The organism is Stenotrophomonas sp. 78350_Sma (genome assembly GCF_056482105.1).
On sequence record NZ_CM151182.1, the window covers coordinates 3340946 to 3568957 of the forward strand.

Genomic DNA, 228012 nt, shown 5'->3' on the forward strand with positions numbered 1-228012 from the left:
GCCTGCGCCGGCTTCTCGCCCCGGCCCTGCTGCTGGCCCTGCCCCTGCTGATGACCGCCTGCGGCGGTGGCAAGGCCACCCGCCCTGCGCCGCCCCCGCCAACGGCGAACTGGCCAAAGACCGTGCCGGACAACCCGGAGGCGGCCAACTCGGTGCTGATGCGCGCCATCAGCCTGGTCGGCACCCCCTACCGCTATGGCGGCAACACTCCCGATTCGGGCTTCGACTGCAGCGGCCTGGTCGCCTATGTCTACCGCGAGATGCTGGACCTCAAGCTGCCACGTACTTCGCGTGACCTGGCGGCGGTACAGGGTCCGAAGATCGATCCGCAACGCCTGGCCACCGGCGACCTGGTGTTCTTCGGCAGCCGCGGCAGCGTCACCCACGTTGGTATTTATGTAGGTGAAGGGCGTTTCGTGCACGCGCCAAGCACCGGTGGCACCGTGCGGCTGGACTCGCTCAGCGGCCCCTACTGGAAAGACCACTACACCGGCGCGAAACGTGTCCTTCGCTAAAATGAACAGGCGATATGTTCAAAACTGTGACGCCGATCACCTTGAAACTAACGGATTACTAACGGAATTTTTAACTTATCCGCGCTTTTACAGGGCATGATGCCCCATCGTTTTTTTCCTGTGACCGACGCGTGACGACTGACGACCTGAAAAGCGAAGGCCAGACTTCCGTATCTTCACGCAGTGCCCGCCCGTTGTTGCTTGGCCTGGCGCTGTGTCTGACCAGCCTCCCGGCCTGGTCGCAGACTGCTCCGAACCGTTCCGATGTGACCCCGGCCCCGCTGGCCGAGAACACCGCCCGACCGGCCGCCAAGGCCGAAGCTGCCGCTCCGCAGCGCAGCCGCGTCGACGCCGCCGCCAGCGCTACCCTGGCCGCCCTGCTGCCGCACCTGGCCGCCAACGACACCATTCCGCTGATGGACCGCTCGGCCGTGGTGGCCGGTGACCTCAGCCGCCTCCTCGCCAACTACGACACCAGCAGCGCTGCCAATGGCAGTGTTGTCGGCACCGCGGCCGACAACGGCAAGGTGCAGTCGCTGCTGCGCCGCGCGATGACCCTGCTGGGCACCCCGTACCGTTGGGGCGGCAGCAACCCGGACAGCGGCTTCGACTGCAGTGGCCTGGTCGGCTACGTGTTCCGCTCGGCCCTGGGTATCGAGCTGCCGCGCGTCTCCCGCGAGATGGCGCACGACGACAACGCCGAACTGATCAACGACCGCACTGCGCTGGCGGCGGGTGACCTGGTCTTCTTCGGCCGCAAGGGCCGCGTCGACCATGTCGGCATCTATGTCGGCGATGGCCGCTTCCTGCACGCACCGAGCTCGGGCAAGGACGTCCGCGTGGACACCCTGCTCAGTGGCTACTGGGGCAACAAGTTCATGCAGGCCCGCCGGGTCGACCTCTGACCCGCTGGCGCTACGGCGCCGCCTGAAAGACAAAAAGCCGCTGCCCACGCAGCGGCTTTTTTGTTTGGCCCGCGCAATGGTGGGTAGCTGCCGACCTTGGTCGGCATCGCCCTCATCCACGCATGGCGTGGAGCTACTGTCCTCTGGTGGGTGCCGACCTTGGTCGGCACTGCTTCCACCCACACGCATGGCGTGGATCCACCAGGAGAAAACAAAAAGCCCGCCGGTCAGGGCGGGCCTTTCATCTCCACGCAACCTCAGGCGCGTGGCGGTGTCGGGTCCGGATCGTCCACGCCGACATTGCTGGACGGGTTGTCATACACCGCCTGGTCGAGCAGCCCGGTTTCCTTGGCCACGATCACCGGCACCAGCATCTGGCCCGTCACATTCGTCATCGTGCGCATCATGTCCAGGATGCGGTCGATGGCATACAGGTAGCCGATGGTTTCCAGCGGCAGATTGGCTGCGCTCAGCACCACCGTGGCCATGATCACCGCGGTGCCCGGCACGCCGGCGGTACCGAAGCTGCCCAGCACCGAGGCGATCAGCACCACCACGTACTGTTCCGGGGTCAGCGGCACCCCGCTGTACTGCGAGATGAACACCGCGCACAGCGCCGGGTAGATCGCACCGCAGCCGTCCATCTTGATGCTGGCACCCAGCGGCACCGCGAACGAGCCGTAGTCCTTGTTCACGCCCAGGTTGTGGGTGATCGAACGCAGCGCCACCGGCATCGCCGCGAAGCTGGACGAGCTGACGAAGGCCACCTGCATGCCCGGCGCCGCGCCGCGGAAGAACTTCAGCGGGTTCAGGCCGTGCGCCAGCAGCAGTGCGCTGTAGACCACCACGATGTGCAGGGCGCAGGCCACGTACAGGGCCAGCACGAAATGACCCAGCGGCAGCAGCTTCTCGAAGCCATAGCTGCCGACCAGGCCGGCGATCAGGCCGAAGGTGCCGATCGGGGTGACTTCCAGCACGAAGCGGGTCACCTGGATCATGATGTCGCTCATCTGGCCGACCAGCTTGCGCGCCTCGGTCACCTTCTCGCCCAGCTTGACGATGGCAAAACCCACCAGGCCGGCGAAGAAGATCACCGGCAGGATCGAGCCACGGCCGGCGGCCAGCACGGTCTCACCGGCCGCGTTGACCTTGGTGCCGATGCCCGACAGCGCATAGAAGACATTGGCCGGCACCACGTCCAGCAGCACCTGCACCACGCTGGGCACTTCGCGCGGCACATAGTTGCTGGCCATCGACAGCTGCAGTCCACCGGCGCCAGGCTGCAGCACGGTGCCCACGCCCAGGCCGACGCACACCGCCAGCGCGGCGGTGATCACGAACCACAGGAAGGTGCGGCCACTGAGCGCGGCGACCGACTTCTGGCCGTGCAGCGACGAGATCGCGTTGATGACCGCGAAGAACACCAGCGGCACGGCGATCATCTTGATCAGGGTGACGTACAGCTCGCCGAGCGGGCCGAACCACGTTTCCGCGGCAGGGCCAAGCGCCCAGCCGGCCAGCGCGCCGAGCACGAAGCCACCGACCACGCGCTGCCAGAATGGAATCCGCAGCCAGGCAGAGACCAGCTTCATAGGCAATCCAGAGGGGAAGGAAGGGATGCTGGCACGATAGCCCAAGGCGGCCCGCAGAACGACCGCCCGGCCGGCAAATCAGTGTGTCATCGGCGTGCCTTGCGGCACCGGGCATAATGAACGTCCCGTTACAGTTTGTGAGATCCCAGCGTCCATGCGCCGTTCCGTCTCCCTGTTGGCCGCCTGCGCCACCACCCTGCTGCTGGGCGCCTGTGCCAGCACCACCCCCGCCGCTGCCCCGACCGGCCTGAAGGTCGCCGTCGACCCTGTCGCCCATCCGGCCGGTGAGACGCCGCAGTGGTGGTACCGCAGTGGCGCCGCCCAGGCCGCCGCCAACGGTGCGATGTCCGGCAAGGCCAAGAACGTCATCCTGTTCCTCGGTGACGGCATGAGCCTGACCACGGTGGCCGCCTCGCGCATCTACGAAGGCCAGCAGAAGGGCGGCTCCGGTGAAGAGAACCTGCTGTCCTGGGAGCGCTTCCCGGCCACGGCGTTCAGCAAGACCTACAACACCGATTCGCAGACCCCGGATTCGGCCGGCACCATGACCGCCATCACCACCGGCGTGAAGACCCATATGGGTGCAATCGGCGTCAGTGCCGGCAGCCGCACCGACTGCGCCGACAGCCTGTCCAAGGGCCTGCTGACCTGGCTGCAGCTGGCCGACAGCGCCGGCCTGGCCACCGGCGTGGTGTCCACCGCGCGCCTGACCCATGCCACCCCGGCGGCGACCTATGCGCACTCGCCCGAGCGCAACTGGGAAAACGACACCGACCTGACCGACGCGGCCAAGGCCGCAGGCTGCAAGGACATCGCCCAGCAGCTGCTGTCGACCTCGCGCTATGGCCGTGGCCCGCTGGTTGCCCTCGGCGGCGGCCGGGGTGAATTCACCACTGTGGAAGAGCGCGATCCGGAGTACGACGACAAGGTCGGCCAGCGCCTGGATGGCCGCAGCCTGGTGCAGGAATGGCAGCAGGCACACCCGCAGGGTGCCTACGTCTGGAACAGCAAGCAGCTGGCCGCCGCCGCGAACGCGCCGGCCATCCTCGGCCTGTTCGAGCCGGACCACATGCGCTACGAGTACGAGCGCCCGCAGGATCCGGGCGGTGAGCCGAGCCTGGCCGAACTGACCGCCGCAGCGATCAGGAATCTGGCCAAGCACCAGGAAGGCTACGTGCTGATGATCGAAGGCGCGCGCATCGACCACGCCAACCACAGCGGCAACGCCTACCGTGCGCTGACCGAGACCGTGGCCCTGTCCGACGCGGTGCGCGTGGCCAACGAGCTGACCTCGGCCGACGACACCCTGATCATCGTCACCGCCGACCACTCGCACACGCTGAACTTCGTCGGCTACCCGGCGCGCGGCAACCCGATCCTGGGCAAGGTGAAGGACAAGGGCGGCGAAGATGGCGCCGGCAAGCTGGATTACGCGCTGGACGGCACCGGCCAGCCGTACACCACGCTGAGCTATGCCAACGGCCCGGGCCATACCGGCAGCAGCAACCAGCAGCCGGCCGGCCCGAAGCGCTACCCGCACAACCCGAGCAGCTTCGAACCGGCCAACGGCCGCCCGAACCTGCGCGAGGTCGACACCGAGCATCCGGATTACATGCAGGAAGCGCTGGTGCCGATGAAGTCCGAGTCGCACGGCGGCGAAGACGTCGGTATCTGGGCACGCGGCCCCGGCAGCAAGGCGATCCGCGGCACGCTGGAACAGAACGCGATCTACCACATGATCGTGCAGGCCACGCCGGCCCTGCGCGAGCGCCTGTGCCAGGCCGGCACCTGCGATGACAAGGGCGTGCCGGTTCAGCTGCCGGCACCGACGGCCTTCGAGCGCAAGGCCGAGGCCAAGTGATCGCACGGCAGGCCCGCCCTGCCCCTGCCAGCGGCCGCTCCGCGCGGTCGCTGGCCCTGCTTGGCGTGCTGGTCAGTGCCAATGCAGCGGCACAGGCACCGGCGTGCAAGCTGCTGACCGACGAACACGGGTTGTGGCCGCTGCCCAACTGCGAGGTGGTCGACCACCGGCCGAAGATCCAGCCCGACACGCTGAAGTACCTGAATTTTGATGACCACGGCCTGGCAGTGGTGTACGCCGACCAGGGCTTCCACTACGTCAACCGCAAGGGTCGCAGCCTGCCGGTGCTGACCTGGGACAACGGTCCGGAAACACCGCAGGAAGGCCTGCTGCGCGCCCGCGTCGGCCACCGCGTGGGCTACTTCGACCTGAAGTTCCGCCAGGTGGTGCCCGGCACCTTCGATTTCGGTTGGCCGTTCCAGGACGGCGTGGCCGAGGTCTGCAACGGCTGCCGTCGCGGCACGCCGGATGGCGATGGCCACACGCCGATGGAAGGCGGAGAGCGGTTCCGCATCGACCGATCGGGCCGTCGGGTGAAGTAGGGTTTCGGCAGGGCTGCGCCCTGCACCTGCAGACGCAACGGCAACGGCCGAAGCAACAGCAACAGCGTGCGCTCCGTGGGATGGCGGGGCACTGTGGGTTTGCGGGGACGCCGTAAACCCGTCCCTGGGGGCTTGGTCGCCGCATCCATGCGGCTCACACCCCGCAAACCCACAGTGCCCCGCCTTCGACAGATTCCGGCGGCTGTTGGTAGGTGTCGACCTTGGTCGACACATCTGTCAGATATCGAATGAGTCATCCACGCATGGCGTGGATCTACTGTGTCGACCAAGGTCGACACCTACCAAGGCAATACGTCGTTCCAACAGATCGCGGCCAACTGTCGAAGGCGGGGTGGGTCCGGTTGCGGGAGTGTCCGCGGCATGGATGCCGCGGCCAAGCCCCCAGGGATGGGTTTACGGCGTCTCCCGCAACCGGACCCACCCCGCCATCCTTCAGGAAACCAGCTTCTGCTGTTGCTGTTGCTCTGGCTCGTAGCGGGTGCAGGGCGCAGCCCTGCCGAGCAACCCTATACTTGCCGCCGTGACTGCCTTCCCTGCCCTCGTTCCGCTGGATGCGCCGCTGCTGGTGGGCTACAGCGGTGGCGTCGACTCCACCGTGCTGCTGCACTGGCTGTGGCGCTGCGCGCAGGCCTCCGGCACTTCGCTGCGCGCGGTGCACGTGCACCACGGCCTGCAGCCCGATGCGGATGACTGGGTGCTGCACTGCCAGCAGCAATGCGACGCCTGGGGCATCGAACTGGCCGTGCACCGCGTGCAGGTCGAGAACGGCAGAGGCCTGGGCACCGAGGGTGCCGCGCGACTGGCACGACGCGCCGCGTTCGCCGCCGAACTGCGCGACGGCGAAACACTGGCACTGGCGCAGCACCAGGACGATCAGGCCGAGACCTTCCTGCTGCGGGCCCTGCGCGCTTCCGGCGTCGATGGCCTGGCGGCGATGTCCATGCACAGCCGCCTTGGCGAACATCCCTTGTGGCGCCCGCTGCTGGCGGTGCCACGCAGTGCACTGCTCGACTACGCGCGCCACCACGCGCTGCGCTGGATCGAAGATCCCAGCAATGCTGACGACCACGCCGATCGCAACTTCCTGCGCCTGAAGGTACTGCCACTGTTGCGCCAGCGCTGGCCGCATGCCGCTGCGGCACTGGCGGGCAGCGCGACGCACTGCGGGCAGACCCGCGAACTGCTCGACGAGGAGGACGCCGAGCTGATCGCGCATCTGGAGGTGGCACCGCGCGTGCTGTCGCTGCAGCTGCTGCGCCAGGTCTCACCAGGGCGCGCCGCACGCGTGCTGCGTGCCTGGGCGGCCGGCCACGGTGCGGCACCGCTGCCGGCCACCGTGCTGCAGCAGGCGCTGGACGAGCTGCTGCCGGCCGACAACGATCGTCAGGCCCGTGTGAGCTGGCACGATCACGCGATCCAGCAATGGCGCGACCACGCCTACCTGCTGCCGGCCCGGCTGCCTGCGCTTCCCCTCGCGTGGCAGGCCGAATGGGATGGACGCGCACCGCTGCCATTGCCCGATGGTGGACAACTGCGCCTGCAGGGCACCCCGGCCTTCGAACGCCCGCTGCAGGTCCGTGCACGCGTGGGCGGTGAGCGCATTCTGCTGCCCGGCCGCCAGCATTCGCACGCATTGAAGGACTGCCTGCAGCGTGAGCACCTTGCCCCGTGGCGGCGCGCGCAGCTGCCGTTGATCTTTGATGGCCCGCAGTTGCTGGCCGCCGCCGACGTGGTCATCGGCGCGCCCTTGCAGGCCTGGTTGCAGGCGAACGACGCACAGCTGCAGTGGCGTCCCGGCGGCTGGTGAATTGACCCCCGCGCGCAGCCCGTCCACACTTGCCGCATGGCCAAGAAGTCCCCCGAAAACGCCTCCCCGGTCGCCCAGTTCGAGCAGTCGCTCGAATCGCTGGAACAGCTGGTGGAGCAGATGGAAACCGGCGAGCTGAGCCTGGAAGCTTCGCTCAGCGCTTACGAGCGTGGTGTCGGTCTGTACCGCCAGTGCCAGCAGGCGCTGGAGCAGGCGGAACTGCGCGTGCGCCTGCTCAGCGATCCGGCGCAGCCGGAAGCCTCCGAGCCCTTCGACCCGCCCAGCCATGACGGCTGAGGTTCTGTTCGCGCGCTGGCGCGACCGTATCGAAAGCCAGCTCGACGCCGCTCTGCCCTCGCCTGCCGAAGCACCGCAGCGCCTGCACCAGGCCATGCGCTATTCGGTGCTGGGTGGCGGCAAGCGCATGCGGCCGCTGCTGGTGTACGCCAGTGGTCACCTGTTCGGCGCGCAACCGGAAAGCCTGGACGCGGCCGCGATGGCCGTCGAGCTGATCCATGCCTATTCGCTGGTGCACGACGACCTTCCGGCAATGGATGACGACGCCCTGCGTCGCGGCAAGCCGACCACCCACATCGCCTTCGACGAAGCCACCGCGATCCTTGCCGGTGATGCGCTGCAGACCCGTGCCTTCGGCCTGCTGGCCGATGCACCGCTGCCAGCCACCTTGCGCGTGGCCTGCCTGCAGACCCTGGCCCATGCCTCGGGTGCTTCAGGCATGTGCGGCGGCCAGGCGCTGGACATCGATGCCACCGGCCAGCAGCAGACGCTGGCGGCATTGACCCGCATGCATGCCCTGAAGACCGGCGCCCTGATCCGCGCGGCAGTACGCATGGGCGCGCTGTGCGGCCAGGCCCACGAACCGCAGCTGGCCCAGCTGGACAGCTTCGCCGACGCGCTCGGCCTGGCCTTCCAGGTGCGCGATGACATCCTCGATGTCGAAGCCAGTTCCGAACAGCTGGGCAAGACCGCCGGCAAGGACCAGGCACAGGACAAGAGCACCTTCCCCGCCCTGCTCGGCATGGACGGTGCGAAGGCGCAGCTGCACGAGCTCGCTGCACGCATGCAGTCGATCCTGGCCGGGCATGGCGACGAAGCCGATGCACTGCGCGCGCTGGCGACGCTGGCGGTGGAACGCGATCACTGATCGCTATACACGGCCGGGCATTTCCCGCACACGAAAACGCCCGGCAGTGCCGGGCGTTTTCAGTTCCGCGTGCGGACGATCTTACTTGATCAGGCGCAGCGCGAACGGGTAGCGGTAGGCTTCGCCGTTGTTGGCCTTGACCGCAGCGATGATGCTGAACACCAGGCTGATGATGCCGACGATCGGCGCCAGGATACCGCCGATGATCACGATCATCAGGATCATGCTGATGACCATGGCGATGGTCACGGTGATCTGGAAGTTAAGGGCTTCCTTGGCCTGGTCGGTCACGAAGGCCTTGCCCGCGTCATCCTTGTTAATCAGCCAGATGATCAGCGCGCCGATGAAGCCGGTGAAGATGCCCAGCAGGTGCGCGGCCAGGGCCATGGTGCGCTGGTCGGCCGGGACGTCGGCGATGGCCGGCGGCGGCGGCGGGACGTTATCGAATTCGCTCACGACAAAACTCCTTTTCATTGGGTGGTCTTGACCAACCAGCACCCAGCTGATTGCGTCAGGCGGGCATAGCTTACGCCATCGACGGCATCAATCATTACCGGCGATGGTCATCCGCCCCAACAGGATCGAACCGGTCCGGATGTGCGAGCGGGGATCAACGTCGCTGCCGACCGCCTCGATGCTGCTGAACATCTCGCGCAGGTTGCCGGCGATGGTGATGCCGTCCACCGGGTACTGGATCTCGCCGTTCTCGATCCGGAAGCCACCCGCGCCACGCGAATAGTCGCCGGTCACGCCGTTCACGCCCTGCCCCATCAGCTCGGTCACCAGCAGGCCGTCGCCCATCTGCCGCGCGATGTCCTGCAGGGAGCCGGCATTGGCCGCCAGCTGCAGGTTATGCACGCCACCGGCGTTGGCAGTAGTCTGCAGGCCCAGCTTGCGTGCCGAGTAGCTGCCCAGCACATAGCGTTGCAGCACGCCGTCGCGGACCAGGGCCGAGGCGCGGGTGGCGACGCCGTCGCCGTCGAAGGCCGCCGAGCGCAGGCCACGGCGCAGGTGCGGCAGCTCCTCAATCTGCATCCATTCCGGGAACAGGCGCTGGCCAACGCTGTCCAGCAGGAAACTGGCCTGGCGATACAGGGCACCGCCGGACACCGCCGACAGCAGGTGCCCGACCAGGCTGCGCGCAACTTCCGGGGCGAACAGCACCGGCATGCTGCCGGTGGCCAGCGATCGCGGCTGCAAGCGGGCGACAGTGCGCTCGGCGGCACGACGACCGACCAGGCCCACCTCTTCCAGATCCTCGCGGGCCAGCGCACTGGTGTACCAGCCATCTCGCTGCATGCCATCGCCCTGCCCGGCGATCAGCGCACAACCGACCGAATGGTGGGTGCCGCGCTCACGGCCGATGAAGCCATGCGAATTGGCATAGACCGACAGGCTCTGCATGCTCGACACCGAGGCGCCGTCGGAATTGCGGATCTGCGCATCAGCCTCACGGCCTGCGGCTTCGCAGGCCAGGGCCAGGTCCACCGCCTCGTCGGCCTGCAGCGGCCACGGGTGCCAGCCGTCCAGGTCCGGGAAGTGGGTGGCCATCAGGTCCGCCTCGGCCAGGCCGGCGGCCGGGTCGTCTTCGGTATGCCGGGCGATCGCACAGGCCTGTTCGACCGTGGCGGCAAGGCTGGCCTCGTTCAGGTCGCCGGTGCTGGCGCTGCCCTTGCGTTGGCCGAAATAGACGGTGACGGCGATACCGCGGTCACGGGTGGACTGCACGGTCTCAACCTCGCCAAGGCGGACATTGACCTCCAGGCCACGGTCTTCGCTGCAGCTGACCTCGGCCTGGCTGGCGCCCAGCGCACGGGCGCGGTCGAGCAGCTGCTGGGAAAGGTCGGCCAGCCGTTCCAGCCGGGCCGGGCTGTCGTCGCCGACAGCGACTTCAGGGGCGATCACGTTCAATGCTTTATCCTGTACGGGTTGGGCCCGGCATCACGCCGGGCGACTTTTTTTGAGATCAGGTAGGAACGATGCGCGGACGCGACGAAGAAACCGGTGAATTCCACGACAAGAGCCGCAGCCAGAACCGGCGCGACGCGCTCGACGTCCTGGCCCTGGGCGAGAAGCTGGTGTCGTTGACCCCGGCCCAGCTGGCACGCCTGCCGATCCCGGAAGACCTGCTGCCGCATATCGCCGAGTGCAAGCGCATCACCGCCCACATCGCCCACAAGCGCCAGCTGGCGTTCCTGGCCAAGCACATGCGCCGCGAAGAAGACGCCACGCTGGATGCGATCCGCGATGCGCTGGACGCCAACAGCGAAACCGGTCGCCGTGAAGTGGCGATGATGCACCGCGCGGAAGACTGGCGCGACCGCCTGCTGGCCGAGGGTGACAAGGCGCTGGCTGCACTGCTGGACGACTACCCGCAGGCCGACCGCCAGCAGCTGCGCACGCTGGTGCGCAATGCGCAGGCCGAGAAGGCCAAGAACAAGCCGCCGCGCGCCTACCGCGAAATCTTCCAGGTGCTGCGCGCCCTGATGCTGCCGGCCGCGCTGGGCCTGAAGGCCAGCGCCGAAGACGCCGACCCCGTCGAGACCGACGAAGCCGACGAGGACTGAGTCCCCGCCGAGCGGGGCGGTGGCGCTGGCCATCGCCCCGCTCAGGCCTGGGTACCGCCGACGGTGATGCCCTCGATCAACAGCGACGGCTGGCCAACCCCCACCGGCACGCTCTGCCCGTCCTTGCCACAGATACCCACGCCCTCGTCCAGGGCCAGGTCGTTGCCGACCATGCGCACCTTCTGCATGGTTTCCGGACCGTTGCCGATCAGCGTCGCCCCCTTCACCGGCGCGGTGATGCGGCCATCCTCGATCAGGTAGGCCTCGGTGGCCGAGAACACGTACTTGCCGCTGGTGATGTCGACCTGGCCGCCACCGAAGTTCACCGCGTACAGGCCCTTCTTCACCGAGCGGATCATTTCCTGCGGGTCATGCTGGCCGGCACGCATGTAGGTATTGGTCATGCGCGGCATGGTCAGGTGCGCGAACGATTCGCGGCGGCCGTTGCCGGTCGGCGCCATGCCCATCAGGCGTGCATTGAGGCTGTCCTGCATGTAGCCGACCAGGATGCCGTCCTCGATCAGCGTGGTGCACTGGCTCGGGTGGCCCTCATCGTCGATGTTCAACGAACCACGACGGCCGTCGAGCGTACCGTCGTCGACGATGGTCACGCCCGGCGCCGCGACGCGCTCACCGATGCGACCGGCATAGACACTGGTGCCCTTGCGGTTGAAGTCGCCTTCCAGGCCGTGGCCGACCGCTTCGTGCAGCAGCACGCCGGGCCAGCCCGGGCCCAGTACCACCGGCATCACCCCGGCCGGTGCCGGAACGGCGTCCAGATTCACCAGCGCCTGGCGCAGGGCCTCGCGCGCAAACGCTTCCGGGCGACCGTCGGCGAACAGCGCCTCGTACCCATAGCGGCCACCACCGCCGGCATAGCCGGACTCGCGGCGGCCGTTGTGTTCGACGATCACCTGCACGTTCAGGCGCACCAGCGGGCGCACGTCAGCGCCCAGTACACCGTCGCTGCGGGCGATCAGCACCGTATCGACGCCGCCGGACAGGCTCACCATCACCTGCTTCACGCGCGGGTCGGCGGCGCGCAGGTAGCCATCCAGGCGCTTGAGCACCTCGACCTTGGCCTCGTTGCCGATGCCATCGATCGGGTCCAGCGCCGGGTACAGCGCGCGCGCGTCGCCGCGCAGCAGCGATCGCCCGGACTGGGCGCCGCCTTCGCGCGAAATCGCACGCGCCGACTGCGCCGCGGCCAGCAGCGCATCGGCATGGATGTCATCGGAGTAGGCGAAACCGGTCTTCTCGCCGGAAATCGCCCGCACGCCCACGCCCTGCTCGATGGAATGGGCGCCGTCCTTGACGATGCCGTCCTCCACGCTCCAGCTCTCGCGGCGGGCGTGCTGGAAATAGAGGTCGCCGAAGTCCACACCGGGGCCGAGCAGCTGGCCGAAGGTGCGCTCCAGGCCAGCGGTATCCAGGCCGCCGGGGCGCAGCAGGCGGTCTTGGGCAAGCGTCAGGGCGATATCAGTCATGGTCTCGATCTGGGGGTGCGGGGGCGCTCAGGCAAGCCCCGTGAACAGGAGGTCCACGCTCAGCGTGAGCGTGGCAGGTCGGTAACGGTCGGCGGTACGGCCGGGGCCGGGCGCGGTACGGGCGCTGGCGGGGTCTTGTCGCGGCTGCGTTCGATCACTTCCACCTTCGGCTCCTTCCATGGGCCGGTCACCTTGTAGGTGCGGGCGCCGATCTCGCCGAGCGGTTTGGACAATACCGCATTGGTGGCCGCGCCGAGTGCCGCGCCGACCGGGCCACCTGCCACCGCGCCGACCACGGTCAGCAGATTGCCGGCCCGCGGGTTGACATCGATGGTCTGGTCGAACTGCTGGTTGCGCAGGTCGGCCTGGCCGCGGATGGTGATGTTCGCCGCCGGGCCTTCGATCAGCACCTTGTCGGTGCGGGCCATGCCCTGTCCGAACTGCACGCTGCCGTCGACCTGGTTGAACGCGAAGCCCTTGGAGAAGAAGTCGCGGAAGTCGAACATCAGGCGCCGCGGCAGCTGGGTCACGCTGAGCAGGCCCAGCACACGACCGGCGCCCGGCTCCAGCTCCAGCAGCTGGCCATTGCGCGCGTGCAGGTCAAGGCGGCCCTGCAGGTTGGCCAGCTGGAAGTCCGACGGCCCTCCGCTCCACGACGCCTGCAGCTGCGCCTGGCCGGAGCCGCCGCGCAGCTGGCCGCCGTAATCGAGGTTCTGCATCAGGCCGCCCAGGTCCTCACTACGCACCTGCGCGGTCAGTTCGGTGCGGGCGCCACCGGTGCGGCCCAGCCAGCGACCACTGATGTCGATCTCCTGGTCCGGCGCCCGGAAGCGCAGCTCGTCCACGTTCAATCCGTTGGCCAGTGGCCGCGTGCGCAGCACCGCCTGGCCGAGCACGACCTTGCCGAACTGCAGGTCGGCGATGTCCAGCGCGAACGGCGGCAGCTTGGCCGGGTCCATGTCGTTGGCGCCGGCCTGCACCCGCGCTGGCGCGGCCGCGCCCGGTGCCGGCGGCAACGACTGCCAGTGCACGCGGTCGAGTTGGCCACTGATGGTGCCTCCTTCGGCGTTGGGTACGGTCAGGCGACCGGCCAGCGAAGGTCCATCCAGGCGCACATCCAGCGCCTGCGGCCCCGGCTGCAGCTGCAACCGGGTCTGCTCGAAGACGCCGCCGATCAGCATCAGCTTGCCGACCTGCACGTCTACGGCACGCAGCGGCATGCCGTCATCGTCGTTGCCACCGCGGGCAAGGCCGATCCACTCCAGCGCATCCAGGGTCGGGCTGCGGCCATTGACGGACAATCCGCTCGGCGGCGGCTCGCGATCGGCATGGTCGCTGCCCAGAGTGACCTGCACGCCGGTGCGGTTGTTGTGGCTGCGCGCGGCCAGCGCCAGCCGCTGGCCAAAGGCCACGTCGATGCGGCCGGCACCCATCGGCAGCTGCGCGGCCACCGTGGTCGCCAGCGGCTCGGTGGCCGGCTTGTCCAGGGGCGCCGGCAGGTCCAGGCGGGTTCCCACCAGATCCGAACTCAGGCGCAGCTCGCTGGGCGGTGAGGGCGCTCCCGGTGCGACTTTGGGCAGGTTGACCGCGATGGTCCATGGCGAGGTACCGGCGATATAGGGCTTGAGCCACGCCATTTCCGGGGCACGGTCAATCAGCACGCCCGCGTCGAGGTTGGCCGCCAGCTGCGACTCGAACGCCAGCCTGCTGTCGTGCACGTAGCCGCCGGCGCGCAGGCTCAAGCGGCCATCCTGACCAAGGTGGCGCACCGCCAGTTCCTCGGCACCGAAGCCACCATTGCTGTAGCGCGCCTGCCCATGCATGTTGTCGAAGGCCAGCTGGAAGCGCTTGTCCACCAGCTTCACACCGTTGAGGTCGACCGTGCCCTGCAGGTGACCGCCGCCTTCATCGTGGTGCAGCGGCTGCAGCAGGTCGAAGGTCACGTGCGCTGGGCCGCTGGCGACCAGGTTGTCCAGGGTATCGCCATAGTCCTTCTGCAGCGGGCTCTGCCGCAGCATCGCCAGCAGCTTGCCCGCATCGCTGGGCGCATTCGCGCGCACATACAGCGGCTGCTGGCCGAAGTCCGGAATGCCCGCTTCGAATGCCTGTACCGCCACGCCGGCCAGATCGCCGCGCCCGCGCATGTCGAAGCCGGGGCCGATGAAGGCGATGTCGGCATCGACCTGGCGCATCAGCGGCCAATCGTGCTGGAAGCGGATCTCGCCATTTGTGATGTGCCCGGTGGCCTCGAAGCGGCCATCATTGTTGTCGAACGGCCAGTCATCCAGGTCACCGCTGACCAGCCCGACACCGTTGCGCACCTGCCCACCGGCCAGTGCCATGTCCAGCCAGTCGGTGGCGCCCTTGCTCATCTTGGAATGGATCCAGAACCGCTTGGCCGCGGTCATCGGCACATCGTCCAGCTTGGCCGCCAGCTGCAGCCACGGCCGCGTGCCGTCCCCCTGGAACCAGACGCCGCCACGCACGTCGGCTGCGTAATCGGTACCTTCCACCCGCATCGCCGCGGTGCCGATGCGCCAGCCACCGGCCTCGTCGCGCCAGCCCACCACCTGCCCGGCCAGATGCAGGTCGTGGCGCACGCCGAAGCCGGTCGGCCAATCGAACTGCAGCTGACGTTGCGGCTGCAGCTGCAGGCTGAAGCCATCGGCATCGCCCTCGAAGCGCCCCCCCAGGCCGCGCAGGCCCGGCGAGTGACCCACGCTGGCGAAGCCCAGCGACTGCAGCTCACCCTGCACCCACAACGGGCCATCACGTTCACCGGCCAGCTGCAGCTCACGCACATCCAGCTGCGGTTTGGACAGGAACAACCAATGGCGCAGGCCGGGGTCGAGGCGATCACTCAGCGCCAGGGCCCGCAGCGCGGTACCGGCCTGTACCTCGCCGGAACCAACCCGCAACTGCTTGCCGACCTGCAGGTGCAGGCCATCGAGCTGTTGTTCGCCGTCTCCCGACTTCAGGCGCAGGCGCGGCACCTGCAACGCCCAGCCATCGGCCTGGCGCTGCCAGCGCAGGCGGGCCTGCACGCGCTGCAGCTGCAGCTGCGGAGCAGCCACGTCGGGCATCGGTGCGCCGTCGATGCGGACGTCACGCAGGTCCGAATCAGTGGTCAGGGCCACCGGCGCGAAATCGCGCAGGGTCAGCCACAGGTTCAGTTCGCCCTTGCCCTCGCGCAGGCGGATGCCCCCGGCCGCCAGCAGCGGCGACCAGGCGTGGAAATCAACGGGGTCTGCGCCAAGCCAGGCCTGGCCGTTGCCGCCTGCGCGGTCCACGTCCAGTACTGCGGTCAAAGGCAGCGCATCGGCCTGTGCCCATGCCCGTACGCCCACCCGCAGGCGCTGGCCGTTGACGCGCAGGCGGAGGTCGATGCGCGGCAGCGTGGTGTCGATGCCCAGGCCCGGCGCATGCACGCCCAGGCGGCCACCGATCACCTGCAGTTCGCCCAGCCGGCGCAACGCGTCCAGCGGGTCGCCGCCGGTGTTGGACCGCGGCAGGCCACGCACCGACCAGCGGCCGTCCTCGCCCTGCTGCAGGTCCAGTGCCAGGCCACGCAGGCGCAGTTCGGTCAACGAGCGGCCGGGCAGCAGCCCGCTGTACATCGACACCAGCACCTCGGCCTCGCCGATGGCCAGGCCCTGGCCGGCGCCGATGCGCAGGCCCTTCAGCTGCAGCAGCGGACCACGCCGGGTCCAGGCCGTCTGCAGCTGGTCGAAATGCACCGGCTGGCCGGCGCGTTCACTCAACCAGGCGGCAATCCTGTCGGGATGGCGCTCGGCCAGCGGCAGCAGCTGGCTGAGGGTGCCCACCAGCAGTGCCAGCCCGACCAGGCCCACCGCGCAGGCGGCAATGAAATGACGGCGGATCCTTCGCAGTCGCAGGCGCGGCGGCGCGCTCATCGGCCACCGCCGGCCTGCGGCCGGCGAGGATCAGAGCAGAACAACATCGAATTGCTCCTGCAGGTACTGCTCGTCCGCCTGGAAGCGGATGCTCTTGCCGAGGAATTCCTCCAGCTCGGCCACCGCCGAGGACTCCTCGTCGGTGATGCGCGCGACCACCTTGGTCGAGGCGATCACCAGCAGGCGCGCGGCATCGAACTGGCGCACGGCACGGGTGATCTCGCGGAAGATCTCGTAGGTCACCGTTTCGGTGGTCTTGATGCTGCCACGACCGCTGCACTGCGGGCAGGTTTCCGACAGCTGGCGCTCCAGGCTCTCGACCGTGCGCTTGCGGGTCATTTCGACCAGGCCCAGCGGCGAGAAGTCGTACACCGTGGTCTTGGCATGGTCGCGGGCCAGCGCCTTTTCCAGCGTACGCAATACCTGGCGGCGGTGCTCGGCATCATCCATGTCGATGAAGTCGATGATGATGATGCCGCCCAGGTTGCGCAGCCGCAGCTGCCGTGCCACCGCCTGCGCCGCTTCCAGGTTGGTGCGGAACACCGTCTCTTCCAGGTTGCGCTGGCCGAGGAACGAACCGGTGTTGACGTCGATGGTGGTCATCGCCTCGGTCTGGTCGATCACCAGGTAGCCACCGGATTTCAGCGGCACCTGCTTGTCCAGCGCACGGCCGATCTCGTCCTCCACCCCGAACATGTCGAAGATCGGACGGTCGCCGGCGTACAGCTCGAGTTTCTCGGCCAGCACCGGCATGTACTTGGCAACAAAGGCCTGCAGCTGGCCAAAGGTCTCCTTCGAGTCCACCTTCACCTTGTCCACGTCCTTGCGGATCAGGTCGCGTACCGATCGCAGCGGCAGGCTCAGGTCTTCATAGATGTTGCTGCACGAGGCAGCTTCGCGGCCACGACGCTCCACCACGTTCCAGACCCGCGACAGGTAGGCGATGTCCTCGGCGATGGCTTCGGCCGGCTGGCCCTCGGCGTTGGTACGCACGATGTAGCCGTAGCCACCATGCTGGGCCGACAGCTCGGTCACCAATGCCTTCAGCCGCGCGCGCTCGGTTTCATCCTCGATGCGCGCGGACACGCCCACGACCTTGGATTGCGGCAGCAGCACCATGTAGCGCGAAGGAATGCTGATCTGCGTGGTCAGGCGCGCGCCCTTGGTGCCGATCGGGTCCTTCACCACCTGCACCACGATGTCCTGGCCATCACGCAGCAGCTCGACGATGGGCACGCTGGCCGGCGGCGGCAGGGTCGTGTTCTCGGTGTCGGCACTGGCCACCGGGGCCGGGCGCACCACGTCGTTGGCGTGCAGGAACGCGGCGCGCTCCAGCCCCACTTCGACGAAGGCCGCCTGCATGCCAGGCATGACCCGCTGCACCTTGCCCTTGTAGATGTTGCCGACCACGCCACGGCGCCAGCCGCGCTCGATGTGCAGTTCCTGCAGCATGCCGTTTTCGATCACCGCGACCCGGGTTTCGCGCGGGGTCACATTGACCAGGATTTCCTCAGACATCGGCAGCCTCCCTGGCGGCATCAGCAGTTGGGGCCGGCACGCCGCAGCGCGCCAGCAGACGATCAGTGTGCAGCAGCGGCAGTCCCATCACGCCGGAGTAGCTGCCGGAAAGATGTTCGATCCAGCGTTCGGCCCCGCCCTGGATGGCGTAGGCGCCGGCCTTGTCCAGTGGCTCACAGGTGGCCACGTAGGCGGCGATGTCGGCAGCGTCGATCGGCGCGAAGGTCACTTCGGAAATGACCAGTTCGCTGTCCAGCCCATCCGCACCGACCACCACCACGGCGGTCATTACCTGGTGGGTGCGCCCGGCCAGTCGCGCCAGCATCGCACGCGCGTCGGCTGCGTCGGCCGGCTTGCCGAACACTTCACCGTCCAGCACCACCTCGGTGTCCGAGCCCAGCACCCGCGCCTGCGGGTCTTCGGCCAGCACCCGCGCCAGCCCGGCACGCGCCTTGTCGGCCGCGACCCGGCACACATACTGTTCGGCACTCTCGGTCGCGGCGCGCTGCTCGACGACCTCCAGGTCCAGGGCCTGGAAGGGGCGTCCGAGTCGGGCCAGCAACTGGTTGCGTCGGGGGGAGCGGGAAGCAAGATAGAGCATCGGCACAGCATAACCTGAGCCCGTCACCTGAATCGTCGGCAACCCGTCGAGGAACGCACACAACCCCGAACGGGCTCACAGCGCGTTCATCGCTACGACACCACCCTCACCGCACAACAAGGAGATCCCATGCGCCTGACCGCCACCCCGCTGCTGCTCGCCCTGTCCCTCGCCCTTGGAACCTCGATGACCGCCCATGCTGCCCCGTCGTCGCCATCGATCGCCGCCGCGGCCGAAGGCACCCTGCTGAACATCTCGTCCAACGCCGAAGCCACCCGTGTGCCGGACGTCGCCACGCTGTCGGCCGGCGTGGTGACCCAGGCCGCCGATGGCAACAGCGCGATGCGCCAGAACGCCCAGCAGATGGACAAGGTGCTGGCAGCGGTCAAGGCCGCCGGCATCGCCGAGCGCGACGTGCAGACCAGCGGGGTCAGCCTCAACCCGCAGTACCGCTACGCCGACAACGAAGCGCCGAAGATCACCGGCTACCAGGCCAGCAACACGGTCAGCCTGAAGGTCCGCGACATCGCCAAGCTCGGCAAGGTGCTGGACGCGCTGGCCGCACAGGGCGCCAACCAGATCAACGGCCCCAGCTTCGAGATCGATCAGCCCGAACCGGTCTATGACGAAGCCCGCCTCGCCGCGCTGAAGAAGGCCCAGGCCCGTGCCCAGACCTACGCCAAGTCGCTGGGCCTGCAGGTGCGCCGCATCGTCAGCATTTCCGAGAACGCCGGCGGCGGCTACCGCCCGATGCCGATGATGCGGGCCATGTCGGCCGGCGCAGCGATGGACAAGGCCACCCCGGTCGCACCGGGTGAATCCACTGTTTCGGTCAATCTGGACGTGGTGTTCGAACTGGGTCGCTGATCCCATCCCTTCCGGTAGACAGAGGCGGGTCCCGCAGGGGGCCCGCCTTTTTCATGTGGGCCGGGGCGGCTGGCTGAAGGCCAGCCCAACGATCCTGTCCCTGCCTCTAGGCAGTGGCCGGGGCCTGGCGTTAATGATTGGCTGCCAGCCGCGTGCGGCAACCCCGCCACGGGCCCTGGTGCGTTGAGGACTTCGTCACTGGCATGGAGGTGGACCATGGTTCGTACGTATCCCGTTGCATCCCCGCACTTCGACCCCGCCCGCGTTGCCGCCTGGAGCGCGGCCATCGCCCTGCATCTGCTCGCGTTCCTGTTGCTGTTGATCCCGGCGACCTACCAGGCCGTGCAGGTCCCGCGTGACAAGACCACGGTCAGGCTGATCGAGAAGATTCCGCCAACGCCGCCCCCTCCGGTACTGCAGGAACCGGAGGAAGTCGCCCGGGTCGTGCCGAAACCGCGCACCCAGCCGGTGGTTCCGCCACTGCCCGCTCCCACGGCGACCGTGGAAGAGACCCAGGGCATCGCGCTGCCGGCCGCCGAACAGGCCGCGCCACAACTCGCGCCGAGCATCGACGCCCATGCACCGCTGGCCGGCGCCCAGCTGCAGTACCGCAGTGCCCCACCACCGGCCTATCCGGTCGCCGCGCTGCGCAACCATGAGCAGGGCACGGTGCTGCTGCGGGTGGAGGTCGACAGCAGCGGTCAGCCGGTCGCGGTCAGCATCGAGCGCAGCAGTGGCTCGCGCCACCTGGACCAGGCCGCACGCCAGCAGGTGCTCAAGCGCTGGCGCTTTGAACCGGCCCAGCGTGATGGCGTAGCGGTACCGGCCATCGGCCTGGTGCCGGTGCAGTTCTCGTTGCCGGACTGACGATTCGGGGCCGGTCCGACCGCCTGTCGGACCGGCCTTCGGGATCGAAATGCCAAACTCGGCAAAGTTCGAGCTCAAACGTTACGGATTAAGCAAAATTTCACGACTTCGTCACCCGTCGGAAACCTAGATTGGCCCGTCCCGGACACTCCGGAGACAGCCCTCAACGCTACGGTTTTCCAGTTAGGAGAGAAGCTGTGAAACACCTGATCCAACGGCCCGCCAGCCGCCGCCGCTGCACCCTGGCATCGTCCATCACCCACATCCTTACCGGCGGCACCCTGCTGCTGGTTGGCGCCGTGGCTTCCACCTCCGCGTTCGCGCAGGAAAAGGCCACCAACCTGGACCGCATCACGGTTACCGGTTCGAACATTCCGCGCACCAACACCGAAACACCGTCCCCGGTGCAGGTGGTGACCCGCCAGGAAATCGACCGCACCGGCAAGACCACGGTTGCCGAATACCTGCAGACCCTGACTGCTGATGGCTCCGGCTCCATTCCAAAGACCTTCGGCAACGGCTTCGCCGGCGGTGGCGCCGGTATTTCGCTGCGTGGCCTGGGCGCGGGTTCGACCCTGGTCCTGTTGAACGGCCGCCGCATGGCCACCTACGGCCTGGCTGACGACGGCCAGAAGGTCTTCACCGACCTGAGCACCATTCCGCTCGACGCGGTTGAACGCGTGGAAGTGCTGAAGGATGGCGCCTCGGCGATCTATGGCTCCGATGCCATCGCCGGCGTGGTCAACATCATCCTGCGCAGTGACTTCCAGGGCGCGATCCTGCGCGGTTCCTACGGTGTCTCCGGCGACGGCGATGGCGACGCGAAGAAGGCGACCCTGACCGCGGGTACTGGCGACCTCGCAACCGACGGCTGGAATGCCTTCTTCAGCCTGGACGTCGGCAAGACCGACGCGATCAAGATCAGCGATCGCAAGAACCGCAAGTGGATCGGCACCGGCGATACCCGCCCGTGGGGCTACGGCAACAACGCCCAGTTCCTGGGCGGCGCCTTCCTCAGCGGCGGTACCCGCGGCGGCGTAGGTCCGAATGGTTCGGTGTACGACAGCACCGGCCATCTGGTCGCCCTGCCGGGCTGTGCCGGCCTGACCACCATTCCCGGCCAGAACGACGCAACCGCCCAGGCACAGGGCTGCCTGTGGGATCCGAACCAGCTGTACCGTGACCTGACCCCGGAAGAGAAGTACGTCAACGTGTTCGGTCGTGCCAGCTTCGCCTTCGGCGAAGGCGGCGAGATCTACACCGAGATCGGCTACTCGAAGAAGGACACCACCTTCAGCAACACGCCGTCTGGCGTTTCAGGCGGCTGGGGCTACCCCGGTGGCCCGATCAACGCCAACAGTGGCGATGGCGCCACCGTGCTGGGCCCGAACCATCCGGACAACCCGATCCCGGGCCAGGCCTCGCGCCTGCGTTACTCGGCCTGGGATGTCGGCCCGCGCGTGACCGACAACTCCAACGAGTTCACCCGCTTCCTGGTCGGCGTCAAGGGCAACTGGGGTGACTGGAGCTACGATACCGCCTACCTGCACTCCGGCACCGACCTGGTCAACAAGCGCACCGGCTTCCTCAACTACGACAACGTGCGTTGCGCCCTGGCCAATCCGAACTGTGCCGGTGGTGTGTGGCGCATCGGCGACAACGCCAACCTCAATTCGCAGGCGCTGTACGACTTCATCTCGCCGCGGATCAGTGCACGTGCCAAGTCGACCCTGGACATGTTCGACTTCACCGTGTCGCGCAGCCTGATGGACCTGAAGGGTGGCCCGCTGGGCCTGGCGATCGGTACCGAGTGGCGCAAGACCAGCAACAGCCTGACCCCGCAGACCTTCACCGACCAGGGCCAGATCATCGGCCTGGGCTATTCGGCCTACGACGGCACCCAGAACGTCTACGCCGGCTATGTGGAACTGTCGGCACCGGTGCTGGAACAGCTGGAACTGTCCGGCGCGCTGCGTTACGACAAGTACGAAAGCGGCGAAGGCAAGGCAACGCCGAAGCTGGGCATCAAGTGGACCCCGGCTGACTGGATCGCCCTGCGTGCCAGCTACGCCGAAGGCTTCCGCGCGCCCAACCCGGCCGAGAACGGCGATGGTGGCCTGGCTGCCTTCTCCAATGCTGCCGACCCGGTGCGCTGCCCGGGCGGCAACCCCGCACCAGGTGCGACCTCCGACGATTGCGGCGCCCTGCCGGTCGCGATCATCACCCGTCCGAACAAGGACCTGAAGCCGGAAGAGTCGAAGAGCTACTCGGTGGGCATCGTGCTGCAGCCGACTTCCACCACCTCGCTGACCGTGGATGCATGGCAGATCAAGCGCACCAATGAAATCGCCCAGGGCGACACGGGTGCGGCGATCGCGGCAGGCAATGTGCTGCGTGACAACAACCTGCTCAACGGCGTCCCGGGCACCGGCAGCATCCTGGCCGTCAACACTGCGTACATCAATGCCGCATCGACCCGCGTCCGCGGTATCGATACCGATATCCGCCAGACCTTCGATATCGGCCCGGGCCAGCTGGAAATGGACCTGCAGTGGAGCCATGTGCTCAAGTTCGAGCGCACCGATGCCGACGTCACCCGCGACTACGCCGGCACCCACGGCAACTGCGACGTGACCAACTGCATCGGTACGCCGAAGGATCGCATCAACTTCGGCACCACCTGGCGCCAGGGTCCGTGGAGTGTGAGCGGCGTCGCCAACTACATCTCCAAGATGGAGAACAAGGATTTCCGTGGTCCGGAGGGCTCGTACCAGTTCTCGTACTTCGACGGTACCGACGTCACCAAGATCTCCTCGTTCACCACCTTCGACCTGTCCGGCCGCTGGAACATCACCGAAGCCTTCGAGCTGAATGCCTCGGTGCAGAACGTGTTCGATCGCATCGCTCCGCTCGACCCGACCACCTACGGTGGCGTGAACTACAACCCGCTGCACTTCAGCGGTGCCATCGGCCGTTACTTCACCGTCGGCGCCAAGTACACCTTCAAGTAATACCGTTCAACGCACCACCTTCGAAGGCCCGGGCATCTGCCCGGGCCTTCGTCGTTGCGGCCCCCTTGCGCGCATGTTCACGGGCACGCCGCTACCGTGGGGTAGCGGCATCACCGCCGCAGGGGACATCATGGCCGCGACCTCACAACGCCTCGGGCTGCCCGCGTTGACCGCACTGGTGGTCGGCTCGATGGTCGGCGCCGGCATCTTTTCATTGCCGCAGAACGTGGCGCGCAGCGCCGGGCCGGCTGCGGCACTGCTCGGCTGGGCGGTCAGCGGCGCCGGCATGCTGATGCTGGCCTTCGTGTTCCAGGCCCTGGCCAACCGCCGGCCGGATCTCGATACCGGCATCTACGCGTATGCGCGCGAGGGCTTCGGCAACTACATCGGTTTCTCCGCGGCATGGGGCTACTGGGTCGCCTCGGTACTCGGCAACGCCAGCTTCTTCGTGCTGATCTTCAGTGGCCTCGGCCACTTCATGCCGGTCTTCGGTGAAGGCAATACCCCGGCCGCCGTGGCCGCTTCGTCGCTGCTCCTCTGGACCGTGCACCTGCTGGTGCTGCGCGGCCTGCGCACCGCCGCCATCGTCAACGGCCTGGTGACGGTGGCCAAGCTGCTGCCCATCACGTTGTTCCTGATCCTGGCCGCCGGTGCGTTCCGCATGGATGTGTTCCGTGCCGGTTTCCTGGGCACGCCCGCGCTCGGCGACCTCGGCCAGCAGCTGCGCGGCATGATGCTGGTGACCGTGTGGGTATTCATCGGCATCGAAGGCGCCAGCATCTACTCGCGCCGCGCGGCCCGCCGTGCTGATGTCGGCCGCGCTACGGTGATCGGCTTCCTCGGCGTCTGGCTGCTGCTGGTGCTGGTCAGCCTGCTGTCGATGGGCGTACTGTCGCAGGCCGAACTGGCCGGATTGCCCAATCCGTCGATGGCCTACGTGCTGCGCGCCATCGTTGGCGAGTGGGGCGCGACGGTGATCATCATCGGCTCGATCATTTCGGTACTCGGCGCGCTGCTGGCCTGGGTGCTGCTGTGTGCCGAAGTGCTGTACGCCGCTGCGGGCGACGGCACCATGCCGGCCTTCCTGGGCCGCGAGAACGCGCGCGGCGTGCCGGCCAACGCACTCTGGCTGAGCAATGGGTTGATCCAGCTGTTCCTGCTGCTGGTGCTGGTCAACTCCGGCAGCTACACCGGCCTGGTGCTGCTGGCCGCGTCGATGAGCCTGGTGCCCTACTTCCTGTCGACCGCGTTCGGCGTGCAACTGGCGTGGCGCGGGCACGCCTATGCGGGTGAACCGGGCGTGCGCTGGCGCGATTTCGCGGTGGCGCTGCTGGCCAGTGCCTACGCGTTGTGGCTGGTGTATGCAGGAGGTCTCGACAACCTGCTGCTGTCGGTGCTGCTGTATGTGCCCGGCGTGGTGGTGTTCGCACTGACCCGGCTCCAACGCGGTGAGCAGGTATTTACGCGTTGGGAATGGGTGCTGTTCGGTGCCATTCTGGTGGTGGCCATCGCTACGCTGGTCGCGTTCTCCAGAGGTGAGCTGGCACTGTAGAGCCGAGCCCGCGCCCGGCTTGGCACAGGCAGCCGCGCATGGCCCGGCTCTACAGCTGGCGTTCCGGCAGCATGCCGATATCCTGCATCCAGCGTTCGGCCAGCCGCGGCCACGCCGTGACCGGTGCATTCTTCATGCGCAGACCGAACGCATGGCCGCCGCGGGCGAACAGATGCATCTCGACGGGCACGCCTGCGTCGATCAGGGCCTGGTAGTAGGCGAGTGATTCGCGCACGTCATCGGTGCGATCATCGGTGGCCTGCGCAATGAACGTCGGCGGCACCGCATCATCCACGACGATGTCCCTGACCAGCGAGAGCCCCTTGCCATGCCCGGCCCACAGATGGCCGGAGTACATCACCATCGCGAAATCCGGGCGGCTGGACTTTGAGTCGGCCGCGTCGACCGCCGTGTAGCTGCGACGTGCATGCGTGCTCAATCCCGCCACCACGTGCCCACCCGCCGAAAAACCGATCACCCCCACCCGCTTCGGGTCGATGTTCCAGCGCTCTGCCTGCGCGCGCAGCAGGCCCATTGCACGTTGCGCGTCCTGCAAGGCCATCGGCACCGTCGGGTTGTCGCGACAGTTGCAGTCGGGATCCCAGTTCGGGCCGGACGCCGGCACGCGGTACTTCAGCAGCGCGCAGGTGATGCCCTGCGCGTTCAACCAATCGCAGATTTCGCTGCCTTCCAGGTCCATCGCCAGCACCCGATAACCACCACCAGGCACCACCATCACCGCGGTGCCATTGGCCGGTCCCTTCGGCGGAAACACAGTGAGTGTCGGCACGGCCACGTTCTGCAGCATCGTCCAGCGTTCTCCGCTGGCCTTGGAAACTGCTTCGCCAACCTGCTCGGGGCCTTTCAGTTTTGGCGGCGCCTTCACCATGCCCTGCGGCCACAACGGCAGCTCGGTGGTGCCCTGCGGCGGATGCCAGGTCGGTGGTGCCGCATTCGCTGCGGCGAACGTCGGTTGTGCAAGCAGCAGAAAGACGACGGACAGGAGTACGCGCACGATCAACATCCGTGGTTGGATACAGCAGATTGTAGAGCCGAGCCCGCGCTCGGCTGCATTCTCGAAGCCGAGCGCGGGCTCGGCTCTACACCAACGCAAAAAAAAAACCTGCATCTTGCGATGCAGGTCTCTTCAATGTGGCGCCCGAAGTTGGACTCGAACCAACGACCCCCTGATTAACAGTCAAGTGCTCTAACCGGCTGAGCTATTCGGGCAGACGACTAGTATAACCACTCTTCACGCGCGATGGTAGGGGTGATTCGCAATCATTGCGGCGGCCCGGTACAACTGCTCGGCCACCACCAGGCGCACCAGCATGTGGGGCAGCGTCAACGGTCCGATCGACCATTTCTCATCGGCCAGCGCGGAGACTTCCGGCGAATGCCCTTCCGGGCCGCCGATCAGGAAGGCAAGGTCCCTGCCCTGCCCGCGCCAATGCTCCAGGCGCTGTGCCAGCTGCTCGGAACTGAGCTGGCGACCGGGCACATCCAGCGCGACCACGTAGGCATTCTTCGGCAGCGCGGCGATCACGCGCTTGCCTTCGTCTTCGGTGGCGCGGCGCGCATCACGGCCCTTGCCACGCAGGCCAGGCTCGATTTCCACCAGTTCGAACGGCAACCAGTGCGACAGCCGCTTCTGGTACTCGGCGAAACCCTGCGCCACCCAGCTGGGTGCGCGTTCACCGGTAGCAATCAGGCGGGCTTTCATCAACGGTCCTCCAAAACGTCGACGGCGCCATCGGCGCCGTCGAAGGGATGCATCAACGTGCGGCTCAGGCCACTTCGTCGTCGCTGGACGGCGGCTGGTCGCCAACGGTCCACAGGCGTTCAAGTGCGTAGAACTCACGCACGCGCGGCAGCATCACATGCACGATCACGTCACCCAGGTCGACCAGCACCCACTCGGCTTCGCGCTCGCCTTCAACACCCAGCGGCATCACGTCGAGATTCTTGGCGAAGCGCACGACTTCATCGGCAATCGACTTGACGTGGCGGGTCGAGGTGCCCGAAACGACGATCATGTAGTCGGCAACGCTGGACCGGCCGCGCACATCGATCTCGACCAGGTCCTTGGCCTTCAGGTCTTCGGTGGCTTGGCGGACGCTGGCCAGCAGTTCCGGCACGGACGGCGGCGGGCTGGGCAGATCGACCTTGATGGTCTGGGGCTGGGTCTGGTTGCTCAAAGTGGATCGACTCGATAAACGTGGGGGCGATTATACGGGCAAGCCGGGGCGGCGGCATTCACGGCGTAGGGGAGCGGTACAGGCCATGCGCGGCCACATAGTCGGCCACGGCCGGTGGCAGCAACGCCCGCCAGGGGCCGCCGCCGGCAATCTGTGCACGCACGGCACTGGCCGATTCCTCGCGCAGCGGATGATGCAGGCGCAGGATGCGCCCGGCCGGACTGGCAAACAGGGTCTGCTCGTTGTCGGCCCAGCGCCCTTCCAGGGCGCGGCCCAGTTCGCCATCCAGCGAGGCCTGCAGGGGACTGCCCGGGCGCTCGGCCACCACGAAATGGGCCAGCCCGAACAGCGCCTCCCATTCATGCCAGCGGGTCAGGCCCAGCAGGCTGTCGGCCCCGACCAGCCAGGCCAATGGCCGGCTGGGGCCCAGCTCGCCGCGCAGTTCGCGCAGGGTGTCGACGGTGTAGGACGGGCGGCCGGGAAAGCGGATGGCGCGGTCCAGTTCACGATGGTCCAGCAGCAGGCCAGGCTCATCGCCGATGGCCAGCGAGAGCATGGCGAAGCGCTGGTCAGCGGTTGCGCCCGGCACCGAGCGATGCGGCGGATCAGCCGCCGGCAGCATGCGTACAGCGACCTGCAGTTCGTCACGGGCAGCACGTGCGATAGCGAGGTGTCCGAGGTGCACCGGATCGAAGGTGCCCCCGTAATAGATCCGCAGGCTCATCACTCAGGCCCGCGCCAGCAGGCGCACGGCACGCGGTTCGGCCACGGCTACCAGCAGGCGTTCCAGCGCCAGCCAAGCGTCACCGTCGGCGCGCCCCTTGGCGATACGGTCGACCAGTCCGGCCTCGGCCACGAAACGCTCCCAGCGCTTGCCCTCGGGATGCCGCTGCAGCGCACGCTTGTAGGGCGCCTGCCGCGATTCCCAGATGCCGCGCGATTTCATTTCGGCGGCCAGATTGCCGCCGCGCGCCTGTACCCGGGCCAGGCCGGCACCGGCCAACAGCTCGCGGATCACCATTGGCATCAGTGCGGCCACGGCCTCGCCCTCGCCACGCAGGCCCGCCAGCATGCGCAGCACCGCCGGCGGCTGGCCGGAGAACGTGGCTTCCAGCAGCCGGAAGACGTCATAGCGCGCGGCGTCGGCCACCAGTGATTCCATCCGTTCCACGTCCAGCGGCTGGCCGTCGGCCAGCAGCGCCAGCTTGTCGATTTCCTGCGCAGCGGCCAGCAGGTTGCCTTCCACCCGCTCGGCCAGCCGCTGCACGGCGGCAGGGTCGGCACGCAGGCCCTTGCCACGCAGGCGGCGCTCGATCCAGTCCGGCAGTTCGTGCGGCTTGATCGCCCAGGCCACCGACAGCACACCGATGCGATTGACCGCCTCGGCCCACTTGCCCTGGTGGGCCTTGCTCCATTCGTTGGCGGTAATCATCAGCACCACGTCCGGTGCCGGGTTGGCGCAGAACTGACTGATCACCTCGGCCCCGTCCTTGCCGGGCTTGCCACTGGGCAGGCGCACCTCGACCAGGCGGCGGGCACTGAACAGGCTGGGCGCGTTGAAGCTGGCGTCGAGCTGGTTCCAGTCGAAATCACGGCCATCGGCGTCGAACACTTCCCGCTCGCCGATGCCCGCGGCGCGCGCGCGCGCACGGACGGCGTCGGCCGCCTCAAGCACGCGCAGGGTTTCCGGGCCGGCAATCAGGTAGACCGGCGCCAGCGGGGTGTCAGCGCCCTGGCTGGCCAGCTGCTCCGGACGCAGTTCCATCGCCGCGACTCAGTGCTTGGCTGCGGGGACCGGCTCGGCCGGCACCGCGCCTTCAAGCGGTTTGGCCTTCGGCGCCGACAGGCTGCCGCCCTTCTCGATCTCGGCACGCACCACGCTGTCGATGCGGCGGATGATCGATGCGGACATTTCCCGTCGCAGCTCATCGGCCAGGATTTCGCGTTCGGTGGTGGTACCGGTGGCGTCGGTCGGCGGCGAGACGTAGTCGCGCGACAGTTCGATCACCTGCTGCGGCACCAGCTCGCTGCCGTCCTCGCGACGGAAGATGAAGATCACCGCATAGCGCAGGCTGTATTCCTGCGCACGGCCCTGCGAGTCGATGGCGATCGGCAGGTCACCCCAGCGTTCGGACAGCACCTGGAGCTGGGTACTGGGCCCCTTGCTGTCCTCGTCTGCCAGCTTGGCACCGGATGCCAGCAGGCTGCGATTGAGCAGCTTGACCAGTTCGCTGTAAGGCGCGGTGGAGACCACCTTCACCGGCGCCGTGTCGGTCGGCAGCATCAGCTTGTTGCGCAGATGGAAACCGCAGCCGGCAAGGCCGAGGACAAGAACGAGGGCAAGCAGGATTCGGGTCATGGAGACAGTCTGGCGGAGCCGGGCGATCACGGCAACACACAGCCTGCCCGAAGCCGCGTGAATGCAGGGCCATCAACTGCGTGGCCCCGCACCGGAAGGGCACCCGCCACCCTGCAGGCGGCGGATGCGGGGTACATCAGGCGGCGACGATGTTCACGATCTTGCCCGGCACGATGATGATCTTGCGCACCGTCAGGCCTTCCATGAACTTGGCCGCATTCGGCTCGGCCAGGGCCAGTGATTCGACCTGCTCGCGTGCAGCATCGGCGGCCACCTCGATGGTGCCACGCAGCTTGCCGTTGACCTGCACGGCCAGGGTCAGCGCGTCGCGCACCAGCGCACCGGTGTCTGCCTGCGGGAATGGCTGGTCTTCCAGCAGCGTCTCGCCATGGCCCAGCACCTGCCACAGGGCGTGGCTGGCATGCGGGGTGATCGGGTTCAGCAGCAGCACGATGGCCTGCAGCGCTTCCTGGCGCACCGCGCGGCCCTGCTCGCTGCTGTCCTCGAACCTGGCCAGCGCGTTCATCAGTTCCATCACCGCCGCGATGGCGGTGTTGAAGCTGTGGCGGCGGCCATAGTCGTCACCGACCTTGCCGATGGTCTCGTGGGTCTTGCGGCGCAGCGCCTTCTGGTTGGCATCCAGCGCGGCCACATCCAGCGCCGGTGCGGCACCGTCGGCGGCGTGCTTCTGCACCTGGGCCCACAGGCGGCGCAGGAAGCGCGCCATGCCGTCCACACCGGCCTCGTTCCACTCCAGAGACTGTTCCGGCGGGGCAGCGAACATCGAGAACAGGCGCACAGTGTCGGCACCGTACTTGTCGACCATCGCCTGCGGGTCCACGCCGTTGTTCTTCGACTTGGACATCTTCTCGGTGCCACCGACCACCACCGGCTCGCCGTCGGCGATCAGGGTGGCGCCGGTGATGCGGCCACGCTCGTCGCGCTGCACTTCCACATCGGCCGGGTTGATCCAGTCCTTCGAGCCGTCCGGATTCGGGCGGTAGTAGGTCTCGGCGATCACCATGCCCTGGCACAGCAGGTTGCGTGCCGGTTCGTTGCTGTCCACCATCCGCGCGTCGCGCAGCAGCTTGTGGTAGAAGCGGAAATACATCAGGTGCAGGATCGCGTGTTCGATGCCACCGATGTACTGGTCTACCGGCAGCCAGTAGTTGCCACGCTTGTCGACCGCATCACGAGCGCCCGGCGAGGTGTAGCGGGCGTAGTACCAGCTCGACTCCATGAAGGTGTCGAAGGTGTCGGTCTCGCGCTCGGCAGCGCCGCCGCATTCCGGGCAGGTGGTCTTGCGCCATTCCGGATCGGTCTTGATCGGCGAACCGGTCCCGGAGAACGCCACGTCCTCCGGCAGCACCACCGGCAGCTGCTCTTCCGGCACCGGTACCGCACCGCACTTGTCGCAGTAGATCACCGGAATCGGGCAGCCCCAGTAGCGCTGGCGGCTCACGCCCCAGTCGCGCAGGCGATAGTTGACGCGGCGCTGGCCCTGGGCCTTGCGCTCGAAGCGTTCGGCCAGGGCTTCGAAGGCGCCCTGGAAATCCAGCCCATCAAATTCGGCAGAGTTGACCAGTTCGGTCTGGCGGCTCTTGTCGCTGTACCAGTCCTGCCAGCGGGCACCATCCCAGGTGCGCTCGTCGTCGTTGCGCGGGTCCTTCAGGGCGATGACCTGAACGATCGGCAGGCCGTACTTGTTGGCCACTTCGTTGTCGCGCTGGTCATGGCCAGGAACCGCCATCACCGCACCGGTGCCGTAGCCCATCAGCACGAAATTGGCGACCCACACCGGCACCTTCTCGCCGGTGACCGGATGGATGGCACGCAGGCCGGTGTCCATGCCGCGCTTTTCCTGGGTCTCCAGCTCGGCCTCGGACACGCCGCCCTGCTTCATTTCCGACAGCAGCGCAGCCAGTTCCGGATTGTTCTTCGCCGCGTGCAGCGCCAGCGGATGTTCGGCGGCGATCGACACGAAGGTCACGCCCATCACGGTATCCGGACGGGTGGTGAACACGCGCAGCGGATCCAGCACGCCACCGTCGATGTCACGCACGTCGAACTGGATTTCCAGGCCCTCGGAGCGGCCGATCCAGTTGCGCTGCATGGTCTTGACCGAATCCGGCCAGCCGTCCAGTTCATCCAGGCCGTCCAGCAGTTCCTGGGCGTAATCGGTGATGCGCAGGAACCACTGCGGGATCTCGCGCTTCTCGACCAGCGCGCCGGAACGCCAACCACGGCCGTCGATGACCTGCTCGTTGGCCAGCACGGTCTGGTCGACCGGATCCCAGTTCACCACCGCATTGCGGCGGTAGGCCAGGCCCTTGCGCATCAGGCGGGTGAACATGCGCTGCTCGTGGACATAGTAGTCCGGGCGGCAGGTGGCGAACTCGCGCGACCAGTCCACCGCATAGCCCATGGCCTTGAACTGGCCACGCATGTGCTCGATGTTCTTGTAGGTCCAGGCCGCCGGTGCAGTCTTGTTCTTGATCGCCGCGTTCTCCGCCGGCAGGCCGAACGCGTCCCAGCCCATCGGCTGCAGCACGTTGTGGCCGGTCATGCGCTTGTAGCGGCTGATCACGTCGCCGATCGTGTAATTGCGCACGTGGCCCATGTGCAGCGCACCGGACGGGTACGGAAGCATCGACAGGCAGTAGTACTTCGGCTTGTCCGAAGTCTCGTCCACTTCGAAGGCACGGGTGGCGTCCCAGTACTGCTGGGCGGCGGATTCAACCTGCTGCGGGTCGTAGGCGTTGGTTTCAGCGCTGGTCATGGAACACGCGGATGCGGCGGCAAAGCGGTACAGCGTACCGCAGTGCGGCATAGGGCTCCAATCCCGGCTGGCCACGACTGTCGCCGCCAGCGCCCACGATCCGTCTCAGCGCGGTCGCGACAGCGGCAGCGCAACCACCAGCCACAGCGCCCAGCAGGCGAACGCCACGCGCTGTGCCAGTGGTGCGGGCACCAGGCCCTGCAGGGCGAAGGCCGCCAGTGCCGCAAGCACCCCGCAGGCCACCGACAGTCCACCCTGAACACGGCCGTGCACCTGGCGCATGTTGAAAATGCCCAGCAGCAGGGTGCCGGTGACGAAGCCCAGCACCCATATCATCCAGGCGCTGGCATGCAGCTGGCTGGCCGGCCCGTGCAGGTCGTCCACATCCAGCGGCAGCAGGCCCATCGCAGCGAATGCGAGGCCGGCCAGCAGCAGCATCTGGCTGCCGACCCGCGGTGCCCAGCCGGCCGTGGCAGGCAGCCGCCGGCGCAGGCACTCGGCCACCACCCCCGCCAGCAGGCCCGGCAACACGAAGCCCAGCAGATTGAAGGCCAGCGCGTGCGGCACGCCGTGTGCGCCCAGCAGGGCCACCGGGTGACGGGCCTGTGCATAGCCGTCCAGGCCGGCGCCGAAGCCCAGCACCGCCAGCACGAACAGCAGTGCGGCGGCGAGGCCGGACAGGCGCAACAAGGAAGACGGGGAGGTCATGCAGGCTCCGGGAGCAACGGCGGCGGGAACGACGCATTGTCGGGCATTTGCCGCAGTCCGGGTTGAGACTGGCATCGATCGTCACCATAGAATCGATCTCCAGATGCCAATCGATGCCTCCCCCATGACCGAGACGACCTACGTATTCGACGCCACCACTGCGACCTTCGAGGCCGAAGTCCTGCAGAAGTCGCTGCAGACGCCGGTGCTGGTGGACTTCTGGGCCACGTGGTGCGGCCCCTGCAAGACCCTGGGCCCGATGCTGGAAAAACTGGCCGCCGAATACAACGGCGCCTTCGAGCTGGCCAAGGTCGATGTCGACAAGGAACAGCAGATCGCCGCCGCCTTCCAGATCCGCTCGGTGCCCACTGTGTTCCTGGTCAAGGGCGGCCAGCTGGTGGACGGCTTCCCCGGCGCCATCCCGGAAGGCCAGCTGCGTGAGTTCCTGGCCCAGCACGGCATCGTGCCGGCCGACGTCGGCGACACTGCCGCCGAGGACGAAGCGCCGTTGGATCCGCAGGCACAGGTGGACGTACTGCGTGCGCAGATCGCCGCCGAGCCGGACAAGGACGAGCTGAAGCTCGACCTGGCCCTGGCCCTGCTGCAGATTGGCGGCGTGGACGAAGCCGGCACGCTGATCGACGGCCTGCCCGCCAACCTGGCCACCGACGACCGCGCCGTGCGCGCCCGCGCCCGCCTGTCCTTTGCCGCCGCGCTGAAGGACGCCCCGGCCGCCGAAGTGCTGGACGCGCGTATCGCCGCCGACGGCAAGGACCTCAGGGCCCGCCACCTGCGCGGCGTGCAGCTGCTGCTTGGCGGCCATGACGAAGCCGCGCTGGCGCAGTTCCTGGAAATGCTGCGGATCGACCGGAGTTTCGAGGAAGGCCTGCCGCGCAGGGCGCTGATCGACGCCTTCAATGTGATCTCCGACGAGGACCTGGTCGGCCAGTACCGCCGCAGGATGGCTTCCCTGCTGTTCTGAACGGAAGCCGGGTTCGTTCAGAATCCCTGCACTGGACGCGGGCAATAATGCGCGCGATGGCGGCCGTACGGCCGCCACGATCCGTTCGGGGGGATGAGGTCGGGGCCATGGGGTCTTGCAGCTGCACCCCCGCATTGCCGGGATTGCAAAACTGTGACCTTCGTCCGCTCGCTGTTGTTTGCCATGCGCTTCCAGGGCGCCCTGCTCTGTGCCCTCCTCCTGCTGCCGGCCATCGCCGCCGCGCAGGACTGGAACTACCGGGTCCGTCCCGGCGACACCCTGTGGGATCTGGGTGGCGTGTATCTGAAACCCTCGGTGCGCTGGCAACAGCTCCAGCAGCACAACCGCATCGACAACCCTTACCGGCTGCCGCCCGGCCAGCTGCTGCGCTTTCCGATCAGCTGGCTGCGCACCGAACCGGCACCGGCGCGGGTGCTCTCGGTCCGCGGCAAGGTCGAACTGTCCGGCGGAGACGGCAGCGCCAGCCGCGCCATCCAGGCCGGCGAGCAGCTGCACATCGGTGACACCGTGCAGACCGAGGGCGAATCCAGCGTCACGCTGGAATTTGCCGATGCGTCGCGCCTGCAGCTGCGTGAGTACTCGCGCCTGCGCCTGGACCAGCTCAGCCGCTATGGCCACACCGGCATGGTCGACACCCGCCTGCGCCTACAGCAGGGCCGGGCCAGCAATCGGGTGACGCCCGCGCGCGGCCCGGCATCGCGTTACATCATCGATGCGCCCACCGCCACCAGCAGCGTGCGCGGCACCGTCTTCCGGGTCAGTGCCGGCGGCGGTCATGATGTCGCGGCCACAGAGGTCCTGCAGGGCAAGGTGCAGGTCGGCAACACCCATGGCCAGCGCATGGTCCAGCCGGGACAGGCCACCCGCAGCGCCAGCGCAGACGCCGCACCGGACGCAGTCTCCGCACTGCTGCCGGCACCGCAGCTGCGCAACGATGAACTGCGCCTGGCCCCGTTGCCGACGCTGCTGGCATGGACTCCGGTCACCGGCGCCGCGCAGTACCGCGTTGAAGTGGTACAGGCAGCCACGCCGGAGATCCTGCTGTTCGCTGCCACCACCACCGATACCCGCCTGGCCATCGGCGATCTGCCGCCAGGCCAGCTGCGCATCCTGCTGCGCGCGGTCGATGCGCAGGGTGTGGAAGGCATCGACGCCAGTGCCGACTTCGAACTCAGCGACCAGCCTCCACCGCCGCTGACCCTGGCCCCGCTGCACGGACAGACAATCAACAGCGACCGCCCGCGTTTCCGCTGGAGCCAGGCCCCCGGTGCGCACAGCAGCGTGCTGCAGATCGCGGCTGATTCCAGCTTCGTACAGCCACTGCAGGAACAGACCAGCACCGGCACCGATCTGCGCCTGGCGCAGCCATTGCCGCCGGGTCACTACTTCTGGCGGGTCGCCTCCCGCGATGCCAATGGGCACCAGGGGCGCTATGGCCAGGCCCTGCCACTGCAGCTGAGCAACGAGCCGGTCGATCCTGCGCTGCAACCGCCCGAGGCCGCGCACGGTGAACTGACCCTGCGCTGGCAGGCCGGCAGCGAAGGTCAGCGCTATCGCGTGCAGGTCGACCGCCGCGGCGACTTCAAGGCACCCCTGGTCGACGAAACCGTGGCCGAACCGCAGGTCAGCTTCAAGCGTCCGTGGCGCGGCACCCTGCATGTGCGCGTGCAGTACATCGACGATGACGGCCATGCCGGCGAGTTCTCGCCTGCCCAGCAGATCGCCCTGCCCTGTCGCCTCTGCTATGGCACCGGCGGTGGTGCCCTGCTGCTGTGGCTGCTGTTGTGAGGCGCTCGCCGCTGCCATGGTCGAAGCGGATCCTGCTGGCCATGCTGGCCGGGATACTGACCATCGTCGCCAGCCAGGGCGAATGGCTGTGGCGGCAGGACGAAGCCACCTACGACGCGATGGTCGGCAACTGGGACTATCGACCCGACCCGAGCGTGCTGATCGTGGCCATCGACGAAGGCAGCCTGCAACGCATCGGCCAATGGCCGTGGCCGCGCTCGGTCCACGCCCGGTTGCTGGATCGCCTGACCGATGCCGGTGCCGAACGGGTCGCGCTGGACCTGATGCTGTCCGAGCCGGACCGCCGCGACAGCCGCCAGGACGAGGCGCTGGCCGCTGCCATCCGTCGCAATGGCCGGGTGGTGCTGCCGGTGCTGGCCGCACCGGCAGCCGGTGATCGCATGGCAGAGGAAATGCTGCCTGTTCCGCAGATCGCAGCCAGTGCCGCCGCCATCGGCCACACCGACGTTGAGGTGGACAGTGACGGTGTCGCCCGCGGCATCTACCTGCATGCGGGCATCGGCAAGGCGCATTGGCCGGCGCTCGGGCTGGCCCTGACCGGCCTGCCCGCGGGCGCGGTGCGCGGGCTGCCCGACCCTGATCCCGAGGTGGGCTCGCCCTATCAATGGCGGCGCAACGACTACGTGCGGGTGCGCTATGCCGGACCTCCCGAGCAGTTGCCGCAGGTTTCCTACGCAGACGTGCTCGATGGCCACGTGGACATGGCGATGCTGCATGGCCGCCGCATCATCGTCGGCATGACCGCCAGCGGCATCGCACCGCGCCTGCTGACCCCGACCACCCGCGAGTTCTGGATGAGCGGCAGCGAGTACCAGGCCAACATCGCCTCGATGCTGCTGCAGCACAAGCAGATCGAGGTGCTGCCCCGCTTCTGGCAGCACACCATCAGCGCTGTGCTGGTGGCGCTGTGCGTGATCCTGCTCGGCCTGCGCCTGCCGTGGCTGGCGGCGCTGTGTTCGCTGCCGCTTGCCCCTCTGCTGAGCTGGTTGCTGTTGCGCACCAGCAACCTCTGGTGGGCGCCAGCCACCGCCCTGCTGGGCGTCCTGCTGGTACTGCTGGCCTGGGCGATCTGGCGGATTTCGGCCTGGCACCGGCAGGCCAACCGCGACGCACTGACCGGCCTTGGCAATCGCCTGCGCTTCGAACAGGCGTTGCAGCAGGAATGCGACGCCGCACGACGCAACGGCAAGCCACTGAGCCTGGCGCTGATCGATGTCGACCACTTCAAGCGCCACAACGACCGCCATGGCCACCAGGTCGGCGACCGCGTGCTGCGGGACGTCGCCCGGTTGATCGGCGCGCATGCGCGGCGTCCGCGCGACATGGCCGCGCGTTACGGTGGCGATGAATTCGCGCTGGTATTGCCCGATACCCCGGCCGAGGGCGCGCGGCTTGTGATCCAGGACCTGATCGACTGCGTACGTGCGTTGCCGGCACATGGTGATGGCAGCGACGATCGGGTGACGCTCACCATCGGCGTGTTTACCCGGGTACCGGAAGGCGAGCTGCAACCGCATCATTTCGTCGAAGGGGCCGACACCGCGCTGTACCAGGCCAAAGCGAATGGACGCGACGGGTATGTGATCGACGGCGGCGCGTGACCGGTGCCACCGGGGTGCAACATACGCATGCGAATGGTTAGACTGGACATCTCGCCCAGCGCCCCCGGATCCGCATGAACGCCCGTCTGTTCCGCTTCGGCATCAACCTCTGGCCGCCCTTCCTGTTCACCGGCATCCACGTCACCCGCATCACCCCCGACTACCGGCAGATCGATGTCGAGCTGCGCCTGCGGCCATGGAACCGCAACTACGTTGGTACCCACTTCGGTGGCAGCCTGTTCGCGATGACCGATCCGTTCTGGATGCTCGGCCTGCTGCACATCCTCGGCCGCGACTACTACGTGTGGGACCGCGCAGGCGCCATCGACTTCCTCAAGCCCGGCCGCGGCACCGTACGCACATCATTCCGCATCGACGACGCGTTGCTGGACGAACTGCGCGCGGAAGCCGCCAGCGGCGACAAGGTGCTGCGCTGGTTCAGCAACGACGTGGTCGATGAAAGCGGCGAGGTGGTCGCACAGGTCCGCAAGCAGGTGTACCTGCGCCTGAAGCCGCACGCGCGCTGATCCACCGTACAGGCGCTATCCTCTGGCCCCCTGCCATGGAGGCTCCGATGCGCACCCACACCCTTGCAGCACTGCTGGGCACCCTGCCGTGCGCGTCCCATGCACTCGACCTGCCGCCGGTGCAGTACCCGACGCTGCCGGCCCAGGCTGCCAGTACCGCCGGCTTCGTGCCCGAGGGCTGGACGCTGGAGTCCAGCATCGAAGGCGATCTCGACCAGGATGGCCGCGCGGACCTGGTGCTGGTGCTGCGCCAGCAGGACCCGCGCAATGTCATCGAACACGATGGCTTCGGCCCATCGCCATACGACAGCAACCCGCGCATTCTCGCCGTGGCGTGGTCACGCCCGGCCGGCTATGTGCTGGCGGTGCAGGACCATCAGCTGATTCCGCGCCCGGACAACCCGGTGATGAGCGACCCGCTTGAAGATGGCGGTGTCAGCATCCAGCGCGGCACGTTGAGGGTGGCGCTGTTTTCCTTCTCCAGCGCGGGAAGCTGGTCGATGGGTACCACCACCTTCACCTTCCGCTGGCAGGACGCTGCCTTCGCGCTGATCGGCTACGACCAGAACTCGGTGATGCGCAATTCAGGACAGGCCACTTCGGTGAGCGTGAATTTTTCCACGCGCAAGGTGAGGCATACCGAGGGCAGCATCGAGGACGACAAGGAAAGCGTGCGCTGGCAGCCACTGCGCAGCAACCGCCGCTGGACGCTGCAGACCGTTGGAGATGGCTGGGCGTTCGATCCGCAGGTCAGCGACGACTGATCCGCTGCTCAGTCGCGGGCAGCGGAGGTTGGGGCGGCGCCGGCCACCAACGGCACCGACAGCCACGGGCTTTCGTCGTTGCTGCGGGACGGCGAGCGGCGTGGCACCTGCAGATGGCGGCCATCCGCCGACACCTGCGGCGCCCGCACCGGCGAGGCGAACTGCGCCGGCAACCGCTGCAGGGCATCTACCGGATCCCCCGGCTGCTGCCGCAGCCAGCGCTGTGCGCCCAGCAGGCGCAGCATCGCCGCCGCGTCCTGGGTGCGCGACGAATAGGCCGGATAGACCGGACCCGCAATGTCGGTCAACAGGCAGCCCATGACGTTCGACAGGCAACCAAAGTCACGCTGCAGCGGCGCCGGTACCGGCAACGGACGGTCCGCCTCCAGCGCAGCGGTCGCCGTCGCGCCACACGCCCAACCGAGATTGCCGGCCGCACGGGCCAGGGTGCTGCTGCGGTCCAGTACCAGCACGCCGCCGAATTCCCGCGCCGAGGTCTCGATCGCCACCCGGTTCATCGCATACTCGCCCTGCATCGCACGGCACAGGCTCTGCTCGTCGGCCCGCATCGGCTGCATGGCCTGTTCGCATTCGGCCGGCAGCGGGTGATCGGCAGGCAGTTCAACCAGCATGTCGGCCAGCAGCTGCGCATTGGCCTGCACCAGGCTTGCGCCGATGATGCTGTCGAACAGATAGCTGCCACCGGGCACCAGCCGCCGGCCCAGCTGCACTCCCCGGCAGCTGCCGCGCAGGGCACCGTCGATGTCACCCTGTACGAACGCCAGCGCGCGTGCGCTGGTGGCATCGACCACCAGCCCGTAGGTCGGCATAGGCACCAGGATGCCCTCCCGCTTCGGCTGGAACGGCGACACGAAGTGGTCCGCGTCGGCCAGCGCATCCAGCCGCGCATGCAACTGGTGATGACCCGCATGGGCGTCGACGAAGCGCTGCGGGTCGGCGCGTACCTGGGCCAGGCAGTCGCGGGCCGCCGGCCCGCAACCGGCGGCCGCCCGCGAGCGCAATCCTTGGTGGCCGGCGGCCTGATGAGGGCGGGTAACACTGTTACCGTCCGGGTCGGCGTCCCAGCGCCGCACGTCCTCGGCCAACGCCTGCTCGCGCTGGCCGCCATCCAGGTCGTCAAAAGCCAGTGTCCACAACAGCGGATAACCATTGCGCCCGCTCGCCGGCAGCCGCGCTTCCAGCCGCTGCTGGGCCTGCAACCGCGATTCCGGCACCGGCCACATGCGTGAGGCGCACCACACCACGATGGCCAGCACCAGCAGGCCCGCCAGGGTCCATCCCAGTCCGCGCAGAATCTTCAACACAGCTTCCCTTCCATGGCTCGTTGCCGCAGTCGATCCGCCAGCGTAATCGAGCGGCAGTGACCGCTACAATGCGCACATGTCGCTCGAAGCCCCCGCCCTGGTCCCCCGCCCTTCCCTGCAGCGCCTGTTCCTGACCGGCCTGCTGACCCTGCTGCCGATCTGGCTGACCTGGGTAGTGGTCAAGTTCGTGTTCGTACTGCTGTCGGGCATCTCCAGCCCGCTGGTGGTGCCGCTGTCCGAACAGATCGCAACCAGCTTCCCGCACTATCTGGGCTGGGTCCGAGCCGAGTGGATCCAGGACACCATCGCCCTGCTGGCCACCCTGCTGGTGATCCTGGCGGTGGGCGTGGCCAGCCGCCGCGTGCTGGGCCAGCGACTGCTGCGCTGGGTCGGCGCGGTGATCAAGCGCATCCCGCTGGCCAGCATCATCTACGACAGCGCCAAGAAGCTGCTGGACATGCTGCAGACCGAACCGGGCAGCACCCAGCGCGTGGTGCTGATCGACTTCCCGCACCGCGACATGAAATCGGTCGGCCTGGTCACCCGCGTGATCAAGGAACACGGCACCGACCGTGAGTTGGCCGCGGTGTATGTGCCGACCACGCCGAACCCGACCTCGGGCTACCTGGAAATCGTGCCGGTGGAGCTGCTGACGCCCACCGACTGGACCGTCGACCAGGCGATGAGCTTCATCATTTCCGGCGGCGCCGTCGCACCGTCCAGCGTGCCGTTCACCCGCGCCGGCGAACGCGCCGAATGACCGCAGCGCCGATCGAGCGCCCGCTGCAGGACCGCGCGGTGCTGCTGTTCATCGTGCTGGCCGCGTTTTTCTGCGGCAATGCGGTGCTGGCCGAGCTGATCGGGGTGAAGATCTTCGCGCTGGAAGATACCCTCGGCATCGATCCGCTGAACTGGAACCTGTTCGGCCAGACCGGCTCGCTCAGCTTCACCGCCGGCACTCTGCTGTGGCCGGTGGTGTTCATCATGACCGACACCATCAACGAGTTCTTCGGCAAGCGCGGCGTGCGCTTCATCTCGTGGCTGGCGGTGGTGCTGATCGGCTACGGTTTCCTGTTCGCTTTCGCCGCCATTTCGCTGGCGCCGGCCAGTTGGTGGGTCACCTCGATGGAGGGCCACGGCGTGCCCGATTACCAGGCCGCGTTCGCAGCCGTGTTCGGCCAGGGCATGTGGACCATTGCCGGTTCGCTGGTGGCATTCCTGCTGGGCCAGCTGATCGACGTGGCGGTGTTCCATCGCATCCGCCAGGCCACCGGGGAACGCCATGTCTGGCTGCGCGCGACCGGTTCCACCGCGGTCTCGCAGGTGGTGGACAGCTTCGTGGTGATCTGGATCGCGTTCGTGCTGGGCCCGCAGCACTGGCCGACCTCGCTGTTCCTTGCGGTCGCCAGCGTCAACTATGTGTACAAGATGGGCTTTGCGATCGCCCTGATTCCGTTGCTGTACCTGATGCGGCGGGCCATCACCCGCTATCTGGGCGCCGATCGCGCGGCGGCATTGCGTGTCGCCGCCGCGGCTGACTGAAGCCCCAGCGCCACCCAGCTGACTGCGTCTTCACGCTGGCCGTACGCGCGCGGATCGTGCAAGCTCCACGGTCTGTGTTCCACGGAAGCTTCTTGATGCCGTATTCCCCCCGCGTCCTGGCCGCTGCCATTGCCGCGTTGTTCCTGTTCAGTGCCGTGCCGTCGGCCGAAGCAGCGAAGAAGAAGGCCAGCCGCCCTGCCGCTGCGCAGACCCGCCAGGCCGCCAAGCCCAAGGCCCGGCCCGCCCGTGCCACCGCACCGGCCCGTGGCAGTTCGGCGCGCCGCGCTGCGCCGCGTCCGGTCGCCCCCGCACGCGCAGTGCCCAAGCAGGTGCAGCTGGAACGGCTGTACGACGAGTACTGGGATGCCTCGATGCGGCTGAATCCGCTGCAGGCCACCTTCCAGGGCGAACCGCGCTACAACGACCAGCTGCCCAACATCCTGTCCGCCGCCTGGCGCCAGCAGTCGCACGACTTCACCACGCAGTGGCTGGGCAAGGTCGAAAAACTCGGCAACGACGGCCTGCAGGGCCAGGACCTGCTCAGCTACGAGATCTTCGTACGTGACGCGCGCGCCTCGCTGGCTGCCGAGCGTTACCCAAGCTGGATGATGCCGATCAGCCAGTACTACAACATCGGCAGCATCATGGCGATCCTCGGCTCCGGCGCCGGCGCGCAGCCGTTCAACACCGTGCAGGACTACGACACCTGGTCGCGCCGCTCGCTCGGCATTCCCGAACTGTTCGACCAGGCCATCGACAACATGCGCCAGGGCATGAAGGCCGGCGTGGTGCAGCCGCGCGACCTGATGGAAAAGGTGCTGCCGCAGCTGGATGCGGTGATCAAGCCGACCGCTGAAGAGAGCATCTTCTGGTCGCCGATCCGCACCATGCCGAACACGATTGCGGCCGAGGACAAGGCGCGCATCAGCGCAGAATACAAGCGCATGATCGAGCTGCGGATCATGCCCGCCTACCGCGCCCTGCGCGGCTTCATCGCCACCGAGTACCTGCCGGCCACGCGCGCCAGCAGCGGCATGGGCGCGCTGCCCGACGGCCAGGCCTGGTACGCCAACCTGATCGTGCAGACCACCGCCAGCGACCAGACCGCCGCGCAGCTGCACGCGCTGGGCGAGCAGCGCGTGGAGGAACTGCAGGCACAGATCGCCACGGTGATGAAGGACGCCAAGCTGCGTGGCACGCCGACCAAGCTGCTGCGCAGCATGCGCAACGATCGCCAGTTCCAGTACAGCGATGCCAATGCACTGATCAGCCGCTACCGCCAGGTGCAGCAGCAGGTCAACGCGCGCCTGCCGCAGGTACTCGATACGTTGCCGAAGTCCGCACTGGAAGTGCGTGCGGTGGAACCGGAACGTGCGCTCACCGCCGCCGCTGCCGCCTACCAGCCGTCGCCGGCCGGGCAGCCTGGCGTGCTGTACATCAACACCCGCGACCTGCCCAGCCGCAAGCGCTGGAGCGTGCCGGTGCAGTACCTGCATGAAGCGATTCCCGGCCATCACGTGCAACTGGGCCTGCAGCAGGAACTGGCCAAGCTGCCGCGCTTCCGTCGCCTCGGTGGCGATCTGGCGTTCGTCGAAGGCTGGGGCCTGTACGCGGAAACGCTGGGTGAAGACCTGGGCGTCTACACCGATGCCTACGACCGTATCGGCTACCTGTACTCACGCCTGCTGCGCGCCGCACGCGTCGTCGCCGACACCGGCGTCAATGCACAGGGCTGGAGCAAGCAGCAGGCCGTGGCCTACCTGCAGAAGACGGTGGACATGAGCAGCGATGATGCCAATGCCGAAGTCGAACGGATCATGGCCCAGCCCGGCCAGGCACTGTCGAACGTCGCCGGCCTGACCACCATCGTTGCCCTGCGCGACAAGGCCAAGGCACGCCAGGGGGCAGCCTTCGATCTGCGCCGGTTCCATGCAGAACTGCTGAAGGACGGCTCGATGCCGCTGGATGTGCTGGACCGCAAGATGGAGCGCTGGATGGCGCAGCCGGCCAGCGCTGCGCCCGCGCCTTCACCCTGACGCTTCCGGAGCCGCCATGCGCCCTGCCGTCGCCCTGTTCACCGCCGTGCTGGGCCTGCTGCCACTGGCGAGTTCCGCCGCACCAGAGCTGACCCCACCGGATGCCGGCATCGACGGCCTGATGCAGGCCTACGATGGGCAGGTTCCTGGCGCCGCGGTGCTGGTACTGCACGACGGGCAACCGGTGTTCCGTCGCGGCTATGGCCTGGCGGTGGTGGAAGACGGTACTGCCGTGACCCCCGCCAGCAACTTCCGGCTGGCCTCGGTCAGCAAGCAGTTCACCGCTGCGGCGGTGCTGCTGCTGGTGGAAGACGGCCGGCTTGGGCTGGACCAGCCGGCGCGGCGCTGGCTTCCGGAACTGCCGCAGGCCGCAGCGGCCATTACCCTCCGCCAACTGCTGTCGCACACCAGCGGCCTGCTCGACTACGAAGACCTGATGGACCCGGCGGACACACGGCAGGTACACGATGCCGATGTGCTGGCCCTGCTGTCGCGCCAAGACCGGCTGAACTTCGCACCGGGCACGCAGTACCGCTACAGCAACAGCAGCTACGCGCTGCTGGCACTGATCGTCGGCCGCGCTTCCGGCCAGGACTTCGCCGCCTTCCTGCAGCAGCGCATCTTCGCGCCGCTGGGCATGGTCCACACCGTGGCCCACCAGGACGGTGTCGATACGGTGACAGCACGTGCCTATGGCTACAGCTGGATCGACGGCCGCTGGCAGCGCACCGACCAGAGCACCACCAGCGCCGTGCTGGGCGACGGCGGCATCTATTCCTCGCTGGACGACCTCGCCCGCTGGGACGCCGCGCTGTATGACGATCGCCTGCTGTCGAAGGCTTCGCGCCGCGCGATGTTCAGCCCGGCCACGGCCACATCGGAACCGGACGTGCCGCATTACGGTTTCGGCTGGCGCCTGAACGGCCCGGTGCAATGGCACAGCGGCGAGAGCATCGGCTTCCGCAACGTGATCGTGCGCCACCCGGAAAAGCACCTGACCGTGATCGTGCTGACCAACCGCAACGACCCCGAACCCTATCCGCTGGCGCTGAAGATCGCCCAGCGTTGGCTGGACACCCTGCAATGACCGCCGATTCCGATGCCCTGCTGGGCATCCACCACGCCGCACTGATCTGCAGCGACTACGCACGCTCGAAGGACTTCTACGTGCGCATCCTCGGCCTGCGCGTGCTGGCGGAGAACCATCGCACCGCACGCGATTCCTGGAAGCTCGATCTGGCCCTGCCCGACGGCGGCCAGCTGGAACTGTTCTCCTTCCCCTCGCCGCCGCCCCGTCCCAGCCGCCCGGAAGCCCAGGGCCTACGCCACCTCGCGTTCCGGGTGACTGCACTGGAACCCTTCATCCAGCGCCTGGCCGCGCATGGCGTGACCTGCGAACCGATCCGCGTGGACGAGTACACCGGCCGACGCTTCACCTTCTTCGCCGATCCTGACGACCTGCCGCTGGAGTTGTACGAAGTCGGTTGAGCGTTTTTCAATCGAGATTCATCCATGCATGGCATGGATCGTACGTGTCGACCAAGGTCGACACCCACCAAGAGCAGGCCGAGCCATTCCGACAGATCTCCGGAAACTGTCGAAGGCGGGGTGGGTCCGGTTGCGGGGGTGTCCGCGGCATGGATGCCGCGGCCAAGCCCCCAGGGATGGGTTTACGGCGTCCCCCGCAACCGGACCCACCCCGCCATCCCACGGAATAGCCGCATTTGCTTTTGCCGTTGCCGTTGAGGTTGCCGGCCAGCGGCCGGCACTACCGCGGGTGCAGGGCGCAGCCCTGCAAAGCCCCCACTTCCCCATACCCCGCCGAATGGGTATACAGTCGACCCGTACCGGCATCGTGCCGGAATGAACCCTGGGAGGGGACCATGCGCAAGACCTTCAAGACCCTGCTGCTGGCATTGCCGCTGTGCCTGGCCGCGCTCTCGGCGCAGGCCGCCGATGGCGCCGCCGGCCGCTGGAAGACCATCGACGACAAGACCGGCAAGGTGAAGTCGATCGTCGAGATCACCGAGGCCGCCAACGGCACGCTGACCGGCAAGGTGGTCGACATCCTGCACTCGGACAAGGGCCCGAACCCGGTCTGTGACGGATGTGAAGGCGCCAACAGGAACAAGCCGGTGAAGGGCATGACCATCCTCTGGAACCTGAAGGCCGACGGCGCCAACAAGTGGTCCGGTGGCACCATCCTCGACCCGGCCAACGGCAAGACCTACAAGTCGAAGATGGAGCTGCAGCCGGGCGGCACCAAGCTGGACGTGTCCGGCTGCATCGCCTTCATCTGCCGCGCGCAGACCTGGCAGCGCGAGTAAGCGCCCGGCCCCGCTTCACCCCCGTGACCCGGCCCCGGCCGGGTCACCTCGTTGCGGGCATGCGATACTCTGCGGTTCCCCTCGGATCCACCCGCGACCATGACCCGTACCGCGCTCGTCACCACCGCCCTGCCCTACGCCAACGGCCCGCTGCACCTGGGCCACCTGGTCGGCTACATCCAGGCCGACATCTGGGTGCGTGCGCGGCGAATGAGCGGCGGCAAGGCCTGGTTCGTCTGCGCCGACGACACCCACGGCACGCCGATCATGCTGGCCGCGGAAAAGGCCGGGGTCACCCCGGAAACCTTCATCGCCAACATTCAGGCCAGCCACGAACGTGACTTCGCCGCGTTCGGCGTCGCCTTCGACCATTACGACTCGACCAATTCGGCGGCCAACAAGGCGCTGACCGAGCAGTTCTACCTGAAGCTGGAAGCGGCCGGCCACATCAGCCGCCGTTCGGTGGCGCAGTTCTACGACCCGGCCAAGGGCATGTTCCTGCCCGACCGCTACGTCAAGGGCATCTGCCCGAACTGCGGCAGCCCCGACCAGTACGGCGACAACTGCGAAGTCTGCGGCGCGACCTATGCACCGACCGACCTGAAGGAGCCGCGCTCGGTCATCTCCGGTGCCACGCCGGAAATGCGCGATTCGGAGCACTTCTTCTTCGAGGTGGGCCACTTCGACGCGTTCCTGCGCGAATGGCTGGCCGGCGACGTCGCCCTGCCGGGCGTGAAGGCCAAGCTCGGTGAATGGCTCAATGCCGAAGGTGGCCTGCGTGCATGGGACATCTCGCGCGATGCGCCGTACTTCGGTTTCCAGATTCCCGGCCAGCCGGGCAAGTACTTCTACGTCTGGCTGGATGCGCCGATCGGCTACCTGTCCAGCTTCCAGACCCTGTGCGGCAGGATCGGCGAGGACTTCGAAGCACACCTGCGTGCCGGTACCGCCACCGAGCTGCACCACTTCATCGGCAAGGACATCGTCAACTTCCACGGCCTGTTCTGGCCGGCGGTGCTGCACGGTACCGGCCACCGCGCGCCGACCCGTCTGCACGTCAACGGCTACCTGACCGTGGACGGCGCCAAGATGAGCAAGTCGCGTGGCACCTTCGTGATGGCGCGTACCTTCCTCGACGCCGGCCTGGAACCGGAAGCGCTGCGTTACTACTACGCGGCCAAGTCCGGCGGTGGCGTCGACGATCTCGACCTGAACCTGGGTGACTTCATCGCCCGCGTCAACGCCGACCTGGTCGGCAAGTTCGTCAACCTGGCCAGCCGCTGCGCCGGCTTCATCAGCAAGCGCTTCGATGGCCAGCTGGCCGCGCAGCTGCCCGACGCGGCGCAGTACCAGCGCTTCGTCGATGGCCTGGCGCCGATCCGTGAAGCCTACGAGCGCAACGACCCGGCCGCGGCGATCCGCCTGACCATGACCCTGGCCGACGAAGCCAACCGCTACATCGACGACGTCAAGCCGTGGGTGATCGCCAAGCAGGAAGGCGCCGATGCGCAGCTGCAGGCCGTGTGCAGCCAGGGCCTGAACCTGTTCCGCGTGCTGGTCACCGCCCTGAAGCCGGTGCTGCCGGCCACCGCCGCGCAGGCAGAGGCCTTCCTGGCCGCACCGGTGAACGACTGGACCGACCTGGCGCAGCCGCTGCTCGGCCACCGCATCACCGACTACACCCCGCTGTTCACCCGTATCGACCCGAAGAAGATTGACGCCATGATCGACGCCTCCAAGGACACCCTGCAGCCGGCCGCTGCCGCCGCTCCCGCCGCCAAGACCGAAGCGGTCAAACCCGCACCGGCACCGGCCAAGGAAGAAGCCAGCAGCGCCGACGCCCCGGCCTACATCGGCATCGACGATTTCGCCAAGCTCGACCTGCGCATCGGCAAGGTGCTGGCCTGCGAGTTCGTGGACGGTTCGGACAAGCTGCTGCGCTTCGAACTGGATGCCGGTGAACTGGGCAAGCGCCAGATCTTCTCCGGTATCCGCGCCAGCTACGGCGAGCCGGAAAAGCTGGTCGGCCGCAGCGTGGTCTTCATCGCCAACCTGGCCCCGCGCAAGATGCGCTTCGGCCTGAGCGAAGGCATGATCCTGTCGGCCGGTTTCGACGGCGGCGCGCTGGCGCTGCTGGACGCCGACAGCGGCGCACAGCCGGGCATGCCGGTCCGCTGATGCCTGCAGCGGGCGTGGTTGCGGCCACGCCCGCCGGCAGCACCGGTCACGGGGCAACGCGATGGGAGGCAACGGAATGGAACTGGCGCTGTTCGACTTCGACCACACCGTGACTACCTGCGATACCTATGGCCGTTTCCTGCGCCGCGTGGCCACCGCCGAACAACTGGCGCAGGCGTGGTGGAAGGTCGGCCCGTGGCTGCTCGCGTACAAGCTGAAGCTGATCTCGGCCGAACGCATCCGCGTGCGCGTCACCCGCCTGACCTTCAGCGACCGCCACAGTGACGACATCGCCACGCTGGCGGCCGGCTTCTCGCGTGAGTTCCTGCCCGACGTGGTGCGCCCGGAAATGCTGGAGCAGATCCGCTGGCACAAGGAACAGCAGCACACTGTGGTGATCGTGTCCGGCTCGCTGGACCTGTACCTGCGGCCGTGGTGCGAGCAGCTGGGTCTGCAGCTGATCTGCAACCGGCTGGAAAGCCAGGACGGCCGCCTGACCGGTCGCTATGCCGGTGGCGACTGCGGCCCGCGCAAGGTTGAGCACATCCGTCGCCAGTTCGACCTGTCGCGTTACGTGCGCATCCATGCCTACGGTGACAGTTCTGAAGACAAGCCGATGCTGGCACTGGCCCACGAGCGCTGGTTCCGCGGCAAACCCCTGAAGTAACCCAACGCGCAGCCTTCGCCACGCATGAGCCTGATCCCGCCCCTGACCGAACGCCTCGACCGCCTGCTGCCGCAGACCCAATGCGGGCAATGCGGCTACGACGGCTGCCGCCCGTACGCACAGGCGATGGCGCGTGGCGAAGCAGGCGTGGACCGCTGCCCACCGGGTGGCGATGCCGGTGCACGGGCGCTGGCGCAGGTGCTGGGCGTCCCGGCGATTCCGTTCGATCGTTCGCGCGGCCAACACAAGGCGGCCCAGGTGGCGTTGATCGTGGAAGCCGACTGCATCGGCTGCACCAAGTGCATCCAGGCGTGCCCGGTGGATGCCATCGTCGGCGGCGCCAGGTACATGCACACGGTCATTGCCGATCTGTGCACCGGCTGCGAGCTGTGCATTCCACCATGCCCGGTGGATTGCATCGAGCTGGTGCGCCTGTAACAGGGGTCAGATCCCTTTCCGCAGGAAAGGGATCTGACCCCATCCCGCAGTTACGGCACGGCCGCCGTCACCACGATCTCGACCTTCCACTCGGCATGAGCCAGCTTGGCTTCGAAAGTTGCGCGGGCGGGGGTCGCGCCCTCGACCACCCACTCGTCCCACGCCTTGTTCATGCCGTCGAAGTCGGCGATGTCGGCCAGGAACACTTCGGCGCGCAGCACGTGCTGGCGATCACTGGCCACCAGCGCCAGCAGCTTGTCGATCTCGGCCAGCACCTGCCGGGTCTGCCCGGTGATGTCCTGGCTGGTGTCTTCCGGAATCTGGCCGGAGAGGTAGGCGACCTTGTTGTACACGGTCATTTCGGACATGCGCGGTCCGACGTCGTAACGCTCCATCATGGGCGTGGCTCCTGCGGGTGATCAGGCCTGCATTGTCCTCCAAACCGGTCAACGATGGGTGCGGGGCAGCCATCCACGCACGGGCACTACCGGCTTCCGACAGCGGCGCTGGTCAAATGCCAGCGACAGGCGCACGATGCGCCACGGCTGCATTGACACCGCCCTCGCCCTCCCTGACGCACGCTTGCGCCGATGACCGAAACCACCGACCCCGCCACCGCTCCCTCCACCCCGGCATGGAAGCGGGTCCTCACCATCGTCGTCCCGCTGCTGATCCTTGCGCTGGCGCTGCACGGCCTGGCCAACGAGTTCGATGAGAACGGCTACCGCGCCATCCGCCATGCCTTCCACCAGCTCAGTGGCACGCAGATCGCACTTACTGTCGTGCTGGGCCTGGCCAGCTATGCCTGCCTGATCGGCTTCGATGCCATCGGCCTGCGCCGCAGCGGCATCCGTGTGCATCCCGCGCGCATCGGCATTACGGCGTTCCTTGCACACACGCTTGGCCAGACCGTGGGCTTTGCCGCGCTGACCGGCGGTGCGGTGCGCCTGCGCGGCTATCGCACCGCCGGCCTGGACCTGGCGCAGATCGGCCAGGTCGTGCTGATGAGCACGCTCGGCTTCGTGTTCGGTGCGTGGCTGCTGATCAGCGTGGCGCTGTGCATGGAGCCGGCGGCCGCGGCACTTGCACTGCCGCTGGACCCGGATGCGGTGCGCGTGGTCGGCATCGTCGCGCTGCTGGCCTATGCGGCCACCCTGCTGCTGGTCGGCCGCGATGGGCGTCAGTTCAGCGTGCTCGGCCATGCGCTGTGGCTGCCCGACCGACGCACCATGATCGGCGTCACCGTGCTCAGCGTGATCGAGCTGGTGCTGGCCAGCGCCGCGTTCTATGTGTTGCTGCCGGATTCGACGCCGACCGGCCTGCCCGGCTTCGTTGGCCTGTACCTGGTCGCGGTGCTGGCCGGACTGGTTTCGACCGTGCCCGCCGGCCTCGGCGTGTTCGAATGGAGCCTGCTGAAGCTGCTGCCACAGGTCGCACCAGCTGCGGTGCTGGCTGCGGCGTTGATCTACCGCGTCACTTACTACGTGCTGCCGCTGCTGCTGGCCACCCTGCTCGCGCTGGCGCCGGCGCTGCGGCAACCGCTGCAGGCCAGTGCCGGGGCAACCCGTGCCGGCTGGAACGCACTGCGGCCGTGGCTTCCGCAGATCATCGCGCTGGCGGTGTTCAGCATCGGTGCTGCACTGGTCATCGACGGCACATTGCCCACGCCGCGCCGCCACCTGCTCAACGCATCACTGCCGATCCTGGAGACCTCCCATCTGATCGGCAGCCTCAGCGGCGTCGCCCTGTTGCTGATCGGCCAGGGCCTGGCCCGGCGCAGCCATGCCGCGTGGATGCTGGCGATGGCCGTGTGCGTGATCACCCCGTTGCCACTGTGGCTGCGCGGTGGCCAACCGTTGATCGCGGTCTCCGCCCTGCTGGTGGCGATGGCGCTGTGGGCTGCGCGCCGCGAGTTCTATCGCCAGGGCGCGCTGCTGGATGAAGCATGGTCGTGGCCATGGCTGCGCAACCTCGGCCTGGTGCTGGTGGCGGTCACCTGGCTGTTGTTCTTCACCTACAGCCATGTCGAATACCAGAACGAGCTGTGGTGGCAGTTTGCGATATCCGGCAACGCACCGCGTGCGCTGCGCGCCCTGCTGGTGGTCGCCATTGCACTGGTGATGTTCGGCCTGGCGCGGCTGCTGCACAGCACCCGCAGCCCGCTGCCACCGGCCGACGAAGCCACGTTGCAGTCACTGGCCCCGGTCCTGGCCGGTGCCACCGACACCCAGGCCTGCCTGGTGCTGACCGCCGACAAGGCGGTGCTGCGCGATGACGCCAAGCAGGGCTTCGTGATGATGCAGCGCTACGGCGGATCGCTGATCGCGATGGGCGATCCGGTCGGCCCGCCCGAGGTCGCGCGCGCGCTGATCTGGCGCTTCCGCGAGGAAGCCGACCGGCTCGGCCTGCGCCCCGTGTTCTACCAGATCGGCGAGACCTACTGGCAGACCTATCTCGACCTTGGCCTGGGCCTGGTCAAGCTGGGCGAGGAAGCGATCGTGCCATTGCACGACTTCGGCCTGGAAGGCCGCGAACGCGCCGACCTGCGCCAGGCCTGGAACCGTGGCAAGCGCGGGGGCCTGTCGTTCCGCGTGGCACCGGTGGAAGAGGTTCCCAGCCTGCTTCCGCGCCTGCACGCGATCTCCAACGCGTGGCTGGAAGACAAGGCCGGCGACGAGAAGGGGTTCTCGCTGGGCAGCTACGATCCCGATTACCTGGCGCGCTTCCCGGTGGCACTGGTCGAAGCCGAGGGCCAGATCGTGGCATTCGCCAACCTGTGGCAGGCCCCGGCCGGTGCCGAGCTGTCGGTGGACCTCATGCGCCACGTCAACGAGGCACCGAAGGGCACGATGGACTTCCTGTTCATCGAGCTGTTCCTGTGGGGACGCGCGCAGGGCTATGCGCGCTTCTCGCTGGGCATGGCGCCGCTGTCCGGGCTGGCCCAGCATCGCCTGGCAGGGCGCTGGAACCGGCTGGCCGGCCTGCTGGCACGGCATGGCGAACGCTTCTATGGCTTCAGTGGCCTGCGCCGCTTCAAGTCGAAGTTCGACCCCCAGTGGCGGCCGCGCTATCTCGCCGCACCTGGCGGCATGCACCTGCCGGCTGCGCTGCTGGATGCCACGCGTTTGATCTCGCTGGACCCGCGGCGGAACTGACGCCCCGCACCACCCGATAGGTGTCGACCTTGGTCGACACGCCAGCGCCGACCAAGGTCGGCATCTACCAACACGCTGGCCAGCGTGGCCCGGCGCTACGCGCCGCCCTTGAGGATCACTTCGGCCAGGCGGTCGTAATCACCATTGAAGTGATGGTCGCCCGGCAGCTTCACCTTCTGCACGCCGTCGCTGGCCGGCAGGTCCGGGCACAGCGCGTCGTCATCCTTGTCGCCATACACGCAGAGGGTCTTCGCCGCCGGCAGCTTCGCCACTTCCGGCGCGATCGGCAGGCCGTCGCCGCCGCCACCCAGCCAGTTGCTGACATGGAATTCGAAGTCCGCCTTCCTGCCCACCGACAGCAGCACGATACGGTCCAGCGCCTCGCGGGTGCCGGCATCAAGCTGGTTGATGGTGGCCGGCAGCACGTCGGCACCCTGCGAGAAACCGATCAGCATCACCTTGTCGCGATGCCACTGCTGGCGGTAGTGATCGATGATCTTCTGCAGGTCAGTGGCGAAGCCCTTCGGCGTGCGCTCGCTCCAGAAGTAGCGCAGCGAGTCGATGCCGATCACGGCCACGCCATGTTCGTTGAGCGACGATGCCACGTCCTTGTCCAGGCCGGCCCAGCCGCCATCGCCGGAAACGAACACGGCCAACGTGTCGCCATTGCCGGCAGCGGGCACCTCCACTACGGGCAGGCCCTTCAGCGCGGCCGGGGGCGGTGCCAGGCTGACGCCCACCTGCGCGCCCATCACCCGCGCCGCCGCCACCAGGCCCGGTGACGCATCGCCGCGTGCGGTGCGCTTGAACTCGCGCGCCATCGCCACCTGCTGCACGAAGCGGCTGGCCTCGCCAACCTTGCAGCCATGGTCGCCGGCGGCGCTCAGCCACGGGAAATTCAACTCGGCAGGCTGCAGCTTGTTGTGCTTCACACCGTCGCCACAGACCATGCGTTCGTGGCTGTGGTCCGGGCAGAAGCCGGTGGTCAGCAGGCCGGCGAACACCTGGGTGTCGGCTTGCGCGGCCAGCGTGTAGGCCATCTCGGCGCCTTCGCCATCACCACCGACCAGCGGCAGGTGGTAGCCGGGCAGATGCAGGGAGGCCTGCAACCAGCGCGAGAAGTTCTCGACGTCGCCGGAACCGAACGAACAGGTCGGATCACCCTCGCGCTTGAGCACGCTGCGCAGGTGCGCGATGTCCACGGCAGCGACCATCGCGCCATCGGCACGCAGGGCCTCGATCGGAAGGCGGCTGGTATCACCACCGGCGGTCGGTTCATGGAACCAGATCACCACCCGCTGCGGCGTGCCGGCCGGCAGGTGCACCGGAATCTGCTCGAACCGCCCGTGGCTGAACTGCTGCACGTTGGCCGCCGCCATTGCCGGCAGCGCTGCCAGCGCCAGAACCACACCCATTGCCCTGCCCAGCCCTGCACGCTTCATATCGCATCCCCGATGGAATGCGCACACGATACGCCGCCGCCGCGTGCACGGCACGCACCGGCGCAGGCCGTTGGGGATTCAGCGGGCCGCGGTACGGCGACCGCGCTGGTACAACGCCAGCGCCAGGTACAACAGCCAGCCCACGATCACCACGATCACAGCCTTCTGGCCCAGCCCGCGTGGCGGACCGCCGCGCCACAGTACGTGCAGCCACAACAGCACGAAGGCCAGCCAGGCCCATCCCCAGAGCAGGCCGGCGGCAGACTGCCAGCCCGGTTCGCGGCGCAGGTACCAGGCCTGCAGCAGCATGCCGACGCTGGCGCAGAGGAATGCGGTGTTGGCCGCCAGCCCATGGATGAACGGCGCCAGCAGTGGCGTGGCGTCGGGCAGCCAGCTGTCACCGATGGCGACCGTCGCCAGCCCCAGTGCGGAGACAGTGAACAACAGCGGCGCCGCCGCGCTGCGCCGTGGGCCGATGCTGCCGCGATACAGCGCAATGCCAAGCACCGCGATGGCCAGCGCCAGCAGGCAGTACGCAGCGCGCAGCGCCAACCCCCACGGCCCGTGCAGGTAGAGGCTGAGCGTGGCCCGCACCCAGTCCAGATCGCTGCGTGCGAACTGGGTCCACAGCGCTGTGGCGGCGAACAGCAGCAACGCCACCAGTGCCAGCACTGCCGCCGGGCGTGCACGGCTCATGGCGCTGCCTCCGGATGCCGTGCCTTCCATTCGGCCAGCGCCTTGCGATAGCGCTGCAGCTCATCGGCATACAGATCCAGCACGCACAGCGGACAGCCGCTGCCACAGCACTCGTTGGGACCGGGCTCTTCGGGGGGCAGCGGGCGGGGATCGGGATCAGGGACGGACACAGTCGGAAGCGACAATCGGTGGAAGCAGGCCCCAGTGTACCGGGCTGGCTCAGCGGGCCAGCTGTCGGCGCAGGTTTTCCCGCGCGGCTGCGTCCAGGCGCTGGTGGAAGAAGTCACTGAGGAAGATGCGCGGCGCCCGCAGCAGCCCCTGCAGGAAACGGCGACGCCCGGCGCGGTACAGGAAGCCCGGCACGACCCCCTTGTACTCTTCGGCCACGCCACGATCGTAAGCAGCGAACACCGGCTCGGGCGCTGCCAGGATCGCCATGTCGCAGTCCAGGAACAGCGCGGCCTCGGCATCAACGTCATCCGGACCCAGATCACCATGACGGGCGGTCAGCAGGATCAACTGCTCGACCCGCGCGGCGTCGACGCCGGCCAGTTCCGGGGCCCGTGCGATCGCCTGCAGGGCCAGCGCCGCCGAACGCGCTTCGTTGTCCTTGCGCCCCGCCACATAGATCGCGTCATGGTAGAGCACGGCCAGGTACACCTCGGCGGGCCCCTGCCAGCCCGGGCCGTCAGCCACGTCCTGGCAGTGCTGCAGCACCGCGCGTACGTGTCCGAAGTGGTGGTAGGCGCGGGGCGGCGTTGCGTAGCTGTCCTGCAGCGCCTGCCACTGCGCTGGCGCCAGCGTCAGCGGAGAGAAATCCATACCCGGATCATCCCGCCTGCGCTGCCCTGCGGCAAGCTGGTGGTTTTTTCACCACGCACTCACAACGCTTGCCCGGTGAGGCCTGGACCCGGTTGTCCACAGCTTTGTCGAGCGCTGGTCCACATCGGTTGTGGATGAATCGGCGTGCCGCCACGCGCCGACCAACGGTCACTGCAGCGCGCCGCCGCCGGGTCTACACTCGCTGCAGGCGGGAGCGCCCGCCGCTGCCGGGAACTGTCATGTACCGCCCTGCCGCCCGCATCTTCGTCGTGGCCCTGGCCGCCTTGATGGCCGCGCCACTCTGCGCACAGGACCGCCCGCGCACCGATGCAATCCCGCCCATCGGAAGCATCACCCCGGCGGAAATTCCCTCACCGGAACAGGTCTTCGCGATTCCTCCCGCAATGCGCGCGATGCTGCAGGCGCAGGTGATGGACCGCAGTTCATCGCGCGAGCAGCGGCTGCAGGCGCTGGTGGAAATGATCTTCGGCCGGCAGGGACTGGACCTGCAGTACGACGCGAACGCAACCTACACCGTGGGCGAAGTCTGGCAGCAGCGCCGCGCCAACTGCCTGGCCTTCACGCTGATGTTCGTGGCACTGGCGCGCGAGGCTGGCATCCAGGCCCGCGTGCAGGAAGTCGGCCAGGTCGTGTCCTGGTACCAGGACCAGGACGCCGGTGTGGTCTACAGCGTGGGCCACGTCAACGCGGGCGTGGAGATCGCGGGGCGTTACGCCACGGTCGACCTCGATCGCAACGTGCTCTACGACCGCCACGGCCCGCAGCCGGTCAGCCGCGCGCGTGCACTGGCCCACTTCTACAACAATCGTGGTGCCGAGCGCATGGCCGAAGGAGACCTCGTCGGCGCCCGCGCGTTCTTCGATGCCTCGGTCGTGCAGGATCGCGCGTTCCCCTCGGTCTGGAACAACCTGGGCGTGCTCGACAACCGTGAGGGCAACACCGATGCGGCGCGGCAGGCACTGGACCGCGCCCTGCGCCTGGACGGCCGCCAGGATGCGGCGCTGACCAACGCCAGCGCGCTGTACCGGCGGCTGGGGCTGGATGCGCAGGCCAATGCACTGGCGCGCCGCCTGGCATCGGTGCAGCGCGAGGATCCGTTCGCGCAGTACATGCTGGGCACGCAGGCCGAACAGGCCGGAAAGCTGGCCGAAGCCATCCGCTATTACCGGCAGGCCGTGCGCCTGTATGACACCGCGCACCAGTTCCACTTCGGGCTGGCGCGCGTGTATTTCCTGTCCGGCCAGCTCGAGCGCGCCGACCGTGAACTGACCCGCGCGCGGCTGCTCGGCGGTGCACCGGAGCAGGCACGCTACCAGGCCAAGCTGGACAGCCTGGCCCGCTGGCGCGCGCAGCAGCAGGCCAGGCGCTGAGACCGATCAGGCCTTCTTGAGGAAGCAGGTCTTCAGGACCAGGCCCTTGATCTTGTCCGAGTTGCCTTCGATGTGCTCGGCATCATCGTCAACCAGGCGGATGTTGCGGATCACGGTGCCCTGCTTGAGCGGGATCGAAGACCCCTTCACCTTCAGGTCCTTGATCACGGTGACGGTGTCGCCGGCCTGCAGGGTATTGCCGTTGCTGTCACGCACGACCAGGGTCGAACCGGCGCTTTCCTCGGCGGTCCATTCGAAACCGCAATCGGCGCAGATCCACAGCGCGCCATCGGCATAGGTGTTTTCCAGGGTGCACTGCGGGCAGGCGGGAACAGACGACATCGGCAAGTACCTCCAAGTGAATCAACAGCCGCCATTGTAACCGGCTGGCTTCCCTGCCCCTTTTCCGGACAGGCTCCGGGCTGGCCACTGGACCCGAACCAGAACAGCACGCCCCTGGAACTTGCAGTCGGCGGCGAACTGCAGCAGAGTGCGCGGCCCCTGACCGCCCCCGGAACTCCCCATGCGCCTCGGCATCGACTTCGGTACCAGCAACTCCGCCGCCGCCATCGTGCATGAGGGGAAACTGCTGCCGATCCGCTTCGGCAATGCCGAGCAGTTCCGCACCAGCGTTTATTTCCCAGGCGTGGTGCCCGATCCGGACGACTTCCAGCTCGATGACGGCCAGGAGCACCAGCTGCAGCAGATGATCGACAGCGCCGCGCGCGCGGCCCGTGCCGCCGGCCAGGAACGCACGCCACAGGCACTGCGCCGGGAAGCCCTGCGCGCACTGCGCCGGGAATGGATGGAGGCCCGCGCCGGCAAGGAACGCAGCGCCAGCGACCTGCTGCAGAACGCGGTCTACGGCGACGAAGCGCTGGAAGCCTATTTCGAGGAACACGAAGGCAACCTGGTGCAGAGCCCGAAGTCGATGCTGGGCTACAACCTGCACCCGCGCGCCAAGCAGACCATCACCGGCATCGCCGCGCACATCCTCGAGCACATCCGCCTGACCGCCAGCGCCCAGCTCGGCCAACCACTGCGCTCGGCCCTGCTCGGGCGCCCGGTGCAGTTCCGCAGCTCGATCGGCGCGGCCGGCAATGACCAGGCGCTGGACATCCTGCGCGAGGCTGCCACCCAGGCCGGCTTCGACCAGATCGATTTCCTCGAAGAACCCGCGGCGGCGGCCATGCACTACCACGCCGAAAGCCGCGAGCGGCACCAGGCGGTGATCGTCGACATCGGCGGCGGTACCACCGATATCGCGCATGCCGAAGTCGGCGGAAACGACGCCCCGCGCATCCACCGCGCCTGGGGTATCGCCCGCGGCGGTACCGACATCGACCTGGCCCTGAGCCTGTCCAGCTACATGCCGCTGTTCGGCCGCGGCATCACCCGCGTGCCCGCCCACCACTACGTGGAAGCGGCCACCGTGCAGGACATGACCCGCCAGCGCGACTTCCGCCAGCACAAGTACGACCATGTCGACGACCCGTGGGGCGCGCGCCTGCAGGCCCTGCAGGACGCCGGCAATACCGCCCGCCTGTACCGCGACGTCGAGCGCGCCAAGATCGCCCTCAGCGCCGCCAGCGAGCATCGGAGCACGCTGGACTACATCGCCCGCGACCTGCATGCCGACAGCAGCGCCGATGGCCTGGCCGGCGCCGCCCATGGCTACCTGGAGCAGATCCGCGAGCTGCTGGCCCAGGTCCGCAGCGACATCGGCGGCGACCCGGATGCGGTGTTCCTGACCGGCGGCATGTCCCGTGCCGGCTACCTGCGCCAAGCCGTGGCCGAGGCCTTCCCGGGCGCCCGCATGGTCCACGGCGAACCCTCGCTGGGCGTGGTCCAGGGCCTTGCGCTGGCGGCAGCCAGCCAGGATTAACAAAACGTTACGCGGTCTAAGTTACTCTTGGTCGGCTAGAACCCCGCTGCACCTTCCACCGGCCACGCCGGTGTGTGTTCACAGTGCAGCCTGGCCCGCCCTGCGGGCCTAGCGGCCATGCCTTCCTGGCTCGTTCATGGTCCGCGCAGCACCTGAGCCGCCATCGAGACCCGCTTTGGGCACCCGCCAGGCCCCTGTGGCCTTACAACCTGACGCAACACCTGCACCCGTCGACTGCCGCCGTTGTGACGCGGTCTGTTGCCGGCTGCCCGTGCTGCTGCAGCCCGGCGACCACGTGCCTGGCCAGTTCCTGTCACGCGACACCCACGGCCGTGCCGTGATGGCGCGCAACGAGGAAGGCTGGTGCGCGGCGATCGATCCCTATCACCTGCGCTGCACGATCTATTCGCAGCGCCCGGCGATCTGCCGCCAGTTTTCGATGGGCGGCGATGACTGCCGCCGCGAGCGGCAGGACTACCTGCGCCAGGCCGACGCCTGGGCGCTTTCCTCCCCTTCCACCTGACAGGAGCAACCATGCCCCGCAAGGCAAAGACCCCCGCGAAGGCCAGCAACAGCATCCGCAGCGAACGCAAGGGCGCGGCCGCCAGCACCGTGGTCAGCAGCGATTCGATCGCTTCGGACCTGGCAGCGTTCCGCAAGGCCGGTGGCAAGATCGAAGTCCTCGGCACCACCTGGGCGCTGAAGAAAGCCAGCTGACCCAGTACTGACCGCGGCGGCGCTGCCGCCGCGGCCTGCCGGACCGTGCTCAGCGGTCCAGCCGCACCCGCACACTGCCCGAATGCGACTGGATGCGGATGTCTCCATCACCGCCGCCCAGACGCGTATCGAGATGGCTGCCCGGCCCATAGCGCGGCCGCTCCACCTGACCGGCATCGCTGTTGATCGAGCCGCTGAAGCTGTTCACCGACAGCTGTGCCGACACCGTGCGCGGCAGGCTCAGCGTGACCGAGGCACTGACCGATTCGACATTGACGCGGCCGCCGGGCGCCAATCCGGCTGCTGCCAGGTCGATGCTGCCCGAGACGGTCTCCACCGCCAGCCGCTGCACGCGCCCGACGTCGACCTCGACCCGTCCGGATACCGTCTGCGCACCGATATCACCGGACACGCCGCCGCCGGCCTCGATCCGGCCACTGACGGTGTTCACATCCAGTTTTGGCGTCTGCAGGCGTGCGCTGACGCTGCCACTGACCGTGTTGAGCTTGCTGTCACCACTGCGGCCAGATGCGCTCAGGCTGCCGCTGACCGTGTCGGCCTGCAGCCGTCGCACGTCGATGCCGCTGATGTCCTGGCTGGCGCTGACCGTGCTCAGCAGCAGCTCCACCGAGCGCGGCACGTTCAGCACCAGCGTGGCCCCACCGTTGTTGTTGCGGCGCGGGTATTCGATCTCCCAGCGCACGCGGTTGGCGCTTTTCTCCTGCCGCAGCTGCAGGCCGTCGCTGAGCGTGCCGGTGAGCTGCACGTCATTGCGGTCCCAACCACGCACGGTCACCTTGCCGGCGACGTTGCTCAGCTCGATGCGACCGCCCGCGGCCAGGGTATGCCGCTCGTCGATGCGGGTGTCGGCCAGCGCCACGGCAGGGGCCAGCAGCAGCGCGACACAGCAGGAAATCAGGGTTCGGGTCATGGCGGTCTCCTCAGGTCGTCAAGCCGGACTCGGCGGCATAGGCCGCCTGCCGGGTCAGTTCCAGCCGCAGCGTGTAGGTACGCTTGAGCTGGCCAAGCAGGTGCGGCGCACGCGGGTCCTGCGCCAGGGCGGCACGGATCTGCGCCGCGCTTTCATCCAGTTCATGCAGGGCCGGCTGCCATTCCGGCGCCCGGCCATCGGGCAGCGCGGCCACGGCCTGCTGGTACTGCTCGGTCATCGCCGCGGCCTGCAGCTGCAGGGCGGACGGCACCGGCGTGTCCAGCTGCGCATGCCGCCACGGCGCCACCGCATACACTGCCAGGCTGGCTGCCAGCGCAGCCCCCACCGGCAGCCACCAGCGGCGTCGCGAACGCGCAGGCAGGGCCACCACGTTGTCCGCTGGCGCAGGTGCTGCCTGCGGTTCACGCGGTGGCAGCCGGGCGGACAGACGCGCCCAGCCATCGGCGGGTACATCGCGCTCGTTTGGCAGCGCGCGCAGCCGGGCCAGCAGGTCGTGATCGGAATCGTGTTCGTGCGTACTCATGTCATGTCTCCCAGCCGTGCGCGCAACAGGCCGCGCGCACGATGCAACTGTGCCTTGGAACTGCCGACAGCCATCTGCAGTTGTTCGGCGATTTCCTGGTGTTTCCAGCCCTCGATGTCGTGCAGTACCAGTACCGCACGCGCCCGTGGTGGCAGTGTCGACAGTGCGCGCTCAAGATCGCGCTCGGTGCCGGCACAACGGTCATGCACCGCCAGTTCCTGCAGGCCGCCGTCGATATCATCGAGGCTGTCGTGGTCCTGCCCGGCAGCCCGGCCGCGCAACTCCATCAGCGCGGCGTTGACGCCCAGCCGATGCAGCCAGGTGGACAGGCTGCTCTCGAAACGGAACCCTGGCAGTGCTTTCCAGGCCTGCAGGAAGGCCTCCTGCAGCGCATCCTCGGCACGTGCCTGCTGGCCGCCACACAACCGCCACAGGACAGCGAATACACGCGGCGCGTGACGCCGGTACAGCAGTTCGTAGGCAGCGGTGTCGCCCGCAGCCGCCGCCCGCACCAGAGCGGGTTCGTCGACGGCGTCGTTGGCGGCAGGCAGCGCGGGCATGGTGGTGTCGAGCATATCGCTTGGATGCGGCGACCCGGAAAAAGGTTTAGAGCCGATCGACGACCGATGCCATGCAACCTTTTCGACGGCTGCTGCATCCATGGAAGGTCCTTCGCGAAATTGCCGTCCAGGAGTTGTGCCATGTCCAGCCCATCCTGCGCCGCCCTGCTGGTGATCACTGCCTGCGTACTGCTGCAGGCATTGGGCCTGTCCTTGCAGCTGCGTCCAGAAAACGGCCGCGCCTGCCTGCAGCAGCACCGCCAGGAGCTGGTCTGTCTGGCCTGGACTCCGGCGGTCGAATCCACTGCACGCGCCGGGTAACATCGAAGGCCGTTATTGCCACCTGTCGTCGCCCCCATGATGTTGTCGCTGAAGGATCACCTGCCGGCCTGGACCCACCCTTGGCTCCACGACGCGGGCATCGCCGTGAAGATCCTGCTCACCCTGCTGGCCGCGTGGCTGCTGCGGATGCTGGCACGGCGCTTGATCCGCCGCTTCGCCGAGCACTACACGCTGCCGCCGGAGATGGCGATGGGTGCGCGCCGGATCAGCAGCTTCGTGGTCTATTTCAGCGCAGTGCTGTACATCCTCAGCCTGCTCGGCGCATCGCCGTCGGTACTGTGGACCGCGTTCACCGGCTTCGCGGCCGTGGGCGCAGTGGCCTTCTTCGCGGCCTGGAGCGTGCTCTCCAACATCTTCTGCACGCTGCTGATCTTCACCACGCGCCCGTTCCGCCTGCATGACTACATCGAGGTGCTGGAGAACGGCGAGAAACCGGGCCTGAAGGGCCGGGTGATCGACGTGAACCTGATCTACACAACGCTGCAGGAGTCCGGCGACGGCCACGAGGGCACGGTGCTGCAGCTGCCGAACAACCTGTTCTTCCAGCGCACGGTGCGGCGCTGGCGCGACCCGGCGCAGGCCCCCGGCGGCATCCAGGGCGACGGCTGAGGGGGTTTGCCTTTGCAGGGCTGCGCCCTGCACCTGCCGAGGCCGAGGCCGAAGCAAGATCAAGAGCGGCATTCCGTGGGATGGCGGGGCGGTGTGGGTGGTCAGGACACGCCGTAAACCCGTCCATGGGGGCTCGATGGCGCCATCCATGGCGCCAACGGTCCTGCCCACCCACACCGCCCCACCTCTGACAGATTCCGCGCGCTGTTGGTGGGTGCCGACCGTTGGTCGGCACATCTGTCAGATATCGATAGTCAAAATTGAATCCGACCCCGTGCCGACCAACGGTCGGCATCAGCAGCGCGTTCCAACAGATCGCGGAAATCTGTCAGAGGCGGGGCGGTGTCGGAGTGCGGGGTGTCCGCGGCATGGATGCCGCGGCCAAGCCCCCATGGACGGGTTCAAGGCGTCCCCGCACTCCGACACCGCCCTGCCAACCCACGGAATGCCAGCCTTTGATGTTGACGTTGCTTCTGCAGGTGCAGGGCGCAGCCCTGCAATAAAACACCCCTTACCTCAGCTGGCTGTCCTTGCTGCCACGCCGGTTGTAGCCGGCATGCGCCTGTTCTTCGTCGTCATGCGCCTGCTGGCACGCCACGCACAGTCGAACACCAGGCACAGCCTGGCGACGCGCCAACGGGATCGGCGCGTCGCATTCCTCACAGTGTTCCAGACCCGGGCCCTGCCGCAGCTGGCGCCGCGCGCGGGCAATCGCATCGTCGACGGTGGCGTCGATCTGGTCCTGGACCGCGCCGTCTCCCGCCCAACCGGTGGCCATGGCCATCCTCCGCAGGTGTGTCGCCTGATATGGGGACGATACACCCGCGCACAAAGGAGCAGACCTGTGTTGAGCCGAGCCATGCCCGGCTGATCTTCAGCAAGCTGAGCAGAACATGGAGGGTTTCAATCAAGCCGATTGCGGCTTAATCCCCTCCGTCCCCTTTTTGCTTACCAGACCAGGTCGTCGGGTACCTGGAACTGGGCGTAGTAGGCGTCGTCCTCGGCGTTGCCGGTGGAGATCTCGGCAGTCGAGCCCGGCTGGCCGTGGTCAACGATGATCGCTTCGGGCGCGCGCTCACGCACCTTTTCGGCGGCGGCACGCGGCAACAGGGCGTAACCGTCGCCGTGGGCAACGATGACCAGTACGCCGACCGACAGCGCCTTGCGCAGCTTGGGGTCGATCAGCAGGGTGCGGATCGCCGCGCCATCGCTGAAGCGATACTCGTCGTCGCCCTTGTGGGGCACGGCATGGGCGGTGATGATCTGCCGGGCCTGGGCCTTCTGTTCAGCCAGCTTGGCCTGGGCGTTGCGCTCGGCGGCCAGCGCGCGGTCGCGCTCGACCTTCTCGGCGCGGGCCCGTTCAGCCTCGCGCTGGACCTCGGCCGAGGTCGATTCGGCCTTGCCCTGGCGGGCCTTGGCCTGCGCGCTCGCGGCAGCGCTGGCCTGCGACTTCTTGGCCAGGCCGGCCTTGAGCAATTGTTCCTGCAGCGCGTTGGGCTTTGCCATGGTCGATGCGTACCGCGTGTAATCTTGGATGCCCCATTCTACCGACGCCCCGCCGCCCCTGCATGGCAGTCCTGAAGTACCTCACCGGCTATCCCGAACCCCTGGTCGCCCAGGTCAGTGACCTGCTGGCGCAGGGCAAGCTCGGCCCCTGGCTGCAGCAGCGCTATCCCGACCCGCACGAGGTGCGCAGCGATCGCCAGCTGTACGACTACACCCAGGACCTGAAGGACCGCTACCTGCGCAAGTCGGTGCCGCTCAACAAGGTCTGCTACGACAACACGCTGGAAGTGATCAAGCACGCGCTGGGTACCCATACCGCCATCTCCCGCGTCCACGGCGGCCGCCTCAAGGCCAGCCGTGAGATCCGCATCGCGACCGTGTTCCGCCAGGCGCCGGCAGCGTTCCTGCGCATGATCGTGGTGCATGAGCTGGCCCACCTGAAGGAAGCCGACCACAACAAGGCCTTCTACCAGCTGTGCCAGCACATGGAGCCGGATTACCTGCAGCTGGAGTTCGATACCCGCCTGTACCTGACCGAGCTGGCCAACCGCGGCCAGCGCTGACCGGCCGCAGCAGCTACACTGCGCGCCCCCTGCCTGACCTTTCCGCCATGGAACCGATCCGTCTCGACAAACGCCTGTCCGCCCTGCTCGGCATCCCGCGCGGCGAAGCGCGACGCTACATCGAAGGCGGCTGGGTCACGGTCAACGGCGAGGTGGTGGAACAGCCGCAGCGCCCGGTCGATGACAGCGCCGAGATTGTGGTGGCCGAGCAGGCCAGCGATGAAAAGGCCGAGCGCGTCAGCATGCTGCTGCACAAGCCGGCCGGCGTTGCCGCTGAGACCCTGTGTGCGCTGGTCAGCAGTGACAGCCGCAGCGAACTTGATGCCAGCGACATCCGTCCGCTGCAGCGCCATTTCCACGGCCTGCAGCTGGCCGCCTCGCTTCCGGCCAGCGACAGCGGCCTGGTGGTGGTCAGCCAGGATCCGGCCACGCTGGCCCATCTGCAGCGCAATCTGGGCCGCACCGAACAGGAATACCTGATCGAAGTGGCCGAAGGCGGTCCCGAGCGCGGCCCGTGGTTGATGGCGCGGCTGCAGCAGGAATCGGGCGGCGCCAAGGTCAGCTGGCAGAGCGAGCAGCGCCTGCGCTTCGCGGGCAAGGGCCTGACGGCCAAGGGCCTGCGCGTGGCGGTCACCGCTGCCGGCCTGCAGGTGACGGCCGTGCGTCGGCTGCGTATTGGCCGCGTGGCACTGGGACCGCTGCCTGCGGGGCAGTGGCGTTACCTGGGCAGCGACGAGCGGTTCTGACCGCGAAGCCCCTGTCATCCACGCATGGCGTGACGTTGTCTGAAGAAGCCATCCACGCATGGCGTGGATCTACGGCGATGGGCCTGTTGGCTTTCATCCACGCATCGCGTGGCTCTACCATCGGGGCATGAGCCTGCCCAAGCCCCTGTGGCGACGCCTGCTGCGCGTCGCTGCACTCATCCTCGCCGCGCTGTTGCTGCTGGTCCTGTCCGGGCTGCTGCTGGCCGACCACCTTACGCCGCAGGCGCAGGGCGCCCCTTCGCACGTCCTGCCGCTGCAGCCGGCGCAGACCCGCATCGACCAGCAGATCGTGCCGCTGCAGGACGCACACCCCGGGCAATCGGGCGTGGCATTCCTCAGTGATGGCATGGATGCCTTCGCCGCGCGCGCGATGATCACCGCCCACGCTGGCCGCAGCCTGGACCTGCAGTACTACATCTGGCACGACGACCTGATCGGCCACCTGATGGCCAAGGCGCTGTATGACGCCGCCGAGCGCGGCGTGCGCGTGCGCATCCTGCTCGATGACATGAACGCCAAGGACAAGGACGCGCTGATGATGGCGCTCGATGCGCATCCGAACATCGAGATCCGCCTGTACAACCCGTTCCGCAACCGCAGCGGCGTCGCGCGCACGCTTGAACTGGTGCAACGCGCCTTCAGCGTCAACCACCGCATGCACAACAAGAGCTGGATCGCCGATGGCCGCATCGCGATCGTCGGCGGCCGCAACATCGGCGAGGAATACTTCAGCGCGCGCGACGATGTGAACTTCCAGGACCTGGACCTGGTCGTGGCCGGGCCGGCGGTGCAGCAGGCCAACCAGATCTTCGACGACTACTGGAACAGCAGCGCGGCGATCCCGATTGCCGCGCTGGCCTCATACACCGATGCACAGTTGCGGCAGCTGGTGCGGCAGTCAGACCTGGATGCGATGCATGCCCGGGCACAGCCCTACCTGCAGCGCGTGGCCGAATCGCGCGCCCTGCAGCGGCCCAGCCCGGAACCGCTGCACTGGAGCGCGAACGTGCGCATCGCCTCCGATCCGCCGATGAAGCACCGCGGCGATGATCGCCGTAGCTGGCTGGTCAGTACGCTCAGCGACGAACTGCACAGCACCCGCAGCAATGCGCTGTTGATCTCCCCCTACTTCGTGCCTGGCGATGATGGCGTGCAGGCGCTGTCGGCGCTCGCGGCGCGTGGTGCGCAGGTTGGCGTGGTCACCAACTCGCTGGCCGCCAACGACGTGGCCGCAGTACACGGCGGCTACATGGGCTACCGCGTTCCGCTGCTGAAGGCCGGTGTGCAGCTGTACGAACTGAAGGCACACGGCAGGCCCGATACCAGCCTGTTCGGCAGTAGTGGGGCCAGCCTGCACACCAAGGCGTTCGTGGTCGATGATCGCCGCGGTTTCGTCGGCTCGTTCAACCTCGACCCGCGCTCGGCCTATCTCAATACCGAGATGGGCGTGCTGTTTGACGACCCGGTGCTGGGGGCACAGCTGCGCAACGAGTACCTGCGCCTGGCCAGCCCGGAACACAGCTGGTGGTTGACGCTCGGCCACGACGATGGACTGCGCTGGCTGGAACGGCAGCCACCACCGCACTGGGTGGAAACCGAGCCCGGTGCCAGCCTGGGCAAGCGCTGGACCGCGCGCGTGATCAGCTGGCTGCCGGTGGAATCGCAGCTGTAACGCCCAACCCTCAGTGCACCGGACCAACCTCTTCCTGGCCGGCTTCATCCCGCGTTTCCACGCTGCGCCCATGCAGACGCCGCCAGATCCAGCGCAGCGCATGCGGTGGCGCCGACGGCAGTTGTTCGAGCAGGGCCAGCATGCGGCTCTGGCTGGCATGTCCATGCCGGCACAGCAGGCTGGCCGCCGCCGCCGCGCTGGCCAGACGCAGGCTGTCGGCGAGTGGGCCATCGGCCTCCGGCGCCAGTGCCTGGTGCACGGGCTCGGGCAGCTCCCAAGCTGCAGCCACGCGTTGTGCCAGCGGCAACGACCATTGCTGCAGCAGTTGCAGGGCCAGCGCCGGCTCCACGGTTTCGTCGCGCGCCTGCGCTTCCTGCAGCAACTGGCGCATCACCAGCGCTGATCCCAGCCCCTGCACCAGGCCCAGCCACTGCGCAGCGAAGGCATCGCCGAAGGTGACCGTGCGCGCGTGATCGGCGGCCGCACGCGAAGCCAGCAGAGCGTGTTCCCAGATGATCGTGCTGAACTGCGGAAACATGCCGCACTGCACCTGCATCACCGGCTGCACCAGCACCGCGCTGATGATCTGGCGCACGCCCTCGGTACCGACCAGGGTCACCGCACGCTGCAGGCTTTCCACCGGCCGCTCATGCACCTTGTAGGCCGGGCTGTTGGCGATGCGCAGCAGATTGCCGGTCAGCACCGGGTCCTGGCCGATGATCGCCGCCATCACCCGTGCCGAGGCGGCTTCGTCGTTGACGGTCTGGATCAGCTGCGGCAGCAGTTGCGGGCGTCGCGGCAGGTGCCGGGCGGCCCAGTCACGATCCTGCAGCGCGCGCGCCACCGCTTCGCCCAGTGCCGGGTCCTGGACGGGGGCAGGCTCGCCGGCCAGCCGTGGGTACAGGGCCAGTGCGTGCAGGCCGCGCTGCAGGTGCGCGGCGATCTCACCGGCCTGCAGGGCCTCGCCCTGCAGGCTGGCTGCGGCAGCAGCGACGGCCTGTCGCGATGCGGCCGCCAGACGCAACGGAGCCGCCCCGGTCGAGCGCGCCAGCCAGGCGCGCAGCGATCGCCACCAGGCCGGCGTCATCGCCGCCCGCCCTGTCGTTGTGGTGCCCTTGCCGTCACTGACCGCCCTGCCTCTTCACGCGAATCCGGCCACCCGCCGTCGTCGCAGCATCGGCCGCACTTTCATCTTCTTTAACCGGAAGGTCGCCGATGTCGACGGCAGCGGCCGGGGGAATGGACTAGAATGGCGCCGCGCGACCCGTCCCCCTGCACTGACGACGTCGCTTTTTTTGTTTTGGGACCCTACCGTTCACTGGCCGTTCGCTGCAGTTCGCCGCTGTTCGTGCCATCGGAGACGCCATGCTATTCGAAACCCTCGCCACCACCGGCCACGAACAAGTGGTGTTCTGCCACAACCACGATGCCGGCCTGAAGGCGATCATCGCCATCCACAACACCACCCTGGGCCCGGCCCTGGGCGGTGTGCGCATGCGCCCCTACGCCAGCACCGAGGAGGCGCTGGCCGATGCGCTGCGGCTGAGCCGGACGATGACCTACAAGAATGCACTGGCCGGCCTCAACGTGGGCGGCGGCAAGGCGGTGATCATCGGCGACCCGAAGACGGACAAGACCGAGGTACTGTTCCGCGCCTTCGGCCGCTACGTAGATTCGCTGGGCGGCCGCTACATCACCGCCGAGGACGTTGGCACCGACGTCAACGACATGGAGAACATCTACCTGGAGAGCCAGTTCGTGACCGGCGTGCACCAGGTCCATGGTGGCTCCGGCGATCCGGCGCCTTTCACGGCCTACGGTGCACTGCAGGCACTGATGGCGTCGATGCGCTTCAAGTTCGGCCATGAGGAAGTGGGCAAGACCAGCATCGCGGTGCAGGGCCTGGGCCACATCGGCATGGAACTGGTGAAACTGCTGCGTGACCGCGGCGCCAAGCTGTATGTCACCGACCTGGACAGTGCGCTGGTTGATCGTGCAGTCAGCGATTTCGGCGCCGAAGCGGTCAAGCCGGACGAGATCCACGAGGTGAACGCCGATGTGTTCGCACCGTGTGCACTGGAAGGTGCGATCAACGCCGACACCCTGCCGCGGATCAAGGCCAAGATCATCTGTGGTACCGCCAACAACCAGCTGTCGAGCCTGGAGATCGGCGACGAACTGCATGCGCGCGGCATCCTTTACGCCCCGGACTACGCGGTCAACGCCGGCGGCGTGATGAACGTGTCGCTGGAAATCGACGGCTACAACCGCGAACGCGCGATGCGCCTGATCCGCAGCATCTACCACAACCTCACCCGCATCTTCGAACTGTCGCAGCGCGAGAACATCGCGCCACAGCGTGCGGCCGACCGCATTGCGGAAAGCCGCATCCTGTCGATCGGCAAGCTGAAGATGCCGCTGGGGCGCAGCACTCCGCGCCTGGGCAACCTGCGCGGCGGCTGAGGCTGCAGACGTCGCGCCGGGAGTCTTCCCGGCGCGACCGATTCCTCAGAACCCGGTGCTGTAGCGCACCGCAGCCTGCCGCGCGCCCTCGCCACCGATACGCTGGTCAAAGCCCAGGCTCAGGCGGCCATTGCGGCCCCACCACGACTCCAGCGCCACGCCTATCAGCGCACTGCCACGCGGCGCATTCCAGCCTGCCAGCGGCGCCCATGCATCGACGCCGACGAAACTGGCCTGCCAGTCCGCATCCGCACCATCAAGCCGCTGCTGCCATTCGGCATGCCCACGCAGCATCCAACGCCCCCAGCCGCGCTCGCCGCGGATACCGGCCAGCATCTGGCTGCGCTGCGAGCGATTGGCATCACCCCGCAGGCCGAAGCCAAAGCCGCCGAGTTCATTGAAGGCGTCAGTATCCACACGCGTGGTGCTGGCACCGAGGTAGGGCGTCAACGATGCGCCCGCACGCCCCAGCCGGTACCCGCCCTCCACGCTGGCACTGCTGAAACGACCACCGTACCGCGCAGAAACGCCATAGGCGCCCGCACCGAGCAGCAGCTGACGATCCAGCGCGCGGGTGAACTGGCCGCTGCCGACCTGGGCCAGCGCATAGCCACGCCCCAGATTCCAGCCGGCGTACAGCTGCGCCTGCGCCTGGCGGTCACGCCCGCGATCACCGCCGAAACTGCTGCCACCATTGCTGCGGGTTTCGCCAAAGGCCACACCCATCAACCCATTGCTGCCCAGCGGCAGGTCCTGACCAGCCATCCAACCGCGGCTGTCGGCGGCATTGCCGGCAAAGCTGCCCTGCCCGGCCTCGCCCAACGCGCTCTGCCAGGTACCCCGCAGGCGCGGCGTGGCCTGCACACGATCGAAGCGTTCGGCGATCGCACGCCGCGACATGTCGATGCTGTCGAAGGTGGCGGCCTCGGCGCGGGCATGCGCCTGGCCGGACAGGCTCTGCAGGCTGTCGGCCAGGCCCTGTTGGCCCCCTCCGGCCCACTGCAGCGCACCGGCTGCCGCACCGAAGGGCGATCCCTGCAGGCCGGTGTTGCCGTCGAGCACTGCGAATGCGCCTTCCAGGCGCTGCGCGGCCACCTGCGCAGAAGCGCTCAGGCCGCTGGCCGCGGCGGTGACGTTGACCTGGGTCACGTTCAACCAGGCGTTGTTGCGGTCGTAGCCATACGTGGGGGCCACCAGGGTCAGTCCCTGCAGGCCGGTGGAAGTGGCCTCGGTACTGAAGTTGCCGTTCAGCCCCCCCGCGGCGTGGATGAGGTCCTGGCGGGTTCCGTTCTGCGGCACATAGCCGGAGACGAAGCCATGCACGCGCACACTGCCATTGATCGTTGCGCTGCCGGTGACCTGCAGCGCGTTGGCGCCAAGGGCGATCATCAGCTGCGCGCCGGGCTGCTGGGTATAGTTGCCCTCGATGGTGCCGGTGGTGTTGCCGGTGGTGAGGAACACGCTGCCGCCGTTGACCACATTGCCGATCACCCGCGGCGTGCCACCGTTGAACTGCAGACCGCTGGAATCCGGATCAGGCTGGGCGAGGATCGTCACGTTGGAACGGATCACGCCACCGTTCTGCAGCGTCAGGATGCCGCGCTCGACACGGGTGGCACCGGTGTAACCGTTGTTGCCGGTCAGCACCAGCTTGCCGTCTCCCTGCTTGACCAGGCCACCGCTGCCGGTGATGTCGTTGCTCCACGTCGAACCGGTCGAGGCCACATCCACACTGGCGGTCACATCACCCCAGTCGAAGCGGCCGGGACCATTGATCGCGCGACCGATGTCGAGCAGGCCATAGCCGAACACCGGATCCACACCGGGCGCACCGATGTCCTTGGCGGTACCCAGCAGGGTCTGCCGCACCAGATCGTTGTTGAAGTAGGGGAAGCGCTGCCAGACCAGCGCAGCCGCACCGGAGATCAGCGGCGCGGCGAACGACGTACCGTAGTTCCAGTAGTAGCTGCCACCATTGGCATCCGGGTAGACCGCGCTGCCCGGCGCCGCCAGGCAATAGCGGGCCGCCTGGCCGCAGGCATTCGAATAGCTGGCCAGCGCGCCCGGCGTGAACGGGTCCACCGCCGTGGCCACCAGCCAGCCGCGCTCCAGATCGGCCGCCGGAAGCGTGCCTGCCACGCCCTTCTGGCTGGGCAGCGCGGCCAGGCTGCTCGGCTCGCTGCGGCCGTCATTGCCGGCGGCGAACACCACCAGGCCGCCGTGATTGATCACGAACGGCCGGTATTCGGCGGCCACCTGCGCCGTGGTGGGCAGATCGGTCCAGTACAGGCCACCCCACGAGTTGTTCATCACCTTCACGTTGTAGCTGATCAGGTCCTGGTGGACCTGGGCCACACCCAGTGGCCCACTGAAGGCATTGCCATTGCCACTGCCGTCATCGGTCGGCGGCTTGTCGGAAATGATCCGTGCCGAGACGATCTGCGCACCTGGCGCAATACCGCCCGGCCAGGTTCCCACTGCCGCGCCAGCGGCGAGGCTGGCCACGGCGGTGCCATGCCCGACCACGTCATCAACCCCCAGGTTGTTCCTGGCCGGATCGATGTAATTGAAGTTGGCCAGCACGCGACCATTCAAGGCCACCGCGTTGCGCTGCACGCCCGAATCGACAATGCCGATGCGCACGCCCTGCCCGGTCAGGCCTGCGGCCTGTGCGGCACGCGCGTTGGTGACTGAAAGATGCGCATCAAAGGCCGGCTCCTGCGGCTTGACCGGTGGTGGTGTCGTCGGGGGAGGCGTGGTCGGAGGTGTCGGCGTGGTCGGGGGCGGGTCGACACGCACGTTGCTGCCGCCTCCGCCACCTCCACCACAGGCCGTCAGCGCCATCGCCAGCGCGGTTGCCAGCACAGACCTCACCATCATCGTGCGTTCCATCGATTCCTTCCCGTGAACGTTGGCCTGCCTTCATCCCGGCAGGCGTTCGGCGCCGCACAGCGGCAGCCCTCCCCGACCCTCTATACTTGGGCCGACCCCCACGCAGTCTGCCGGGAAACCGGGGCGCATCCAACAGCCTCCGGTCTCCTTTCCGAACATTGCTTACGCATCAACGAGATTGCCATGTCCAACATCGTCATCGCCGCCGCCAAGCGCACCGCCATCGGCTCCTTCCTCGGCCAGTTCAACGGCGTGCCGACCCCGACCCTCGGCGCGGCCGCCATCGCCGCCGCGCTGGAACAATCGGGTGTCCCGGCCAGCGACGTTTCTGAAGTCCTGATGGGCTGCGTGCTGCCGGCCAACCTCGGCCAGGCGCCCGCCCGCCAGGCTGCGATCGCCGCCGGCATTCCGCTGTCGGCCGGTGCCACCACGCTGAACAAGGTGTGCGGCTCGGGCATGAAGACCATCATGCTCGGCCATGACCTGATCAAGGCTGGCTCGGCCAGCATCGTGGTCGCCGGCGGCATGGAATCGATGTCCAACGCCCCGCACATGCTGCCGAACTCCCGTACCGGCAACCGTTTCGGCAACTTCCAGGCGGTCGACCACATGGCCCACGATGGCCTGGTCAACGCCTACGACGGCAAGGCCATGGGCGAATTCGCCGAGTGCGCGGTGGACAAGTATCAGTTCAGCCGCGAAGAGCAGGACTCCTATGCGATCGAGTCGGTCAAGCGTGCGCAGGCTGCACAGGCCAATGGTGCATTTGCCGATGAAATCGTCGCGGTGAAGGTCGCCACCCGCAAGGGTGAGGTCGAGCTCGCTACCGACGAGCAGCCGGGGCGCTCCGACATCGCCAAGATCCCGACCCTGCGCCCGGCCTTCAAGAAGGATGGCAGCGTGACCGCGGCCAGCTCCTCCAGCATCTCCGACGGCGCCGCCGCAGTGGTGCTGCTGACCGAAGAGGACGCTGCCGCGCGAGGCATCACGCCGCTGGCCCGCATCGTCGGCCACGCCACCCACTCGCAGGAACCGGAGTGGTTCACCACCGCCCCGATCGGCGCGCTGCACAAGCTGCTGGACAAGACCGGCTGGTCGCTGGACCAGGTCGATCTGTTCGAAATCAACGAAGCCTTCGCTGTGGTGGCGATGGCCCCGATGCGCGAACTGGGCATCCCTCACGACAAGCTCAACGTGAATGGCGGCGCCTGCGCACTGGGTCATCCCATCGGTGCCTCGGGCGCACGTCTTGTGGTGACCCTGGTCAACGCTCTGCGCACGCGTGGTGGCAAGCGCGGCATTGCCACCCTCTGCATCGGCGGCGGCGAAGCAACGGCAATCGCCATCGAATTGATTTAAAAAGATTTAACGATGATTTCGCAAAAATGAATGCGGGATCGCTTGACACCCAATCTTGGCTTGTCATCATGTTGTCGGCGCGCAGCATGCGCGTTGCCTAATTCTAACGACGAGGATTTACACAATGAGCATCAACAAGCTGCTGGTCGCGATGTCCCTGGCTCTGGCCCTGGCCGCCTGCTCGAAGCAGGAAGCTGCCCAGGACGCCGCTGCTTCGGCCAACGAAGCCGCCACCGAAGCCCAGGCTGCTGCCGACCAGGCCGCCGCTGCTGGCGCCCAGACCGCCGACGCTGCCCAGCAGGCCGCTGACACCGCCGCCACCGCTGCTGACGCTTCGGTCGACGCTGCTGCCCAGGCTGGCGCTGCTGCCACCGACGCCGCTGCCGGCGCCGCTGCTGACGCTGCCAAGGCTGCTGAAGGCACCGCTGAGAAGGCCAAGGACGCTGCTGAAGAAGCCAAGAAGTAATAACTTCTTTCTTCACGCTGTTCTGGAAAAGCCGCTGGTTCGCCAGCGGCTTTTTCTTTGCGTGGATGTCGGCGATCAAGCCCCTGCATCGCGACCCGGTCTTCACAACGGCATGAATAGGCTGGCGTCCCCATCCATTGCAGTGCCGGAGACCGCCATGAAGATTCGTCCGATCACCACCACCCTGCTGGCCGCCTCCCTGCTGCTGGCCCTGGCCGCCTGCAAGGGCCCGGAAGCCGAACAGGCCAAGCAGGACGCGCAGCAGGCGGCCGACAGCGCCGGCGCTGCAGCCCGCGACGCCGTCGACAAGGCTGCTGCTGCCACCCGCGAAGCCGCCGACAAGACCGCAGCCGCTTCCGAGCAGGCCGCCGCCGATACCCAGCAGGCGCTGGACAAGGCCGCAGACGCCACAGCCAACGCCGCCGACAAGGCCAAGGACGCCGCAACCGACGCCGCTGCGCACGCCAGCGACGCCACCGCCAACGCCGCGCAGAAGGTCGCCGACAAGGCCCGCGATGTCGCCAATGACGCGAAGGCAAATGCCGCCAAGGAAGAAGCCAAGCACTGAGGTGTACCTGCAGCCGAGCATCGCCTCGGCTCCACAGGAAAAGCCGCGGCACTGCCGCGGCTTTTCTGCTTTTCGCTCCCTGCCTTTTCTGTTGATTCCGTGGCGGACGCGCACGGAAAGTGTCCAAGGCCGTGCGAGTGGGTTGCGCAGGGGTGTCCGCGGCATGGATGCCGCGGCCAAGCCCCCAAGGACGGGTTCACGGCGCCCCCTGTGCAACCCACTCGCACGGCCACTGCCGATATCAGCGCCCACCACGAGGGGCTCCGCCGTTGGCCGCTCCCTACGGCAACGCGCGCGCCAGCATCGCCGACAGATCCAATCCCGCCGGCAGCGTCCCGAATGCCAGCCCATGCTCCCTGTCCAACCGGCTGCGCACGAACGCCTCCGCCATTGGACTGCGCGCACGCAGCAGCAGCGCCGCCTGCAGCAGCAGCGCAGTGCGCTCGCAGAACAGCCGCGCCTGTGATTCCTCAGGCGCCGGCGCCGCTGCCCAACGCTGCAATGCAGCTGCATAACGCGCATCGAGATCGGCCACTGCGGCCAGCTCGCTGCGCAATGCCGCCATCGCCTCCGGCTCGCGTGACAGCGCGCGCAGGACGTCCAGGCACTGGATGTTGCCGCTGCCTTCCCAGATCGAATTCAACGGCGCCTGGCGGTACAGCCTCGGCAGCATCGACTCCTCCACGTAGCCCGCACCGCCCAGGCATTCCTGCGCTTCGTTGACGAAGGACGGCGCGCGCTTGCACAGCCAATACTTGCCCAGTGCGGTCCCCAGCCGTGCCAACGCGGCTTCGCTGGCATCCTCGCCGGCGCGATCCACCGCCCGCGCGATGCGCATCGCCAACACGGTTGCCGCTTCCGACTCCAGCGCCAGATCGGCCAGCACATTGGCCATCAACGCATGCTCCACCAACAACTTGCCGAAGGTGCGCCGATGGCGTGCATGATGCAGCGCCTGCGCCAGCGCCATGCGCATCTCCGCGGTCGCACCCAGCATGCAGTCCAGGCGGGTCATCATCACCATGCCGATGATGGTCGCCACGCCACGCCCTTCTTCGCCCACACGCCATGCCTGCGCGCCACAGAACTCGACCTCGCTGGACGCATTGGCCCAGTCGCCAAGCTTGTCCTTCAGCCGCATCAGCCGGAACGCATTGCGGTCACCGTCGGCCAAGCGGCGCGGCATCAACAGGCAGGTCAGTCCGCCCGGCGCCTGTGCCAGCACCAGGAAGCCATCGCACATCGGCGCGGAGAAGAACCACTTGTGGCCGACCAGGCGGTAGCGTTCGCCATCGATCGGTTCGGCCCGCGTGCTGTTCGCGCGTACGTCCGAACCGCCCTGCTTCTCGGTCATGCCCATGCCCAGAGTGATGCCGGCTTTGTCCGCCACGGGCACATCACGCGGGTCATAGACCGGCGCGCTGGCCTTGCGCGCCCATTCGGCCAGATGCGGCTGCGACTGAAGCACTGCCACCGCCGCATGCGTCATGGTCAAGGGGCAACTGGTGCCTGCTTCGGCCTGGTGGTGCAGATAGCTCAGTGCCGCACGCGCCACATGCGCGCCGGGCTGCGGCTCATGCCAGGACAAACCCGCCACGCCATGCTGCTTCGCTGCGGCCATCAGCTGGTGGTACGCAGGGTGGAACTCGACCGCATCTATGCGATGGCCCTGCGCATCGTGCGTGCGCAGGCGCGGGCGATCACGGTTGGCGTCAAAGCCGAGCCGGTACAACTCGTCGCCGGCCAGTGCTCCATATGCGGCCAGCCGCGGCGCGAAACTGCCCGCCCCCTCGCGCTTCACCGCTTCCATCAACGCTGCATCATCGGTCCACAACTGGCGACCGGCGAAGGGCGGTGGCTGGTTCAGCACCACATGGGTTTCAAAGGGCGCGTTGCTGCTGAAGCTGGGTCCACTCATCCGATCCATCCTGGCGGCAAGAGGTATGCGGTCCGATTGTGCCGCATGCCCCGCCAAGCCCGTGTTCAGGCCGGTTCTCACCCCGTGCACGAGACGCACGCCACAGTGGCCGCATGGCAGGCAATGACGATCTGGTGGTGCTGCGCCCGGAAGGGCTGTACTGCGCCGCCGGCGATTTCCACATCGATCCCTGGCGCCCGGTGCCGCGCGCGGTCATCACCCATGGCCATGGCGACCACGCGCGCCCGGGCATGGGCGAGTACCACTGCAGCGCGGGCAGCCTGCCGATCCTGCGCTGGCGGCTGGGCGATGTCGATGTGCAGGCACATGCCGAAGGCGTGGCGTTCCGCCTCGGGCGGGTGCAGGTATCGCTGCACCCGGCGGGCCATGTGCTCGGCTCGTCGCAGGTGCGCATCGATGATGGCGAACAGGTCTGGGTGGCGTCCGGCGATTACAAGCGGCAACCCGACCCGACCTGTACGCCCTTCGAAGTGGTGCCCTGCGATACCTTCATCACCGAAGCGACGTTCGCGCTGCCGATCTATCGCTGGCCGGACACCCCCGCGGTCGCCGCAGAGATCGTGGCCTGGCGCCGCGACTGCGAGCAGCGCGGCGAAGCGGCGATCCTGCTCTGCTATGCGCTCGGCAAGGCGCAGCGTGTGTTGGCCGAGCTGTTGCCGCTGGACGACCGCCCCGCCTGGCTGCATGGCGCCATCGCCAATGGCGTCGCGGTCTACCGGCAGGCCGGCGTGCCGATGCTGGAAACGCTCACCGTGGCCGAACAGGGTCGCCATCCCGATGCCGCCGGCCAGCTGATCCTGGCCCCGCCCTCGGCCGCAGGCACCCCGTGGATGCGGCGCTTCGGACCGCATCAACTGGGGTTCGCCTCCGGGTGGATGCAACTGCGCGGCAACCGCCGCCGGCGCAATGTCGACCGCGGCTTCGTCATTTCCGATCACGCCGACTGGCCCGCGCTGCTTCAGACCATCGAACAGACCGGCGCCAAACGGGTGATCGCCACCCACGGCAATACCGATGCCCTGATTCCCTTCCTGCGCGAACACGGCGTCGCCGCCGAGGCCTTCCGCACCGATTACGGGAGCGAGGAATGAAGGCCTTCGCCGCGCTCTACCAGCGCCTGGACCGCAGCACCGCGACGCTGGACAAGCGTGCCGCGCTGGTCGACTACTTCCGCCAGGCAGCGGCGCACGATGCGGCGTGGGCGCTGTACCTACTCAGCGGCGGCAAGGTCGGCGGTGCACGCCGCAGAATCGCCGCCAGTGGCGAGCTGCGCAGCTGGATCGCCGAAGAATCCGGCCTGCCCGCCTGGCTGGTGGAAGACAGCTACGCGCAGGTCGGCGATCTGGCCGAAACACTGACCCTGCTGCTGGATGATCCACCGCATCCTGCCGCAGACCGGCCCTTGTCGGACTGGATCGAACAGCACCTGCTGACGGTGGCCAACCACCCGGAGGCGGAGCGGCGCGCAGCGGTGGTTGCTGGGTGGCGACAGCTGCGCAGTGGCGAGCGCCTGGTGTTCAACAAGCTGCTCACCGGCGCGCTGCGCGTGGGTGTTTCACAACGGCAGGTGCAACAGGCGCTGGCCGAATGGTCCGGCCTGGACATCGCGCGCATCGCCCAGCGCATGCTCGGCGAATGGGTGCCCTCGCCCGGCTTGCTGGAGCAGCTGCTGTCGCCGGACGAACTGCCACTGGACCGGCAGCAGCCGTACCCGTTCTTCCTGGCCTCGCCGCTGGAAGGAGACCCGGGCGAACGGCTGGGTTCGATCGAAGACTGGCTGCTGGAGTGGAAATGGGATGGCATCCGCCTGCAGCTGCTGCGCCGCCGTGGCGAGGTGGCGCTGTGGTCACGTGGCGAGGAGCGGCTGGATGGCCGCTTCCCGGAAATCGAACAGGCCGCGATGGCACTGCCCGACGGCTGCGTGCTGGACGGAGAACTGCTGGCCTGGGACGAGAGCGACGATCTGCCGCGCGCCTTCACCGCACTGCAGACCCGCATCCAGCGCCGCAAGCCTGGCGCAGCGACATTGCGCAACACCCCGGTGCGCGTGCTCGCCTACGACCTGCTTGAACGCGACGGCGAGGATCTGCGCGGACTGCCGCTGCAGCAACGGCGTGCACAGTTGGCCGAGGTCATCGGTGCCCTGGGCGACGCCCGCATCCAACTGTCACCCGATGTACCCGCTGAAGACTGGCTGCAGGCCGCCGCATTGCGGGACGCCGCCCGCGAGCGGGGCGTGGAAGGGTTGATGCTGAAACGCCTGACGTCCACTTACCAGTCGGGGCGACGACGCGGCGACTGGTGGAAATGGAAGGTTGATCCGCTGACCATCGATGCCGTGCTGCTGTACGCGCAGGCCGGCCATGGGCGGCGCAGCACGCTGTATACCGACTACACCTTCGGCGTCTGGGACGGCGATACGCTGGTGCCGGTGGCCAAGGCCTATTCGGGGTTGGACGACAAGGAAATCCTGGCCCTCGACCGCTGGATCCGCGCCAATACCCGCGAACGGTTTGGCCCGGTGCGCAGCGTGCATGCCGAACAGGTGTTCGAGCTGGGCTTCGAGGCGGTCAACCGCAGCACACGGCACAAATCCGGCATCGCCGTGCGTTTTCCGCGCATCCTGCGCTGGCGCCACGACAAGCCCGCCACTGAAGCCGACCGGTTGGCCACGCTGCAGGCGCTGGCGCGATGACGCGCCGCCAGGCGCTGCGCCGGCTGGAAGACTGGTTCGCTGCGCGGGGCTGGCGCTCGCTGCCGTTCCAACGCGCGATGTGGCGGCACTATCTGGCAGGCGACTCCGGATTGCTGCACACGCCCACCGGCAGCGGCAAGACGCTGGCCATGTTCGGCGGCCCACTGCTGCAGGCGATGCTCGATCCGCCGCCCGCACCGCGCCGGGCCAGTGCGGTGCGGCCGCTGCAGGTGCTGTGGGTGACGCCGCTGCGTGCACTGGCCAGCGACACCGCACGCGCACTGCAGACGGTGATCGACGGGCTGGGCTTGGGCTGGCGGGTCGGCCTGCGCAGCGGAGATGCCAGCAACCGCGAGCGCCGGCAGGCGCGCGAAGGCCGCGTCGACGTGCTGGTGACCACGCCGGAATCGCTGGCGCTGCTGCTGAGCTATCCCGATACGCTGCCCCGCATGCGCCAGCTACGCTGCGTAGTGGTGGACGAATGGCACGAACTGCTGGGCAACAAGCGTGGGGTGCTGCTGCAGTTGAACCTGGCGGTGCTGCGCGATAGCGCCCCTTCGTTGCAGCTGTGGGGGCTGTCGGCCACGCTGGGCAATCTGCCCCAGGCCCGCGACGTGCTGCTGCCTGACCAGCCGGACGCACCGATCGTGCAGGGCGTTCGCCCGCGCGCGATCACCGTGCGCAGCCTGCTGCCGGAACCCGGCGAACGTTTCCCGTGGGCCGGGCACCTGGGGCTGGCACAGTTGCCGCGCGTGCTGCATGCACTGATGCAGGCGCGCAGCAGCCTGTTGTTCACCAATACCCGTGCGCAGGCCGAGTTGTGGCACCAGGCATTGGCGGCGGTCTGGCCGGAAGACGCCGATACGCTGGCACTGCATCACGGCTCGCTGGACCCGGCACTGCGCCAACAGGTGGAGGATGGCCTGCGCGCGGGCACGCTGCGCTGCGTCGTCGCTACGTCCAGCCTCGACCTGGGCGTTGACTTCCCGGAGGTCGACCAGGTGCTGCAGCTGGGCAGCCCGAAGGGCGTTGCGCGGCTGCGTCAGCGGGCCGGGCGCGCACGCCACCGCCCCGGCACCCGCGGCGCCATCCTGTGCATCCCCAGCCATGCGCTGGAACTGGCCGAGTACGCCGCCGTGCGACGTGCACTGGCCGAAGGCGTGGTCGAGGCACGCAGGCCGCCGACGCTGTCACTGGATGTGCTGGCCCAACATGCGGTCAGCCGCGCGCTGGCCGGCGGCTTCGACGGTGACGCACTGCTGGCGCAGGTACGGCGCACGCATGCCTTCGCGTCGCTCGGTGACGCCTCATGGCAGGCCGTGTTGATGTTCATCGTGCAGGGCGGCCAGCCCCTGGCCCAGTATCCCGATTTCCACAAGGTCGTGCGTGACGCCGATGGTTGCTACCGCATGCACGACCGCCGGCAGGCGCTGCGCCACCGGTTGTCGATCGGCACCATCAGCAGCGATGGCAGCGTGCGCGTGCAGTTCCTGCGTGGGGGTGGCCTGGGCGCGGTGGAGGAACAGTTCGCCAGCCGCCTGCGTCGCGGCGACCGCTTCCAGTTCGCAGGGCGCCTGCTGGAACTGGTGCAGCTGCGCGACATGACTGCGTTCGTGCGGCTGGCGCGCGGACGCGGTGACGGTGTCGTGCCGCGCTGGCAAGGGGGCCAGCTGCCGCTGTCGATGGCGCTCGGCCGCGAACTGGAAGCGGTCCTGTCCGGTGCCGATGACAGCGCAGAATCACGCTGGCTGGCGCCGCTGCTGGCACTGCAGGCGCGCTTGTCGGCACGTCCCGGCGCGGATCACCTGCTGGTGGAAGACGTGAGGCGCCGCGACGGCCAGTTTCTGTTCGTCTATCCGTTTGCCGGCCGCCACGTGCACGAAGCACTGGCCGCGCTGTTGGCGCTGCGCTGCACCCGCCAGCAACGCAACAGCATCGGCTTTGCAGTGAACGATCACGGCCTGGTGCTGGCGCCGGCGCAGCCGATCGATCTGGATGCGGCGCAATGGCGTGCGTTGTTCAGCAATGACCTGTTGCTGGACGATCTGCGCGCGGCAGTGAACCTGGGCGAGCTGGCGCGACGCCAGTTCCGTGGCATCGCGCGCGTGGCGGGCCTGCTGGTACCCAGCCTTCCCGGTGGCATGCCACGGTCACTGCGCCAACTGCAGGCGTCCGCCGGCCTGCTGTACGACGTGCTGCGCGAGCACGATCCGGACCACCTGCTGCTAGGGCTGGCGGAACGTGAAGTGCTGTATGACAGCCTCGACCTGCCCGGGCTGCAGCAGGTACTGGAGCGCATCGGCACGCAGCGGTTGTCGGTGCAGCGCCCTTCATCACTCACGCCACTGGGCTTTCCACTGTGGGCCGAACGCCTGCGCGGCCAGTTCAGCAACGAAGACTGGCGTACACGCGTACAACGCGCGGCGCAGCAGCTGGAGCGTCGCCATGGCCGTTGAACTTCCGCTGATGCTTGCCGGAGAGTCCGTGCTTCTGGTTGGCGCGCGTGCGCTGTACTTGCCCGCGCGGCAGGCACTGCTGATCGCAGACCTGCACCTGGGCAAGGCCGATGTGTTCCGCCGTGCCGGCATCGCGCTGCCCAGCGGCGGCACCGGCGAAGACCTGCAACGCCTGCAGCGACTTCTGGACCTGCATGCCTGCCGCGAACTGTGGATCCTGGGCGACATCCTGCACGGACCGGCGCATCGCGCCGCGTGGTATCAGCAATGGCTGGGATGGCGCCAACGCAACGCTTCGCTGGACGTACACGTCGTTCGCGGCAACCATGACCGGCAGCTATCGCATGCACAGCTGCAGGTTCAGATCCACGATGACGTACAGCTGCCACCGTTCCTGCTTCGCCATGAGCCGGCTCCGGATGCAGCGTTGCACGTGATCGCAGGACATGTGCACCCGCAGATCGCTCTGGCGCCCTTGCGAAGGCGCTTCCCCGCATTCTGGTTGCGTGACCGGATGACGATCCTGCCGGCCTTCTCCGCATTCACTGCCGGCATCGTGCCTGCCCCCGCCCACGGCGAGCAGATGATCGCCTGCGTGGAAAGCGACCTGGTGGAACTGCCGGTCGCCTGACTCAGGCCGGCCGAATGCCCAGCTGCGGCATCAACTGGAAATCAGGCGTGCCATCCTCGCGGCGCCGCGGCAAGGCCTGGATTGCCGCCAGCATCTCCTGCGCGCAGGTGCGGATGCGTGCGTGGTGTTCCGGTGACGCATGGCTGATCAGGCTGCCGACATGGAACTCGAACACGTCCTCCAGTACGTCGGGCTGGTCTTCGTGCAGCATCTGCAGCAGGCCGCGCAGCTTGCAGATTTCCGACTCCAGCTCCTCGACCGCGAACAACATGGCATCCTCCTCTTCAACATCAGGCGGCACGTCCGGGCCGCAACAGGCAGCAACGGCAGCGCCGCCCGAGCCACGCGCGATGTTGATCACGGAAAGGAAAACGGGCGACGCGCAGTCGCGTGCAACCTACTTCTCGCATATCCGCGGTGAGGCAACCGTTAATTCACGTGACGGCACGCTTCACGCACTGGCGGTGATCGTGCTGATGCGTGGCGCCGCCACGGCAGCCATTGCGTCGATGAACGCCGGATCCAGCGCGAGCGAACCGAACCATCCCTGCTGCGTGCCACTGAGCACGCGCAGCATGTGGCCACGGCCTCCGGGCAGGCGCCCCATCGGGCCCAGCAGCACGTCGCGCGCCTTCGCCCAGGCATCGCGATCTGACTGGAACAGCGGCGTCAGCCAACGGCTCCAGCGCTGGTAGACCGCTACGTGCGCCCTGCGTTGCGCCTGGTACGCCTGCAACGCTTCGCCACCACCGCCATGCCTGCGAACGGCATCGCGCAATGCCAACGCATCGAGCAGCGCCATGTTCACTCCCTGCCCCAGCTGCGGACTCATCGCGTGCGCGGCATCCCCTGCCAGCACCATGCGGCCCTGGTGCCAGCGCGTCATCACTGCATCGCGATAGACCGCGCGCGCCAGCTGGCCAGCATCGTGCAGGTGGGCAAAGCGCGCACTGGCCTGCGGCCACAGCGCATGCAGCTCGTCCAGCCAGGGCGTCATGCCATCGGCCTGCCAGCGCTCGAAGTCGGCGCGTGGCAGGCTCCAGAAGAAGCTCAGGCGCGGCATGTCATCGCCGGGACGCGTACCGACCGGCAACAGGCCGATCATCTTGCGCGCGGCCACGTAGCGCTGCCGCAGCTCCTGCACGTGCGGCCAGTCTTCGGCCGGCAACAGGCACCACAGCGCCCCCCACGGATACACGCGGTCCAGCCCGGCACCGCCGGCGATCGTGCCGCGCAGCGCAGAGGCCGCGCCATCTGCGGCCACCACCAGATCGAACGGGCCATGCGCGCGCCCTTCGCTGTCGCGCAGGCGCCCATGCTCCGCATCCACCTCGGTGATGGTGGTACCGGCATGCAGCTGGCCAAGCCCGCCACGGGCATCATCCAGCAGCGAGAACAACGCCCCACGCTGCATGCCCAGTCCGTGCAGGCGCGCATCCAGGCCGTCGTAGCGCATGTCCATCACCGCGCGCTCGCACGGCGTGTCACCATACAGGCGGTGCACCGGCGCGGCATGCGCGCGCACCGCATCCAGCAGACCCATCTGCCACAGCACCTGCAGGCCGCTGGGCTGCAGCAGGAAACCGGCACCCACCGGCCCCGGCGTGGGCACGCGTTCGAAGATCTCCACCTCGTGGCCGTCACGGGTGAGCAGGATGGACACTGCCTGTCCAGCGGTGCCGTAGCCAATCACGGCGATACGCAGTCGTTCCGTCATGACCGCATTGTGCCCGAGACGGGTGGATCGCGAGCGGGTCGCGGGCACGCCGCGCAAAAAAAACCCCGCCGAAGCGGGGTTTTCAACGCACTGTCGAGTGGATCACTCGGCCGGCGTGATGTTCGAAGCCTGGGCGCCCTTCGGGCCCTGGGTCACGTCATAGGTGACACGCTGGCCTTCCTGCAGGCTGCGGAAGCCCTTGGAGTTGATGGCGGAGAAGTGCGCGAACACGTCGGCGCTGCCATCCTCCGGCGAGATGAAGCCAAATCCCTTGGCGTCGTTGAACCACTTGACGGTACCGTTCGGCATGGTGATGCGAGACCTTATGCAATGAATGGGTGGTGTACGCTGAACCCGCGCACAAGCTGAGTATGCAAAGCTTGCTCGGGGAAGACAATCACCCCCGCGCCAATTCGCCCACCAGTTCCGGAAGTCCGTTGCTGGCCGCCTGTACGTTGGCCAGCACTTCGGCCATCGTAATCTCCTCGCCATCACCACAGCCGGCAGCCCAGTTGGCGATGATCGCCAGGCAGGCATAATCCAGCCCCAGCTCACGTGCCAGCGCGGCTTCCGGCATGCCGGTCATACCGACCAGGTCACAACCGTCGCGACGCATGCGGGCGATCTCGGCGATGGTTTCCAGGCGTGGGCCCTGCGTCGCGCCGTAACAGCCACCGTCATGGACCGTGACACCGGTCACTTTGGCCGCCGCCAGGATCTTGCTGCGCAGCATCGGCGTGTACGGGTGGCCGAAATCGACGTGGACCACGTCGCTGCCTTCTTCTTCACAGATGGTGCTGATGCGGCCCCAGGTGTAGTCGATGATCTGGTCCGGGCAGGCCAACACGCGCGGACCGAAATCCTCGGTGATGCCGCCGACCGTGTTCAACGCCAGCACGCGCTGCGCGCCCAGCTGCTGCAGCGCGGCCAGGTTGGCGCGGTAATTGATCTTGTGCGGCGGCAGCGAGTGGCCTTCACCATGGCGCGCCAGGAACGCAACGCGATGGCCGAGCAGCGTGCCCACGCGCACCGGACCGGACGGGCGGCCGAAGCGGGTGTCGACCTCGTGGGTCTGCACGTCGTCGAGCTTGGCCAGGTTGTAGACACCGGTACCGCCGATCACGGCCAGGGCGATCTGTTGCATTCGAAGCACTCCATGAAAAGACGAACGCCGGCACCCGAGGATGCCGGCGATGGGAAAAGGCGCGCCGCAGGCGGCTGCGCGGTTATTCCTTCATTGCGTAGATGGCCGGCACGCAGCGCAGGGTTTCGTTGACGTCCATGCCGAAGCCGAACACATAGCGGTCCGGCAGTTCGATGCCTGCGTAATCGGCGGTCACGTCCGGCAGCGCCCGGTCGTGCTTCTTCACCGTCATCGCGGCGATGCGCACATCGGTCGCGCCCTGCTCCAGGCACCAGGTGCGCACGCCCTGCAGGGTGTAGCCCTCGTCCAGGATGTCGTCGACCAGCAGCACGCGGCGGCCGAACAGCGAGGTGGCCGGCTTGTGCTTCCAGACCAGGTCGCCGCCGGTGGTTTCGCCACGGTAGCGGGTGGCGTGCAGGTAATCGAACTGCACGTCCTGCCCGCGCGCACCCAGTTCCAGCGCCAGCTGGCCGGCGAACGGCAGCGCGCCGTGCATGATCGACAGGAACAGCGGCACCTCGCCCTTGTAGTCGCGCGCGATGGCGTCGGCGATACCGGCAATGGCCTTGTCGATGGTGGGGCGGTCGACCAGCAGGTCAGCCTGGGCCAGGGCCTGGGAAATGGTGAGGTTGGGCATCAGACGGTTCTTCCAAGGGTTTCAAGCAGACGGGTTTGGGTGTCGCCATGGCGGGCATCGGCCAGCAGGCCATCCCAGCCAAGCGCGCCGCGGCCGATCAGGCCCAGCAGCGCAGCGGTATTGAGGGAGCGCCCCTGCACCGCGTGCAGGGCTTCATCAACCAGCTCCGGGTGGCAGACCAGCACCACGTCGCAGCCGGCATCCAGATGGGCGTGCACGCGCGCCGGCACGCCGCCGGCACTGTGCGAGGCAGCCATGCCGATGTCGTCGGAGAACACCACGCCACGGAAGCCGAGCTCGCCGCGCAGGATGTCCTGGATCCAGCGCGGCGAGTAACCGGCCGGTTCCGGCGCCACCTGCGGGTAGATCACGTGCGCCATCATCACCGCGTCGGCACCGGCGGCGATCCCGGCCTGGAACGGCACGAGGTCCTGCGCGCGCAGCTCGTCCAGCGCGCGCGGGTCGATCGCGGTATCCACGTGGGTGTCTTCCAGCACGGTACCGTGGCCGGGGAAATGCTTGAGCGTGGCGGCCATGCCGACCGAATGCATGCCACGCACGTAGGCGGCGGTGAATGCGGCCACCACCTGCGGGTCTTCACTGAAAGCGCGGTTGCCGATGGCACGGTTGCCACGGCCGAGATCGACCACCGGGGCGAAGCTCAGGTCCACGCCGCTGGCGCGTACCTCGCTGGCCATCAGCCAGGCATGCCGTTCGGCCAGTGCCAGGGCCTGCTGCGGGTCGGTGGCATACAGCGCACCAATGTCCTGCAGTGGCGGCAGATCGCTGTAACCCTCGCGGAAACGCTGTACGCGGCCGCCTTCCTGGTCCACGCAGATCAGCTGCGGGCGCGGCGCGGCGGCGCGGATGGCCGTGCTCAGATCGGTCACCTGCTGGCGCGAGGCGAAGTTGCGCTTGAACAGCACGACCCCGGCCACGGCATCGTGCTGCAACCAGTCACGTTCCTGGGCAGTCAGTTCGGTGCCGGCAACGCCGATCAGCAGCATGGTCGATCTCCACAACGCGCGCCCGCATGGCGCAGTGCCGCATTGTCGCAGAACCGGCCGACGGGCGCAGTGGTCAGAAAAAGGGGACGGAGGGGATTAAGGCGCAATCGGCCCCTACGGGCTGGATACGTCTTGATTCCCTGCGTCCCCTTTTCGGGGCCGGTCAGACCTTGCAGCCGTCCGGGCCGCAGGCCTCGTCGCCCTCGGCGGGCGACTCCAGCGCGCCCTGCTCGGCGGCGATCTGGCGCAGGGCGTTGGCGAAGGCCTCGGGGGGCTGCGCCCCGGAAATGGCCCACTTCCCATCGATGACGAAGGTCGGCACCGAAGAAACGCCCAATGCATGGGCCTGCGCCAGCTTGGCTTCGACCCCGGCCAGGCCGCGGTCGGACGCCAGCATCTGCGCGATTTCGCCGGCATCGAGGCCGCCCGCCACGCCGGCCTTGATCAGCACCGAGGGGTCGGCCAGGTTCTGGCCATGCTCGAAGTGGGCGCGGAACAGCGCCTCGCCCACCGCATCCTGCACGCCGTGCTCGCCGGCCAGCCACAGCACCCGGTGCGCCGGCAGCGTGGTCACCCGCACCTGGCCCTGGCTGAAGTCCATCGGCAGGCCCTCGGCGCGCGCGGTGGTCTGGGTCTGGCCGAGGATCTGTTCGGTACGCTCGACGCCCCCGAACTTGCGCACGTAGGCCTCGCGCAGCGGCACCGGGGTAGCGTCCGCGTCCGGGTCCAGCTGGAACGGCTGCCAGTGGATATCGAGTTCAGGCGCGTTTGCGCCCAGCAACTGCACGCCCTGCTGGAAACGATGCTTGCCGATCCAGCACCAGGGGCAGACCACGTCGGAGTAGATGTCGATTCTCATCCCCACGACATGGGGCCCGCCCTGCTCGATAAAAGGGGACGGAGGGGATTAGGTCGTTTCCCGCACAGGTGGGGTAAAGACGACTTAATCCCCTCCGTCCCCTTTTTGGGGGTTCACCACTCTGAATACGGATGACTGGCCAGGGCAACGTTGTAGTAGCGGGCGTCATCAGTGACTTCGGTGCCGACCCAGTCCGGCAGGTCGACCGCCTGATCGGCGCTGTCCAGCTCGACCTCGGCCACCACCAGGCCGGCGTTGTCGCCGAGGAATTCATCCACTTCCCAGGTCAGGCCGGCGTGCTCGACCAGATGACGGCGCTTGTCGATCAGGCCGCCAACACAGAGCGCCAGCAGCGCGCGCGCATCGTCCACCGGGATCGGGTAGTCGAACTCCTGGCGGGTGTGGCCGATGGTGCGCGACTTCAGGTTCAGCGCGGCGTGATCGCCCTCGATGCGCACGCGCACCGAGGCGTTCTGGGTGCCGCGGTCAAGCGCGCCCATGTCGTTGATGTAGCCCTGCGCCATCGGGATCACCCGATGCGCGGCGGCACGCCAGCCATCACTGCTGACGAGGAATTTGCGTTCGATTTCGATGCCCATCGCGCCATTATGCGCGATGGGCATGACAGCCGATCAGCGCTTTTCGAACACCGCGATGCTTTCCACGTGCGCGGTGTGCGGGAACATGTCCATGGCACCGGCACTGACCAGGGTGAAGCCCTGTTCGTTGACCAGGTAGCCGGCATCGCGTGCCAGCGAGCCCGGATGGCAGCTGACATAGACGATGCGCTTGAACTGCTTCAGCGGCAGCTGCTGCAGCACTTCGATCGCGCCCGAACGCGGCGGGTCCAGCAGCAGCTTGTCGAAGCCCTGGCGCATCCACGGGGTGCTGCGCTGGTCCTGGGTCAGGTCGGCGCTGAAGAACTGCGCGTTGGCCAGGCCATTGCGCTCGGCATTCTCACGGGCACGCGCGACCAAGCCGGCATCACCTTCCACACCGACCACTTCGCGCACGCGGCGCGCCAGCGGCAGGGTGAAGTTGCCCAGGCCGCAGAACAGATCCAGCACGCGCTCTTCCTCACCCGGTTCGAGCAGGTCGAGGGCGTGGGCGATCATCTTCTCGTTGAGCTTGGCGTTGACCTGGATGAAGTCCAGCGGGCGGAACGCCAGTTCGACATCCCACGGCGCCAGCCGGAACGACAGCGGCACGCCCTGCCCGTCCAGCGGCTGCACGGTATCCACGCCACCGGACTGCAGGTAGATCACAAAGCCATGCTGCTGACCAAAGGCGGCCCAGGCGGCGCGGTCGGCATCGCTGAGCGGCTGCAGGTGGCGCACGGTCAGCACCACGGCCTGGTCACCGGCGATGAACTCGATCTGCGGGATGTCGCGCTTGCCATCGAGCGATTCGATGAAGGACGACAAGGCCTCGACCTTGGTGCCGATTTCCGGGATCACGGTCAGGCACTGGCTGAGGTCGGCGACGAAACGTGGGTCCTGTTCACGGAAGCCGACCAGGGTCTTGTCCTTCTTTTCGACCCGACGCACCGAGAACCGGCCCTTGCGGCGGTAGCCCCAGCTCTCGCCGACCAGTGGCGCCAGCACGGCACCCGGCTTCACGTGGCCGATGCGCTCCAGGTTGTCCATCAGCACGCGCTGCTTGGCGACGATCTGCTGGTCTTCGTCCAGGTGTTGCAGCACGCAGCCGGCGCAGGTGCCGAAGTGGGGGCACTTCGGGGTCATGCGCTGCGGCGAGGCCTGCAGCACTTCCACCGTGCGTGCCTCATCGAAATGGCGGCTGCGGGCAGTCTGTTCCGCCATGACCACCTCGCCCGGCAGGGCGCCGCTGACGAAGGTGACCTTGCCGCCCTCGCCTTCACGGCGGGCGACGCCGCGACCATCATGGCTGAGGTCGAGGATCTCGGTCTGGAATGGGGTACGGTCGATGCGGGAGCGGGATCGGGCCACGTGGCAACAGGCTGCGGGCAAAAATGGGGGCACATTGTCGCAGATCCTGACTGGCAGGGTCCGGACCCGCTTGCGCCCGCCGCCGCCGTGCTTGATGATTGCAGCAGCTGACATGGAGGCAGCCCTGATGCAGATGACCCCGCGGGCCAGCCGGCCCCGCTTCCTGCTTGTCGAGGACGACATCATCAGCCGCGGTTTTTTCAAAGCGGCGTTGGAAACGTTACCGGCGGACGTGGACACCGCAGATTCATTGGCCAGTGCGCTGGCCAGCGCCGAGCCCGGCGCGCATGACCTGTGGCTGATCGACGTCAACCTGCCGGACGGCAACGGCGCGCAGCTGCTGCGTGAACTGCGCCGTTCGCACCCCGATACCCCGGCGTTGGCCCATACGGCCGATGGCGACACCTCCATTCATGCCCGCCTGCGCGAAGCCGGCTTCAGCGACACGCTGGTCAAGCCGCTGGGCCGCGACCAGCTGCTGAAGGCCGTGCGCCGCGCACTGGTGAACAGCCCGGCGGGGATCTTCGTTGCCCCGGCCCCGGCAGCGGTCGAGCTGCAGGTGCAGGACTGGGACGAGACCGCGGCACTGGCCGCGCTCAATGGCCAGCGCAATCACCTGATCGCCCTGCGCGAGCTGTTCCTGGCCGAGCTGCCGGGGGTGCGAGACGCAGTCGAGCAGGCGGTGGACCAGCATGACGAGCGCCAGCTGCGCAGCCAGTTGCATCGGCTGCAGGCGAGCTGCGGCTTCGTGGGGGCAGCACGGTTGGGACGGGCGGTGCGCCAGTTGCATCATGCGCCGGAATCCGGGCAGGCCCAGGCTGGGTTCCGCGCTGCGGTGGCTGCCCTGCTGCATTGAGGGTTGGTCGGCAGGGCTGCGCCCTGCACCTGCCGAAGCTTCAAGCCAGGGCAACGTCAAAGGCCAGAGCAGTATTCCGTGGGATGGCGGGGCACTGTGGGTTTGCGGGGACGGCGCAAGTACGTCCATGTAGCCTTGGTCGCCGCATCCATGCGGCTCACACCCCGCAAACCCACAGTGCCCCGCCTTCGACAGTGGGCCGGTGGCCAGTAGATCCACGCCATGCGTGGATGAATCTCAATCAGAATCAAATATTTCGAATTGAAATCGAAACGCATCCACGCATGGCGTGGCTCTACTGTGTCGACCAAGGTCGACACCCACCAGAGCAGAGTGCCGTTCCGACAGCTCGCAAGAATCTGTCGAAGGCGGGGTGGGTCCGGTTGAGGGAGTGTCCGCGGCATGGATGCCGCGGCCAAGCCCCCAGGGATGGGTTTACGGCGTCTCCCGCAACCGGACCCAACCCGCCCACCCACGGATAGCCAGCTTCTGCCGTTGACGTTGACGTTGACTCGGCAGGTGCAGGGCTGCAGGCCCTGCCGGACACCCCCTACCTGCGGGGCGCGAGCTGCTCGAGCATTTCCCAGGACTTCAGGCCGCGCGGCCCGAGGTGATGGGCCAGCACCCGCCGCATCGGCAGGCGCAGGCTGGCCAGGTCAGCGGCATCGGGCTCTTCGTCGGCCGCCAACGCCAGCAGCGCCGAGCCAGTGGCCGCCGCCCGGCGTTCCCCACCGCGCTCGCTCAGCAGGCGCTGCGCGCCTTCCTGCGGGTCCAGTTCATAGCGCGCGGCCGGGTCGATCGGCTGGCCGTCGCTGGCACTGTCCAGTTCGAAACCCAGGCCCAGTGCGGTCAGCAGCTCACGCTCGAAACGACGCAGCGTCCAGGCCAGGCCGGCACCGACCGCCAGCCGCGCGCGCGCTTCGCCATAGGCCAGATACAACTCGGGCAACGGGTCCTGGCGGGGCGCCAGGCGCAGGGTCAGTTCACTCAGGTAGAAGCCGGCCAGCATCGCCTGGCCGACCAGCCTGGGTGCCGCATCCAGCGCTTCGGCGCCGCGCAGCTGGGCCAGTTCACCGCGCTGCTGGGCACTGAAGCGGATCCACTGCAATGGCTGCAGGGCAGCACGCAGCACCTGCCCCTTCGCCGTTGACACACCACGTGCGAGCAGGCCGATGCGGCCATGCTGCGCACTCAACACTTCGACCAGCAGGCTGGTCTCGCGGTAGGCCCGTGCATGCAGCACGAAGCCGGTGTCGTCCTCGATCATCATCGAAGCGACCGCAACGGCTTACTCGTAACCGAAGGCCTTCAGCGCGGCCTCGTCATCAGACCAGCCTTCACGCACGCGCACCCAGGTCTCCAGGAACACCTTGGCCCCGAACAGACGCTCCATCTGCAGGCGGGACTTGGCGCCGATCTCCTTGAGGCGGGCGCCGCCCTTGCCGATCACGATGGCCTTCTGGCCTTCGCGCTCGACCCAGATCACCGCACCGATGCGCAGCAGGTTGCCGTCCTCGGTGAACCGCTCGATCTCAACGGTGGTGGCGTAGGGCAGCTCTTCGCCAAGCTGGCGCATCAGCTGCTCACGTACCAGTTCGCCGGCCAGGAAACGCTGGCTGCGGTCGGTGATCTCGTCCTCGCCGAACATCGGCGGCGCTTCCGGCAGCAGCTTCAGCACGTCGCGCACCAGCGCTTCCAGGCCGTTGCGCTTCTGCGCCGAGATCGGATGCACGGCGGCAAAATCACGGCCCTCGGTCACCTGCTGCAGGAACGGCAGCAGCGCGCCCTTTTCCTTCAGACGGTCGATCTTGTTGACCACCAGCACCACCGGAATGCCGGCGTCGCGCAGCACATTGAAGGCCAGGCTGTCTTCTTCATCCCAGCGACCGGCCTCGATCACCAGCAGGCCGGCATCGACGCCCTCCAGCGAGCCACGCGCGGCACGGTTCATCACCCGGTTCATCGCCCGCTTCTGCACCTTGTGCAGGCCGGGGGTATCAACCAGCACCAGCTGGCCTTCCGGGTAGGTGGCGATGCCCAGCAGGCGATGACGCGTGGTCTGCGGGCGGTTGGAAACGATGCTGACCTTCGCACCGACCAAGGCATTGGTCAGGGTCGATTTGCCCACGTTCGGGCGGCCGATGACGGCCACGCTGCCGCAATGATGAGGGGTTTGTTCGCTCACTTGGAATCCAGTTGTTCTAGGACGGCCGCAGCCGCCTGTTGTTCGGCAAGCCGCCGCGAGGCGCCTTCGCCCTCGGTGCTGGCAGCCGGGTCGGCTACGTTGCAGCGTACCCGGAAGTGCTTGGCGTGGTCGTCACCGGATTCTGACACCAGTTCATACTGCGGCAACGCCTTCTGTCGGGCCTGCAGCCATTCCTGCAGGCGGGTCTTGGGGTCCTTCTCGGGCCGGCCGGAGGCCGGCAGTGCCTCGATCGATGCGCTGAACCAGGGCAGTACCACCGCCCGGCAGGCCTCGAAGCCGGCATCCAGGTAGATCGCAGCCACCACGGCTTCCACCGCGTCGGCCAGGATCGAGTCGCGGCGATGACCGCCGGACTTCATTTCGCCCGGGCCCAGGGTCAGCCGCTCGCCCAGTTCCAGGCTGCGCCCGATCACCGCCAGCGCGCCTTCACGCACCAGCTCGGCACGGGCACGGGTCATCGCCCCTTCGTCAGCCTTGGGCCAGCGTCGGTACAACGCCTCGGCCGCCATCATGTTGACGATGCTGTCGCCGAGGAATTCCAGGCGCTCGTTGTGCGGCGCACCGGCACTGCGATGCGTCAGCGCCTGCTTGAGCAGGGCCGGATCGCTGAAGGCATGACCAATCAGGTCGCCACGTTGGATGAATTTACTGGGCACCGCTTCGTGTCAGGTCCTGGGAAGAATCGAATTTGCCAACCACATCGAGGTTGCCGATCAGCTGACGGCGCACTTCGTAGTTGACCTTGAGGGTCCAGCCATTGTCGCGGCGATCGAACTTCACGTTGGCCGGCTTCACATTGTCCGAGTAGTTGATGTACAGGCGCTTGAAGAACAGGTCCTGGATCCGCGACGGCTCCATGCTGCCCACGCCCGGCTCGTTGGCCAGGCTCTTCATCGCCGAGCGCACGGCGTAGTACTCCTGGTACATCGGGAACAGCTTCATGCCGATGTAGAGGAAGAAACCGACCACGATCAGGACCGTCAGGAACGAGGTCAGGGTCATGCCGCGCTGCGCGTTCATCGTCTTCATTGCGTTCTCCCCAGATACGCGTTGGATGTGAAAATACTCAGTTGCCGCCCGGTCAGTTGATGCTCGAGCCGATCCGCGACGGCTCGAAGCCATCCTTGCAGAACCAGCCCTGGCAGTTCAGCCAGATCAGGAACGCCTTGCCGCGCAGGTTCTCTTCCGGCAGCAGGCCCCAGAAACGGCCATCGTCGCTGTTGTCACGGTTGTCGCCCATCACCAGGTACTTGCCGGCCGGCACGGTCCACTGGCCCTGGCCACGCGGGTAGTCGGTCTCCAGCACGGTGTGGGTGCGGCCCGGCAGGTGCTCGACCAGCAGGTTGGCGCCTTCGCCCTGGCCCTTGTGGCCGGCGTAGATGCCCTTGTTGTCGTACTTCAACGGCTCGCCATTGAGGGTCACGCCGTCGCCTTCGAAGACCACGGTGTCACCCGGCACGCCGATCACGCGCTTGATGAAGTTCTCGCCCTTGGCCGGGTCGTTGTCGCTGTGGCCGGGGAAGTGGAACACCACCACGTCGCCACGCGAGGGCTCGCCGAACGGCACGATCTTGGTGTTGCTGATCGGCAGGCGCAGGCCGTAGGAGAACTTGTTGACCAGGATGAAGTCGCCGATCAGCAGGTTCGGCATCATCGAGCTGGACGGGATCTTGTACGGTTCGGCAATGAAGCTGCGCACGATCAGCACGATCGCCAGCACCGGGAAGAACGCACGCGAGTAATCCACCAGCACCGGCTCGGAATCGAGCAGGCCGGCGCGCTGGGCGCGACGCTTGGCGAGGTAAAGCTTGTCCGCAAGCAGGATCAGGCCCGAGGCCAGGGTCAGCACGACCAGGAGGATCTCAAACAGTTTCATTCAGGGTCCTTTGCAACGTCACCGGACGACCGGCCCCGCAGGGCCGGTGCGGGATTACTTGTTGTCCATCTGCAGCACGGCCAGGAACGCTTCCTGCGGGATCTCCACACGACCGACCTGCTTCATGCGCTTCTTGCCTTCCTTCTGCTTTTCCAGAAGCTTCTTCTTGCGCGAAACGTCGCCACCATAGCACTTGGCCAGCACGTTCTTGCGCATGGCCTTGACCGTGGTACGGGCGATGATCTGCGAGCCGACCGCCGCCTGGATGGCGACGTCGAACATCTGGCGCGGAATCAGGTCCTTCATCTTCTCGCACAGCTCGCGGCCACGGCGGTCGGCATGGCTGCGGTGCACGATCAGCGACAGCGCGTCGACCTTGTCGCCGTTGATCAGCACATCCACGCGCACGAACGGGCCGGCGTCAAAGCGCACGAAGTGGTAGTCCAGCGAGGCATAGCCACGGCTGACCGACTTCAGCTTGTCGAAGAAGTCCAGCACCACCTCGGCCATCGGCAGTTCATAGCTGATCTGCACCTGGCTGCCCAGGTAGTTGATGCCGATCTGGCTGCCGCGCTTTTCTTCGCACAGCTTGATGATGTTGCCGATGTACTCCTCGGGAGTGAGCACGTTGGCACGGATGATCGGCTCGCGGATCTCCTCGACCTGGTTCACCGGCGGCAGCTTGGCCGGGTTGTCCATGTTGATGATCGAGCCATCGGTCTTCAGGACTTCATACACCACCGTCGGCGCGGTGCTGATCAGGTCCAGGTTGTATTCGCGCTCCAGGCGCTCCTGCACGATCTCCATGTGCAGCATGCCGAGGAAGCCGCAGCGGAAGCCGAAGCCCATCGCCTCGGAGCTTTCCGGCTCGAAGCGCAGCGCGGCATCGTTCAGGCGCAGCTTGTCCAGCGCTTCGCGCAGGTCCGGGTAATCCTCGGCATCGACCGGGAACAGGCCGGCGAACACGCGCGGCTGCATTTCCTGGAAACCCGGCAGCGGCTTTGGTGCCGGGTCGCCGGCCAGGGTCAGGGTGTCGCCAACCGGCGCGCCGTGCACGTCCTTGATGCTGGCGGTGACCCAGCCCACTTCACCGGCACGCAGCGCCGGCAGCACTTTCCGCTTCGGCGTGAACACGCCGACGTTGTCGACCTGGTGGTTGCGGCCGGTGGACATCACCTGCAGCTTGTCACCGGCCTTGATCTCGCCCTGCATCACGCGCACCAGCGAGACCACGCCCAGGTAGTTGTCGAACCAGGAGTCGATGATCAGCGCCTGCAGCTTCTCGGTGTCGCGCGGCGCCGGCGGCGGAATGCGATGCACGATTGCTTCCAGCACGTCCTGCACGTTCAGGCCGGTCTTGGCGCTGACCGGCACGGCGTCGGAAGCGTCGATGCCGATCACGGCCTCGATCTCGGCCTTGGCACGCTCGATGTCGGCGGTCGGCAGGTCGATCTTGTTGATCACCGGCACCACTTCCAGGCCCTGCTCCACCGCGGTGTAGCAGTTGGCCACCGACTGCGCTTCCACGCCCTGGGCCGCATCGACCACCAGCAGCGCGCCTTCGCAGGCGGCCAGCGAGCGGCTGACTTCATAGGAGAAGTCGACGTGGCCGGGGGTGTCGATGAAGTTCAGATGGTAGGTCTGCCCGTCCTTGGCCAGGTACGGCAGCGACACCGACTGCGCCTTGATCGTGATGCCACGCTCGCGCTCGATCGGGTTGGAGTCGAGCACCTGCGCTTCCATCTCGCGGGCCTGCAGGCCACCACAAAGCTGGATGATGCGGTCGGCCAGCGTGGACTTGCCGTGGTCGACATGGGCGATGATGGAGAAGTTGCGGATGTTCCGCATCGAATCAGAAGACATAGGTGGCGGCGGCGCGCGGCGTCGTCAGGGTAACGGTCGATTATCGCATGCCCGGCGCCCCACCGCGAAAGCGGCCTCATCAGGCCGGGCCCGGAATGGCCGAAGCCCCGCCAGGGCGGGGCTTCGGCGGCGGACAAGGGCCGCGGGGCGGCCCCGGGCGACCCTTACTGGCCGGCCTTCACCGCCACAAAGGCGCTGTTGCCGTTACCGGTGCGCACCAGCAGCATCACCACGTCGTCCTTCTTGTAGCTGGACAGCGCCCGGTTCAGGCCCTCCACGCTGCCGACCGCGGTGCGGCCGACCTGCAGGATCACCATGCCAGGAGACAGGCCGGCATCACGCGCCGCCTGGCCCTTGACCCCGGTGATGCGCACGCCTTCGTTGCCGTCCAGCCCGAACTGCTTGCGCTGCGGCGCGGTCAGGTCGCTCACGTCCAGTCCCAGCAGGGCATTGGCACCGGTCTGCGGTGCCGCATCGGGCCTGGCGGCAGCCGCCGCACGGGCATTGCCCTGACCGTCTTCGCTCAGCGCCGTGAGCGTGGCGCTGAGATCGCGCGGCTTGCCATCGCGGATCACCCCCAGGGTGACCCGGCTGCCCGGCGCCATCGCACCGATCAGCGGCGGCAGGTCGGACCAGCTGTTGACCGGGCTGCCGTTGACCGAACGCACCACGTCGCCGATCTGCACACCGGCCTTCTCCGCGGCACTGCCAGCGACGATCTGGTTGACCAGCGCGCCGCGGCTGTCGGGCAGGCCCAGGCCCTGCGCCTTCAGCGCATCGATCGGCTCGACCACCGCACCCAGCTGGCCACGGGTGACCTTGCCGCTCTTCTTGATCTGCTCGACCGCGCTCATCGCCAGGTCGATCGGGATCGCGAAGCTGATGCCCATGTAGCCGCCGGAGGCGGAGAAGATCTGCGAGTTGATGCCGACCACTTCGCCACGGGTGTTCAGCAGCGGACCACCGGAATTGCCCTGGTTGATCGCCACGTCGGTCTGGATGAACGGTACGTAGCGCTGGTCGGCGCCACCGGTGCTGCGGCCCAGTGCACTGACGATACCGGCGGTGACCGAGTGGTCGAGACCGAACGGCGAGCCGATCGCGACAACCCACTGGCCCGGCTTCAGCGTGTTGGAATCGCCGACGCGCACGGTCGGCAGGTTCTTGCCATCGATCTTCAGCAGCGCCACGTCGTACTGCTGGTCGCTGCCCACCACCTTGGCGTTGAACTCACGGCTGTCGCCCAGCTTGACCTTCACGTCGCTGGCGTCGGCCACCACGTGGTAGTTGGTCAGCACATAGCCGTCGGGCGAGATGATGAAGCCCGACCCCATGCCACGGCCCTTGATGCTGGGGCCACCGTCCTGCCCACCCGGTCCCTGCCCCGGCATCGGGAAGTCCGGGCCGAAGAAGCGGCGGAAGAACTCCGGCATGTCGTCGTCACCGCCCATCGGGCCCCGCGAAGCCTGGCGGTTGTTGCGGACGATGGTGGTGTCGACGTTGACCACGCCCGGCCCGACCTGTTCAACAAGGTGGGTGAAATCGGGCAGGCCGGTAACCAGCGGCTGTGCCGGCGCCCGCGGCGCGGCGGCCGGGGCAGCCTGGGCCGGGGCGGCCGGAGCCGGGGCCTGCGCGCAGGCCATCAGCGGCAGGGTCAGGGCCAGCAGGCCAATGGCCTGCGTGCGGAATCGGGGAGTCATCGGACGGCAACCTCCGGATCGGATGGAAAGAGGAATACGGGCCCCGCCGACGGCGGGGCGTGAAAGCACCCGGCTCAGTCGCGCGGGCGCGGCGGCACCGGCAGGTCGTCCTGCAGGCGCGGCTCGAACGGGTAGAACGCGGCGCCACCGGTATGGGCCGGGAAGCTGGCATTGAGCGCGCCGCCGGCGGCAGGCGCCAGGCTGGAACGCGGCCACGGCCGGGCCTGCAGCCCACCGACCTCACCAAACGGCATGTTGCGGCCGGCATTGGCCGGTACGGTCGGGGTCAGCGGCGCCTGCGCAGCAGCCACTGCGCGTTGCGGCAGGTCCTCACGCTGGGCGGCACGCGCGGCCTGCTGGCTGCGGGTGGCACTGGCGCGGCGGGTATCCTGGCGGCGACTGGCAGCGGCCATCGCCAGGGCGGGAGCCGCCGCCACGGCCATCGCGGCAGTGTCTGCAGAGGCCTCGGTCACCGGGGCAGGGTCGGTCGGCACGGTCGGCAGCTCTGCCTGGCTGGCGATCACCTGTGGTGCCAACGGCTCGCCCGGGGTGGCCTCCCTCAGCTTCTCACCGCCCATGAACAGTGCCACCGCCGCCACCGAAGCGGCCAGTGCGGCACCACCGCCCCAGGCCCGCCAGCCACTGCGACGCACCTGACGGCGCGGCTCGGCCTGCGGCGCAGGCTCGGCGGCGATGGCGGCAGCCACGGCGGCACTGAACCCGGCCGGCGCCAGCGCCGACGCCTGCCCGCGCATCACATCGCCCAGCAGCTGCCAGCGCTCCTGGCAGCCGGCCAGTTCGGGGTCATGCTCCATCCGGCGCAGCAGGAAGCGCGCTTCATCGGCACCCAGCTCGCCATCGACCAGGGCCGACAGCTGCTCCCGATGGCGCTGGTCCAGGCGCTGCCCGGCGGGCGATTGATGGTTCTGCGATTCGTTGAACGGATTACTGGTCATACGCGGCTCTTCTCACGGGTGGCGCTGCCGATGTCCAACAGCGGCCGGAGTTCGGTGTCGATCGCCTCGCGCGCCCGGAAGATCCGTGAACGCACGGTGCCGATCGGGCACCCCATTTTCTGCGCGATTTCCTCGTAGCTCAGGCCTTCCACCTCGCGCAGGGTGATCGCCGACCGGAGCTCTTCCGGCAGCGCGTTGACGGCCTTCATCACCGTCTTTTCCAGCTCCTGGCGCATCAACTCGCGTTCGGGCGTGTCGGTGTCGCGCAGGCGCGTACCACTGTCGAACTGTTCGGCATCGCCGATGTCGATGTCATCGGTCGGTGGCCGTCGATTGTGTGAAGCCAGGTAGTTTTTGGCGGTATTCACGGCGATTCGATGCAACCAGGTTGAGAACTGGGCATCGCCACGGAAACTTCCGATCGCGCGATAGGCACGGATGAAAGTGTCCTGGGCGACGTCCTGACATTCGCTCCAGTCGGCGATGTAGCGACCGACAAGGGCCACCACGCGATGCTGGTACTTGCGCACCAGGACATCGAACGCGGCGCTCTCGCCGTGCTGCACGCGCCGGACCAGCTCCAGATCCAGCTCCTGTGGTGTATCAACCTCGGCCATGAGGGGCCGCACTCCTGTCAGCCCAACCGACGTCGGGCAATGAGACTGCCAATCCCGGGAAAAGTTCAGTCGCCGATCACCCGGCGCCGCACCAGCTTTTAACCACCGTTCCGTTAGCGTCCCGGTCCACGGCCATGGATCCGGGGTCGCCACTCCCCTGCTATTGGGATTTGACGCGGGGGAAACAACCTCTGGATCATAGCCGCTTCTCCATACACAACCGGATGGAACGTCCATGCTCTCAGGCTTCGATGGTCTCCGCTTCAGCCACTGGCACCCCGAGATCCGCGACGACGGCGTGGTGGTCCTCTCCCTGGATCGTCAGGACAGCAGCGTCAACGCGATGTCGCAGGACGTGCTGCTGGAACTGGGGGACCTGCTGGAACGCATCGCGCTGGACCCGCCCAAGGGCGTGGTGATCCAGTCGTTGAAGAAGGCGGGGTTCATTGCCGGCGCGGACCTGAAGGAGTTCCAGGAGTTCGACCGCCGCGGCACCGTCAACGATGCCATCCGTCGCGGCCAGGCTACTTACCAGAAGCTGGCCGAGCTGCCCTGCCCGACCGTGGCGGCCATCCATGGCCACTGCCTGGGCGGCGGCACCGAGCTGGCGCTGGCCTGCCGCTACCGCGTGGCCTCCAATGACAGCAGCACCCGCATTGGCCTGCCTGAAACCCAGCTGGGCATCTTCCCCGGTTGGGGCGGCAGCGCGCGCCTGCCGCAGCTGGTGGGCGCCCCGGCGGCGATGGACATGATGCTGACCGGCCGCACCCTGTCGGCGTCGGCCGCGCGTGGGATCGGCCTGGTCGACAAGGTAGTGGCACCGGCGGTGGTGCTCGATACCGCCGTGGCGCTGGCCCTGTCCGGCACCACCCGCCCGTTCAAGCAGCGCGCCACGGCCTGGGCCACCAACACCTGGCTGGCCCGCACCCTGCTGGCGCCGCAGATGGTCAAGCAGGTGGCGCGCAAGGCAAAGAAGGACCAGTACCCGGCGCCGTACGCACTGATCAGCACCTGGCAGCGCAGCGGCGGCAAGCCGATCCAGGCACGCCTGGATGCCGAACGGCGTGCGGTGGTGAAGCTGGCCAGCACGCCGACCGCACGCAATCTGATCCGCATCTTCTTCCTCACCGAGCGCCTGAAGGGCCTCGGCGGTGGTGATTCGGGCATCCGCCACGTGCACGTGGTCGGCGCCGGCGTGATGGGCGGCGACATCGCCGCGTGGGCCGCCTACAAGGGCTTCGACGTAACCCTGCAGGACCGCGAGCAGCGCTTCATCGACCCCGCCATGGAACGCGCGCAGGCGCTGTTCGCCAAGAAGGTGCGCGACGAGAGCAAGCGCCCAGCGGTGGCCGCACGCCTGCGTGCCGACCTGGAAGGCAACGGCGTGGCCGAGGCCGACCTGGTGATCGAAGCGATCATCGAAGACCCGGAGGCCAAGCGTGCGCTGTACCAGACGTTGGAACCGAAGATGAAGCACGACGCGCTGCTGACCACCAACACCTCGTCGATTCCGCTGGTGGAACTGCGCGACCACATCCAGCGCCCGGCGCAGTTCGCCGGCCTGCACTACTTCAACCCGGTGGCGCAGATGCCGCTGGTGGAGATCATCCACCACGACGGCATGGCGGCGGAGACCGAGCGCCGCCTGGCCGCGTTCTGCAAGGCGCTGGGCAAGTTCCCGGTGCCGGTGGCAGGCAGCCCGGGCTTCCTGGTCAACCGCGTGCTGTTCCCGTACATGCTGGAAGCGGCCACCGCGTATGCCGAAGGCATTCCGGGCCCGGTGATCGACAAGGCGGCGGTGAAGTTCGGCATGCCGATGGGCCCGATCGAACTGATCGACACCGTGGGCCTGGACGTGGCCGCCGGCGTCGGCCGCGAGCTGGCGCCGTTCCTGGGCCTGCAGATTCCCGCCGCACTGCAGACGGTGGAACCGGACAAGCGCGGCAAGAAGGATGGCCAGGGCATCTACACCTGGGAAAACGGCAAGCCGAAGAAGCCGGACGTGGCCAGCGATTACCAGGCCCCGACCGATCTTGAGGACCGCCTGATCCTGCCGCTGTTGAACGAAGCGGTGGCGTGCCTGCATGAAGGCGTGGTGGCCGATGCGGACCTGCTGGATGCGGGCGTGATCTTCGGCACCGGGTTCGCCCCGTTCCGCGGTGGCCCGATCCAGCACATCCGTGCGGAGGGTGCCGATGCGATCGTCGAGCGGTTGAAGGCGCTGCAGCAGCGCCACGGCGACCGCTTCGCCCCGCGCGCGGGCTGGGACAATCCCGCCCTGCGCGAACCGGTGGTTTGAGTCTATCGGCCGGGCCTGCGGCCCGGCACCCGCAGAGGCAACCGCCGAAGCAAAAGCCAGAGCCAGAGCCAAAGCGGCTCTGGCTTTTCTGTTTGTTGGGCGGGGCGGTGTGGGCAGGCAGGACACGCCGTAAACCCATCCATGGGGGCTCGATGGCGCCATCCATGGCGCCAACGGTCCTGCCTGCCCACACCGCCCCACCCCTGACAGTTTCCCGGTGACGGTCGGTGAATCTCGATTCCGGTGTGGATCACTACGAACTGGTGGGTGGCTACCTGGGTCGCCACCAGGAGCGAAGCGACCGGCGTTTGATTCTGACTTTGTTTTTCTTTTTTCTTCTCCGTGGCTGGACGCACACGAAAACTGTCAGAGGTCGGACGGGTGGGTTGCGCAGGACCGTTGGCGCCATGGATGGCGCCATCGAGCCCCCATGGATGGGTTTACGGCGTGTCCTGCGCAACCCACCCGCCCGGCCAAGCGCGGCTTGTGCTTGTGCCTTCAGCGACCAAGCAACCAGCCACGAGGGGCTGCGCCGTTGGCTGGAACAACCTGTTACCCATACGGGGCATGTGCCCGTCACAGCTGCATGCGATGCTGGCCACCTGATCCCTGCCAGCGAGAACGCCCGCATGACCACCATCATCGCCCCGCGCGTGCACGACATCGGCGGACTCGAAGTCCGTCGCGCCGTCCCCACCTTGCAGGCGCGCAGCATCGGCTCGTTCGTGTTCGTCGACCAGATGGGCCCGGCACTCATGCACCCCGGTACGGCCATCGACGTGCGTCCTCATCCGCATATCGGCCTGGCCACGGTCACCTACCTGTGGTCGGGCGCCATCGGCCACCGCGACACGCTGGGCTCGGATCAGGTGATCCGCCCCGGTGACGTCAACTGGATGACCGCCGGTCGTGGCATCGCCCATTCCGAGCGCACGCCGCAGCCAGACCGCGAGCATGACAACCCGATCCACGGCATGCAGACCTGGGTGGCCCTGCCGAAATCGCATGAGGAAATCGAACCGGCGTTCTACCACCACGCCGCGGCCACCTTGCCGGAGCAGCGCCGCAACGGTGCCTGGCTGCGCGTGATCGCCGGCCGCGCCTATGGCGAGGAATCGCCGGTGAAGGTGTTCGCCGACACCCTCAACGTGGCGATCGATCTCGACCCGGATGCGGAAATCGACATCGACGACGGCCACCGCGAACGCGCGTTGTACATCCTCGAGGGCGAGGCGCAGCTGGATGGCGTGGACATCCCGGCGCAGCACCTGGTAATCCCGGAAGCCGGCGCACGTGGCCGCCTGCGTGCGAAGACGCCGGTGAAGGCGATGCTGTTCGGCGGCGAGCCGCTGGATGGCCCGCGTCACCTGTGGTGGAACTTCGTATCCAGCTCGAAGGAGCGCATCGAGCAGGCCAAGCACGATTGGGAAGCCGGCCGCTTCGGCACCATTCCGGGCGACGACAAGGAATTCATCCCGCTGCCGCAGTACTGAACATCGCGTGTTGCACACATCCGAAGGTGTATGCCTGCACCCGGCGTTGACGCTACAGTCACCCGCTGATCATTGAAATGTGACATAAATCACACTTTCGACCGTCAAAGGAGTGCAACACATGAGCATGGGTAAACGCTTGTCCGCCGAATTCCTCGGCACGTTCTGGCTGGTTCTGGGTGGCTGCGGCAGTGCGGTGCTGGCCGCCAAGTTCGGCGGTGACAGCAATCCGCTGGGTATCGGGTTCCTCGGCGTGGCGCTCGCCTTCGGCCTGACCGTGGTGACCGGCGCCTATGCGTTCGGCCATATCTCCGGCGCGCACTTCAATCCGGCGGTCAGCGTCGGCCTGTGGGCCGGTGGCCGCTTCCCGACCAAGGACCTGGTGCCGTACATCATCGCCCAGGTGGCTGGTGGCCTGTTGGCCGGCTTCATCCTGCTGCAGATCGCCTCGGGGGCCAGCGGCTTCGCCATCGACGGCAGCCAGGCCGGTGCGTTCGCCAGCAATGGCTATGGTGCGCTGTCGCCCGGCGGTTACAGCGTGGCGGCGGCCTTCCTGTGCGAAGTGGTGCTGACCGCCGTGTTCCTGATCGTGATCATGGGCGCCACCCACGGCAAGGCACCGGCTGGCTTCGCGCCGCTGGCGATCGGCCTGTCGCTGACCCTGATCCATCTGATCAGCATCCCGGTCACCAACACCTCGGTGAACCCGGCCCGCTCCACCGCCGTGGCCTTCTTCGCCGGCAGCGGGGCGGTCAGCCAGCTGTGGCTGTTCTGGGTCGCCCCGCTGCTGGGCGGTGCGATCGGCGGCATCATCTACAAGTGGCTCGGCAACGACCGCTGAGGCCTGTGCGGACCATTGCGGCCGACCTTCGGCCGCAATGGTTACGCTTGTAACCGCAATTTGTGCGATCGCTCACGTTCCGTTAAGGTTGAGTTGACCGTCCGTGCACATGCCGGCCGGCGGGGCATCCGGGGATGGGATGCCAAGGCCGCCGGTCCATCCGACGGAGCCACGACACACCACCTTGGGGGATGCATGAAGTTCGCGCCTGTAGTGTTGTCGAGCCTGCTTTTCGCTGCGGCCCAGGCCGCCGCGCAGGCTCCCACCGAATGTCCTTCATTGCCGGCCAACAGCGGCCTGCAGTGGCAACAGCAGGCACAGGCCGATTTCCTGGTCTGCCGCGCCAGCACCAGCGATGGCCGCGAGGTACTGAGCCTGATGCTCAGTGCACGCGATCCCAACCTTCCATTGAACCGCTCGCTGCGCCACGAAAAGGGCAGCTTCGGCGGTGAATCACTGTACTGGTACCAGCCCGATCTGGGAGGCCAGCAGCCGCCCGGTTATGCCGAGCGCCGCATCAGCGTGGTCAAGCTCGACAAAGGGCGTTACGCGCAGATTTCGCTGTATCCGGACAGCGCGCAGGAACTGGGTTCGCTGCAACAGCTGGCGCAGGGGATGAGCCTGACCCCGTCGGCCGTGGCTGCCGGGAACTGACGATGGCGGGGATGACTGCCTTGCAGCATCCCCGCAATGCGAGCCGACCTGACGGTAGTGCCGGCCGCTGGCCGGCACCTCGATCCGCCGTGACCGCAGGCAGTTGCCGGCCAGCGGCCGGCACCGCCTCAGAACTTGCCTTCCTGGAAATCGACGAAGGCCTGCATCAGTTCCTGCCGCGTGTTCATCACGAACGGGCCATGGCGCATCACCGGTTCTCGCAACGGACGACCAGCCACCAGGATCAGCCGCGCACCCTCGCTGCCGGCCGACAGATGCAGCTGCTCGCCACCGCCCAGCACCGCCAGTTCCTGGCGGGCGACGTCGCGCGCCGCGTCCTGCTCACCCACCGTCACCGCACCTTCGAACACATACGCGAAGGCGTTGTGCCCTTCCGGCAAGGCATAGGTCCAGGCGCGATCCGGGGCCAGCGTGATGTCCAGGTACAGCGGATCGGTGGCCGGCTGCACGATCGGGCCCTGCGTGCCATCCACGTTGCCGGCGATCACCTTCACTTCCACGCCGGCGTCCGGCTGCACCACGGGAATGCGCTCGGGCGCGAACTCCTGGTACTTCGGCTCGGTCATCTTCTCTTTCGCCGGCAGGTTCACCCACAGCTGGAAGCCGCGCATCTGACCGCTTTCCTGCTCGGGCATTTCCGAATGCACCAGGCCACGGCCTGCGGTCATCCACTGCACGCTGCCCGGGGTAAGCAGGCCCTCGTTGCCGTGGTTGTCGCGATGCCGCATGCGCCCGTCGAGCATGTAGGTGACGGTCTCGAAACCGCGATGCGGATGCTCCGGGAAGCCGGCGATGTAGTCCTCGGCACGGTCGGTGCCGAATTCATCGAGCAGCAGGAACGGGTCCAGGTCAGGCAGCGTCGGGCCGCCGATGACGCGGGTCAGGCGCACGCCGGCACCGTCGGAGGTGGGCATGCCACGGATGGTCCGCAATACGCGGACCGGTTCGGGAAAGCTCATGGCGACTCCTGTTGGATGGATGCCACTGAAGATGGACGCCACATGGCCGCACGCCAATGGACGGCGCCGCAACCGATTGTTCCATCCCTGATGTTCGCTGCATGTCAGCACAACAAGCGTACGACCAAAGTACTACCGCCGATTCGTCCTGTGCCAATTGACCCTGCCGAGGGCACGCGGGACTCTTTGACTGTCTTTCCGGGAGAGAGCACCTCATGAAAGGGTTTTCCAAAATAGGCTGGGCGGTACTCGCCCTGCTCGGCGCCTTCTGTCTGGGCACCGTGGCCTTACGCCGCGGCGAACACATCAATGCCCTGTGGATCGTCGTCGCCGCCGTTTCGCTGTACCTGGTGGCCTACCGCTTCTACAGCCTGTTCATCGCCAACAAGGTGATGCAGCTGGATCCGACCCGGGCCACCCCGGCGGTGATCAACAACGATGGCCTGGACTACGTGCCGACCAACAAGCACGTGCTGTTCGGTCACCATTTCGCCGCCATTGCCGGTGCCGGCCCGCTGGTGGGACCGGTGCTGGCCGCACAGATGGGCTACCTGCCCGGCCTGCTGTGGCTGGTGGTGGGCGTGGTGCTGGCCGGCGCGGTGCAGGACTTCATGGTCCTGTTCCTGTCCAGCCGCCGCAACGGCCGCTCCCTGGGCGATCTTGTGCGGGAAGAGATGGGCCAGGTGCCCGGCACCATCGCGCTGTTCGGTGCGTTCCTGATCATGATCATCATCCTGGCGGTGCTGGCGATGGTGGTGGTCAAGGCGCTGGCCGAAAGCCCGTGGGGCATGTTCACGGTGATCGCGACGATGCCCATCGCGATCCTGATGGGCGTGTACATGCGCTACATCCGCCCCGGCAGGATCGGCGAGATCTCGGTGGTTGGCCTGATCCTGCTGCTGGCCGCGATCTGGTACGGCGGCAAGGTCGCCGCCGATCCGGTCTGGGGCCCGGCCTTCACCTTCACCGGCACCCAGATCACCTGGATGCTGATCGGTTACGGCTTCGTCGCCTCGGTGCTGCCGGTGTGGCTGCTGCTGGCTCCGCGTGACTACCTGTCGACCTTCCTCAAGATCGGCACCATCATCGCGCTGGCCATCGGCATCCTGGTGGTGATGCCGGAACTGAAGATGCCGGCGCTGACCCAGTTCGCCGCCAGCGGTGATGGCCCGGTGTGGAAGGGCGGCATGTTCCCGTTCCTGTTCATCACCATCGCCTGCGGTGCGGTATCCGGCTTCCACGCGTTGATTTCCTCCGGCACCACGCCGAAGCTGCTGGCCAATGAAGCGCACATGCGCTACATCGGCTACGGCGGCATGCTGATGGAATCGTTCGTGGCGGTGATGGCGCTGGTGGCGGCTTCGATCATCGAGCCGGGCATCTACTTCGCGATGAACAGCCCGGCGGCGGTGATCGGTGCCGATGCGGCCTCGGCCGCGCACTACATCACCAACACCTGGGGCTTCACCATCACACCCGAGCAGCTGACCGCGACCGCGGCGGCCATTGGTGAACCGACCATCCTGCATCGCGCAGGTGGCGCGCCAACGCTGGCGGTGGGCATCGCGCAGATCCTGCACGAAGCGATTCCCAGTGGCAGCGACGCGATGATGGCGTTCTGGTACCACTTCGCGATCCTGTTCGAAGCGTTGTTCATCCTCACTGCAGTCGACGCTGGTACCCGTGCCGGTCGCTTCATGCTGCAGGACCTGCTGGGCAACTTCGTGCCGGCGCTGAAGAAGACCGAGTCGTGGACCGCGAACATCATCGGCACCGCCGGCTGCGTGGCGCTGTGGGGCTACCTGCTCTACACCGGCGTGGTCGATCCGTTCGGTGGCATCCAGACGCTGTGGCCGCTGTTCGGCATCTCCAACCAGATGCTGGCGGGTATCGCGCTGATGCTGGGCACGGTGGTGCTGTTCAAGATGAAGCGTGACCGCTATGCGTGGGTGACGGCCGTGCCGGCCATCTGGCTGCTGATCTGCACCACCTACGCCGGCTTCATCAAGATCTTCGACAGCAATCCGGCGCAGGGCTTCCTGGCCCAGGCACACAAGTTCCAGGCCGCCCTCGCCAGCGACACCATCACGGCACCGGCCAAATCGGTGGCGCAGATGAAGCAGATCGTGGTCAACGCCTACGTCAACACCGGCCTGACCGCGCTGTTCCTGCTGGTGGTGGGCGCAGTGCTGGTGTATTCGATCAAGACCATCCTGGCGGCCCGCCGCAATCCGCAGCGCAGCGACCGCGAGACCCCGTACGTGGCGCTGAAGCCGCATGAAATGGTGGATCTGTGATGAGCACGCAACTGGTTCCCGCCGGCCAGTACCAGGCACACCGCCGTATCTGGCGGCGCCTGGTGCAAACCGCACGACTGTGCTGTGGCATCCCTGATTACGACAACTACGTCCGGCACATGCTGGAAAAACATCCGGACCAGGAGCCGATGGATTACAAGACGTTCTTCCGCGAGCGCCAGGAAGCGCGCTACGGCGGACGCAACGGTGGTCGCTGCTGTTGAGGGTTGGGTGTGGGTGCCGGGCTTGCCGCCCGGCGCCCGCACCTTCGACAGATTTCCGGCGACGGCGGAAAGCATCAGGGGCCAGATCCGGTTCCTCCGGGAAACGGCTCTGACCCCTTCTTCGAAATGCATCCACGCATGGCGTGGATCTACGCAAGCATGACGCCGGGGCGGCCCGGACTCAGCCGTTGGCCATCCACTTCAGGATCAGGCCAGTGACATACGCCAGCCCGGTGCCGGTGGCGTAGCCCACCGTGCCCAGCAGCACGCCCACTGGAGCCAGCGTCGGATGGAACGCCGCAGCCACCACGGGGGCCGAAGCGGCTGCGCCGATGTTGCCCTGCGAACCGATCGCGAAGAAGAACAGCGGCGCGCGCAGCAGCTTGGCCACCACCCACAGCACCAGCACATGCGTGGCCATCCAGATCGCGCCGAGCAGGAACAGCCACGGCCGATCCAGCAGCGACAGCAGGTTCATCTGCATGCCGATGCAGGCGATCAGGAAGTACAGGAACACCGTGCCCAGCCGCGAAGCGCCCGCGGCTTCCAGCCGGCGCGCACGGGTGAAGCTCAGGCCCAGGCCCATCGCGGTGGACAGCAGGATCACCCATACGAACTGGCTGTCCAGGCTGAACTGGCTGGCCCAGCTGACATTGGCCTTGAACCAGCCCGCCAGCGGCGCGGCGATGGCATGGGCCAGGCCGACGCCGCCCAGTGCCACGCCGACGATCACCATCAGGTCGGTCATGCTGGGAATGCGCGCGTTCTGCGCCTCGTAGGCACTGATGCGCGCCTTCATCTCGTCGATGGCACGGGTATCGGCACCGTTGCGGGTATCGATCTGCTGCGCGCGGTTGGCCAGAAACAGCAGGATGGCCATCCACAGGCTGGCGCACGCCACGTCGACCACCGCGAACTGGCCGAAGGTGGTGGCATCGGTGCCGAACACTTCACGCATGGCCACCATGTTGGCGCCGCCGCCGATCCAGCTGCCGGCCAGCGCCGCCATGCCGGCCCAGGTATCACCGGCCACGGTTTCGGGGTGGATCAGCTTCATCAGCTGGAACGAGACGATGGCGCCGAGCATGATGCCGGCGGTACCGGCGCAGAACACGATCAGCAGTTTCGGGCCGAGCTTGGCAATACCCTTGAGGTCGATCGACAGGGTCAGCAGGACCAGCGCGGCCGGCAGCAGCACGTCACGCGCGACCGGGTTGTACAGCGAGGTGTTGTGGCCGTCGATGACACCGGCGGTGTTGTAGATGGCGGGGATGAAGTAGCACAGCAGCAGTGCGGGCACCCAGGCGAAGATCTTCTTCAGCAGCGGGGTCGGACCACTGGCGGCCCAGAAGATCAGGGCCAGGGTGGCGGCAATCAGGCCCAGTCCAACGATGTCGTTGCTGATCAGGGCAGTAGCGGGTTCGGTCGGCATGGGATCCTCTGTCGATCGAAAGAGCGGGAAAAAAAAAGCGCCGCATAAAGCGGCGCATCCGCAGATTAACATTGTCTTCACGCCGGGTCATGCTGCAGTGCCGGTTGCCCTTTCCCGGAGCCACTCCCATGCAGCTCGGCGCCTTCTCCATCAGCCTCTCGGTCAAGGACCTTGGGGCCTCCCGCACCTTCTACGAAGCACTGGGCTTCTCGGTCACCGGCGGCGATCCGGCACAGAACTGGCTGGTGATGCGCAGCAACGGCACCGTGATCGGCCTGTTCCAGGGCATGTTCGAGGGCAACCTGCTGACCTTCAATCCTGGCTGGGACCAGCACAAGCAGGAACTGCCCCACTTCCAGGATGTGCGCGAGCTGCAGGCGGAGCTGGATGCGAAGGGCGTCGAACTGGCGGTGCGCACCGACCCTGATGGGCAGGGCACCGGCTATCTGCAGCTGGCCGATCCGGATGGCAACGTGATCCTGATCGACCAGCACGTGGCGCGCGCGGGCACCGGACAGTAGGGCTGCCGGCCAGCGGCCGGCACTACCGCGATGGAGGGCGTGATGCGCTGAAGTCGAGGGTGGCACGCGTACCGCGCGGGTCACAGGGTTGCAGCTGCAGGGTCCAGCCCAGGTGCTCGCACAGCCGCGCGATCAGGTCCAGTCCGATGCCGCCCCCCCGATCGGCGCGCTCGCCACGGGCCATCCGCGCGTGGATCGCCGCAATCTCCTCCGGGCTCATGCCATGCCCGGGGTCCTGCAGGGTCAGCACCGCCGACGAGCTCAGGCGCAGCTCAATGTGACCACGGCCACTGTTCTCGATGGCATTGCGCAGGAGGTTGCCGATCGCGGCCTGCACAACGGCCAGCGGCGCAACGATATCCACCGGAGCAGCCTGGATGCCGATGCTCAGATCCTTGTCGCCGAGCAGGTGACGATGGTCGTCGACGATTTCCGGCAACAGCTGGTCCAGTGCGATGCGTTCGGCGCGCGCGGCCAATCGTGCCGGATCACGCGCCAGCACCAGCAACAGTTCGATCAGCTGCTCCACGCTCTGCGCTGTGCGCAGCACGCGCTGCATCTGCTGGCGCGCGCGCTCGGGCAGGCCCGGCTGTTCCAGTGCCAGCTCTGCAGCACCGGTCATCACCGCAATTGGTGTACGCAGTTCGTGGCTGGCGGTGCTGATGAAGACCCGTTCGCGTTCGACGAACTGCTCGTTGCGGTCCAGGTAGTCGTTCAGTGCATCGGCAATGGTATGCAGTTCGGAGCTGCCGCGCGGGTCGACCTCGATGCGCTGGCCCTGAACGCCCGGCCGCAAGGCGGCGATATGCTGCGCCAGCAGGCTCAACGGGCGCACCATGCGCTCCATGCCGAACGACGCCATCAGCACGGTGACGAAGATCATGATCACCCCGGCCAGCATCACCCAGCGCGTGGCGAACTGTTCCAGGTCATGGAAATCGGAGATGTCCAGAACCAGCGCGACCCGGCCCATCGGCTCGGTTTCGCGCACCATCACCGCCGTCTCACGTCCCTTGACCATCACGCCGTCATGCAGCCCCGGATGCAATGTGCGCAGCCCCTCGGGCAGGTTGACCGCATCGAACCGGTACAGGCTGAGCGTGTCCGAATCCTGCCAGCGGTAGTGCGGCTCGTGCTCGACGTGCTCGACGATGCTGTCCAGTTCGGAATTGAGCAGCGCGCGCCAGGCGGCATGCTCGGCATGTTCATGCACGTAGTTGCCGACGCTGAACACCGCGATCGACAGCAGCGCCAGATAGCCCAGCAACCACCACACCACGCGCCGGTACAGCGGCCCCGGCTTACGCGCCTTCATTGCCATCCTTGCCGGCATCGCTGCCCGTGGTCACCGCCAGACGGTAACCCACCCGCGGCAGGGTATGGATCAGTTTCTCGGCGAACGGACCATCGACGCTGCGGCGCAGTTCGTAGACATGCGAACGCAGCAGGTCGCCATCCGGCGGTTCGTCGCCCCACAGGGCGAATTCCAGCTGCTGGCGGGTGACCGCGCCCGGACTGGCGCGCATCAGTACCTCCAGCAGCTTGCGGCAGGCTGGGTACAGGTGCAGCACCTGGCCCTCACGCTGAGCCTCCAGCGTCGCCAGATCCAGTACCAGATCGCCCACCTGCAGGCGCTTGCGCGGGTTGCGGCCCTGCGCACGCAGCAGCAGCGCTTCCAGCCGCACCTCCAGCTCCGGCAGCGCGAACGGCTTGGTCAGGTAGTCGTCGGCGCCCGCGCGGAAGCCGGCAATCTTGTCCGGCAGCTCGTCACGCGCGGTCAGCATGATCACCGGCACTTCCGATGCATGCTCGGCGCGCAGCCGGCGCAGCACCTCCGGGCCCTCCATGCGCGGCAGCATCCAGTCCAGGATGACCGCGTCATACGGATGGCTTCCGGCCAGGTGCAGTCCGGTGATGCCATCCGGCGCCACGTCGAGCACATGCCCGCGCGACTCGAAATAGTCGAACAGGTTGGCCACCAGCTGGCGGTTGTCCTCGATCACCAACAGACGCATGCACGAAACATCCACGGAAGTTCGTACCATGGTAGCGCCGCACATGTCGGAATGCGGTCGCCCCGGCGTCGCTCTGACGCTTTTCCCACCTCTGCCACCTCAGAATGGCCGTTTTGCTCCCGGAGCCTGCCGTGCCCGTAGCCCTGCCCCGCCGTTGGCGCCTGCCCCTGTTGTGGCTGCTGATCATTGCTGCGCTGGCAGCGGGGATCGGCCTTCGGCAGCCGCAGCCGCCGGACGAGCCGCGCTTCGTGCTGGCGGCCAGGACCATGGTCGAGAGCGGGCAATGGCTGCTGCCGCACCGCGGCGTGGAGCTGTATGCGGAGAAGCCGCCGGTCTTCATGTGGCTGCAGGCCGCCGCCTACGAGATCGTCGGCAGCTGGCAGTGGTCGTTCCTGCTGCCGTCCTTGCTGGGCGCCCTGCTCAGCCTGTGGCTGGTGTCGGACCTGGCACGGAGGCTGTGGTCGCCTCGGCATTCCATCTACGCCCTGGCGGCGCTGTTCTGCACCCTGCAGTTCGGGCTGATGGCCAAGCGTGCGCAGATCGACATGGTGCTGGTGGGGATGACCACCGTCGCACTGTGGGGCTTGATGCGGCACCTGTGCGAACGCCGCAACCTGCCCGCGCTGTGGCTGGCCGGTTTCGCCGCAGGCGTCGGCACGGTGACCAAGGGCGTGGGCTTCCTGCCGCTGCTGATGGTGCTGCCCTGGTTCGGCTGGTGGCTGTACCAGCGTCGCCGGGGGTACACGGTGGAGGGCCCGCATCCGGCAACCCTGCTGTGGCTGATCCCGGCCTTCCTGCTGGGTGTCGGGGTGTGGCTGGCACCACTGGGCTGGGCCCTGCTGCACACGCCCACTGCCGAACTGCAGGCCTACGCGCATGAGCTGTTGTTCAAGCAGACCGGTACCCGTTATGCCAATGCCTGGCACCACCGGCAGCCCGCCTGGTACTACCTGCAGGTGATCCTGACCCTGTGGCTGCCGGGCAGCCTGCTGCTGCCGATGCTGTTCAAGCCCTGGTGGCGCCGTATCCGCCGTGGCGACCGCCGCCAGTGGCTGCTGCTGGGCTGGGCCGTGCTGGTGCTGGTGTTCTTCAGCGCCAGCCCGGGCAAGCGCGAGGTGTACCTGCTGCCGATGCTGCCGGCGATGGCGCTGGCCGCGGCGCCATTGCTGCCCGGCCTGCTGCGCCGCCTGTGCGTGCGCCGCTACCTGTTCGGCTACAGCGTGGTGCTGATGCTGGCCACCGGCGTGCTGGGCGTGATGCTGATGACCGAGCACCCGTGGGCCGTGGCTCAGCTGGAACGCCGGGCGATGCCCGACACCCTGCTTCCGGTGCTGGGTGATGGCCTGCTGACCTTCGCCATCGCGCTGGCGACGTTGATTGTCTGGTTGCGGGTGCGCCGCGCCGCAACGCTGGTGCTGCTGACCCACGGCATGCTGTGGATGCTCTACGGCCTGGTGCTGATCCCGGCGCTGGATCCCTACGCATCGGCGTCGGCGCTGATGCGCCGGGTCGGCGCGCGGATCGGACCGGACGCCGAACTGGCGCTGGTGGCCTGGCGCGAACAGAACCTGCTGCAGGCCGACCGCCCGGTGCGCGAATTCGGCTTCAAGCGCCCCTGGGCCGAGCAATGGCACGACGCCGGCCCGTGGCTGGCCGAGGCACCTGGCAAGCGCTGGCTGCTGGTGCTGGACGACGCAATGAGCCCCTGTGTGGATCCGGCCAAGGTGATCGACATCGGTGTTGCCAACAGGAATCGTTGGCAACTGCTTCCCGGTACTGCATGGAACCCGGAATGCCACGCCGAACGGACAGGATCGACCGCCGAAGAAGACTGAACGTTGGCACGTGCCGGGAAAACATTAACCCGGCACGAACGAGCGTCCGACCCTTCTCCGACATCCAGGTGACGAGCATGACCGCGGATTCCCGAACCGCCCTTTCCCAGCATGCCCGTCCGTCCCCTTGATTCGGTAGCGCCGCTTGCAACATCGCCACTGGCGTCACGATTTGCCGTAACTCACCTCTGGCTGCCTGTCGCAATCGGTCTGCCGTTGTTTACGCTGCTGATGGGTTTCGGCGGCGACCAATGGGTGGCCGATCATCTGTTCCGTCTGGAGGGTGGCCACTGGGCGCTTCAGGACGCCTGGATCACCCGCACGGTGGTGCACAAGGCCGGCAAATGGCTGAGCACCGCAGCGGCGCTGGTTGCGATCCTGCTGTGCTTCCACCACTGGCGGAAGGGTCGCGATCGCATCCTGCGGTGGGCGCTGCTTTATGTCGTGATTGCCATGGCTCTGGGCACGGGTGTGATCTCCCTGCTGAAGTCGCTGGTGCCGATGGAATGCCCCTGGGACCTGCTTCGCTACGGCGGCCACCAGCCTTTCATCGGGCTTTTCACCGGGCGCCCGGCCGGCATGGCCGCACAGGCCTGCTTCCCGGCGGGCCACGCCAGCGCGGGTTACGCATGGTTGTCCCTGTACTTCTTCGCCTTGCTGTGGCGCCCTTCATGGCGCTGGGCCGGGTTGTGGATCGGCCTCGGCGCTGGCCTGGTGTTCGGCATCAGCCAGCAGCTGCGGGGCGCCCATTTCCTTTCGCATGACGTTGCCACTGCGTTGATATGTTGGCTGCTTTCGCTGGGCCTGTATCTGATCGTCAAACGCGTCCTGATCCGCCGTCAGCTGGACCGTCCCAACCGCCAGGAGGCGAACGCATGAGTGCATCGGTCCAACGCCCCGCCCGCCTCCCCGCCCTTGCGGGTCTTCGCAACTGGCGGCCGCAGCTTTCCACCGAAGCACTGATCGCGCTGACCAGCCTGTTCTTCGCGGTGGCCGGCAATGGCCTGTTCTGGCACAGCGCGATGGCCAGCCATCCGGGCAGCCTGCGCTACGCGCTTTCGCTGCTGCTGTTGCTGCTGGGTGCACACGGCGTGCTGCTGGGCATCCTGGTCTGGCGCTGGAATGCCAAGGTCGTGATCAGCCTGTTGCTGCTGGTGACCGCATTCGCTGCGCACTACATGAGCCGCTACCACATCTATCTGGATGCGGACATGCTGCGCAACGTGCTGGCGACCGACCCCAAGGAAAGCCGCGAGCTGATGACCGTGTCGCTGGTGTGGCCGGTGCTGTTGCTGGCGGTGTTGCCGATGATCGTGCTGTGGCGCGTGCAGCTGCGCCGCCGCAGCTGGGGCCGCAGCCTGCTGTGGCGCCTCGGCTTCCTGGTCGTGGCAGCGGTGACTGCCGTTGGCGGTGCGCTGATCTCGTTCCAGGATGTCTCGGCACTGATGCGCAACCAGCGCGAAGTGCGTTACCTCGCCACCCCGGCCAACGTACTGCTGGGCCTGCCGCGTGCGCTGCGTGGCGACAACCCGGTGCAGCGCGCGCCGAAGCTGCCGATCGGTACCGATGCCAAGGCCACCCCGCGTGCAACTGCCAGCAAGCCGCGCCTGCTGGTGATCGTCATGGGCGAAACCGTGCGCGCGCAGAACTGGGGCCTCAACGGCGGCCGCAACACCACCCCGGAACTGGCCCAGGCACCGGTGATCAACTTCCCGGACATGCATTCCTGCGGCACCAGCACCGAAGTGTCGCTGCCGTGCCTGTTCTCGCCGTGGGGACGCCACGACTACGATGAAAAAAAGATCCGTGCACACCAGTCGCTGCTGCACGTACTGAACCGTGCCGGCATCGCACCGTTGTGGCGTGACAACCAGTCCGGCTGCAAGGGCGTGTGCGAAGGCCTGGAGTTCCAGTCGCTGTCCGATGCGACCACCCCGGGGCTGTGTGCCGATGGCCGCTGCATGGACGAGATCCTGCTGCAGGACCTGGCCACCCAGGTGCGTGCCAAACCCGGCGACCGCGTGGTAGTGCTGCACCAGCTGGGCAACCACGGCCCGGCGTACTTCGAGCGTTACCCGGCCGCCTTTGCTCGTTTCAAGCCAACCTGCGACACCCGTGACATCGGCCGTTGCTCGCGCGAAGAGATCACCAACAGCTACGACAACGCCGTGCTGTACACCGATCATTTCCTGAGCAAGACCATCGGCACGCTGCAGGGCATGCAGGATTACGACACGGCGATGATCTACCTGTCCGACCATGGCGAGTCGCTGGGCGAGAAGGGCCTGTTCCTGCACGGCGTGCCCTATGCCATCGCCCCGGCCGAGCAGACCCGGGTACCGATGACGATGTGGTTCTCACCGGGCTTCGCCAGCAGCCGCGGGCTGGACCTGCAGTGCGTGCGCAAGCGTTCGGCGGCGTATACCGACCACGACAACCTGTTCCCGTCGGTGTTGGGCCTGATGCAGGTGAAAACCTCGCTGTACGAGCGCGACCGCGACGTGTTCGCCAACTGCGAAGGTTGAGGGTTGTTCGGCAGGGCTTGCAGCCCTGCACCCGCGGTAGTGCCGGCCGCTGGCCGGCAGCCTCGACAGCAACAGCAAAAGCTGGCATTCCGTGGGTTGGCGGGGTGGGTCCGGTTGAGGGGGACGCTGCAAGTACGTCCATGTAAGCTCGGTCGCCGCATCCATGCGGCTCACGCCCCCGCAACCGGACCCACCCCGCCTTCGACAGATTTCCGCGATCTGTCGGAACGACGTATTGCCCTGGTGGGTGTCGACCTTGGTCGACACAGTAGATCCACGCCATGCGTGGATGACTCATTCGATATCTGACAGATGTGTCGACCAAGGTCGACACCTACCAACAGCCGCCACGATCTGTGAGAGGTGGGGCGGTGTGGGCTTGCAGGACCGTTGGCGCCATGGATGGCGCCATCGAGCCCCCGTGGACGGGTTGCGGCGTGTCCTGCAAGCCCACACCGCCCCGCCAAACCACGGAATCCCCGCTTTTGAAGTTGACGTTGCCGTTGCTCGAAAGCCTCTGCGGGTGCCGGGCGCCGCCCGGCCGACTTCCGCCACTTGCGGTGGCAGCGGCTGCCCACTAGCCTTCGGCCGTCGTTCACCACCCAAGGACCGCCCGTGAAACACCGTCATCTCCTGCTGGCCTCGGCTATCGCCGCCGCCACGCTGGCCCTGGCCGCCTGCAAGAAGGAACCCACCCCAGGCACCGATACCGCCAGCAGCAGCGCCCCGGCCGGCGAAACCGCCGACCAGTTCGTGGCCCGCATCAATGCCGAATTCAAGGCCGCCTACCCGGAGATGACCTCGGCGCAGTGGCTGTCCTCCACCTACATCAACAGTGATTCGGAACGCATCGCGGCCAAGGCCAACGAGCGCTCGCTGACCCAGCTCAACAGCTGGATCGAACAGGCCGCCAAGTTCGACGGCAAGCCGATGAGCGAAGACAGCAAGCGCGCGATCCACCTGCTGAAACTGATGTCTTCGATGCCGGCGCCACGCGACCCGGCCAAGCTGGCCGAGCTGACCCAGATCGCCACCCGCATGGAAGGCAGCTACGGTGCCGGCAAGTACTGCACCGATGCCAACGATCCCAACTCCTGCCGCCAGCTGGGCGAGCTGGAGCAGGTGCTGGCACGCAGCCGCGATTACGACAAGCAGCTCGACGCCTGGCAGGGCTGGCACAGCACCACCAAGAGCATGCGCGGCGACTACCAGAAGTTCGTCGGCCTGGTGAACGAAGGCGCCAAGGGCATGGGCTTCACCGATGCCGGCCAGATGTGGCGCAGCGGCTACGACATGCCGCCGGAGCAGATCGGCCCTGAAACCGATCGCCTGTGGGAACAGGTCAAGCCGATGTACGAGCAGCTGCACTGCTACGCACGCGGCAAGCTGGACAAGACCTATGGCAAGGACAAGGCAGAAGTGGGCAATGGCCTGATCGCCGCGCACCTGCTCGGCAACATGTGGCAGCAGGACTGGTCGAACCTGTGGGACCAGCTGGAACCCTACCCGGGCGCTGGCAGCCTGGACATCACCGCGGCACTGGAAAAGCAGTACCAGACCAACCTGAGCGCGGCGCTGGCCAAGGCCGGCAAGGACGCCAACGTGGCTGCCCAGTACAAGGCGCAGCGCGAGGCCGAACTGCGTACCGCCAAGCAGATGACCGAGCGCGCGCAGGACTTCTACGTGTCGCTGGGCATGCCGTCGCTGCCGCAGTCGTACTGGGAAAAAACCCAGTTCATCAAGCCCGATGACCGCGACGTGGTCTGCCACGCCAGCGCCTGGGACATGAACATGGAAGGCGACGTGCGCACCAAGATGTGCATCAAGCCGAACGAAGAAAACTTCACCACCATCTACCACGAGCTGGGCCACATCTATTACGACCTGGCCTACAACCCGCTGCCGCCGCTGTTCCAGGGCGGTGCCAACGATGGCTTCCATGAAGCGATCGGCGACACCATCGTGCTGGCGATGACACCCAAGTACCTCAGCTCGATCGGCCTGGTCGACGCGCCGACCGAGAGCCGCGAGGCGGTCATCAACAACCAGATGCGCATGGCGCTGTCCGGTGTGTCGTTCCTGCCGTTCGGCCTGATGATCGACCGTTGGCGCTGGGGCGTATTCGACGGTTCGATCACCGCCGACAACTACAACAAGGCGTGGTGGGACCTGAAGGCCAAGTACCAGGGCGTGGCCCCGGCCAGCACCCGTGGTGAAGAGTTCTTCGACCCGGGCGCGAAGTACCACGTGCCGGGCAACACCCCCTACACCCGCTACTTCCTGGCGCGCATCCTGCAGTTCCAGTTCTACAAGGGCCTGTGCGACGCGTCGGGCTACAAGGGCCCGCTGCATGAGTGCACCTTCTACGGCAACAAGGAAGCCGGCCAGAAGTACTGGGCGATGCTGAGCAAGGGTGCCAGCCAGCCGTGGCAGGCCACGTTGAAGGAGCTGACCGGTACCGACAAGCTCGATGCCGGCCCGATGATCGAGTACTTCACGCCGGTCAACGAGTGGCTGAAGCAGCAGAACGAAGGCCAGATGTGCGGCTGGCAGGCCAACGCGGCCCCGGCGGCAAAATGAAAGAAGGGGCGGGTCCGCGAGGATCCGCCCCTTTCCGGTAGTGCCGGCCGCTGGCCGGCAACTGCACGGTGGAAATGCGTCTGGCAGCCGGCCAGCGGCCGGCTCTACCGCAACAGCGATCAGCTGTTCTTCTTGGCCGCCATCGCAGCGGCCAACTCGGCCTTGAATTCCTCGAAGGTCTGGCCCTTCTCCCTGGCTTCGGCCTGTGCGGCATCGCGCAGCGCGTCGGAGTACATCAGGCGCACCGGCGTGCCATTGCGTTCGTGCAGCTCACCGGCCTGCATGATCAGCGCCAGCACCTGTGCGGCGCTTTCGCTGTGGCCGGCAATGCGGCCATCCATGCCCAGCACCCATTCGCCGTCGCGGCGCACGACACCGGCCAGCAGGGTGCGCTGCGCATCGCGCAGTTCCGCATGCGGCTCCACCGGCGAGGCCTGGGCAGCGGCCTTGTTGGCGGCCTGCTTTTCCTGGCGACGGCGCTGGTCGCGGCGGGTCTTGGAGCTGGTGGACATGGTGCGGTACCGCTGCGAAAGGGGGGCGCAAGGATAGCGCACCCCGCCCGCAGCACCGCTTCACACCCCTCAGTCCAGCACTTTGCCGTGCCGCCAGTAGCCCATGAAGGTGATCGCGCGGCGGTCCAGCCCGCAGTCGCGGACCAGATGGCGACGGACCGCCATCACCGACCCCGCCTCGCCTGCCACCCAGGCATACAGCGGCCCGGCCACGCTGGCATCGGCCTGCTCCCACAGGATCTGCGCGTCAATGTCGATCTCTTCCAGCTCGTCGCCTGCGGCCACGCTCGAGGCCGCTGCCAGGCGCGCCTGCACCGCCTGCAACAGAGGCTGTCCGTAGGCCGCCTGCCCGCGTGGCAGCCAGACCAGCTCGGCCGTGTCCGGGGCCTTCAACGGCACCGCATCCCCGGCCTGGGCGACCTCCAGCAGCGCCAGCGTGCGTGGCGGATCGGCCAGCGCGGCCAGTTCCTCGAGAATGCCGGCTACCGCCGGTAGCGCGGTTTCATCCGCCACCAGCAGCACCTGGCCGACACCCGCCGGCGGCTTCCATTCCCAGCCTTCGCTGCTGTCGGCACAGTCCGCATCGGGGGCCAGCAGCACTACGCGGTCGCCCGGCCGCGCGCGGATGGCCCAGCGCGAGGCCGGCCCGGTTTCGCCATGCAGCACGAAATCAACGTCGACCTCGCCCTGCTCGGCACGCAGCTGGCGGATGGTGTAGGTGCGCATCGGCGGGCGCTGGTCGTCCGGCAGCGCGCGATAGCGTGGATACCAGTCTTCACCGCTGGGGACCTGCGGCACGTCCTGGCCGGGCAAGGGGAAGAACACCTTGATGCGCTGGTCCGGGCCTTCGGTCTTCATCCGTGCCACGTCGGCACCGGTGAACACCATGCGGTCAAGGGAAGGGGAAAGAACGCGGCGCTCCTTCAGCGCCACCTCGAACAGGCGATAGGTCTGCTGCGCAGCCATGGGGGAACCTCATGCAACGACATCGGATCGGCTGGCTGTCGTGCATCCACGCACCGGCTGGCTGGAGTCCCCAGCCTAGTCCGGTCGTTCCTGGCCGCAAGCGTTGGAGACAGCGCGGCCCGCCCTACCCCTGCGCACTGCTCAATGGCCCGTGCAGACTGCCTGCGCCGCGCGCTCGCGCTGGTGCTCCCAGTACCAGAACACGAATCCGGCGCCGAAGAATGCAGCCTGGCCCAGTGCCAGGTGCAGCGGGCTGGCACTGAGCAGCGGCGACACCACGCCAGCCACCACCGTGCTGATCATCAGCTGCACGAAGGCCTGCAGGGACGATGCCAGGCCACGCTGGTGCGGGTACATGTCCAGCACCGCCAGGGCCAGGATCGGGAAGATCAGCGACATGCCCATGCCGCCCAGGAAGATCGGCAGCACCGCCCACGGCAGCACGAACTGCGGCGACAGCGCCACGTAGCCGACATTCAGCAGCGCCGACAGCGCGCACAGGCTGAAACCGATGGCGACCTGGCGTGTGGGCGTGGTGTGCCCGGCCATGCGCCCGGACAGGAACGAGCCGGTGGTCATGCCGCCGATGGTGGGAATGAACAGCCAGGCGAAGCCGCCCTCGCCCAGATGCAGGTGCTGCATCACGAACACCGGTGCCGAGGAGATGTACAGGAAGATGCCGCCGAAACCGATGCTGCCAGCCAGCGCCAGGCGCAGGAAGCGCGGGTTGAAGCCGATGCGCACATAGTCACGCAGCAGCACGCGCGGCGACAGCGGTACCCGTGCCTCGACCGGATGGGTTTCCGGCAGGAAGCGCGCGGTGGCCGCCAGCAGCACCAGCCCGAACACCACCAGGAACCAGAAGATCAGCGGCCAGCCGGCGCCACTGAGCAGGATCCAGCCGCCGATGATCGGTGCGATCGCCGGAGCGATGCCGAACAGCATCGACACCTGGCTCATCAGCCGCTGCGCATCGTGGCCGTGGTACAGGTCGCGGATCACCGCGCGGCCGACAATCATGCCGACACCCGCAGACAGGCCCTGCAGCGCGCGGAACGCCAGCAGCGTGGTCAGGTCGGTGGACAGCGCACAGCCGACCGAGGCGCCGACGAACACCACCAGGCCGCCCAGGATCACCCGCTTGCGGCCCCAGGCATCGGACAGCGGGCCGTGCGCCAGGCTCATCAGACCGTAGAACAGCAGGTACACACTGATGGTCTGCTGCACCGCCACTTCGTCCACCGCCAGGCGCTGGGCCAGCTGCGGGAACGCCGGGAAGATGGTGTCGATCGAGAACGGACCGAACATGGCCAGGCCGGCGAGCAGCAGGGCCATGCGGCGGGTGGAGGGAGCAACAGCGGCGGTCATGGGAAAGGCGTCCGGCAGGGCCATGCGCGGCACGCACGGCGGGCGCCGGTCCCCTGCAGCAGGGACGGCGCCAGATGAATTCGGGTATCCGCCCATCATAGGTGGGGATTGCGCCTGATGCCATGCAGCAGTGCACAAAACGCACGGACGGGCCATCGGCCATTCAGGCGCGGCCTCCAGGACCGAAGGCGGCCGCCGCGCCCGCAACGGGCTATAATCGGCGGGCAACACGGTGGGAGAAGCGGAACACCGCTGCCGAAGGCGCAACGCCCGTAATCGCTCAGGCCCGATACCACCCGTAACACAACTCTGGAGAGACCGGTTCGATCCGGCGCCGAAGGGGCACGAAGCTGCGGTCCGCCGCGCTTTTAAACTCTCAGGCAAAAGGACAGAGGGGCGCCCCGCAGACCGCCGACCGGCGGCTTGTGCCCGTGCGTGTGCCCTTTCCTGACGGATCCTTCGCCATGTCCCAGAACACCCCTTCCCTGCGTGAGCTCGAGCACCACAACGCGTTCGTCGAGCGCCACATCGGCCCCAACGACGCCGAGATCGCGCAGATGCTCGACGTCGTCGGCCACGCGTCGCTGGATGCGATGACCGACGCCATCGTGCCGGCCAAGATCAAGTCGCCGGCACCGCTGGCACTGCCGGAGTCGATGACCGAAGTGCAGGCACTGGCGAAGATCCGTGCGATCGCCGACAAGAACACCGTGCTGCGCAGCTTCATCGGCCAGGGTTACTACGGTACCCACACGCCGAACGTGATCCTGCGCAACATCCTGGAAAACCCGGCGTGGTACACCGCCTACACCCCGTACCAGGCGGAAATCTCGCAGGGCCGCATGGAAGCGCTGATCAACTTCCAGACCCTGTGCGCCGACCTGACCGGCATGGAAATCGCCAACGCCTCGCTGCTGGACGAAGCCACCGCCGCCGCCGAAGCGATGACCCTGGCCAAGCGTTCGGCCAAGTCGAAGTCGGACACCTTCTTCGTGCACGACGCCGTGCACCCGCAGACCCTGGAACTGCTGCGTACCCGCGCCGAGCCCATGGGCATCGTGCTGCGCGTCGGCACCCCGGCCGAAGCGCTGGAAGCAGAAGCCTTCGGCCTGCTGCTGCAGTATCCGGACACCTTCGGCCAGGTCGGCGACTACAAGGCGCTGGTCGATGCCGTGCACGCACGCGGCGGCCTGGTGGCCGTGGCCACCGACCTGCTGGCCCTGACCCTGCTGGCTGCCCCGGGCGAATGGGGCGCGGACATCGTGGTCGGCAACAGCCAGCGTTTCGGCGTGCCGTTCGGCTTCGGTGGCCCGCACGCCGCCTTCATGGCCTGCCGTGACGCCTACAAGCGCTCGATGCCAGGCCGCCTGATCGGCGTTTCGATCGATGCCCAGGGCAACCCGGCCTACCGCCTGACCCTGCAGACCCGCGAACAGCACATCCGCCGCGAGAAGGCCACCTCCAACATCTGTACCGCGCAGGTGCTGCTGGCGGTGATGGCCTCGATGTACGCCGTTTACCACGGCCCGGAAGGCCTGACCCGCATTGCCCGCCGCACCCATCGACTGGCCTCGATCCTGGCCGCAGCGCTGCGCAATGCCGGCGTGCAGGTCGGTGGCGACTTCTTCGACACCCTGCACGTCACCGGCGTGCATGCCGATGAAATCCATGCCAAGGCACGCGCCGCCGGTTACAACCTGCGCGCGATCGACAGCGACTCGGTCGGCATCAGTCTGGACGAGACCACCACCCGCGCCGACATCGTCGCCGTGGCTGCGGTGTTCGGTGCCTCGCTGGACGTCGACGCGCTGGATGCCAGCACCGCCGACGCGCTGCCGGCCGGCCTGCTGCGCCAGTCCGCGTTCCTGACCCACCCGGTGTTCAACACCCACCACAGCGAGCACGAACTGCTGCGTTACCTGCGTTCGCTGGCCGACAAGGACCTGGCGATGGACCGCACGATGATCCCGCTGGGTTCGTGCACCATGAAGCTCAACGCCACCGCCGAGATGATCCCGGTGACCTGGCCGGAGTTCTCGCAGATCCACCCGCTGGTGCCGGCCGACCAGGCGCTGGGCTACAAGGAACTGATCGACACGCTGGAAGCGATGCTGGTCGAATGCACCGGCTACGACGCGGTCAGCCTGCAGCCGAACTCCGGCGCACAGGGCGAGTACGCCGGCCTGCTGGCGATCCGCGCCTACCACCGCTCGCGCGGCGAAGGCCACCGCGACATCTGCCTGATCCCGGATTCGGCGCACGGCACCAACCCGGCCTCGGCGCAGATGTGCGGCATGAAGGTGGTGGTCACCAAGACCGATGCCAACGGCAACGTCGATGTGGAAGACATCCGCCTCAACGCCGAGAAGTACAGCGACCGCCTGGCCGCGATCATGATGACCTACCCGTCCACGCACGGCGTGTTCGAGGAAGAGGTGGTCGAGATCTGCGAGATCATCCACCAGCACGGCGGCCAGGTGTACACCGACGGCGCCAACATGAACGCCCTGGTCGGCGTGGCCAAGCCCGGCAAATGGGGTTCGGACGTTTCGCACCTGAACCTGCACAAGACCTTCTGCATCCCGCACGGCGGCGGCGGCCCGGGCGTCGGCCCGTGCGCGGTCAAGGAGCACCTGGCCCCGTTCCTGCCGGGCAAGCTGGGTGACAACGGCCCGGTCGGCATGGTCAGCGCCGCCAGCTTCGGCAGCGCCTCGATCCTGCCGATCAGCTGGATGTACATCGCGATGATGGGCCGCGAAGGCCTGCGCAAGGCCACCCAGGTCGCGCAGCTCAACGCCAACTACATCGCCAAGCGCCTGGCCCCGCACTTCAAGACCCTGTACACCGGCCGCAACGGCCTGGTGGCACACGAGTGCATCCTCGACGTACGCCCGCTGGAGAAGACCAGCGGCATCGGCGCCGAGGACGTCGCCAAGCGCCTGATCGACTTCGGCTTCCACGCCCCGACCCTGAGCTTCCCGGTGGCCGGCACGCTGATGGTCGAACCGACCGAGAGCGAATCGCTGCACGAGCTGGACCGCTTCATCGACGCGATGATCCAGATCCGCGAGGAGATCACCGCGATCGAAGACGGCCGCCTGGACCGCGAGGACAACCCGCTGAAGAACGCGCCGCACACCGCCACCGCGGTGACCGCCAGCGAGTGGACCCACGCCTACCCGCGCGAACTGGCTGCCTTCCCGCTGGCCAGCCTGAAGCAGAGCAAGTACTGGCCGCCGGTGGCACGCGTCGACAACGTGTACGGCGACAAGAACGTGATGTGTGCCTGCATCCCGGTCGATGCCTACAAGGATGATGAAGTCGAGGCTTGATTCCTCGCGGCATCGGTAAAGAGAACGGCCCGCGCAAGCGGGCCGTTCTCATTGTGCATCACGGGTCCGGCATCTGCCCCAGGCTCAACTGCCACGACACGCCGAAGCGATCCTGCACCCAGCCGTAGCGGTTGCTGAAGTCATAGTCGCCCACCGGCATCAGCCAGTGGCCGCCCTCGCCCAGCACGCGCGCGGCGCGCTCGAACTGCTCGGCGCCGGAGCACTCGACGAACAGCGAGATCGACGGGCTGAAGGTGAAATCGTGCACGTCCAGGCTGTCAAAGCACAGGTAGTGGGTGCCACCGAGCAGGAAGATGGCCTGTCGGACCTGCCCGGGCACGCCGGCACCGGCGCCGTCCGGATGGCGCTGCATTGCCAGCAGGCGGAAATCGGCGAAGGCCTCGGCGTACAGGGCCAGGGCGGCCTCGGCCTGGCCGGTGAACATCAGGAAGGGGCGACTGCGCAGCATGCGGTACTCCCGGTCGACGGGCCGATGACGGGCCCACACGATCAGGATGGCACGGCGGATGTGCAGCCCCCGTGGTAGTGCCGGCCGCTGGCCGGCAGCTTCAGTCACGCCTCGCGCATGCGCCGCGCGATGGCGCTGCCGGCGGCGATCGTGGCGGTCAGCGCCACCATCGACAGGAACTGCAGGCGGGTGTGCGACTCGCTCAGCAGCAGGCCGAAGATCAGCGCCAGGATCGCCAGCGCGCAGCAGGTCAGCCACGGGAAGCCCGCCATGCGGAACGGCAGCCGGGTACCCAGGCGATCCGCGCGGCGGCGCAACACCAGTTGCGAGACCAGCGACAGCGTCCACACCAGCAGGCAGGTGGAACCGACGATGTTCAGCAGCACCGGCAGCACCCGGTCCGGGAACAGCAGTTCCATCACCGTGGCGGCGAAACCGAACAGCACGCTGGCCAGCACGGCAATCACCGGCACCTGGCGCGGATCGGTCCAGCCCAGCACCGCCGGCGCTTCGCGGCGCTGCGCCAGTGAATACATCATGCGCGAGGCGCCGTAGAGGTTGGCATTGAGTGCCGACAGCAGCGCGATCACCGCAATCAGGGTGATGGCGGTGCCGGCGCCAGGAATACGCGCAATGTCCAGCACGGCGGCGAACGGCGACTTCAACGCTTCGCTGGTCCACGGCACGACGGCGATGATCACGCTCAGCGAGCCGATGTAGAACACCAGGATGCGCCACGCCACGGTGCGGATGGCACGGGCGATGCTGCGCTCCGGATCTTCAGTCTCTGCCGCCGCAACGGCGACGATCTCGGTGCCACCGAAGGCAAAAACGACAACCAGCAGTGCAGCGCCAATACCGGCCAGGCCCTTCGGTGCGAAGCCACCATGCTCGGTGAAGTTGCTCAGGCCCGGCGAGGTCACCTGCGGCAGCCAGCCCATCAGCAGCGCCACGCCGATGGCGATGAAGGCCAGGATCGCCGCCACCTTGAGGATGGCGAACCAGAATTCGAACTCGCCGAAGTTCTTCACCCCGAGCAGGTTGATCGCGGTGAAGAACAGCATGAAGGCCAGCGCCGCCATCGGTACAGGTACTGCTGGCCAGACCGTGGCCAGCAGCCCGGCCGCTCCCACCGCCTCGGCGGCGATCACGATCACCAGCTGCACCCACCACAACCAGCCGACGGTGGCACCGGCGGTGGCGCCCATGGCATCGGCGGCATAGACCGAGAACGCGCCACTGGTCGGTTTGGCCGCCGCCATTTCGCCCAGTGCGTTCATCACGATGATCACCAGCGCGCCGGCGACCAGATACGACACCAGCACCGCCGGACCGGCCGCCTGCACACCCACGCCCGAGCCGAGGAACAGGCCGGCGCCGATGGCGCTGCCCAGGCCCATCATGATCAGCTGGCGGGGCTTGAGCGAATGTCCGAGGCGGGACGGCGAAGCGGTCGGAATCGAGTTGGGCATCGGCGGGGCTGGCGGCGGGCTACAGGGGCGACACCTTACCCTGTCCCATGCCCGCGGGGATAGGCACAGCGCAGCAGGCGGCTCAGGCCAGTGCGGGCTCGCCGACGTTGCCGCCGATACGGGCGCGGTAGGCGCGCGGCGAGAAACCGGTTTCAGCCTTGAACTTGCGGGTGAAGGCGCTCTGGTCGCTGAAACCACAGGCCTGGCCGATGCTGGCGATGCTCTCGTCACCGTGCAGCAGGTGCATGGCCATCTGGATCCGCAGCCGGGTCAGCACCTGCTGCGGGGTCATCTGGAACACCTTGCGGAAGCTGCGCTCCAGCTTGGACAGCGAAAAGCCGGTGATGTCCAGCAGGGTCTGCATGCGCACGTTCTCGGCGTAGTGCGCGTTGAGGTGGGCCAGTGCCAGCCGCAGCTGTTCGTACTGGGTACCCAGGCTGTCCTTCTGGCCAAGGTCGCGGGAAATGCCGATCAGCCCCTCGATGGCCCCATCGACCACCAGCGGGCGCTTGCAGGTCAGGCACCAGCCCGGTTCGCGGTTGGCGAACAGGTGCAGCTCCATCAGGTTCTCGATCACCTCACCGGACAGCACGCGGGCGTCCTGATCGACGTAGTCCGCACTGAGGCCGGTCGGGTAGATTTCGGCCGCCGTGCGCCCGATCACGTCCTTGCGCGCGCGCAGGCCCAGCCGCCGCAGCATGGTCTGGTTGACGTGGGTGTAGCGCCCCTGAAGATCCTTGATGAAGAACAGCACATCCGGGATGGCGTCGAACAGGGCTTCGATGTCGGCGGGCTCGACTCGCATGGGGCAAGCATAGCCGAGGCGCCCTTGCCGGTGCGATCACCCTTGCGGGACTTGCGCTTAACGCTGCCAGGCCCACCGTGGGGCCGGTTCCTACCGGAGACCGGCCATGCCCCGCGGTGACAAGTCCGCCTATACCGAAAAGCAGAAGCGCCAGGCCGAGCACATCGAGGACAGCGAGCGCGAGCGCGGTGCCAGCGAAAGCACCGCCGAACGCATCGCCTGGGCCACCGTGAACAAGCAGGATGGTGGCGGCAAGCGCAGTGGCAGTGGTCGCAAGGTAGCGAAGAAGGCACCAGCGAAAAAGGCCGCCAGCAAGGCCGCTGCGAAGACAACGACGGCGAAGAAGGCACCGGCCCGCAAGACAGCCACGAAGAAGGCAACAAGGAAGACGGTGGCCAAGAAGGCCAGCACTCCCGCCTCGCGTAGTGCTGCCGCGAAGAAGGCAGCGAAGACCCGTGCGGCAAAGAAGACCGTGCGCAAGGTGGCGGCGAAGAAAGCGGCACGTACCCGCGCCCGCGGCTGAGAGCAGCGTTCAGGGTGGCAGCGCCCGCACCCACGCGGCAACTTCGGCTGCCGCTGCATCAGCGCGGGCCTGCAGCAGCAGATGTGGTCCCTCCAGCGACACATGGCGGGCATCGGGCAACAGTGCCTGCAGCTCGGCCACACTGGGCGGCCACAGCAGGCGGTCCTGCCGGGCATGCAGGCATAGCGTCGGCAACACGAGTTCCGGCAGCAGTGCACGAACGTCCACCTGCAGCGTCGTCGCAGCACGTTGGCGCAGGGTTGCGGCCGGCACCTGCATGATTGCCAGGCCCAGCTCACGCAGGTTCGCGCGCGTCCGCCACTGCCCCAGCAGCAACCGGGCCATCAACGCGAGTGGTGGCAACGGCCACGCCGGAGCCAGTATCCGTGCGCTCGCCGCAGGCAGCGGCACCGGTCGCCGTGCAAAGGTCGTACTCAGTACCAACCCATGCAATCCAGGCAGCCCGGCCACCGCCAGTTCGATGGCCAGTGGCCCGGCGAACGATTCGGCCAGCAGCACAAAAGGAGATGCCGGAAGCTGCGGGCGCAGGATCGACGCCAACGTGGTGTAGTCCTGTGGCCCCCGCGCGGGCATCGGCAGCACCTGCATCTGGATGCCCCGCGCCTGCATCGCCTCCACGAAGTGTGCCGACAGCAGGCCGGTGCCATCCAGGCCTGGCAGCATCACGACTTGCAACATCGCGGCATTCATCACATTGATCACCCTTCAGGTCTCTTCGCACGACTCCCTGCCTGCAGCTTCACTCATTGACTGGGCACAAGGAAGTGCACGGCAGCGCACGCGGCGCTACGCTGATGGTCCCGACGGAACGGACAAGACGGCATGCGCAAGCCACGCTGGCTCAGCTGGACCGGCATTGCCATATGCACACTCTATCTCGCGCTGACCGCCTGGCTGGTGCTCGATGCCCAGGCCAACAGCGATCCCAAGAGCGCCTACATCCTCATGCAGCTGTCAGTGATGCTGCAGACCGCAGCACTCGACGTCATCGGCATGGGGGGATGGCTTTCCGGAAAGACCTGGACGACCGTCTACCTTCTGGTGATGCCCCCTACCCTGGCCGTGCTGTATGCCGTGGGGGCCATGCTCGGCAGTGTCCTTGAACAATGACGGCGCTGCGTCCGCCTGTCTGGGCAGGCAACGGAAATGCGGCCGCCCAGGGCGGCCGCATTTCTGTCACGGGGTCAGCAGCCTGCTCAGGCTGCACGACGCGTCACGGCCGAAGCCGCTGCGCCTTCCACCTTGAACACCGCCACCGACGTGGTCAGTGCATGCGCCTGCTCTTCCAGCGCGCGGCTGGCAGCGGTGGCTTCCTCCACCAGTGCGGCGTTCTGCTGGGTCACCTGATCCATCTGCACCACCACCTGGTTGACCTGCTCGATACCGGCGGCCTGCTCCTTGCTCGCCGCAGCGATGTCGCTCATCAGCTGGGTCGTGCGCGAACTTGCCTGGGCCACGCGCGCGATCGCGGCTTCCGATTCAACGGTCACCGCCAGGCCACTCTTCACCTTGGCCGCTGCGTCTTCGATCAGCTCCTTGATCTCCTTGGCGGCGACGCCGGCGCGCTGCGCGAGCGTGCGCACTTCGCTGGCGACCACGGCAAAGCCACGCCCCTGCTCACCGGCACGCGCAGCTTCAACCGCAGCGTTCAGCGCCAGGATGTTGGTCTGGAACGCGATGCCGTCGATCACCGTGGAGATCTCCGAAATGCGTGCCGAGGACTGATCGATCTCACCCATCACCGAGGCCATCTGTGCCATCGCCTGCTCGGTCTCGCGCACGGCGGCACCGGCCGCATGCGCTTCGCTGTCGGCCTGGCGGGCCAGCTCGGCATTCTGGCGCACGGTGGAGGTCAGTTCCTCCATCGATGCGGCCGCTTCTTCCAGATTTGCGGCCTGCTGCTCGGTGCGGCGCGACAGGTCGTTGTTGCCGGCGGCCAGTTCCTGCGCCGCGTTGTTGATGCTGTCGGCGGCCACCTGGATGCCCCGCACGATGCCGGTCAGCTGCGCGGTGGTGGTGTTGGCGTCGTCACGCATGCGCGCGAACACGCCGTCATACTCGCCGTCCATGCGCGCGGTCAGATCACCGTGCGAGATTGCACGCAGCACATCGGAGACATCGGCGATGCTGGCCTGCGAACTGGCCATCATGCCGTTGAGGTGCTCGACCATCGCCTTGAACTGGTACTGGAACGCAGCGGCATCGCCACGCATGCTGAAATCACCGGCGCGTGCGGCGCGGGCCAGTTCATCGATCTGCGCGTTGATCGACATCAGGCTCTGCTTCACCGCCGCCAGGGTGCGGGTCAGCGTGCCCTTCTCGCCCGGGTAGTCCGGCAGGTCGCGGCTGAGGTCACCGATGGCGTAACGCTGCATCACCTCGGCCATCAGCAGTTCCACCTGCACGTGCGATTCGACCAGGCTGTTGGTGGCCTGCACCATGCGGCCGAAGTCACCGGGGAACGCGGTGACGTCCATGCGATAGCGGATCGCGCCCGCCTCATGCTGCTCTGCCATCTGCAACTGCGCGCCGATCGCCGCCTGCACGCTCTGGCGAACGCTGGCCATGGCTTCACCCAGCTGGGTCAGTTCATCGCGGCCACCGAGGCGGAACTCCTGGTCCAGCTGTCCCTTGGACAGGCGTTCGGCCAGGTTCACCGCTCGGGCCAACGGGCCGGTCAGGCTGCGGCCGATCATCACCGAGGCACCGATGCCGACCAGCAGCGCAACGCCGCCCAGCACCAGCAGCTGAAGCAGGCTGCGCTCGCCCAGGCGGATCGCCTCGGCGGCTGCATCGCGGCTTTCCTTCTCTTCAAAGTCCACGCCATCGGACAGCGCCTTGTTCCAGCCATTGGCCGCTTCCTGCACCGGGCCCAGGGTCAGCGCCACGGCGCCTGGGTAGTCGCCCTGCTCCATCAGTTCGCTGGTCTGCTTGTTGAGCGGGCGCGCGATGGCACGCTTGGCCGCGATGGTTTCGGCGATGGCCTTACCTTCGGCGTCGCTGGGCAGCGCCTGGTAGGCGCTCCAGCTGGCCTCGTAGCGCTTGACCAGGTCGGCGATGCGCTGCTCATCGTGGCCGCGGTCATCGCCCTGGCGGATCAGCATCTCGCGGCGCACGACCATCATCTGGTTGTTGGCATCGAGCATCTGCGACAGCAGGCGCACCTTGGCCACGCTGACGTCGACCACCTGCTGCATCGCGCGCTTCTGCACGACACTGGCGGTGGCGCCGGTGGCCACCACGGCAGCAACCAGCAGCAGCAACAGGCCAAAGCCCAGCCCAAGACGCCAGGCAACCCTGACATTCCTCAAGTAGTTCATGGGGGTATCCAAAACGGGGGGGATGAGGCCCTATCGGCAGCTGCACGCCGTGGCTTGATGGCAGCAATGCCCTCCGTCCGGGTACGGTTCAGACAGGTGATTGCCGATGTGAACCAACATCCGCGCTGGCGTTGCGTAGAAACACAAGAATGAAGAACACCGAGTGCATGGTCCCAAGAATTGATTCGACGATCACCGACCACTTCCCAAGATCCGACTTCGGCACCATGTCACCGAATCCCAACGTCGTGAATGTTGCCGCGGAGAAGTACAGCGAGTCGGTGAGGTTCCCAATCGTCCAGCCTTGCTGGGCGGCCGGACCAGCCCAAGGGAACCTGGCGTAGTAGAAGGCAAACACACCGATGAGCATCGCCGATGTCATCACGTAAAGCAGGGGAGCAAAGATCCCATCCTGTTGCCTATAGCGCAGGCGGCTATTGGTGACATAGGCCATCAGCGCATAACCCACCAGCAGAAGCCCCAGCCCGATCAGCGCGGCGAGTTCCTGCGATCCGAATTGCATTGTTTTCGCAGGTAGCACCGCCAGCATCATCAATGCGCCTGACCCAAGGATCCCTAGCCCTGCCTTGCGATCGACGCGCTTCCAATGATCGCAAACCCGTCTCACTATCCTGTTCAATCACCCCTCTCCATTCTTGATGTTCACACTTTCCAGATCGGCCGGGCTGGGTATCTCTTGAGAATTCAGTAGTCGCCACCATTGAAATCACGCAACGAAAAAGCCCCGCTTTCGCGGGGCTTTTTCTTCCAGCGGTGCCAGGCAATGCCCAGCGCTACCGATCACTCACTCAGGCGAACGGATCCTGCAGGACCATGGTGTGGTCACGGTCCGGGCCGGTGGAGACGATGCTGATCGGGCAGCCGGCCAGCTCTTCCAGCGAGCGCAGGTAAGCACGTGCGGCCGGCGGCAGGTCGTCCCAGTGGGTGATGCCGTGGGTGTTCTCGCTCCAGCCCGGGAACTCCAGGTACACCGGGGTGCAGTCTTCCCAGCCCTGCGCGTCCAGCGGCGCGTACTCGGTGCGCTTGCCGTTGTATTCGTAGGCGATGCAGACCTTCAGCTTTTCCATGCCATCGAGCACGTCCAGCTTGGTGATGCACAGGCCGCTGATGCCGTTGATGGCCACGGCGCGCTTCAGCGCAACGATGTCCATCCAGCCGCAACGACGCGGACGGCCGGTCGACGCACCGTACTCGGCACCGCGGTCACGGATGCCCTGGCCGACTTCGTCGTCCAGCTCGGTCGGGAACGGGCCGCCGCCGACGCGGGTGGCGTAGGCCTTGGCGATGCCCAGCACGTAGTCGATCGAATCGGCGCCGACGCCGGAACCGGCCAGCGCGCCACCGACGGTGGTGTTGGAGCTGGTGACGTACGGGTAGGTGCCGTGGTCGATGTCCAGCAGCGCACCCTGCGCGCCTTCGAACAGCACGCGCTTACCCTGCTTGCGCAGGTCGTGCAGGATGCCGGCCACGTCGGACTTCATCGGCTGCACGTATTCGCCGAAGGCCAGCGCTTCGTCGAAGGTCTTCTGGAAATCGACCGCATCGGTGTTCAGATACTTGGTCAGCACGAAGTTGTGGTAATCCAGCGCGGTGCGCAGCAGTTCTTCCAGCTGCTTCGGGTAGTGCAGGTCGGCGATGCGGATGCCGCGACGCGCCACCTTGTCTTCGTAGGCCGGGCCGATGCCACGGCCGGTGGTGCCGATCGCCTTGCCACCGGCAGCGCGCTCGCGCGCCTGGTCCAGGGCGATGTGGTACGGCATGATCAGCGGCGCAGCCGGGGAGATCTTCAGGCGCGAACGCACTTCGACGCCGGAGGCTTCCAGCTCGGCGATTTCCTTCTGCAGCGCGGCCGGCGAGATCACCACGCCGTTGCCGATCAGGCACAGCGCATCGTCACGCAGGATGCCCGACGGGATCAGGTGCAGGACGGTCTTCTTGCCGTTGATGACCAGGGTGTGGCCGGCATTGTGGCCGCCCTGGAAGCGCACGACGGCGCCGATTTCCTCAGTGAGCAGATCGACGATCTTGCCCTTGCCTTCATCGCCCCACTGGGCACCAAGCACTACGACAGACTGACCCATGACGGGCTCCTCATATGTTGCGGCCATCGGGGCCGCGGACGGGTAAACCGTGGCGGGGCTGGCCAGCACCTGGAGGGCGGCTCCAAACGGGGAGCGCCGGCGATGGAAGGCCCAGACACGGAAAAAGCCGAACGGGGAGGCCCGTCCGGCTTTTGTGCATTATCCGGGTTTCCGGGGTCCGGTGCCACCTTTCCGACGGACGGCTTCACCGGCCGGTCAGCCGCCCCGCCCGGTAGTGCCGGCCGCTGGCCGGCAATGCCAACCAAGGTTGGCCTCTACCAGAGCCGGGCCATGCATGTGAACGCAGGCGGTAGTGCCGGCCGCTGGCCGGCAATCCCGGGTTGCCGGCTAGCGGCAGGCACTACCCTTTCAATTCCGCGCCCACCACAGCAGGCTCAGGCCGGCCAACAACACCAGCCCGCCGAAGCTGCGCAGGGCCGGGCTGGGCAGATCCAGCAGGCGCTCGGCCATGCGCTTCCAGGCAAACGGCGCGACGAACAGGAACAGGCCTTCCAGCACCGCCACCAGGCAGACGGCGGCGAACAGATCTTTCATGGGGGACTCCGGAAAAAGCACGGGGCCCGGCATTCAGCCGGGCCCCGTGGGGTAATGCTCTGCGACCTCAGCGGTCGTTCTTCAGGTACTGCAGGAACGGGTCGTTCTTGTCCAGCACGATTACGCCGTTACCGTCGGTCATGGAGCCACGGTAGGCCTCCAGGCTGCGGTAGAACGCATAGAACGACGGGTCGGCCGAGCCGGCCTTGCCGTAGATGCGGGCTGCATCGGCATCGCCTTCACCGCGCAGGCGCTGGGCATCACGCTCGGCTTCGGCGATCAGCACGGTGCTGTCACGGTCGGCCTGGGCACGGATGGTCAGCGACTGCTCCTCGCCCTCCGCACGCAGCTTGGCGGCTTCCTGCTTGCGCTGGGCGCGCATGCGCTCGTACACGTCATTGATCACCTGGCTGTCGGTCGGCAGGTCCACCTGCTTGATGCGCAGGTCGATCATCTGCATGCCCAGGCCGGCCACGGCTTCATTGATCCCCTTCAGCTGCTCGGCGATCAGCTCGCTGCGGTCGCCGGAAACCAGCTGCTGCAGGGTGCGCGAGTTGATCTGGTTGCGCAGCGAGTCGGTGATGATCGGCGCCAGGCGGGCGTTGGCGATGCGCGGATCGCCGCCGGTGGCACGGAAGTAGTCACCCACGTTGGAGATGTAACCGATGGCGAAGAAGTCGACGCTGACGTCCTTCTGCTCGGCGGTGAAGTAACGCGCCGGGGCAGTGTCGAGCACCTGGAAGCGGCGGTCGAAGACCTTCACCGTTTCCACCACCGGTACCTTGAAATGCAGGCCCGGCTTGATGTCCGAACGCACCACCTTGCCCAGGTTCAGCACCATGGCGGTCTGGTCCTCACGGACCACGTACACCGAGCCGAGCAGGCCCAGCACCACCGCCACGATCACGGCGATCCAGATTGGACTCTTCATCGGCTGCCCTCCTCACGGCCACTCGGTCGCCCGGTCGGGCGGCCCACCGGCCGGCCCGGATCACGGGAAGCTTCCGCCGCTGCACCCGGCAGCGACGGCATCACCACGTCCGGGTTGGCCACTGCGGCCGGAGCCGACGTGCTGGGACGGGTATCGCCGGTCATCGGCACGTAGATCAGCTGACGGCCATCGCCACCGATCACCTTGCGGTTCTCGCTCAGCACCTGCTGCACGGTCTCCAGCCACAGGCGCTTGCGGGTCACTTCCGGGGCGTCCTTGTACTGGGCCTGCAACAGGCTGAAGCGCTGCGCATCACCCTCGGCCTTGGACACCACGGCCTGCTTGTAGCCTTCGGCGGTGGTACGGGCGCGCGAGGCCTGGCCTCGGGCTTCCGGCACGACCTTGGCGGCGTAGGCCTGGGCTTCGTTGATCAGGCGTTCCTTGACCTGCTGGGCACCGTTGACCTCGTCGAAGGCCGGCTTCACCTCTTCCGGCGGACGGGCGTCCTGCAGGGTCAGGCCGGTCACGGTCAGGCCGGTCTTGAACGCCTTCAGCAGCGCCTGCAGGCGCTCTTCGGCAGCCACGGCCAGCGGGCCACGATTGTTCAGTACCGCGTTGAGGTCGGCACGGCCGACTTCCTCGCGCACCGCGCTCTGCGCCGACTGCTCCAGCACCTGGTTGGCATCAACGGTGCCGAACAGGTACTGCTGCGGGTCGTCGATGCGGTACTGGACGTTCAGCGAGACGTTGACGATGTTCTCGTCGCGGGTCAGCACCGGCACCTGGATCGAGAAGGTCTTGATCTCGGTGGCGTTGACCTTGGTGACAGACTCAATCGGCCACGGCAGCTTGAAGTTCGGGCCGGGTTGCAGGATGCGCGAGAACTGGCCGAAGCGCAGCACCACGCCACGCTGCTGTTCGCCGATCAGCTGGAAGCTGGAGAACAGCACCAGCAGCACCACGGCCGCCACCACCCAACGCACGATGCCGCCGTCGAACAGGTCCTTCAGTGGCCCGGGCAATCCGCCCCAGCCACCACCATTGCCACCGCCGCGCGACCCGAAGGGCCCGCGTCGATTGTCCTCGGGGCCTTGTCCGCCCTTGTTGCCGCCGGGTGTATTCCAGGCCATGCACGCTCCATCAAGATTTGGGCTGCGGCGCGGGCCCTTCCCGCGGCGCCAGCCGTGAAACCATCACCGATCATACAAGATGGGGCGGATCGGCAGGATCGAAAGGGGGGCAACGGGGTAAGGTGGCGTTTTCCTCGAAGTCAGGCAACGCCGATGGCCCCCACCACCCCGTTCACCGCCTTCCGCATCGAAAACGACGACGCCGGCTACCGCAGCGGCCTGGCCCAGCTGGGTGTCGACGACCTCAACCCCGGCCAGGTGCTGATCCGCGCCCACTGGTCCTCGGTCAACTACAAGGATGCCCTGGCCGGCACCGGCAAGGGGAAGATCCTGCGCCGTTTCCCGCTGGTGGGCGGCGTCGACGTCGCCGGTACCGTGGTCGCCAGCACCGACCCGGACTGGCGTGAAGGCGACGCGGTGCTGGCCACCGGCTGCGGCCTCAGCGAGACCCGTGATGGCGGCTACAGCCAGTACGTGCGGCTGGAATCGCGCGCGGTGATCGCCCAGCCGGCCGGGCTGACCCCGCGCGAGGCAATGGTGCTGGGCACCGCCGGCTTCACTGCGGCGCTGGCCCTGCTGCGCATGCAGGACAACCGGCAGACCCCGGAACTCGGCCCGCTGGCGGTCACAGGCGCGAGCGGCGGCGTCGGTGCGTTGGCGCTGTCGATCTTCAGCCGTGCCGGCTACAGCGTGCACGCGGTCAGCGGCAAACCCGACCAGACCGACTTCCTGCACGCCATCGGCGCCACCGAGGTACTGCCACGCGACGCACTGTCCGATACCGGCCCCCTGCAGTCGGCCCGCTTCGGCGGAGGCCTCGACAATGCCGGAGGCGACATGCTGGCCAGCCTGCTGGCGCAGACCGTGCCCTACGGCAGCGTGGTCAGTGCCGGTCTGGCGGCCAGCCCGACGCTGGACATGACGGTGATGCCGTTCATCCTGCGCGGCGTCTCGCTGCTCGGCGTGTCTTCGGCCAATGCACCGCGCGGGCTGCGCGAAGAAGTGTGGTCGCGACTGGGCAGCGACTGGAAGCCGCAGCAGCTGGACCGCATCTGCACCGCCGAAGTCGGCCTCGATGGTCTTCCCGCCGTGTTCGAGCGGATGCTGGCCGGTGGTTCGCTGGGCCGCACCGTGGTGCGGATCGACTGAACGTCGCAGGCAGGCGACGGACGGCAGACGCGGCCCTCCCGCCAGTAATGTGCCCGCACTACACTGCGGGCATTACATGGGGAACAACATGGCACGCATTCTGATCGTCGACGACTCACCGTCGCAGCTGTTGGGGATACAGCGCATCGTCGAGAAGCTCGGGCACCAGATCCTGACCGCCACCGATGGCGCCGCCGGGGTCGAAACCGCCAAGGCCGAGCTGCCCGACCTGGTCCTGATGGACGTGGTGATGCCCAACCTCAACGGTTTCCAGGCCACCCGCACCCTTGCCCGCGACGAGGCAACCCGGCATATCCCGGTGATCCTGGTGACCACCAAGGACCAGGACACCGACCGCATGTGGGGCATGCGCCAGGGCGCCAAGGCCTACATCACCAAGCCGTTCTCGGAAGACGAACTGTCCGAGGTCCTGGAACGCGTGTTCGCCGGCCAGGGCTGAGACGCGCGCGGTAGTGCCGGCCGCTGGCCGGCCACCACGCATCACCGTCCAGGGCAATGAAATTGCCGGCCAGCGGCCGGCACTACCGCAAGGCGTGCTCAGATTGACTCGCCGAAGGCCTTGGCCAGGTTCCGGTACGCCTTCTTCTGCGCCTCGTCGGTCGCGGCCGGGGCCACGATCTCGATCTCGACGATCTGGTCGCCGTCCGGATTGCCCGGCAGGCCACGCCCGCGCAGGCGCAGCTTGCGCCCGGCATCGGAATCGGCCGGGATCTTCAGTTCCACCGCGCCGCCCAGGGTCGGCACGCTGATACTGGTGCCCAGCGCGGCCTGCCACGGCGTGACCGGCAGCGTATAGAGGATGTTGCGGCCGTCAACCTCGAACTGCGGGTGGGCGGCGTATTCCACTTCCAGCAGCAGGTTGCCGCCATGGTTGCCCTGACCGGCCAGACGGATCACCTGGCCCGGACGGATGCCCTTGGGCACGCGCACGTCCAGCTGCTTGCCGTTGACGGTGATGCGCAGGCTGTCGCCGCTGTAGGCCGCTTCCAGTGGCACCGACAGCTTGGCGCGGGTGTCGCGGTTGGGCGCATGGCCCTGGCTGCTGAAACCCGGGCCCGGACCGGCTCCGCCGCCGCGCTGGCGCGCGAACAGGCTTTCGAAGAAGTCGCTGAAGCCGCCGTTGGGGCCGCCACCACCGAACACTTCCTCGAAATTGAAACCACCGGCGCCGCCGTAGTTCGGCGGCACGTTGAACTCCTCGCCCGGGCGATAGCCCTGCGCGCGCAGCTGGTCGTAGGCCGCGCGCTTTTCAGGATCGCGCAGCGCCTCGTAGGCCTCGTTGACCGCCTTGAACTTGTCTTCGGCCCCGGCCTCCTTGCTGACGTCCGGGTGGTACTTGCGTGCCAGCCGGCGGTAGGCGGTCTTGATCTCCGCCTCGCCCGCGCTCGGTTCCACCCCCAGGGTGGCGTAGTAATCCTTGAATTCCATCCAGCTACCTCGATTCGCTTCGGCCGCGCCGGTGGCGCCGCCCCGGGTTCATTCTACGCGCCGGCGATGCTACGCCGCCCCTCGTGCGGCCCCGGTGAGGCCGACTGATCCTGCGCAATGCGGCTGCCATCGCCCTGCCCCAGGCTGTGGCTGGAAGCCCTCGCCGCAAAGCCTGAAGATGGGGCCTGCACACCGGGTTTCCAATGTCTTGACGCCCCTGTCCCATCCGGCCCAATAGCCTGCCCCTGCAAGGAGTTCCCCATGACCATCCACGTTGGCGACCGTATTCCGGAAGTGACCCTCAAGCGCATCCGCGAGGGCATCGAAACGCTTGACACGCATTCGCTGTTCGACGCGCGCAAGGTGGTCCTGTTCGCCGTGCCCGGTGCGTTCACCCCGACCTGTTCGGCCCGTCACCTGCCCGGCTACGTCGAGAAGTTCCAGGCGTTCCGCCAGCGCGGCATCGACGTCTACTGCGTGGCGGTCAACGACCCGTTCGTGATGAAGGCATGGGCGGCCGACCAGAATGTGCCCGACGGCCTGCTGATGCTGTCCGACGGCAATGCCGAACTGACCCGCGCGCTCGGCCTGGAGCTCGATGCCAGCGCCTCGGGCATGGGCATCCGCTCGCGCCGCTTCGCACTGTACGTGGTCGATGGCGTGGTGCGCGCGGCGTGGGTCGAACAGCCCGGCCAGTTCGAAGTGTCTTCGGCCGAGTACGTGCTGGAGCACCTGCCCACCTGATTCTCCACCGCAAGAGGAAACGGCCAGCCATGTCCAGCAAGCCAGCCAAAGCCAGCAAGCCCGCCGCGAGGATTCCCGGCATCAGCGACCGCAAGACCCTGCGTGATCGCGCCCGGCGCAACATCGAGGACGGCGCGATCACCGACAGCTACAGCGCCGACCGCAAGGTAGTGATCAAGCTGCTCAACGACGCCTTGGCCACCGAGTACGTCTGCGTGCTGCGCTACTACCGGCATTACTTCATGGCCAAGGGCATGCTGGCCGATGCGGTGAAAGCCGAGTTCCTCGAGCATGCACAGCAGGAACAGGCGCACGCCGGCAAGCTGGCCGAGCGCATCGTCCAGCTCGGCGGAGAGCCCGACTTCAACCCTGACACGCTGACCACGCGCTCGCACGCCGAGTACAAGGAAGGAAGCGACCTGCGCGACATGGTCCGCGAGAACCTGGTGGCCGAACGCATCGCCATCGACAGCTACCGCGAGATGATCAACTTCATCGGCGACCGCGATACCACCACCAAGCGCATCCTGGAAGAGATCCTGGCGCAGGAAGAGGAGCACGCCGACGAGTTCGCCGACCTGCTGGACGGGTGGATCGGCGAATGATCTGGTAGATGCCCACCTTGGTGGGCGCCTTTGCCGCGTGCCAACCAAGGTTGGCACCTACCAGAGCGCGGCGGTGTCGTTGGCGTTGAACCGAGCGCCGACCAAGGTCGGCATCTACCGCAGGACGTTGAACCGTACCTGCGTCCACGCGCCATCAGCGGCCAACGCGGTCAGGGTGTGCGCGCCTGGTTCGGCGAACTCGCGCTGCATCAGCTGCGCACCGTGGGTCTGCGCGATCCATCGGCCATCCAGCAACCAGTCCACGCCCTGCTCGCTGCCCAGCGCGCGCAGCTGCAGGCGCACGCCATGATCCGCATTGGGGGCCCGCGCCAGTGCAGCGCCGTCGTTGAGCCCATCGATGTGCAGTGCGACGCTGGCCTCACGGCCATCATCACGACAGTCCGGCGACAGCGCCGGCAGCTGCGAGGCGTCGCGCGTGGCCTTGGACAGCCACGGCGACAGCAACGCTGGCCAGCGCGCGATCTCGCGCGCGACTTCTTCATGCGGCAAGCGGCAATCGGCTGACACGCGCAGCCCGGTACGCGCATCGGCAAGGTAGCGCTGCCGGCCCGGCTGCCAGCGCCGCGCCTCGCGCTCGGGGAAGGTCGGTGGTGCCGCCCCCTCCAGCAGGTAGGCCGGCATCCGCCGCTGGCAAAGCGAAGCAGGCAGACCCTCGGCACGCTCACCGGTTGGCCAGCAGACGTCTCCCTGGCTGACGCTGGCCGGCATCGGCGCAGCGGCCGAGTCTCCGCGCTGGCGCGGCAGGCTGTCCACCACCTCGAACATCAACGGCAGCGCGGTGACCGCACCATACTGCCCCGGCAGCGGCGTGCCGTCGGGCCGTCCCACCCACACGCCCACGGTGTAATGGCGGGTACTGCCGATCGCCCACGCATCGCGGTAGCCATAGCTGGTGCCGGTCTTCCACGCAACGCGCGGGCGGGCACCGACATCGAAGGTGCCGATGCTGTACCCCGGGCGTGGATTCGATTCCAGCATCTCGCGGACGATCCAGCTGGCACCCGGCGAAGCCAGGCGCCGCTCGATCATCGGCTCGTCATCGGTGTAGCGCACACGCCCGGCGATGCCGTTGCGGTTGAGTGCGGCGAAGGCGCCAACCAGGTCTTCCAGGCGCGCGCCGGTGCCACCCAGGATCAGCGACAGGTTGGGCGTGCTGCCCGGCGGGAAGCGCAGCTGGATGCCTGCGTGCGACAGCCGCGCGGCGAAGCGGGCGGCCCCGACCCGCTGCAGCAGGTCCACCGAGGGCACGTTGAGTGACAGCCGCAATGCGCTGGAGGCGCCGATCGGCCCATTGAAGGCCATATCAAAATTGCCCGGCCGATAGCTGCCGAAACTCTGCGGCGCATCGACCAGCAGGCTCTCCGAATGGATCAGGCCATCGTCCAGCGCCATTGCATACAGGAACGGCTTGAGCGTGGAGCCGGGCGAACGCCAGGCCTGCACCATGTCCACGTGGCCAAGCCGCTGGCGGTCGCCAAAGGACAACGTACCGACGTAGGCACGCGCCTGAAGGGTCTGGTTGTCGATCACCAGCAGGGCCGCCGAAGTGCGCTCGGGCAGCGTCGAGAAATAGCTGGCCACGCGTTCTTCCAACGTACGCTGCAGGCCGATGTCGATGCTGCTCTGGATGCGTGCCTGGCCCGGATGCGCCGAGTGCAGGCGCTGCGCCAGCAATGCAGCATGCAGCGGCGGCCGCAGCGAGCGCGCCACCACGTTCTCGATGCGCGCGTCTTCCACCTCTTCCGGTGTCCATGCACCCAGTTCGGCCATGCGTGACAGCACCTTGTCGCGCGCCCTCTGTGCCGCTTCCGGATGGCGGTCCGGACGCAGCCGGCTCGGCGCCTGCGGCAGCACCGCCAGCAGCGCGGCCTCGGCATGCGACAGCTGCGCCGCCGGCTTGCCGAGATAGGCCCAGCTGGCGGCTTCCACGCCTTCAATGGTGCCGCCGTACGGCGCGCGCTCCAGGTACAGGGCCAGGATCTGCCGCTTGCTCAGGTGCACTTCCAGCTGTACCGCACGCAGCATCTGCTTGAGCTTGCCCCAGGGGGTGCGTGTGTGCGGGTCGAGGATGCGCGCGACCTGCATGGTCAGGGTCGAGCCACCGGACACGATGCGGCCGCCGCGCAGCAGCTGGCCGCTGGCGCGCAGGATCGCCAGCGGGTTGATGCCCGGGTGCCTCCAGAACCAGCGGTCCTCGTAGGTCAGCAGCGCCTGCAGGTACAGCGGCGAGACGCTGTCGACCGAGGCCGGATAGCGCCACACGCCCTCGGCATCGGCGAACGCACGCAGCGGTGTGCCGTCCGCCGACACCACCAGCGTGCTGGTATCGCGCTGCTTCGGCAGCGGCGGCGGGAAGGCGAGATCCAGCACCAGCAGCAGCGCCAGCGTGGCGGCCGTACCCCAGCGCAACCACGGCCACAGCGGCCGCAGCCGGCGGCGCAGTGCCGCCAGCCGGGTCTTCATTGCGTCTTTCATTGCGTAGTGCCCGCAGGACGGGCCGCGCCGTCGCGGCCCATCCGTGGGATCACGGCTGCACCACCGTGATCGTGGTCGGGTTGCTGCGGCCGACGCCACGCAGCTGCGGCCGGTACATGTCCTCCACCAGCGGCGGCGGCACCGAGTAGGTTCCCGGCGTCACCGCGCGTACCAGGTAGAACACGTTGGCCTTGCTGCCACGCGAGAGCTTCAGCGCGGCCACATAGCGGTCGTCGCGGAACTCCTCGTGCTTGGTATCGGCCGCTTCACCGCGGTCGCTGATGGTGATGCCATCGACCACCACATCGGCCCACTGCTTGGCGTCACCCAGGTTGAAGTTCTCGATCTCCAGGCCGGCCGGCAGCAGGTCGGTCAGCAGTGCATCCGGCATGGTGGTGTCGGCGGTGACAGTGACGCGCACGATCAGGGCTTCACCTTCCTTCAGCGGGCGCGGCGACCACGGCTTGCCATCGGTACCGTAGTAGCTGCGTTCGACGCCCAGCACGCTGTTGTCCGGCGCCGGTGCACTGCGCGGGATGCCGGCCACGTCGATGCTGGCGAACATCGGCGGCTGGCCCTGCGGGGTGAAGCGCACGCCGCTGGCCAGTTCGCTGGCGGTGAAGTTGCGGCCGAACAGCTTGCGCTCGCCGACGGACTCGCTGTTGCCACCGATCACCAGTTCACCGGCCACCAGTGCCTTCTGGTTGGCCGCCAGGGCCTTGCCGAGGCGGGCAATGGCTACCTGTTCCTGCGTACTCAACCACATCCAGCCGGCACTGCGGCGCGCATCGAGGCCACGGCCCAGATCGACCGCACGCGCGTCCCAGGCCGGCTTGGCCAGCTTGTTCTCGTGTGTCAGCGCGATCATCAGTGCGTCATCGCGGATCGCGCTGCCGTAGTCGCCGAAGTACGACGGACGTTCGCTGCTGGACTTGGCGAAGGCCGCCGCCAGTGCCGCCTGGCCACGCTTGGCATCGCCCTGCAGCGACAGCGCCACGCCCAGGTGGACCAGTGACAGGCCGCCGACTGCCTTGCTGCGCTCGTTGTCGTACAGCGCGCGCAGGGTACCCAGCGGTGCGCGGTTGACCCGGGCCAGCACATAGCCCGAATACGCCTTGTTGGAGAACGTCAGCTTCTCGCGGTCATCCTGGCCGTAGAACTGGTTGCCACCGGACAGCAGGTCCTCGCTGAGGCGATTGAGTGCCTTCTGCAGCACGTTGTCGGGCACCGCAAAGCCGGCGTCCTTGGCATCGAGCAGGAACTCGGTGACATACGGCGTCAGCCACGGATTCACGTAGCCGTCGTCACCCCACATCGAGAAGTTGCCATTGGCCACCTGCATGGACGCCAGGCGACCGAACGCACCTTCCATGCGTTCACGGCGGGCCTTGGCGTCCAGGCCATCGGCGCCGAGCATCGACGACGTCGCCTGGTCCAGGATCAGCGCGGCATAGCCCTTGCTGGTGGTCTGCTCGGCACAGCCGTAGGGATAGTTCAGCGCGCCCTGCAGTGCGCTGGCGAACGGAATCGGCGGCAGCGGGCTGACCAGCAGCCGCGCGTTCACCGACTCGGACATCAGGCCCTCGGTCAGGCTGTTGTCGAGGCTGACCGCAGCCAGCGGATCCAGCGTGCGCACCTGCGAACGCAGCACCTGCGGCCATGCCGCACGCACCGGCAGATCGTAGCGGCGGTCGGCCTTGAAGCCGTTGCCGTCCACGCGCACCCGCACCTTGGCCACGCTGTGGCCTTCGCGTGCGGACAGCGGGAAGCTCAACGTGGTCTTGGCATCGGCATTCAACTGCACGCTGCGACTACCCTCGCCCAGGGTCAGCGGGCCTTCGCTTTCCACCTTCACGTTGAACTGGCCCGGCTTGCCGGTGAAGTTCTGCACGTCCAGGGTCACGGTGCTGCGGTCGCCCGGGGCGAGCACACGCGGCATGCTGGCTTCGGCCAGGATCGGCGCGCGCACCACGGTTTCCACGTCACGCTTGCCGTACTGGTCATCGCTGTAGACCAGTGCCGACACCCGCAGCGTGCCGTTGAAGTCCGGCACCTTCAAGCGGATGCGGGCGATGCCCTTGGCGTCGAGCTGCACCGGGCCGGAGAACAGGTCCACGGTCTGCACGCGTGCGGTCGGGCGCTTGGCCTGCGGAAGTGCCTGCAGCGCCATATCGCCACCGAACTTCAGCTTGCCGGCGCCGCCATCGAAGCTCTCGATCACCCGGCTGTAGATGTCGTAGGCATCGATGCCGAGGCGACGCTGGGCGAAGAAGTGCGCGCCGGCATCGGGCACCGGGAAACGAGTGATGTTGAGGATGCCCACGTCCACCGCCGAGACGGTGACGTGCGCCATCTTGCCGGCCAGCTGCGGCGCGCTGACCGTCACCGGAAGGTCCTGCTCCGGTCGCATCTGCTTGGGCGCTGCCAGGCCGACGGCCACGGTGCGGCCCTTGCGGTCCATCGGCACGTGCACCACGCCCACGGCACGGGCCGGGGTGATCTTGCTCGGCGCACTGCCGCCACGGAACACCAGCGCGGTGATGTAGACGTCGTGGCGCTCCCAGTCGGCGGTGACCGGGATCTTGAAGGTCGAACCCGGCTTGGCCTCGATGTCCTGCACGTACAGCATGCGGTCGGTCTCGACCATCAGGATGCCCTTGCCGGCATGCGGCGGGGTCACCGTCACCTCCAGCGTGTCACCGGCCTTGTAGCCGGTCTTGTCCAGGCCCAGCTTGACCTTGTCCGGGCGTGCGTCCAGGCCGCGGTTGTCGTCACCCCAGCTCCAGCCCGCGCGGAACGGATAGCGGCTGGTCAGGCCGGTGGACGGATCGAACACGTCCACCCGGTACTCGCCCCACTCCACCGGGAAATCGAAGGCGACCGCGCTGCTGCCAGCGTCGACAGTGCGGGTTTCCTTGTTCTCGAAACGGCGGGTGAAATCGTAGTCCCAGCGGTTGTCGTTGAAGGTCCAGTGGTAGTCGCGCAGTTCGCGCACCAGGGTGATCTTCAGGCCCTTGGCCGGCTGCGGCGTGCCGGCGGCATCCACGCGCATCAGTTCGAAGCGTGCGTTGCCGTTGGAGTCAGCACCATCCTCGGGGTTGAACAACGGGCGCACACCGACCAGCGCATTGGCCGGCCACATCACCCGCTTCAGGGTACGGGTGACCGTGCGGCCGCCGGTTTCATACAGGCTGCCGGACAGCACCACGGCAATCGGTGCCTTTGCCTTGGCCGCCTCTTCCGGCAGCGCCACATCCTCACGCAGCTGGCCGTTGCCCGGCAGCGTGGTGTCGATCACGTCCTTGGCTTCGCGCGGCAGCTGCAGGGTCGGGTCACCGAAGAAATAGCCCGGCAGGCCTTCCACCGGCGTCTGTTCGGCGGCCACCGCCATGCGTGCGGTGAAGCGGTTGCCATCGGCCGGTGCCCCGTACAGATAGGCACCATTGGCCTGCAGGCGCAGGTCCTCGCCAGGCTTCAGCGTCTTCTGCGCGCTGTCCAGGTCCAGCTTCATGCGCTCGGGCAGGAACTCCTCGATGCGCAGGGTCATGCCCTGGATCGCTTCCTTGCTGGCCGGGTCGGTGCGGAACTCGACCTGCCAGCGCCCGGTCGGCGCCTCGGCGGGGATCACCTGCTCGAAGTTGATGTAGCCCTGTTCACCCGGCTGCAGACGGGTCTCGCGGAAGGTCTTGCCGTCGGGCTGCTTCAGGCGCAGGAACACCGGTTGCGCCTTGACCGGCTTGCCGTCGTTGTCGCGCAGCAGCGCGGACAGGCGCACGGTCTCGCCCGGGCGGTTCAGGTCGCGGCCGGACCAGGCGTAGACGTCGAACCACGCATTGTCACGGCCGGCCACGGCGAATTCGCTCAGATCCAGCGCCGGCTGGTTGAACGGCAGGAAGCTGGTGTCCTTGCCAGTGCTGGCGACCAGCACGTGGGTGGCATCCAGGGTGTAGTTCAGCAGCGCATTGCCATTGCCGTCGGTGCTGCCCTTCAGCACCACCTCGCCCTTGGCATCGAGCACGCGCAGGTCGATGCCCTTCAGTGGCGCACCGTCCTTGAGGCCGGCGGTGTGGACGAACAGCTTGTCCTTGTAGGCACGGGTATGCAGGCCGATGTCGCTGACCGAGAAGAACGCGGTATCGAATTCGCCTTCGTAGTCGCCGGTGCGCTTGAGCAGGGCGAAGTACAGGCCCGGCTCCTGCAGTTCCTTGATGTCCTGGGTTGGCAGGTAGGTCAGCACCCGCTCATTCTTCTTGCCGCCAAGAATGAAGCGGTTGACGTAGACCGGCTCGGCCAGCTTGTTGATCGGGCTGCGTTCGTAGTCGCTGCTCAGTTCCCAGCTGCCACGGCGGCCGCCACGCTGGTACTGGCTGAAGAAGGTTGGCAGGTCCTTCTCGCGCACGCGCAGGAACTCGACATCGACCTCCGGCACGTTCACCGACACCACCGGCAGGCCACGGCTGTCCTTGGCCGGCAGCACGCTGCCCTGCGACGCGAAACCGACCACCGGCTTCAGCTCGCCGCTGAACACCTTCTGCTTCAGCTCCTTGCCCAGGCGGCTGCCATCAGCGGCCAGCAGGTCGGGCGAGACCACCAGGCTGAATTCCTTGCCGGCCTCGACGAACGGGTAGCGCAGGGTCAGGCCGTCATCGGACAGCGTCCAGCTGCTGTCGTCGGTGCCGACCTTCTCTTCGAAGCGCACCAGCTTGTCGAAGTCCTGGGTGCCGACCAGCGGGCGCGAGAACTCCAGCGCCAGCGACAAGCCGTCATTCTTCTGGTCCGGGTAGGCACGCAGCAGGGTGAACTCCTTCACCTGCTCGGCCTTGGTGGTGATGGCTTCACCGCTGGCCTTGGGCAGCTGCCCGCTGTCGTTGCGGCAGCCGGCCAGGCCCAGCAACAGGCCTCCTGCCAGTACCGCCGCCGCCCATCCCCACCGCTTCCGCCGTGCCGGACCGCTCATGTCGTCACTCCTTGATCGAGGTGGCCATTATAGGCAGGCCGCGTCAAGGTGTTGACGCGAATTCGGCAATTGCCCCAGCTGCAGGTAGTGCCGGCCGCTGGCCGGCAGTCCGGCAGTCCGGCAGTCGCCAACCCTGGTTGGCGTCGGCCGTGCCAACCAAGGTTGGCACCTACCAAAGCAGCCGAGCCACGTGCCCGGCAAGCAGACGTGGCGTCAGATCCACCAAGGCGTTGCTACCCCGGCAGGTACAGGTCCACGTAGTCGGTCACCGGCATCGCCGCCAGCGCCACCGGGTCCAGCGAAGCGGCCAGGATGCGCTGCTGCTGGGCGGTCGGGAAGCGGTGGGCCAGGTGCCGGCGGAACTTGTCCATCAGCAGGGGAATACCTTCCTCGCGGCGGCGAGCGTGGCCGAGCGGATACTCCACCAGCACCTCCGGCAGTTCCATTCCATCGCTGAAGCGCACGCTCAGGCCGTTGGCGATGCTGCGCTTGTCCGGGTCCAGGTAATCGGCGCTGAGCTGCGGATCCTCTTGACAGGTCATCTTCGCGCGCAGCGCGTCGATGCGCGGGTCGGCGGCGACGTCATCCTCGTAGTCCTCGGCCACCAGCCGCCCGTGCAGCAGGGCGATGGCGACCATGTACTGCACGCAGTGGTCGCGGTCGGCCGGATTATGCAGCGGCCCCTGCTTGTCGATGATGCGGATGCAGGCTTCCTGGGTGCGGATGGCGATGTGCGCGATGTCTTCGACCCGTCGCCCGATCGCGCGCAGCTGCTGGTGCAGCGTGATCGCCGCCTCCACCGCGGTCTGGCCGTGGAACTCGGCCGGGTAGCTGATCTTGAACAGCACGTTCTCCATCACATAGCTGCCCAGCGGTCGCTCCAGCGTCAGTGCCTGACCGTGCATGGACACCGCTTCAAAACCCCAGGTGGGTGCGCTGAGCACGCTGGGGTAGCCCATCTCGCCGCTGGCAGCCATCAGCGCCAGGCGCACGCCGCGGCTGGTTGCATCGCCCGCCGCCCAGCTCTTGCGCGAGCCGGTGTTGGGCGCGTGCCGGTAGGTCCGCAACGCCTGGCCGTCGACCCAGGCCAGTGACAGCGCATTGAGCATGCGCTCGCGGTCCAGCCCGAGCAGCTGCGAGACCACCGCGGTGGTGGCGACCTTGACCAGCACCACATGGTCCAGCCCGACCCGGTTGAAGGAATTCTGCAGCGCCAGCACGCCCTGGATCTCGTGCGCCTTGATCATCGCCAGCAGCACGTCGTGCAGGGTCGGCGGCGGGCGGCGCAGGGCCTGCGCGTTGCGCCCCAGCCAATCGCACACAGCCAGGATGCCGCCAAGATTGTCTGAAGGATGGCCCCACTCGGCGGCCAGCCAGGTGTCGTTGAAATCCAGCCAGCGCACCATCGCGCCGAGGTTGAAGGCCGCCTGCACCGGGTCCAGCACGTAGTGCGTACCCGGTACACGCGCGCCGTTGACCACGCTGATGCCCGGCACCAGTGGACCGAGCAGCTTGCTGCAGGCCGGGAAGGACAGCGCTTCCAGCCCGCAGCCCAGCGTGTCGAGCAGGCAGTGGTGTGCGGTCTGGAAGGCCAGCGGCGAGTCGATGCGGGCATCACGCACGTAATCGACGATATCCACCAGCAGCGCATCCCACGCTGCACGCTCGTTGGATGGGGTGTGGCTGTCAGACATCGCAGGTCTCCTTGTCGGGGTACACGGTTGCCCGTGCACCATGCCAACCAAGGTTGGCATCTACCAAAGCAATCGATCTCCTCTGTTCGGTAGTCGCCAACCTTGGTTGGCGTTTACCAACGCATCACTCGGCCGGCACGCGCACCTTGCCTTCCATCAATACGCGGGCGCTGCGGCTCATGATGGCCTTGGTCACCGTCCACTGGCTGTCAACGAGGCCAGCCTGTGCGCCGACGCGCAGCGTGCCGGAGGGATGACCGAAGGTCACCGCTTCGCGTTCGCCACCACCAGCCGCACGATTGACCAGGGTGCCCGGAATCGCCGCTGCAGTGCCGATCGCTACGGCGGCGGTACCCATCATCGCGTGGTGCAGTTTGCCCATCGACAACGCACGCGCGTGCAGGTCGATGGCCGACGCCGGAATCGCCTTGCCACTGGACGACACGTAGTCCTGTGCCGGTGCCACGAAGGCCACCTTCGGCGTGTGCTGGCGGGTCGCCGCGTCTTCCAGGCTCTTGATCAGCCCCATGCGCAAGGCGCCGTAGGCGCGGATCTTCTCGAAGCGCTCCAGTGCTCCCTTGTCCTCGTTGATCGCCGGCTGCAGCTCGGTGCCGGTGTAGCCCAGGTCGGCGGCGTTGAGGAAGATGGTCGGAATGCCGGCGGTGATCATGGTTACCTCGAAGCTGCCCACGCCCGGCACATCCAGGGTATCGACCAGGTTGCCGGTGGGGAACATCGCGCCCGCATCGCCGTCATCGGACGGATCGATGAATTCGAGCTGGATCTCGGCCGCCGGGAAGGTCACGCCGTCCAATTCGAAATCGCCGATTTCCTGCACTTCGCCATCGCGCATCGGCACGTGGGCGATGATGGTCTTGCCGATATTGGCCTGCCAGATGCGCACGGTGCACAGGCCATCGCGTGGCACGCGGGCGGGATCGATCAGCCCGTTGGCGATCGCGAACGGACCCACCGCAGTGCTGAGATTGCCGCAGTTGCCGCTCCAGTCGACGAATGCGGTATCGATCGAGACCTGACCGTACAGGTAGTCCACATCGTGGTCCGGCACAGAAGCGGTGGAGATGATCACGCACTTGCTGGTGCTGGACGTTGCACCGCCCATGCCATCGGTCTGCTTGCCATACGGATCGGGCGAGCCGATCACGCGCATCAGCAGCGCATCGCGTGCGGCGCCCGGCACCTGCGCGGCTTCGGGCAGGTCCTGCAGGCGGAAGAACACGCCCTTGCTGGTGCCACCGCGCATGTAGGTGGCGGGAATACGGAGTTGCGGGAGGAAGGTCATGGATCAGTATCCTGGATGCGACGAACCAATATCGGGGTTGAGCTCCTCGTCTTCGAACAGTGCTTCCATGCCCCGCGAAGCGTTCCAGATGCGCACGATGGAAACGTGCGCAGGTAGCTCCACGTAGTAGACCAGGTAGCCGTCGAAGCGACGAACCGGATGAAAACGCAATGGCGTTGGCAGCGAGGGCAATAGATCCGCATGCAGTGCGGAACCAGCACCTGGGTGGGCCTCGATCAGCTTGACGACGGATTCCACCGCATCGATGAAGCCGATTTCCAGCACTTCTCCGCCCTGATCTGCATACCAAGCTGCTGCCTGGTCAAGATCTCGAACCGCTGCAGGGGACCAGTGCGAAGGTTTCACTTGCGGTTCCGTGCACGCTCACGGAGCTTGTCAAAGTGATCCGGCGCCAGAGGTGCCGAAGGACCAGAAGCCAGCCCCTCGGCAATCAGCTGCTTGAGCAGTTCTTCGGCCTTGCTGCGCTGTCGCTGGCGGATCAGGTCGCGCACATAGTCCGACGTGCTGGAGTAGCCGCCTTCGCGCACTTCCTCGTCCACGAACTGCTTGAGCGGGTCGGTCAGCGAAATGTTCATGGTGGCCATGAAACTCTCCTTTGGCAGTTTTTGCCAAGTCAGTGTGCGCCCTGCCCTGGTGTCGGACAAGCCCGCCCCCGGTCTCCGGGGGCAGGCATTAAGCCCGGCATCACGCCACCTTGGCCCCTTCCAGGAAGTCCTGGGCGAAGCGCTGCAGCACGCCGCCGGCCTCATAGATCGCCACTTCCTCGTCGCTGTCCAGGCGACAGGTGACCGGCACGATCACGTCCTGGCCGTCGCGGCGGTGGATGACCAGGGTCAGCTCGGCACGCGGGGTGCGCTCGCCGATCACGTCAAAGGTCTCGGTGCCGTCGATGCCCAGGGTCAGGCGGGTGGTGCCGGGCTTGAACTCCAGCGGCAGCACGCCCATGCCGATCAGGTTGGTGCGGTGGATGCGTTCGAAGCCCTCGGCCACAATCGCTTCCACGCCGGCCAGGCGCACGCCCTTGGCGGCCCAGTCACGCGAGCTGCCCTGGCCGTAGTCGGCACCGGCGATGATGATCAGCGGCTGCTTGCGGTCCATGTAGGTCTCGATCGCCTCCCACATGCGCATCACCTTGCCTTCCGGCTCCACGCGCGCCAGCGAACCCTGCTTCACGCTGCCGTCGTCGTTGCGCACCATCTCGTTGAACAGCTTCGGGTTGGCGAACGTGGCGCGCTGCGCGGTCAGGTGGTCACCGCGGTGCGTCGCGTAGGAATTGAAGTCCTCTTCCGGCAGACCCATCTTCGCCAGGTATTCGCCGGCGGCGCTGGAGGCCATGATCGCGTTGGACGGCGACAGGTGGTCGGTGGTGATGTTGTCCGGCAGCACCGCCAGCGCGCGCATCCCTGCCAGCGTACGCTCACCGGCCAGTGCACCCTCCCAGTACGGCGGGCGGCGGATGTAGGTGCTCTGCGGGCGCCAGTCGTACAGCGGGCTGACTGCCGCGCCATGCTCCACGCGCACGTTGAACATCGGGTTGTAGACCTTGCGGAACTGCTCGGGCTTCACCGAGGCTTTCACCACCGCGTCGATCTCGGCGTCGCTCGGCCAGATGTCCTTCAGGCGCACCTCGTTGCCATCGGCATCCACGCCCAGCACGTCCTTCTCGATATCGAAGCGGACGGTGCCGGCGATGGCGTAGGCGATCACCAGCGGCGGCGAGGCCAGGAAGGCCTGCTTCGCATACGGATGGATGCGGCCATCGAAGTTGCGGTTGCCCGACAGCACGGCCGTGGCATACAGGTCACGGTCGATGATTTCCTGCTGGATCTTCGGGTCCAGCGCACCACTCATACCGTTGCAGGTGGTGCAGGCGAAGGCGACGATGCCGAAGCCGAGCTGCTCCAGGTCCGGCAGCAGGCCGGATTCTTCCAGGTACAGCTGCACGGCCTTCGAGCCCGGCGCCAGCGACGACTTTACCCACGGCTTGCGCTGCAGGCCACGCGCGTTGGCGTTGCGCGCCAGCAGTGCGGCAGCAATCACGTTGCGCGGGTTGGAGGTATTGGTGCAGCTGGTGATGGCGGCAATGATCACTGCGCCATCGGGCATCAGGCCCTGCGCCTGCTCGGCCTTGCCCGCTTCCAGCTTGGCTTCGTCGGCGATGCCGCGCTCGGCCAGCTCGGCGGTGGCCACGCGCTTGTGCGGGTTGGACGGGCCGGCCATGTTGCGCACCACGCTGGACAGGTCGAAGCGCAGCACGCGCTCGTACTGCGCGGTGGCCAGGTCATCGGCCCACAGGCCGGTGGTGCGCGCGTAGTTCTCAACCAGCGCCACCTGCGATTCCTCGCGGCCGGTCAGGCGCAGGTAATCGGTGGTCTGTGCGTCGATGTAGAACATGGCGGCGGTGGCGCCATATTCGGGGCACATGTTGGAGATGGTGGCGCGGTCACCGATGGTCAGTGCCGCAGCACCCTCGCCGAAGAATTCAAGCCAGGCACCAACCACGCGTTCCTTGCGCAGGAACTCGGTCAAGGCCAGCACCACGTCGGTGGCGGTGATGCCCGGCTGCGGGCGGCCGCTCAGTTCGACGCCGACGGTGTCGGGCAGGCGCATCCACGAGGCACGGCCGAGCATCACGTTCTCTGCCTCCAGGCCGCCAACACCAATCGCGATCACGCCCAGCGCATCCACGTGCGGGGTATGGCTGTCGGTGCCCACGCAGGTATCGGGGAAGGCGACGCCGTCCTGTACGTAGACCACCGGCGACATCTTCTCCAGATTGATCTGGTGCATGATGCCGTTGCCCGGCGGAATCACGTCCACGTTCTGGAATGCCTGCTTGGTCCAGTCGATGAAGTGGAAACGGTCTTCATTGCGACGATCTTCGATCGCGCGGTTCTTCTCGAACGCCTGCGGATCGAAACCACCGCACTCCACCGCCAGCGAGTGATCGACGATCAGCTGCACCGGCACAACCGGGTTGACCTTGGCCGGGTCGCCACCCTTGTCGGCGATCGCATCACGCAGGCCGGCCAGGTCGACCAGCGCGGTCTGGCCGAGGATGTCGTGGCAGACCACGCGCGCCGGGAACCACGGGAAATCGAGGTCGCGACGGCGCTCGATCAGCTGCTTCAGCGAATCGCCGAGCGTGGCCGGATCGCAGCGACGCACCAGGTTCTCGGCCAGCACGCGCGAGGTGTACGGCAGGGTGGCGTAGGCGCCGGGCTGGATCGCATCGACAGCGGCACGCGCGTCGAAATAATCCAGCGCGCTGCCGGGGAGGTTCTTGCGGTAATCGGTATTCATGGGCTGGCGGAGTACTTGGGGCGGGCCGGGTGCCGGCGGTGCGGCGGCGAAAGCACCCGGCCGGCACACGGCCGGCCGGATGGGTGCAGCAGGTGGATCAGACGCGCTTGTCGATGGCGACGAAGTCGCGGTCTTCCGGACCGATGTAGTTGGCGCTCGGGCGGATGATCTTGCCGTCGATACGCTGCTCGACGATGTGCGCGCTCCAGCCGGCGGTGCGGGCGATCACGAACAGGGGAGTGAACATCGCGGTCGGCACGCCCATCATGTGGTAGCTGACCGCGCTGAACCAGTCCAGGTTCGGGAACATCTTCTTGATGTCCCACATCACCGATTCCAGGCGCTCGGCGATGTTGTACATCTTCATGCTCGACTGCTCTTCGGACAGCTCGCGGGCCACGTCCTTGATCACCTTGTTGCGCGGATCAGAGACGGTGTAGACCGGGTGGCCGAAACCGATCACCACTTCCTTGCGCTCGACGCGGGCCTTGATGTCTTCCTCGGCCTCATCGGGACTGTCGTAGCGCTTCTGCACTTCGAACGCCACTTCGTTGGCGCCGCCGTGCTTCGGACCGCGCAGCGCGCCGATGCCACCGCAGATCGCGCTGTACATGTCGCTGCCGGTGCCGGCGATGACGCGGCAGGTGAACGTCGAGGCGTTGAACTCGTGCTCCGCGTACAGGATCAGCGAGGTGTGCATCGCCTTCACCCACGATTCCTGCGGCTTCTCGCCGTGCAGCAGGTGCAGGAAGTGGCCGCCGATCGAGTCATCGTCGGTTTCCACGTCGATGGCGCGGCCGTTGTGGCTCCAGTGGTACCAGTACAGCAGCATCGAACCGAGGCAGGCCATCAGCTTGTCGGCGATGTCGCGTGCACCCGGATGGTTGTGGTCGTCCTTCTCCGGTGCCACGCAGCCGAGCACGGACACGCCGGTGCGCATCACGTCCATCGGGTGCGCCGACGGCGGCAGCTCTTCCAGCGCCGCCTTCACCGCAGCCGGGATGCCACGCAGCGACTTCAGCTTGGCCTTGTACGAAACCAGCTCGGCGCGGGTCGGCAGCTTGCCGTGCACCAGCAGGTAGGCGATTTCCTCGAACTCGCTGGTGTTGGCCAGGTCCAGGATGTCGTAGCCACGGTAGTGCAGGTCGTTGCCACTGCGGCCCACGCTGCACAGCGCGGTGTTGCCGGCAGCGGTGCCGGACAGGGCCACGGACTTCTTCGGCTTGAAGGTCGGGGTTGCGGTCGTATCGTTCATGTTTTCCCTCCGAAAACTGATGGTGCAGGGTACTGCTTATTTCTTGGCGGCGAACAGTGCATCGAGCTGCTGCTCGAAGGCGTGGTAGCCGATGCGGTCGTAGAGTTCTTCGCGGGTCTGCATGGTCTCCACCACGTTGCGCTGATGACCATCGCGGCGCACCGCCTGGTAGACGTTCTCGGCAGCCTTGTTGGCGGCGCGGAAGGCAGACAGCGGGAACAGCTGGATGGCGACGCCGGCCGAGGCCAGTTCATCGCGGCTGAACAGCGGGGTGGCACCGAACTCGGTGATGTTGGCCAGCACAGGCACCTTCACCGCGTCGACGAAGCGACGGTAGGTGTCCAGGTCGTAGGCCGCCTCGGCAAAAATGCCGTCGGCACCGGCCTCGACGCAGGCGATGGCGCGCTCGATGGCCTTGTCCACGCCGTCCACCTGGATGGCGTCGGTACGCGCGATCAGGAAGAAGTCCGGATCGGTCTTGGCATCGGCAGCGGCCTTCACGCGGTCGACCATTTCACCCTGCGAAACGATTTCCTTGCCCGGGCGGTGACCGCAGCGCTTGGCGCCGACCTGGTCTTCGATGTGGCAGGCGGCTGCGCCGGCCTTGATCAGCGACTTCACAGTGCGCGCGATGTTGAACGCGCTCGGACCGAAGCCGGTGTCGATGTCGACCATCAGCGGCAGGTCGCAGACATCGGTGATGCGGCGCACGTCCACCAGCACGTCTTCCAGGGTGTTGATACCCAGGTCCGGCAGACCCAGCGAGCCGGCGGCAACACCACCGCCTGACAGGTAGATCGCGCGGAAGCCGGCGCGCTTGGCCAGCAGGGCGTGGTTGGCGTTGATCGCGCCGATCACCTGCAGCGGCGATTCGGCAGCCAGCGCCTCACGGAAACGGGCACCGGCTGAGAAGGAAGTGGAAGCGGTCATGCGGCAATCCAGGTTGGAGAACGGGTAGGTAGGCGCAAGCACCATGCCAAGCTGCAAGCCGTTGATTTCACGGGGATGACTGCCATGCAACAGTGAAACATATGAAACATTGAAACGGATGTATCATGAAACATCCCGCCGACCTCCCGCCGCCATGTACCTGCCCCGCTCACCCCTGCGCCACGCCGACGCCGACCCCGGTCGCCCGGTGATCTGGACGGTCAGCGTCTCGCGCCTGACCGGCCTGCTCGGCGATGTCATTCCCGAATTCGATCGCCGCGCGCGCATCGAGCAGATCAACCTCGGTTTCGAGGAAGCGGTGGATGTGATCGGCCAACGCCTGCGCCGCGAGCACTGCGACGTGGTCATCGCCGGCGGCTCCAACGCCGCTTGGCTGCGCAGCCGGCTGGAACTGCCGCTGGTGCCGATCCAGGCCAACGGCTTCGACCTGATGGAGGCGCTGGCGCGTGCGCGGCGCATCGCCAGCCGCATCGGCCTGGTCACCCACGCCAGCGACGTGCCGGTGTTCAGCAACTTCCAGCAGAGTTTCGGCCTGGATATCGAGCATCGCCGCTTCGTCACCCGCGAGGACGCACGCGACTGCATTGCCGACCTGCGCGCCAACGGCATCGAAGTGATCGTCGGCACCGGCATGGCCATCGACCACGCCGAACAGGCCGGCCTGCCCGGCGTGCTGCTGTACTCGGCCGACTCGGTGCGGCAAGCGTTTGAACATGCGCTGGAGCTGACCCAGACCCTTGCCCGCTCCAGCGGCAACCGAGCCGCCCCGCGCCGGCGCCCGGCAGCACGTGCCGACACACATGAACTGCTCGGCGACAGCGACGCGATGGCGCAGGTCCGCGCGCAGATCGCGCTGTATGCGCCGCATGACAGCACCGTGCTGGTCACCGGCGAGACCGGCACCGGCAAGGAACTGGTCGCGCGGCAGCTGCACGCCGCCAGCGGCCGTCGTGGGCGCTTCGTCGCGCTGAACTGCGGCGCCATCAGCGAATCACTGCTGGAAGCGGAGCTGTTCGGTTACAGCGATGGCGCCTTCACCGGCGCACGCCGTGGTGGCCGCGTCGGCTTGGTCGAGGCCGCAGACGGCGGCACCCTGTTCCTGGATGAAATCGGCGAACTGCCGCTGCCGCTGCAGACCCGCCTGCTGCGGGTGCTGGAAGAACGTGAAGTGCTGCGCGTGGGCGCCACCGAACCGACCCCGGTGGACCTGCGCGTGGTCGCCGCCACCCTGCAATCGCTGGAGCACCGCGCGGCAGCCGGCAGCTTCCGGCGCGACCTGTATTACCGCCTGGCCGCGCTGCGCATTGCCCTGCCATCGCTGCGCGCCCGGCGCGGTGACATCCCACTGTTGGCGCAGCATTTCTTCCGCCAGCTGCGTGGTATCGACGCGCCACTGGATGCGGAGGCACTGGCGGTGCTGACCACCGCCCAGTGGCCAGGAAACGTGCGCGAATTGCGCAATCTGGTGGATCGGCTGCGCATCCATTGGCAACCCGGTGAAGGGCTGATTGATGCCGCGCGACTGCTGCAGCTGGCACCCGAACTGGTGAATGAGGGCGCCGCTGCGCTACCGGTGGAAAACAACGGCAAGCGGCCGCCGCGTCCGCAGTTGGAAACGCTGTTGCAGGAACACCGCAATGACCGCGAGGGGATGGCGCAGGCGCTGGGCGTCTCACGCACTACGCTGTGGCGCTGGCTGCGCGCGGAGAATCTGTAGAGTCGAGCCATGCTCAACTCCATGGAAAAGCCGAGCATCAATCAACGCTACGTACCGCTTGCCTCACCGAGATACCACATCATGAAGCCATGGAAGCTCTCCCACCGAGGCTGCTCTTGTCCCGTCACAAACTGATCGTGGCGAGCCAGGCTGTAGTCATGTACCTCTTCAGTAGACATATCGTACAAATACATTCCCTCACCCTCGACAGATGACAGCGGAAGAAAATTAACTGGGAGCTCGTACCGATCCCAAACGTACTCAGCCTGGTCTGGAATCTTCGGAATTCCAGGGCCAACGATACGCAACAACTCAAGCCTACCGCTCACGGCAGGCAGCGCGCCATTGATCGCCATGTAGAACATCCACATATCGCAGTGAGGAGCAACGCCCAAGCGACGCATGACCTCGGCCGCCGAAGCGCAATCAGGATTCCGACGATCCGGGTACGCGCGAACTACGCGCTGGATCAGATCATTCATCCGCATTCAATTGCCTCCGCATCACTCAATGTTCAACGCGCCCAGCGCACTTCTATCGCGAATCGTCCACTCCCAACTGCGGCAATCCACAACAGCAGCACACCCAGCGGCACTTCGCTCAGATAGAAGAACCAGCTCAGCCAATCCGGCACGCTCAGCCCGGCAGGAATGCGCGCGATGCCATCAGTCAATGCAGCCACCGCGCAGATACCTGCCAGCAGCAACGCCGAGGGGCGACTGAGCAGGCCCAGCACCAGCAGGCTGCCCGCAATCCATTCAATGCCTCCGAGCACCGGCGCACTGAACACCGGGAACGGAATCCCCGCATCGACCAGCGTATGCACCATGCGCTCACGTCCCGCATCGGTGAACACCTTGTTCCAGCCGGACACGCAGAACATCACCCCGGCGACGATGCGGGCGATCAACAGCAGGAACGCTTCCACGCCGTGACGCAGCGGCGGCACCGCAAACAGGCAACGCCAGGAGGGCATGGCAACTCCGGAAGTCGAGATCATCCATCGGAGTGTGCCGGTTATGGGCCTGCTCGCAGATGAAGCAATCCGGTCCATTTGCGACAGCCTGCTCTTGTGGAGTCGAGGCCTGATCGACTGCCTCATGCGTCGGAGCAGCATCTGAGCATGGCACGGCTCTACAACCGCCGTGCGTCGGTAAGCAGAAGCTCGATTTCCTCCACCTGCACGCCAGGCACCTGCCACGGATGATGCGGCACGATGCCCTGTTCGAAGATGCGCTGCAGCCGCTGCGGATCGCGCGGCAGGCAGAATTCCAGGCGTACGCTGTCGACAACTTCGGTGCGCCCCGCCTCACCCTGTACGGGCGACGCACCCACGCGCGGGCGGAACTGTTCGAAGCCCGGCGCCGACCACCACATGCCGTGCTCGTAGTCGCCGGCCGCCAGCGCATCCACCGCCAGGATGCCCTGCTTCACCGCGCCCAGTGCTGCCGACGGCACGAACACCACCACGCGGTACAGCGGCAGGCGATTCACGCCGATGGCTCCAGCGGCATGCGGAAATAGACGACCCGTTCGGTCTCTTCGAAGCCGCAGGCCCGATGCGCGGCGTGAGCCTGCACGTCTTCCACGCGACTGTCCGAAGCCAGTTCGCGGCAGCCCGCATCGCGCGTCCACGCCTGCACCGCCGCCAGCAGGGCGCGGCCGACGCCGCGGCCTTGCCACTGCGGCTGCACGTACCAGCCCTCCAGGAACCCCACCGGCGAAGACTCGGTACCGTTCACGTAGTCATGGCGCAGGCGCACTTCAGCGAAACCAACCGTCTCGCCATCCGCGGCACAGGCCAAGAACACAGCACCTTCGGCATCTGCCAGCGACTGCGTCAGTTCCTCCAGCGGATCATCGGCATCAGGCCACAGGACGAGACGCAACTGCGCCCATGCGGCCGCATCGGCCGGCGTGGCCTGGCGGATCGTGGGCGCGCTGGCGATCACGGGTACAGCAGGCGCTTGCTCCAGCGCCCTTCGGCGCCGGCTTCATAGCACCAGCGTTCGTGCAGGCGGAACTGCGCGCCGTACCAGAACTCGATGCGGTCAGGCACCACGCGCAGGCCGCTCCAGCCGTCCGGGCGCGGCACGTCCTTGCCTTCGAAGCGGGCTTCGACCTCGGCAACGCGCGCGTCGAACTCTTCGCGCGTTGCCAGCGTCTTCGACTGCTGCGAGGCCCAGGCGCCGATCTGGCTCATGCGTGGACGGCTGGCGAAATAGGCGTCGGCTTCGGCGTCGGCAACCTGCTCGACACGGCCTTCGATGCGCACCTGGATGCCGGCTTCGCGCAGGCTGCGCCACAGGAACAACAGCGCGGCCTGCGGGTTGGCATGAAGTTCCTGGCCCTTGTGGCTGTCCAGGTGGGTGTAGAAGACGAAACCACGCTCGTCGAACGCCTTCAGCAGCACGGTACGTGCCGAGGGACGGCCCTGCGTATCAGCGGTGGCCACGGTCATCGCGTTCGGCTCGACCTCGCGGCTCTGTTTGGCCTCGTCGAACAGGCCGGCAAACGTGGACAGGGCTTCGGCGTACAGGTCGCTCATGATTGCGTTCTTCTCACACGGATTGGGCTATTGTGGCTGCATGGCCGCTGCTGCGTATATGCCCCAGGTGAAAGGATTCCCCGAAACATTGGCCGAACAGGTGCTGGACGATGCACTGGGCAGCGGTGCAGCGGTTCCAGTATTGGCGATCAGCGGCCTGCAGGGGAGCGGCAAATCGACGCTGGCCGCGCAGGTGGTGGCGCGCGCCCAGTCACGCGGTCTGAACGCGGCCACGCTGTCGGTCGATGATGTCTACCTGACCCGCGCACAGCGCCAGCGGCTGGCCCGCCAGGTGCACCCTCTGCTGATCACCCGCGGCCCGCCGGGCACCCATGATCTGCCGCTGGCCCACGCAGTGCTGGACGCCGTGGCCGCACGCCAGCCTTTCGCGATGCCGCGCTTCGACAAGCTGGCCGATGAACGCCTGCCCGAAGCGCAATGGCCGCAGCTGCAGCAACCGCTGGACCTGCTGGTCTTCGAAGGCTGGTTCCTGGGCACGCCCGCACAGGATGACGACGCGCTGGACAGCCCGTTGAACGCGCTGGAACGCGACGCCGACGCCGATGGCCGCTGGCGGCGCTGGTGCAACCAGGCGCTGGCTCGCGACTACCCGGCACTGTGGCAGCGCTGCGACCGCCTGTGGTTCCTGCAGCCACCGGATTTTTCAGTGGTGCCGCGCTGGCGCTGGCAGCAGGAGCAGAACCTGCAGGCCGCGCAGCCGGGCCGGCACGGCATGAGCCGGCCACAGCTGGAGCGCTTCGTGCAGTACTACGAGCGGGTCAGCCGCCAGGCGCTGCATGCCCTGCCCGCCCTGGCCGACCACGTGGTGGTGCTGGACGGCCAGCGCCAAGTGCAGGACGTGCGCTGAGCGCGCCTATTCCACCAGGAAGGTCACCCGCAGATTGACCCGCCATTCGGTGATCTCGCCACTGCCATTGGTGACCACCTTGGTCTCGTTCACCCAGGCGCCCTGGATGCCCTTGACCGTCTCGGAGACCTTCTTCAGCCCGCTGCGCACGGCGTCCTCCACGCTTTTCGGCGAGGAGGCGGTGATTTCGATGACCTTGGCGACCGTCATGGCCTGTACTCCGGCTGGCGCGGGAGACCCCGCAGGAACGCCTACCCTGACGTGAAGAACGTAAAGGTCGGGACACGGAGGTGTTAGCATCACGGGGCATGAATCCTGCTCCGAACCTGATCCTGATCGGCCCGATGGGCGCCGGCAAAACCTGCATCGGCCGCCGCCTGGCCGAGCGCTTCACGCTGGACTTCGTCGATGTCGACCAGGCCATCGTCGATGCCGCCGGCGCAAGCATCCCGACCCTCTTCGAGCACTCCGGCGAAGCCGGCTTCCGCAGCCATGAACGCGAGGCGCTTGCGCGTGTGCTGGAAGGCCGCGGCCAGCTGGTCTCCACCGGTGGCGGCGCGGTGCTGGATCCGGACAACCGTGCGCTGATCGCACGACGCGGCTTCGTGGTCTACCTGCGGGTCAGCGTGGCTGCTCAGCTGGAGCGCCTGGCCCGCGACAAGGGCCGGCCGCTGCTGCAGCGCCCGGACCGCGAGCAGGTGCTGCACGATCTGGCCGCGCACCGCGACCCGCTGTACCGCGAACTGGCCGACCTCACCCTTGATACCGACCCGTACACCGCTGCCGACGCAACCGCCCACCTGGTGGTGAAGCTGGCCACGCAATGGCAGCGCCAGGACCTGACTGCATGACTTCCCCCGCCCTGCTGCAGGTCGCCGTTGGCGGCGACCGCCCCTACACCATCACCATCGGCGCCGGTGCCCAGGCTGACGGCGCCGCGCTTGCCTCACATGTGCGCGGTCGCCATGTGCTGCTGCTCAGCGACAGCGAAGTGGCCCCGCGCTATCTGGATGCCGTGAAGCAGACGCTGTTGGCCGCACGCCCCGACCTGATCGTCGGCGAGCACGTGCTGGCCGCGGGCGAAGCCTCCAAGACCCTGGCCGAATTCGGCCGCGCGATCGAAGCACTGGCCGCGCTCGGCGCCACCCGCGATGCCTGCGTGTTCGCCCTCGGCGGTGGCGTGGTCGGTGATCTGGCCGGTTTCGCCGCGGCCTGCTGGATGCGCGGCGTGGACTGCGTGCAGCTTCCAACCACCCTGTTGGCGATGGTCGATTCGTCGGTGGGCGGCAAGACGGCGGTCGACATCCCGGCCGGCAAGAACCTGGTCGGCGCATTCCATCCGCCGCGTGCGGTCATTGCCGATACCCGCGTGCTGGCTACCCTGCCGCCGCGCGAGCTGCGTGCCGGCCTGGCCGAAGTGGTGAAGTACGGCGCGCTGGGTGACGCGGTGTTCTTCGAATGGCTGCAGCAGCATGCCGATGCACTGGTCGCCGGCGAAGACAACGTGCTCTCCGAAGCCATCGCACGCAGCTGCCGGCACAAGGCTGCGATCGTCGAACGCGATCCGTTCGAGAAGGGCGAGCGTGCCCTGCTCAACCTGGGCCACACCTTCGGTCATGCCATCGAGACCGAGCAGGGCTACTCGGCTCCGGGCCGCGATGCGCTGAACCATGGCGAGGCGGTGGCGGTGGGCATGGTACTGGCCGCGAAGCTGTCCACCGACCTCGGCCTGGCCGATGATGCCGACCGCGCGCGCCTGCAGGCGCTGCTGGAACGCCTCGGTCTGCCGGTGGCGATCCCGGCCGGACTGGACCCGAAGGCCCTGCTCGGCCGCATGCGGCTGGACAAGAAGAACGTGGCCGGCCGCCTGCGCCTGGTGCTGTGGCGCGGCATGGGCCGCGCCGAAGTGGTGCCGGACGTGGATGAAGCGGCGGTGCTGAAGGTGCTGGGCGCGGGCTGACCTTTCCGCGCTCGCCGGGCATGGCCCGGCGCTACCGGGGACGATTCACGAGGTTGCCGGCCAGCGGTCGGCACTACCGCGTTGCGGCCGGGGTCACCCTGGCCCCGCTACAATCGGCCCATGCACGTCTACCTGCAACATCCCGACGCCGGTGCGCAGGCACCGCGCTTCCTGCGCCTGAGCCTGCAGCCGGACCTGCTCGGCGGCTGGGAGCTGCTGCGCGAGAGCGGCCGCGTCGGCAGCCGGTCGCAGCTGCGGCGCGAGCTGTTCCTGCAGGCCGACGAAGCCCGCCATGCCTTCGAGAAGGCCCGCGATGCCGAACTGCATCGCGGCTTCCAGATCCTTTCGCACGGCGACTGACGCCGCTGCCAACTTTCGTCCAAGGAATGCCCATCGTGACCAGCCCTCTCCGCAACGATCGCCTGCTGCGCGCCCTGCGCCGCGAACCGGTGGACTGCACCCCCGTCTGGCTGATGCGCCAGGCCGGCCGCTACCTGCCGGAATACCGTGCGACCCGGGCCAAGGCCGGCAGCTTCCTGGCCATGGCCAAGAATCCGGAGATCGCCTGCGAAGTCACCCTGCAGCCGCTGCGCCGGTTCCCCTTGGACGCGGCCATTCTGTTCTCGGACATCCTCACCATTCCCGATGCGATGGGCCTGGAGCTGTACTTCGTCGAAGGCGAAGGCCCCAAGTTCCGCCACCCGGTACGAGATGAAGCGGCCATCGCCAAGCTGGCGGTGCCGGACATGGAACAGGACCTGGGCTACGTGATGGACGCGGTGCGCCTGATCCGCCGCGAGCTGGACGGACAGGTACCGCTGATCGGCTTCTCCGGCAGCCCGTGGACGCTGGCCTGCTACATGGTGGAAGGCGGCGGCAGCAAGGACTTCGCGCGCATCAAGGCGATGGCACTGAACCATCCGCAGGCCCTGCACCGCCTGCTGGAGGTCACCACCGACGCGGTGATTGCCTACCTCGGCGCGCAGCGCGCGGCCGGTGCGCAGGCGCTGCAGGTGTTCGACACCTGGGGTGGCGTGCTGTCGCCGTCGATGTACCGCGAGTTCTCGCTGCGTTACCTGCAGCGGATTGCGCAGGGCCTGGAGCGTGGCGAAGGCAGCGAGCGCACGCCGCTGATCCTGTTCGGCAAGGGTACCGGCCTGCACCTGGAAGCACTGTCGCAGACCGGCGCCGATGCGCTCGGCCTGGACTGGACACTGGACCTGGACGAGGCCATGCGCCGCACCGGTGGTCGCGTTGCCCTGCAGGGCAACCTCGACCCGACCACGCTGTACGCCTCGCCGGATGCGATCGCCGCCGCTGCAGCACGCGTGCTCGACACCTATGCCGCGGGAAATGGCGGTTCGCGCGAGGGCCATGTATTCAACCTCGGCCACGGCATGTCGCCGGACATGGACCCGGCCCACGTGCAGGTGCTGGTCGACGCGGTGCACGCGCACAGCCAGCGCTGAGCATTCGGCATACGGTTGCGGCGCGATGTTGATCGCGCCGTGACCCGCAGTGCGCGATCATGGCAGCCCCCACGCTGCACCGGCCGCACCCCATGTCCACATCGCCATCGACCTACAACCGCCAGCGCCCCCTGCTGTGGCTGGTGTCCTTGGCGATCTTCATGCAGATGCTGGACTCGACCATCGTCAACACGGCATTGCCGGCGATGGCCGCCAGCCTGGGTGAAAGCCCGCTGCAGATGCAGTCGGTGGTGTTCAGCTACGCGCTGGCAGTGGCCACCTTCATCCCCGCCTCCGGCTGGATCGCCGACCGCTACGGCACCCGCCGTACCTTCCTGGTGGCGATCATCCTGTTCACCCTCGGCTCGCTGGCCTGCGCGCTGGCCCAGCACCTGCACCAGCTGGTCGGTGCGCGCGTGCTGCAGGGCATCGGCGGTGCCATGCTGCTGCCGGTCGGCCGGCTGGCGGTGATGCGTTCGGTGCCGCGCGAGGATTTCCTGCGCGCGATGAGCTTCATCGCCATCCCGGCCCTGGTCGGCCCGCTGATCGGTCCCACGCTGGGCGGCTGGCTGGTCGAGATCGCCTCATGGCACTGGGTGTTCCTGATCAACCTGCCGATCGGCGTGATCGGTTTCATCGCCGCGATGAAGATCATGCCCGACCACTACGCCAGCCATCGCACCCGTTTCGACCTGCGTGGCTACATCATGCTGGCCTTCGCGATGGTGGTGCTGTCACTGGCGCTGGACGGCATCTCCGGGCTCGGTACGCCACATGCACTGGTGATGCTGATGACCGTTGCAGGCCTGGCGGCACTGGTGGGTTACTGGCTGCACGCTGCCAATTCGACGGCGCCGTTGTTCTCGCTGGCGCTGTTCCGCGTACCCAGCTACCGCATCGGCATTCTCGGCAACCTGTTCTCGCGCATCGGCAGCAGCGCCATGCCGATGCTGATCCCGCTGCTGCTGCAGGTCGGCCTCGGCCTGGGCCCGATGAACGCCGGCCTGATGATGGTGCCGGTGGCCGCCGCTGGCATGGTCTCGAAGAAACTGGCAGTGAAACTGGTGGAGCGCTACGGCTACCGTCGCGTGCTGATGGTCAACACCGTGCTGGTAGGCCTGGCCATGGCCAGCTTCATCCTGATGACACCCGGCCAGCACCTGGCCTGGCGCCTGCTGCAGCTGGCGTTCTTCGGCGCGGTCAATTCGCTGCAGTTCACCGTGATGAACACCGTGACCCTGCGTGACCTGGACCGCGAGTTCGCCAGTTCCGGCAACAGCCTGTTGTCGATGGTGATGATGCTCGCGGCCGGCTTCGGTGCTGCTGCGGCCGGCAGCCTACTGGCCGCGTTCGGCAACCACCTGGACGGCAACAGCGCGACTGCCGCGTTGCACGCCACCTTCCTGTGCGTCGGCGCGATCACCCTGACCTCGACGATGATCTTCTGGCAGCTGCCCGATACCAAGCCGGAGCCACGGCAGGTCGAGCACGTCGCGGAGTGAGGGTGGTTCGGCAGGGCCTGCGGCCCTGCACCTGCAGAGGCTTCAAGCCAAGGCAACAGCAACGGCAAAAGCAGGCATTCCGTGGGATGGCGGGGTACTGTGGGTTTGCGGGGCCGCCGTGAACCCGTCCATGGGGGCTTGGTCGTCGCATCCATGCGGCTCACACCCCGCAAACCCACAGCACCCCGCCGTCGACAGTTTCCCGGTGGCCAGTAGATCCACGCCATGCGTGGATGAATCTCCATCGAAATCGAATACTTCGAATTGAGATCGAAACGCATCCACGCATGGCGTGGATCTACTGCAGATCGCAGGATTCTGTCGAAGGCGGGGTGGGTCCGGTTGCGGGGGCGTGAGCCGCATGGATGCGGCGACCGAGCTTACATGGACGTACTTGCAGCGTCCCCCGCTACCGGACCCACCCCGCCATCCCACGGAATGCAGGCTTTTGACGTTGCGTTGACGTTGCGTTGACGTTGCGTTGACGTTGATTCTGCAGGTGCAGGGCTGCAAGCCCTGCAATAAACCCTACCTGCCCATGACCCTGGCGATCGCTTCCACCAGCAGCTCACCGGTCACCGGCTTGCGCAGGAAACCGCCGATGCCAGCCGCCTCCACCTGCTGCTGCAGGTCCGGATCCGTCCGCGCGGTCACTGCCAGCAGCGGCAGCATGTAGCCCTGGTTGCGCAGGTGCTGGGCCAGCTCGAAGCCACTCAGGCCCGGCAGGTCAAGATCCAGCAGGCCGACGTCGAAATCACCGGCGCTGACCTCGCGCAGTGCCGCCAGCGCATGCCCCGCATGCACGACCTCGTGCCCGCGCGCACTCAGCAACCCGCGCACCACATCAGCCACGGTTGCATCATCCTCGACCAGCAGCACGCGCAACGGCGGCATGTTGGCCACATCCTCGCGGTGCGCTTCGCCCTCGGCCTCTGCGCTGGCATCGACCACCAGCGGCAACGGCAGGGTCACGCCAAAACACGTGCCGCGGCCGAGCTGGCTCTCCACCTGGATACGCCCCTGCATCGCCTGCGCCAGTTCACGGCAGATGGCCAGGCCCAGGCCACTGCCACCGTACTGCGCAGCGGTGCGGGCACCGTCGGCCTGCTCGAAACGACGGAACAGGCGCTGCTGCTGTTCCTGGCTGATGCCCGGCCCGGTGTCGCGCACTTCGAAATGCAGCGCGTGCAGCTCGCCATCGCTGCGCGCATGCAGGGTGATGGTTCCGCGGCTGGTGAACTTGACCGCGTTGGAGAGCAGGTTGAGCAGGATCTGCCTTACGCGCATCGCATCGCCGGTCGCCTGCAAGCCCGGCGGAAGCTGGTTGTCGAGGGTGAAGCGCAGGCCCTTCTGCGCTGCCAGTGGTCCCATCAGCGCGGCCAGGTCCTGCAGCAGGCAGCTCAGCGCGAACGGCTTGGACTGCAGTTCCAGCCGTCCGGACTCGATACGTGCCAGGTCCAAGGCATCGTTGACCAGGTGAAGCAGGTGTTCGCCGGCGTGCCGGATCGACTGTGTGTAGCCGCGCTGCTGCGGGTCCAGAGGTGAGGCCAGCAGCAGTTCGCTCATGCCGAGCACGCCGGTCATCGGCGTGCGGATTTCGTGGCCGAGATTGGCCAGGAAGCGGGTTTTGGCCGCCGAGGCCTGTTCGGCCAGTTCCTGTTTGTGCAGCGCCAGCTGATAGGCATGGCGCCGCTGCAGGCGGCGGCGATACAACCAGGCAAACCAACTGGTCAGCAAAAGCGCGATCGAGGCCAGTACCAGCAGCCCGGACAGGCTGCGCCACCACGGTGGCTGTACGCGGAATTCCAGGCTCTGCACCCGAGACCAGACATGGTCTGCGGAACGCGCCTGTACTTCCAGACGGTAGCTGCCCGGCGGCAGGCGCGAGAACAGGCGCTCACCGGCCGGTCCCACTTCCACCCAATCGGGGTCGTAGCCGGCCAGGCGGTAGCGGTAGCTGTTGGAAGCCGAATCGGCGAACGACAACAGTCGCGCGACGATGCGCAGGTCACGGTCACCATCGGCAATCTGCAAGGGCGTGTCGTGGGTCAGGTCGAGTACCTGCTCGTTGCGGCGGACTTCGACCCGCTCGATCACCAACGGTGCACGCCGCACCGAGGGTCGCACCTGTTCCGGGTCGAACACCACCACGCCGGCCGGGGTGCCGGCCACCAGATGGCCATCGCCGGACATCGTCAACGTGTGCTCGCGGAACTCCTGGCTGGGCAGGCCGTCGTGCACGCCGTACAGGCGCACGCTCTGCCCATCGGCGCCAACCCGCACCAGGCCGCGGGCACTGGTGGCCCAGGCCACCCCCTGTGCGTCGACCACCAGCCCGGACGCGGAAATCGCCGGGTAACCCTGCTCCGCGCCGACCACAGCCTGCCGTTCAAGCCGCCCCTGGCTCCAGCGGTAGCGCGACAGGCGGCCATCCTCCGACAACCAGACCTGGCCATCGCGCCCAACGTGCAACGCATGGATCGCCGTCGCCGGCGCACCCGGCACCGGCTGGAAGCGCTCGCTTTCCGGCAGCCACTGCAGCAGGCCGCGGCTGCTGGCCAGCCAGATGTGGTCCTGCGGCCCGCATTCCACATCGAGGTTGAGCTGGCCCTGCTGCAGGCCGCGCTGGCCGTTGTCCAGCTGGCGGCGCAGGCGACCGTCAAGGTCACGCTGCTGCAGGCCTGCGGGCAACATCAACCACAGGCTGTCGCCGTCGCAGGTCATCATCGACTCGATGACCCCTTCCATGGTTGCGTCGGCCCCGGCATCACGGCCCCAGCGACGCAGGTCACGCCGCTTCGGGTCATAGCGCAGCAACGCATCGGTCGAGCCGATCCAGACCTGGCCACGGCGATCCTCGCGTACCGAGGACAGCCAGTACATGCCATTGACCCAGGTGCGGTGCTGCTCGATCCTGCCGGTCCTGGGATCGAACCGGTCCAGCGCCCCGTGGCTGCCAACGGTCCAGATGCCGCCATTGCTGGAAGGGCTGGTGCCCAGCACGAAGGCATTGCGCAGCGAACCGGCGTCATCCTCCAATCGCGACAGCACCGAGAACTGCCACCAGCGCGGCAGCAGGTGCCACAGGCCGGCATTGGTACTGGCCAACCAGATGCCGCCTTCGCGGTCCTCGTAGGCGCCCGTCCAGTTCGGGCGCACCGGCCCGCGCGCAACGGCGCTGTACAGCGGAACGGTCTGGTACTGCCCATCCACGGCCCGGCCCAGCCCGGTACGGGTATCCAGCCAATGCCCGCCCTGCTCATCGCGCAGCATCATGCCGAGCACCTGCTCGCCCGGCGGCAGTTTCCATGGCGGCGATTCAAAACGCCCGTCGGGGCGACGCACCGTGGCACCGGCCATCGTACTGATCCACAGGCTGCCATCGGGTTCGCTGGTCAACCCGTTGATCAACAGGCTGGGAATGACATCCGTGCCGACCCGCTCGAAGTCGGTGCCCGTCCAGCGCGCCACGCCATGCTTGGTGCCGACCCACAGGCTGCCATCGGCCAGGGTAGCCAGATACGGCACCGAGGCGGCAGGCAGGCTGCGTGGATTGTTGGCCTCCGGCAGGAAACGCTGCAGGCGGTCCTGGCTGTCCAGCCGGTACAGCCCACCTTCGTGGGTCCCGAACCAGATCGCACCGTCCGGCGTGGTCGCCAGGCTCCAGACCGTATTGGTCCCCATCAACGGCTGGCTGCTGCGGTCGTAGAAATGCAGCTGGCGGCGGTCGGCCGACATCCGTACCAGGCCCGCGTTCTCGGTCCCGATCCAGAGCTGGTTGCGCGCATCGACCAGGACCGTCCAGATGCGGTTGTCGCGCAGGCCATCCTCCGAACGCCAGATCCGGTAGTTGCGCCCATCGTAACGGGCCAGGCCGTCGTTGGTGGCGATCCAGAGGTAGCCGTAGCGGTCTTCAGCCATGCGGTTGACGGTATTGGACGGCAGGCCGTCGAACACCGTCACCTGGCGCGGGCTCGGTGGCACCGGCTGCGCGGCAGCGGGTGACAGGCCGCACAGGAGGATCAGCAGCAGCATCGCCGCCCGCAGAAACACCACCGATTGCCTCCTCACGCTGCCCTGATGATTCCCGCGCCGCGGGCGTCGGCATGGTAAACCGAAAGTCGCGCCGTTCACGCCCGGCGCCGACGTTTTCAAGTTGTGGTCTGTCGTTTGGCGCGAGCCTGGATGATCGCTGCCACCAGCATGTCGCCGGTGACCGGCTTGCGCAGGAAACCATCGAAACCGGCAGCGAGCACCTGCGATTCGGCATAGGCGTCGGAGCGGGCGGTCACCGCCACCAGTGGCAGCTCATAGCCCAGGGTGCGCAGCTGGCGGGCGATCGCAGTGCCGTCCAGCGCCGGCAGATCGAGATCGAGCAGGCCAACATCAAAGCCATCGGTAGCGATCTCCGACAAAGCCCCCAGGCCATGCAGCACATGCACCACGTCATGGCCGCGGCTGCGCAGCAGGCCGGCGATGACCTCGGCCACGGTGGCATCGTCCTCCACCAGCAGGATGCGCAATGGCGGCAGTACCGGCAGTGCCGGCACTTCGCCCGTGGCGGCTGCCTGCCGGGTCCAGGGCAGCGGCAACCGTACCCGGAAGCGCGCGCCCTTGCCTGGCTGGCTGTCCACTTCGATGCGCCCGCCCATCGCCACGGCCAGCTCCTGGCAGATCGCCAGGCCCAGCCCGCTGCCGCCATAACGCGAGGCCGTGCGCGGCCCCTCCGCCTGCTCGAATCGGTGGAACAGCCGCTCCTGCTGCTCGGCATTGATACCCGGGCCACTGTCGTGCACTTCGAAACAGAGACCGCCGCCGTTCTCTTCCAGGTGCACGGCCAGGCCGACATGGCCGCGTTCGGTGAACTTGATGGCATTGCCCAGCAGGTTGAGCAGGATCTGCCGCACGCGCATCTCGTCGCCACTGACGCTGATCGGGCCGGGCGGATCGTCGCCACGCTGGAAATCCAGCTTGCGCTGTTTCGCCATGGGCTGCATCAGCGCCTGCACCTGGTCGAGCAGGCCGGCCAGATCGAATGGGCGCAGATCCAGCTCCAGCCGGCCCGCCTCGATGCGTGCGAGGTCCAGGGCATCGTTGACCAACCGCAGCAGATGGCTACCGGCCTGCTGGATGGAGCCGGCATAGCTGCGCTGCACCGGGTCCAGCGACGTGGCCAGCAGCAACTCGCTCATGCCAAGCACACCGGTCATCGGCGTGCGCACTTCATGCCCCAGCGTGGCCAGGAACCGGCTCTTGGCCTGCGAGGCCTGTTCGGCCAGCTCCTGCTTGTGCACAGTCAACTGCCATTGCTGGCGACGGCGCAGGCGCGCACGGATCGACCAGACCAGGACGAGCAGCAGCAGCGAACCGATCAGGATGTAGCCGAAGATCGCCATGCCGCTGCGCCACCATGGTGGCAGCACCTTCACCTGCAGCTGCTGCGAAGGCGTCCATGCACCATTGGCGGTGGCCGCCTGTACTTCGATGACGTAGCTGCCGGTGGGAAGTCGCGACAGCGTGCGCTGGCCGTCGCCGCCCTGCTCCACCCAGTTCTGGTCATACCCGCGTACCCGGAAACGGTAGCGGTTGCCCTGTGGGTTGGCATACGACAGCAATCGTGCATCGATCTGCAGGTCGCGATCATCCGGTCCCAGCAGCAGGGTGCCGGCGTTCGGCAACGGCTGCCAGCCGCGCGCGTCATCGCGGCGCACGCGTACCTCGGCAATCACCAGCGACGACCCGGGCAGCACCACGTCGTCGGCATTCACATCGAAAGCGACAAGACCGGTCTGGGCCACGGCCAGCACGCGGCCATCTTCATTCACCGCCGGCGGCCGGCTGGTGAACTCGGCATCGGACAGGCCATCGCGTTCGTTGAACAACTGCAGGCGTCGTGCTTTCGGGTCCCAACGCAGCAGGCCGCGCGGCGTGGTCGCCCACACCCGGCCATTGTCGGCCAATGCCAGGCCGCCCATGCTGACCGGCGGCACACCGGCACTTCCATCAATGCGCTGGATCAGGTGCAGGCTCATGCCATCCCACTGATAGCGCTCCAACGCGCCCTGGCGGGCCAGCCACAGCTGCTGCGGATCAACCCACACCAGATCGAAGATCAGCCCGCGCGAGACACCCGGCACCGCTTCGAAGCGACCGGCCTGCTCACGCCAGATGCCCATTTCGCCCATCACCCATGCCTTGCCATGGGCATCGAAGCGGATCTGCTCGATGGGTGAATCGGCCGACTTGCGGAAATCGTCGAGCGGATAGCTGCGCAGCACCCGGCCATCTGCACTACGCAGCTGCAGGCCCAGATTCATCACCGAAAGCCAGACCGTGCCATCGGGTGCCTGCCGCATCAGGTCGATGCGCTGGCGCAGGTCGGCGCCTCCATCGATATGCCAATCGTGCAGCGCGCGGCTGGCCGGGTCATACACGGTGATGCGACCGGCACGCCCCAGCCACAGGCGCCCGTCCGACCGCGGCAGTACCGACCAGACCGCACCGCTGCCGATCTCACGGTCGCTGGCCAGCAGGCGCAATGTGCCGTGCGCATCCAGCTGGTACACGCCGTGTGCCGAACCCACGTAGTAGTTCTGGCCGTCACTGGCCGCACCCAGCAGGTACTGGCTGTCCAGCGGCTTGCCATCGAGCTGGTTCCAGATCGAGAAGCGGCGCCACTCCGGTGGCAGGTACGCCAGGCCCTGGGTCAGCAGCGCCACCCACAATCCACCCTCATGGTCCTGCAGCAGGTCCAGCACACCGCTCTGTGCGGTAAGGAAACCACTGCCACGGTCGCCGTCGAGCCGCAACAGCGCACTGGCGTCGCCACGCAGCAGGCCGTCGGACGTGCCCGCCCAGTAGCCGCCCTGGCGATCGGCCAGCACCAGCGCCGAGCGCAGGCTGGCGCTGTCGCTCCAGCGCGGACGGCTGACCCGGTCCTGCGCATCGATGCGGTACAGGCCGTCGTTCTGGCTGCCGATCCAGATCGAGCCATCCGGATCGCGGCTCATCCGCAGCACGCTCAATGTGCCCAGCTCGCGCGGTGCCACGGGTTCGAAATCGCGGCCATTCCAGCGTGCCACCCCGGCCTCGGTACCAATCCACAGGCGCCCTTGTGCATCGACCAGGCTGCTGTAGATGGTGTTGCTGGGCAGGCCGTCGGCGCGGGCGGGGTCGTGTTTGAAGAAGCGCAGGCTGCCGTCCTCCCCGAACCGGCAGATGCCCTGGCCGCTGGTGCCGATCCACAACGCATCCCCGGCGTAGGCCAGCGTCCAGAACTGGCCCAGGCAGGGGCCATTGACCGCATCAAAGGTCTTGAACCGTTCGCGGTCGGCATCCAGGCGGGCCACGCCCTTGCCGTTGATGCCCACCCACACGCGGTCCAGCGGATCGACCAGCAGGGTCTCGATCTCGTTGCCGGGCAACGAACCGGGCTGTTCCGGATCATGCTCCCAGACCCGCAGCGAGCTGCCGTCGTAGCGCACCAGGCCGCCATCGGTCGCAGCCCATACATGGCCCTGGCGGTCCTCGGCCAGCGCCAGCACCATGCGCGAAGGCATGCCTTCGGCGGCACCGAAGCGCCGCAGGCGTGGTGTTTCAGCCATGTCCAGGGCCGCAGCCGCCGTGGCAGACGCCAACAGCAGCAGCCCCGTTGCCGCGATCCCCAGGCACCACAGGCGCCAGCTGCTCGTCATCCTGAACCCCCTGTCCTGTCCCGATTGTCACACAGGGCCGGGGTCATGGCTGCAACAGCCTGTTGCCGAGGCAGGACCACCACGAACTGTTGCAGCCATGCACGCATCGTTGGCAGGGGCCTGTGCGTATGATCACAGCGTCCCCCTTCCGGAGCCCGCCATCGATGCGTCCCTGCCTGGCCCTGCTGCCGATGCTGCTCGCCACCGCCCCCGCCTGGGCGGACGCAGACACCTACCGCCTCGATCCGGTGCACACGCGGGTGCTGTTCAGCATCGACCACGCCGGCTATTCGCAGGCCATGGGTACGGTGTCCGGCAGCGAGGGCCGCCTGCAGTTCGATCCCGACAACTGGCGCGGTGCCACCCTGGATGTCGAAGTCCCAGTCTCGCGGTTGGACCTTGGTGACGCCAAATGGAACCAGGCCACGCTGGCCCGCAGCCTTCTGGATGGCGAGCGTTTCCCAAAGGCACACTTCGTCTCCAACCGGGTCGAACCGATCGATGCCAAGCGCGCCCACGTGATCGGCACGCTGACCCTGCGTGGGGTCAGCCAGGAAATCACGCTGGATGTGACCCTCAACGCCATCAAGCGCTACCCGCTCCCCCCGTTCCGACGCACCGCCGGCTTCTCCGCCAGCACCACACTGAGCCGGCGTGCGTTCGGCATCACCGCCTGGCCGGGCGTCATCGGTGATGCAGTACAGCTGAGGATCGAGGCTGAAGCCACCCTCGACCGCAGCGACGCCCCGGGAACTCCCGCTCCCGTTCCGCACTCCGACCCCAAGACGGCCCCCTAGAGGACCCTTCATGACCGCCAAGAACACCCCCGCCGCCTGGGGGAGTGTCAGCCAGATCCTGCATTGGTTGATCGCACTGCTGATCCTCGCCCTCGGCGTGGTCGGCCTGACCATGGGTGAACTGCCCAAGACGCCCAAGTACTTCTGGGTCTACACCGCGCACAAATCGATCGGCATCACCGTGCTTGCGCTGGTACTGTTCCGCCTCGGCTGGCGCCTGTATGCCGGCGCGCCCAAGCCGGTGCCGGGCGTGCCCAGCTGGCAGGAACGCATCGCCAGCGCCACCCACGTGCTGCTGTATGTGCTGATGTTCGCCATCCCGCTGTCGGGCTGGCTGTACGACTCGGCCAGCGGCCTGCGCCCGTTCCGCTGGTTCGGTCTGGTCGACGTGCCCAAGCTGAGCGGTCCCGACCCGCAGGTTGTCGCGGTATCGCATGCCATCCACGAATACGGCTTCTGGCTGTTGATCGCGGTGGTGCTGGCCCATGCCGGCGCTGCCTTCTACCACCACCTGTTCCAGCGCGATGCGACCTTGTCCCGCATGTTGCCGCGCGGCTGGCTTGCCTCCCCTCAGAAGGACTGACCGATGAACCTGAAACTGACCACTCCGGCCGCCGTGGCCGCCGCCCTGGCCGGCATGCTGGCCACCGCCCCGGTGCTCGCCGCCGACTACGCGCAGGCCCCCGGCGCCGGCTCGATCCTGGTGTTCGCCACCAAGTACGACGGCGAAGTGTTCACCGGCAGCTTCCCGGGCTTTGCCACCAAGCTCAGCTTCGACCCGGCCAATCCGGCCGCCGGTTCGCTGGACGTGGTGATCCCGCTGGCCGGTGCCAAGAGCGGCAACAGCGACCGTGACTCGACCCTGCAGACCGCCGACTTCTTCAATGTTGGCAAGTTCGCCACCGCACGCTACACCGCCAAGGGCTTCCGCGCGGTGGGCAATGACCAGTTCGCCGCCGATGGCACACTGGAACTGCGAGGCGTCAGCAAGCCGGTCACCCTCACCTTCACCTGGAAGCCGGGCACCCAGCCGGTGCTGACCGGCAAGGCCACGGTCAAGCGCCTGGACTTCGGCGTCGGCGGCGGCGACTGGGCCGACACCAAGACCATCCCGGACGAAACCGCGATCAGCACGATCGTGAAGTTCGACGCGAAATAAATCGCCTCTGGTAGTGCCGGCCGCTGGCCGGCATCACCGGGCATGGCGGGGTTGCCGGCCAGCGGCCGGCACTACCGATCGACGGCCAGCCAGGCCTGAACCGTGGCCGCGTCGAACGGCCAGTCCAGCTCACGACCGCCGGTCTCGTCACGCAGCACCGGCACCCGTGCGCCGTAGCGCGCTTCCAGCGCCGGCTGATCGTCCAGGAACACCGATTCGAATTCCGGTGCCCGCGCCTTGGCCAGCTCGGCCAGGGCCATGTCGCACAGATGGCAGTCGTCGCGCTGGAACAGGGTCAACACCGGTTTTGCTCCCTCTGCCGAAATGCTGCGCCGCAGCCATGGAAGTGCGGCATGAACCGTTAGAATAGCGATCTCCTCCGGTACCCGCAGTACGGCAACCATGGCTGTCAGCACGTTCGACGTTTTCAAGATCGGCATTGGCCCGAGCTCCTCGCACACCGTCGGGCCGATGAAGGCCGCCGAGCGATTCATCCATCGCTGGCTGCTCGACCCGGGCCGCCTGCACGAGGTCGCGCGCATCCGCGCCGATGTCTATGGCTCGCTGGCCTTGACCGGCCGCGGCCATGGCACCGACAAGGCGATCCTGCTGGGCCTGGAAGGCCAGCGGCCGAACCTGATCGACCCGGACATCATCCCGGCCACGCTGGAGCGCATCCGCAGCAGCAAGCGCATCCAGCTGATGGGCCAGCATGAGATCGCCTTCGACGAGAAGCGCGACCTCGGCATGAACAAGCGCCAGAAGCTGCCGTACCACACCAACGGCATGCGTTTCACCGCGTACAACGCCGACGACGAAGTGATCGCCACCCGCGATTACTACTCGGTCGGTGGCGGCTTCGTGGTCAACCAGGACGACGCGGCCGATGACCGCATCGTGCCCGATGAAACCCCGCTGCCCTACCCGTTCAAGAGCGGCGACGAACTGCTGGCACAGACCGCACGCAGCGGCCTGAGCATTGCCCAGCTGATGTTCGAGAACGAAAAGTGCTGGCGCAGCGAAGACGAGATCCGCGCCAACCTGCGCGAGATCTGGAGCGCGATGCAGTCATGCGTCACCCGCGGCATCCGCGAGGAGGGCGTGCTGCCGGGTGGCCTGAAGGTCGGCCGTCGTGCACCGGCGCTGTACCGCGAGCTGTCGTCGAAGCCGGAAGCGGCGATGCGCGATCCGCTGACCACGCTGGACTGGGTCAATCTGTACGCGCTGGCGGTGAACGAGGAAAACGCGGCCGGTGGTCGCGTGGTCACCGCGCCGACCAACGGTGCGGCCGGCGTGCTGCCGGCGGTGCTGCACTACTTCGATCGCTTCTGCCCGGGTGCCAACGAACAGCGCGTATTCGACTTCCTGCTGACCTCGGCAGCGATCGGCATCCTGTACAAGGAAAACGCCTCGATCTCCGGCGCCGAAGTGGGCTGCCAGGGTGAAGTGGGCGTGGCCTGCTCGATGGCAGCCGGCGGCCTGGTCGCGGCGCTGGGCGGCAATCCCAGCCAGATCGAGAATGCCGCGGAAATCGGCATGGAACACAACCTCGGCCTGACCTGCGACCCGATCGGAGGCCTGGTGCAGATTCCGTGCATCGAACGCAATGCGATGGGCGCGGTGAAGGCCATCAACGCCTCGCGCATGGCGATGCGTGGCGACGGCAAGCACAAGGTGTCGCTGGACAAGGTCATCAAGACCATGCGCGATACCGGCCGTGACATGCAGGACAAGTACAAGGAAACCAGCCGCGGTGGGCTGGCGGTGAACGTCATCGAGTGCTGAGTTGTCGAGCCGGGCCATGCTCGGCTCTACATCGGACGACACCGTCACTGCGTTCCGGTTAGGCTCGGGGCTCCCCTACCCAGGACTGCCCCATGCGCGTGATCGCTGCCGCCCTGCTTGCCTGCCTTCCGCTGCCCGCCCTGGCCGCGCCCACTTACGGACCGCGGCTTGAGGGCTTCGATTACGGCTATCCGGTAAAGACCTTCGCCCTGGAATCGCAGCGGCAGCCGCTGGAAATGGCCTACCTGGACATCGCGCCGAAGAAGACACCGGTCGGCGTCGTGGTGCTTCTGCATGGCAAGAATTTCTGTGCGGCCACCTGGAAGGAATCGATCAAGCCACTGATCGCAGCCGGCTACCGGGTGATTGCCCCGGACCAGGTGGGCTTCTGCAAGTCCAGCAAGCCCGAGCGCTACCAGTACTCGTTCGCGCAGCTGGCCGCCAACACCCATGCGTTGCTGCAGCAACTGCAGCTGGGTGATGTGCCGGTACACCTGGTAGGCCACTCCATGGGCGGCATGTTGGCGGTGCGCTACGCGCTGATGTACCCGCAGGACCTGCGCAGCCTGTCGCTGGTCAACCCGATCGGGCTGGAAGACTGGAAGGCACTTGGCGTGCCATGGCGCAGCGTGGATGCCTGGTATGCCGGCGAAATGAACATCAGCTATGACAGCATCCGGCGCTACCAGCTGGAGGTGTACTACGACGGCAAATGGAAGCCGGCCTACGAGCCGTGGGCACGCATGCAGTCGGGCATGTACGAAGGCCCGGGCAAGCAGGCCGTTGCCTGGAGCCAGGCGCTGGCCTCGGACATGGTGTTCAACCAGCCGGTGGTCTACGAACTCAAGAATGTGCAGGTGCCGACCACGTTGTTCATCGGCCAGAAGGACCGCACCGCGATCGGCCGCGACCTGGCGCCGTCGCAGGTGAAGGCGACGCTGGGCAACTACCCGGTGCTTGGCAAGGCTGCGGCCGCAGCGATTCCCGGCTCGAACCTGGTCGAGTTCGCCGACCTGGGGCATTCGCCGCAGGTGCAGGACCCGAAGCAGTTCAATGCGGCGTTGTTGAAGGCACTGAAGGGGCGTTGAGGTTCCCTGTCCGCCGGGCATGGCCCGGCGCTACCCGTGCCGATCCTGATAACGCCGGGCCATGCCCGGCGATCCATCAACCCACGATCCGCAACACATCATCCAGCAACGCGGCAGCGGTGACTTCCGCCCCCGCACCCGGCCCCTGGATCAACAGCGGCTGGCGACAGTAGCGATCACTGTGGATGGCCACGCGATTGTCGGTGCCCGCACCCTGCGCCAGCGGGTGATCCACAGGCAGCTCACGCAGGCCCACCTGCGCGCCATCGCCATCAACACGGCCAACGAAACGCAGCACGCGGCCGTTGTCGCGCGCCTGCTGCCAGCGCGCCTGCAGCGGCGCATCCAGTTGTTCCAACGCCGCCACGGCATCTTCCAGTGGCAGTGCTGCGAGCGCCTCAGGCACCAGCGAATCCACCTGCACCTGCGCGGCATCCAGCGCCAGCCCGCTGCTGCGGGCCAGGATCAGCAGCTTGCGCCGCACGTCCTCGCCGGAAAGGTCCAGGCGCGGATCGGGCTCTGTGTAGCCGGCAGCCAGCGCCTCGCGCACCGCCGCCGAGAACGGCGACTGGCCGTCATAACGATGGAACAGCCAGGCCAGCGAGCCGGACAGCACACCTTCGATGGCATGGATGTGATCGCCACCGGCCACCAGCGCACGCAGGCTGCTCAAAAGCGGCAGGCCCGCGCCCACCGTCGCGCTGTCGCCATAGCGTGCGCCACTGTCGGCACAGCTTTCCGCAATGGCCTGCGCGCGTGCCAGCTGCGCACCACGGCCCAGCTTGTTGGCGGTTACCACGTGCACGCCGCGCGCCAGCCACTGCACGTGACGCGCAGCCACATCCTCGCTGGCGGTGGCATCGACCACCACATCGCCGCGCTCGAGACCTTCGGTGCTGGCCCATGGCGGCGAATTCTGGCCATCACGCGGCGCACGCCGCGCCAGCTCCAGCGGCAACGCCAGGTCACGATCGATTTCCAGCGCAGTGCGTGAATTGGCCAGCCACTGCACGCTGGGCAGTTCCAGCCCACGCGCCCGCAATGCCTGGTAACGCTGCACGAAGGCCGAGCCGACCGTGCCGGTGCCGAGCAGCGCCAGGCGTCCCACGGCCAGCGCAGGAATTTCAGCGGCGAGCGCGCTCATGCATCCACCACCTGTTTGCGGCGCGCAGCCGCATCAATCACCACTTCGGCGCGCTGCAGCGCGGCGCCGAGATCGGCCAGCAGGTCACGCTCGGCTTCAATGCCCACCGACAGGCGCAGCAGGCCTTCGCTGATGCCGGCGGCGGCACGCGCTTCGGCGGTCATCGCCGCATGGGTCATGGTGGCCGGATGCGCGATCAGGCTTTCGACGCCGCCCAGCGATTCGGCCAGGGTGAAACAGTGCAGGCCATCGACAAAGGCACGCACTGCGGCATGCGGATCATCAACTTCGCAGTCGGCCAGTTCGAACGAAAGCATCGCGCCGAAACCACTCTGCTGGCGGGCGGCGATGGCGTGGCCCGGGTGATCGGCCAGACCCGGATAATAGACGCGGCCGACCGCCGGATGCTGGTCCAGCAATGCAACGATCGAAGTGGTGTTCTCCTGGTGCACGCGCAGGCGCGCATCCAGCGTGCGCAGGCCGCGCAGGGTCAGGAAGGCATCGAACGGGGAACCGGTCAGGCCCAGCGCGTTGCCCCACCATACCAGCTGCTCGTGCAATGCCGGATCGCGCGCGACCACCGCACCACCCACCACATCGCTGTGGCCGTTGATGTACTTGGTGGTGGAATGCAGCACCAGGTCCGCACCGAACGACAACGGCTGCTGCAGCGCCGGCGACAGGAACGTGTTGTCGACCACCACGAGGGCACCGGCCTTGTGCGCGGCATCGATGACAAAGCGCAGGTCGGTGATGCGCAGGAGTGGATTGGACGGGGTTTCCACCAGCAGCAGCTTCGGCTGGGTGGCCAGCGCCTGGGCCAGCGCGCGCGGATCGGTCAGGTCGGCGGTGACCAGCTCGAAGTGGCCCTTCTTTGCCAACGCATTGAACAGGCGCCAGCTGCCGCCATAGGCATCGTGTGGCACCACCAGGGTGTCACCCGGCTGCAGCAGTGCGTTCAGCACCAGGTTGATCGCGCCCATGCCGGTGGCGGTGATCACGCCGCCGGCGCCGCCTTCCAGCTCGGCCAGCGCTTCACCCAGCAGGTCGCGGGTCGGGTTGCCACTGCGCGTGTAGTCGTACTGGCGCTTGTTGCCGAAGCCTTCAAAGCTGAAGTTCGACGACAGCACGATCGGCGGCGTGACCGCGCCATGCGCGGTGTCCCGATCGATGCCGGCACGGACGGCGGCAGTGGTGCGGCTACAGGACGGCTCGTTGGCGTGCAGGCTCATGCGGACTCTCCAGAGGTGCGGAAGGCGGTGGCGAGGATCGCGTCGATGCGATCGGTTTCTTTGAGGAAGGCGTCGTGGCCGTAGGGCGAGCGCAGCACGCGCAGGCTGCCGCGGGGGCCCAGCCCTTCGACCAGGCCGACCAGATCGGCCAGCGGCACCAGGCGGTCACCTTCCACGGCCACCACCACGGTCGGCGGCAGGATGGCGGCGGGGTCGACGCGGTGCAGGTCGATCGATTCGGACAGGCGCAGATAGGCGGTCACCGGTGTGCGCGCGACGTACTGCGCGCCGGCGGCGTCGAGATAGTCTTCGGCGGCGACGCGCACGCGGCCGTTGATCACTTCCGGTGCGGCGTCGAAGCGCTCGCCGAATTCTTCCGGGGTGCGGTAGCTGAGCATGGCGAACTGCCGTGCCAGCGCCAGGCCGTGGTCTTCGCCGCACTGCAGTTGGCCAAGGGCGACGGCGCGGCGCTGCAGTGCGCGCCAGGCCGCTGCATACGGGTGCGGGCGATGCGCACCGCTGGCCAGCACAAGCTGGCGCACGCGGGCGCGATGACGGATCGCGAACTGTTGGCCGACCAGCGCGCCATACGAATAGCCAACGAAGGCCTTCAGCGTGCGGATACCCAGATGATCCAGCAGCAATGCCAACGCATCGGCCTGGTCGGCGGTATCGATCGGCACGTCCAGCGCACCATCGGCCCCGATGAAGTCGAACGCCAGCACGCGCAGCTGCTGCGGATCCAGGGTGCGACCACTGCCGACCAGGTCTTCGGCCCAGCCCTTCTCGCTGAACTGTGTGTTGGAGGCCACATGGCGATGCGCGGAAATACCGCCGGCCAGTACCACAACCGGCGCGTTGGCCGGACCGACCCACTCATAGCGCAGGCGCACCGGGCTGGGGCCGGCATGACGCATCGACAGCACCGCGGCGAACTCACCGCGCTCGGCATGCACGTGGTCTTCGACCGGCACGCTGACGGGGACAAAGGGTTCGGGGCGAACGGCGGTACTGGCAGCGAAGCTCATGGCGGGATCCGGTTGGGGAATCGGCCATCGAGCCTTCGCGGGGCTCGCGTTCGAGATGCACGTGCAGTGCATGGTTCGAACCATCTTTCGGTGGACGCCACGGTCCCCGCAGGATTTGGCACCTACGCGGACGCTTTCGCATCCGCGGGCTGCCCCGGCTTCAAAGGGCCTGTCCCTCTGCCGGTCTCGATGGTGACGCCACGATGCCAGCCCTTCCGGGCACTGTCAATCCCTTCATGCGGATAAAGCGATGAATATTTTCAGGTCAGGTATGCGAGAGGCGTCGCGGTCGCTCCGTTCAGGATCGGGTACAGTCCCGGCGGTCCATTTTTCTGAATCCGCTGATGCCACGCCTGCCCTTGACCTGCCTGCTCCTGCCGCTGCTGGCCAGTACTTCCGCCGGCGCCAGCGACTGGCGCCAGGGCTGGGGAATGCTGCCGAAGGCGTCCACCACCTCCAGCGCCGACGCGGGGGCCGGGGCCGCGAAGGAGGCCCTTCCGATGGCCCAGCTGCGCCTGCAGCCGATCGGCGAACAGTGGCAGGCCCGGATCGACAACACCCTGGCCGGGCCGCTGCAGATCGAACTGCGCGCGGCCCCCGGGCACCCGGTCGACGGCTTGCCGGTGCAGTCACTGATACAGGGCGACAGCAGCCTGGTGGTCGGTCACCTCCCCGCGCCGGTCAACGGCCGGATGCTGGACCTGCGCCTGCAGTCGGTACCGGGCAACCCCGCCGCACAGGCCGAGGATGTGGCCTACCGCCTGCCCTTCGATGATGCGCGCCCGCGCGTGGATCAAGCGCCGCAGGGCCGGTTCAGCCACGACGACGAGGAGAACCGCGATGCGGTCGACTTCGCGCTGCCTGAAGGTACGTTGGTGCTGGCCGCACGCGAGGGCACGGTGATGCAGATCCAGGATGGCTTCCGTGGCAACGGCCAGGACCGCGAACGCGATGGTGCCCGCGCCAATTTCATCCGCGTGCTGCACAGTGACGGCAGCATGGCCCTGTACGGCCACCTGCAGGCGGGCGGCATGCGCGTGCGCCGTGGCCAGGCGGTGGGAGCCGGGCAACCCCTCGGCCTGTCCGGCAACAGTGGCTACAGCAGCGCCCCACATCTGCACTTCGTGGTACAGGTCAACCGCGGCATGGGCCTGCGCTCGGTACCGGTGCGCATCTTCACCGGCCAGGGCCAGCTGCAGTTCGCCCGCCAGGGCGAGGCCGACGGTGGCACCGGGCGCTGACCGGCCCCGGCCGGTATAATCGGGCGCTTATCTCTTTGAAAAGCGCCCCGGGCGGGCGCCACTGCCATGTCCGAAGTCGCCAACGAAGCGTCGCGTCGCCGCACCTTCGCCATCATCTCCCACCCTGACGCCGGCAAGACCACGCTGACCGAAAAGCTGCTGCTGTTCGGAGGCGCGATCCAGATGGCCGGTTCGGTCAAGGGCCGCAAGGCCGCCCGCCACGCCACCTCCGACTGGATGGCGCTGGAAAAGGAACGCGGCATCTCGGTCACCTCCTCGGTGATGCAGTTCCCGTACGAAGACAAGATCGTCAACCTGCTCGACACCCCTGGCCACGCCGACTTCGGCGAGGACACCTACCGCGTGCTGACCGCGGTGGACTCGGCGCTGATGGTGATCGACGTGGCCAAGGGCGTGGAAGAGCGCACCATCAAGCTGATGGAAGTCTGCCGCCTGCGCGACACCCCGATCATGACCTTCATCAACAAGCTCGACCGCGAGGGCAAGGACCCGATCGAGCTGCTGGATGAAGTGGAAACCGTGCTCGGCATCCAGTGCGCGCCGGTGACCTGGCCGATCGGCATGGGCCAGCGCCTGAAGGGCGTGGTCCACCTGCTGACCGGGGAAGTACACCTGTACGAGCCGGGCCGCAACTTCACCCGCCAGGACTCGACCATCTTCCCGTCCATCGATGCCCCCGGCCTGGCCGAGAAGATCGGTGCACAGATGCTGGCCGACCTGCGTGACGAACTGGAACTGGTGCAGGGCGCCAGCCACCCGTTCGACTTGGAAGCCTACCGCGCCGGCAAGCAGACCCCGGTGTTCTTCGGCTCGGGCGTGAACAACTTCGGCGTGCAGCCGCTGCTGGACTTCTTCGTCGAGCATGCACCGTCGCCGCAGGCACGCTCCACCACCGGCCGAGAGATCGCCCCGGAAGAAAGCAAGCTGACTGGCTTCGTGTTCAAGATCCAGGCCAACATGGACCCGCAGCACCGTGACCGCGTGGCGTTCATGCGGGTCTGCTCGGGCCGTTTCAGCGCCGGCATGAAGACCTTCCACGTGCGCACCGGCAAGGAAATGAAGCTGGCCAACGCCCTGACCTTCATGGCCAGCGATCGTGAAATCGCCGCCGAAGCCTGGCCGGGCGATGTGATCGGCATCCACAACCACGGCACCATTTCCATCGGCGATACCTTCACCGAGGGTGAAGCGGTCACCTTCACCGGCATTCCGAACTTCGCCCCGGAACTGTTCCGTCGCGCGCGCCTGCGCGATCCGCTCAAGCTCAAGCAGCTGCAGAAGGGCCTGGCCCAGCTGTCCGAAGAGGGCGCAACCCAGTTCTTCCGCCCGCTGACCAGCAACGACCTGATCCTCGGTGCCGTCGGCGTGCTGCAGTTCGACGTGGCGGCCTATCGCCTGAAGGACGAGTACGGTGTGGAAGCCACCTTCGAGCCGGTCAGCGTGACCACCGCGCGTTGGGTCCACTGCAGCAACGAGAAGAAGCTGGAAGAGTTCCGCGAGAAGAATGCGCTGAACCTGGCACTGGATGCAGCCGGCCACCTGGTCTACCTGGCCCCGACCCGGGTCAACCTGCAGCTGGCGCAGGAACGCTCGCCGGACGTGCGCTTCTCGGCCACCCGCGAAGCGGCGCATACCGTTTCGGCAGGCTGATGACACGGGGTCGGATCCCTTTCCGGCAGGAAAGGGCTCTGACCCCGGCAGTCGCAGGCGGTTCATCCCCGCAACACAGGAATTCACCGACCATACGGTGACGGGCGTGCACACACCGCCCATCGCGGCGATGATAGGGGGGTGCGGGTCCCCCTCCCCGCGAACGATGCCTACGCCATGTCCACGACTTCCGTTGCTTCGATCCGCGAAGAAATCGCCAGCGCCCTGACCCACGGCCTCGGTGCCGTGCTCGCCCTGGGCGCCGGTGCAGTACTGATCACCCTGGCCGCCATCTACAGCGATGGCTGGCAGCTGGCGGGCGCGATCGTGTTCGGCATTGCGCTTCTGCTGCTGTACACCGCTTCCACCCTGTACCACGCCATCCAGCACCCGGTCGCCAAGGGCCGGCTGAAGGTGTTCGACCACTGCGCGATCTACGTACTGATCGCCGGCACCTATACCCCGTTCACCCTGATCGGCCTGCGCGGTCCGTGGGGCTGGGGCCTGTTCGCCGCAATCTGGACCCTGGCCCTGGCCGGGGTGGTGTTCAAGCTGTTCTACACCGGCCGCTTCAAGGCGCTTTCCACCGGCATCTACATCGCCATGGGCTGGCTGGTGATCGTGGCGATCAAGCCGATGCTGGCCTCGATCGACGGCTGGACCCTGGGCTGGCTGCTGGCCGGCGGCCTGTCGTACACGCTGGGCACCTACTTCTATCACCGCGAATCGATCCCCTATTCGCACGCGATCTGGCACCTGTTCGTGATCGGCGGCAGCGTCTGCCACTTCGTCGCGGTGACCATGCAGGTGCTGTAACACGGACCAGCGCGCCGCATGTGCACATGATGCACATGGACGCTTCGCGCCCCGTCCACGATGAGGGGGCAACCATGGCGGCGTGAATGCTGCCACGTCCCCTGCCGCGCCTCGTACTTCGCGCTGGCTGCGCCCCCCGGGCCCGCGCGGCCGGCGCTGGCTGGCCGTACTGATTTTCCTGCTGGCCGCGCTGCTGGTGCTGATCGCGCTGTGGGACTGGAACTGGTTCAAGGGGCCGGTCGAGCGCGCGGTGCAGGCACGCACCGGCCGTGCGCTGCACATCGGCCACCTGGATGTCGACCTCGGCCGCACCAGCACGATCCGTGCAGATGCGATCACCTTCGCCAACGCCGGTTGGGCCAAGCAGCCGAACATGGCCACGGCCGACCGCGTCGAGATCGACGTGCGGGTGTGGCCCCTGCTGCGTGGCAGCGTGCAGCTGCCGGAAGTGCGCTTGACCCGACCGGACGTGCTGCTGGAAACCGCGCCGCGCAAGGGCGAACCGGGCAACTGGGATTTCCTCGGTGACAGCGCTGGCGGCACAGGCCCACAGCTCAAACGCCTGCGCATCGACGACGGTCGGCTGCAGTTCCTCGATGCACTGGGCCGCACCGACATCCGTGTGGGCGTGCGCAGCGGCCAGCCGAAACAGGCCGATGCCTCGCCGCCGCTGCTGGTGCAGGGCAAGGGCCATTGGCAGGGCAACCCGTTCACGCTGCAGGGCGGAACCGAATCACCGCTGGAGCTGACCGACAGCGACCACCCGTTCCGCATCCACCTCGACGGTCGTGCCGGCGCTACCCACGCGGTGGCCAGTGGCACGCTGACCAATCCATTCCAGCTGCGGGTGTTCGACCTGCAGTTCGCGCTCAGCGGACAGGACCTGTCGGACCTGTACCCGCTGCTTGGCATTGCCATTCCGCCGTCGCCGCCCTATGCGTTGAACGGCCGGCTCAAGCGCGACCACAACATCTGGCACTACGACGCCTTCACCGGCAAGGTCGGCGACAGCGACCTCGGTGGCGACCTGCAGTTCGAGGTGGGACGCGACCGTCCAAGGCTGACCGCAACGCTGGAGTCCAAGCGCCTGGACTTCGATGACCTGGCCGGCTTCATCGGAGCGCCGCCGAAGACCGGCGGCGGCGAAACCGCGAATGCGGAACAGAAGGCGCAGGCCACCCGTGTCGCCGCCAGCAGCCGGGTATTGCCCGACACGCCCTACAACCTGGGCAAGCTGCGCGCGATGGACGCCGACGTGCGCTGGAAGGCGCACCGCATCAACGCACCCTCGTTGCCGCTGGACGACATGGACGCGCACCTGCTGCTGGATGACGGCGTGCTGCGGCTGGACCCGCTGAACTTCGGCGTGGCCGGCGGCGATATCCGCAGCACGATCCACATGGATGCACGCCAAGCGCAGATCCGCACCGCGTTGAAGGCCAGCGTGCGCGGCGTGCAGCTGGGCCAACTGTTCCCGGACGCGAAGTTGGCCGAGCAGGCCAAGGGCGGCATCGGCGGCGAAGTGGACCTGAGCGGCCGCGGCAATTCCATTGCCGCCATGCTGGGCAGCAGCAGCGGCGATGTCGGCGTGGCGATGGGCCGCGGCCACGTGGGCAACCTGGTGATGGAACTGGCCGGCCTGGACATCACCGAATCGCTGAAATTCCTGTTCACCGGCGACCGGCAGATCCCGCTGCGCTGCGCGTTTGCGGACTTCGGCGTACGCGACGGCCTGATGACCAGCCGTGCACTGGCGGTGGACACCACTGACACAATCATCATTGGCGAAGGCACCGTAAGCCTGCGCGATGAGCAGCTGGACCTGCTGCTGAAGCCGCGGCCGAAGGACAGGAGCATCCTGGTGCTGCGCTCGCCCCTGCGCATCGGCGGCACGTTCAAGGATCCCTCGTTCCGGCCGGACTTCAAGGCGCTGGGTGTACGTGGCGCGGTGGCCCTGGCGCTGGGCAGCATTGCCCCGCCGGCGGCGCTGCTGGCGACGATTGAACTGGGGCCGGGCAAGGATGCCGACTGCGGTGGGCAGGATGCGAAGTAAAAGCGTTTGTTCGGCGGCGCCTCTGTTGATCCTGGTTTGAGTGGGACGGGTGGGCCAGTCAGGACACGCCGTAAACCCATCCATGGGGGCTCGTAGGCGCCATCCATGGCGCCTGCGGTCCTGCCTGGCCCACCCGTCCCACTCCTGACAGTTTCCTGCGCGCGCGGAACGAGAGCGGAAATTCAAAATCAAAAGAAGAAGCAGAATCAAAAGCTGTGCCAACCAAGGTTGGCAGCTACCAAAAGCACGGGACGGCGAGCGCTTGCACCGCGCTCGCGGAGATGTGTCCAGAGGCGGAGGGCATGGCCGTGCAGGACCGTAGGCGCCAAGGATGGCGCCTACGAGCTACATGGACGTATTTACCGCGTGTCCTGCACGGCCATGCCCTCCGCCTCCCCCCCGCATCAGGAAGGCGCTGCTTTGGCTTTGGCCTTTGGCTTTGGCCTTTGGCTTTGGCCTTTGGCTCTGGCTTCGAAAAGCGGGCCGGCGGGCCGCAGGCCCGCCAGCGACACCCTCACCCGGCCACGATGTACTGCTGCAGCTGATCCAGTTCGCGCCGCTGCGCATCGATCACCGACTTCACCAGGTCACCGATCGAGATCACCCCCAGCACCTGGGCGCCCTCCACTACCGGCAGGTGGCGGATGCGGTAGTCGGTCACCAGCTGCAGGCAATGCTCCACCTGCTCGCCCGGCGACACCGTCACCACCTGCGCCGTCATGATCTCCGCCACCGCCGTATCGCGCGAAGAACGATCACGCAGCACGATCTTGCGTGCGTAATCTCGCTCGGAAAGGATACCGACCAGCCTCGGGCCGTCCATCACCAGCACCGCACCGATGCCCTTTTCCGCCATCAACCGGATCGCATCGATCACCGCCGCATCCGGCGCGACCGCATGTACTTCAGGAGACTTGCCGTCCAACAGTTGCCGTACCGTGGTCATCCGCCTGCCCTCCGAGGGTGGGTTGCAGGGCCGAGTCTGCCACGGACGATGCTAGCCACGCGTCAACCAGGTACAACGGCCGCTGCTTGGACTCTTCGTACAGCCGTCCCAGGTACTCGCCGATCAGGCCCAGCGCGATCAACTGCACCCCGCCCAGGAACAGGATCACCGCCATCATCGTCGGCCAGCCCGCCACCCGGTCGCCGTAAAGCGCGGCCTTGACGATCACCCACAGCCCGAACACGAAGGCCACCGCCGCGGTTGCCAGCCCCAGGTAGGTCGCCGCACGCAGTGGCACGGTCGAGAACCCGGTAATGCCTTCCAGGGCGAAGTTCCACAGCCGCCACAGGCTGAACTTGCTGGTGCCGGCCACGCGTGCGTGGCGGTGATAGGGCACCGCCACGCGCTTGAAGCCCACCCAGCTGAAAAGCCCCTTCATGAAACGGTGGCGCTCACGCATCTCGCGGAGCGCACTCAGCGCGCGTGGCGACAGCAGGCGGAAATCCCCGGTGTCGGCCGGGATCGGCGTACGCGAAAGGCGCCCCATCACGCGGTAGAAGATCGCCGCCGTGGCGCGCTTGATCCAGGCCTCGCCATCGCGCGCCAGGCGCGTGCCATAGACGTTGTCATGGCCCTCGCGCCAGCGCGCGATGAACTGCGGCACCAGTTCAGGCGGATCCTGGCCATCGGCGTCGAGGATCATCGCCGCACCTTCGCGCACCAGGTCCAGACCAGCGGTCAATGCCGCTTCCTTGCCGAAATTGCGCGACAGCTTGAGCGCGGAGACCCGCGCGTCGGCCTGCGCCAGGCGGGCGATCACCTCCCAGGTCCCGTCATGGCTGCCGTCGTCCACGTACAGGATGTGGCCGTCGATGTCGGGCAGCGCATCGAGTACCGCGCACAACCGCGGATGCAGCAACGGCAGTGCCAGGGCCTCGTTGTAGGCGGCGATGACGAAAGTGAGCCGTTCGCGGGTCATGCCCGGATTGTACGTTGCCGCCGCCCACAGATCAGGCGGCGCGCGCTCACTCGTCCGACAGGTACGCGGCCCCACCCAGCTGCCGTGCCTGGCGCTGGATCCAGGCGGCGCGCCGCTGCACGTACGGCCCGGGCTTTGCGGCGTTGTAGCGCCGTGGCGCCGGCAGCACCGCTGCCAGCCGCGCGCTCTCGGCCGGACTCAGCCGCGCCGCATCCTTGCCCCAGAACGTCTGCGCTGCCGCCTGCGCGCCATAGACACCGTCGCCGAACTCGGCGATGTTGGCGTACATCTCCAGGATGCGTTCCTTCGGCCACAGCGCTTCGATCAGCACCGTGTACCAGACTTCCAGGCCCTTGCGCACCCAGCTGCGCCCCTGCCACAGGAACAGGTTCTTGGCCACCTGCTGGCTGATCGTGCTGGCACCGCGCAGGCGCCCGCCCTTGGCATTGTGGTCGCGCGCCTTCTCGATCGCCTGCAGGTCGAAGCCGTTGTGGTCGGGGAAGCGCTGGTCCTCGGCCGCCACCAGCGAGATCGGCAGGCTCGGCGCCATCTGGTCAAGGTCGCGCCACTGGTAATGCAGACGATAGGACCAGTCCGCCTCGCCCAGCGCCTCTGCATGGCGCCACAGCATCACCGTGGACACCGGCGGGTCGATGAACCGCAGCACCAGGACCTGCAGGCAGCTGAAAGCCGCCAGCAGCACCGGCAGCCACAGCAGCCGTTTCCAGCGCCAGCGCCTGCGGCGCGGGCCTTCTGCGACGGCTTCCACCTTGTGCTGCTCTCCCCCTGCCCCCATTACTGGTGCATCCTTCTTCTATCTGGTTGTCGGCGCATTATCCGGCAACCGCCCCCGTTTACGCGCGATGTGAGCCGATGACCGCCAACCCCGATTCCCTGATCCGCTTCCTGCTCCCCGACGCTGGCGTCCGTGGCGTCCACGTGCGCCTGCAGGCCACCTGGCAGGAAATCCTGTCCCACGCCGAGTACCCGGATACCGCTGCCGAGCTGCTCGGCGAGGCCTGCGTGGCTTCGGCGCTGTTCACCGGCCACACCAAGATCGACGGACGCCTGTCGATCCAGCTGCGCAGCAGCACCGCCCTGCGCACCCTGTTCGCCGAGTGCACCGCCGCCGGTACCCTGCGCGGCATCGCCCAGCTCAGCGAAGGCGCCGACGCGCCGCGCGACCTGTCCAGCCTTGGCGATGACGCCCTGCTCGCGATCACCATCGAGAACCCGGGCCTGGACCCGCGTGAACCACAGCGCTACCAGAGCCTGGTCGGACTGACCGCACCGGAACTGGACGAAGCCTTCGAGGACTACTTCCGCCAGTCCGAGCAGCTGCCGACCCGCCTGCTGCTGGCCGCCGACCGCAATGGCGCCGCCGGCCTGCTGCTGCAGAAGCTGCCGGGCGACGAGGGCGACGAGGACGGCTGGGCACGCGCCAGCGCCCTGTTCGAGACCCTGGGCAAGGCCGAACTGCTGGCCACCCCGGCCGAGCAGCTGCTGCACCGCCTGTTCCACGAGGAGAAGCCGGCGCTGATGGGCGAAAAGCCGCTGTCCTTCGCCTGTTCGTGCTCGCGTGAGCGGGTCGCGTCGATGCTGCAGTCGCTGGGTGAGGACGAGGCCCGTGCCGCGGCTGCAGACACCGGCGCCGTCGAGGTCCGTTGCGAATTCTGCGGGCGGGAGTATCACTTTCCGTTGACGGAGTTCGGCATACTGTTCCACGGTGCCGAGGGGACCGTGCCGGCACCTGAACGGCTTCAGTAAACAGCTTGTCTTGCATCTGGGGGGATCAAGGCTTGTTAAGAATTCATAAACACCCTACGATCAAGTTCCCGTATCTGCGGGAACTTCCGTTGTCCTTTCCTGTCTGAACTGGTTCGATGCGTACCTTCCTGCGTCTACCGCTGGCCATGATGATCGCCCTTGGCGCGATCACGGGCGTGCATGCGCAGAGCAAGGACACCCGCACCGTGCTGCCGGTATGGAACAAGGGCAGCGGCAAGGTCGAGGCCCTGCTGTACCTGGAGCCGACCGGTGAACAGGCTGCCGGGGCGCGCTGGCATTTCGGCCGCAACTCGCTGGATGCGGCCTTTGGCCTGTCCTCCGGCGATTCGCTGGGCCTGCTCTGCAGCAGCAGCGGGACCAGCATGAGCGGCCTCGCCAGTCACTGCATGCTGGCCAGTCTCGGCGACGAGGACGACCTCAACAGCCGGCGCTTCACCGGCACCGCCGCGTTGAACCGTGGCAGCAGCCGCCTCGGCATCACCGCCGGAACCGGCCGTGAAACCCTGCCGGCATGGCTGGCAGGCCCGAACAAGACCCCTTCGCTGCGCGCCGAGCAGAATGACCTGACCGTGTTCGCGCAGAAGAACATCGGCCGCGAAGGCTTCGTTTCCATCGCCGGCACCTACGCCAAGGCCCGCCTGGTACCGCTGGCCGACGCTTCGCCGGCCATCGCCGACCGCTGGGACAGCAAGAGCCTGAGCATCGGCGCCGGCTACGGCAATTTCACCGGCAGCATCATCGGCCGCGTCATCGACGTGCCGGGCAAGCCCGGCAAGTGGGAAGGCCTGGGCATCGGCCTGACCTGGCGCACGCCGTGGTCCGGCCAGCTCACCGTGGGCGCCGAGAACGTGATCAGCCGCGGCAAGAATCCGTTCTCGCCACGCAACGAAAGCAACGACGACGGCACCGTGCCGTACGTGCGCTACGAGCAGGATCTGTAAGCTCCCTGCCGCATCACCGCGACGTTTCCGCGCGCTCCCTTCACCCCTTCCCTAAAACCTTGCCGCCACCACTTGGCGATGCGCAAGCGCCTATGCGCGGGCTGGTCCAGCGCGGGCCGCGCGGTGTGCCTGCGCCATCAAGCCTGCCTGCCCCATGAAAAAAGCCACGCCCCTTTCGGGGCGTGGCCATGTCACACGTACGGATTACGCCGCGGTCAGAAGCGCTGGGTGTACTTCATGTACAGGAAGCGACCGATGTCGAAGCCACCGTAATAGGAGACGTTCGCGCTCGGCTGGCTGTACATGGTCGGGCCCACGCGGCCGAACACGTTGTTGGCACCCACGGCCACGGTCGCATTCCACGGTGCGTTCCAGCGCAGCTGGACGTCGTTGAACACGGTCGCGCCACGCTGGTTGGTCGCGCTGCCCACCGCCACGCCCTGGTTGTTCGGCGAAGCGTAGTTCGGCAGGTTGCACTCTTCCGGGAACGTCACGGCACTCAGGCACGCTTCCTTCATGCCGGAGAAGTAACGGACGGTCCAGCTGGCGCCGAAGTCACCCATTTCCCAACCCAGGTTCAGGTTCGAACGCACGCGGAAGGCGTAGCCAGCCCAGCCCACGCCGGTGCGGGGGTTCGGGTGGGTGACCGCGTTCTTGGTGGTGACCAGGTCATCACGCGAGGTGTAGGTGCTGGTCCACTGCGCGCTGAAGTTGCCGAAACGATCGGTCGGCAGGCGGTAGCTGACATCCAGGTCGAAGCCTTCCACCTCGCGGTAGCCAGCGTTGATGCCGGTGCGCTTGAGGTTGTTGACGATGCCAGTCACCGGATCACGCGTGAACGCCGAGCAGCGTGCCGCGATGTCGTTGACGTAGCAGTCGTTGAGGATCAGGTTGGCCGTGTCGGAGATGATGGTGTTCTCGACGCGGATTTCCCACCAGTCCAGCGACATGTTGAAGTTCTGGATGAAACCCGGGCTCCAGACGAAGCCCAGGGTCTTGGACGTCGAGGTTTCCGGGGTCAGCTGGTCGTTGGAGCCGGAGACGAAGGCCAGCGGGGTCTGCGACGATGCAGCGGTGGTCGGGGTGAAGCCCTGCTGCTGCTGGCGGAAGTTGTTGACGTTGACGCCGGCCGGCAGAGCTGCGGCGCAACGGGCACGCACCGCAGCGTTGGTGCGCGCCGCACCGTAGACCGAGTCGCACGGATCGGTGAAGAAGTCGAACGACTGCGAACCGCCGCTGTACAGGTCGGCGATGGTCGGGGCACGGAAGCCTTCGGCCCAGGTACCGCGGATCAGCAGCGAGTCGATCGGCTTCCACTTGAAGCCGAACTTGCTGTTCAGCGTGGTGCCGAAGGTGTCGTAGTCCGAATGACGGGTGGCCGCGTTGAGGCTCAGCTCGCGGGCGCCCGGCAGGTCGGCCAGGATCGGCACGTTGAACTCGGCATAGACTTCGTCAACCTTGTAGCCACCACCGGTCGGGAAGTTGGCCAGGCCGGAGGTGTTGCCCGACTGCACCAGCGCGTCCGGGCTGAAGCTGCCCGTTTCCTTGCGGTGTTCGATACCCACGGCGAAGCCCAGGTCGCCGGCCGGCAGGGTGAACAGGCTGCCGGCCAGGTTGGCGGTGACGACCTTGGTGGTGGTCTCGGCGGTGGAGTGCGCGGACGGGAACAGCAGGTTCTGCAGGGCGGTATTGCCGGTCAATGCGCCATTGGCACCATTGCTCTGGATGCCGGCATGCAGGAACGGGTTGTACGGCACGCACTGGTTCAGCCCGATCGGGTTGGCCACGGTACCGCACTGCGCCACGCCGCTGCTGTTGATGAAGGACGGACCCACCGCCGCACGCAGCGCGGTCAGGTTGAGGTCGCCGGTGCTGGTCTGGACCAGCTTGTTGTTGTTGTACAGGTAGCCGACATCCCAGTCGAACAGGCGGTCGGAGAACTCGAAGCTGCCTTCCAGGCCGCCGCTAAAGCGGAAGGTGGTCAGCTCTGCACGGGTGTTGCGCGGCACTTCCGAAGTACGACGCCACCAGTTGGCGATGTCGGCGCCCAGCGGATTGAACACACTGCTGGCCGAAATCGGCGAACCGAAGGCCAGTGCGCCGTACGGATAGCCGGCGATCTGGCGGTTCGAATCGCGGAAGCTGTACAGCATGTTGGTGCGCAGGCGCACGTTGTCGGTCAGGTCGTAGATGCCATCGACGAACACCGCACGGCGTTCCTGCGGGGTACGCAGGTCGGTCTGCAGGTTGGTGTTGGTCTTGTCCTTGGTGGAGAAGCTGTTGACGTTCTGCGCGACGTAGTCGGCCTTGTTGCTCGCGTTGCCACCCTCACGCAGGATCACGCGCACTTCGCGGTTCGGGTTGCTCGCGCTGGCCGCCGGATAGGTGACGCCCGGCAGGCCATCGGCCGGACGGCTGACGAAACCGCCGAACTCACCGACGGTGGTCCAGCCGAAGTCCGGATGGTTGGCGCTGCGCGGGAAGGCGCCGTACGGACGATCCGCTGCGGCGACCTTGTCTTCCTTGGCGTACTCGGCACCGATGGTCAGCGAACCGCGCTCACCCTTCACGCCCATGGTGAAGTCCATGGTGCGGGTGGCACCGTCGCCTTCACTGTACTGGCCGTAGTAGACGCTGCCGGTGGCGCCTTCGAAGTTGGTACGGGTGATGATGTTGATGACGCCGGCGATGGCATCGGAACCGTAGATCGACGAAGCGCCGTCCTTCAGCACTTCGATGCGCTCGATGGCCGAGACCGGCACGGTCGAGATGTCCTGCAGGCCACCGGTGGTGATGCCCAGGCGCTTGCCGTTGAGCAGCACCAGGGTGCGGGTGGCGCCCAGGTCACGCAGGCTGATGTAGGTGCCGCCGACGGCTTCGCCCGAGGACAGCGGCTGGGCACGGCTGATCGGCGGCGTACCCACGGCGCTGATGTTCTGCAGGATGTCAGCGACCGACGAGAAGCCCTGCTTGTCGATGTCGGCGCGGCTGAGGGTCAGGACAGGCTGGGCGGTTTCGACGTCGACGGTACGGATGCGCGAACCGGTGACTTCGATGCGGTCCAGGTTGGTGGCGGTCTGGGCAGACGCCACACCGGTGCCGGCAACGGATGCGGCGCTGGCGGCCAGCGCAACGCACACAGCATCGCGCAGCTTGTTGCTGTTCAACTTCATGGGCTCTCTCTCCATGGATCTTGGGTTGTGTGCTGAGTCCAACCGACGTACCCCAAAAGGGAGGCACAAAAAACGGCTGGTGACCCGATAGTAGCCACACTTGATCTGGAATTAAAGAGTCGTTAAGAAAACGCCCAAATCGCGTGAAACCGATCTCACTACGACATACGTTGGCGCACTGAAGTCGCCCTGCAAGGCGCATTCGGCACTTGCAGGGCGTCATTTTCCCATTCAGCTGGGAATGAGCGTCTCGATCAGATGCTCGACATAGGCCTCAAAATCCTCGCGGGCCTGCTTGGGTTGCTGCAGCTGCAGCGAAAGCTGCAGGAAGCCGACGTAGGCTGCATAGGCCAGGCGCGCGCGATGGCGTGCATCGGTGGAGCTGAGCCCGGCCTGGCGGAACGAAGCAACCAGGTAGTCGAGCCGGCGCTGCGACACGCGGTCGATCACAGGGCGCACCATCGGGTGGTCCAGCGCCTTCAGCAGTTCGCTGTAGATGATGTGCGGCTGCACTTCGTGCGCCACCATCTGGAACAGCTGGCGCAGGCGCACGCGCGGATCCGGCACATCCTCCAGGCTGCCGAACACCTGTTCCTGTTCGAACAGTTCCCAGCGTTCCAGCGCCGCCTGCAGCAGTGCATCACGCGAGGGGAAGTGCCAGTAGAAACTGCCCTTGGTCACACCCAGGCGCCGCGCCAACGGTTCCACCGCGACGGCACCCACACCTTGTTCAGCAATCAGATCGAGAGCTGCCTGGGCCCAGTCTTCGGCACTCAGGCGGCTGTTGCGGCCGGCGCGCGGTTCGCCGGCGGAAGCGTCAGGTTGATTCATGGGCTGATTTAACCATACGCCGGGGTTCGTTGCAGTACGCGGTTGCGGCCGAAACCGTCGCGGCGCCCGCCAGGGCGCCTGCCGCAGCGCACCATACCGTGCAGTATTGACTTCCCTCACAAGCGATCCATACTAGCAAGTATGGTTACGTCCCCTACTCCCGCTGCGTTCCATGATCTTCGCCTGGAGGCCGCCCATGGCGCGCGCCTAGCCGCGACTGCCAGCGACCATGGCCGCCGTGGCCGGGTGTTGTTCGCGCATGGCTTCGGCCAGACCCGGCATGCCTGGAACGCCACCGCACGGGCCCTGTCTGCGGCGGGACTGCAGACGCTGGCCTACGACGCTCGTGGCCATGGCGATTCGGACTGGAATGCCGCCGAACTGCCCTATCACGGCGAACAGTTCGCTGATGACCTCATCGTGCTGGCCGGGGAACAGCCGCGCCCGCCGGTGCTGGTCGCAGCCTCGATGGGCGGCCTGTTCGGCCTGCTGGCCGAATCGCGCTGGCCGGGCCTGTTCTCGGCGATGGTGCTGGTGGACATCACCCCGCGCTGGGATACCGCCGGTGTTGAACGCATCCTCGCCTTCATGACCGCCCATCCCGATGGCTTCGGCTCGCTTACCCAGGCCGCCGATGTGATCTCGGCCTACATGCCGCACCGTCCGCGCAAATCCGAGCAGTCGCTGCGCGCACTGCTGCGCGAGGACGGCCACGGGCGCTGGCGCTGGCACTGGGACCCGCGCCTGGTGGCCGAACTGGCCCGCGACAGCGAACAGCACCAGGACGCACTGGCCGAGGCCGCACGCCAGGTGAAGTGCCCGCTGCTGCTGGTCAGCGGCGGCCGCAGCGACCTGGTCACGCCACAGACCGTGGCCGAATTCCTGGCGTTGGCGCCGCACGCGCGCCATGTGCAGCTGCCGCAGGCCACGCACATGGTCGCCGGCGATGACAACGACGCCTTTACCGCTACTGTGTTGGACTATCTGGACGTGTTGCCCGCAGCGGATGCTGCGGCTTCGTCCGCCACAAACGAGCACGTCACCGGAGCACGCTCATGAGCATCGTTCTTCCCTTCCTCGCCCTGCTGCTGGCAGGCGCGTTCGTCGCCTACCACCGCATGCGGCTGGTTACCTGGACGCTGATCAGCGTGGCCCTGCTGGTCGCCTGCTGGTTCATCCCCTATGTCAACCAGACCGCCACGATCGTGGCTGCCGCCGTGTTGGCCGTCATCACCGTGCCGCTGCTGCTGCCGTTCATCCGCAAGCCGCTGCTGACCGGCCCGATGATGAAGGTGTTCCGCAAGGTGCTGCCGCCGCTGTCGCAGACCGAGCGCATCGCGCTGGAAACCGGCTCGGTCGGCTTCGAGGGCGAACTGTTCACCGGTGATCCGGACTGGAACATCCTGCTCAACTACCCCAAGCCGCAGCTGACCGCCGAAGAACAGGCCTTCCTCGATGGCCCGGTGGAAGAGCTGTGCACGATGGTCAACGACTGGGAAATCACCCACGTCCATGCCGACCTGCCACCGGAACTGTGGGCCTTCATCAAGAAGAACAAGTTCTTCGGCATGATCATTCCGAAGGAATACGGCGGCCTGGGCTTCTCCGCGCTGGCCCACCACAAGGTGATCCAGAAGCTGGCGTCGGTGTCCTCGGTGGTCAGCTCCACCGTCGGCGTGCCGAATTCGCTGGGCCCGGGTGAACTGCTGGTGCATTACGGCACCCAGGAACAGAAGGACCAGTACCTGCCGCGCCTGGCCGATGGCCGCGAAGTGCCCTGCTTCGGCCTGACCGGTCCGTTCGCCGGCTCCGACGCCACCTCGATCCCGGACTACGGCATCGTCTGCAAGGGCGAGTGGAACGGCGAGCAGGTGCTCGGCGTCAAGCTGACCTTCGACAAGCGCTACATCACCCTGGCCCCGGTCGCTTCGCTGATCGGCCTGGCGTTCCGCATGTACGACCCGGATGGCCTGATCGGCGATACCCGCGACATCGGCATCACCCTGGGCCTGCTGCCGCGTGACACCGCCGGCGTTGAAATCGGCCGTCGCCACTTCCCGCTGAACTCGACGTTCCAGAACGGCCCGATCCGCGGCAAGGACGTGTTCATTCCGCTGACCCAGCTGATCGGTGGCGCAGCCATGGCCGGCAAGGGCTGGAACATGCTCAACGAGTGCCTGGCCGTGGGTCGCTCGATCACCCTGCCCTCCACCGCCAGCGGCGGCGCCAAGGCCGGTGCTGCCGTGACCGGCGCCTATGCACGCATCCGCAAGCAGTTCGGCCTGTCGGTCGGCCGCTTCGAGGGCGTGGAAGAAGCGCTGGCCCGCATCGGCGGCAAGGCCTACAAGATCAGTGCGCTGTCGCAGGCCACCGCGGCTGCGGTTGACCGTGGTGACGTGCCGTCGGTGCCGTCGGCGATTGCCAAGTACCACTGCACCAACATGAGCCGTGAAGTGATCTCGGACATGATGGACGTGATCGGCGGCAAGGGCATCATCCTGGGGCCGCGCAACTTCGCCGGCCGCAGCTGGCAGGCCGCGCCGATCGCGATCACCGTGGAAGGCGCCAACATCATGACCCGCAGCCTGCTGATCTTCGGCCAGGGTGCGATCCTCTGCCACCCGTGGGTGCTGAAGGAAATGAAGGCCGCGCAGGATCCGGACACCCGTGCCGGCCTGCAGGAGTTCGACCGCAGCCTGTTCGGCCACATCCGTTTCGGCCTCTCCAATGCCGTGCGTTCGTTCTGGTTCGGCCTGACCGGCGCGCGCTTCGGTGCCGCACCGGGCGACGCCTACACCCGCCGTTACTTCCGCAAGCTGGACCGTTATTCGGCCAACCTGGCGCTGATGGCCGACATCTCGATGATGACCCTCGGCGGCAAGCTGAAGTTCAAGGAGTCGCTGTCCGGCCGCCTGGGCGACGTGCTGAGCCATGTCTACATGACCAGCGCCATGCTCAAGCGCTACCACGACGAAGGCGCACCGCAGGCCGACCAGCCGCTGCTGGCCTGGGCCTTCCATGACAGCGTGCACAAGATCGAGGAATCGCTGTCGGCCGCGCTGCGCAACTTCCCGATCCGTCCGATCGGCTGGCTGATGTGGGCACTGATCTTCCCGCTCGGCCGTCGTGCCGAGGCCCCGGGTGATCGCCTGAGCCGTCGCGTCGCCGCCCTGCTGATGGCGCCGAACGAAGCGCGCGACCGCCTGGCCAGTGGCGTGTTCCTGACCCCGTGCGAGAACAACCCGGGTGGCCGCATCAACAGCTACCTGAGCAAGGCGATCATGGCCGAGCCGGTGGAGCGCAAGTTCCTGAAGGCGCTGAAGAGCAAGGGCATCGAGGCGCTGGACTTCAAGGCGCAGCTGGACGAGGCCGTGGCCGAAGGCGTGATCACCCAGGACGAGCGCAGCCTGCTGGAAGAACTGCGCACGCTGACCCTGGACACGATCACCGTGGACGACTTCGACACCCACGAACTGCGCGCGGCCAGCTACTACGACCGCCAGCACAAGGACCCGCATTCGCAGGCGGCCTGATCGCCCGCGACACGCGTTGCCTCGACGGCGGGCCTTGGCCCGCCGTCGCTTTATCCGCCGACCGGAACACCGACCATGTCCACGCCCCTGCTCTCGCTCTACCACCGGCTGCAACGCTGGCCTGCCGGCACCTGGCTGTTCTCACGCGCGGTGTGCTTCAAGGCGCCCTACTTCGCCAGCATCGCACCGCGCATCACCCGCCTGGAACACGGTCGCTGCGAAGGCACGCTGGCCGACCGCCGCAGGGTGCGCAACCACATCGGCACGGTGCACGCGATCGCGATGTGCAACCTGGCCGAACTCACCGCCGGGCTGATGGTCGACGCCTCGCTGCCGAAGGGCATGCGCTGGATTCCGAAGGGCATGCAGGTGCAGTACCTGGCCAAGGCGCGCGGCACGCTGCAGGCAGTGGCGCTGCCGGCGCAGCCGATCGTGGCGGCGGAGCGTGGCTATGCGCTGCCGGTGACGGTGAGCGTGCGCGACCACGCGGGGACGGAGGTGTTCAGCGCGGTCATCGACATGTGGATGTCGCCGGCGAAGTAGCGTTCCCGCGAACGGCGCAGCCCCTCGTGGGTGGACGGTTGATCGCGGAAAGCCTTGGTTTGGCTGGGGGCGGTGAGTTCGCGGGGGACGCCGTGAACCCGTCCCTGGGGGCTTGGCCGCGGCATCCATGCCGCGGACACCCCCGCGAACTCACCACCCCCAGCCTCTGACAGATTTCTGCGGCGTCCACCCACGCAAGAAAAAAAGGAAGAGCAGAAGCAAAAGCAAAAGCGGCCCACTGGCCGCTTTTTTCATGCACGCAGAATCCACGAGCGCAGCGACCCGCTGTTGCTCTTGATCTTCTTTTTCTTCTCCGTGGGCTGGCCGCGCACGGAAACTGTCAGGGGCCGGGCGGGTTGGGTTCGCGGGGGTGTCCGCGGCATGGATGCCGCGGCCAAGCCTACACGGACGTACTTGCGGCGTCCCCCGCGAACCCAACCCGCCCGGCCAACCCCATGACAAGCATTTCGCGACCACCCCACGAGGGGCTGCGCCGTTGGCTGGAAATCACGCCAGCGCGCGAAACACCAACGCCAGGATCGCCGGCACCGCCTGGATCATGAAAATGCGCCGGCTCACGCTGTACGCACCGTAACACCCCGCCACCACCACGCAGGCCAGCGAGAACGTCAGCAGCACCGGCTGGTCGATCACCAGCCCCACCCCGATGCCCGCCGCCAGGAAGCCGTTGTACAGGCCCTGGTTCGCCGCCAGCACGCGCGTGGTCTCCGCCTTCTCCGGCGTGTTGCGGAAGGTCTTCAGGCCCAGCGGGCGGGTCCACAGGAACATCTCCAGCACCAGGAAGTACAGGTGCAGCACCGCGACCAGCACGGTCAGCAGCAGCGCGATCAGCGACATCGTTTCTCTCCTCGAAATGACTGGGTGGGATCAGCGGTCGCGCGGCAGTTTCTTTTCTTCGCGCAGCACGCCGAACGCGGCGGCGGTCATGCACGCGGCCACCAGCATGCCGCCGATGAACACCACATGCGAGCCGAACAGGGACAGGCCCTTGTGCACCCACGCAAAGCTCAGGTCCGCGCCGCGGTAGACCACCGTATCGATGGCCGCGCCGGCCTTGTAGCGCCACTGCCGGTCCACGCGGGTGTAGATGGTTTCGCGGGCCGGCTTGGCCAGTGCGAACTCGCTGGCGCGGGTCATCACCTGCACCACCGCCACCATCAACGGCATGGGTGAAGCGGCAAGCACCGAGAAGCCGATCAGAATCGCAAATCCAGGGATCAACAGGGCCGGCGCGATGCCATGCCGCGACAGCAGCCAGCGGGTCAGGCCCAGCTGCATCAGCAGCGCCAGTGCATTCACTGCCAGGTCGATACGCGAGAAGAAGGCCGTGGCAGCGCCTGCATCGTTGAACGCCGCACGCACGATGCTGGCCTGCTGGTTGTACAGCAGGGTGCCCACGCCCACACCGAACACCACCATGATCGCCAGCCAGCGCAGCAACGGCTCACGCACGATCAGTTTCAGGCCGTCCAGCACGCTGCCGCCCATCGGCTTTTCACCGTCGACCAGTTGCTGTTCGCGCTCGCGCAGCACCGCCCAGTGCCGCAGGCGCCAGATGCTCAACAGGCAGATGGCGAGAAAACCTGCCGAGACCAGCATCAGGTTGGCGATGCCCACGCGCTGCACCAGCGCACTGGTGATGATCGGGCCGAGGAAGGCACCGATGGTGCCAGCCGCGCCGATGTAGCCGTAGAAAGCACGGGCCTGTGCGTTGGAAAACACATCGGCCATGAAGCTCCAGAACACCGCCACCGCGAACAGGTTGAAGACGGTGATCCAGAAAAAGAACGCCATGCCGCGGCCTGGCACACCGCTATCGAACAGTACGTAGAAGCCCAGCAGGGTGACGATGAAGAAGCCATACACCGCCGGCAGGAACACCCGTCGCGGGAAGCGGCTGACCAGCCAGCCATAGACCGGCTGCAGCACCAGCATGATCACGAACACGCAGGAGAACAGGAACTGCAGCACGAAGTCCTTCAGCGCGATGCCGTGGCTGGCGAACCAGGCGATCAGCATCGGCGGAAACACGGTCTCCAGATCGGCCGAGGCAGCCATCGCCTCACGCACCGGGCGCAGCACGTAGTAGCCGCTGAGCAGGCAGAAGAAGTACAGGAACGACCACCACAGCGCCGGCGACTCACGCAGCGCCGCCGTCAGCCCACGCAACGGCCCCTTGCCCTTCACCGCGCTCACGCGGCGTCCCTCGCCAGAAGACGGCGGTTGGACAGCGGCATGGCAGGCTCCGGGGGCGGTGAAGCGCGTACGTTAGCCAATGCACTGCAACATCGCCAGCAGCAGCCACTCAGAAGGCTGCAACGCAGTGTCACGGCCCCACCCGTACGACACGTTCCGATACATGCTTTCGGGGCGTCAAAATTCCAACTTTTTCAACGAGATGCGCATTCATCTTCGCTTTGTTTGTGCACAAGGGAAAAGCGGCGCTAGAATCGCCATCAGCAGTCGCGCACGGGTCTCCACGATGAAAAAGAACAGCCTGCGTCGTCCGATCCGTTCGGCGGCCACCGGTTTGCTGGGCATGTTGATGCCCGTTGCCTTGTCCACCACCGCGCAGACCCCGCCGCCATTGCCGCCGATGCCGGCCAACATCGAGTCCACTGCGGCCTCCGCCGTCGCCCACACCCAGCCGGCGGCCTACCGCACCGGCCTGGTGCCGCAGGTGCAGGCGCCCGCCGCAGGCTTCAACGTCGCCAACATCGAATCGATGGCGCAGCAGCTCACCTATGGCGAGCGCGTGCCAGGCATGGCCGTGGCCATCGTGCAGGGCGGCCGCATCCTCAGCGCGCGTGGCTATGGCGTCACTGACGTCAACAATCCGCTGCCCGTCGATGCGCACACCGTGTTCCGCCTGGCATCGCTGTCCAAGGCCTTCGCCGGCACCATGGCCGGCCTGCTGGTCAACGATGGCACGCTGCGCTGGGACAGCAAGGTCACCGATTACGTGCCGGGCTTCCGCCTCAACTCGCCCGAAGCCACCGACCGCCTGACCGTGGCCGATGTGCTCAGCCACCGCGTCGGCCTGCCGTACAACGCCTACGACCGCGATATCGAAGGCAACGCCGAGTACTACTCGTTGACCCAGAAGCTGGCCAACACCAGCCTGAAGTGCCTGCCGGGCGACTGCTACGCTTACCAGAACGTGGCCTTCAGCCTGATCGGCGACGTTGTCTACGCCGCTTCCGGCAGCTTCTACGAGCAGTCGGTCGAGCGCCGCATCTTCAAGCCGCTGGGCATGAACGATGCCAGCCTGGGCCTGGCCGGCATCCAGGCCAGCTCGCGCTGGGCGCGTCCGCACGTGCGCAGCCGCAATGGCTGGGTGTCGCTGACGCCGAAGCCGACCTACTACCGCGTCGCCCCGGCTGCCGGCGTCAATGCCAGCGCCAGCGACATGGCGCAGTGGCTGCTCGCCCACACCGGGCACCGCCCTGACGTGCTGCCGGCGCCGCTGCTGGCCACCCTGCACTCCAGTCTGATCAACACCCCCGGTGAGATGCGTTCGGGCTGGCGCCGCGAGCGCCTGCATTCGGCCGGCTACGCACTGGGCTGGCGCACCTTCGACTATGCCGGCCACGACGTGGTGTTCCATGCCGGCGCCGTGCAGGGCTACCGCGGCCTGGTGGCATTGGTGCCGGAACGCGATCTCGGCATCGCCATCATGTGGAATGGCGAAAGCGGCCTGCCCAGCGGCCTGCTGCCGACCGTGCTCGATTCCGCGCTCGGCCTGCCGGCACAGCGCTGGCTGGATGTGGACACCGACTTCGGCAGCGACAACCTGATGGCCGAAGGCGCAAGCCCGGCGCAGCAGGACAAGCGCAAGGGCAAGGGTGCCTCGAGCAACCGCGCGGTGGCGTCGCCGCGCTGATCAGGCGGGCTCGACCGTAAGCATGAAGGGCGGCCCATGGGTCGCCCTTTCTGTTGTTTTCGCAGGGCTGAGCCATGCTCGACTCCGCCGGACCTGTGGAGCCGAGCATGGGCTCGGCTCTACAGCGCCGCAGCGCTAGTGCGCGAAGTAGTGCATGCCGCCATCCACCGGAATCACCGCACCGGTGATATAGCCGGCCAGCGGCGAAGCCAGGAAGGCCACCAGCGGCGCCACCTCCTCCGGCTCGCCGAAGCGCCCGAGCGGAATGTTGCGCGCAATGAATTCGCGTCGGCTTTCCTCGGTGGGATGCAGGCGGTCGAGGATCTGCGGGCTGTTGATCCGTCCAGGCGCGATTGCATTCACCGTGATGCCCTGCCCGGCCACTTCGGACGACAGGCCCTTGCTCCACAGATGCAGCGCCGCCTTCGCCGCCGTGGCCGCGTTCACCGCGCGCGGCTCCATCGAACCGCTGAAGTTGATCACCCGCCCCCATCCCTGCGCCTGCATCGCCGGCAGCAGTGCCTGGGTCAGCCGTCGTGCGGCAGAGAAGTTCAGGGCCAATGCCTCCTCCCAGATCGTATCGGCTGCATCAACGGTCGTTGGCCGCGAGCCGCCAGCCGCATTGACCAGGATGTCCACCCGCTGCAACGCCGCCAATGCGGCGTCGGCGATGCGGCGCACGTCCCCAGCGTCGGTGACATCGCCCAGCAGGATGATCGGCGCGGGTGCGCCCGCCGCTTCGATCTCCGCCGCCAGCGCCTGCAGCGGTGCCTGCCGCCGTGACGAGATGGCGACACGCACGCCCTGCGCGGCCAGTTGCCTGGCGACAGCGGCACCGATGCCACTGCCCGCCCCGGTGACCAGCGCGGTGCGTCCCTCAAGATTCAAATCCATGGTGTTCTCCTGTCAGCGCGGCCGGTGGATCCGGCCCGTGCGGTGCATGCTGTTTGATCACCCCTGATTGATAAACTCCGCACAGGTTTCAGCATTCAACACCCGGAGTGTCAGATGAACCTGCTGGAAAGCATGCAGGTCTACGTGCTGATCGTGGACAAGGGCAGCCTCAGCGCTGCGGCGGCAGCACTGGACATCTCCGCGACGATGGCCGGCAAGCACCTGCGTGCATTGGAGGCGCGGCTCGGCATGCAGTTGCTCAGTCGTACCACCCGGCGCCAGCACATGACGCCGTTCGGCGAGGACTACTACGCCCGCTGCCGGGAGATCCTGCGGCTGGTGGAGGAAACCGATGCGCAGGCCCAGCACCAGCACCTGGCACCGGCAGGCACGCTGCGCATCAGCGCGCCGGTGATCTTCGGCACGCATGCACTGCTGCCGGCGTTGGCCGATTACATGGCGCACTATCCCGACGTGCGTGTCGACGCGGTGCTGACCGACCGCGTCGTCAATCTCGCCGAGGAAGGTTTCGAAGCCGCCCTGCGAATCGGTACGCTGGCTGACAGCAGCGCGCTGGTCGCGCGTGCGCTGACACCCTATCGATTGATGATGTGCGCCTCGCCCGGATACCTCGCCCGGCACGGTACGCCTTCGGACCTGCAGGCACTTTCCCGGCACCAATGCCTGTCCTTCGAACCCAGCGCACTGGCGCAGTGGCTGCAGGCCGATGCTGGCGGGCTCGACCATGTGCCCACAGGCCGCCTGCAGATCAACAACGGCGAAGCGCTGCGTACGGCGGCGCTGCATGGGCTGGGCATCGTGCTGCAATCGGCACTGCTGCTGGCTGCCGACGTCAACGCCGGGCGCCTGGTGCAGCTGTTCCCGGAGCATGGCCAGACCGGCCGGCCGATGCACGTGGTCTATGCCCACGACCGCTACCACTCGACCCGCCTGCGCAGCTTCATCGATTTCCTGGTGGAGCGCTTTCCACCGACGCCGCACCGCTAGCGTCAACTATCAGAAAGACAGTCGAGCATGGCTTGACGCTGCAAATGGCCCCATAAAAAAACCCCCTCCCCGCTGGGCAGCCAGGGAAGGGGGTTTCAGGATGCGGCTATCGGGAAGTACTTAGATCAGCGGCGCCGGGGTTGCCGGCAGAGCGACCGGAGCGGCCTTCTTCTTGCGGGCGGCCGGCTTGCGCTTGGCAACCTTCTTCGCTGCCTTCTTCGGGGCAGCCTTCTTGGTGGCCTTCTTCGCGGTCTTCTTTACTGCCTTCTTGGCGGTCTTCTTGACGGCCTTCTTGGCAGTCGCCTTCTTCGCGACCTTCTTGGCAGGCTTGCGGGCCGTTGCCTTCTTGGCAGTCTTCTTGGTGGCCTTCTTGGCTACCTTCTTGACGGCCTTCTTCGCGGTCTTCTTGACGGCCTTCTTGGCAGTGGACTTCTTGGCTACCTTCTTTGCCGCCTTCTTCACTGCCTTCTTCGCAGTGCTCTTCTTGGCGACCTTCTTCGCAGCCTTCTTCACTGCCTTCTTGGCGGTCGCCTTCTTCGCGACCTTCTTCACTGCCTTCTTGGCAGCGGCCTTCTTCGCGACCTTCTTCACCGCTTTCTTGGCGGCGGGCTTCTTCTTCGCAGCTTTCTTGGTTGCCATGGGATGGCTCCTCGTCAGTGATAGGGAGTTGAAACGCCCAGGTGGATCAAACCCGCGGATGCTGCGTGCGGGGACCGCCGGCGCGTCAGGCGCGCCGTTACGGATACGGCAATGCCCGCCTCGATCGGCGGAGCGGGCATCGGAACGGGAGGTGCCTTGCATTTCTCCGGGGGAAGCGGGGCCATGTCCACCGTCATCAGGGTCGCGGTGGTCTTGAAGGGGCTGCTTCGCATCGGACGATTGATTCTGCGCACTCGGTTGGGCAGGCAAGGTCTGCTGAGGCGAAACCTAATCACGGTTTTTTTTACTGTCAACAACCCCCGCGAAAAATTTTCACATCCGCGCCATCCACGGTGTTGTCTGCACGGTCGCCACGCTCCGCCTTCGACGACCACCAAAGCACCACGCACGCACGTTGCCTGCAACGACAACAACGCACGCCTTGAACAAAAAGCACTTGAAATAAGCACTCTGCGCAGATGCATGCATATTGGCGGCCACTGCATGCACGCATCGCCTGCAGCGGCCGCCGCCCGCACCAACGCCAGCACAACGGCACCGCAACGGGGGGCAAAAAGTTTTCACATCCGGACGCGCCGGCGCGGGGTGGAAACGCGGATTTGCGCAAAACTGCGCACACCCCTCGGTACCGTTCGCGGGTCTGCTGATGCCGCGTCGAGGGCGCGCAGCAAACCCTGCGTCATGAGCCGACGTGCTCGCCAAAACAAAAACGGCCACCCGAAGGTGGCCGTTCCAGAACCCGGAAACGACGACTCAGTGGTCGTCGTTTTCCAGGGCTTCGGCATACGCATCCGGGTCCAGCAGTTCGTTGAGCTCTTCGGCGTTGGTCAGTTCGACCACGAACATCCAGCCTTCGCCGTAGGCATCTTCATTGATGGTTTCCGGCTTGTCGGACAGGGCCGAGTTGACCTCGACAACCTTGCCGCTGATCGGGCTGTAGACGTCCGAGGCGGCCTTCACCGACTCGACGACGGCGATCTGTTCGCCGGCCTTGGCGTCGGCGCCGACTTCCGGCAGTTCGACGTAGACCAGGTCACCCAGCAGGCCCTGGGCGTGGTCGGAAATACCGACGGTGACACGGCCATTGCCTTCGACACGGGCCCACTCGTGGGACTTGAGGAACTTGAGGTCGCCGGGGATCTCGCTCATGGGACTGCTCCAGAGATATGCAGGGGTGGAAAAAACGGGGCTAGTGTAACCAACCGGCCGCCACTGCTGTCAGTGACGACCGGCATGTTCGGATCAGGCGTCGGCGAGCACGCCGGGCTGGGCCTGGCCTTCGCGCACGAACGGGAACTTGACCACGCGCACCGGCACTTGCCGGCCGCGGATGTCGACGGTGACCTCGCCGAGTTCACCGGCCGGTACGCGGGCGAAGGCGATGCCCTTGGCCAGGGTCGGCGAGAAAGTGCCGGACAGGATCTCGCCCTGGCCGCCCGCGGTGGTCACCGCCTGGCCGTGGCGCAGCACGCCCTTCTCGTCCATCACCAGGCCGATCATCTGACGCGCGGTGCCGGCAGCCTTCTGCGCTTCCAGCACGTCGCGGCCGATGAAGTCGCGGCCTTCGTCCAGCGACACGGTCCAGGCCAGCGCCGCTTCATACGGGCTGATCTCTTCGTCCATGTCCTGGCCGTACAGGTTCATGCCGGCTTCCAGGCGCAGCGTGTCACGCGCGCCGAGGCCGGCCGGCTTCACGCCTGCCGCCAACAGGCGGTTCCAGAAGGCGACCACGGCATCCTGCGGCAGCAGGATCTCGAAACCGTCTTCACCGGTGTAGCCGGTGCGGGCGACGAACAGCTCGACGCCGTCGTCGGATTGCACCTGCAAGGCGGCGAAGCGACCCAGCTTGGTCAGCGCCTCGCGCTCGGATTCGCGGGCCAGGCCGATCACGATGTCGCGCGCCTGCGGGCCCTGCACGGCGAGGATGGCAAGGTCCGGGCGCTGCTCGACGCTGACGCCGAACGGCGCGGCCTGCTCGCGCAGCCACGCCAGGTCCTTCTCGCGGGTGGAGGCGTTGACCACCATGCGGAAGAAATCGTCGCCCAGGTAGTAGACGATCAGATCGTCGATGACGCCGCCGCGCGGATTCAGCATGCACGAGTACAGCGCCTTGCCCGGCACCTTCAGCTTGTCGACCGAGTTGGCCAGCAGGCGGCGCAGGAACGGCTTGACCTGGTCACCGCGCAGGTCGACCACGGTCATGTGGCTGACGTCGAACACACCCGACTCGCGACGCACCAGGTGGTGCTCGTCCAGCTGCGAGCCGTAGTGGATGGGCATGTCCCAACCCCCGAAATCGACCATCTTGGCGCCAAGGGCGCGGTGGGTATCGTTGAGCAGCGTCTTCTGGGTCATGACCGGGTCCGGCAGCAGAGGAAACAAGAATCCCCATTATCCCAGATCGGTCGCCCGCAGGCGTGCCGCAGCGCAGCGGCGGAGTTCCAGAGCCGTGCCCAGGCTCGGCGGCTCTTCGTGTGGGAGCCGAGCGTGGGCGCGGCTCTACACGGGGCGGTCTGCCGGCTCGACCTGCAGCGTGCTGCCCTGCACCGCCACCACCCGCACCAGGCTGCCGGCCTGCAGTTCCGGCCCACTGACCTGCCAGTACGCATCATCGATGCTGACCCGGCCCTGCCCACCAACGATACCCTGCTGCAACGGCACCACCCGTCCGACCAGTTGTTCGGCGCGACGGTTGAGCAACGGTGCATCGCTGGGCCGCGCCCTTGCCTTGCCCCAGCGCCGGTAGCACTGGATCGAGACCACGCTCAGCACGACGAAGGCAACGACCTGCCACAGCAATGGAATGCCGCTGAACACGACCACCAGCACGAACACAGCCGCCGCGCCGATGCCGATCCACAGCATGAACGCCCCGGGTGCCAACGCCTCTGCGGCAAACAGCAGCAGTGCCAGCGCGCCCCAGCCTACGACCTCCCAGCGCATGTCAACCTCCAATCGGCGGCGGCCGCTTGCCGGCGGCCTTGTTGTCCTGGCTGGCCAACGCCTGCTTGGCCAGTTCGGCCACGCCGGCAATCGAGCCGATCACGCCGCTGGCCTCCATCGGCATCAGCACCAGCTTCTGGTTTGGCGAACTGGCCAGCTCCCTGAATGCTTCCACATACTTCTGGGCAACGAAGTAGTTGATCGCCTGCACGTCCCCCTCTGCGATCGCCGCCGACACCACCTTGGTCGCCATCGCTTCGGCTTCGGCCAGGCGCTCGCGCGCCTCGGCGTCGCGGAACGCAGCTTCGCGGCGGCCTTCGGCCTCCAGCACGGTGGCCTGCTTCTCGCCATCGGCGCGCAGGATCTCCGACTGCCTTGAACCCTCGGCTTCAAGGATCTGGGCGCGCTTCTCGCGCTCGGCCTTCATCTGCCGCGCCATCGCATCCAGCAGGTCACGCGGCGGCTGGATGTCGCGGATCTCGATGCGGTTGACCTTCACGCCCCACGGGTTGGTGGCATGGTCGACCACGCTCAGCAGCTGGGCGTTGATCACCTCGCGCTGGCTCAGCGATTCGTCCAGGTCCATCGAGCCGATCACGGTACGGATGTTGGTCTGCACCAGGGCGATCATCGCCACTTCCAGATTGGCCACCTCATAGGCCGCCTTGGCAGCATCCAGGACCTGGAAGAACACCACGCCATCCACGCGCACGGCGGCATTGTCCTTGGTGATCACTTCCTGGCTGGGTACATCCAGCACCTGCTCCATCATGTTCACCTTGCGCCCGACCCCGTACACGATCGGGATCAGGAAGTGCAGGCCGGGGGTCATGGTGTGCGTGTAGCGCCCGAAGCGCTCGACGGTCCATTCGTATCCCTGCGGCACCATCCGCACCGCCTTGAACAGGACCACCACGGCCACGAAGGCCAGTACCACGGTAAAGAACATGGTCGGGAACATCGCGCTTTCCTTATCTATGACGTCCAGGCCCCAGCATAGCGCGTGAAGGCCGCATGCACAGTGGAACTACCAGGGCACGCGCCGGCGCAGGATGTCGGCGAACATCACCCAGTCGCCCATGAACGAGTACAGCGGATGCTGGAATGTCGCCGGACGGTTCTTCTCGAAAAAGAAATGACCGACCCAGGCGAAGCCGTAACCGCAGAACAGGGCGGCCAGCACGAGGATGGCTTGCCCGCGCAGGATCGCCGCCGCAACCAGCAGCAGCACCCCGCAGCTGCCGATGAAGTGCAGGCGGCGCGACACCGGGTGGCGGTGCTCGCTGAGGTAGAACGGATAGAACTCGCGGAAGCTGGCGAAGCGGGACATGCGCGTGCTCCGGGGACCAGGGGGCGCCCCCATCATGCACCTTCCGGGAAGGGATCGCTGCCCTTGCAGAGCCGAGCCATGCCCGGCTTGCGCGCGCCAGCGCGGTCGGAAGGAAGAGCAGCCGAGCATGGCTCGGCTCTACACTGATGAGGTGCGCGGCCCGAACATGATCACTGCCATGCCGGCCAGGCACAGGGCCGCGCCCAGCATGTCCCAGCGGCTGGGGCGGATGCCATCGACCAGCCACAGCCAGAACAGCGCGGTGCCGATGTAGACGCCACCGTAGGCCGCATAGACCCGGCCGCTGGCGGTCGGGTGCAGGGTCAGCAGCCAGGCGAACAGCGCCAGGCTGGCGGCCGCCGGCAGCAGCAACCAGATGCTGGCGCCCTTGCGCAGCCATAGCCACGGCAGGTAGCAGCCGACGATCTCGGCCAGCGCGGTCAGCAGGAACAGGCCGAGTGTCTTCACGCCTTTTCCGCCGCCTTGGCGTGCTGCCACAGCGCTTCCTGCGCATCCAGGTCCATCGCGGCCAGCGTTTCACCCTGCGCGTCGGCCTGCGCTTCCATCGCACGGAAACGACGTTCGAACTTGTGGTTGGCCCCACGCAGCGCGGCACCGAGGTCGATATCGGCGTGACGGGCGAGATTGGCGTAGACGAACAGCAGATCACCCAGCTCTTCCTGCAGGCGCGCCTTGTTGCCGGCGATGTCGCCGCGCTCGAACTCTTCGCGCAGTTCCTGCAGTTCCTCGGCCGCCTTGTCCAGCACCGGCAGCGGGCCTGGCCAGTCGAAGCCGACCTTGGCCGCGCGCGACTGCAGCTTCACTGCCCGCTGCCATTCCGGCAGGCCGCGCGAGATGCCGGCCAGCGCGGAGGTGTCCTGCTCGCCCTTGGCGGCGCGCTCGGCGCGTTTGATCGCCTCCCAGTTGCGCATCACCCCATCGGCATCGTCAACGCTGACCTCGGCGAACACGTGCGGGTGGCGGCGCTGCATCTTGTCGCTGATCGCGCGGGCCACGTCTGCGAAGGCGAAGCTGCCCTGCTCTTCGGCCATGCGCGCATGGAACACCACCTGCAGCAGCAGGTCGCCCAGCTCGTCGCACAGGTCGTCGAGGTCGCCACGGTCGATCGCATCGGCCACCTCGTAGGCTTCCTCGATGGTGTATGGCGCGATGGTTGCGAAGTTCTGCTCCAGGTCCCACGGGCAGCCGCCCTGCGGGTCGCGCAGGCGCGCCATGATGGCCAGCAGGCGCTCCAGCTCATGGCTGGCGGCGCTGCCGGTGGTGCGGGTGTCGTGCGCGCTCATGCGGCCTCCAGGGTCAGTCGGACAACCAGTCGCGCCATGGCAGGCTGGTATCACCAAGGGCAATGAAATCGCCGTTCAACAGGGTTTCGCGGCGGTTGTAGCGGAACGGCTTGCCGGTCGCGGCCGACAGCACGGCGCCGCCGGCGGCATGCAGCACGCATTGGCCGGCAGCGGTATCCCATTCGGAGGTCGGGCCCAGCCGCGGATAGACATCCAGGCCGCCTTCGGCGATCCGGCAGAATTTCAGCGACGAGCCCTGTGCGATGGTCTCGATGCGGCCCATGCGCGCCAGCAGCGCCTCGGTTTCCGGCGAGCGGTGCGAACGGCTGGCGGCGACGCGCAGCGGGGCGGTGGCCGGCGTGCGGGTGCGCAGCACGGTGTCGTGCAGGCCCTGCCGGCGATAGGCCAGCTCGCCACGCATGGCGTGCCAGACGATGCCGGTGACCGGCGCCAGCACCACGCCGAACGCCGGTGCGCCCTGGTAGATCAGGGCGATGTTGACGCTGAACTCGCCATTGCGCTTGACGAACTCGCGGGTGCCGTCCAGCGGATCGACCAGCCAGTACGCGCCCCAATGGCGCCGCTGCTCCCACCCCACCTGCGCAGATTCCTCCGACAGGATCGGCAGGTCCGGAGTCAGCTGCTGCAGGCCCTGCTCGATCACGAGGTTGGCGGCCAGGTCGGCGGCGGTAACCGGGCTGTTGTCATCCTTGATCTGCACCTCGAAGCCATCGGCATACACCTGCATGATGGCCTGTCCGGCTTCCTGGGCGATGGCGATGGCGGTCTCGCGCAGGTCGGTGGTCAGTTTGATCATCGCGTTCCCTGCAGCCACTGGCGCGCGATGAACAGCGCCGCCAGCGAGCGTCCCTCGGAGAAGTCCTCGCGCAGCATCAGCTGGTCCAGTTCGGCCAGCTTCCACGGCACCACTTCCAGTTCTTCCGGCTCGTCGCCGGCCAGCTTTTCCGGATACAGGTCGCGTGCCACCACCAGCCACGACTGATGGCTCATGTAGGTGGGGGCCAGGGTCATCGCGCGCAGCACGTCGACCTGGCGCGCGCCATAGCCGGCCTCTTCCTTCAACTCACGGTCGGCCGCCTCCTCGGGAGTCTCGCCGGCGTCGATCCGGCCCTTGACCAGGCCCAGCTCGTAACGGTGCATGCCGGCCGCGTATTCACGTACCAGCAGCACGGTCTCGTCGTCCAGCATCGGCACCACCACCACCGCACCATGGCCACGGCTGACCAGGCGTTCGAAGCGGCGGCGTTCACCGTTGGAAAACTCCAGGTCCAGGTGCTGGCGCTGGAAGGGGCCGTTCTCCTCATCGGTGATCCGATGGATGATCGGCAAGCGACGGCCGGCACGGTCATCGTTCATGCGGAATCTCCGCGGCGGCCGGCGCCAGCGCCGGGGCCGATAGAATGTGCAGGCAGCAACATGTTCATGAGCCCGAAATGCTAGCAGACCCAACCCCCTCCCCGCTGGCCCAGCACTGGCGGCAACGCGACCTGCAGGTGCTGTGGCACCCGTGCACGCAGATGCGTGAGCACCCGCATACCCTGCCGCTGGTACCGATCGCCCGTGGTGAAGGCGCATGGCTGATCGACCACGACGGCAACCGCTACCTGGACGCCGTCAGCAGCTGGTGGACCAATCTGTTCGGCCATGCCGAGCCGCGCATCGGCGGCGCCATCGCGGCGCAGGCCGGGCAGCTGGAACAGGTGATGCTGGCTGGCTTCGGCCACGAGCCGGCAATCACCCTGGCCGAGCGCCTGCTGGCGCTGGCGCCACGCCAGCCCGGCCGCGAACCGCTGGCCAAGGTGTTCTACGCCGACAACGGCTCGGCCGGCGTGGAAGTCGCGCTGAAGATGGCCTTCCAGTATTTCCAGAACCGCGGCGAGCCACGGCGCACGCGTTTCATCGCGCTGGAGAACGGCTACCACGGCGAGACCCTTGGCGCACTGGCGATGGCGGACATCCCGTTGTACCGCCGCGTCTACGCACCGCTTCTGGCCGAAGGCCTGTTCGCGCCCTCGCCCGATGCCTACCTGGCCGAGCCGGGGCAGAGTGCGGCTGATCGTGCACGCCAGGCCGCCGATGGCCTGGCCACCGTGTTCGACCAGCATCCGGGCGAGATCTGCGCGGTGATCCTGGAGCCACGCCTGCAGTGCGCCGGCGGCATGCGCATGCATGACCCGGTCTACCTGCAGCGTGTGCGCGAACTGTGTGATGCGCACGGCGCATTCATGATTGCCGATGAGATCGCCACCGGCTTCGGCCGCACCGGCACCCTGTTCGCCTGCGAGCAGGCTGGGGTGATGCCGGACCTGATGTGCCTGTCCAAGGGCCTGACCGGTGGCTTCCTGCCACTGGCCGCGGTGCTGGCCACGCAGGCGCTGTACGACGCCTTCCTTGATGACTCGCGCGAGCGCGCCTTCTTGCATTCGCACAGCTACACCGGCAACCCGCTGGCCTGTGCGGCTGCGCTTGCGACGCTGGACATCTTCCGCGACGACGATGTGATCGCCCGCAACCGTGGCATCGCCTCGGTGATGGGCACGCTGGCAGCGCCATTCGCCGATCACCCGCATGTGGCCGATGTGCGTCAGGCCGGCATGGTGGTGGCCTTCGAACTGTCACGCGATGGCAACAGGCGGACCCCGTTCGACCCGGCGCTGCGACTGGGCCTGCATGCCTACAAGGCCGCGCTGAAGCGTGGCGTGGTGCTGCGTCCACTGGGCGACGTGCTGTACTGGATGCCGCCCTACTGCGTGGACGACGAACAACTGGAGCTGCTGGCACATACCACGCTGGCGGCGATTGACGAGGCGATTGCATGCGCGTGACCCGCTGCCCCATCGACCTGGCGCTGCACAGCGGCCAGACCGTGACCCTGCCGGAAGAGACGGCCAACCATCTGGTGCGGGTGATGCGCCTGCGCGAGGGTGATACCTGCGTGCTGTTCAACGGCGATGGCCACGACTACAGCGCCACCCTGACCGCGGCCGGCAAGCGCGAGGTGCAGGTGCGCATCGATGCAGTGCAGGCCATCGACAATGAATCACCGTTGGCGATCACCCTGCTGCAAGGCATCGCGCGTGGCGAGAAGATGGACCTGATCCTGCAGAAGGCCACCGAGTTGGGCGTGAGCGCCATCGTTCCGGTGAATGCCGAGCGCACCGAAGTGAAGCTGGATGCCGCGCGCGCGGAGAAGCGCGTAGCGCACTGGAACAACGTGGTGACCTCGGCCTGCGGCCAGTCCGGGCGCGCGCGCATTCCCCAGGTGGGATCGCCGTTGTCACTGGCGCAGGCTGCAGCGACGCTGCCGGCCGATACGCTGCGGCTGACGCTGGACCCCCTGGGCGCCCATCGCCTGTCGACACTGGACGCAGCGCCGACGGGCGGCATCGTGATCGCGATCGGCCCGGAAGGCGGGTGGTCGCCGCGCGACCGCGATCAACTGGCGGCGGCCGGCTTCCAGGGGCTGCAGCTGGGCCCGCGCATCCTGCGCACGGAGACGGCCGGCCTGGCCGCGATCGCGGCATTGCAGGCGCGGCTGGGGGATCTGGGGTAAGGCTGATGGGTGGTAGTGCCGGCCGCTGGCCGGCATCCACGGAATCATGCGGTTGCCGGCCAGCAGCCGGCACTACCGGGAATCCGACCGGCCGATTCCCGATCAGGCCGCCAGCGAATCCAGTGCGGCTTCCAGCGCGTCCAGGTTTGGCAGCAATGCGCTCTGCTCACCCAGCAACACGCGCATGTGCACGATCTGCGGCAGGGTTTCCTCGGAAGCATCGGCCAGCAGGCCATCGCGCGGCACCGAGATCAACTGCGGGAAATTCTGCGTCAGCAGCGCGTAGTACGGGCGCTGTGCGTTGCCGCTCAGGGCCTTCAGCACCACCACCTTGTTGTGGCCGCCCACCGCTTCCTCGCCCAGCCCGGAAAGCCGCGCGAACGACACCAGCGGCACCTGCCAGCCGTGCCAGCCGATCTCGCCGACCAGCCAGCGCGGTGCATCGGAGACCGGCTGCACCGGCACCCGCGACATCATTTCGGCCACGGTGGCATTGGGCAGCAGCACGCGCTCGTTGCCAGCCTGGATCAGGACGCCGCGGATTTCGTCATTGCTGGCATAGCTCATGGTGCGTCTCCGTTGTCGTCCTGCTCGCCCCAGCGCGCGGCGATGGCCTGCGCCAGGTCCTGCGGTTCGCCGGCCACCATGCCGGCAGCCACCACGGCGGTCGCCGCGGCCGGGTCGTAGCAGCCTTCCCCAACCTGGCCGGCCACCCAGGCGCCCGCCGCAGCAAGGTCCAGTGCCGGCCCGACGTGGGCCAGGTCGGCACCGCTGAGCAGCACCAGCGCGGTGTGTTCCGCCGGCAGCGCGGCCAGCGAAATACCCTGCGCATCGCTGAAGAAATGCAGGCCGTCGGCTGTCACGCTTACGCCGATGTCATCGGCCAGCACGTGCACTTCACCGGGGACGGCCCGCTGGCCGGCTTCGGCCAGCTGCACCGGCAACGGCGACACGCGTGCCATCTGCTTGACCAGGTTGCCATAACGGCCGCCATCCAGGCGCATGTGCACCAGCACCGGCACGCTCAGCGACGACGGCAGCGCACCGAGCAGACGGCGCAGCGCATCCGGGCCACCAATGCCGGCCAGCACCAGCAGCGAACCGGCACGTGCGCCCGCGGGCGCCGCAGCATCCAGGTCCACCAGGCTGAGGTGATCGGTATCGAAGGATGGCAGCGTTGCTTCCACCGCGGCGCTGTGGCCGGTGGCTGCGGATACGTCTGCTACGTCCTCGACCAGCGACCACGCGGTGTGGTCGAAGGAGACCGGCGGCGGGGCCGCTGCGGCCGGCGGGGCAACCGGCTGCATCGGCGCTGCATCCAGCGGCTCCGGCACGACCGGCTGCAGCGCGGCCAGTGCCTGCTCCAGCGCGATCGGTTCGTGCAGGTGCGCCGGTGGCGCATACAGGCTGTCCGCCGGTACCTCGTCGGCCCAGCTCAATGCCTGGTCCAGATGCGGCAGAAGCGCTTCTTCCCGTGGTACCGGCGGCGGTGCCGGGTGACCCGGTTCCAGCTGCAGGGCGGGTTCGTCTTCCGCACCCGGCGGCAGCACCTGCTGGTGACCGTGCAGCTTGGCGGCCAGGTGGCGGCCCCAGCGCTGTGCCTCCCAACCATCACGGCGCGCCGCCAGTTCGGCCTCGTCGAAGACCAGGGTCAGGCCCGGTGCGGACAGCACCGCTTCAAGCCGCTCCAGAGCATCCTCGATGGCCGCCTCCAGCGCGATCACCACGAACTGTGGACGCGCGTCCTGCAGCAGCTGCGGCTCCAGGCCGTTCGGGTCGTCTTCCAGCACCAGCTGCACATCGGCATGCGACAACGCCTCGCGCAGGCGCTCGCGCGCCGCGCCGGGACGGGCCAGCAGGGCGACGGCCGGGGCCGCCTGGGCTTCACTCACGGACACGGGCGATCCCCAGCAGGTCGTACACGTTACGCATCAGGTCCAGCTCCTGGTACGGCTTGCCCAGGTAGCGCTGCACGCCGATCTCGAAGGCGCGCTGGCGGTGCTTGTCGCCGCTGCGCGAGGTGATCATCACGATCGGCACGTCCTTGTAGCGCGGGTCGGCGCGCATCGCGGTGGCGAGCTCGTAGCCATCCATGCGCGGCATCTCGATGTCCAGCAGCATCAGGTCGGGCACGCGTTCTTCCAGGCGCTCCAGTGCTTCCACACCGTCGCGGGCGACGCTGACCTCGAAGTTGTGGCGTTCGAGGATGCGCCCGGTGACCTTGCGCATGGTCAGCGAATCGTCCACCACCATCACCAGCGGCACCTGGCGCTCCTGGCGCGGCGCGTTGGCCAGCACCGGCAGCGTCGGGTTGGCGAGGAAGCGGCGCACCAGCGGCGCCACGTCCAGGATCACCACCACGCGGCCATCGCCGGTGATGGTGGCGCCGTAGATGCCCGGCACCGAAGCAATCTGCAGGCCGACCGGCTTGACCACGATTTCGCGGTTGCCCAGCACCTGGTCGATCGCCACGGCGGCACGCAGGTCACCGGCACGGACCAGCAGCAACGGCACCTGGTCCTGGCCATCGGCACGCGCCGGAGCCTGCCCGACCAGGCTGCCGAGGTCGTACAGCGGATAGTCCTCGCCGCTGTAGCGATAGCTGCTGTCGGCCGCTTCGAAACGCTCGCGCGACAGGCGGCCGATGCCACTGACCGAGGCGACCGGCACCGCAAAGGTGGTTTCGCCGATCTGCACGAACACCGCCTGGGTGACGGCCAGCGTCTGCGGCAGGCGCAGGGTGAAGCGCACGCCCTGGCCACGCACCGACTGGATGTCGACCGAACCACCGAGCTGGCGCACTTCGTTGCGCACCACGTCCATGCCCACGCCTCGGCCTGCCAGCTGGCTGACCTGGTCGGCAGTGGTGAAACCGGAGGCGAAGATCAGGTTGTCCAGTTCCTGCTCGTTCGGCTGCGCATCGGCAGCCAGCAGGCCACGGTCGATGGCGCGGCGGCGGATCGCTTCGCGGTCCAGGCCGGCGCCGTCGTCGGCCACTTCCAGCACGATTTCCGAGCCTTCGCGGTGCAGGCGGATGGCGATCTCGCCCTCCTCCGGCTTGCCAGCGGCGCGACGCTGTTCCGGCGCTTCCAGGCCATGGGCCACGGAGTTGCGCAGCATGTGCTCCAGCGGCGCGACCATGCGATCGAGGACGTTGCGGTCCAGTTCGCCGTGAGTGCCTTCCAGGGTCAGGTGGACCTGCTTGCCGGTATCCATGCCGGACTGGCGGACCACGCGGCGCAGGCGCGGCACCAGGCCATCGAACGGCACCATGCGCGCGCGCATCAGGCCGTCCTGCAGTTCCGAACTTACGCGGGACTGCTGCTGCAGCAGGGAGTCGTACTGGCGCGACAGATCGTCCAGCACGCCCTGCAGGCCACCAAGGTCGGCGGCGGACTCGTTCAGCGCACGGCTGAGCTGCTGCAGGGTGGAGAAACGGTCCAGTTCCAGTGGATCGAACTTCTGGTCAGCCTGGTCCTGCTCGCGCTGGTAGCGGGCGACGATCTGCGCCTCGGTTTCCAGATCGAGGCGGCGCAGCTGGTCGCGAAGACGCGCATTGGTGCGCTCCAGTTCACCCATCGCGCCACGGAAGGCACCGAGCTGCTGTTCCAGACGCGAGCGGTAGATCGCCACTTCACCGGCGTGGTTGACCAGTCGGTCCAGCAGGTCGGCGCGCACGCGCACCTGTTCCTGCTGCGGACGGGCCAACGGGTCTTCGTCGGCCACGCCTTCGGCCGGCAGCGGTGCCGACAGCGGAGCATCGGCCGGCGGCGTCAGCGGGCCCGCAGCCTGCGCCGGCACGGTCTCGGCCTCGCTGGCCGCACGCGCGGCCGCAGCGGCTGCCGCGATATCGGTGGTGGTGCGGACCTCGAAGACCTCCACCAGGTCCTGTGCAGGTTCCACCACGCGGTGGGCACCGGTCCGGGTGAGCAGCTGGTGCAGGCGGTCGAAGCCGCGCTCCAGCAGCTGCACGTCGCGGCGTTCGATCTCGGTGCGGCCGGCCGCCACGGCTTCCAGCAGGGATTCGATGCTGTGGCCAAGGTCGCCGATGGCATTGATGCCCGCCATGCGTGCGCCACCCTTCAGGGTGTGCAGGTCACGCTGCAGGCCGGCCAGTACCTCTCGATCCTGCGGCGCATCGCGCAGTTCGCTGATCAGGCCATCGCAATGATCGAGCAGATCCTTGCCTTCCTCGACGAAGATGTCGACCAGCTCGCGGTCGTACACACTGAAGTCGAGCGCATCGGCGCCGTCCGCGGTTTCTTCCGGAGTGGAGGCTTCTTCGTGGAGCGGTGCACGCTCCACAGCGTCGGCCTCGGCAGGTTCGGCATCGGCGTGGGCCGTGCCTTGGCCCGGTGCATCTTCCAGTTCGAAGAACCGTACCGGCTCGGCGGTGGCCTGCAGTGCTTCGGCAGCGCTCACCTCGTTCACCGTCGCCGGGGACGGCTGATCGGCGCTCTCTCCTTCGCCGACCGCCGCCTCCCCGCCGACGTCCGCATCCTCGGCAAAGGCTTCCGCCTCGCCCGGCGCGAGTTCGCTGGCCTGGAGGCCGAGCACGGGCCATTGCCCGTCGTCGTCCAGGGTCTGCTCTTCGTCGATCACGTGCAGGCCGGCCTCGAGCGCGGCTGCAAGCGTGACCGGTTCTGCAAAACCCGGCGCAGCCATTTCATCCTGCAGGCTCGACAGCTCGCTGTCGAGTGGCAGTGCAGCAGCGCCGTCGTCAAGGCTGGCGTCGGCATCGCCCAGGTCAGCGGACATCGACGTATTCAGGTCGATTGCGTCAATCTCCACGGACGCCGGCATCTCATCGGCGTCGCGGTCATCCACCGGCAGCGCGCGGGCATCCAGGTAGGGCGACAGGTCGTCCGCGGCGGTCAGATCGGCCTCCGCGACCGGCGTCGTTGCGACGTTCAGGTCGGTCGTCGCAACAACCGGCTCGCTCTGGACCGGCTGGATCGATTCAATCGATCCGGTGCCTTCGGTGGTGGCTTCGCCTTCACCCGGTACCGATGGCCATCCGGCATCGAAGTATCGCGAAAGATCATCACTGCCGGTCAATTCGCCGACATCGAGGCCTGTGCCGATCACGCCCGCGGTCCCGGCGGCCTGCGCGTCGACCGCAAGCGGTTCCGGCTCAGGTCCGGCAGGTTCGACCCCAGGCGCGGCAGCTTCGAACGCAGGACCGGTCTCCAGCGCCAGATCCTCGTCGTCGTCCTCCAGCCCAACCATCGGCCAGCGCGCTTCCGGCAGTTCACCGGCCAGCGCCTGCAGGCGCTGCACCAGCGCTTCCTGCGGCGTGATGCGCGGCTGTTCGGCCTGCAGCGCTTCCATGGTCGCGGTGATCGCCTGCGCGGTCGCATCCAGCGCAGCCACGCCCTCGTCCCCCGGCACCACGTCTGCAGCCAGCGCGCGCTTGATGTAGGACTCGGCACCGCCGGTAACGGCCGTGATTTCCGGCACTTCGGTCATTGCGAAGGCGCCGTTCATGGTGTGCACCGCGCGCAGCAGCGCGTCGCTGACCGGCTGCGGCGCCTGCTGCGCCGAGCGCAGCCAGTCCTGCAGGGTCGCCTGGTGGACTTCCACTTCGGCTTCCAGGATCTCGCGCAGCACGCTGTCGATGTTGGCCGGCGTGCCCAAGGCTTCAGGCGCCGGGTCCGCATCGGCTTCAGCCTGTACCGACGCCATTGCTTCGGCCTCGAGGATGCGGCTGATCTCGTCCTCGCCATCGGCTTCGACCACCGGTGCGGCGGGCGCGGCCGCAACCGGCAGCGGTACGTAATAGGTTTCCTCACCCGCGCCGACGCGATCGGCAATGGCCTGCATCGCCTGCAGGTCCACGCTGATCCGCTGGCCATGACGCAGTGCGGCGTTCAGCTGCGGCAGCGCGGCATGTGCGTTGTCGACCATGGCCAGCACGGCTGGCGTCGCCGCGCGGCTGCCGTCGAGCACGCGGTTGAGCATGCCCTCGATCTTCCACGCGAATTCGCCCAGGGTGCGTGCACCGACCAGTCGGCCACTGCCCTTGAGCGTGTGGAAGATGCGGCGGATAGGACGCAGACGGTCCATGTTGTCCGGCTGCAGGCGCCATGCCGGCAGCAACGTACCGAGGTTGGCCAGTTCGTCGTCGAACTCTTCCAGGAACACCTCGCGGATGTCCTCGTCGATGTTCTCGGCATCGTCGTCGAAACCCGCTTCGAAGCCGGCCTCGGTCCCTGCCACGACCGGGATGTCCGCAGTGGGCGGAGCCGCCGTGGCCTGCGGATTGAAGTCGGCCGCCGCGGCGCTCAGCTCGGCAAAGAACTGCGCGTCGGCTTCGCTGAAATCAATCGGCGCAATGGTGTCGATGTCGATCATCGACACTGCCGCTGCCGGTACATCGCCAAGCGGTGCGGGCGTTTCCACCGGCACATCCACCGGGGTGATGTCCGGTTCTGCGGCAACAGGGTTTTCTTCCACCACCGCAGGGGCGGTGGCATCGACGCTCTCCAGCGACGGATGCGGCCCGGCAGCGTCCTCCAGCGACAATGTCTCCATCGCATGCAGCGACAGCACGTCGTCGGCATTGTCCAGCGCATCGGCATCAAAACGGAACACGACGTCGTCGCTTGCAGAAACCGCATCATGTTCGGCGGCCACCGGGTCGAACACCGGTGCGGCATGCGTGCCGGTCTCGATGGACAGCGTCGCGTCGGCGGCGTCCTCGACGTCCAGGCCAGTCGTCGCATCGGACTGCACCGGCAGCGTCGCCTCCGACAGCGTCCACTGCGTGGCGGCCCCCTGCCCTGCATCGGCCTGTTCGAAACTGACCGGATCGAAGCTGGCAAACGTCGGACTGCGCTCATCGTCCACTGGAGCGAGCGGATCGGCCTCCGGATGGAACGGTGCCAGATCCCATTGCGGGACTTCGGGCGCCGGCGCGCTGGAAGCGGCAAAGACCAGCGGTGCATCCGCCTCGTCATGCAGCGACAGCGGCGCGGCGGCGACGGACCCCAGCCCACCGAACATCAAGCTGTTGTCCACCGCCGCCGGCGAAGGCGTGGCCGGTGGCGGATCGAAGGTGAAGTCCGGCAGCGGTACCGGCACCTCACCGGGTGCCGGCGCAGCAGACTGTACCGGGATCTCAATGGGCTCCGGCTGCAATGCCGTGGCCAGCAGCGGAACCGGCTCGCGCTCGATGGACTGCGGCGTAAACGTTGCCGCCTCGGCCGCATCGCGGTCCGGCAGTGGCCAGTAGCGCAGCGCCTCAAGGCTGCTGCGGGTGATGTCGAGGATGTCCTCGCGGCCCGGACGGCGGTCGCGCAAGGCTTCCAGGTAGTACTCCAGGCTGGCCATGGCGTCGGCCAGGGTATCCAGTTGGCGGCCACTGGGCACGCGCTGGCGACCGATCAGCTCGGCTTCGATGTACTGCTGCACACCGCGCAGGTAATCGGCAGCCGTGCCAAGATCCAGCATGCGCAGCGCGCCGGAGACATCGCCCAGCAGGCGCGGCACGTCCTGCAGCTCGGCATGGTGCCAGCCGGTTTCGATGAAAGCGACGAAATGCTCGCGGGCGGCGGCGAAGTTGGCGATGGCCTCATGCGCCAGCACCTCTACCGTGCGCCGGTTCTCCACTGCGCTCGGATCGTCCTCGCCACTGCCGTCGGCACCCAGATGGGCGACCTGGTCATCCAGCGAGGCATCCACGTAGAGCAGCGCACCGGCAATATCCAGCAGCAGGTTTTCGTCGATCTGCTGGCGGCCTTCGACCACGCCACGCAGTGCATCACGCTGCTGCACGACCACGCCGCGGGCCACGCCAAGGCCCATCATGCCCAGCGTATCGGCCACCGCGCCCAGTTCATTGGCCTGGATCTGCAGCTGTTCCGGCGCACCACCGGTACGCAGGTGCAGGTCCAGTGCATCCTTGATGCGCAGCAGTTCTTCCTTCACCGCGCTGCCAACGGTGTCGAGCAGTTCGCGGTTGCGCCCGCTCAGGCTGCCACGCGCATGGTCCAATTCGGCCTCGGTGGCGGTGACGCTGTCCGGCGCGAACGCCAGCAGCACGCTGTCATGCACGCCTTCTTCGCCACGCGCGGCACGGATCTCGTTGAGCAACGGCATCAACACGATCGGAATGTCGCGATGGCCGTTCTGCAGGCGCTCCAGGTAATCGGGCAGCAGCACGCTGCCACGCATCAGGGTCGCGCAGGCTTCATCGCGGTCGGCCACGCCACCGGCACCGATGGCATTGGCCAGCTGTTCAAGCTCCTCGGCCACCATCGCCGGGGCGTACAGCTCGACCATGCGCAGGGTGCCCTGCACCTGGTGCAGGTAGCCGGCGCAGATGCGCATGCGGCTGGCATCGGTCGGGTCTTCCGCGTAGTACTCGACCTCGTTGCGCACCTGGCGCAGGGTCTCGTCCAGCTCCGGCTTGACCCAACCCAGCGCTGCGTGGCTCATCGCATCGCGCAGACTGCTCATGGACGCGCTCCGTTCGCCGCCGCGCGGAAGCCGCGCGAGTTCTGGCGTGGGGAATGGAAATGCTTCATCGACTGGTTCCTTGCTCGCCGCCCTGCCCGCGTCACGCCGGCAGCTTGAAGTCGGCGACCGAACGACGCAGGTCGGCCGCCAGCTGCGCGAGGTGGCCGATCGATTCGGCGGTCTGCCCGGCACCCTGCGAGGTCTGGCCGGTGATCTGCCGGATCACGCCCATGGTGCGGGTGATGTCCGAGGCCGCGGCCGACTGCTGCTGGGCGGCGATGGAGATGTTCTTGATGAGGGTGTTCAGTGCATTGGACACGCGCTCGATTTCGGTCAGCGCGGTGCCGGCGTCCTCGGCCAGGCGTGCACCGGATACCACTTCGGCGGTGGTCTGCTCCATCGAGGTGACCGCTTCGTTGGTATCGGCCTGAATGGCCTGCACCAGGTTCTCGATGCGTCGGGTCGCGCCGGAGGTACGTTCTGCCAGGCGCTGCACTTCGTCGGCCACGACCGCGAAACCGCGGCCCGCTTCACCGGCCGAAGCCGCCTGCACCGCCGCGTTCAACGCCAGGATGTTGGTCTGCTCGGAAATGTCGTTGATCAGTTCCACGATCGAGCCGATTTCCTGCGACGACTCGCCCAGGCGCTTGATGCGTTTGGAGGTTTCCTGGATCTGGTCGCGGATCTGGTCCATGCCCTGGATGGTCTCGCGCACCACGCCTGCACCCTCGGCGGCGATCACCACCGAACGCTGTGCCACGTCGGCCGATTCGGCCGAGTTGCGCGACACCTGCTCGATGCTCGCCGCGATTTCGCCGATGCGGTCCGACGCCGAGGTGATCTGGTTGGCCTGGTGGCCCGCCGCCTCTGCCAGCTGCATGGCAGTGGCCTGGGTCTCCTGGGTGGACAGCGCGACCTTGGCCGAGGTGTCGTTGATGGTGGTCACCAGGTGGCGCAGCTCGTCGACCGCGTAATTGATTGCGTCGGCGATGGCGCCGGTCATGTCCTCGGTCACCGAGGCCTTCACCGTCAGGTCGCCCTCACCCAGCGAGGAGATTTCGTCCAGCAGCCGCATGATCGCCTGCTGGTTGCGACTGTTGAACTCCACCTGGGTCTGGTAGCGCAGTTCCTGCTCGCGCGAGCGGCTGCGCACGTTGGTCGAGACGAAGCCGATGATCGCGATCAGCGACAGCGCACCGGAGACCACGCCGATCCAGAAGTTCGGGAACAGGCGGGTATCGGACACCGAGCCGAACGAGGAAAACGCCTCGAACAGCTTGCGGCTGTCGTCCAGCATGTGCGCCGAGCCCTGGCCCAGCGCGGTGGCGGCCGACTGCGCGGCGAACAGCTGGCGCGAGCTGGCCAGGATCGCGTCGGCGTCCTGCTTCATCGCCTGCCACTTCTGCTGCGACTGCTCCAGCGCGGCCACGGCGGCGGCACCGCGCACGGCAGTGATGCCCAGTTCTTCGTTGCCATTGCGCAGGCCGTCGAGCACCTGCGAGAACACGGTGATGTCGCGGGCCAGTGCATCGCCCGAGGTGGCAGCGGCGCTGCCACCGGCACGCATTTCGGTCACGCGGCGAGCCATCGAACCGGCCACCACCACCTGCTGCAGCGCGCTGTACACCTGCGCCGACGGTGCGCCGGAGGCGGACATCGCACGCACCAGTTCGTTCAGCTGGGCCTGCAGGCCCGGCACCGCGCCGGTGAAGTTGTTGGCGTTGCCGGCCAGTGCCAACACCGCCGGCTCGCTGGCGACCAGCTGCCCGGCCTGTTTGCCCAGCGGCGCCCAGGTTTCACCCAGCGTGGTGATCGCGCCGGACACGCCCGGCTCCTTGCCGTAGCGCCCCTGCAGGGTCGACACGTTCTGTTCGATCGCGTTGCGGGTCGCCTTGAAGGCGGTGAACGCCTGCGCGTTGCCGCCCACCGCGTCACGGCCCTGGTTGGCCAGCTGCTGCGACAGCACCTGCAGGTCGGCGGCCTTGGAGCCGGCATCGGCCAGGCGACTGCCCTGCCAGGTGGCGACGCCGGTGTTGACGCCGAACAGGATCATCGATGCCAGCAGCAGGAACAGCCAGAGGTTGCTGCCGCCCAGCCGCAGCTTGCCGGTCTTGGTGGCGTCCGAAGCAGTACTCATCGTTCAACCTCGATCTTCAATGCAGGGGGCGATGCCCGGCCTCAGGCCGCGGCTTGCCGGAATTCAGGGGTACGCGACAGCAGCGAGAGGGAGAACACACCCCAGTCGTGGCCGTCGGCGTGGAAGGCGCGATCGACGAAGTGGCCGTAACGCCCTTCGGCCAACGTACCGGCCGCGATCTGCTGGTCCAGTTCGAAGCTGCGCTGGCCGAACAGTTCATCGATGGTCAGGGCGACGTCGCCGCCGGCCTGGCGCATGATCAGCACGCGCTGGCCTTCCTGCTGCACGGTACGCGTGCCTTCCAGGAAGTACTTCAGGTCGACCACCGGGAACAGGTTGCCGCGCAGGTTGCCCACGCCCAGCAGCCACGGCTGCGCGCACGGCACCGGAGTCACCGGCGGCATCGGCACGATTTCCACCACTTCACGGAAATCGGACACCAGCCGGCGCTGGCCGACGCGGTACCCCACGCCACGCCAGAGGTCCTGGGCGAACTGCCGCTCGGGCAGCTGCACCGCATGGGCCAGGCTGCGCCGTTCGTAGGCTTCAAGAATGTCGAAGGGCGAGCGCATCAGGCCACCAGTTCGTTGATCCGCGCGATCAGTTCATCCTCGCGCGGCGGCTTGACGATGTA

General features: G+C 67.2%; 199 protein-coding genes, 1 tRNA gene and 2 riboswitches (2 of these 202 only partly in view). Of the genes, 88 read left to right on the forward strand and 112 right to left on the reverse strand.

Annotated elements, in window-relative coordinates; translation table 11 throughout:
* Both ACZK4H_RS15585 and ACZK4H_RS15590 read left to right on the forward strand, forming a co-directional pair.
* Window positions 1-515, forward strand: the 3' portion of a protein-coding gene (locus tag ACZK4H_RS15585) for a C40 family peptidase (RefSeq protein ID WP_049430125.1). The gene continues 25 nt to the left of window position 1, outside the view; the window shows 515 of its 540 coding nt (coding positions 26-540); the start codon falls outside the window, past its left edge; its stop codon occupies window positions 513-515.
* A gap of 131 nt (window positions 516-646) precedes the next feature.
* Window positions 647-1420 carry a C40 family peptidase gene (locus tag ACZK4H_RS15590; protein ID WP_099554999.1) on the forward strand — a complete coding sequence of 258 codons (774 nt, stop codon included), beginning with the start codon at window positions 647-649 and terminating at the stop codon, window positions 1418-1420.
* A 257-nt stretch (window positions 1421-1677) separates the two neighbouring features.
* Here ACZK4H_RS15590 and ACZK4H_RS15595 read toward each other — a convergent pair whose 3' ends face one another.
* Window positions 1678-3012 carry a dicarboxylate/amino acid:cation symporter gene (locus tag ACZK4H_RS15595; protein ID WP_099555001.1) on the reverse strand — a complete coding sequence of 445 codons (1335 nt, stop codon included), beginning with the start codon at window positions 3010-3012 and terminating at the stop codon, window positions 1678-1680.
* A 154-nt stretch (window positions 3013-3166) separates the two neighbouring features.
* Here ACZK4H_RS15595 and ACZK4H_RS15600 point away from each other — a divergent pair, with 154 nt between their 5' ends.
* The 5 genes from ACZK4H_RS15600 to ACZK4H_RS15620 all read left to right on the forward strand — a co-directional run bounded on the left by ACZK4H_RS15600 (window position 3167) and on the right by ACZK4H_RS15620 (window position 8408).
* Complete coding sequence (locus ACZK4H_RS15600; protein WP_099555003.1) at window positions 3167-4873, forward strand: alkaline phosphatase; 1707 nt, start codon at window positions 3167-3169, stop codon at window positions 4871-4873.
* Window positions 4870-5415, forward strand: coding sequence for a WG repeat-containing protein (locus ACZK4H_RS15605; protein ID WP_099555005.1), 546 nt, complete (start codon window positions 4870-4872; stop codon window positions 5413-5415). The genes ACZK4H_RS15600 and ACZK4H_RS15605 overlap by 4 nt, the downstream gene beginning before the upstream one ends.
* A gap of 541 nt (window positions 5416-5956) precedes the next feature.
* Window positions 5957-7243 carry a tRNA lysidine(34) synthetase TilS gene (gene tilS, locus ACZK4H_RS15610; protein ID WP_197577844.1) on the forward strand — a complete coding sequence of 429 codons (1287 nt, stop codon included), beginning with the start codon at window positions 5957-5959 and terminating at the stop codon, window positions 7241-7243.
* Window positions 7244-7279: 36 nt separating this feature from the next.
* Entirely contained in the window at window positions 7280-7540 is a 261-nt protein-coding gene (locus ACZK4H_RS15615; RefSeq protein WP_005410522.1) for an exodeoxyribonuclease VII small subunit, read from the forward strand.
* Complete coding sequence (locus ACZK4H_RS15620; RefSeq protein ID WP_099555009.1) at window positions 7530-8408, forward strand: polyprenyl synthetase family protein; 879 nt, start codon at window positions 7530-7532, stop codon at window positions 8406-8408. Before ACZK4H_RS15615 ends, ACZK4H_RS15620 begins: the two co-directional genes overlap by 11 nt.
* An 81-nt stretch (window positions 8409-8489) precedes the next feature.
* Here ACZK4H_RS15620 and ACZK4H_RS15625 read toward each other — a convergent pair whose 3' ends face one another.
* Complete coding sequence (locus tag ACZK4H_RS15625; protein WP_099555011.1) at window positions 8490-8864, reverse strand: DUF4870 domain-containing protein; 375 nt, start codon at window positions 8862-8864, stop codon at window positions 8490-8492.
* An 87-nt stretch (window positions 8865-8951) separates the two neighbouring features.
* Window positions 8952-10319 carry a metalloprotease PmbA gene (gene pmbA / locus ACZK4H_RS15630; RefSeq protein ID WP_099555013.1) on the reverse strand — a complete coding sequence of 456 codons (1368 nt, stop codon included), beginning with the start codon at window positions 10317-10319 and terminating at the stop codon, window positions 8952-8954.
* 68 nt (window positions 10320-10387) lie between these two features.
* On the opposite strand from pmbA, the gene yjgA reads away from it, so the two are divergent.
* Window positions 10388-10975, forward strand: a complete 588-nt coding sequence (gene yjgA, locus ACZK4H_RS15635) for a ribosome biogenesis factor YjgA (protein ID WP_099555015.1) — start codon at window positions 10388-10390, stop codon at window positions 10973-10975.
* Window positions 10976-11016: 41 nt separating this feature from the next.
* On the opposite strand, the gene tldD is transcribed toward yjgA, so the two are convergent.
* Genes tldD through ACZK4H_RS15655 form a run of 4 tightly spaced genes read right to left on the reverse strand, consistent with a single transcriptional unit; the run spans window position 11017 to window position 18495 of the window.
* Window positions 11017-12462: a metalloprotease TldD gene (tldD, locus tag ACZK4H_RS15640; protein ID WP_099555017.1), complete on the reverse strand. Its 1446-nt coding sequence runs from the start codon at window positions 12460-12462 to the stop codon at window positions 11017-11019.
* Window positions 12463-12521: 59 nt separating this feature from the next.
* Complete coding sequence (locus tag ACZK4H_RS15645) at window positions 12522-16376, reverse strand: YhdP family protein (RefSeq protein ID WP_099555019.1); 3855 nt, start codon at window positions 16374-16376, stop codon at window positions 12522-12524.
* A gap of 30 nt (window positions 16377-16406) precedes the next feature.
* On the reverse strand, window positions 16407-17894 hold the full coding sequence (rng, locus tag ACZK4H_RS15650) for a ribonuclease G (RefSeq protein WP_099555021.1): 1488 nt from the start codon (window positions 17892-17894) through the stop codon (window positions 16407-16409).
* The gene (locus ACZK4H_RS15655) at window positions 17887-18495 is read right to left on the reverse strand and encodes a Maf family nucleotide pyrophosphatase (RefSeq protein WP_099555023.1); all 609 of its coding nucleotides are present in this window, start codon (window positions 18493-18495) and stop codon (window positions 17887-17889) included. Before ACZK4H_RS15655 ends, rng begins: the two co-directional genes overlap by 8 nt.
* A 129-nt stretch (window positions 18496-18624) precedes the next feature.
* Between ACZK4H_RS15655 and ACZK4H_RS15660 the strand changes: the two genes are divergently transcribed.
* The 4 genes from ACZK4H_RS15660 to ACZK4H_RS15675 all read left to right on the forward strand — a co-directional run bounded on the left by ACZK4H_RS15660 (window position 18625) and on the right by ACZK4H_RS15675 (window position 24792).
* Window positions 18625-19362, forward strand: a complete 738-nt coding sequence (locus ACZK4H_RS15660; RefSeq protein ID WP_099555025.1) for an SIMPL domain-containing protein — start codon at window positions 18625-18627, stop codon at window positions 19360-19362.
* Between the two features lie 216 nt (window positions 19363-19578).
* The gene (locus tag ACZK4H_RS15665; RefSeq protein ID WP_099555028.1) at window positions 19579-20229 is read left to right on the forward strand and encodes an energy transducer TonB; all 651 of its coding nucleotides are present in this window, start codon (window positions 19579-19581) and stop codon (window positions 20227-20229) included.
* Window positions 20230-20426: 197 nt separating this feature from the next.
* Window positions 20427-23240 carry a TonB-dependent receptor gene (locus ACZK4H_RS15670; protein ID WP_099555030.1) on the forward strand — a complete coding sequence of 938 codons (2814 nt, stop codon included), beginning with the start codon at window positions 20427-20429 and terminating at the stop codon, window positions 23238-23240.
* Window positions 23241-23370: 130 nt separating this feature from the next.
* Window positions 23371-24792: a basic amino acid/polyamine antiporter gene (locus tag ACZK4H_RS15675; RefSeq protein WP_099555032.1), complete on the forward strand. Its 1422-nt coding sequence runs from the start codon at window positions 23371-23373 to the stop codon at window positions 24790-24792.
* A 49-nt stretch (window positions 24793-24841) separates the two neighbouring features.
* On the opposite strand, the gene ACZK4H_RS15680 is transcribed toward ACZK4H_RS15675, so the two are convergent.
* The 9 genes from ACZK4H_RS15680 to ACZK4H_RS15720 form a co-directional block, all read right to left on the reverse strand.
* On the reverse strand, window positions 24842-25795 hold the full coding sequence (locus ACZK4H_RS15680; RefSeq protein ID WP_428843479.1) for an alpha/beta hydrolase: 954 nt from the start codon (window positions 25793-25795) through the stop codon (window positions 24842-24844).
* A gap of 150 nt (window positions 25796-25945) precedes the next feature.
* Window positions 25946-26022 (reverse strand) — tRNA-Asn (locus ACZK4H_RS15685).
* Between the two features lie 22 nt (window positions 26023-26044).
* Window positions 26045-26515 carry a 23S rRNA (pseudouridine(1915)-N(3))-methyltransferase RlmH gene (gene rlmH / locus ACZK4H_RS15690; protein ID WP_079222687.1) on the reverse strand — a complete coding sequence of 157 codons (471 nt, stop codon included), beginning with the start codon at window positions 26513-26515 and terminating at the stop codon, window positions 26045-26047.
* Window positions 26516-26579: 64 nt separating this feature from the next.
* A complete protein-coding gene (rsfS, locus tag ACZK4H_RS15695) occupies window positions 26580-26990 on the reverse strand; it encodes a ribosome silencing factor (protein WP_005410536.1) in 411 nt (136 codons plus the stop codon).
* Between the two features lie 58 nt (window positions 26991-27048).
* Complete coding sequence (gene nadD / locus ACZK4H_RS15700) at window positions 27049-27717, reverse strand: nicotinate-nucleotide adenylyltransferase (protein ID WP_185959219.1); 669 nt, start codon at window positions 27715-27717, stop codon at window positions 27049-27051.
* Entirely contained in the window at window positions 27718-28755 is a 1038-nt protein-coding gene (holA, locus tag ACZK4H_RS15705) for a DNA polymerase III subunit delta (RefSeq protein ID WP_099555039.1), read from the reverse strand.
* A gap of 9 nt (window positions 28756-28764) precedes the next feature.
* Window positions 28765-29349, reverse strand: a complete 585-nt coding sequence (locus ACZK4H_RS15710) for an LPS-assembly lipoprotein LptE (RefSeq protein ID WP_099555040.1) — start codon at window positions 29347-29349, stop codon at window positions 28765-28767.
* Between the two features lie 136 nt (window positions 29350-29485).
* Window positions 29486-32128: a leucine--tRNA ligase gene (gene leuS / locus ACZK4H_RS15715; protein WP_099555066.1), complete on the reverse strand. Its 2643-nt coding sequence runs from the start codon at window positions 32126-32128 to the stop codon at window positions 29486-29488.
* Window positions 32129-32233: 105 nt separating this feature from the next.
* A complete protein-coding gene (locus tag ACZK4H_RS15720; protein ID WP_099555042.1) occupies window positions 32234-32836 on the reverse strand; it encodes a DUF998 domain-containing protein in 603 nt (200 codons plus the stop codon).
* Window positions 32837-32960: 124 nt separating this feature from the next.
* On the opposite strand from ACZK4H_RS15720, the gene trxA reads away from it, so the two are divergent.
* From trxA to ACZK4H_RS15745, 5 genes are all read left to right on the forward strand, one after another.
* Window positions 32961-33818 (forward strand): thioredoxin, encoded by an 858-nt coding sequence (trxA, locus tag ACZK4H_RS15725; RefSeq protein WP_099555044.1) that lies wholly within the window; start codon window positions 32961-32963, stop codon window positions 33816-33818.
* A 153-nt stretch (window positions 33819-33971) separates the two neighbouring features.
* On the forward strand, window positions 33972-35627 hold the full coding sequence (locus ACZK4H_RS15730; protein WP_099555046.1) for a FecR family protein: 1656 nt from the start codon (window positions 33972-33974) through the stop codon (window positions 35625-35627).
* Window positions 35624-37249 carry a CHASE2 domain-containing protein gene (locus ACZK4H_RS15735; RefSeq protein ID WP_099555048.1) on the forward strand — a complete coding sequence of 542 codons (1626 nt, stop codon included), beginning with the start codon at window positions 35624-35626 and terminating at the stop codon, window positions 37247-37249. Before ACZK4H_RS15730 ends, ACZK4H_RS15735 begins: the two co-directional genes overlap by 4 nt.
* A gap of 74 nt (window positions 37250-37323) precedes the next feature.
* Window positions 37324-37776, forward strand: a complete 453-nt coding sequence (locus tag ACZK4H_RS15740; protein WP_049427725.1) for a DUF4442 domain-containing protein — start codon at window positions 37324-37326, stop codon at window positions 37774-37776.
* 47 nt (window positions 37777-37823) lie between these two features.
* The gene (locus ACZK4H_RS15745; protein WP_099555050.1) at window positions 37824-38540 is read left to right on the forward strand and encodes a hypothetical protein; all 717 of its coding nucleotides are present in this window, start codon (window positions 37824-37826) and stop codon (window positions 38538-38540) included.
* Window positions 38541-38548: 8 nt separating this feature from the next.
* Here the strand turns inward: ACZK4H_RS15745 and ACZK4H_RS15750 are convergent, their stop codons facing one another.
* A complete protein-coding gene (locus ACZK4H_RS15750; RefSeq protein ID WP_099555052.1) occupies window positions 38549-39865 on the reverse strand; it encodes a hypothetical protein in 1317 nt (438 codons plus the stop codon).
* Between the two features lie 76 nt (window positions 39866-39941).
* Here ACZK4H_RS15750 and ACZK4H_RS15755 point away from each other — a divergent pair, with 76 nt between their 5' ends.
* From ACZK4H_RS15755 to rnfB, 9 genes are all read left to right on the forward strand, one after another.
* The gene (locus ACZK4H_RS15755; protein ID WP_049427719.1) at window positions 39942-40625 is read left to right on the forward strand and encodes a DUF502 domain-containing protein; all 684 of its coding nucleotides are present in this window, start codon (window positions 39942-39944) and stop codon (window positions 40623-40625) included.
* Window positions 40622-41407: a queuosine precursor transporter gene (locus ACZK4H_RS15760; RefSeq protein WP_099552084.1), complete on the forward strand. Its 786-nt coding sequence runs from the start codon at window positions 40622-40624 to the stop codon at window positions 41405-41407. The genes ACZK4H_RS15755 and ACZK4H_RS15760 overlap by 4 nt, the downstream gene beginning before the upstream one ends.
* 95 nt (window positions 41408-41502) lie before the next feature.
* Window positions 41503-43443: a DUF885 domain-containing protein gene (locus ACZK4H_RS15765; protein WP_099552085.1), complete on the forward strand. Its 1941-nt coding sequence runs from the start codon at window positions 41503-41505 to the stop codon at window positions 43441-43443.
* Window positions 43444-43459: 16 nt separating this feature from the next.
* Complete coding sequence (locus tag ACZK4H_RS15770) at window positions 43460-44530, forward strand: serine hydrolase domain-containing protein (RefSeq protein WP_099552086.1); 1071 nt, start codon at window positions 43460-43462, stop codon at window positions 44528-44530.
* Window positions 44527-44931 (forward strand): SMU1112c/YaeR family gloxylase I-like metalloprotein, encoded by a 405-nt coding sequence (gloA2, locus tag ACZK4H_RS15775; protein ID WP_099552087.1) that lies wholly within the window; start codon window positions 44527-44529, stop codon window positions 44929-44931. Before ACZK4H_RS15770 ends, gloA2 begins: the two co-directional genes overlap by 4 nt.
* A gap of 395 nt (window positions 44932-45326) precedes the next feature.
* Window positions 45327-45770: a DUF2147 domain-containing protein gene (locus ACZK4H_RS15780; protein WP_099552088.1), complete on the forward strand. Its 444-nt coding sequence runs from the start codon at window positions 45327-45329 to the stop codon at window positions 45768-45770.
* A gap of 99 nt (window positions 45771-45869) precedes the next feature.
* A complete protein-coding gene (gene metG / locus ACZK4H_RS15785; protein ID WP_099552089.1) occupies window positions 45870-47948 on the forward strand; it encodes a methionine--tRNA ligase in 2079 nt (692 codons plus the stop codon).
* 76 nt (window positions 47949-48024) lie between these two features.
* Window positions 48025-48615, forward strand: coding sequence for an HAD family hydrolase (locus ACZK4H_RS15790; protein ID WP_099552090.1), 591 nt, complete (start codon window positions 48025-48027; stop codon window positions 48613-48615).
* 24 nt (window positions 48616-48639) lie between these two features.
* The gene (rnfB, locus tag ACZK4H_RS15795; protein ID WP_099552091.1) at window positions 48640-49053 is read left to right on the forward strand and encodes an Rnf electron transport complex subunit RnfB; all 414 of its coding nucleotides are present in this window, start codon (window positions 48640-48642) and stop codon (window positions 49051-49053) included.
* Window positions 49054-49103: 50 nt separating this feature from the next.
* On the opposite strand, the gene ACZK4H_RS15800 is transcribed toward rnfB, so the two are convergent.
* Complete coding sequence (locus ACZK4H_RS15800; protein ID WP_005418155.1) at window positions 49104-49451, reverse strand: RidA family protein; 348 nt, start codon at window positions 49449-49451, stop codon at window positions 49104-49106.
* Between the two features lie 192 nt (window positions 49452-49643).
* On the opposite strand from ACZK4H_RS15800, the gene mprF reads away from it, so the two are divergent.
* Entirely contained in the window at window positions 49644-52208 is a 2565-nt protein-coding gene (gene mprF / locus ACZK4H_RS15805; protein WP_099552092.1) for a bifunctional lysylphosphatidylglycerol flippase/synthetase MprF, read from the forward strand.
* 95 nt (window positions 52209-52303) lie between these two features.
* On the opposite strand, the gene ACZK4H_RS15810 is transcribed toward mprF, so the two are convergent.
* The 4 genes from ACZK4H_RS15810 to ACZK4H_RS15825 form a co-directional block, all read right to left on the reverse strand.
* Window positions 52304-53650, reverse strand: a complete 1347-nt coding sequence (locus tag ACZK4H_RS15810) for a virulence factor family protein (protein ID WP_239503839.1) — start codon at window positions 53648-53650, stop codon at window positions 52304-52306.
* 78 nt (window positions 53651-53728) lie between these two features.
* Window positions 53729-54346, reverse strand: coding sequence for a DUF998 domain-containing protein (locus ACZK4H_RS15815; RefSeq protein ID WP_099552094.1), 618 nt, complete (start codon window positions 54344-54346; stop codon window positions 53729-53731).
* On the reverse strand, window positions 54343-54516 hold the full coding sequence (locus tag ACZK4H_RS15820; protein WP_088026730.1) for an oxidoreductase-like domain-containing protein: 174 nt from the start codon (window positions 54514-54516) through the stop codon (window positions 54343-54345). The genes ACZK4H_RS15815 and ACZK4H_RS15820 overlap by 4 nt, the downstream gene beginning before the upstream one ends.
* 49 nt (window positions 54517-54565) lie before the next feature.
* Window positions 54566-55168 (reverse strand): HD domain-containing protein, encoded by a 603-nt coding sequence (locus ACZK4H_RS15825; RefSeq protein WP_099552096.1) that lies wholly within the window; start codon window positions 55166-55168, stop codon window positions 54566-54568.
* Between the two features lie 239 nt (window positions 55169-55407).
* On the opposite strand from ACZK4H_RS15825, the gene ACZK4H_RS15830 reads away from it, so the two are divergent.
* Window positions 55408-56559, forward strand: coding sequence for a transglutaminase-like domain-containing protein (locus ACZK4H_RS15830; RefSeq protein WP_099552097.1), 1152 nt, complete (start codon window positions 55408-55410; stop codon window positions 56557-56559).
* A 6-nt stretch (window positions 56560-56565) separates the two neighbouring features.
* Here ACZK4H_RS15830 and ACZK4H_RS15835 read toward each other — a convergent pair whose 3' ends face one another.
* Window positions 56566-56901, reverse strand: a complete 336-nt coding sequence (locus tag ACZK4H_RS15835) for a zinc ribbon domain-containing protein YjdM (RefSeq protein WP_099552098.1) — start codon at window positions 56899-56901, stop codon at window positions 56566-56568.
* 181 nt (window positions 56902-57082) lie between these two features.
* Here ACZK4H_RS15835 and ACZK4H_RS15840 point away from each other — a divergent pair, with 181 nt between their 5' ends.
* From ACZK4H_RS15840 to ACZK4H_RS15850, 3 genes are all read left to right on the forward strand, one after another.
* Window positions 57083-58444, forward strand: a complete 1362-nt coding sequence (locus tag ACZK4H_RS15840; RefSeq protein ID WP_099552099.1) for an Hsp70 family protein — start codon at window positions 57083-57085, stop codon at window positions 58442-58444.
* Window positions 58445-58715: 271 nt separating this feature from the next.
* Window positions 58716-58967: a YkgJ family cysteine cluster protein gene (locus ACZK4H_RS15845; RefSeq protein ID WP_005410565.1), complete on the forward strand. Its 252-nt coding sequence runs from the start codon at window positions 58716-58718 to the stop codon at window positions 58965-58967.
* Window positions 58968-58978: 11 nt separating this feature from the next.
* Window positions 58979-59161, forward strand: a complete 183-nt coding sequence (locus ACZK4H_RS15850; RefSeq protein WP_005410566.1) for a hypothetical protein — start codon at window positions 58979-58981, stop codon at window positions 59159-59161.
* A gap of 49 nt (window positions 59162-59210) precedes the next feature.
* Here the strand turns inward: ACZK4H_RS15850 and ACZK4H_RS15855 are convergent, their stop codons facing one another.
* Genes ACZK4H_RS15855 through ACZK4H_RS15865 form a run of 3 tightly spaced genes read right to left on the reverse strand, consistent with a single transcriptional unit; the run spans window position 59211 to window position 61211 of the window.
* Window positions 59211-60092: a DUF4097 family beta strand repeat-containing protein gene (locus tag ACZK4H_RS15855; protein ID WP_099552101.1), complete on the reverse strand. Its 882-nt coding sequence runs from the start codon at window positions 60090-60092 to the stop codon at window positions 59211-59213.
* 10 nt (window positions 60093-60102) lie between these two features.
* On the reverse strand, window positions 60103-60636 hold the full coding sequence (locus tag ACZK4H_RS15860; protein WP_099552102.1) for a hypothetical protein: 534 nt from the start codon (window positions 60634-60636) through the stop codon (window positions 60103-60105).
* Window positions 60633-61211, reverse strand: coding sequence for an RNA polymerase sigma factor (locus ACZK4H_RS15865; RefSeq protein WP_099552103.1), 579 nt, complete (start codon window positions 61209-61211; stop codon window positions 60633-60635). The genes ACZK4H_RS15860 and ACZK4H_RS15865 overlap by 4 nt, the downstream gene beginning before the upstream one ends.
* Before the next feature lie 126 nt (window positions 61212-61337).
* On the opposite strand from ACZK4H_RS15865, the gene ACZK4H_RS15870 reads away from it, so the two are divergent.
* The gene (locus tag ACZK4H_RS15870) at window positions 61338-61517 is read left to right on the forward strand and encodes a hypothetical protein (protein ID WP_099552104.1); all 180 of its coding nucleotides are present in this window, start codon (window positions 61338-61340) and stop codon (window positions 61515-61517) included.
* Window positions 61518-61553: 36 nt separating this feature from the next.
* Entirely contained in the window at window positions 61554-62147 is a 594-nt protein-coding gene (locus tag ACZK4H_RS15875) for a mechanosensitive ion channel family protein (RefSeq protein ID WP_099552105.1), read from the forward strand.
* Between the two features lie 511 nt (window positions 62148-62658).
* Here the strand turns inward: ACZK4H_RS15875 and ACZK4H_RS15880 are convergent.
* Together ACZK4H_RS15880 and ACZK4H_RS15885 are read right to left on the reverse strand one after the other, a co-directional pair.
* Window positions 62659-62925, reverse strand: a complete 267-nt coding sequence (locus tag ACZK4H_RS15880; RefSeq protein WP_005414219.1) for a DksA/TraR family C4-type zinc finger protein — start codon at window positions 62923-62925, stop codon at window positions 62659-62661.
* A gap of 170 nt (window positions 62926-63095) precedes the next feature.
* A complete protein-coding gene (locus ACZK4H_RS15885) occupies window positions 63096-63653 on the reverse strand; it encodes a DUF2058 domain-containing protein (protein WP_099552106.1) in 558 nt (185 codons plus the stop codon).
* A 62-nt stretch (window positions 63654-63715) separates the two neighbouring features.
* On the opposite strand from ACZK4H_RS15885, the gene ACZK4H_RS15890 reads away from it, so the two are divergent.
* From ACZK4H_RS15890 to ACZK4H_RS15900, 3 genes are all read left to right on the forward strand, one after another.
* Window positions 63716-64216: a M48 metallopeptidase family protein gene (locus tag ACZK4H_RS15890; RefSeq protein ID WP_010482861.1), complete on the forward strand. Its 501-nt coding sequence runs from the start codon at window positions 63716-63718 to the stop codon at window positions 64214-64216.
* Window positions 64217-64263: 47 nt separating this feature from the next.
* The gene (locus ACZK4H_RS15895; RefSeq protein WP_099603914.1) at window positions 64264-64962 is read left to right on the forward strand and encodes an RNA pseudouridine synthase; all 699 of its coding nucleotides are present in this window, start codon (window positions 64264-64266) and stop codon (window positions 64960-64962) included.
* Between the two features lie 103 nt (window positions 64963-65065).
* Window positions 65066-66655, forward strand: coding sequence for a phospholipase D family protein (locus tag ACZK4H_RS15900; RefSeq protein ID WP_099552124.1), 1590 nt, complete (start codon window positions 65066-65068; stop codon window positions 66653-66655).
* A gap of 10 nt (window positions 66656-66665) precedes the next feature.
* Here the strand turns inward: ACZK4H_RS15900 and ACZK4H_RS15905 are convergent, their stop codons facing one another.
* Window positions 66666-67742: an HDOD domain-containing protein gene (locus ACZK4H_RS15905; protein WP_099552108.1), complete on the reverse strand. Its 1077-nt coding sequence runs from the start codon at window positions 67740-67742 to the stop codon at window positions 66666-66668.
* Window positions 67743-68020: 278 nt separating this feature from the next.
* Here ACZK4H_RS15905 and ACZK4H_RS15910 point away from each other — a divergent pair, with 278 nt between their 5' ends.
* A complete protein-coding gene (locus ACZK4H_RS15910) occupies window positions 68021-69118 on the forward strand; it encodes a Glu/Leu/Phe/Val dehydrogenase dimerization domain-containing protein (RefSeq protein WP_099552109.1) in 1098 nt (365 codons plus the stop codon).
* Between the two features lie 45 nt (window positions 69119-69163).
* On the opposite strand, the gene ACZK4H_RS15915 is transcribed toward ACZK4H_RS15910, so the two are convergent.
* Window positions 69164-72010 carry an autotransporter serine protease gene (locus ACZK4H_RS15915; RefSeq protein ID WP_099552110.1) on the reverse strand — a complete coding sequence of 949 codons (2847 nt, stop codon included), beginning with the start codon at window positions 72008-72010 and terminating at the stop codon, window positions 69164-69166.
* A 183-nt stretch (window positions 72011-72193) separates the two neighbouring features.
* Between ACZK4H_RS15915 and ACZK4H_RS15920 the strand changes: the two genes are divergently transcribed.
* The 3 genes from ACZK4H_RS15920 (at window position 72194) to ACZK4H_RS15930 (ending at window position 74403) form a co-directional block, all read left to right on the forward strand.
* Complete coding sequence (locus ACZK4H_RS15920; RefSeq protein ID WP_478472988.1) at window positions 72194-73369, forward strand: thiolase family protein; 1176 nt, start codon at window positions 72194-72196, stop codon at window positions 73367-73369.
* A gap of 124 nt (window positions 73370-73493) precedes the next feature.
* On the forward strand, window positions 73494-73835 hold the full coding sequence (locus ACZK4H_RS15925; RefSeq protein ID WP_004153024.1) for a hypothetical protein: 342 nt from the start codon (window positions 73494-73496) through the stop codon (window positions 73833-73835).
* Window positions 73836-73992: 157 nt separating this feature from the next.
* On the forward strand, window positions 73993-74403 hold the full coding sequence (locus ACZK4H_RS15930) for a hypothetical protein (RefSeq protein ID WP_006461120.1): 411 nt from the start codon (window positions 73993-73995) through the stop codon (window positions 74401-74403).
* 280 nt (window positions 74404-74683) lie between these two features.
* Here the strand turns inward: ACZK4H_RS15930 and ACZK4H_RS15935 are convergent, their stop codons facing one another.
* Window positions 74684-76321, reverse strand: coding sequence for an acyl-CoA dehydrogenase family protein (locus ACZK4H_RS15935; protein ID WP_099552112.1), 1638 nt, complete (start codon window positions 76319-76321; stop codon window positions 74684-74686).
* A 113-nt stretch (window positions 76322-76434) separates the two neighbouring features.
* Here ACZK4H_RS15935 and ACZK4H_RS15940 point away from each other — a divergent pair, with 113 nt between their 5' ends.
* From ACZK4H_RS15940 to pdeM, 4 genes are read left to right on the forward strand one after another with little or no spacing between them, the layout of a single operon-like run.
* A complete protein-coding gene (locus ACZK4H_RS15940) occupies window positions 76435-77433 on the forward strand; it encodes a ligase-associated DNA damage response exonuclease (protein WP_099552113.1) in 999 nt (332 codons plus the stop codon).
* Window positions 77430-79037, forward strand: coding sequence for an ATP-dependent DNA ligase (locus tag ACZK4H_RS15945; RefSeq protein WP_099552114.1), 1608 nt, complete (start codon window positions 77430-77432; stop codon window positions 79035-79037). Before ACZK4H_RS15940 ends, ACZK4H_RS15945 begins: the two co-directional genes overlap by 4 nt.
* Window positions 79034-81493, forward strand: coding sequence for a ligase-associated DNA damage response DEXH box helicase (locus ACZK4H_RS15950; protein WP_099552115.1), 2460 nt, complete (start codon window positions 79034-79036; stop codon window positions 81491-81493). The genes ACZK4H_RS15945 and ACZK4H_RS15950 overlap by 4 nt, the downstream gene beginning before the upstream one ends.
* Entirely contained in the window at window positions 81483-82124 is a 642-nt protein-coding gene (gene pdeM, locus ACZK4H_RS15955; RefSeq protein ID WP_099552116.1) for a ligase-associated DNA damage response endonuclease PdeM, read from the forward strand. The genes ACZK4H_RS15950 and pdeM overlap by 11 nt, the downstream gene beginning before the upstream one ends.
* A gap of 1 nt (window position 82125) precedes the next feature.
* Here the strand turns inward: pdeM and ACZK4H_RS15960 are convergent, their stop codons facing one another.
* The 9 genes from ACZK4H_RS15960 to rlmD all read right to left on the reverse strand — a co-directional run bounded on the left by ACZK4H_RS15960 (window position 82126) and on the right by rlmD (window position 89455).
* Window positions 82126-82395, reverse strand: coding sequence for a hypothetical protein (locus ACZK4H_RS15960; protein ID WP_099552117.1), 270 nt, complete (start codon window positions 82393-82395; stop codon window positions 82126-82128).
* 180 nt (window positions 82396-82575) lie between these two features.
* Complete coding sequence (locus ACZK4H_RS15965; RefSeq protein WP_099552118.1) at window positions 82576-83841, reverse strand: FAD-dependent oxidoreductase; 1266 nt, start codon at window positions 83839-83841, stop codon at window positions 82576-82578.
* Between the two features lie 102 nt (window positions 83842-83943).
* Complete coding sequence (locus ACZK4H_RS15970; protein ID WP_005410590.1) at window positions 83944-84150, reverse strand: cold-shock protein; 207 nt, start codon at window positions 84148-84150, stop codon at window positions 83944-83946.
* 88 nt (window positions 84151-84238) lie between these two features.
* Window positions 84239-84985 (reverse strand): S-methyl-5'-thioinosine phosphorylase, encoded by a 747-nt coding sequence (locus ACZK4H_RS15975; protein ID WP_099552119.1) that lies wholly within the window; start codon window positions 84983-84985, stop codon window positions 84239-84241.
* 82 nt (window positions 84986-85067) lie between these two features.
* Window positions 85068-85622: a hypoxanthine-guanine phosphoribosyltransferase gene (locus tag ACZK4H_RS15980; protein WP_005410592.1), complete on the reverse strand. Its 555-nt coding sequence runs from the start codon at window positions 85620-85622 to the stop codon at window positions 85068-85070.
* Entirely contained in the window at window positions 85622-86629 is a 1008-nt protein-coding gene (gene nagZ / locus ACZK4H_RS15985) for a beta-N-acetylhexosaminidase (protein ID WP_099552120.1), read from the reverse strand. The genes ACZK4H_RS15980 and nagZ overlap by 1 nt, the downstream gene beginning before the upstream one ends.
* Before the next feature lie 163 nt (window positions 86630-86792).
* A complete protein-coding gene (locus ACZK4H_RS15990; protein WP_099552121.1) occupies window positions 86793-87488 on the reverse strand; it encodes a DsbA family oxidoreductase in 696 nt (231 codons plus the stop codon).
* A gap of 113 nt (window positions 87489-87601) precedes the next feature.
* A complete protein-coding gene (locus ACZK4H_RS15995; protein ID WP_099552125.1) occupies window positions 87602-88087 on the reverse strand; it encodes a CYTH domain-containing protein in 486 nt (161 codons plus the stop codon).
* Between the two features lie 33 nt (window positions 88088-88120).
* Window positions 88121-89455, reverse strand: a complete 1335-nt coding sequence (rlmD, locus tag ACZK4H_RS16000) for a 23S rRNA (uracil(1939)-C(5))-methyltransferase RlmD (protein WP_099552122.1) — start codon at window positions 89453-89455, stop codon at window positions 88121-88123.
* A 127-nt stretch (window positions 89456-89582) separates the two neighbouring features.
* Between rlmD and ACZK4H_RS16005 the strand changes: the two genes are divergently transcribed.
* Complete coding sequence (locus ACZK4H_RS16005; protein ID WP_099552126.1) at window positions 89583-90311, forward strand: response regulator; 729 nt, start codon at window positions 89583-89585, stop codon at window positions 90309-90311.
* Window positions 90312-90861: 550 nt separating this feature from the next.
* Here ACZK4H_RS16005 and recO read toward each other — a convergent pair.
* The 9 genes from recO to rpoE all read right to left on the reverse strand — a co-directional run bounded on the left by recO (window position 90862) and on the right by rpoE (window position 99529).
* Complete coding sequence (gene recO, locus ACZK4H_RS16010; protein ID WP_099555388.1) at window positions 90862-91581, reverse strand: DNA repair protein RecO; 720 nt, start codon at window positions 91579-91581, stop codon at window positions 90862-90864.
* A gap of 18 nt (window positions 91582-91599) precedes the next feature.
* Entirely contained in the window at window positions 91600-92496 is an 897-nt protein-coding gene (gene era, locus ACZK4H_RS16015; RefSeq protein ID WP_005410599.1) for a GTPase Era, read from the reverse strand.
* On the reverse strand, window positions 92493-93173 hold the full coding sequence (rnc, locus tag ACZK4H_RS16020) for a ribonuclease III (RefSeq protein WP_019662167.1): 681 nt from the start codon (window positions 93171-93173) through the stop codon (window positions 92493-92495). Before rnc ends, era begins: the two co-directional genes overlap by 4 nt.
* Window positions 93163-93546 (reverse strand): DUF4845 domain-containing protein, encoded by a 384-nt coding sequence (locus ACZK4H_RS16025; RefSeq protein WP_099555386.1) that lies wholly within the window; start codon window positions 93544-93546, stop codon window positions 93163-93165. Before ACZK4H_RS16025 ends, rnc begins: the two co-directional genes overlap by 11 nt.
* A 52-nt stretch (window positions 93547-93598) precedes the next feature.
* Complete coding sequence (gene lepB / locus ACZK4H_RS16030) at window positions 93599-94393, reverse strand: signal peptidase I (RefSeq protein ID WP_049429924.1); 795 nt, start codon at window positions 94391-94393, stop codon at window positions 93599-93601.
* Window positions 94394-94447: 54 nt separating this feature from the next.
* Complete coding sequence (gene lepA / locus ACZK4H_RS16035) at window positions 94448-96241, reverse strand: translation elongation factor 4 (RefSeq protein ID WP_164145992.1); 1794 nt, start codon at window positions 96239-96241, stop codon at window positions 94448-94450.
* 179 nt (window positions 96242-96420) lie between these two features.
* On the reverse strand, window positions 96421-97956 hold the full coding sequence (locus ACZK4H_RS16040; RefSeq protein ID WP_099555382.1) for a DegQ family serine endoprotease: 1536 nt from the start codon (window positions 97954-97956) through the stop codon (window positions 96421-96423).
* A 74-nt stretch (window positions 97957-98030) separates the two neighbouring features.
* Entirely contained in the window at window positions 98031-98912 is an 882-nt protein-coding gene (locus ACZK4H_RS16045) for a sigma-E factor negative regulatory protein (RefSeq protein WP_099555379.1), read from the reverse strand.
* Window positions 98909-99529 carry an RNA polymerase sigma factor RpoE gene (rpoE, locus tag ACZK4H_RS16050; protein WP_099555377.1) on the reverse strand — a complete coding sequence of 207 codons (621 nt, stop codon included), beginning with the start codon at window positions 99527-99529 and terminating at the stop codon, window positions 98909-98911. Before rpoE ends, ACZK4H_RS16045 begins: the two co-directional genes overlap by 4 nt.
* A gap of 235 nt (window positions 99530-99764) precedes the next feature.
* Between rpoE and ACZK4H_RS16055 the strand changes: the two genes are divergently transcribed.
* The 4 genes from ACZK4H_RS16055 (at window position 99765) to ACZK4H_RS16070 (ending at window position 104816) form a co-directional block, all read left to right on the forward strand.
* The gene (locus tag ACZK4H_RS16055) at window positions 99765-101828 is read left to right on the forward strand and encodes a 3-hydroxyacyl-CoA dehydrogenase NAD-binding domain-containing protein (RefSeq protein WP_099555374.1); all 2064 of its coding nucleotides are present in this window, start codon (window positions 99765-99767) and stop codon (window positions 101826-101828) included.
* A 629-nt stretch (window positions 101829-102457) separates the two neighbouring features.
* On the forward strand, window positions 102458-103321 hold the full coding sequence (locus tag ACZK4H_RS16060; RefSeq protein ID WP_099555394.1) for a pirin family protein: 864 nt from the start codon (window positions 102458-102460) through the stop codon (window positions 103319-103321).
* 121 nt (window positions 103322-103442) lie between these two features.
* Window positions 103443-104162 (forward strand): aquaporin Z, encoded by a 720-nt coding sequence (gene aqpZ / locus ACZK4H_RS16065; protein WP_005414195.1) that lies wholly within the window; start codon window positions 103443-103445, stop codon window positions 104160-104162.
* A 195-nt stretch (window positions 104163-104357) separates the two neighbouring features.
* Window positions 104358-104816, forward strand: coding sequence for a hypothetical protein (locus tag ACZK4H_RS16070; RefSeq protein WP_005410610.1), 459 nt, complete (start codon window positions 104358-104360; stop codon window positions 104814-104816).
* 128 nt (window positions 104817-104944) lie between these two features.
* Here ACZK4H_RS16070 and ACZK4H_RS16075 read toward each other — a convergent pair whose 3' ends face one another.
* Window positions 104945-105796: a pirin family protein gene (locus ACZK4H_RS16075; RefSeq protein WP_005410611.1), complete on the reverse strand. Its 852-nt coding sequence runs from the start codon at window positions 105794-105796 to the stop codon at window positions 104945-104947.
* Window positions 105797-106011: 215 nt separating this feature from the next.
* On the opposite strand from ACZK4H_RS16075, the gene ACZK4H_RS16080 reads away from it, so the two are divergent.
* Window positions 106012-108093, forward strand: coding sequence for a carbon starvation CstA family protein (locus ACZK4H_RS16080; RefSeq protein ID WP_099555373.1), 2082 nt, complete (start codon window positions 106012-106014; stop codon window positions 108091-108093).
* A complete protein-coding gene (locus ACZK4H_RS16085; RefSeq protein WP_005410613.1) occupies window positions 108093-108317 on the forward strand; it encodes a YbdD/YjiX family protein in 225 nt (74 codons plus the stop codon). The genes ACZK4H_RS16080 and ACZK4H_RS16085 overlap by 1 nt, the downstream gene beginning before the upstream one ends.
* Before the next feature lie 181 nt (window positions 108318-108498).
* On the opposite strand, the gene ACZK4H_RS16090 is transcribed toward ACZK4H_RS16085, so the two are convergent.
* On the reverse strand, window positions 108499-109749 hold the full coding sequence (locus ACZK4H_RS16090) for a DUF819 family protein (RefSeq protein WP_049445483.1): 1251 nt from the start codon (window positions 109747-109749) through the stop codon (window positions 108499-108501).
* 128 nt (window positions 109750-109877) lie between these two features.
* On the opposite strand from ACZK4H_RS16090, the gene ACZK4H_RS16095 reads away from it, so the two are divergent.
* Window positions 109878-110270, forward strand: coding sequence for a VOC family protein (locus tag ACZK4H_RS16095; protein ID WP_099555371.1), 393 nt, complete (start codon window positions 109878-109880; stop codon window positions 110268-110270).
* Window positions 110271-110292: 22 nt separating this feature from the next.
* Here the strand turns inward: ACZK4H_RS16095 and ACZK4H_RS16100 are convergent, their stop codons facing one another.
* Window positions 110293-111585 (reverse strand): sensor histidine kinase, encoded by a 1293-nt coding sequence (locus tag ACZK4H_RS16100; protein WP_099555369.1) that lies wholly within the window; start codon window positions 111583-111585, stop codon window positions 110293-110295.
* On the reverse strand, window positions 111572-112285 hold the full coding sequence (locus ACZK4H_RS16105) for a response regulator transcription factor (protein WP_478472990.1): 714 nt from the start codon (window positions 112283-112285) through the stop codon (window positions 111572-111574). The genes ACZK4H_RS16100 and ACZK4H_RS16105 overlap by 14 nt, the downstream gene beginning before the upstream one ends.
* 104 nt (window positions 112286-112389) lie before the next feature.
* Between ACZK4H_RS16105 and ACZK4H_RS16110 the strand changes: the two genes are divergently transcribed.
* The 4 genes from ACZK4H_RS16110 to ACZK4H_RS16125 all read left to right on the forward strand — a co-directional run bounded on the left by ACZK4H_RS16110 (window position 112390) and on the right by ACZK4H_RS16125 (window position 119225).
* Window positions 112390-114120: an ArnT family glycosyltransferase gene (locus ACZK4H_RS16110; protein ID WP_278252666.1), complete on the forward strand. Its 1731-nt coding sequence runs from the start codon at window positions 112390-112392 to the stop codon at window positions 114118-114120.
* A 111-nt stretch (window positions 114121-114231) separates the two neighbouring features.
* A complete protein-coding gene (locus ACZK4H_RS16115) occupies window positions 114232-114999 on the forward strand; it encodes a phosphatase PAP2 family protein (protein WP_099555363.1) in 768 nt (255 codons plus the stop codon).
* Window positions 114996-116645, forward strand: coding sequence for a phosphoethanolamine transferase (locus tag ACZK4H_RS16120; protein WP_099555361.1), 1650 nt, complete (start codon window positions 114996-114998; stop codon window positions 116643-116645). Before ACZK4H_RS16115 ends, ACZK4H_RS16120 begins: the two co-directional genes overlap by 4 nt.
* 615 nt (window positions 116646-117260) lie before the next feature.
* Window positions 117261-119225 carry a M2 family metallopeptidase gene (locus ACZK4H_RS16125; RefSeq protein WP_099555359.1) on the forward strand — a complete coding sequence of 655 codons (1965 nt, stop codon included), beginning with the start codon at window positions 117261-117263 and terminating at the stop codon, window positions 119223-119225.
* Between the two features lie 119 nt (window positions 119226-119344).
* On the opposite strand, the gene ACZK4H_RS16130 is transcribed toward ACZK4H_RS16125, so the two are convergent.
* From ACZK4H_RS16130 to ACZK4H_RS16140, 3 genes are all read right to left on the reverse strand, one after another.
* Complete coding sequence (locus ACZK4H_RS16130) at window positions 119345-119737, reverse strand: hypothetical protein (RefSeq protein WP_005410623.1); 393 nt, start codon at window positions 119735-119737, stop codon at window positions 119345-119347.
* Window positions 119738-119806: 69 nt separating this feature from the next.
* Complete coding sequence (locus ACZK4H_RS16135; RefSeq protein WP_099555358.1) at window positions 119807-120703, reverse strand: siderophore-interacting protein; 897 nt, start codon at window positions 120701-120703, stop codon at window positions 119807-119809.
* 141 nt (window positions 120704-120844) lie between these two features.
* A complete protein-coding gene (locus ACZK4H_RS16140; RefSeq protein WP_099555392.1) occupies window positions 120845-122071 on the reverse strand; it encodes a multidrug effflux MFS transporter in 1227 nt (408 codons plus the stop codon).
* 299 nt (window positions 122072-122370) lie between these two features.
* A riboswitch (glycine riboswitch) is annotated at window positions 122371-122473 on the forward strand.
* Between the two features lie 62 nt (window positions 122474-122535).
* Here ACZK4H_RS16140 and gcvP point away from each other — a divergent pair.
* Window positions 122536-125403 carry an aminomethyl-transferring glycine dehydrogenase gene (gene gcvP / locus ACZK4H_RS16145; protein WP_024956945.1) on the forward strand — a complete coding sequence of 956 codons (2868 nt, stop codon included), beginning with the start codon at window positions 122536-122538 and terminating at the stop codon, window positions 125401-125403.
* A 58-nt stretch (window positions 125404-125461) separates the two neighbouring features.
* Here gcvP and ACZK4H_RS16150 read toward each other — a convergent pair whose 3' ends face one another.
* The 3 genes from ACZK4H_RS16150 to ACZK4H_RS16160 all read right to left on the reverse strand — a co-directional run bounded on the left by ACZK4H_RS16150 (window position 125462) and on the right by ACZK4H_RS16160 (window position 128149).
* A complete protein-coding gene (locus ACZK4H_RS16150; protein WP_005410627.1) occupies window positions 125462-125872 on the reverse strand; it encodes a VOC family protein in 411 nt (136 codons plus the stop codon).
* A 104-nt stretch (window positions 125873-125976) separates the two neighbouring features.
* Window positions 125977-127344, reverse strand: coding sequence for an amino acid permease (locus ACZK4H_RS16155; protein ID WP_005410628.1), 1368 nt, complete (start codon window positions 127342-127344; stop codon window positions 125977-125979).
* 82 nt (window positions 127345-127426) lie between these two features.
* Window positions 127427-128149 (reverse strand): helix-turn-helix transcriptional regulator, encoded by a 723-nt coding sequence (locus ACZK4H_RS16160; RefSeq protein WP_049429965.1) that lies wholly within the window; start codon window positions 128147-128149, stop codon window positions 127427-127429.
* A 106-nt stretch (window positions 128150-128255) separates the two neighbouring features.
* Between ACZK4H_RS16160 and ACZK4H_RS16165 the strand changes: the two genes are divergently transcribed.
* Window positions 128256-128672, forward strand: coding sequence for a hypothetical protein (locus tag ACZK4H_RS16165; RefSeq protein ID WP_099555356.1), 417 nt, complete (start codon window positions 128256-128258; stop codon window positions 128670-128672).
* A 9-nt stretch (window positions 128673-128681) separates the two neighbouring features.
* Here ACZK4H_RS16165 and ACZK4H_RS16170 read toward each other — a convergent pair whose 3' ends face one another.
* Complete coding sequence (locus ACZK4H_RS16170; protein WP_099555354.1) at window positions 128682-129383, reverse strand: alpha/beta fold hydrolase domain-containing protein; 702 nt, start codon at window positions 129381-129383, stop codon at window positions 128682-128684.
* Between the two features lie 132 nt (window positions 129384-129515).
* Between ACZK4H_RS16170 and ACZK4H_RS16175 the strand changes: the two genes are divergently transcribed.
* Window positions 129516-129803 (forward strand): hypothetical protein, encoded by a 288-nt coding sequence (locus ACZK4H_RS16175; RefSeq protein WP_099555352.1) that lies wholly within the window; start codon window positions 129516-129518, stop codon window positions 129801-129803.
* An 86-nt stretch (window positions 129804-129889) separates the two neighbouring features.
* On the opposite strand, the gene ACZK4H_RS16180 is transcribed toward ACZK4H_RS16175, so the two are convergent.
* From ACZK4H_RS16180 to hflK, 6 genes are all read right to left on the reverse strand, one after another.
* Window positions 129890-132013, reverse strand: coding sequence for a methyl-accepting chemotaxis protein (locus ACZK4H_RS16180; protein ID WP_099555350.1), 2124 nt, complete (start codon window positions 132011-132013; stop codon window positions 129890-129892).
* A gap of 88 nt (window positions 132014-132101) precedes the next feature.
* On the reverse strand, window positions 132102-132566 hold the full coding sequence (locus ACZK4H_RS16185; protein WP_099555348.1) for a potassium channel family protein: 465 nt from the start codon (window positions 132564-132566) through the stop codon (window positions 132102-132104).
* Window positions 132567-132822: 256 nt separating this feature from the next.
* Complete coding sequence (locus ACZK4H_RS16190; protein ID WP_099555347.1) at window positions 132823-134115, reverse strand: adenylosuccinate synthase; 1293 nt, start codon at window positions 134113-134115, stop codon at window positions 132823-132825.
* Window positions 134116-134484: 369 nt separating this feature from the next.
* Window positions 134485-134670 (reverse strand): DUF2065 domain-containing protein, encoded by a 186-nt coding sequence (locus ACZK4H_RS16195; RefSeq protein ID WP_099555344.1) that lies wholly within the window; start codon window positions 134668-134670, stop codon window positions 134485-134487.
* Window positions 134671-134737: 67 nt separating this feature from the next.
* Window positions 134738-135601, reverse strand: coding sequence for a protease modulator HflC (hflC, locus tag ACZK4H_RS16200; RefSeq protein ID WP_010482785.1), 864 nt, complete (start codon window positions 135599-135601; stop codon window positions 134738-134740).
* Window positions 135598-136731 (reverse strand): FtsH protease activity modulator HflK, encoded by a 1134-nt coding sequence (hflK, locus tag ACZK4H_RS16205; RefSeq protein WP_005410642.1) that lies wholly within the window; start codon window positions 136729-136731, stop codon window positions 135598-135600. The genes hflC and hflK overlap by 4 nt, the downstream gene beginning before the upstream one ends.
* Window positions 136732-136884: 153 nt before the next feature.
* Here hflK and ACZK4H_RS16210 point away from each other — a divergent pair, with 153 nt between their 5' ends.
* Entirely contained in the window at window positions 136885-137880 is a 996-nt protein-coding gene (locus tag ACZK4H_RS16210) for a YhdH/YhfP family quinone oxidoreductase (protein WP_099555342.1), read from the forward strand.
* A gap of 88 nt (window positions 137881-137968) precedes the next feature.
* Window positions 137969-138340: a twitching motility response regulator PilH gene (pilH, locus tag ACZK4H_RS16215; protein WP_005410644.1), complete on the forward strand. Its 372-nt coding sequence runs from the start codon at window positions 137969-137971 to the stop codon at window positions 138338-138340.
* A 98-nt stretch (window positions 138341-138438) separates the two neighbouring features.
* Here pilH and ACZK4H_RS16220 read toward each other — a convergent pair whose 3' ends face one another.
* Entirely contained in the window at window positions 138439-139329 is an 891-nt protein-coding gene (locus ACZK4H_RS16220) for a DnaJ C-terminal domain-containing protein (protein WP_099555340.1), read from the reverse strand.
* Between the two features lie 261 nt (window positions 139330-139590).
* On the opposite strand from ACZK4H_RS16220, the gene ACZK4H_RS16225 reads away from it, so the two are divergent.
* Both ACZK4H_RS16225 and ACZK4H_RS16230 read left to right on the forward strand, forming a co-directional pair.
* Entirely contained in the window at window positions 139591-140073 is a 483-nt protein-coding gene (locus ACZK4H_RS16225) for a peroxiredoxin (RefSeq protein ID WP_099555338.1), read from the forward strand.
* Window positions 140074-140102: 29 nt separating this feature from the next.
* Entirely contained in the window at window positions 140103-140678 is a 576-nt protein-coding gene (locus tag ACZK4H_RS16230) for a ferritin-like domain-containing protein (protein ID WP_099555336.1), read from the forward strand.
* 114 nt (window positions 140679-140792) lie between these two features.
* On the opposite strand, the gene pbpC is transcribed toward ACZK4H_RS16230, so the two are convergent.
* The 9 genes from pbpC to prpB all read right to left on the reverse strand — a co-directional run bounded on the left by pbpC (window position 140793) and on the right by prpB (window position 156637).
* Entirely contained in the window at window positions 140793-143174 is a 2382-nt protein-coding gene (pbpC, locus tag ACZK4H_RS16235) for a penicillin-binding protein 1C (RefSeq protein ID WP_099555334.1), read from the reverse strand.
* Between the two features lie 49 nt (window positions 143175-143223).
* Entirely contained in the window at window positions 143224-148131 is a 4908-nt protein-coding gene (locus ACZK4H_RS16240) for an alpha-2-macroglobulin family protein (protein ID WP_099555332.1), read from the reverse strand.
* A gap of 233 nt (window positions 148132-148364) precedes the next feature.
* Window positions 148365-149825, reverse strand: coding sequence for a bifunctional 2-methylcitrate dehydratase/aconitate hydratase (locus ACZK4H_RS16245; RefSeq protein WP_099555329.1), 1461 nt, complete (start codon window positions 149823-149825; stop codon window positions 148365-148367).
* A 124-nt stretch (window positions 149826-149949) separates the two neighbouring features.
* Window positions 149950-151128, reverse strand: a complete 1179-nt coding sequence (prpF, locus tag ACZK4H_RS16250; protein ID WP_099555327.1) for a 2-methylaconitate cis-trans isomerase PrpF — start codon at window positions 151126-151128, stop codon at window positions 149950-149952.
* 3 nt (window positions 151129-151131) lie between these two features.
* Window positions 151132-151494, reverse strand: a complete 363-nt coding sequence (locus ACZK4H_RS16255) for a type II toxin-antitoxin system RelE/ParE family toxin (protein ID WP_099555325.1) — start codon at window positions 151492-151494, stop codon at window positions 151132-151134.
* Entirely contained in the window at window positions 151491-151733 is a 243-nt protein-coding gene (locus tag ACZK4H_RS16260; protein WP_005410653.1) for a type II toxin-antitoxin system ParD family antitoxin, read from the reverse strand. The genes ACZK4H_RS16255 and ACZK4H_RS16260 overlap by 4 nt, the downstream gene beginning before the upstream one ends.
* A 100-nt stretch (window positions 151734-151833) precedes the next feature.
* Window positions 151834-154452, reverse strand: coding sequence for a Fe/S-dependent 2-methylisocitrate dehydratase AcnD (gene acnD / locus ACZK4H_RS16265; protein ID WP_099555323.1), 2619 nt, complete (start codon window positions 154450-154452; stop codon window positions 151834-151836).
* Between the two features lie 97 nt (window positions 154453-154549).
* Window positions 154550-155707, reverse strand: coding sequence for a bifunctional 2-methylcitrate synthase/citrate synthase (gene prpC / locus ACZK4H_RS16270; RefSeq protein WP_005410655.1), 1158 nt, complete (start codon window positions 155705-155707; stop codon window positions 154550-154552).
* A 36-nt stretch (window positions 155708-155743) separates the two neighbouring features.
* Entirely contained in the window at window positions 155744-156637 is an 894-nt protein-coding gene (gene prpB / locus ACZK4H_RS16275; protein ID WP_099555390.1) for a methylisocitrate lyase, read from the reverse strand.
* A gap of 154 nt (window positions 156638-156791) precedes the next feature.
* On the opposite strand from prpB, the gene prpR reads away from it, so the two are divergent.
* Entirely contained in the window at window positions 156792-158375 is a 1584-nt protein-coding gene (gene prpR / locus ACZK4H_RS16280; RefSeq protein WP_099555320.1) for a propionate catabolism operon regulatory protein PrpR, read from the forward strand.
* Between the two features lie 47 nt (window positions 158376-158422).
* Here prpR and ACZK4H_RS16285 read toward each other — a convergent pair whose 3' ends face one another.
* The 5 genes from ACZK4H_RS16285 to pdxH all read right to left on the reverse strand — a co-directional run bounded on the left by ACZK4H_RS16285 (window position 158423) and on the right by pdxH (window position 160923).
* The gene (locus ACZK4H_RS16285) at window positions 158423-158857 is read right to left on the reverse strand and encodes an SMI1/KNR4 family protein (protein ID WP_239503819.1); all 435 of its coding nucleotides are present in this window, start codon (window positions 158855-158857) and stop codon (window positions 158423-158425) included.
* A gap of 32 nt (window positions 158858-158889) precedes the next feature.
* Window positions 158890-159351, reverse strand: coding sequence for a DoxX family protein (locus tag ACZK4H_RS16290; RefSeq protein WP_099555317.1), 462 nt, complete (start codon window positions 159349-159351; stop codon window positions 158890-158892).
* A gap of 158 nt (window positions 159352-159509) precedes the next feature.
* Window positions 159510-159869 (reverse strand): YqfO family protein, encoded by a 360-nt coding sequence (locus tag ACZK4H_RS16295; protein ID WP_099555315.1) that lies wholly within the window; start codon window positions 159867-159869, stop codon window positions 159510-159512.
* Window positions 159866-160327, reverse strand: coding sequence for an aminoglycoside N-acetyltransferase AAC(6')-Iz (gene aac(6')-Iz, locus ACZK4H_RS16300; RefSeq protein WP_099474498.1), 462 nt, complete (start codon window positions 160325-160327; stop codon window positions 159866-159868). The genes ACZK4H_RS16295 and aac(6')-Iz overlap by 4 nt, the downstream gene beginning before the upstream one ends.
* Window positions 160324-160923: a pyridoxamine 5'-phosphate oxidase gene (gene pdxH, locus ACZK4H_RS16305; protein ID WP_099555313.1), complete on the reverse strand. Its 600-nt coding sequence runs from the start codon at window positions 160921-160923 to the stop codon at window positions 160324-160326. The genes aac(6')-Iz and pdxH overlap by 4 nt, the downstream gene beginning before the upstream one ends.
* A 40-nt stretch (window positions 160924-160963) precedes the next feature.
* On the opposite strand from pdxH, the gene ACZK4H_RS16310 reads away from it, so the two are divergent.
* Window positions 160964-161791 carry a kinase gene (locus ACZK4H_RS16310; RefSeq protein ID WP_099555311.1) on the forward strand — a complete coding sequence of 276 codons (828 nt, stop codon included), beginning with the start codon at window positions 160964-160966 and terminating at the stop codon, window positions 161789-161791.
* 6 nt (window positions 161792-161797) lie between these two features.
* Here the strand turns inward: ACZK4H_RS16310 and ACZK4H_RS16315 are convergent, their stop codons facing one another.
* Window positions 161798-162001 (reverse strand): dodecin family protein, encoded by a 204-nt coding sequence (locus tag ACZK4H_RS16315; protein ID WP_005410663.1) that lies wholly within the window; start codon window positions 161999-162001, stop codon window positions 161798-161800.
* 98 nt (window positions 162002-162099) lie between these two features.
* Here ACZK4H_RS16315 and ACZK4H_RS16320 point away from each other — a divergent pair, with 98 nt between their 5' ends.
* The 5 genes from ACZK4H_RS16320 to mdtD all read left to right on the forward strand — a co-directional run bounded on the left by ACZK4H_RS16320 (window position 162100) and on the right by mdtD (window position 166722).
* Entirely contained in the window at window positions 162100-162642 is a 543-nt protein-coding gene (locus ACZK4H_RS16320; RefSeq protein WP_099555309.1) for a shikimate kinase, read from the forward strand.
* Complete coding sequence (gene aroB, locus ACZK4H_RS16325; RefSeq protein ID WP_099555307.1) at window positions 162639-163751, forward strand: 3-dehydroquinate synthase; 1113 nt, start codon at window positions 162639-162641, stop codon at window positions 163749-163751. The genes ACZK4H_RS16320 and aroB overlap by 4 nt, the downstream gene beginning before the upstream one ends.
* 120 nt (window positions 163752-163871) lie before the next feature.
* Window positions 163872-164111: a WGR domain-containing protein gene (locus tag ACZK4H_RS16330; RefSeq protein WP_099555305.1), complete on the forward strand. Its 240-nt coding sequence runs from the start codon at window positions 163872-163874 to the stop codon at window positions 164109-164111.
* Between the two features lie 26 nt (window positions 164112-164137).
* On the forward strand, window positions 164138-165220 hold the full coding sequence (gene hemE, locus ACZK4H_RS16335) for a uroporphyrinogen decarboxylase (protein WP_099555303.1): 1083 nt from the start codon (window positions 164138-164140) through the stop codon (window positions 165218-165220).
* A gap of 92 nt (window positions 165221-165312) precedes the next feature.
* Window positions 165313-166722 carry a multidrug transporter subunit MdtD gene (gene mdtD / locus ACZK4H_RS16340; protein WP_088430823.1) on the forward strand — a complete coding sequence of 470 codons (1410 nt, stop codon included), beginning with the start codon at window positions 165313-165315 and terminating at the stop codon, window positions 166720-166722.
* A gap of 528 nt (window positions 166723-167250) precedes the next feature.
* Here the strand turns inward: mdtD and ACZK4H_RS16345 are convergent.
* Both ACZK4H_RS16345 and ACZK4H_RS16350 read right to left on the reverse strand, forming a co-directional pair.
* Window positions 167251-170778: a hybrid sensor histidine kinase/response regulator gene (locus ACZK4H_RS16345; protein WP_099555299.1), complete on the reverse strand. Its 3528-nt coding sequence runs from the start codon at window positions 170776-170778 to the stop codon at window positions 167251-167253.
* A 95-nt stretch (window positions 170779-170873) separates the two neighbouring features.
* Window positions 170874-174416, reverse strand: a complete 3543-nt coding sequence (locus ACZK4H_RS16350) for a sensor histidine kinase (RefSeq protein ID WP_099555297.1) — start codon at window positions 174414-174416, stop codon at window positions 170874-170876.
* 164 nt (window positions 174417-174580) lie between these two features.
* Between ACZK4H_RS16350 and ACZK4H_RS16355 the strand changes: the two genes are divergently transcribed.
* The 3 genes from ACZK4H_RS16355 to ACZK4H_RS16365 are packed head-to-tail and all read left to right on the forward strand — an operon-like array spanning window position 174581 to window position 176372.
* Window positions 174581-175213: a YceI family protein gene (locus ACZK4H_RS16355; RefSeq protein ID WP_099555295.1), complete on the forward strand. Its 633-nt coding sequence runs from the start codon at window positions 174581-174583 to the stop codon at window positions 175211-175213.
* Between the two features lie 10 nt (window positions 175214-175223).
* Window positions 175224-175796, forward strand: coding sequence for a cytochrome b (locus ACZK4H_RS16360; protein WP_005410672.1), 573 nt, complete (start codon window positions 175224-175226; stop codon window positions 175794-175796).
* Window positions 175797-175799: 3 nt separating this feature from the next.
* Window positions 175800-176372, forward strand: a complete 573-nt coding sequence (locus ACZK4H_RS16365) for a YceI family protein (RefSeq protein ID WP_006384701.1) — start codon at window positions 175800-175802, stop codon at window positions 176370-176372.
* Between the two features lie 71 nt (window positions 176373-176443).
* Here the strand turns inward: ACZK4H_RS16365 and ACZK4H_RS16370 are convergent, their stop codons facing one another.
* Window positions 176444-176674 carry a glutaredoxin family protein gene (locus tag ACZK4H_RS16370; protein ID WP_024956919.1) on the reverse strand — a complete coding sequence of 77 codons (231 nt, stop codon included), beginning with the start codon at window positions 176672-176674 and terminating at the stop codon, window positions 176444-176446.
* Window positions 176675-176774: 100 nt separating this feature from the next.
* Between ACZK4H_RS16370 and ACZK4H_RS16375 the strand changes: the two genes are divergently transcribed.
* Together ACZK4H_RS16375 and ACZK4H_RS16380 are read left to right on the forward strand one after the other, a co-directional pair.
* Window positions 176775-178157, forward strand: coding sequence for an L-serine ammonia-lyase (locus ACZK4H_RS16375; RefSeq protein ID WP_014038149.1), 1383 nt, complete (start codon window positions 176775-176777; stop codon window positions 178155-178157).
* 92 nt (window positions 178158-178249) lie between these two features.
* Window positions 178250-179245 (forward strand): alpha/beta fold hydrolase, encoded by a 996-nt coding sequence (locus tag ACZK4H_RS16380; protein ID WP_099555293.1) that lies wholly within the window; start codon window positions 178250-178252, stop codon window positions 179243-179245.
* Window positions 179246-179321: 76 nt separating this feature from the next.
* Here the strand turns inward: ACZK4H_RS16380 and ACZK4H_RS16385 are convergent, their stop codons facing one another.
* Genes ACZK4H_RS16385 through metX form a run of 3 tightly spaced genes read right to left on the reverse strand, consistent with a single transcriptional unit; the run spans window position 179322 to window position 182649 of the window.
* Complete coding sequence (locus ACZK4H_RS16385) at window positions 179322-180389, reverse strand: homoserine dehydrogenase family protein (RefSeq protein WP_099555291.1); 1068 nt, start codon at window positions 180387-180389, stop codon at window positions 179322-179324.
* A complete protein-coding gene (locus tag ACZK4H_RS16390) occupies window positions 180386-181621 on the reverse strand; it encodes an O-succinylhomoserine (thiol)-lyase (RefSeq protein ID WP_099555289.1) in 1236 nt (411 codons plus the stop codon). Before ACZK4H_RS16390 ends, ACZK4H_RS16385 begins: the two co-directional genes overlap by 4 nt.
* The gene (gene metX / locus ACZK4H_RS16395; protein ID WP_099555287.1) at window positions 181618-182649 is read right to left on the reverse strand and encodes a homoserine O-succinyltransferase MetX; all 1032 of its coding nucleotides are present in this window, start codon (window positions 182647-182649) and stop codon (window positions 181618-181620) included. Before metX ends, ACZK4H_RS16390 begins: the two co-directional genes overlap by 4 nt.
* Window positions 182650-182726: 77 nt before the next feature.
* A riboswitch (SAM riboswitch) is annotated at window positions 182727-182845 on the reverse strand.
* Between the two features lie 148 nt (window positions 182846-182993).
* On the opposite strand from metX, the gene ACZK4H_RS16400 reads away from it, so the two are divergent.
* From ACZK4H_RS16400 to ACZK4H_RS16415, 4 genes are all read left to right on the forward strand, one after another.
* Window positions 182994-183890, forward strand: coding sequence for a M23 family metallopeptidase (locus ACZK4H_RS16400; protein WP_099555285.1), 897 nt, complete (start codon window positions 182994-182996; stop codon window positions 183888-183890).
* Window positions 183891-183956: 66 nt separating this feature from the next.
* Window positions 183957-185561, forward strand: coding sequence for a peptide chain release factor 3 (locus tag ACZK4H_RS16405; RefSeq protein WP_099555283.1), 1605 nt, complete (start codon window positions 183957-183959; stop codon window positions 185559-185561).
* Between the two features lie 177 nt (window positions 185562-185738).
* Window positions 185739-186377, forward strand: a complete 639-nt coding sequence (gene trhA, locus ACZK4H_RS16410; RefSeq protein ID WP_010482744.1) for a PAQR family membrane homeostasis protein TrhA — start codon at window positions 185739-185741, stop codon at window positions 186375-186377.
* A gap of 82 nt (window positions 186378-186459) precedes the next feature.
* Complete coding sequence (locus ACZK4H_RS16415; RefSeq protein ID WP_099555281.1) at window positions 186460-188430, forward strand: AsmA family protein; 1971 nt, start codon at window positions 186460-186462, stop codon at window positions 188428-188430.
* A 514-nt stretch (window positions 188431-188944) separates the two neighbouring features.
* On the opposite strand, the gene ACZK4H_RS16420 is transcribed toward ACZK4H_RS16415, so the two are convergent.
* From ACZK4H_RS16420 to mtgA, 3 genes are read right to left on the reverse strand one after another with little or no spacing between them, the layout of a single operon-like run.
* Window positions 188945-189376: a CBS domain-containing protein gene (locus tag ACZK4H_RS16420; RefSeq protein ID WP_012511858.1), complete on the reverse strand. Its 432-nt coding sequence runs from the start codon at window positions 189374-189376 to the stop codon at window positions 188945-188947.
* Window positions 189336-190355 (reverse strand): glycosyltransferase family 2 protein, encoded by a 1020-nt coding sequence (locus ACZK4H_RS16425; protein ID WP_099555279.1) that lies wholly within the window; start codon window positions 190353-190355, stop codon window positions 189336-189338. The genes ACZK4H_RS16420 and ACZK4H_RS16425 overlap by 41 nt, the downstream gene beginning before the upstream one ends.
* A gap of 46 nt (window positions 190356-190401) precedes the next feature.
* Complete coding sequence (mtgA, locus tag ACZK4H_RS16430) at window positions 190402-191151, reverse strand: monofunctional biosynthetic peptidoglycan transglycosylase (RefSeq protein ID WP_099555276.1); 750 nt, start codon at window positions 191149-191151, stop codon at window positions 190402-190404.
* 77 nt (window positions 191152-191228) lie between these two features.
* Between mtgA and hslO the strand changes: the two genes are divergently transcribed.
* Both hslO and ACZK4H_RS16440 read left to right on the forward strand, forming a co-directional pair.
* The gene (hslO, locus tag ACZK4H_RS16435; RefSeq protein ID WP_099555274.1) at window positions 191229-192122 is read left to right on the forward strand and encodes an Hsp33 family molecular chaperone HslO; all 894 of its coding nucleotides are present in this window, start codon (window positions 191229-191231) and stop codon (window positions 192120-192122) included.
* Window positions 192123-192271: 149 nt separating this feature from the next.
* Window positions 192272-193084 (forward strand): XOO1806 family protein, encoded by an 813-nt coding sequence (locus ACZK4H_RS16440; RefSeq protein WP_024956328.1) that lies wholly within the window; start codon window positions 192272-192274, stop codon window positions 193082-193084.
* Between the two features lie 215 nt (window positions 193085-193299).
* Here ACZK4H_RS16440 and ACZK4H_RS16445 read toward each other — a convergent pair whose 3' ends face one another.
* Entirely contained in the window at window positions 193300-196257 is a 2958-nt protein-coding gene (locus tag ACZK4H_RS16445; RefSeq protein WP_099555272.1) for a TonB-dependent receptor domain-containing protein, read from the reverse strand.
* A gap of 231 nt (window positions 196258-196488) precedes the next feature.
* Window positions 196489-197088 (reverse strand): TetR/AcrR family transcriptional regulator, encoded by a 600-nt coding sequence (locus tag ACZK4H_RS16450; RefSeq protein WP_005410690.1) that lies wholly within the window; start codon window positions 197086-197088, stop codon window positions 196489-196491.
* A gap of 141 nt (window positions 197089-197229) precedes the next feature.
* Between ACZK4H_RS16450 and ACZK4H_RS16455 the strand changes: the two genes are divergently transcribed.
* The 3 genes from ACZK4H_RS16455 to ACZK4H_RS16465 all read left to right on the forward strand — a co-directional run bounded on the left by ACZK4H_RS16455 (window position 197230) and on the right by ACZK4H_RS16465 (window position 201164).
* Window positions 197230-198147 (forward strand): alpha/beta fold hydrolase, encoded by a 918-nt coding sequence (locus ACZK4H_RS16455; RefSeq protein ID WP_099555270.1) that lies wholly within the window; start codon window positions 197230-197232, stop codon window positions 198145-198147.
* A complete protein-coding gene (locus tag ACZK4H_RS16460) occupies window positions 198144-200621 on the forward strand; it encodes an acyl-CoA dehydrogenase (RefSeq protein ID WP_099555268.1) in 2478 nt (825 codons plus the stop codon). The genes ACZK4H_RS16455 and ACZK4H_RS16460 overlap by 4 nt, the downstream gene beginning before the upstream one ends.
* 75 nt (window positions 200622-200696) lie before the next feature.
* A complete protein-coding gene (locus ACZK4H_RS16465) occupies window positions 200697-201164 on the forward strand; it encodes a hotdog fold domain-containing protein (RefSeq protein ID WP_099555266.1) in 468 nt (155 codons plus the stop codon).
* A gap of 507 nt (window positions 201165-201671) precedes the next feature.
* Here ACZK4H_RS16465 and ACZK4H_RS16470 read toward each other — a convergent pair.
* Together ACZK4H_RS16470 and ACZK4H_RS16475 are read right to left on the reverse strand one after the other, a co-directional pair.
* Window positions 201672-202022 (reverse strand): DUF1304 domain-containing protein, encoded by a 351-nt coding sequence (locus ACZK4H_RS16470; protein ID WP_099552056.1) that lies wholly within the window; start codon window positions 202020-202022, stop codon window positions 201672-201674.
* Window positions 202023-202052: 30 nt separating this feature from the next.
* Window positions 202053-203381, reverse strand: a complete 1329-nt coding sequence (locus tag ACZK4H_RS16475) for an NTP/NDP exchange transporter (RefSeq protein WP_099552055.1) — start codon at window positions 203379-203381, stop codon at window positions 202053-202055.
* 286 nt (window positions 203382-203667) lie between these two features.
* Between ACZK4H_RS16475 and ACZK4H_RS16480 the strand changes: the two genes are divergently transcribed.
* A complete protein-coding gene (locus ACZK4H_RS16480; RefSeq protein WP_099552054.1) occupies window positions 203668-205068 on the forward strand; it encodes a serine hydrolase domain-containing protein in 1401 nt (466 codons plus the stop codon).
* A gap of 135 nt (window positions 205069-205203) precedes the next feature.
* Here ACZK4H_RS16480 and ACZK4H_RS16485 read toward each other — a convergent pair whose 3' ends face one another.
* Window positions 205204-205962 (reverse strand): SDR family NAD(P)-dependent oxidoreductase, encoded by a 759-nt coding sequence (locus ACZK4H_RS16485; protein WP_099552053.1) that lies wholly within the window; start codon window positions 205960-205962, stop codon window positions 205204-205206.
* 114 nt (window positions 205963-206076) lie between these two features.
* Here ACZK4H_RS16485 and ACZK4H_RS16490 point away from each other — a divergent pair, with 114 nt between their 5' ends.
* A complete protein-coding gene (locus tag ACZK4H_RS16490; protein WP_099552052.1) occupies window positions 206077-206970 on the forward strand; it encodes a LysR substrate-binding domain-containing protein in 894 nt (297 codons plus the stop codon).
* Window positions 206971-207090: 120 nt separating this feature from the next.
* On the opposite strand, the gene ACZK4H_RS16495 is transcribed toward ACZK4H_RS16490, so the two are convergent.
* The 10 genes from ACZK4H_RS16495 to nudE form a co-directional block, all read right to left on the reverse strand.
* Window positions 207091-207609: a histone gene (locus ACZK4H_RS16495; RefSeq protein ID WP_099552051.1), complete on the reverse strand. Its 519-nt coding sequence runs from the start codon at window positions 207607-207609 to the stop codon at window positions 207091-207093.
* Window positions 207610-208383: 774 nt separating this feature from the next.
* Entirely contained in the window at window positions 208384-208779 is a 396-nt protein-coding gene (gcvH, locus tag ACZK4H_RS16500; protein WP_010482723.1) for a glycine cleavage system protein GcvH, read from the reverse strand.
* Window positions 208780-208872: 93 nt separating this feature from the next.
* Window positions 208873-209985 carry a glycine cleavage system aminomethyltransferase GcvT gene (gene gcvT, locus ACZK4H_RS16505; RefSeq protein WP_099552050.1) on the reverse strand — a complete coding sequence of 371 codons (1113 nt, stop codon included), beginning with the start codon at window positions 209983-209985 and terminating at the stop codon, window positions 208873-208875.
* A gap of 144 nt (window positions 209986-210129) precedes the next feature.
* A complete protein-coding gene (locus tag ACZK4H_RS16510) occupies window positions 210130-210573 on the reverse strand; it encodes an NfeD family protein (protein ID WP_099552049.1) in 444 nt (147 codons plus the stop codon).
* Window position 210574: 1 nt separating this feature from the next.
* Window positions 210575-211534 carry an SPFH domain-containing protein gene (locus ACZK4H_RS16515; RefSeq protein ID WP_099552048.1) on the reverse strand — a complete coding sequence of 320 codons (960 nt, stop codon included), beginning with the start codon at window positions 211532-211534 and terminating at the stop codon, window positions 210575-210577.
* A gap of 66 nt (window positions 211535-211600) precedes the next feature.
* Complete coding sequence (locus tag ACZK4H_RS16520; RefSeq protein WP_049431766.1) at window positions 211601-211903, reverse strand: Mpo1-like protein; 303 nt, start codon at window positions 211901-211903, stop codon at window positions 211601-211603.
* A 138-nt stretch (window positions 211904-212041) separates the two neighbouring features.
* Window positions 212042-212371, reverse strand: coding sequence for a YnfA family protein (locus ACZK4H_RS16525; RefSeq protein ID WP_099552047.1), 330 nt, complete (start codon window positions 212369-212371; stop codon window positions 212042-212044).
* Window positions 212368-213207 carry a nucleoside triphosphate pyrophosphohydrolase gene (gene mazG, locus ACZK4H_RS16530; RefSeq protein ID WP_099552046.1) on the reverse strand — a complete coding sequence of 280 codons (840 nt, stop codon included), beginning with the start codon at window positions 213205-213207 and terminating at the stop codon, window positions 212368-212370. The genes ACZK4H_RS16525 and mazG overlap by 4 nt, the downstream gene beginning before the upstream one ends.
* Before the next feature lie 13 nt (window positions 213208-213220).
* On the reverse strand, window positions 213221-214024 hold the full coding sequence (cysQ, locus tag ACZK4H_RS16535) for a 3'(2'),5'-bisphosphate nucleotidase CysQ (RefSeq protein ID WP_099552045.1): 804 nt from the start codon (window positions 214022-214024) through the stop codon (window positions 213221-213223).
* The gene (gene nudE, locus ACZK4H_RS16540; RefSeq protein WP_099552044.1) at window positions 214021-214584 is read right to left on the reverse strand and encodes an ADP compounds hydrolase NudE; all 564 of its coding nucleotides are present in this window, start codon (window positions 214582-214584) and stop codon (window positions 214021-214023) included. The genes cysQ and nudE overlap by 4 nt, the downstream gene beginning before the upstream one ends.
* 77 nt (window positions 214585-214661) lie before the next feature.
* Here nudE and bioA point away from each other — a divergent pair, with 77 nt between their 5' ends.
* Together bioA and ACZK4H_RS16550 are read left to right on the forward strand one after the other, a co-directional pair.
* Window positions 214662-216053 carry an adenosylmethionine--8-amino-7-oxononanoate transaminase gene (bioA, locus tag ACZK4H_RS16545; RefSeq protein ID WP_239503823.1) on the forward strand — a complete coding sequence of 464 codons (1392 nt, stop codon included), beginning with the start codon at window positions 214662-214664 and terminating at the stop codon, window positions 216051-216053.
* The gene (locus tag ACZK4H_RS16550) at window positions 216044-216781 is read left to right on the forward strand and encodes a 16S rRNA (uracil(1498)-N(3))-methyltransferase (protein WP_099552042.1); all 738 of its coding nucleotides are present in this window, start codon (window positions 216044-216046) and stop codon (window positions 216779-216781) included. The genes bioA and ACZK4H_RS16550 overlap by 10 nt, the downstream gene beginning before the upstream one ends.
* 102 nt (window positions 216782-216883) lie before the next feature.
* On the opposite strand, the gene ACZK4H_RS16555 is transcribed toward ACZK4H_RS16550, so the two are convergent.
* From ACZK4H_RS16555 to ACZK4H_RS16580, 6 genes are all read right to left on the reverse strand, one after another.
* Window positions 216884-217348, reverse strand: a complete 465-nt coding sequence (locus ACZK4H_RS16555; protein ID WP_005410712.1) for a chemotaxis protein CheW — start codon at window positions 217346-217348, stop codon at window positions 216884-216886.
* Window positions 217345-218679 carry a chemotaxis protein CheB gene (locus tag ACZK4H_RS16560; RefSeq protein WP_099552041.1) on the reverse strand — a complete coding sequence of 445 codons (1335 nt, stop codon included), beginning with the start codon at window positions 218677-218679 and terminating at the stop codon, window positions 217345-217347. Before ACZK4H_RS16560 ends, ACZK4H_RS16555 begins: the two co-directional genes overlap by 4 nt.
* The gene (locus ACZK4H_RS16565; protein ID WP_099552040.1) at window positions 218666-225241 is read right to left on the reverse strand and encodes an Hpt domain-containing protein; all 6576 of its coding nucleotides are present in this window, start codon (window positions 225239-225241) and stop codon (window positions 218666-218668) included. Before ACZK4H_RS16565 ends, ACZK4H_RS16560 begins: the two co-directional genes overlap by 14 nt.
* Before the next feature lie 100 nt (window positions 225242-225341).
* A complete protein-coding gene (locus ACZK4H_RS16570; protein WP_099552039.1) occupies window positions 225342-227378 on the reverse strand; it encodes a methyl-accepting chemotaxis protein in 2037 nt (678 codons plus the stop codon).
* Between the two features lie 41 nt (window positions 227379-227419).
* Window positions 227420-227950: a chemotaxis protein CheW gene (locus ACZK4H_RS16575; protein WP_005410716.1), complete on the reverse strand. Its 531-nt coding sequence runs from the start codon at window positions 227948-227950 to the stop codon at window positions 227420-227422.
* Window positions 227950-228012, reverse strand: partial view of a response regulator gene (locus ACZK4H_RS16580; RefSeq protein ID WP_005410717.1) — the final stretch only. 300 nt of this gene lie beyond the right edge of the window; the window shows 63 of its 363 coding nt (coding positions 301-363); its start codon lies beyond the right edge, outside the window — the gene reads right to left on this strand; it ends in the stop codon at window positions 227950-227952. Before ACZK4H_RS16580 ends, ACZK4H_RS16575 begins: the two co-directional genes overlap by 1 nt.

What these genes read in the sequence shown, in the direction of transcription:
- ACZK4H_RS15765 (WP_099552085.1), top strand. Translation starts at nt 41,503, where the DNA reads ATGCCGTATTCCCCCCGCGTCCTGGCCGCTGCCATTGCCGCGTTGTTC.
- ACZK4H_RS16160 (WP_049429965.1), bottom strand. Translation starts at nt 128,149, where the DNA reads ATGCGAGTCGAGCCCGCCGACATCGAAGCCCTGTTCGACGCCATCCCG.
- ACZK4H_RS16385 (WP_099555291.1), bottom strand. Translation starts at nt 180,389, where the DNA reads ATGAGCGCGCTCGCCGCTGAAATTCCTGCGCTGGCCGTGGGACGCCTG.
- ACZK4H_RS16090 (WP_049445483.1), bottom strand. Translation starts at nt 109,749, where the DNA reads ATGCCGACCGAACCCGCTACTGCCCTGATCAGCAACGACATCGTTGGA.
- ACZK4H_RS16130 (WP_005410623.1), bottom strand. Translation starts at nt 119,737, where the DNA reads ATGTCCACCAGCTCCAAGACCCGCCGCGACCAGCGCCGTCGCCAGGAA.
- ACZK4H_RS16165 (WP_099555356.1), top strand. Translation starts at nt 128,256, where the DNA reads ATGCCCCGCGGTGACAAGTCCGCCTATACCGAAAAGCAGAAGCGCCAG.
- pdxH (WP_099555313.1), bottom strand. Translation starts at nt 160,923, where the DNA reads ATGAGCGACCTGTACGCCGAAGCCCTGTCCACGTTTGCCGGCCTGTTC.
- ACZK4H_RS16005 (WP_099552126.1), top strand. Translation starts at nt 89,583, where the DNA reads ATGCAGATGACCCCGCGGGCCAGCCGGCCCCGCTTCCTGCTTGTCGAG.
- ACZK4H_RS15720 (WP_099555042.1), bottom strand. Translation starts at nt 32,836, where the DNA reads ATGACCTCCCCGTCTTCCTTGTTGCGCCTGTCCGGCCTCGCCGCCGCA.
- ACZK4H_RS16360 (WP_005410672.1), top strand. Translation starts at nt 175,224, where the DNA reads ATGACCGCCAAGAACACCCCCGCCGCCTGGGGGAGTGTCAGCCAGATC.
- recO (WP_099555388.1), bottom strand. Translation starts at nt 91,581, where the DNA reads ATGATGATCGAGGACGACACCGGCTTCGTGCTGCATGCACGGGCCTAC.
- acnD (WP_099555323.1), bottom strand. Translation starts at nt 154,452, where the DNA reads ATGAATACCGATTACCGCAAGAACCTCCCCGGCAGCGCGCTGGATTAT.
- ACZK4H_RS15665 (WP_099555028.1), top strand. Translation starts at nt 19,579, where the DNA reads ATGGTTCGTACGTATCCCGTTGCATCCCCGCACTTCGACCCCGCCCGC.
- ACZK4H_RS15945 (WP_099552114.1), top strand. Translation starts at nt 77,430, where the DNA reads ATGAAGGCCTTCGCCGCGCTCTACCAGCGCCTGGACCGCAGCACCGCG.
- ACZK4H_RS16425 (WP_099555279.1), bottom strand. Translation starts at nt 190,355, where the DNA reads ATGACCCGCGAACGGCTCACTTTCGTCATCGCCGCCTACAACGAGGCC.
- ACZK4H_RS16490 (WP_099552052.1), top strand. Translation starts at nt 206,077, where the DNA reads ATGAACCTGCTGGAAAGCATGCAGGTCTACGTGCTGATCGTGGACAAG.
- ACZK4H_RS16080 (WP_099555373.1), top strand. Translation starts at nt 106,012, where the DNA reads ATGAAAGGGTTTTCCAAAATAGGCTGGGCGGTACTCGCCCTGCTCGGC.
- ACZK4H_RS16565 (WP_099552040.1), bottom strand. Translation starts at nt 225,241, where the DNA reads ATGAGCAGTCTGCGCGATGCGATGAGCCACGCAGCGCTGGGTTGGGTC.
- ACZK4H_RS15950 (WP_099552115.1), top strand. Translation starts at nt 79,034, where the DNA reads ATGACGCGCCGCCAGGCGCTGCGCCGGCTGGAAGACTGGTTCGCTGCG.
- ACZK4H_RS16510 (WP_099552049.1), bottom strand. Translation starts at nt 210,573, where the DNA reads ATGCGCTGGGAGGTCGTAGGCTGGGGCGCGCTGGCACTGCTGCTGTTT.
- ACZK4H_RS16405 (WP_099555283.1), top strand. Translation starts at nt 183,957, where the DNA reads ATGTCCGAAGTCGCCAACGAAGCGTCGCGTCGCCGCACCTTCGCCATC.
- ACZK4H_RS15800 (WP_005418155.1), bottom strand. Translation starts at nt 49,451, where the DNA reads ATGATGGAGCGTTACGACGTCGGACCGCGCATGTCCGAAATGACCGTG.
- ACZK4H_RS16045 (WP_099555379.1), bottom strand. Translation starts at nt 98,912, where the DNA reads ATGACCAGTAATCCGTTCAACGAATCGCAGAACCATCAATCGCCCGCC.
- ACZK4H_RS16095 (WP_099555371.1), top strand. Translation starts at nt 109,878, where the DNA reads ATGCAGCTCGGCGCCTTCTCCATCAGCCTCTCGGTCAAGGACCTTGGG.
- ACZK4H_RS16460 (WP_099555268.1), top strand. Translation starts at nt 198,144, where the DNA reads ATGAGCATCGTTCTTCCCTTCCTCGCCCTGCTGCTGGCAGGCGCGTTC.
- gcvP (WP_024956945.1), top strand. Translation starts at nt 122,536, where the DNA reads ATGTCCCAGAACACCCCTTCCCTGCGTGAGCTCGAGCACCACAACGCG.
- rnfB (WP_099552091.1), top strand. Translation starts at nt 48,640, where the DNA reads ATGAGCCTGATCCCGCCCCTGACCGAACGCCTCGACCGCCTGCTGCCG.
- ACZK4H_RS16135 (WP_099555358.1), bottom strand. Translation starts at nt 120,703, where the DNA reads ATGGCTGCGCAGCAGACCTATCGCCTGTTCGAGGTGGCGCTGAAGGAG.
- hflC (WP_010482785.1), bottom strand. Translation starts at nt 135,601, where the DNA reads ATGAAGAGTCCAATCTGGATCGCCGTGATCGTGGCGGTGGTGCTGGGC.
- ACZK4H_RS16380 (WP_099555293.1), top strand. Translation starts at nt 178,250, where the DNA reads ATGCGCGTGATCGCTGCCGCCCTGCTTGCCTGCCTTCCGCTGCCCGCC.
- ACZK4H_RS16075 (WP_005410611.1), bottom strand. Translation starts at nt 105,796, where the DNA reads ATGAGCTTTCCCGAACCGGTCCGCGTATTGCGGACCATCCGTGGCATG.
- nudE (WP_099552044.1), bottom strand. Translation starts at nt 214,584, where the DNA reads ATGAACGATGACCGTGCCGGCCGTCGCTTGCCGATCATCCATCGGATC.
- ACZK4H_RS15830 (WP_099552097.1), top strand. Translation starts at nt 55,408, where the DNA reads ATGTACCGCCCTGCCGCCCGCATCTTCGTCGTGGCCCTGGCCGCCTTG.
- ACZK4H_RS15815 (WP_099552094.1), bottom strand. Translation starts at nt 54,346, where the DNA reads ATGAGCCGTGCACGCCCGGCGGCAGTGCTGGCACTGGTGGCGTTGCTG.
- ACZK4H_RS15855 (WP_099552101.1), bottom strand. Translation starts at nt 60,092, where the DNA reads ATGACCCGAACCCTGATTTCCTGCTGTGTCGCGCTGCTGCTGGCCCCT.
- ACZK4H_RS16365 (WP_006384701.1), top strand. Translation starts at nt 175,800, where the DNA reads ATGAACCTGAAACTGACCACTCCGGCCGCCGTGGCCGCCGCCCTGGCC.
- ACZK4H_RS16455 (WP_099555270.1), top strand. Translation starts at nt 197,230, where the DNA reads ATGGTTACGTCCCCTACTCCCGCTGCGTTCCATGATCTTCGCCTGGAG.
- ACZK4H_RS15880 (WP_005414219.1), bottom strand. Translation starts at nt 62,925, where the DNA reads ATGGCCACCGGTTGGGCGGGAGACGGCGCGGTCCAGGACCAGATCGAC.
- ACZK4H_RS16110 (WP_278252666.1), top strand. Translation starts at nt 112,390, where the DNA reads ATGGCCGTTTTGCTCCCGGAGCCTGCCGTGCCCGTAGCCCTGCCCCGC.
- ACZK4H_RS16485 (WP_099552053.1), bottom strand. Translation starts at nt 205,962, where the DNA reads ATGGATTTGAATCTTGAGGGACGCACCGCGCTGGTCACCGGGGCGGGC.
- ACZK4H_RS15825 (WP_099552096.1), bottom strand. Translation starts at nt 55,168, where the DNA reads ATGGATTTCTCTCCGCTGACGCTGGCGCCAGCGCAGTGGCAGGCGCTG.
- ACZK4H_RS16100 (WP_099555369.1), bottom strand. Translation starts at nt 111,585, where the DNA reads ATGAAGGCGCGTAAGCCGGGGCCGCTGTACCGGCGCGTGGTGTGGTGG.
- ACZK4H_RS16290 (WP_099555317.1), bottom strand. Translation starts at nt 159,351, where the DNA reads ATGCCCTCCTGGCGTTGCCTGTTTGCGGTGCCGCCGCTGCGTCACGGC.
- pilH (WP_005410644.1), top strand. Translation starts at nt 137,969, where the DNA reads ATGGCACGCATTCTGATCGTCGACGACTCACCGTCGCAGCTGTTGGGG.
- ACZK4H_RS15745 (WP_099555050.1), top strand. Translation starts at nt 37,824, where the DNA reads ATGCGCACCCACACCCTTGCAGCACTGCTGGGCACCCTGCCGTGCGCG.
- ACZK4H_RS16520 (WP_049431766.1), bottom strand. Translation starts at nt 211,903, where the DNA reads ATGTCCCGCTTCGCCAGCTTCCGCGAGTTCTATCCGTTCTACCTCAGC.
- trxA (WP_099555044.1), top strand. Translation starts at nt 32,961, where the DNA reads ATGACCGAGACGACCTACGTATTCGACGCCACCACTGCGACCTTCGAG.
- ACZK4H_RS15810 (WP_239503839.1), bottom strand. Translation starts at nt 53,650, where the DNA reads ATGAAGCGTGCAGGGCTGGGCAGGGCAATGGGTGTGGTTCTGGCGCTG.
- ACZK4H_RS15835 (WP_099552098.1), bottom strand. Translation starts at nt 56,901, where the DNA reads ATGTCGTCTGTTCCCGCCTGCCCGCAGTGCACCCTGGAAAACACCTAT.
- ACZK4H_RS15790 (WP_099552090.1), top strand. Translation starts at nt 48,025, where the DNA reads ATGGAACTGGCGCTGTTCGACTTCGACCACACCGTGACTACCTGCGAT.
- ACZK4H_RS16480 (WP_099552054.1), top strand. Translation starts at nt 203,668, where the DNA reads ATGAAAAAGAACAGCCTGCGTCGTCCGATCCGTTCGGCGGCCACCGGT.
- lepA (WP_164145992.1), bottom strand. Translation starts at nt 96,241, where the DNA reads ATGCGGAACATCCGCAACTTCTCCATCATCGCCCATGTCGACCACGGC.
- gcvT (WP_099552050.1), bottom strand. Translation starts at nt 209,985, where the DNA reads ATGACCCAGAAGACGCTGCTCAACGATACCCACCGCGCCCTTGGCGCC.
- ACZK4H_RS16445 (WP_099555272.1), bottom strand. Translation starts at nt 196,257, where the DNA reads ATGAAGTTGAACAGCAACAAGCTGCGCGATGCTGTGTGCGTTGCGCTG.
- ACZK4H_RS15600 (WP_099555003.1), top strand. Translation starts at nt 3,167, where the DNA reads ATGCGCCGTTCCGTCTCCCTGTTGGCCGCCTGCGCCACCACCCTGCTG.
- mtgA (WP_099555276.1), bottom strand. Translation starts at nt 191,151, where the DNA reads ATGGGGGCAGGGGGAGAGCAGCACAAGGTGGAAGCCGTCGCAGAAGGC.
- ACZK4H_RS16040 (WP_099555382.1), bottom strand. Translation starts at nt 97,956, where the DNA reads ATGACTCCCCGATTCCGCACGCAGGCCATTGGCCTGCTGGCCCTGACC.
- ACZK4H_RS15595 (WP_099555001.1), bottom strand. Translation starts at nt 3,012, where the DNA reads ATGAAGCTGGTCTCTGCCTGGCTGCGGATTCCATTCTGGCAGCGCGTG.
- metX (WP_099555287.1), bottom strand. Translation starts at nt 182,649, where the DNA reads ATGAGCTTCGCTGCCAGTACCGCCGTTCGCCCCGAACCCTTTGTCCCC.
- ACZK4H_RS16195 (WP_099555344.1), bottom strand. Translation starts at nt 134,670, where the DNA reads ATGAAAGATCTGTTCGCCGCCGTCTGCCTGGTGGCGGTGCTGGAAGGC.
- ACZK4H_RS15890 (WP_010482861.1), top strand. Translation starts at nt 63,716, where the DNA reads ATGGCAGTCCTGAAGTACCTCACCGGCTATCCCGAACCCCTGGTCGCC.
- ACZK4H_RS16025 (WP_099555386.1), bottom strand. Translation starts at nt 93,546, where the DNA reads ATGAAGACGATGAACGCGCAGCGCGGCATGACCCTGACCTCGTTCCTG.
- aqpZ (WP_005414195.1), top strand. Translation starts at nt 103,443, where the DNA reads ATGAGCATGGGTAAACGCTTGTCCGCCGAATTCCTCGGCACGTTCTGG.
- ACZK4H_RS15760 (WP_099552084.1), top strand. Translation starts at nt 40,622, where the DNA reads ATGACCGCAGCGCCGATCGAGCGCCCGCTGCAGGACCGCGCGGTGCTG.
- ACZK4H_RS16175 (WP_099555352.1), top strand. Translation starts at nt 129,516, where the DNA reads ATGCGCAAGCCACGCTGGCTCAGCTGGACCGGCATTGCCATATGCACA.
- rlmH (WP_079222687.1), bottom strand. Translation starts at nt 26,515, where the DNA reads ATGAAAGCCCGCCTGATTGCTACCGGTGAACGCGCACCCAGCTGGGTG.
- ACZK4H_RS16320 (WP_099555309.1), top strand. Translation starts at nt 162,100, where the DNA reads ATGAATCCTGCTCCGAACCTGATCCTGATCGGCCCGATGGGCGCCGGC.
- ACZK4H_RS16055 (WP_099555374.1), top strand. Translation starts at nt 99,765, where the DNA reads ATGCTCTCAGGCTTCGATGGTCTCCGCTTCAGCCACTGGCACCCCGAG.
- ACZK4H_RS16105 (WP_478472990.1), bottom strand. Translation starts at nt 112,285, where the DNA reads ATGCGTCTGTTGGTGATCGAGGACAACCGCCAGCTGGTGGCCAACCTG.
- ACZK4H_RS16450 (WP_005410690.1), bottom strand. Translation starts at nt 197,088, where the DNA reads ATGAATCAACCTGACGCTTCCGCCGGCGAACCGCGCGCCGGCCGCAAC.
- yjgA (WP_099555015.1), top strand. Translation starts at nt 10,388, where the DNA reads ATGCGCGGACGCGACGAAGAAACCGGTGAATTCCACGACAAGAGCCGC.
- ACZK4H_RS16575 (WP_005410716.1), bottom strand. Translation starts at nt 227,950, where the DNA reads ATGCGCTCGCCCTTCGACATTCTTGAAGCCTACGAACGGCGCAGCCTG.
- ACZK4H_RS15930 (WP_006461120.1), top strand. Translation starts at nt 73,993, where the DNA reads ATGAAGATTCGTCCGATCACCACCACCCTGCTGGCCGCCTCCCTGCTG.
- ACZK4H_RS16375 (WP_014038149.1), top strand. Translation starts at nt 176,775, where the DNA reads ATGGCTGTCAGCACGTTCGACGTTTTCAAGATCGGCATTGGCCCGAGC.
- rng (WP_099555021.1), bottom strand. Translation starts at nt 17,894, where the DNA reads ATGTCTGAGGAAATCCTGGTCAATGTGACCCCGCGCGAAACCCGGGTC.
- ACZK4H_RS16550 (WP_099552042.1), top strand. Translation starts at nt 216,044, where the DNA reads ATGCGCGTGACCCGCTGCCCCATCGACCTGGCGCTGCACAGCGGCCAG.
- aroB (WP_099555307.1), top strand. Translation starts at nt 162,639, where the DNA reads ATGACTTCCCCCGCCCTGCTGCAGGTCGCCGTTGGCGGCGACCGCCCC.
- ACZK4H_RS16220 (WP_099555340.1), bottom strand. Translation starts at nt 139,329, where the DNA reads ATGGAATTCAAGGATTACTACGCCACCCTGGGGGTGGAACCGAGCGCG.
- ACZK4H_RS15980 (WP_005410592.1), bottom strand. Translation starts at nt 85,622, where the DNA reads ATGCCCAACCTCACCATTTCCCAGGCCCTGGCCCAGGCTGACCTGCTG.
- ACZK4H_RS16570 (WP_099552039.1), bottom strand. Translation starts at nt 227,378, where the DNA reads ATGAGTACTGCTTCGGACGCCACCAAGACCGGCAAGCTGCGGCTGGGC.
- mdtD (WP_088430823.1), top strand. Translation starts at nt 165,313, where the DNA reads ATGTCCACATCGCCATCGACCTACAACCGCCAGCGCCCCCTGCTGTGG.
- ACZK4H_RS15885 (WP_099552106.1), bottom strand. Translation starts at nt 63,653, where the DNA reads ATGGCAAAGCCCAACGCGCTGCAGGAACAATTGCTCAAGGCCGGCCTG.
- ACZK4H_RS15710 (WP_099555040.1), bottom strand. Translation starts at nt 29,349, where the DNA reads ATGACCCGAATCCTGCTTGCCCTCGTTCTTGTCCTCGGCCTTGCCGGC.
- ACZK4H_RS15940 (WP_099552113.1), top strand. Translation starts at nt 76,435, where the DNA reads ATGGCAGGCAATGACGATCTGGTGGTGCTGCGCCCGGAAGGGCTGTAC.
- ACZK4H_RS16310 (WP_099555311.1), top strand. Translation starts at nt 160,964, where the DNA reads ATGGCCGCTGCTGCGTATATGCCCCAGGTGAAAGGATTCCCCGAAACA.
- hflK (WP_005410642.1), bottom strand. Translation starts at nt 136,731, where the DNA reads ATGGCCTGGAATACACCCGGCGGCAACAAGGGCGGACAAGGCCCCGAG.
- metG (WP_099552089.1), top strand. Translation starts at nt 45,870, where the DNA reads ATGACCCGTACCGCGCTCGTCACCACCGCCCTGCCCTACGCCAACGGC.
- pbpC (WP_099555334.1), bottom strand. Translation starts at nt 143,174, where the DNA reads ATGAAAGACGCAATGAAGACCCGGCTGGCGGCACTGCGCCGCCGGCTG.
- ACZK4H_RS16120 (WP_099555361.1), top strand. Translation starts at nt 114,996, where the DNA reads ATGAGTGCATCGGTCCAACGCCCCGCCCGCCTCCCCGCCCTTGCGGGT.
- ACZK4H_RS15960 (WP_099552117.1), bottom strand. Translation starts at nt 82,395, where the DNA reads ATGTTGTTCGCGGTCGAGGAGCTGGAGTCGGAAATCTGCAAGCTGCGC.
- ACZK4H_RS15870 (WP_099552104.1), top strand. Translation starts at nt 61,338, where the DNA reads ATGTCCAGCCCATCCTGCGCCGCCCTGCTGGTGATCACTGCCTGCGTA.
- cysQ (WP_099552045.1), bottom strand. Translation starts at nt 214,024, where the DNA reads ATGATCAAACTGACCACCGACCTGCGCGAGACCGCCATCGCCATCGCC.
- ACZK4H_RS16085 (WP_005410613.1), top strand. Translation starts at nt 108,093, where the DNA reads ATGAGCACGCAACTGGTTCCCGCCGGCCAGTACCAGGCACACCGCCGT.
- ACZK4H_RS16170 (WP_099555354.1), bottom strand. Translation starts at nt 129,383, where the DNA reads ATGAATGCCGCGATGTTGCAAGTCGTGATGCTGCCAGGCCTGGATGGC.
- ACZK4H_RS15770 (WP_099552086.1), top strand. Translation starts at nt 43,460, where the DNA reads ATGCGCCCTGCCGTCGCCCTGTTCACCGCCGTGCTGGGCCTGCTGCCA.
- ACZK4H_RS16330 (WP_099555305.1), top strand. Translation starts at nt 163,872, where the DNA reads ATGCACGTCTACCTGCAACATCCCGACGCCGGTGCGCAGGCACCGCGC.
- ACZK4H_RS16515 (WP_099552048.1), bottom strand. Translation starts at nt 211,534, where the DNA reads ATGTTCCCGACCATGTTCTTTACCGTGGTACTGGCCTTCGTGGCCGTG.
- ACZK4H_RS15995 (WP_099552125.1), bottom strand. Translation starts at nt 88,087, where the DNA reads ATGGGCATCGAAATCGAACGCAAATTCCTCGTCAGCAGTGATGGCTGG.
- prpR (WP_099555320.1), top strand. Translation starts at nt 156,792, where the DNA reads ATGTACCTGCCCCGCTCACCCCTGCGCCACGCCGACGCCGACCCCGGT.
- ACZK4H_RS16225 (WP_099555338.1), top strand. Translation starts at nt 139,591, where the DNA reads ATGACCATCCACGTTGGCGACCGTATTCCGGAAGTGACCCTCAAGCGC.
- holA (WP_099555039.1), bottom strand. Translation starts at nt 28,755, where the DNA reads ATGGAACTGCGTCCGGAGCAGCTGGCCAGCCAGGGCGCTGACACCCCG.
- hslO (WP_099555274.1), top strand. Translation starts at nt 191,229, where the DNA reads ATGACCGCCAACCCCGATTCCCTGATCCGCTTCCTGCTCCCCGACGCT.
- ACZK4H_RS15850 (WP_005410566.1), top strand. Translation starts at nt 58,979, where the DNA reads ATGCCCCGCAAGGCAAAGACCCCCGCGAAGGCCAGCAACAGCATCCGC.
- ACZK4H_RS16555 (WP_005410712.1), bottom strand. Translation starts at nt 217,348, where the DNA reads ATGAGCTATGCCAGCAATGACGAAATCCGCGGCGTCCTGATCCAGGCT.
- leuS (WP_099555066.1), bottom strand. Translation starts at nt 32,128, where the DNA reads ATGACCAGCGCTGAAACCAACGCCTACGACCCGCAGCAGGTTGAATCC.
- ACZK4H_RS16060 (WP_099555394.1), top strand. Translation starts at nt 102,458, where the DNA reads ATGACCACCATCATCGCCCCGCGCGTGCACGACATCGGCGGACTCGAA.
- rpoE (WP_099555377.1), bottom strand. Translation starts at nt 99,529, where the DNA reads ATGGCCGAGGTTGATACACCACAGGAGCTGGATCTGGAGCTGGTCCGG.
- ACZK4H_RS15970 (WP_005410590.1), bottom strand. Translation starts at nt 84,150, where the DNA reads ATGCCGAACGGTACCGTCAAGTGGTTCAACGACGCCAAGGGATTTGGC.
- trhA (WP_010482744.1), top strand. Translation starts at nt 185,739, where the DNA reads ATGTCCACGACTTCCGTTGCTTCGATCCGCGAAGAAATCGCCAGCGCC.
- prpF (WP_099555327.1), bottom strand. Translation starts at nt 151,128, where the DNA reads ATGACCTTCCTCCCGCAACTCCGTATTCCCGCCACCTACATGCGCGGT.
- ACZK4H_RS15935 (WP_099552112.1), bottom strand. Translation starts at nt 76,321, where the DNA reads ATGAGTGGACCCAGCTTCAGCAGCAACGCGCCCTTTGAAACCCATGTG.
- ACZK4H_RS15990 (WP_099552121.1), bottom strand. Translation starts at nt 87,488, where the DNA reads ATGAGAATCGACATCTACTCCGACGTGGTCTGCCCCTGGTGCTGGATC.
- lepB (WP_049429924.1), bottom strand. Translation starts at nt 94,393, where the DNA reads ATGAAACTGTTTGAGATCCTCCTGGTCGTGCTGACCCTGGCCTCGGGC.
- ACZK4H_RS16210 (WP_099555342.1), top strand. Translation starts at nt 136,885, where the DNA reads ATGGCCCCCACCACCCCGTTCACCGCCTTCCGCATCGAAAACGACGAC.
- ACZK4H_RS15895 (WP_099603914.1), top strand. Translation starts at nt 64,264, where the DNA reads ATGGAACCGATCCGTCTCGACAAACGCCTGTCCGCCCTGCTCGGCATC.
- ACZK4H_RS15645 (WP_099555019.1), bottom strand. Translation starts at nt 16,376, where the DNA reads ATGAGCGCGCCGCCGCGCCTGCGACTGCGAAGGATCCGCCGTCATTTC.
- hemE (WP_099555303.1), top strand. Translation starts at nt 164,138, where the DNA reads ATGCCCATCGTGACCAGCCCTCTCCGCAACGATCGCCTGCTGCGCGCC.
- ACZK4H_RS15675 (WP_099555032.1), top strand. Translation starts at nt 23,371, where the DNA reads ATGGCCGCGACCTCACAACGCCTCGGGCTGCCCGCGTTGACCGCACTG.
- ACZK4H_RS15615 (WP_005410522.1), top strand. Translation starts at nt 7,280, where the DNA reads ATGGCCAAGAAGTCCCCCGAAAACGCCTCCCCGGTCGCCCAGTTCGAG.
- ACZK4H_RS15915 (WP_099552110.1), bottom strand. Translation starts at nt 72,010, where the DNA reads ATGGAACGCACGATGATGGTGAGGTCTGTGCTGGCAACCGCGCTGGCG.
- ACZK4H_RS16150 (WP_005410627.1), bottom strand. Translation starts at nt 125,872, where the DNA reads ATGCTGCGCAGTCGCCCCTTCCTGATGTTCACCGGCCAGGCCGAGGCC.
- ACZK4H_RS16315 (WP_005410663.1), bottom strand. Translation starts at nt 162,001, where the DNA reads ATGACGGTCGCCAAGGTCATCGAAATCACCGCCTCCTCGCCGAAAAGC.
- ACZK4H_RS16285 (WP_239503819.1), bottom strand. Translation starts at nt 158,857, where the DNA reads ATGAATGATCTGATCCAGCGCGTAGTTCGCGCGTACCCGGATCGTCGG.
- prpB (WP_099555390.1), bottom strand. Translation starts at nt 156,637, where the DNA reads ATGACCGCTTCCACTTCCTTCTCAGCCGGTGCCCGTTTCCGTGAGGCG.
- ACZK4H_RS15910 (WP_099552109.1), top strand. Translation starts at nt 68,021, where the DNA reads ATGCTATTCGAAACCCTCGCCACCACCGGCCACGAACAAGTGGTGTTC.
- ACZK4H_RS15905 (WP_099552108.1), bottom strand. Translation starts at nt 67,742, where the DNA reads ATGACGCCGGCCTGGTGGCGATCGCTGCGCGCCTGGCTGGCGCGCTCG.
- ACZK4H_RS15975 (WP_099552119.1), bottom strand. Translation starts at nt 84,985, where the DNA reads ATGCAACAGATCGCCCTGGCCGTGATCGGCGGTACCGGTGTCTACAAC.
- ACZK4H_RS15740 (WP_049427725.1), top strand. Translation starts at nt 37,324, where the DNA reads ATGAACGCCCGTCTGTTCCGCTTCGGCATCAACCTCTGGCCGCCCTTC.
- ACZK4H_RS15780 (WP_099552088.1), top strand. Translation starts at nt 45,327, where the DNA reads ATGCGCAAGACCTTCAAGACCCTGCTGCTGGCATTGCCGCTGTGCCTG.
- ACZK4H_RS16185 (WP_099555348.1), bottom strand. Translation starts at nt 132,566, where the DNA reads ATGATGCTGGCGGTGCTACCTGCGAAAACAATGCAATTCGGATCGCAG.
- mazG (WP_099552046.1), bottom strand. Translation starts at nt 213,207, where the DNA reads ATGAGCGCGCACGACACCCGCACCACCGGCAGCGCCGCCAGCCATGAG.
- ACZK4H_RS16440 (WP_024956328.1), top strand. Translation starts at nt 192,272, where the DNA reads ATGATCGCCCTTGGCGCGATCACGGGCGTGCATGCGCAGAGCAAGGAC.
- ACZK4H_RS15925 (WP_004153024.1), top strand. Translation starts at nt 73,494, where the DNA reads ATGAGCATCAACAAGCTGCTGGTCGCGATGTCCCTGGCTCTGGCCCTG.
- ACZK4H_RS15655 (WP_099555023.1), bottom strand. Translation starts at nt 18,495, where the DNA reads ATGCTCTATCTTGCTTCCCGCTCCCCCCGACGCAACCAGTTGCTGGCC.
- ACZK4H_RS16420 (WP_012511858.1), bottom strand. Translation starts at nt 189,376, where the DNA reads ATGACCACGGTACGGCAACTGTTGGACGGCAAGTCTCCTGAAGTACAT.
- ACZK4H_RS15920 (WP_478472988.1), top strand. Translation starts at nt 72,194, where the DNA reads ATGTCCAACATCGTCATCGCCGCCGCCAAGCGCACCGCCATCGGCTCC.
- ACZK4H_RS15965 (WP_099552118.1), bottom strand. Translation starts at nt 83,841, where the DNA reads ATGACGGAACGACTGCGTATCGCCGTGATTGGCTACGGCACCGCTGGA.
- ACZK4H_RS15860 (WP_099552102.1), bottom strand. Translation starts at nt 60,636, where the DNA reads ATGAGTACGCACGAACACGATTCCGATCACGACCTGCTGGCCCGGCTG.
- ACZK4H_RS16190 (WP_099555347.1), bottom strand. Translation starts at nt 134,115, where the DNA reads ATGGGTCAGTCTGTCGTAGTGCTTGGTGCCCAGTGGGGCGATGAAGGC.
- ACZK4H_RS16070 (WP_005410610.1), top strand. Translation starts at nt 104,358, where the DNA reads ATGAAGTTCGCGCCTGTAGTGTTGTCGAGCCTGCTTTTCGCTGCGGCC.
- pdeM (WP_099552116.1), top strand. Translation starts at nt 81,483, where the DNA reads ATGGCCGTTGAACTTCCGCTGATGCTTGCCGGAGAGTCCGTGCTTCTG.
- ACZK4H_RS16355 (WP_099555295.1), top strand. Translation starts at nt 174,581, where the DNA reads ATGCGTCCCTGCCTGGCCCTGCTGCCGATGCTGCTCGCCACCGCCCCC.
- ACZK4H_RS16495 (WP_099552051.1), bottom strand. Translation starts at nt 207,609, where the DNA reads ATGGCAACCAAGAAAGCTGCGAAGAAGAAGCCCGCCGCCAAGAAAGCG.
- ACZK4H_RS15840 (WP_099552099.1), top strand. Translation starts at nt 57,083, where the DNA reads ATGCGCCTCGGCATCGACTTCGGTACCAGCAACTCCGCCGCCGCCATC.
- tldD (WP_099555017.1), bottom strand. Translation starts at nt 12,462, where the DNA reads ATGACTGATATCGCCCTGACGCTTGCCCAAGACCGCCTGCTGCGCCCC.
- ACZK4H_RS16240 (WP_099555332.1), bottom strand. Translation starts at nt 148,131, where the DNA reads ATGAGCGGTCCGGCACGGCGGAAGCGGTGGGGATGGGCGGCGGCGGTA.
- gloA2 (WP_099552087.1), top strand. Translation starts at nt 44,527, where the DNA reads ATGACCGCCGATTCCGATGCCCTGCTGGGCATCCACCACGCCGCACTG.
- ACZK4H_RS16230 (WP_099555336.1), top strand. Translation starts at nt 140,103, where the DNA reads ATGTCCAGCAAGCCAGCCAAAGCCAGCAAGCCCGCCGCGAGGATTCCC.
- ACZK4H_RS16140 (WP_099555392.1), bottom strand. Translation starts at nt 122,071, where the DNA reads ATGACCGCCGCTGTTGCTCCCTCCACCCGCCGCATGGCCCTGCTGCTC.
- ACZK4H_RS16115 (WP_099555363.1), top strand. Translation starts at nt 114,232, where the DNA reads ATGCCCGTCCGTCCCCTTGATTCGGTAGCGCCGCTTGCAACATCGCCA.
- ACZK4H_RS16180 (WP_099555350.1), bottom strand. Translation starts at nt 132,013, where the DNA reads ATGAACTACTTGAGGAATGTCAGGGTTGCCTGGCGTCTTGGGCTGGGC.
- ACZK4H_RS16400 (WP_099555285.1), top strand. Translation starts at nt 182,994, where the DNA reads ATGCCACGCCTGCCCTTGACCTGCCTGCTCCTGCCGCTGCTGGCCAGT.
- nagZ (WP_099552120.1), bottom strand. Translation starts at nt 86,629, where the DNA reads ATGCTGCTGATCGGCGTTGCCGGCACCGAACTGACTGCCCAGGAACGT.
- ACZK4H_RS16245 (WP_099555329.1), bottom strand. Translation starts at nt 149,825, where the DNA reads ATGTCTGACAGCCACACCCCATCCAACGAGCGTGCAGCGTGGGATGCG.
- ACZK4H_RS15875 (WP_099552105.1), top strand. Translation starts at nt 61,554, where the DNA reads ATGATGTTGTCGCTGAAGGATCACCTGCCGGCCTGGACCCACCCTTGG.
- ACZK4H_RS15865 (WP_099552103.1), bottom strand. Translation starts at nt 61,211, where the DNA reads ATGCTCGACACCACCATGCCCGCGCTGCCTGCCGCCAACGACGCCGTC.
- ACZK4H_RS16350 (WP_099555297.1), bottom strand. Translation starts at nt 174,416, where the DNA reads ATGACGAGCAGCTGGCGCCTGTGGTGCCTGGGGATCGCGGCAACGGGG.
- ACZK4H_RS16390 (WP_099555289.1), bottom strand. Translation starts at nt 181,621, where the DNA reads ATGAGCCTGCACGCCAACGAGCCGTCCTGTAGCCGCACCACTGCCGCC.
- mprF (WP_099552092.1), top strand. Translation starts at nt 49,644, where the DNA reads ATGACCGAAACCACCGACCCCGCCACCGCTCCCTCCACCCCGGCATGG.
- ACZK4H_RS15620 (WP_099555009.1), top strand. Translation starts at nt 7,530, where the DNA reads ATGACGGCTGAGGTTCTGTTCGCGCGCTGGCGCGACCGTATCGAAAGC.
- ACZK4H_RS16470 (WP_099552056.1), bottom strand. Translation starts at nt 202,022, where the DNA reads ATGTCGCTGATCGCGCTGCTGCTGACCGTGCTGGTCGCGGTGCTGCAC.
- ACZK4H_RS15660 (WP_099555025.1), top strand. Translation starts at nt 18,625, where the DNA reads ATGCGCCTGACCGCCACCCCGCTGCTGCTCGCCCTGTCCCTCGCCCTT.
- gcvH (WP_010482723.1), bottom strand. Translation starts at nt 208,779, where the DNA reads ATGAGCGAGATCCCCGGCGACCTCAAGTTCCTCAAGTCCCACGAGTGG.
- ACZK4H_RS16465 (WP_099555266.1), top strand. Translation starts at nt 200,697, where the DNA reads ATGTCCACGCCCCTGCTCTCGCTCTACCACCGGCTGCAACGCTGGCCT.
- ACZK4H_RS16260 (WP_005410653.1), bottom strand. Translation starts at nt 151,733, where the DNA reads ATGGCCACCATGAACATTTCGCTGACCGACCCGCTCAAGCAGTTCGTG.
- bioA (WP_239503823.1), top strand. Translation starts at nt 214,662, where the DNA reads ATGCTAGCAGACCCAACCCCCTCCCCGCTGGCCCAGCACTGGCGGCAA.
- ACZK4H_RS15755 (WP_049427719.1), top strand. Translation starts at nt 39,942, where the DNA reads ATGTCGCTCGAAGCCCCCGCCCTGGTCCCCCGCCCTTCCCTGCAGCGC.
- prpC (WP_005410655.1), bottom strand. Translation starts at nt 155,707, where the DNA reads ATGAACGATACGACCGCAACCCCGACCTTCAAGCCGAAGAAGTCCGTG.
- ACZK4H_RS16155 (WP_005410628.1), bottom strand. Translation starts at nt 127,344, where the DNA reads ATGCCCAACTCGATTCCGACCGCTTCGCCGTCCCGCCTCGGACATTCG.